The sequence below is a fragment of the Lysinibacillus sp. FSL M8-0337 genome (assembly GCF_038593855.1).
Taxonomy (GTDB): Bacteria; Bacillota; Bacilli; order Bacillales_A; family Planococcaceae; genus Lysinibacillus; species Lysinibacillus sphaericus_D.
In genome coordinates, this window is record NZ_CP151996.1 from 2,710,555 (window position 1) to 2,941,240 (window position 230,686).

229 protein-coding genes, 3 pseudogenes, 4 riboswitches and 1 other annotated feature (2 of these 237 running past the window's edge) are annotated in these 230,686 nt (G+C 37.7%); of the genes and pseudogenes, 54 read left to right on the top strand and 178 right to left on the bottom strand.

Annotation, left to right across the window (positions count from 1 at the left end; genetic code table 11):
* On the top strand, nucleotides 1–856 hold the 3' portion of the coding sequence (namA, locus tag MKY08_RS12945) for an NADPH dehydrogenase NamA (protein ID WP_069513156.1). It extends 155 nt beyond the left edge of the window; the window shows 856 of its 1,011 coding nt (coding positions 156–1,011); its start codon lies beyond the left edge, outside the window; the stop codon is at nucleotides 854–856.
* A 137-nt stretch (nucleotides 857–993) separates the two neighbouring features.
* Here namA and MKY08_RS12950 read toward each other — a convergent pair whose 3' ends face one another.
* The 24 genes from MKY08_RS12950 to MKY08_RS13065 all read right to left on the bottom strand — a co-directional run bounded on the left by MKY08_RS12950 (nucleotide 994) and on the right by MKY08_RS13065 (nucleotide 23,763).
* On the bottom strand, nucleotides 994–2,049 hold the full coding sequence (locus MKY08_RS12950) for an LLM class flavin-dependent oxidoreductase (protein ID WP_069513155.1): 1,056 nt from the start codon (nucleotides 2,047–2,049) through the stop codon (nucleotides 994–996).
* 13 nt (nucleotides 2,050–2,062) lie between these two features.
* Nucleotides 2,063–3,004, bottom strand: coding sequence for a ring-cleaving dioxygenase (locus MKY08_RS12955; protein WP_069513154.1), 942 nt, complete (start codon nucleotides 3,002–3,004; stop codon nucleotides 2,063–2,065).
* 54 nt (nucleotides 3,005–3,058) lie between these two features.
* A complete protein-coding gene (locus tag MKY08_RS12960) occupies nucleotides 3,059–3,502 on the bottom strand; it encodes a MarR family transcriptional regulator (protein ID WP_069513153.1) in 444 nt (147 codons plus the stop codon).
* Between the two features lie 95 nt (nucleotides 3,503–3,597).
* A complete protein-coding gene (gene cdaS / locus MKY08_RS12965) occupies nucleotides 3,598–4,218 on the bottom strand; it encodes a sporulation-specific diadenylate cyclase CdaS (RefSeq protein WP_069513152.1) in 621 nt (206 codons plus the stop codon).
* A gap of 168 nt (nucleotides 4,219–4,386) precedes the next feature.
* Nucleotides 4,387–4,617 (bottom strand): hypothetical protein, encoded by a 231-nt coding sequence (locus tag MKY08_RS12970; RefSeq protein WP_024361094.1) that lies wholly within the window; start codon nucleotides 4,615–4,617, stop codon nucleotides 4,387–4,389.
* A gap of 98 nt (nucleotides 4,618–4,715) precedes the next feature.
* Complete coding sequence (locus MKY08_RS12975) at nucleotides 4,716–6,710, bottom strand: HAMP domain-containing methyl-accepting chemotaxis protein (RefSeq protein ID WP_069513151.1); 1,995 nt, start codon at nucleotides 6,708–6,710, stop codon at nucleotides 4,716–4,718.
* A gap of 353 nt (nucleotides 6,711–7,063) precedes the next feature.
* Nucleotides 7,064–7,999 (bottom strand): ribonuclease Z, encoded by a 936-nt coding sequence (gene rnz / locus MKY08_RS12980; RefSeq protein WP_069513150.1) that lies wholly within the window; start codon nucleotides 7,997–7,999, stop codon nucleotides 7,064–7,066.
* A 97-nt stretch (nucleotides 8,000–8,096) separates the two neighbouring features.
* A complete protein-coding gene (locus MKY08_RS12985) occupies nucleotides 8,097–8,933 on the bottom strand; it encodes a class I SAM-dependent methyltransferase (RefSeq protein WP_069513149.1) in 837 nt (278 codons plus the stop codon).
* Nucleotides 8,930–10,429: a cobyric acid synthase gene (locus tag MKY08_RS12990; protein WP_069513148.1), complete on the bottom strand. Its 1,500-nt coding sequence runs from the start codon at nucleotides 10,427–10,429 to the stop codon at nucleotides 8,930–8,932. The genes MKY08_RS12985 and MKY08_RS12990 overlap by 4 nt, the downstream gene beginning before the upstream one ends.
* A gap of 79 nt (nucleotides 10,430–10,508) precedes the next feature.
* Nucleotides 10,509–11,045 carry a cob(I)yrinic acid a,c-diamide adenosyltransferase gene (locus tag MKY08_RS12995; RefSeq protein WP_069513147.1) on the bottom strand — a complete coding sequence of 179 codons (537 nt, stop codon included), beginning with the start codon at nucleotides 11,043–11,045 and terminating at the stop codon, nucleotides 10,509–10,511.
* A gap of 14 nt (nucleotides 11,046–11,059) precedes the next feature.
* Nucleotides 11,060–11,620 carry a nitroreductase gene (locus MKY08_RS13000; protein WP_069513146.1) on the bottom strand — a complete coding sequence of 187 codons (561 nt, stop codon included), beginning with the start codon at nucleotides 11,618–11,620 and terminating at the stop codon, nucleotides 11,060–11,062.
* 52 nt (nucleotides 11,621–11,672) lie between these two features.
* On the bottom strand, nucleotides 11,673–12,440 hold the full coding sequence (gene cobA / locus MKY08_RS13005) for a uroporphyrinogen-III C-methyltransferase (protein ID WP_024361101.1): 768 nt from the start codon (nucleotides 12,438–12,440) through the stop codon (nucleotides 11,673–11,675).
* Nucleotides 12,437–13,075, bottom strand: a complete 639-nt coding sequence (locus MKY08_RS13010; protein ID WP_069513145.1) for an NAD(P)-dependent oxidoreductase — start codon at nucleotides 13,073–13,075, stop codon at nucleotides 12,437–12,439. The genes cobA and MKY08_RS13010 overlap by 4 nt, the downstream gene beginning before the upstream one ends.
* Nucleotides 13,068–14,435 (bottom strand): cobyrinate a,c-diamide synthase, encoded by a 1,368-nt coding sequence (locus tag MKY08_RS13015; protein WP_069513144.1) that lies wholly within the window; start codon nucleotides 14,433–14,435, stop codon nucleotides 13,068–13,070. Before MKY08_RS13015 ends, MKY08_RS13010 begins: the two co-directional genes overlap by 8 nt.
* 11 nt (nucleotides 14,436–14,446) lie before the next feature.
* Entirely contained in the window at nucleotides 14,447–15,568 is a 1,122-nt protein-coding gene (locus tag MKY08_RS13020; protein WP_069513143.1) for a cobalamin biosynthesis protein, read from the bottom strand.
* Complete coding sequence (cobM, locus tag MKY08_RS13025) at nucleotides 15,561–16,346, bottom strand: precorrin-4 C(11)-methyltransferase (protein WP_069513142.1); 786 nt, start codon at nucleotides 16,344–16,346, stop codon at nucleotides 15,561–15,563. Before cobM ends, MKY08_RS13020 begins: the two co-directional genes overlap by 8 nt.
* Nucleotides 16,346–17,053, bottom strand: a complete 708-nt coding sequence (gene cobI / locus MKY08_RS13030; RefSeq protein ID WP_024361106.1) for a precorrin-2 C(20)-methyltransferase — start codon at nucleotides 17,051–17,053, stop codon at nucleotides 16,346–16,348. Before cobI ends, cobM begins: the two co-directional genes overlap by 1 nt.
* Nucleotides 17,046–18,266, bottom strand: a complete 1,221-nt coding sequence (cbiE, locus tag MKY08_RS13035; RefSeq protein WP_081328029.1) for a precorrin-6y C5,15-methyltransferase (decarboxylating) subunit CbiE — start codon at nucleotides 18,264–18,266, stop codon at nucleotides 17,046–17,048. Before cbiE ends, cobI begins: the two co-directional genes overlap by 8 nt.
* Nucleotides 18,223–19,356 (bottom strand): cobalt-precorrin-5B (C(1))-methyltransferase, encoded by a 1,134-nt coding sequence (locus MKY08_RS13040; RefSeq protein ID WP_069513141.1) that lies wholly within the window; start codon nucleotides 19,354–19,356, stop codon nucleotides 18,223–18,225. Before MKY08_RS13040 ends, cbiE begins: the two co-directional genes overlap by 44 nt.
* Nucleotides 19,356–20,015, bottom strand: coding sequence for a precorrin-8X methylmutase (locus MKY08_RS13045; RefSeq protein WP_004231303.1), 660 nt, complete (start codon nucleotides 20,013–20,015; stop codon nucleotides 19,356–19,358). The genes MKY08_RS13040 and MKY08_RS13045 overlap by 1 nt, the downstream gene beginning before the upstream one ends.
* A gap of 12 nt (nucleotides 20,016–20,027) precedes the next feature.
* Nucleotides 20,028–20,789 (bottom strand): precorrin-6A reductase, encoded by a 762-nt coding sequence (gene cobK, locus MKY08_RS13050; RefSeq protein WP_069513140.1) that lies wholly within the window; start codon nucleotides 20,787–20,789, stop codon nucleotides 20,028–20,030.
* On the bottom strand, nucleotides 20,786–21,703 hold the full coding sequence (locus MKY08_RS13055; RefSeq protein WP_069513139.1) for a sirohydrochlorin chelatase: 918 nt from the start codon (nucleotides 21,701–21,703) through the stop codon (nucleotides 20,786–20,788). The genes cobK and MKY08_RS13055 overlap by 4 nt, the downstream gene beginning before the upstream one ends.
* Before the next feature lie 14 nt (nucleotides 21,704–21,717).
* Nucleotides 21,718–23,388: a precorrin-3B C(17)-methyltransferase gene (cobJ, locus tag MKY08_RS13060; protein ID WP_069513138.1), complete on the bottom strand. Its 1,671-nt coding sequence runs from the start codon at nucleotides 23,386–23,388 to the stop codon at nucleotides 21,718–21,720.
* Between the two features lie 3 nt (nucleotides 23,389–23,391).
* Complete coding sequence (locus MKY08_RS13065; RefSeq protein ID WP_024361113.1) at nucleotides 23,392–23,763, bottom strand: (2Fe-2S) ferredoxin domain-containing protein; 372 nt, start codon at nucleotides 23,761–23,763, stop codon at nucleotides 23,392–23,394.
* 135 nt (nucleotides 23,764–23,898) lie between these two features.
* A riboswitch (cobalamin riboswitch) is annotated at nucleotides 23,899–24,079 on the bottom strand.
* A 256-nt stretch (nucleotides 24,080–24,335) separates the two neighbouring features.
* Nucleotides 24,336–24,520, top strand: a riboswitch (cobalamin riboswitch).
* Nucleotides 24,521–24,662: 142 nt separating this feature from the next.
* Between MKY08_RS13065 and MKY08_RS13070 the strand changes: the two genes are divergently transcribed.
* From MKY08_RS13070 to MKY08_RS13090, 5 genes are all read left to right on the top strand, one after another.
* A complete protein-coding gene (locus MKY08_RS13070) occupies nucleotides 24,663–25,409 on the top strand; it encodes an energy-coupling factor ABC transporter permease (protein WP_069513137.1) in 747 nt (248 codons plus the stop codon).
* A 1-nt stretch (nucleotide 25,410) separates the two neighbouring features.
* Nucleotides 25,411–25,683, top strand: a complete 273-nt coding sequence (locus MKY08_RS13075; RefSeq protein WP_069513136.1) for an energy-coupling factor ABC transporter substrate-binding protein — start codon at nucleotides 25,411–25,413, stop codon at nucleotides 25,681–25,683.
* Between the two features lie 3 nt (nucleotides 25,684–25,686).
* Nucleotides 25,687–26,463, top strand: coding sequence for a cobalt ECF transporter T component CbiQ (gene cbiQ, locus MKY08_RS13080; protein WP_069513135.1), 777 nt, complete (start codon nucleotides 25,687–25,689; stop codon nucleotides 26,461–26,463).
* Nucleotides 26,456–27,292, top strand: coding sequence for an ATP-binding cassette domain-containing protein (locus MKY08_RS13085; RefSeq protein ID WP_069513134.1), 837 nt, complete (start codon nucleotides 26,456–26,458; stop codon nucleotides 27,290–27,292). Before cbiQ ends, MKY08_RS13085 begins: the two co-directional genes overlap by 8 nt.
* 354 nt (nucleotides 27,293–27,646) lie before the next feature.
* Nucleotides 27,647–31,168 (top strand): S8 family peptidase, encoded by a 3,522-nt coding sequence (locus MKY08_RS13090; RefSeq protein WP_069513133.1) that lies wholly within the window; start codon nucleotides 27,647–27,649, stop codon nucleotides 31,166–31,168.
* Between the two features lie 288 nt (nucleotides 31,169–31,456).
* Here MKY08_RS13090 and MKY08_RS13095 read toward each other — a convergent pair whose 3' ends face one another.
* Nucleotides 31,457–31,897, bottom strand: coding sequence for a GNAT family N-acetyltransferase (locus MKY08_RS13095; RefSeq protein WP_069513132.1), 441 nt, complete (start codon nucleotides 31,895–31,897; stop codon nucleotides 31,457–31,459).
* A gap of 178 nt (nucleotides 31,898–32,075) precedes the next feature.
* The gene (locus tag MKY08_RS13100) at nucleotides 32,076–32,321 is read right to left on the bottom strand and encodes a YkuS family protein (protein ID WP_024361120.1); all 246 of its coding nucleotides are present in this window, start codon (nucleotides 32,319–32,321) and stop codon (nucleotides 32,076–32,078) included.
* A 197-nt stretch (nucleotides 32,322–32,518) separates the two neighbouring features.
* Between MKY08_RS13100 and MKY08_RS13105 the strand changes: the two genes are divergently transcribed.
* Nucleotides 32,519–33,067 (top strand): GNAT family N-acetyltransferase, encoded by a 549-nt coding sequence (locus MKY08_RS13105; RefSeq protein ID WP_069513131.1) that lies wholly within the window; start codon nucleotides 32,519–32,521, stop codon nucleotides 33,065–33,067.
* A gap of 40 nt (nucleotides 33,068–33,107) precedes the next feature.
* Here MKY08_RS13105 and MKY08_RS13110 read toward each other — a convergent pair whose 3' ends face one another.
* The 4 genes from MKY08_RS13110 to MKY08_RS13125 all read right to left on the bottom strand — a co-directional run bounded on the left by MKY08_RS13110 (nucleotide 33,108) and on the right by MKY08_RS13125 (nucleotide 38,024).
* A complete protein-coding gene (locus MKY08_RS13110) occupies nucleotides 33,108–34,340 on the bottom strand; it encodes a DNA polymerase IV (RefSeq protein ID WP_069513130.1) in 1,233 nt (410 codons plus the stop codon).
* A gap of 197 nt (nucleotides 34,341–34,537) precedes the next feature.
* Nucleotides 34,538–35,725 carry a bifunctional glutamate N-acetyltransferase/amino-acid acetyltransferase ArgJ gene (argJ, locus tag MKY08_RS13115; RefSeq protein WP_069513129.1) on the bottom strand — a complete coding sequence of 396 codons (1,188 nt, stop codon included), beginning with the start codon at nucleotides 35,723–35,725 and terminating at the stop codon, nucleotides 34,538–34,540.
* A gap of 23 nt (nucleotides 35,726–35,748) precedes the next feature.
* The gene (locus MKY08_RS13120; RefSeq protein ID WP_069513128.1) at nucleotides 35,749–36,213 is read right to left on the bottom strand and encodes an N-acetyltransferase; all 465 of its coding nucleotides are present in this window, start codon (nucleotides 36,211–36,213) and stop codon (nucleotides 35,749–35,751) included.
* 407 nt (nucleotides 36,214–36,620) lie between these two features.
* On the bottom strand, nucleotides 36,621–38,024 hold the full coding sequence (locus MKY08_RS13125) for a PLP-dependent aminotransferase family protein (RefSeq protein ID WP_069513126.1): 1,404 nt from the start codon (nucleotides 38,022–38,024) through the stop codon (nucleotides 36,621–36,623).
* Nucleotides 38,025–38,150: 126 nt separating this feature from the next.
* Between MKY08_RS13125 and MKY08_RS13130 the strand changes: the two genes are divergently transcribed.
* Entirely contained in the window at nucleotides 38,151–39,314 is a 1,164-nt protein-coding gene (locus tag MKY08_RS13130) for a PLP-dependent aminotransferase family protein (protein ID WP_069513125.1), read from the top strand.
* 45 nt (nucleotides 39,315–39,359) lie between these two features.
* Here the strand turns inward: MKY08_RS13130 and MKY08_RS13135 are convergent, their stop codons facing one another.
* Entirely contained in the window at nucleotides 39,360–39,920 is a 561-nt protein-coding gene (locus tag MKY08_RS13135; RefSeq protein WP_069513124.1) for a helix-turn-helix domain-containing protein, read from the bottom strand.
* Between the two features lie 114 nt (nucleotides 39,921–40,034).
* Between MKY08_RS13135 and MKY08_RS13140 the strand changes: the two genes are divergently transcribed.
* Nucleotides 40,035–40,631, top strand: coding sequence for a LysE family transporter (locus tag MKY08_RS13140; protein ID WP_069513123.1), 597 nt, complete (start codon nucleotides 40,035–40,037; stop codon nucleotides 40,629–40,631).
* 60 nt (nucleotides 40,632–40,691) lie between these two features.
* Here MKY08_RS13140 and MKY08_RS13145 read toward each other — a convergent pair whose 3' ends face one another.
* The 5 genes from MKY08_RS13145 to bioD form a co-directional block, all read right to left on the bottom strand.
* Nucleotides 40,692–40,814, bottom strand: a complete 123-nt coding sequence (locus MKY08_RS13145) for a hypothetical protein (RefSeq protein WP_255313762.1) — start codon at nucleotides 40,812–40,814, stop codon at nucleotides 40,692–40,694.
* Between the two features lie 350 nt (nucleotides 40,815–41,164).
* Nucleotides 41,165–42,163, bottom strand: a complete 999-nt coding sequence (bioB, locus tag MKY08_RS13150) for a biotin synthase BioB (RefSeq protein WP_069513122.1) — start codon at nucleotides 42,161–42,163, stop codon at nucleotides 41,165–41,167.
* Complete coding sequence (locus MKY08_RS13155) at nucleotides 42,163–42,753, bottom strand: biotin transporter BioY (RefSeq protein WP_069513121.1); 591 nt, start codon at nucleotides 42,751–42,753, stop codon at nucleotides 42,163–42,165. The genes bioB and MKY08_RS13155 overlap by 1 nt, the downstream gene beginning before the upstream one ends.
* 4 nt (nucleotides 42,754–42,757) lie before the next feature.
* Nucleotides 42,758–44,125 (bottom strand): adenosylmethionine--8-amino-7-oxononanoate transaminase, encoded by a 1,368-nt coding sequence (gene bioA, locus MKY08_RS13160; protein ID WP_081328028.1) that lies wholly within the window; start codon nucleotides 44,123–44,125, stop codon nucleotides 42,758–42,760.
* Nucleotides 44,106–44,810 carry a dethiobiotin synthase gene (gene bioD, locus MKY08_RS13165; protein ID WP_069513120.1) on the bottom strand — a complete coding sequence of 235 codons (705 nt, stop codon included), beginning with the start codon at nucleotides 44,808–44,810 and terminating at the stop codon, nucleotides 44,106–44,108. The genes bioA and bioD overlap by 20 nt, the downstream gene beginning before the upstream one ends.
* A gap of 254 nt (nucleotides 44,811–45,064) precedes the next feature.
* Between bioD and MKY08_RS13170 the strand changes: the two genes are divergently transcribed.
* Nucleotides 45,065–45,529 carry a hypothetical protein gene (locus MKY08_RS13170; protein WP_069513119.1) on the top strand — a complete coding sequence of 155 codons (465 nt, stop codon included), beginning with the start codon at nucleotides 45,065–45,067 and terminating at the stop codon, nucleotides 45,527–45,529.
* Nucleotides 45,530–45,558: 29 nt separating this feature from the next.
* Here the strand turns inward: MKY08_RS13170 and MKY08_RS13175 are convergent, their stop codons facing one another.
* Nucleotides 45,559–46,125 carry a TetR family transcriptional regulator C-terminal domain-containing protein gene (locus MKY08_RS13175; protein WP_176723228.1) on the bottom strand — a complete coding sequence of 189 codons (567 nt, stop codon included), beginning with the start codon at nucleotides 46,123–46,125 and terminating at the stop codon, nucleotides 45,559–45,561.
* Nucleotides 46,126–46,233: 108 nt separating this feature from the next.
* Between MKY08_RS13175 and MKY08_RS13180 the strand changes: the two genes are divergently transcribed.
* Entirely contained in the window at nucleotides 46,234–46,758 is a 525-nt protein-coding gene (locus MKY08_RS13180; protein WP_069513117.1) for a hypothetical protein, read from the top strand.
* A 154-nt stretch (nucleotides 46,759–46,912) separates the two neighbouring features.
* On the opposite strand, the gene MKY08_RS13185 is transcribed toward MKY08_RS13180, so the two are convergent.
* From MKY08_RS13185 to MKY08_RS13200, 4 genes are all read right to left on the bottom strand, one after another.
* Nucleotides 46,913–47,956, bottom strand: a complete 1,044-nt coding sequence (locus tag MKY08_RS13185) for a beta-carotene 15,15'-monooxygenase (RefSeq protein ID WP_069513116.1) — start codon at nucleotides 47,954–47,956, stop codon at nucleotides 46,913–46,915.
* Nucleotides 47,957–48,000: 44 nt separating this feature from the next.
* The gene (locus tag MKY08_RS13190) at nucleotides 48,001–48,474 is read right to left on the bottom strand and encodes a MarR family transcriptional regulator (protein ID WP_069513115.1); all 474 of its coding nucleotides are present in this window, start codon (nucleotides 48,472–48,474) and stop codon (nucleotides 48,001–48,003) included.
* Nucleotides 48,475–48,629: 155 nt separating this feature from the next.
* Nucleotides 48,630–48,833, bottom strand: a complete 204-nt coding sequence (locus MKY08_RS13195; protein ID WP_256093229.1) for a helix-turn-helix transcriptional regulator — start codon at nucleotides 48,831–48,833, stop codon at nucleotides 48,630–48,632.
* 12 nt (nucleotides 48,834–48,845) lie between these two features.
* Nucleotides 48,846–49,520, bottom strand: coding sequence for an AraC family ligand binding domain-containing protein (locus tag MKY08_RS13200; protein ID WP_256093228.1), 675 nt, complete (start codon nucleotides 49,518–49,520; stop codon nucleotides 48,846–48,848).
* A 112-nt stretch (nucleotides 49,521–49,632) separates the two neighbouring features.
* Here MKY08_RS13200 and MKY08_RS13205 point away from each other — a divergent pair, with 112 nt between their 5' ends.
* Together MKY08_RS13205 and MKY08_RS13210 are read left to right on the top strand one after the other, a co-directional pair.
* A complete protein-coding gene (locus MKY08_RS13205) occupies nucleotides 49,633–50,550 on the top strand; it encodes a DMT family transporter (RefSeq protein ID WP_069513114.1) in 918 nt (305 codons plus the stop codon).
* 189 nt (nucleotides 50,551–50,739) lie between these two features.
* Nucleotides 50,740–51,786 carry a Cj0069 family protein gene (locus tag MKY08_RS13210; RefSeq protein WP_069513113.1) on the top strand — a complete coding sequence of 349 codons (1,047 nt, stop codon included), beginning with the start codon at nucleotides 50,740–50,742 and terminating at the stop codon, nucleotides 51,784–51,786.
* Between the two features lie 57 nt (nucleotides 51,787–51,843).
* Here the strand turns inward: MKY08_RS13210 and MKY08_RS13215 are convergent, their stop codons facing one another.
* Together MKY08_RS13215 and MKY08_RS13220 are read right to left on the bottom strand one after the other, a co-directional pair.
* Nucleotides 51,844–52,476: a LysE family transporter gene (locus tag MKY08_RS13215; protein ID WP_069513112.1), complete on the bottom strand. Its 633-nt coding sequence runs from the start codon at nucleotides 52,474–52,476 to the stop codon at nucleotides 51,844–51,846.
* A 250-nt stretch (nucleotides 52,477–52,726) separates the two neighbouring features.
* A complete protein-coding gene (locus MKY08_RS13220) occupies nucleotides 52,727–53,545 on the bottom strand; it encodes a hypothetical protein (RefSeq protein WP_256093227.1) in 819 nt (272 codons plus the stop codon).
* A gap of 262 nt (nucleotides 53,546–53,807) precedes the next feature.
* On the opposite strand from MKY08_RS13220, the gene MKY08_RS13225 reads away from it, so the two are divergent.
* From MKY08_RS13225 to nspC, 3 genes are all read left to right on the top strand, one after another.
* Entirely contained in the window at nucleotides 53,808–53,996 is a 189-nt protein-coding gene (locus tag MKY08_RS13225) for a hypothetical protein (protein WP_024361142.1), read from the top strand.
* Between the two features lie 330 nt (nucleotides 53,997–54,326).
* Complete coding sequence (locus tag MKY08_RS13230; RefSeq protein ID WP_024361143.1) at nucleotides 54,327–55,556, top strand: saccharopine dehydrogenase family protein; 1,230 nt, start codon at nucleotides 54,327–54,329, stop codon at nucleotides 55,554–55,556.
* Nucleotides 55,553–56,692 carry a carboxynorspermidine decarboxylase gene (gene nspC / locus MKY08_RS13235; RefSeq protein WP_069513111.1) on the top strand — a complete coding sequence of 380 codons (1,140 nt, stop codon included), beginning with the start codon at nucleotides 55,553–55,555 and terminating at the stop codon, nucleotides 56,690–56,692. The genes MKY08_RS13230 and nspC overlap by 4 nt, the downstream gene beginning before the upstream one ends.
* Nucleotides 56,693–56,758: 66 nt before the next feature.
* Here nspC and MKY08_RS13240 read toward each other — a convergent pair whose 3' ends face one another.
* From MKY08_RS13240 to mce, 5 genes are all read right to left on the bottom strand, one after another.
* The gene (locus tag MKY08_RS13240) at nucleotides 56,759–57,247 is read right to left on the bottom strand and encodes a CheW domain-containing protein (RefSeq protein ID WP_069513110.1); all 489 of its coding nucleotides are present in this window, start codon (nucleotides 57,245–57,247) and stop codon (nucleotides 56,759–56,761) included.
* Nucleotides 57,248–57,264: 17 nt separating this feature from the next.
* Nucleotides 57,265–58,386 carry a M20/M25/M40 family metallo-hydrolase gene (locus MKY08_RS13245; RefSeq protein ID WP_069513109.1) on the bottom strand — a complete coding sequence of 374 codons (1,122 nt, stop codon included), beginning with the start codon at nucleotides 58,384–58,386 and terminating at the stop codon, nucleotides 57,265–57,267.
* Between the two features lie 512 nt (nucleotides 58,387–58,898).
* Nucleotides 58,899–59,852: a hypothetical protein gene (locus tag MKY08_RS13250; protein ID WP_069513108.1), complete on the bottom strand. Its 954-nt coding sequence runs from the start codon at nucleotides 59,850–59,852 to the stop codon at nucleotides 58,899–58,901.
* A gap of 135 nt (nucleotides 59,853–59,987) precedes the next feature.
* A complete protein-coding gene (locus MKY08_RS13255) occupies nucleotides 59,988–61,535 on the bottom strand; it encodes an acyl-CoA carboxylase subunit beta (RefSeq protein ID WP_069513107.1) in 1,548 nt (515 codons plus the stop codon).
* Nucleotides 61,536–61,540: 5 nt separating this feature from the next.
* On the bottom strand, nucleotides 61,541–61,954 hold the full coding sequence (gene mce / locus MKY08_RS13260; protein WP_069513106.1) for a methylmalonyl-CoA epimerase: 414 nt from the start codon (nucleotides 61,952–61,954) through the stop codon (nucleotides 61,541–61,543).
* 125 nt (nucleotides 61,955–62,079) lie between these two features.
* Here mce and prli42 point away from each other — a divergent pair, with 125 nt between their 5' ends.
* Entirely contained in the window at nucleotides 62,080–62,175 is a 96-nt protein-coding gene (prli42, locus tag MKY08_RS13265; protein WP_152490651.1) for a stressosome-associated protein Prli42, read from the top strand.
* Between the two features lie 20 nt (nucleotides 62,176–62,195).
* Here prli42 and MKY08_RS13270 read toward each other — a convergent pair whose 3' ends face one another.
* The 10 genes from MKY08_RS13270 to MKY08_RS13315 form a co-directional block, all read right to left on the bottom strand.
* A complete protein-coding gene (locus tag MKY08_RS13270; protein WP_081328027.1) occupies nucleotides 62,196–63,203 on the bottom strand; it encodes an aromatic acid exporter family protein in 1,008 nt (335 codons plus the stop codon).
* A 180-nt stretch (nucleotides 63,204–63,383) separates the two neighbouring features.
* Nucleotides 63,384–63,824, bottom strand: a complete 441-nt coding sequence (locus tag MKY08_RS13275; RefSeq protein ID WP_024361151.1) for a BrxA/BrxB family bacilliredoxin — start codon at nucleotides 63,822–63,824, stop codon at nucleotides 63,384–63,386.
* A 135-nt stretch (nucleotides 63,825–63,959) separates the two neighbouring features.
* Nucleotides 63,960–65,057, bottom strand: a complete 1,098-nt coding sequence (gene meaB / locus MKY08_RS13280) for a methylmalonyl Co-A mutase-associated GTPase MeaB (protein ID WP_069513104.1) — start codon at nucleotides 65,055–65,057, stop codon at nucleotides 63,960–63,962.
* Nucleotides 65,057–67,210, bottom strand: coding sequence for a methylmalonyl-CoA mutase (scpA, locus tag MKY08_RS13285; protein ID WP_069513103.1), 2,154 nt, complete (start codon nucleotides 67,208–67,210; stop codon nucleotides 65,057–65,059). The genes meaB and scpA overlap by 1 nt, the downstream gene beginning before the upstream one ends.
* On the bottom strand, nucleotides 67,207–68,910 hold the full coding sequence (locus tag MKY08_RS13290) for a methylmalonyl-CoA mutase family protein (protein ID WP_069513102.1): 1,704 nt from the start codon (nucleotides 68,908–68,910) through the stop codon (nucleotides 67,207–67,209). Before MKY08_RS13290 ends, scpA begins: the two co-directional genes overlap by 4 nt.
* 120 nt (nucleotides 68,911–69,030) lie before the next feature.
* A complete protein-coding gene (locus tag MKY08_RS13295) occupies nucleotides 69,031–70,368 on the bottom strand; it encodes a dihydrolipoamide acetyltransferase family protein (protein WP_069513101.1) in 1,338 nt (445 codons plus the stop codon).
* Nucleotides 70,369–70,551: 183 nt separating this feature from the next.
* Nucleotides 70,552–71,535, bottom strand: coding sequence for an alpha-ketoacid dehydrogenase subunit beta (locus MKY08_RS13300; RefSeq protein WP_024361156.1), 984 nt, complete (start codon nucleotides 71,533–71,535; stop codon nucleotides 70,552–70,554).
* Nucleotides 71,535–72,551, bottom strand: a complete 1,017-nt coding sequence (locus MKY08_RS13305; protein ID WP_069513100.1) for a thiamine pyrophosphate-dependent dehydrogenase E1 component subunit alpha — start codon at nucleotides 72,549–72,551, stop codon at nucleotides 71,535–71,537. Before MKY08_RS13305 ends, MKY08_RS13300 begins: the two co-directional genes overlap by 1 nt.
* A gap of 125 nt (nucleotides 72,552–72,676) precedes the next feature.
* A complete protein-coding gene (lpdA, locus tag MKY08_RS13310; protein ID WP_069513099.1) occupies nucleotides 72,677–74,104 on the bottom strand; it encodes a dihydrolipoyl dehydrogenase in 1,428 nt (475 codons plus the stop codon).
* Between the two features lie 239 nt (nucleotides 74,105–74,343).
* Nucleotides 74,344–75,438, bottom strand: a complete 1,095-nt coding sequence (locus tag MKY08_RS13315) for a Glu/Leu/Phe/Val dehydrogenase (RefSeq protein WP_069513098.1) — start codon at nucleotides 75,436–75,438, stop codon at nucleotides 74,344–74,346.
* A 309-nt stretch (nucleotides 75,439–75,747) separates the two neighbouring features.
* Between MKY08_RS13315 and MKY08_RS13320 the strand changes: the two genes are divergently transcribed.
* On the top strand, nucleotides 75,748–75,984 hold the full coding sequence (locus MKY08_RS13320) for a DUF2627 family protein (RefSeq protein ID WP_010859733.1): 237 nt from the start codon (nucleotides 75,748–75,750) through the stop codon (nucleotides 75,982–75,984).
* Nucleotides 75,985–76,037: 53 nt separating this feature from the next.
* Here the strand turns inward: MKY08_RS13320 and MKY08_RS13325 are convergent, their stop codons facing one another.
* From MKY08_RS13325 to nusB, 16 genes are all read right to left on the bottom strand, one after another.
* Nucleotides 76,038–76,766 (bottom strand): glycerophosphodiester phosphodiesterase, encoded by a 729-nt coding sequence (locus tag MKY08_RS13325; protein WP_069513097.1) that lies wholly within the window; start codon nucleotides 76,764–76,766, stop codon nucleotides 76,038–76,040.
* Nucleotides 76,759–78,330: a FapA family protein gene (locus tag MKY08_RS13330; RefSeq protein ID WP_069513096.1), complete on the bottom strand. Its 1,572-nt coding sequence runs from the start codon at nucleotides 78,328–78,330 to the stop codon at nucleotides 76,759–76,761. Before MKY08_RS13330 ends, MKY08_RS13325 begins: the two co-directional genes overlap by 8 nt.
* Nucleotides 78,331–78,751: 421 nt before the next feature.
* Nucleotides 78,752–78,952 carry a hypothetical protein gene (locus tag MKY08_RS13335; RefSeq protein ID WP_069513095.1) on the bottom strand — a complete coding sequence of 67 codons (201 nt, stop codon included), beginning with the start codon at nucleotides 78,950–78,952 and terminating at the stop codon, nucleotides 78,752–78,754.
* Nucleotides 78,953–79,034: 82 nt separating this feature from the next.
* Entirely contained in the window at nucleotides 79,035–79,412 is a 378-nt protein-coding gene (locus MKY08_RS13340) for a PH domain-containing protein (protein WP_069513094.1), read from the bottom strand.
* Nucleotides 79,413–79,560: 148 nt separating this feature from the next.
* The gene (locus MKY08_RS13345) at nucleotides 79,561–80,199 is read right to left on the bottom strand and encodes an NAD(P)H-binding protein (RefSeq protein WP_069513093.1); all 639 of its coding nucleotides are present in this window, start codon (nucleotides 80,197–80,199) and stop codon (nucleotides 79,561–79,563) included.
* Nucleotides 80,200–80,490: 291 nt separating this feature from the next.
* The gene (gene spo0A, locus MKY08_RS13350; protein ID WP_024361169.1) at nucleotides 80,491–81,282 is read right to left on the bottom strand and encodes a sporulation transcription factor Spo0A; all 792 of its coding nucleotides are present in this window, start codon (nucleotides 81,280–81,282) and stop codon (nucleotides 80,491–80,493) included.
* Nucleotides 81,283–81,637: 355 nt separating this feature from the next.
* The gene (locus MKY08_RS13355) at nucleotides 81,638–82,585 is read right to left on the bottom strand and encodes a SpoIVB peptidase S55 domain-containing protein (protein ID WP_024361170.1); all 948 of its coding nucleotides are present in this window, start codon (nucleotides 82,583–82,585) and stop codon (nucleotides 81,638–81,640) included.
* A gap of 127 nt (nucleotides 82,586–82,712) precedes the next feature.
* On the bottom strand, nucleotides 82,713–84,404 hold the full coding sequence (gene recN / locus MKY08_RS13360; protein WP_069513092.1) for a DNA repair protein RecN: 1,692 nt from the start codon (nucleotides 84,402–84,404) through the stop codon (nucleotides 82,713–82,715).
* A gap of 113 nt (nucleotides 84,405–84,517) precedes the next feature.
* A complete protein-coding gene (argR, locus tag MKY08_RS13365; RefSeq protein WP_024361172.1) occupies nucleotides 84,518–84,967 on the bottom strand; it encodes a transcriptional regulator ArgR in 450 nt (149 codons plus the stop codon).
* A gap of 101 nt (nucleotides 84,968–85,068) precedes the next feature.
* A complete protein-coding gene (locus MKY08_RS13370) occupies nucleotides 85,069–85,887 on the bottom strand; it encodes a TlyA family RNA methyltransferase (RefSeq protein WP_069513091.1) in 819 nt (272 codons plus the stop codon).
* Nucleotides 85,887–87,788 carry a 1-deoxy-D-xylulose-5-phosphate synthase gene (gene dxs, locus MKY08_RS13375; protein WP_024361174.1) on the bottom strand — a complete coding sequence of 634 codons (1,902 nt, stop codon included), beginning with the start codon at nucleotides 87,786–87,788 and terminating at the stop codon, nucleotides 85,887–85,889. The genes MKY08_RS13370 and dxs overlap by 1 nt, the downstream gene beginning before the upstream one ends.
* A 164-nt stretch (nucleotides 87,789–87,952) precedes the next feature.
* Complete coding sequence (locus tag MKY08_RS13380; protein WP_069513090.1) at nucleotides 87,953–88,834, bottom strand: polyprenyl synthetase family protein; 882 nt, start codon at nucleotides 88,832–88,834, stop codon at nucleotides 87,953–87,955.
* A 5-nt stretch (nucleotides 88,835–88,839) separates the two neighbouring features.
* On the bottom strand, nucleotides 88,840–89,073 hold the full coding sequence (gene xseB, locus MKY08_RS13385; RefSeq protein WP_024361176.1) for an exodeoxyribonuclease VII small subunit: 234 nt from the start codon (nucleotides 89,071–89,073) through the stop codon (nucleotides 88,840–88,842).
* A gap of 2 nt (nucleotides 89,074–89,075) precedes the next feature.
* Nucleotides 89,076–90,428 (bottom strand): exodeoxyribonuclease VII large subunit, encoded by a 1,353-nt coding sequence (gene xseA / locus MKY08_RS13390; protein WP_069513089.1) that lies wholly within the window; start codon nucleotides 90,426–90,428, stop codon nucleotides 89,076–89,078.
* A gap of 323 nt (nucleotides 90,429–90,751) precedes the next feature.
* On the bottom strand, nucleotides 90,752–91,612 hold the full coding sequence (gene folD, locus MKY08_RS13395; RefSeq protein ID WP_069513088.1) for a bifunctional methylenetetrahydrofolate dehydrogenase/methenyltetrahydrofolate cyclohydrolase FolD: 861 nt from the start codon (nucleotides 91,610–91,612) through the stop codon (nucleotides 90,752–90,754).
* Nucleotides 91,613–91,646: 34 nt separating this feature from the next.
* On the bottom strand, nucleotides 91,647–92,027 hold the full coding sequence (gene nusB / locus MKY08_RS13400; protein ID WP_069513087.1) for a transcription antitermination factor NusB: 381 nt from the start codon (nucleotides 92,025–92,027) through the stop codon (nucleotides 91,647–91,649).
* Between the two features lie 329 nt (nucleotides 92,028–92,356).
* Between nusB and MKY08_RS13405 the strand changes: the two genes are divergently transcribed.
* Nucleotides 92,357–93,199, top strand: a complete 843-nt coding sequence (locus tag MKY08_RS13405; protein WP_069513086.1) for a MerR family transcriptional regulator — start codon at nucleotides 92,357–92,359, stop codon at nucleotides 93,197–93,199.
* 186 nt (nucleotides 93,200–93,385) lie between these two features.
* Nucleotides 93,386–94,555 carry an MFS transporter gene (locus MKY08_RS13410; RefSeq protein ID WP_069513085.1) on the top strand — a complete coding sequence of 390 codons (1,170 nt, stop codon included), beginning with the start codon at nucleotides 93,386–93,388 and terminating at the stop codon, nucleotides 94,553–94,555.
* 72 nt (nucleotides 94,556–94,627) lie between these two features.
* Here the strand turns inward: MKY08_RS13410 and MKY08_RS13415 are convergent, their stop codons facing one another.
* The 14 genes from MKY08_RS13415 to MKY08_RS13480 form a co-directional block, all read right to left on the bottom strand.
* Nucleotides 94,628–95,038, bottom strand: coding sequence for an Asp23/Gls24 family envelope stress response protein (locus tag MKY08_RS13415; protein WP_069513084.1), 411 nt, complete (start codon nucleotides 95,036–95,038; stop codon nucleotides 94,628–94,630).
* Between the two features lie 432 nt (nucleotides 95,039–95,470).
* Nucleotides 95,471–96,832 (bottom strand): acetyl-CoA carboxylase biotin carboxylase subunit, encoded by a 1,362-nt coding sequence (gene accC, locus MKY08_RS13420; protein WP_024361185.1) that lies wholly within the window; start codon nucleotides 96,830–96,832, stop codon nucleotides 95,471–95,473.
* A 12-nt stretch (nucleotides 96,833–96,844) separates the two neighbouring features.
* Complete coding sequence (accB, locus tag MKY08_RS13425) at nucleotides 96,845–97,342, bottom strand: acetyl-CoA carboxylase biotin carboxyl carrier protein (protein ID WP_025219926.1); 498 nt, start codon at nucleotides 97,340–97,342, stop codon at nucleotides 96,845–96,847.
* A 200-nt stretch (nucleotides 97,343–97,542) separates the two neighbouring features.
* Nucleotides 97,543–98,103 (bottom strand): SpoIIIAH-like family protein, encoded by a 561-nt coding sequence (locus tag MKY08_RS13430; RefSeq protein WP_025219927.1) that lies wholly within the window; start codon nucleotides 98,101–98,103, stop codon nucleotides 97,543–97,545.
* Nucleotides 98,104–98,523 carry a hypothetical protein gene (locus MKY08_RS13435; protein WP_025219928.1) on the bottom strand — a complete coding sequence of 140 codons (420 nt, stop codon included), beginning with the start codon at nucleotides 98,521–98,523 and terminating at the stop codon, nucleotides 98,104–98,106.
* A 62-nt stretch (nucleotides 98,524–98,585) separates the two neighbouring features.
* Nucleotides 98,586–98,729, bottom strand: a complete 144-nt coding sequence (locus MKY08_RS13440) for a hypothetical protein (protein ID WP_162832708.1) — start codon at nucleotides 98,727–98,729, stop codon at nucleotides 98,586–98,588.
* Nucleotide 98,730: 1 nt separating this feature from the next.
* Entirely contained in the window at nucleotides 98,731–99,642 is a 912-nt protein-coding gene (locus MKY08_RS13445; RefSeq protein ID WP_025219929.1) for a stage III sporulation protein AE, read from the bottom strand.
* Between the two features lie 12 nt (nucleotides 99,643–99,654).
* Nucleotides 99,655–100,032 (bottom strand): hypothetical protein, encoded by a 378-nt coding sequence (locus MKY08_RS13450; RefSeq protein ID WP_024361190.1) that lies wholly within the window; start codon nucleotides 100,030–100,032, stop codon nucleotides 99,655–99,657.
* Between the two features lie 4 nt (nucleotides 100,033–100,036).
* Complete coding sequence (locus MKY08_RS13455; protein WP_008179863.1) at nucleotides 100,037–100,246, bottom strand: hypothetical protein; 210 nt, start codon at nucleotides 100,244–100,246, stop codon at nucleotides 100,037–100,039.
* Between the two features lie 99 nt (nucleotides 100,247–100,345).
* Nucleotides 100,346–101,347 carry a nitronate monooxygenase gene (locus tag MKY08_RS13460; RefSeq protein WP_069513083.1) on the bottom strand — a complete coding sequence of 334 codons (1,002 nt, stop codon included), beginning with the start codon at nucleotides 101,345–101,347 and terminating at the stop codon, nucleotides 100,346–100,348.
* Between the two features lie 147 nt (nucleotides 101,348–101,494).
* A complete protein-coding gene (gene efp, locus MKY08_RS13465; protein WP_024361192.1) occupies nucleotides 101,495–102,052 on the bottom strand; it encodes an elongation factor P in 558 nt (185 codons plus the stop codon).
* A 17-nt stretch (nucleotides 102,053–102,069) separates the two neighbouring features.
* Nucleotides 102,070–103,131, bottom strand: coding sequence for a Xaa-Pro peptidase family protein (locus MKY08_RS13470; protein WP_069513082.1), 1,062 nt, complete (start codon nucleotides 103,129–103,131; stop codon nucleotides 102,070–102,072).
* Nucleotides 103,132–103,133: 2 nt separating this feature from the next.
* The gene (gene aroQ, locus MKY08_RS13475) at nucleotides 103,134–103,568 is read right to left on the bottom strand and encodes a type II 3-dehydroquinate dehydratase (protein WP_069513081.1); all 435 of its coding nucleotides are present in this window, start codon (nucleotides 103,566–103,568) and stop codon (nucleotides 103,134–103,136) included.
* 62 nt (nucleotides 103,569–103,630) lie between these two features.
* Nucleotides 103,631–104,056: a hypothetical protein gene (locus MKY08_RS13480; protein WP_069513080.1), complete on the bottom strand. Its 426-nt coding sequence runs from the start codon at nucleotides 104,054–104,056 to the stop codon at nucleotides 103,631–103,633.
* Between the two features lie 178 nt (nucleotides 104,057–104,234).
* Here MKY08_RS13480 and MKY08_RS13485 point away from each other — a divergent pair, with 178 nt between their 5' ends.
* Entirely contained in the window at nucleotides 104,235–105,209 is a 975-nt protein-coding gene (locus MKY08_RS13485; protein WP_069513079.1) for a DUF1385 domain-containing protein, read from the top strand.
* 104 nt (nucleotides 105,210–105,313) lie between these two features.
* On the opposite strand, the gene MKY08_RS13490 is transcribed toward MKY08_RS13485, so the two are convergent.
* From MKY08_RS13490 to MKY08_RS13525, 8 genes and pseudogenes are all read right to left on the bottom strand, one after another.
* On the bottom strand, nucleotides 105,314–106,222 hold the full coding sequence (locus tag MKY08_RS13490) for a nitronate monooxygenase (RefSeq protein WP_069513078.1): 909 nt from the start codon (nucleotides 106,220–106,222) through the stop codon (nucleotides 105,314–105,316).
* A 192-nt stretch (nucleotides 106,223–106,414) separates the two neighbouring features.
* Complete coding sequence (locus tag MKY08_RS13495; protein WP_069513077.1) at nucleotides 106,415–106,672, bottom strand: DUF1871 family protein; 258 nt, start codon at nucleotides 106,670–106,672, stop codon at nucleotides 106,415–106,417.
* 114 nt (nucleotides 106,673–106,786) lie between these two features.
* The gene (locus MKY08_RS13500; protein WP_069513076.1) at nucleotides 106,787–107,785 is read right to left on the bottom strand and encodes an LCP family protein; all 999 of its coding nucleotides are present in this window, start codon (nucleotides 107,783–107,785) and stop codon (nucleotides 106,787–106,789) included.
* Entirely contained in the window at nucleotides 107,775–108,302 is a 528-nt protein-coding gene (locus MKY08_RS13505) for a sigma-70 family RNA polymerase sigma factor (protein WP_069513075.1), read from the bottom strand. Before MKY08_RS13505 ends, MKY08_RS13500 begins: the two co-directional genes overlap by 11 nt.
* 889 nt (nucleotides 108,303–109,191) lie before the next feature.
* Nucleotides 109,192–110,973 (bottom strand): annotated as a pseudogene (locus MKY08_RS13510) (vitamin B12-dependent ribonucleotide reductase); the annotation flags it as partial.
* A gap of 76 nt (nucleotides 110,974–111,049) precedes the next feature.
* Nucleotides 111,050–111,901 (bottom strand): LAGLIDADG family homing endonuclease, encoded by an 852-nt coding sequence (locus MKY08_RS13515; protein WP_141705608.1) that lies wholly within the window; start codon nucleotides 111,899–111,901, stop codon nucleotides 111,050–111,052.
* A gap of 209 nt (nucleotides 111,902–112,110) precedes the next feature.
* Nucleotides 112,111–112,902 (bottom strand): annotated as a pseudogene (locus MKY08_RS13520) (ribonucleotide reductase N-terminal alpha domain-containing protein); the annotation flags it as partial.
* Between the two features lie 191 nt (nucleotides 112,903–113,093).
* Nucleotides 113,094–113,924 (bottom strand): biotin/lipoate A/B protein ligase family protein, encoded by an 831-nt coding sequence (locus MKY08_RS13525; protein ID WP_069513073.1) that lies wholly within the window; start codon nucleotides 113,922–113,924, stop codon nucleotides 113,094–113,096.
* Between the two features lie 124 nt (nucleotides 113,925–114,048).
* Here MKY08_RS13525 and MKY08_RS13530 point away from each other — a divergent pair, with 124 nt between their 5' ends.
* Nucleotides 114,049–114,435, top strand: coding sequence for a rhodanese-like domain-containing protein (locus MKY08_RS13530; protein WP_024361208.1), 387 nt, complete (start codon nucleotides 114,049–114,051; stop codon nucleotides 114,433–114,435).
* A gap of 173 nt (nucleotides 114,436–114,608) precedes the next feature.
* On the opposite strand, the gene MKY08_RS13535 is transcribed toward MKY08_RS13530, so the two are convergent.
* Complete coding sequence (locus MKY08_RS13535; protein WP_069513072.1) at nucleotides 114,609–115,523, bottom strand: tetratricopeptide repeat protein; 915 nt, start codon at nucleotides 115,521–115,523, stop codon at nucleotides 114,609–114,611.
* 229 nt (nucleotides 115,524–115,752) lie between these two features.
* Nucleotides 115,753–115,829: riboswitch (glycine riboswitch) on the top strand.
* A 171-nt stretch (nucleotides 115,830–116,000) separates the two neighbouring features.
* Here MKY08_RS13535 and MKY08_RS13540 point away from each other — a divergent pair.
* Nucleotides 116,001–117,347 (top strand): amino acid permease, encoded by a 1,347-nt coding sequence (locus MKY08_RS13540; RefSeq protein WP_024361210.1) that lies wholly within the window; start codon nucleotides 116,001–116,003, stop codon nucleotides 117,345–117,347.
* Nucleotides 117,348–118,231: 884 nt separating this feature from the next.
* Here the strand turns inward: MKY08_RS13540 and MKY08_RS13545 are convergent.
* The 8 genes from MKY08_RS13545 to MKY08_RS13580 all read right to left on the bottom strand — a co-directional run bounded on the left by MKY08_RS13545 (nucleotide 118,232) and on the right by MKY08_RS13580 (nucleotide 126,500).
* Nucleotides 118,232–119,209, bottom strand: coding sequence for a glutaminase (locus MKY08_RS13545; RefSeq protein ID WP_069513071.1), 978 nt, complete (start codon nucleotides 119,207–119,209; stop codon nucleotides 118,232–118,234).
* A gap of 291 nt (nucleotides 119,210–119,500) precedes the next feature.
* Complete coding sequence (locus MKY08_RS13550; protein ID WP_069513070.1) at nucleotides 119,501–122,356, bottom strand: hypothetical protein; 2,856 nt, start codon at nucleotides 122,354–122,356, stop codon at nucleotides 119,501–119,503.
* Nucleotides 122,357–122,675: 319 nt separating this feature from the next.
* The gene (locus MKY08_RS13555; RefSeq protein WP_069513069.1) at nucleotides 122,676–123,149 is read right to left on the bottom strand and encodes a hypothetical protein; all 474 of its coding nucleotides are present in this window, start codon (nucleotides 123,147–123,149) and stop codon (nucleotides 122,676–122,678) included.
* A gap of 20 nt (nucleotides 123,150–123,169) precedes the next feature.
* Nucleotides 123,170–123,646, bottom strand: coding sequence for a hypothetical protein (locus tag MKY08_RS13560; protein WP_069513068.1), 477 nt, complete (start codon nucleotides 123,644–123,646; stop codon nucleotides 123,170–123,172).
* A 16-nt stretch (nucleotides 123,647–123,662) separates the two neighbouring features.
* Nucleotides 123,663–124,478: a hypothetical protein gene (locus MKY08_RS13565; protein WP_069513067.1), complete on the bottom strand. Its 816-nt coding sequence runs from the start codon at nucleotides 124,476–124,478 to the stop codon at nucleotides 123,663–123,665.
* Nucleotides 124,479–124,878: 400 nt separating this feature from the next.
* Nucleotides 124,879–125,205, bottom strand: coding sequence for a DUF5713 family protein (locus MKY08_RS13570; RefSeq protein WP_069513066.1), 327 nt, complete (start codon nucleotides 125,203–125,205; stop codon nucleotides 124,879–124,881).
* 164 nt (nucleotides 125,206–125,369) lie between these two features.
* Nucleotides 125,370–125,792, bottom strand: a complete 423-nt coding sequence (locus MKY08_RS13575) for a DUF1629 domain-containing protein (protein ID WP_069513065.1) — start codon at nucleotides 125,790–125,792, stop codon at nucleotides 125,370–125,372.
* Nucleotides 125,793–125,969: 177 nt separating this feature from the next.
* Complete coding sequence (locus MKY08_RS13580; protein WP_069513064.1) at nucleotides 125,970–126,500, bottom strand: DUF1629 domain-containing protein; 531 nt, start codon at nucleotides 126,498–126,500, stop codon at nucleotides 125,970–125,972.
* A gap of 117 nt (nucleotides 126,501–126,617) precedes the next feature.
* On the opposite strand from MKY08_RS13580, the gene MKY08_RS13585 reads away from it, so the two are divergent.
* Entirely contained in the window at nucleotides 126,618–126,833 is a 216-nt protein-coding gene (locus MKY08_RS13585) for a hypothetical protein (RefSeq protein ID WP_069513063.1), read from the top strand.
* A gap of 217 nt (nucleotides 126,834–127,050) precedes the next feature.
* Here the strand turns inward: MKY08_RS13585 and MKY08_RS13590 are convergent, their stop codons facing one another.
* The 35 genes from MKY08_RS13590 to comGA all read right to left on the bottom strand — a co-directional run bounded on the left by MKY08_RS13590 (nucleotide 127,051) and on the right by comGA (nucleotide 167,149).
* Entirely contained in the window at nucleotides 127,051–127,677 is a 627-nt protein-coding gene (locus MKY08_RS13590; protein ID WP_069513062.1) for an Imm43 family immunity protein, read from the bottom strand.
* Between the two features lie 4 nt (nucleotides 127,678–127,681).
* Entirely contained in the window at nucleotides 127,682–128,575 is an 894-nt protein-coding gene (locus tag MKY08_RS13595; RefSeq protein ID WP_305143794.1) for an RHS repeat-associated core domain-containing protein, read from the bottom strand.
* Nucleotides 128,576–128,690: 115 nt separating this feature from the next.
* Nucleotides 128,691–129,125 (bottom strand): SMI1/KNR4 family protein, encoded by a 435-nt coding sequence (locus MKY08_RS13600; protein WP_069513060.1) that lies wholly within the window; start codon nucleotides 129,123–129,125, stop codon nucleotides 128,691–128,693.
* Between the two features lie 23 nt (nucleotides 129,126–129,148).
* Entirely contained in the window at nucleotides 129,149–130,933 is a 1,785-nt protein-coding gene (locus MKY08_RS13605; protein WP_342533612.1) for an RHS repeat-associated core domain-containing protein, read from the bottom strand.
* A 414-nt stretch (nucleotides 130,934–131,347) separates the two neighbouring features.
* The gene (locus tag MKY08_RS13610; RefSeq protein ID WP_069512198.1) at nucleotides 131,348–131,827 is read right to left on the bottom strand and encodes a hypothetical protein; all 480 of its coding nucleotides are present in this window, start codon (nucleotides 131,825–131,827) and stop codon (nucleotides 131,348–131,350) included.
* 30 nt (nucleotides 131,828–131,857) lie between these two features.
* Nucleotides 131,858–133,120 (bottom strand): RHS repeat-associated core domain-containing protein, encoded by a 1,263-nt coding sequence (locus tag MKY08_RS13615; protein ID WP_069512196.1) that lies wholly within the window; start codon nucleotides 133,118–133,120, stop codon nucleotides 131,858–131,860.
* A gap of 365 nt (nucleotides 133,121–133,485) precedes the next feature.
* The gene (locus MKY08_RS13620) at nucleotides 133,486–134,115 is read right to left on the bottom strand and encodes an Imm43 family immunity protein (protein ID WP_069512193.1); all 630 of its coding nucleotides are present in this window, start codon (nucleotides 134,113–134,115) and stop codon (nucleotides 133,486–133,488) included.
* Between the two features lie 5 nt (nucleotides 134,116–134,120).
* Nucleotides 134,121–139,649, bottom strand: coding sequence for a DUF6531 domain-containing protein (locus MKY08_RS13625; protein ID WP_342533614.1), 5,529 nt, complete (start codon nucleotides 139,647–139,649; stop codon nucleotides 134,121–134,123).
* 27 nt (nucleotides 139,650–139,676) lie between these two features.
* Complete coding sequence (locus tag MKY08_RS13630) at nucleotides 139,677–140,075, bottom strand: DUF4280 domain-containing protein (protein WP_024361243.1); 399 nt, start codon at nucleotides 140,073–140,075, stop codon at nucleotides 139,677–139,679.
* Nucleotides 140,076–140,173: 98 nt separating this feature from the next.
* On the bottom strand, nucleotides 140,174–140,671 hold the full coding sequence (locus MKY08_RS13635; RefSeq protein WP_024361244.1) for a hypothetical protein: 498 nt from the start codon (nucleotides 140,669–140,671) through the stop codon (nucleotides 140,174–140,176).
* 18 nt (nucleotides 140,672–140,689) lie between these two features.
* On the bottom strand, nucleotides 140,690–141,784 hold the full coding sequence (locus MKY08_RS13640) for a pentapeptide repeat-containing protein (RefSeq protein ID WP_069509023.1): 1,095 nt from the start codon (nucleotides 141,782–141,784) through the stop codon (nucleotides 140,690–140,692).
* A gap of 15 nt (nucleotides 141,785–141,799) precedes the next feature.
* Nucleotides 141,800–143,302, bottom strand: coding sequence for a phage baseplate assembly protein V (locus MKY08_RS13645; protein ID WP_069509025.1), 1,503 nt, complete (start codon nucleotides 143,300–143,302; stop codon nucleotides 141,800–141,802).
* Nucleotides 143,302–143,943, bottom strand: coding sequence for a hypothetical protein (locus tag MKY08_RS13650; protein ID WP_069509028.1), 642 nt, complete (start codon nucleotides 143,941–143,943; stop codon nucleotides 143,302–143,304). Before MKY08_RS13650 ends, MKY08_RS13645 begins: the two co-directional genes overlap by 1 nt.
* Nucleotides 143,944–144,098: 155 nt before the next feature.
* Nucleotides 144,099–144,872 carry a hypothetical protein gene (locus MKY08_RS13655; RefSeq protein WP_024361248.1) on the bottom strand — a complete coding sequence of 258 codons (774 nt, stop codon included), beginning with the start codon at nucleotides 144,870–144,872 and terminating at the stop codon, nucleotides 144,099–144,101.
* 40 nt (nucleotides 144,873–144,912) lie between these two features.
* Nucleotides 144,913–147,558, bottom strand: a complete 2,646-nt coding sequence (locus tag MKY08_RS13660; RefSeq protein WP_069509031.1) for a molecular chaperone — start codon at nucleotides 147,556–147,558, stop codon at nucleotides 144,913–144,915.
* A gap of 24 nt (nucleotides 147,559–147,582) precedes the next feature.
* Nucleotides 147,583–148,278: a hypothetical protein gene (locus MKY08_RS13665; protein ID WP_024361250.1), complete on the bottom strand. Its 696-nt coding sequence runs from the start codon at nucleotides 148,276–148,278 to the stop codon at nucleotides 147,583–147,585.
* A complete protein-coding gene (locus MKY08_RS13670) occupies nucleotides 148,269–149,543 on the bottom strand; it encodes a normocyte-binding protein (RefSeq protein WP_069509189.1) in 1,275 nt (424 codons plus the stop codon). The genes MKY08_RS13665 and MKY08_RS13670 overlap by 10 nt, the downstream gene beginning before the upstream one ends.
* Nucleotides 149,544–149,547: 4 nt before the next feature.
* On the bottom strand, nucleotides 149,548–151,179 hold the full coding sequence (locus tag MKY08_RS13675) for a serine/threonine protein phosphatase (protein WP_256093116.1): 1,632 nt from the start codon (nucleotides 151,177–151,179) through the stop codon (nucleotides 149,548–149,550).
* Nucleotides 151,180–151,229: 50 nt separating this feature from the next.
* Entirely contained in the window at nucleotides 151,230–152,072 is an 843-nt protein-coding gene (locus MKY08_RS13680; RefSeq protein ID WP_069509035.1) for a protein phosphatase 2C domain-containing protein, read from the bottom strand.
* A 6-nt stretch (nucleotides 152,073–152,078) separates the two neighbouring features.
* Nucleotides 152,079–152,603: an FHA domain-containing protein gene (locus tag MKY08_RS13685; protein ID WP_069509038.1), complete on the bottom strand. Its 525-nt coding sequence runs from the start codon at nucleotides 152,601–152,603 to the stop codon at nucleotides 152,079–152,081.
* 45 nt (nucleotides 152,604–152,648) lie between these two features.
* Nucleotides 152,649–153,218: an FHA domain-containing protein gene (locus tag MKY08_RS13690; RefSeq protein ID WP_051147702.1), complete on the bottom strand. Its 570-nt coding sequence runs from the start codon at nucleotides 153,216–153,218 to the stop codon at nucleotides 152,649–152,651.
* 38 nt (nucleotides 153,219–153,256) lie between these two features.
* Complete coding sequence (locus tag MKY08_RS13695) at nucleotides 153,257–153,688, bottom strand: DnaJ domain-containing protein (protein WP_069509041.1); 432 nt, start codon at nucleotides 153,686–153,688, stop codon at nucleotides 153,257–153,259.
* Nucleotides 153,689–153,779: 91 nt separating this feature from the next.
* Nucleotides 153,780–154,205 (bottom strand): hypothetical protein, encoded by a 426-nt coding sequence (locus MKY08_RS13700; protein WP_024361257.1) that lies wholly within the window; start codon nucleotides 154,203–154,205, stop codon nucleotides 153,780–153,782.
* Between the two features lie 243 nt (nucleotides 154,206–154,448).
* A complete protein-coding gene (locus MKY08_RS13705) occupies nucleotides 154,449–156,617 on the bottom strand; it encodes a transcriptional regulator (RefSeq protein WP_069509044.1) in 2,169 nt (722 codons plus the stop codon).
* A 583-nt stretch (nucleotides 156,618–157,200) separates the two neighbouring features.
* Nucleotides 157,201–158,109, bottom strand: coding sequence for a serine/threonine-protein kinase (locus tag MKY08_RS13710; RefSeq protein ID WP_069509047.1), 909 nt, complete (start codon nucleotides 158,107–158,109; stop codon nucleotides 157,201–157,203).
* Between the two features lie 257 nt (nucleotides 158,110–158,366).
* Nucleotides 158,367–159,830: an aminomethyl-transferring glycine dehydrogenase subunit GcvPB gene (gene gcvPB, locus MKY08_RS13715; RefSeq protein WP_069509050.1), complete on the bottom strand. Its 1,464-nt coding sequence runs from the start codon at nucleotides 159,828–159,830 to the stop codon at nucleotides 158,367–158,369.
* Nucleotides 159,823–161,169, bottom strand: coding sequence for an aminomethyl-transferring glycine dehydrogenase subunit GcvPA (gcvPA, locus tag MKY08_RS13720; protein ID WP_024361261.1), 1,347 nt, complete (start codon nucleotides 161,167–161,169; stop codon nucleotides 159,823–159,825). Before gcvPA ends, gcvPB begins: the two co-directional genes overlap by 8 nt.
* Nucleotides 161,170–161,194: 25 nt before the next feature.
* A complete protein-coding gene (gcvT, locus tag MKY08_RS13725; protein WP_069509053.1) occupies nucleotides 161,195–162,298 on the bottom strand; it encodes a glycine cleavage system aminomethyltransferase GcvT in 1,104 nt (367 codons plus the stop codon).
* A gap of 300 nt (nucleotides 162,299–162,598) precedes the next feature.
* A riboswitch (glycine riboswitch) is annotated at nucleotides 162,599–162,691 on the bottom strand.
* 145 nt (nucleotides 162,692–162,836) lie between these two features.
* The gene (locus MKY08_RS13730) at nucleotides 162,837–163,352 is read right to left on the bottom strand and encodes a shikimate kinase (RefSeq protein ID WP_069509057.1); all 516 of its coding nucleotides are present in this window, start codon (nucleotides 163,350–163,352) and stop codon (nucleotides 162,837–162,839) included.
* A 194-nt stretch (nucleotides 163,353–163,546) separates the two neighbouring features.
* Nucleotides 163,547–163,972, bottom strand: a complete 426-nt coding sequence (gene comGF, locus MKY08_RS13735) for a competence type IV pilus minor pilin ComGF (RefSeq protein WP_069509064.1) — start codon at nucleotides 163,970–163,972, stop codon at nucleotides 163,547–163,549.
* Nucleotides 163,969–164,283 carry a type II secretion system protein gene (locus MKY08_RS13740; RefSeq protein WP_069509067.1) on the bottom strand — a complete coding sequence of 105 codons (315 nt, stop codon included), beginning with the start codon at nucleotides 164,281–164,283 and terminating at the stop codon, nucleotides 163,969–163,971. Before MKY08_RS13740 ends, comGF begins: the two co-directional genes overlap by 4 nt.
* Nucleotides 164,280–164,720, bottom strand: a complete 441-nt coding sequence (gene comGD, locus MKY08_RS13745) for a competence type IV pilus minor pilin ComGD (protein WP_069509070.1) — start codon at nucleotides 164,718–164,720, stop codon at nucleotides 164,280–164,282. The genes MKY08_RS13740 and comGD overlap by 4 nt, the downstream gene beginning before the upstream one ends.
* Complete coding sequence (comGC, locus tag MKY08_RS13750; protein ID WP_069509073.1) at nucleotides 164,717–165,058, bottom strand: competence type IV pilus major pilin ComGC; 342 nt, start codon at nucleotides 165,056–165,058, stop codon at nucleotides 164,717–164,719. The genes comGD and comGC overlap by 4 nt, the downstream gene beginning before the upstream one ends.
* Before the next feature lie 11 nt (nucleotides 165,059–165,069).
* Entirely contained in the window at nucleotides 165,070–166,152 is a 1,083-nt protein-coding gene (gene comGB, locus MKY08_RS13755; protein ID WP_256093117.1) for a competence type IV pilus assembly protein ComGB, read from the bottom strand.
* A complete protein-coding gene (gene comGA / locus MKY08_RS13760) occupies nucleotides 166,127–167,149 on the bottom strand; it encodes a competence type IV pilus ATPase ComGA (protein WP_069509076.1) in 1,023 nt (340 codons plus the stop codon). The genes comGB and comGA overlap by 26 nt, the downstream gene beginning before the upstream one ends.
* Nucleotides 167,150–167,473: 324 nt before the next feature.
* Between comGA and MKY08_RS13765 the strand changes: the two genes are divergently transcribed.
* Both MKY08_RS13765 and MKY08_RS13770 read left to right on the top strand, forming a co-directional pair.
* Nucleotides 167,474–168,184: a helix-turn-helix domain-containing protein gene (locus tag MKY08_RS13765; RefSeq protein ID WP_069509079.1), complete on the top strand. Its 711-nt coding sequence runs from the start codon at nucleotides 167,474–167,476 to the stop codon at nucleotides 168,182–168,184.
* A 119-nt stretch (nucleotides 168,185–168,303) separates the two neighbouring features.
* Nucleotides 168,304–168,546: a DUF2626 family protein gene (locus MKY08_RS13770; protein WP_024361272.1), complete on the top strand. Its 243-nt coding sequence runs from the start codon at nucleotides 168,304–168,306 to the stop codon at nucleotides 168,544–168,546.
* 87 nt (nucleotides 168,547–168,633) lie between these two features.
* Here MKY08_RS13770 and MKY08_RS13775 read toward each other — a convergent pair whose 3' ends face one another.
* Complete coding sequence (locus MKY08_RS13775) at nucleotides 168,634–169,278, bottom strand: MBL fold metallo-hydrolase (protein ID WP_069509082.1); 645 nt, start codon at nucleotides 169,276–169,278, stop codon at nucleotides 168,634–168,636.
* Nucleotides 169,279–169,446: 168 nt separating this feature from the next.
* Between MKY08_RS13775 and MKY08_RS13780 the strand changes: the two genes are divergently transcribed.
* Both MKY08_RS13780 and MKY08_RS13785 read left to right on the top strand, forming a co-directional pair.
* The gene (locus MKY08_RS13780) at nucleotides 169,447–169,626 is read left to right on the top strand and encodes a DUF2759 domain-containing protein (protein ID WP_024361274.1); all 180 of its coding nucleotides are present in this window, start codon (nucleotides 169,447–169,449) and stop codon (nucleotides 169,624–169,626) included.
* Nucleotides 169,627–169,829: 203 nt separating this feature from the next.
* Nucleotides 169,830–170,369, top strand: coding sequence for a TlpA disulfide reductase family protein (locus tag MKY08_RS13785; protein WP_342533638.1), 540 nt, complete (start codon nucleotides 169,830–169,832; stop codon nucleotides 170,367–170,369).
* Nucleotides 170,370–170,478: 109 nt separating this feature from the next.
* Here MKY08_RS13785 and MKY08_RS13790 read toward each other — a convergent pair whose 3' ends face one another.
* From MKY08_RS13790 to rpmG, 4 genes are all read right to left on the bottom strand, one after another.
* A complete protein-coding gene (locus MKY08_RS13790) occupies nucleotides 170,479–172,374 on the bottom strand; it encodes an LTA synthase family protein (protein ID WP_069509088.1) in 1,896 nt (631 codons plus the stop codon).
* A 278-nt stretch (nucleotides 172,375–172,652) separates the two neighbouring features.
* Nucleotides 172,653–172,862, bottom strand: a complete 210-nt coding sequence (locus MKY08_RS13795; protein WP_024361277.1) for a YqgQ family protein — start codon at nucleotides 172,860–172,862, stop codon at nucleotides 172,653–172,655.
* A gap of 1 nt (nucleotide 172,863) precedes the next feature.
* Entirely contained in the window at nucleotides 172,864–173,448 is a 585-nt protein-coding gene (locus tag MKY08_RS13800) for a 5-formyltetrahydrofolate cyclo-ligase (protein WP_069509092.1), read from the bottom strand.
* A 65-nt stretch (nucleotides 173,449–173,513) separates the two neighbouring features.
* On the bottom strand, nucleotides 173,514–173,663 hold the full coding sequence (gene rpmG / locus MKY08_RS13805; RefSeq protein ID WP_008408521.1) for a 50S ribosomal protein L33: 150 nt from the start codon (nucleotides 173,661–173,663) through the stop codon (nucleotides 173,514–173,516).
* Nucleotides 173,664–173,822: 159 nt separating this feature from the next.
* Between rpmG and MKY08_RS13810 the strand changes: the two genes are divergently transcribed.
* A complete protein-coding gene (locus tag MKY08_RS13810; RefSeq protein ID WP_024361278.1) occupies nucleotides 173,823–174,266 on the top strand; it encodes a hypothetical protein in 444 nt (147 codons plus the stop codon).
* A gap of 2 nt (nucleotides 174,267–174,268) precedes the next feature.
* Complete coding sequence (locus MKY08_RS13815; RefSeq protein ID WP_069509095.1) at nucleotides 174,269–174,784, top strand: hypothetical protein; 516 nt, start codon at nucleotides 174,269–174,271, stop codon at nucleotides 174,782–174,784.
* A gap of 113 nt (nucleotides 174,785–174,897) precedes the next feature.
* Here MKY08_RS13815 and MKY08_RS13820 read toward each other — a convergent pair whose 3' ends face one another.
* The 9 genes from MKY08_RS13820 to MKY08_RS13860 form a co-directional block, all read right to left on the bottom strand.
* Nucleotides 174,898–175,467, bottom strand: coding sequence for an aminodeoxychorismate/anthranilate synthase component II (locus MKY08_RS13820; RefSeq protein WP_069509098.1), 570 nt, complete (start codon nucleotides 175,465–175,467; stop codon nucleotides 174,898–174,900).
* Nucleotides 175,464–176,849 (bottom strand): anthranilate synthase component I, encoded by a 1,386-nt coding sequence (gene trpE / locus MKY08_RS13825; protein WP_069509101.1) that lies wholly within the window; start codon nucleotides 176,847–176,849, stop codon nucleotides 175,464–175,466. The genes MKY08_RS13820 and trpE overlap by 4 nt, the downstream gene beginning before the upstream one ends.
* 68 nt (nucleotides 176,850–176,917) lie before the next feature.
* Nucleotides 176,918–177,123, bottom strand: a binding site (T-box leader).
* A 39-nt stretch (nucleotides 177,124–177,162) separates the two neighbouring features.
* Nucleotides 177,163–178,230, bottom strand: coding sequence for a mechanosensitive ion channel domain-containing protein (locus MKY08_RS13830; RefSeq protein WP_069509104.1), 1,068 nt, complete (start codon nucleotides 178,228–178,230; stop codon nucleotides 177,163–177,165).
* Between the two features lie 116 nt (nucleotides 178,231–178,346).
* Nucleotides 178,347–179,219, bottom strand: a complete 873-nt coding sequence (locus MKY08_RS13835; protein WP_069509107.1) for a hypothetical protein — start codon at nucleotides 179,217–179,219, stop codon at nucleotides 178,347–178,349.
* Between the two features lie 191 nt (nucleotides 179,220–179,410).
* Nucleotides 179,411–180,070 carry a phosphate signaling complex protein PhoU gene (gene phoU, locus MKY08_RS13840; RefSeq protein ID WP_069509110.1) on the bottom strand — a complete coding sequence of 220 codons (660 nt, stop codon included), beginning with the start codon at nucleotides 180,068–180,070 and terminating at the stop codon, nucleotides 179,411–179,413.
* 18 nt (nucleotides 180,071–180,088) lie between these two features.
* Nucleotides 180,089–180,874, bottom strand: a complete 786-nt coding sequence (gene pstB / locus MKY08_RS13845; protein ID WP_308457622.1) for a phosphate ABC transporter ATP-binding protein PstB — start codon at nucleotides 180,872–180,874, stop codon at nucleotides 180,089–180,091.
* A 60-nt stretch (nucleotides 180,875–180,934) separates the two neighbouring features.
* Nucleotides 180,935–181,813 carry a phosphate ABC transporter permease PstA gene (gene pstA / locus MKY08_RS13850; RefSeq protein ID WP_069509116.1) on the bottom strand — a complete coding sequence of 293 codons (879 nt, stop codon included), beginning with the start codon at nucleotides 181,811–181,813 and terminating at the stop codon, nucleotides 180,935–180,937.
* Nucleotide 181,814: 1 nt separating this feature from the next.
* Entirely contained in the window at nucleotides 181,815–182,762 is a 948-nt protein-coding gene (gene pstC / locus MKY08_RS13855; protein WP_069509119.1) for a phosphate ABC transporter permease subunit PstC, read from the bottom strand.
* Nucleotides 182,763–182,826: 64 nt separating this feature from the next.
* Nucleotides 182,827–183,804, bottom strand: coding sequence for a PstS family phosphate ABC transporter substrate-binding protein (locus tag MKY08_RS13860; RefSeq protein WP_069509123.1), 978 nt, complete (start codon nucleotides 183,802–183,804; stop codon nucleotides 182,827–182,829).
* Nucleotides 183,805–184,039: 235 nt separating this feature from the next.
* On the opposite strand from MKY08_RS13860, the gene MKY08_RS13865 reads away from it, so the two are divergent.
* Nucleotides 184,040–184,237: a hypothetical protein gene (locus tag MKY08_RS13865; RefSeq protein ID WP_256093118.1), complete on the top strand. Its 198-nt coding sequence runs from the start codon at nucleotides 184,040–184,042 to the stop codon at nucleotides 184,235–184,237.
* A gap of 55 nt (nucleotides 184,238–184,292) precedes the next feature.
* Here the strand turns inward: MKY08_RS13865 and MKY08_RS13870 are convergent, their stop codons facing one another.
* From MKY08_RS13870 to MKY08_RS13885, 4 genes are all read right to left on the bottom strand, one after another.
* A complete protein-coding gene (locus MKY08_RS13870) occupies nucleotides 184,293–186,497 on the bottom strand; it encodes a penicillin-binding protein 2 (RefSeq protein ID WP_069509125.1) in 2,205 nt (734 codons plus the stop codon).
* 515 nt (nucleotides 186,498–187,012) lie between these two features.
* Nucleotides 187,013–187,618, bottom strand: a complete 606-nt coding sequence (locus MKY08_RS13875) for a superoxide dismutase (protein ID WP_024361290.1) — start codon at nucleotides 187,616–187,618, stop codon at nucleotides 187,013–187,015.
* Between the two features lie 186 nt (nucleotides 187,619–187,804).
* Nucleotides 187,805–188,284 carry a DUF456 domain-containing protein gene (locus MKY08_RS13880; RefSeq protein ID WP_069509128.1) on the bottom strand — a complete coding sequence of 160 codons (480 nt, stop codon included), beginning with the start codon at nucleotides 188,282–188,284 and terminating at the stop codon, nucleotides 187,805–187,807.
* 63 nt (nucleotides 188,285–188,347) lie between these two features.
* Complete coding sequence (locus MKY08_RS13885) at nucleotides 188,348–189,979, bottom strand: Na/Pi cotransporter family protein (protein WP_069509132.1); 1,632 nt, start codon at nucleotides 189,977–189,979, stop codon at nucleotides 188,348–188,350.
* A gap of 195 nt (nucleotides 189,980–190,174) precedes the next feature.
* Here MKY08_RS13885 and MKY08_RS13890 point away from each other — a divergent pair, with 195 nt between their 5' ends.
* From MKY08_RS13890 to MKY08_RS13905, 4 genes are all read left to right on the top strand, one after another.
* On the top strand, nucleotides 190,175–190,684 hold the full coding sequence (locus MKY08_RS13890) for a DUF1189 family protein (protein ID WP_069509135.1): 510 nt from the start codon (nucleotides 190,175–190,177) through the stop codon (nucleotides 190,682–190,684).
* A gap of 53 nt (nucleotides 190,685–190,737) precedes the next feature.
* Entirely contained in the window at nucleotides 190,738–191,082 is a 345-nt protein-coding gene (locus MKY08_RS13895) for a hypothetical protein (RefSeq protein WP_024361294.1), read from the top strand.
* 96 nt (nucleotides 191,083–191,178) lie between these two features.
* Nucleotides 191,179–192,294: a flavodoxin-dependent (E)-4-hydroxy-3-methylbut-2-enyl-diphosphate synthase gene (gene ispG, locus MKY08_RS13900; RefSeq protein ID WP_024361295.1), complete on the top strand. Its 1,116-nt coding sequence runs from the start codon at nucleotides 191,179–191,181 to the stop codon at nucleotides 192,292–192,294.
* A gap of 13 nt (nucleotides 192,295–192,307) precedes the next feature.
* Nucleotides 192,308–192,880, top strand: coding sequence for a hypothetical protein (locus tag MKY08_RS13905; RefSeq protein WP_069509138.1), 573 nt, complete (start codon nucleotides 192,308–192,310; stop codon nucleotides 192,878–192,880).
* A gap of 159 nt (nucleotides 192,881–193,039) precedes the next feature.
* Here the strand turns inward: MKY08_RS13905 and MKY08_RS13910 are convergent, their stop codons facing one another.
* On the bottom strand, nucleotides 193,040–193,168 hold the full coding sequence (locus tag MKY08_RS13910) for a hypothetical protein (protein WP_255313805.1): 129 nt from the start codon (nucleotides 193,166–193,168) through the stop codon (nucleotides 193,040–193,042).
* 198 nt (nucleotides 193,169–193,366) lie between these two features.
* On the opposite strand from MKY08_RS13910, the gene MKY08_RS13915 reads away from it, so the two are divergent.
* From MKY08_RS13915 to MKY08_RS13940, 6 genes are all read left to right on the top strand, one after another.
* Nucleotides 193,367–193,852 carry a hypothetical protein gene (locus tag MKY08_RS13915; RefSeq protein ID WP_256093120.1) on the top strand — a complete coding sequence of 162 codons (486 nt, stop codon included), beginning with the start codon at nucleotides 193,367–193,369 and terminating at the stop codon, nucleotides 193,850–193,852.
* Between the two features lie 184 nt (nucleotides 193,853–194,036).
* Complete coding sequence (locus MKY08_RS13920) at nucleotides 194,037–194,459, top strand: MerR family transcriptional regulator (protein WP_256093119.1); 423 nt, start codon at nucleotides 194,037–194,039, stop codon at nucleotides 194,457–194,459.
* A gap of 31 nt (nucleotides 194,460–194,490) precedes the next feature.
* Nucleotides 194,491–195,819: a hemolysin family protein gene (locus MKY08_RS13925; protein ID WP_069509203.1), complete on the top strand. Its 1,329-nt coding sequence runs from the start codon at nucleotides 194,491–194,493 to the stop codon at nucleotides 195,817–195,819.
* Between the two features lie 146 nt (nucleotides 195,820–195,965).
* Complete coding sequence (locus MKY08_RS13930) at nucleotides 195,966–196,370, top strand: hypothetical protein (RefSeq protein WP_024361300.1); 405 nt, start codon at nucleotides 195,966–195,968, stop codon at nucleotides 196,368–196,370.
* Nucleotides 196,371–196,554: 184 nt separating this feature from the next.
* Nucleotides 196,555–197,004, top strand: coding sequence for a helix-turn-helix domain-containing protein (locus tag MKY08_RS13935; RefSeq protein ID WP_069509144.1), 450 nt, complete (start codon nucleotides 196,555–196,557; stop codon nucleotides 197,002–197,004).
* Between the two features lie 329 nt (nucleotides 197,005–197,333).
* Entirely contained in the window at nucleotides 197,334–198,068 is a 735-nt protein-coding gene (locus tag MKY08_RS13940) for a metallophosphoesterase (protein ID WP_069509147.1), read from the top strand.
* A gap of 40 nt (nucleotides 198,069–198,108) precedes the next feature.
* Here the strand turns inward: MKY08_RS13940 and cyoE are convergent, their stop codons facing one another.
* A complete protein-coding gene (gene cyoE, locus MKY08_RS13945) occupies nucleotides 198,109–199,059 on the bottom strand; it encodes a heme o synthase (RefSeq protein WP_069509150.1) in 951 nt (316 codons plus the stop codon).
* Nucleotides 199,060–199,364: 305 nt separating this feature from the next.
* Between cyoE and proC the strand changes: the two genes are divergently transcribed.
* Nucleotides 199,365–200,165 carry a pyrroline-5-carboxylate reductase gene (gene proC / locus MKY08_RS13950; protein WP_069509153.1) on the top strand — a complete coding sequence of 267 codons (801 nt, stop codon included), beginning with the start codon at nucleotides 199,365–199,367 and terminating at the stop codon, nucleotides 200,163–200,165.
* A 63-nt stretch (nucleotides 200,166–200,228) separates the two neighbouring features.
* On the opposite strand, the gene MKY08_RS13955 is transcribed toward proC, so the two are convergent.
* The 6 genes from MKY08_RS13955 to MKY08_RS13980 form a co-directional block, all read right to left on the bottom strand.
* Nucleotides 200,229–200,888, bottom strand: coding sequence for an esterase (locus MKY08_RS13955; protein WP_069509155.1), 660 nt, complete (start codon nucleotides 200,886–200,888; stop codon nucleotides 200,229–200,231).
* A gap of 170 nt (nucleotides 200,889–201,058) precedes the next feature.
* The gene (locus MKY08_RS13960; RefSeq protein ID WP_069509158.1) at nucleotides 201,059–201,616 is read right to left on the bottom strand and encodes a hypothetical protein; all 558 of its coding nucleotides are present in this window, start codon (nucleotides 201,614–201,616) and stop codon (nucleotides 201,059–201,061) included.
* An 81-nt stretch (nucleotides 201,617–201,697) separates the two neighbouring features.
* The gene (locus MKY08_RS13965) at nucleotides 201,698–202,897 is read right to left on the bottom strand and encodes a malic enzyme-like NAD(P)-binding protein (protein WP_069509160.1); all 1,200 of its coding nucleotides are present in this window, start codon (nucleotides 202,895–202,897) and stop codon (nucleotides 201,698–201,700) included.
* A 301-nt stretch (nucleotides 202,898–203,198) separates the two neighbouring features.
* Nucleotides 203,199–205,379, bottom strand: coding sequence for an EAL domain-containing protein (locus MKY08_RS13970; RefSeq protein WP_069509163.1), 2,181 nt, complete (start codon nucleotides 205,377–205,379; stop codon nucleotides 203,199–203,201).
* 213 nt (nucleotides 205,380–205,592) lie between these two features.
* Nucleotides 205,593–206,294, bottom strand: a complete 702-nt coding sequence (locus MKY08_RS13975) for an O-linked GlcNAc transferase (RefSeq protein ID WP_069509166.1) — start codon at nucleotides 206,292–206,294, stop codon at nucleotides 205,593–205,595.
* 142 nt (nucleotides 206,295–206,436) lie between these two features.
* A complete protein-coding gene (locus MKY08_RS13980; protein WP_069509170.1) occupies nucleotides 206,437–206,916 on the bottom strand; it encodes a thioredoxin family protein in 480 nt (159 codons plus the stop codon).
* Nucleotides 206,917–207,109: 193 nt separating this feature from the next.
* Here MKY08_RS13980 and MKY08_RS13985 point away from each other — a divergent pair, with 193 nt between their 5' ends.
* Together MKY08_RS13985 and MKY08_RS13990 are read left to right on the top strand one after the other, a co-directional pair.
* Complete coding sequence (locus MKY08_RS13985; protein ID WP_069509173.1) at nucleotides 207,110–209,422, top strand: YhgE/Pip domain-containing protein; 2,313 nt, start codon at nucleotides 207,110–207,112, stop codon at nucleotides 209,420–209,422.
* 79 nt (nucleotides 209,423–209,501) lie between these two features.
* Entirely contained in the window at nucleotides 209,502–210,011 is a 510-nt protein-coding gene (locus tag MKY08_RS13990; RefSeq protein WP_069509176.1) for a PCYCGC motif-containing (lipo)protein, read from the top strand.
* Between the two features lie 385 nt (nucleotides 210,012–210,396).
* On the opposite strand, the gene MKY08_RS13995 is transcribed toward MKY08_RS13990, so the two are convergent.
* The gene (locus MKY08_RS13995; protein ID WP_069509180.1) at nucleotides 210,397–210,933 is read right to left on the bottom strand and encodes a hydrolase; all 537 of its coding nucleotides are present in this window, start codon (nucleotides 210,931–210,933) and stop codon (nucleotides 210,397–210,399) included.
* 241 nt (nucleotides 210,934–211,174) lie between these two features.
* Here MKY08_RS13995 and serC point away from each other — a divergent pair, with 241 nt between their 5' ends.
* Both serC and MKY08_RS14005 read left to right on the top strand, forming a co-directional pair.
* Complete coding sequence (serC, locus tag MKY08_RS14000; protein ID WP_069509183.1) at nucleotides 211,175–212,263, top strand: 3-phosphoserine/phosphohydroxythreonine transaminase; 1,089 nt, start codon at nucleotides 211,175–211,177, stop codon at nucleotides 212,261–212,263.
* A 311-nt stretch (nucleotides 212,264–212,574) separates the two neighbouring features.
* Entirely contained in the window at nucleotides 212,575–212,904 is a 330-nt protein-coding gene (locus tag MKY08_RS14005; RefSeq protein ID WP_081327864.1) for a hypothetical protein, read from the top strand.
* Nucleotides 212,905–212,982: 78 nt separating this feature from the next.
* Here MKY08_RS14005 and MKY08_RS14010 read toward each other — a convergent pair whose 3' ends face one another.
* Genes MKY08_RS14010 through MKY08_RS14020 form a run of 3 tightly spaced genes read right to left on the bottom strand, consistent with a single transcriptional unit; the run spans nucleotide 212,983 to nucleotide 215,032 of the window.
* On the bottom strand, nucleotides 212,983–213,411 hold the full coding sequence (locus MKY08_RS14010; RefSeq protein WP_024362971.1) for a Fur family transcriptional regulator: 429 nt from the start codon (nucleotides 213,409–213,411) through the stop codon (nucleotides 212,983–212,985).
* A complete protein-coding gene (locus MKY08_RS14015; RefSeq protein ID WP_069509209.1) occupies nucleotides 213,408–214,271 on the bottom strand; it encodes a metal ABC transporter permease in 864 nt (287 codons plus the stop codon). Before MKY08_RS14015 ends, MKY08_RS14010 begins: the two co-directional genes overlap by 4 nt.
* Nucleotides 214,272–214,285: 14 nt before the next feature.
* Nucleotides 214,286–215,032, bottom strand: coding sequence for an ABC transporter ATP-binding protein (locus MKY08_RS14020; protein WP_069509186.1), 747 nt, complete (start codon nucleotides 215,030–215,032; stop codon nucleotides 214,286–214,288).
* Nucleotides 215,033–215,140: 108 nt separating this feature from the next.
* Here MKY08_RS14020 and MKY08_RS14025 point away from each other — a divergent pair, with 108 nt between their 5' ends.
* The 6 genes from MKY08_RS14025 to MKY08_RS14050 all read left to right on the top strand — a co-directional run bounded on the left by MKY08_RS14025 (nucleotide 215,141) and on the right by MKY08_RS14050 (nucleotide 219,195).
* Complete coding sequence (locus tag MKY08_RS14025; RefSeq protein WP_024362974.1) at nucleotides 215,141–215,377, top strand: Nif11 family protein; 237 nt, start codon at nucleotides 215,141–215,143, stop codon at nucleotides 215,375–215,377.
* A gap of 272 nt (nucleotides 215,378–215,649) precedes the next feature.
* Nucleotides 215,650–216,039 carry a hypothetical protein gene (locus MKY08_RS14030; protein ID WP_025219999.1) on the top strand — a complete coding sequence of 130 codons (390 nt, stop codon included), beginning with the start codon at nucleotides 215,650–215,652 and terminating at the stop codon, nucleotides 216,037–216,039.
* Between the two features lie 197 nt (nucleotides 216,040–216,236).
* A complete protein-coding gene (locus MKY08_RS14035; RefSeq protein ID WP_069513611.1) occupies nucleotides 216,237–217,130 on the top strand; it encodes a hypothetical protein in 894 nt (297 codons plus the stop codon).
* Nucleotides 217,114–217,851, top strand: a complete 738-nt coding sequence (locus MKY08_RS14040) for a hypothetical protein (RefSeq protein ID WP_069513610.1) — start codon at nucleotides 217,114–217,116, stop codon at nucleotides 217,849–217,851. Before MKY08_RS14035 ends, MKY08_RS14040 begins: the two co-directional genes overlap by 17 nt.
* Nucleotides 217,848–218,546: a hypothetical protein gene (locus MKY08_RS14045; RefSeq protein WP_141705612.1), complete on the top strand. Its 699-nt coding sequence runs from the start codon at nucleotides 217,848–217,850 to the stop codon at nucleotides 218,544–218,546. The genes MKY08_RS14040 and MKY08_RS14045 overlap by 4 nt, the downstream gene beginning before the upstream one ends.
* Before the next feature lie 13 nt (nucleotides 218,547–218,559).
* Nucleotides 218,560–219,195 (top strand): ABC transporter ATP-binding protein, encoded by a 636-nt coding sequence (locus MKY08_RS14050; RefSeq protein ID WP_069513608.1) that lies wholly within the window; start codon nucleotides 218,560–218,562, stop codon nucleotides 219,193–219,195.
* Between the two features lie 69 nt (nucleotides 219,196–219,264).
* Here the strand turns inward: MKY08_RS14050 and MKY08_RS14055 are convergent, their stop codons facing one another.
* From MKY08_RS14055 to MKY08_RS14075, 5 genes and pseudogenes are all read right to left on the bottom strand, one after another.
* Entirely contained in the window at nucleotides 219,265–219,459 is a 195-nt protein-coding gene (locus MKY08_RS14055; protein ID WP_024362980.1) for a helix-turn-helix transcriptional regulator, read from the bottom strand.
* A 14-nt stretch (nucleotides 219,460–219,473) separates the two neighbouring features.
* Nucleotides 219,474–219,977, bottom strand: a pseudogene (locus MKY08_RS14060) (DUF6773 family protein).
* Nucleotides 219,978–220,235: 258 nt separating this feature from the next.
* Nucleotides 220,236–221,051 (bottom strand): lipid II flippase Amj family protein, encoded by an 816-nt coding sequence (locus MKY08_RS14065; protein WP_176723240.1) that lies wholly within the window; start codon nucleotides 221,049–221,051, stop codon nucleotides 220,236–220,238.
* 250 nt (nucleotides 221,052–221,301) lie between these two features.
* Nucleotides 221,302–222,198, bottom strand: a complete 897-nt coding sequence (locus tag MKY08_RS14070; RefSeq protein WP_069513606.1) for a deoxyribonuclease IV — start codon at nucleotides 222,196–222,198, stop codon at nucleotides 221,302–221,304.
* A 17-nt stretch (nucleotides 222,199–222,215) separates the two neighbouring features.
* Nucleotides 222,216–223,517, bottom strand: coding sequence for a DEAD/DEAH box helicase (locus MKY08_RS14075; protein WP_069513604.1), 1,302 nt, complete (start codon nucleotides 223,515–223,517; stop codon nucleotides 222,216–222,218).
* Nucleotides 223,518–223,816: 299 nt separating this feature from the next.
* On the opposite strand from MKY08_RS14075, the gene MKY08_RS14080 reads away from it, so the two are divergent.
* Nucleotides 223,817–224,872 carry a 2,3-butanediol dehydrogenase gene (locus MKY08_RS14080; RefSeq protein WP_069513602.1) on the top strand — a complete coding sequence of 352 codons (1,056 nt, stop codon included), beginning with the start codon at nucleotides 223,817–223,819 and terminating at the stop codon, nucleotides 224,870–224,872.
* A gap of 87 nt (nucleotides 224,873–224,959) precedes the next feature.
* On the opposite strand, the gene kdpC is transcribed toward MKY08_RS14080, so the two are convergent.
* From kdpC to kdpA, 3 genes are read right to left on the bottom strand one after another with little or no spacing between them, the layout of a single operon-like run.
* Nucleotides 224,960–225,601, bottom strand: coding sequence for a K(+)-transporting ATPase subunit C (gene kdpC, locus MKY08_RS14085; protein WP_069513600.1), 642 nt, complete (start codon nucleotides 225,599–225,601; stop codon nucleotides 224,960–224,962).
* Between the two features lie 12 nt (nucleotides 225,602–225,613).
* On the bottom strand, nucleotides 225,614–227,677 hold the full coding sequence (gene kdpB, locus MKY08_RS14090) for a potassium-transporting ATPase subunit KdpB (RefSeq protein ID WP_069513597.1): 2,064 nt from the start codon (nucleotides 227,675–227,677) through the stop codon (nucleotides 225,614–225,616).
* Nucleotides 227,678–227,692: 15 nt separating this feature from the next.
* Nucleotides 227,693–229,387, bottom strand: coding sequence for a potassium-transporting ATPase subunit KdpA (gene kdpA, locus MKY08_RS14095; RefSeq protein WP_069513596.1), 1,695 nt, complete (start codon nucleotides 229,385–229,387; stop codon nucleotides 227,693–227,695).
* 369 nt (nucleotides 229,388–229,756) lie between these two features.
* Here kdpA and MKY08_RS14100 point away from each other — a divergent pair, with 369 nt between their 5' ends.
* Nucleotides 229,757–230,686 carry the 5' portion of a sensor histidine kinase KdpD gene (locus MKY08_RS14100; RefSeq protein WP_256093256.1) on the top strand. 1,779 nt of this gene lie beyond the right edge of the window, so the window shows 930 of its 2,709 coding nt (coding positions 1–930); the start codon lies at nucleotides 229,757–229,759; its stop codon lies off the right edge, out of view.

Consider the following 230,686-nt stretch of genomic DNA (forward strand, 5'->3'; position numbering starts at 1 on the left):
TTTAATACTATTGGAAGCTACTGCAGTAGTACCTGAAGGGCGCATCTCTAGTAATGACCTTGGTATTTGGGATGACACTCATATCGAAGGGTTACAACAATTAGTAACAAATATGCAAGCTTACGGAGCGAAAACGGGCATTCAGCTTGCTCATGCAGGACGTAAAGCAACTGTAGAGGGTGACATCTTTGCCCCTTCAGCGATGGCTTTTAGTGATGCTTATAAAACACCACGTGAGATGACACTTGCCGATATTGACAATGTTATTGAAGCCTTTAAAAATGCAGCTGTGCGCGCTCGTCAAGCAGGCTTTGATGTGTTGGAGATTCATGGCGCACATGGCTATTTGATTAGTGAATTTTTATCACCTGCAACAAATAAACGTAGCGATCAATACGGTGGCTCACAGGAAAATCGCTATCGCTTATTGCGTCAAGTTATTGATGCCATCCGAAGTGTCTGGGAAGGTCCCCTACTCGTTCGTGTATCTGCTGAAGACTATGCACAAGATGGCACAACAATGGAGGACTTTATCGTTTTTAGTCGATGGATGAAATCACAAGGCGTAGATTTAGTGGATGTCTCTACTGGCGGAGTCGTACAGGCAGACATTCATCCATTCCCTGGCTACCAAGTGCCACATGCGGAAGCGATTAAACTTGGCGCAAATATTCCTACTGGTGCAGTGGGTCTAATTACAATTGCGCAGCATGCAGAAGAAATATTGCAAAATAATCGTGCTGATTTAATTTTTTTAGGTCGTGTTTTATTGCGCGAGCCTTACTGGCCTTTGCATGCTGCCAAAGAACTCGGCGCAAAAATCGAACCGCCCGTGCAGTATGTTCGTGGTTGGTAACACAAAAATGGCTGATAGCTTGGAATCTTTCAAGCTATCAGCGTTTTTTTGGCGTTTTGTAGCGATTGAGATGATTTTCGTGGCGATTACTTACTATTTCATGGCGATTGAGCTTAGGTTAGTGGCGATTCCCACACTTACTTTGCTGTATATTTTTTAATTGCTGGTATGATGTCACAGCCAATGATTTCGATATTCTTCATTATTTGATCGAAAGGTACGCCTCCAAAATCAATTTGTGCCATAAAACGTTGCATGCCATACAGTTCATATTGATACAGCAATTTTTCAATAATTTGTTCCTTACTACCGACCATTAGGGCATCTCGTGTATCAATCGCTTCAGCAAATTGTTGTTTTGGATAGCCACCACCACGAATTGCTTGGAAACCTCCATTAAGATGAGGATACATATTTTGCAAAGCTTCTTTTGATGTATCTGCTACGTAAAATAAACTTGTTGTTGCTATCGGTAGCTTTTCTGCATCAAAACCACTTCGATCAGCTGCTTCACGATAAGCATCCACGGAAGGTTTAAAGTTAATGGCAGGTCCACCTAATGTCGTTAACATCATTGGAATGCCCATATAGCCAGCTTTTATAGCACTTGCAGGAGGACCGCCAACCGCGCGCCAAATAGGCAATGCGCCATTTTTCGGATGTGGTAAAACTTGCGCATTATGAAGCGGTGCTCTATACTGCCCTTCCCATGACACAAGCTCTTCTTCATTGAGCTTTTTTAACAGTGCTAATTTTTCCTCAAAAATTTCTTCGTAGTCTTGTAAATTGACACCTAGTAAATGATAGGCTCCAACGCGCGACCCTCGACCTGCTACAATTTCCGCACGTCCATCAGAAATCAAATCAATTGTGGCAAAATCCTCATAGACTCTTACTGGATCGGATACACTTAGCACGGTCGCAGAACTAGCAATTTTTATTTTTGTCGTCGCTTGGGCAATGGCACCTAACACGACTGTATGGGCCTGCGTTGTAAAATACGACTGATGACTTTCCCCTACGCCAAATACATCGATGCCAGCTTGCTCCGCTAATTGGCTCATTTCAATTAGTTCTTGTATACGTTGCTGAGCTGAAATCCGATGACCTGTTAAGGGGTTCGGAATATGATCTCCGAGTGAATAAAGTCCAAATTCTAAACCTGCTGATTGATTGATACGATAATTTTCCATTGTACTCTCCCCTTTAATCGAGTGGTTCTAAAATCGCTTCAATTTCTGTGCGCTTTGCTTCTAAAAATGGTGGCAAATCAAGTTCTCTTCCTAAATCCTCTATAGCAGAATCTACCGTAAAACCAGGCCCATCTGTTGCCATTTCAAAAAGAATGCCATTACGATCTCTAAAATAAAGGCTCTGGAAGTAATAACGATCAACTACACCTGTGCTGTCTAAACCACGCGCTTTAATTACTGCATCCCATTGTTGAAGTTCTTCTACTGTAGCTACGCGCAGTGCAAGATGATGAATACTTCCTCGACCTGGTTTTTCACTTGGTCCTTCCAACTCCTTGACGACGATTTCACCAAACGTTTCGCCAGCAATTGACTGAAGTCGTACTTCTATGTCATCTTCCGTAACAACGGTATAGTCAAAAAGCTCTTGTAATAAATTTACTGTACGCTGTAAATAACGAACAGTCATTTCCACTGTGCCCATCCCTAAAATACGATGCTCTGATGCAATATCAGACCCATCCCACGCTTGCCACTCGGCTGGTATTGATTGTCCATTATGATTTAACAGCACCATGCGCAAGCCTTCATGATCCTCAAAAAGCAAAGCATCTTTACCTGCATATGTTGTAATATCACTGTGCTCCACTTGTAATAGCTCAAACCGTTTTTTCCAATATAGTAAACTATCATAGCTAGGCACTAATAAGCCGATGCGTGTAATGGCATTCGTTCCACGGACAGTACGCCCAGCTACAGGCATTTCAAAAAAAGTTAATTCTGTTCCGGCTGCCCCTGTAAGATCTCCATAAAATAAATGATACATCGAAGGAGAATCTTGATTGACAGTTTTTTTCACCCGACGTAAACCGAGGATTTTTGTGTAAAAATCGTTATTCTTTTTGCCATTTTTCGTTAACATTGAAATATGATGATGACCGCTAATTTTTTGCATATAAAATCCTCCTAATGTTTTCACTTGACTACGCAAGTGATGAAGTAAAAAAAATCACACCTCGGGTAATTTTTTTTCTCGGCTATGTTTTTCTAGTTTTGACAGCAACGTATATAAAGCTTTCATTTCTTCTTCTGATAAAACCTCTTCAAAAAATGAGGATTGAAAGTGAAGTTGGCTTGGCGTAGCAGCATCGATCAATTCCATCCCTTTTGCCGTGAGCGATATCGTTTTGGTCTTCCAATTTTGCTTGCGCTCTATAAGCCCCTCTTTTTCAAGACGTGCAAGCATCCGTGACATACCACCTTGGGTCACAGTAACCTTTTCGGCTAGTTGTGATTGCGTTAACGGTGCATAGGTTTTGATTTGAATGAGCACATCAAACTGTGCAGTTGTTAAGTTAAACCGTTTTAAAAATTCATTCGATAGCTGATTACTTTGATTTGTAAAGCGCATCATTCGCAACCATGTAAGTGAGCCGAGTGTATGTTTTTCCATCACTTTGCCCTCCCTTCCTCGAACTGTAAACTCACTTTACCATGCAAGTGAGAACGGTGCAAGGAAAATATCTCGAATTTGAGATATTTTTTTTATTATAATATTCCATGTGAAGTAATCGGATGTAAGCTTCCGTTAAAAGCAAATGAAATTCTTCCCGTTTCTTCTGATATAACCATAATAAGGGCATCACTACGCTCGCTTAAACCAATTGCAGCTCGATGTCTTGTACCGAGTTTTTTATCACCAGTATAAATATCTGACAGTGGAAGCACATTGGCCGCTGAAACAATGCGGTTGCTTCTAACTAACACAGCACCGTCATGGAGAGGATTACCTGGGAAAAAAATAGATTCTAATAAAGAATGCGTAAGTTCTGCACCAATATGAATTCCCGGCTTAATCAGATGATCTACGGCGTCTTTTCTTTCAAAGACAATTAATCCACCGTGTCGTCTTTTTGACATATTTTGTACGCAAATTGATAGTTCTGGGTATTTTTCTGTAAACGGGGACAAATAGCAATTTAAATAAAACGTTGCCGCTTGCATTTCAATCGTTAAAAAGTTGCCTTTTATTTGCTCTAAATCTGTCAGTAGACAATCTTCTTGAGAATCCATTGAGGCTAAACTTTGCTGTAAAGAAGTAATGACTTGTCTAAGCTCCTCTTTTATTGTTTGCTTTAGTGGAGCAGCGTCACAGTTTGATTGCTTCATGTAACATACCTCTTTTTCTACATAATGATTCACCACTTCGTCCTTTTAGTTTTCCTTGAAGGGAATTTTTTATTCGTATTCTGCTCATTTTGCCATTTTTGAAAGTCTAATAAAAAAACACGCTGCATCTTTTGATAATCCAAAAAATGCAACGCGTTGTCATAACTGCTACATATGACCAGCACGAATTTTTTTTATAATGCTAAAAGTTGTATATGCCGCTGCAGGGGCAAGTACTGCAATAAGAATTAGCCATACTTTCAAGCTTTCAGTTGTTTTTAACACTTCATAATTTGATATTACATAGATAATGAGTCCGCCTAGTAATAAATAGCTTAATACGTTGGGAAAGATAACAAGTAAACGTAAAACAGCTGGTGGCATCTTTTGTTGATCCATACAACCACTCCCCTTTTACTTAATTATACGGAAATCATCTATTAAACGCACTATATTTCTATAACATGGCACTCTACTCATTATACGGAAGTCAACGATTATACTTTATACTTTCCAGCAGATTGTTCTAGTTTTTCTGCTGTCCCATTTAGCATATCAATAATCGCTGTCATCTCATTCATACTCGTCGCTTGATTTTGCGCTTTTTGTGCAACCGCATCTACACTAGCGGATGTCTGCTTGGCTAATAATGAAACATCTTCCATTGTAGCGGTTACTTCTTCTGTACTTGCGGCAATTTCTTCTGTTGAACTGGAAACTAAATCTACTTGCTCAGCTAACACTTGCACATCATTATGGATGCCTTCAAAGGATTGTCGAGCCTCACTTGCAATGGCGTGACCTGCATGTAAAACATCTGCGGTTGTATAGATAGTAGATACTATATTCGTCGTTTCTTTTTGGACATTCATCACGACATGAGAAATGCGATCTGCAGCAACTTTCGATTCTTCTGCTAATTTACGCACTTCCTCCGCAACAACGGCAAAGCCTTTACCAGCCTCACCTGCACGAGCTGCCTCGATTGATGCATTTAGTGCTAGCAAATTCGTTTGATCAGAAATACCTGTTATAACATTTGTAAATTCACCAATCATTGCGGATAGTTTTTCTAATTCCTGCATACTCGCAACTGAAAGATCTGTTTTTTGGTGAACATCTTCCAATTGATTTTGCAGTCGATTCATAATGTGCAAACCATTATTGGCATTTTCTTCGGTGTTGCGAGAAATCGTAGAAATTTCTGCAATCGAATCAGAAATATGCTGAATACTACGCGCTAATTCTTCCATAGATTGGGCGCTATCTTCTGTATTTTTTAATTGCCCAAATGAAGCTTGTGCAACTTGGTGCGATTCATCTTGAATATTGTGCGCTGAATCCAAAGTTTGATGGGCATTTCCATGAATAATGTAAGTGGCCTCTTTTATTTGCGTAGCATCCTGTTTTAAATCTCTCATAATGTGTTGGAAATTGTCCATCATTCCATTAAAAGATGTAACCAATTGACCAATCTCATCATTCGAACTTACATCAATCCGCTTCGTTAAATCTGCCTCTCCTTTGCTAATATCCTCTAGTGAATTACGCACTTTTAAAATGCGAGAAACTTGTCGATTAATAGAGAAGCCTGTGATGAGGAATATAACACACACGACGATTATGGAGGCAATAATTGTCCCCAATAGTATATTCGATAACACTTCATTCGACACAATAATCGCTAAAGACGTACCATTTGATAAAGGCTTTACATATTGTGTAACACGTTTTCCATCATAACGCCCAGAAAATTCAGTATTTTTTGCCGAAGTAAATTGTTCTTTCGTAAAGCCAATCTTAGCTAAATTTTTATCCGTTGTCGCAACAATGGGCTCTCCTTGTTCATTTACAACCGCTGCAAAAAGGACCGTTTTAGATAAATATTTGTTTAGTTCATTTATGTAATATTCACTGCCAATACTAGCTTCTAAATCTAACAGTTGTTGACCGTGTCTTGCAACTTGGACAATTTGCGGTGTAGCAGGATTCCAACTATTAACACCAACAAATTTAAAAAATTCGCTATCCACGTCACGAATCTGTGCTTTTTGCACAATTTGTGTAGCCCGACCGTCTAATAGCTGCATATATTCAGCAGCTTGTCCATTTGGATCGGACCCAAAATTAAAATCAATATACGGCGCTACCGATGTCACTGCCGTATTCCCTTTATCATCGGTACTCCAAATTTCGTCAATTCCGCCTCGTTCAGCGATTTCTTTTAAATCTTCATATGTAGCACCTTTGTCAATAATGTACGAAGCCATCACAGATTCCGCAATCATTTCTCTTTCCATAATTTCTTCTGCTTTTGCTCTGGATTGAATAGCCCCTTCCATGCCCATAACAATTGAGCTAGCGAGTGCCTCACCATTACTCTTGACGCTTTTATAGGTCGCCTGAAAAATGTAAACAGAAAATGCGCCAATTATTAACACGACGATGGCCATAATTTCCAGCATCATTTTCCATTTCATTGATTTCCCCATTGACTATTCCCCCTAAAGTAGGATTGTTTCCATTTCATCATACAACAACATTTCCCTACATTTAATGTAATTTTTCATAATTTTAAATAATAAATTTATTCTAATGATGAAATTGTCATTAATTTGTAATAAAAAATTACCAATCTATAAAGTTGCTAGATAAATACCAACATAATGGTCTTTTCCTCATATTTATTGTAAAAAAATAAGTTATTTTAGAAGTTTACTTTTTCTCTTCTCAACTTTTTCTAGACTTATAGACCCAATAGAAAAACACCTATTTTAATGAAGCCTCATTAAAATAGGTGTTTATTTTCAAAATAATTACTTTTCATCCAATGCATATAATTATACTAAAATAATAAATTATTATTACTCCAATAAAAAACCGCTTGATCCGATGTAAGGAAGGTTTGTGGGAAAATGGCTTGTGCTTGGGCTAAAAAAATTGGTAAATCATGTGGTAAAAAACGTGCACTTAAATGGTTCAAAAGTAAATATTTCGCATCAGCTTTACTTGCTACCATCGCTGCTTCTACATTGGTAGAGTGACCATAGCTCGCGGCTAAATCCGTAGTACTCCCATCAAATGTCGCCTCATGCACAACAACATCTGCTTGTTCAGCCAAAGAAATGGCTTGTTCACAATATTTTGTATCGCCCAAAATTGCAAGCGTAAAGCCTTTTTTCGGAGGTGCCACAACATCCTTTGCTTGAATAATGGTGCCATTATCAAGTGCAATATCTTGTCCTTTCTTCAACTGTCCAAGCAATGGTCCTTTCGGTACGCCGTAGGATTGGACTTTGTCCATCAGTAACTCGCCAGGTAAATCCTTTTGTTCGATACGGTAACCAAAACATGTCACGACATGGCGTAATTCACTTGCACGCACCGTAAATTTATCATCTTCGTAAATGACGCCTTCATGTACTTCTACAAATTGCAATGGATACGTTAAATGGGTTTTTGATAAAGCAAATGTTTGCTCTACCCATTGCTGTAAGCCGGCTGGACCATAAATGGTCAACGGCTCATCTCCACCTTGAAATGAACGTGAGCTCAAAAATCCAGGTAAACCAAATATATGGTCGCCATGTAAATGGGTAATGAAAATTTTTGTCACTTTACGTGGCTTTAAAGACGTATGCAAAATTTGATGCTGGGTCGCCTCGCCACAATCAAAAAGCCACATTTCACCGTTTTCCTCTAATAGCTTAACCATTAATGCGCTCGTATTGCGCTCCTTCGAAGGCATGCCTGCTCCTGTTCCTAAAAAATGTAGTTGCATAACCGCCACCTCAATTCTTTTTCTGTTGTTCTATTGTACCTTATTGCGAAACATAAGAAAAACCTTTGGTGAAAGCAATCGCCAAAGGTTTTTCTTATTATTTCGGTTGCCATGATACAAGTGCTGCGTGGAAATCATGACGGTAGTAATAACGCCCATTTTTTTCTTCTATAAATGGAGCAAGTGAGTCCTCAACATGCGAGCGGTTAAAGTCTGTACTTAATATTTTTTTACTTTGCGTTGTCACAAGCTGGTCATACGTTTCATATTCATACGTACGCTCCAAAGGAATAATTGTACATTCTGCATAAATATCCATTTCATACAATAAATTTAAAAATTCAATATAATCTCTTCTTGGGTATTTAATATCATAACCATATTTCTCATGTAATACTTCATAGTGTGGCTGAATTGGACCTGTTGTCATGCCAATAATTGCGCGCTTTTTAGCCAAGCGATTCATGTGATATAATGCCGATTTAATTTCGTACATACGATAAAAACAGTTTACCCCAAGCACAATGTCATGTGCTGTTAGCTCATTTTCTTCAAGTTTCTCCCACTTCGCATGAACATAGGAAATATGCTTGTTCTCTTGTAAACATTGTTGTAAATAATCAAGGATGCTGTCTGAGCTATCTACACACGTTAACTCTCGTACATAATCTGCAAGTGGGAATGTATAATTGCCCCACCCTGGTCCAATTTCAATCACTGAATGTTCTGGACGAATATGTTGCTTCATTGCTTCAAAAATAAGTGCTGCATAAGGATCCGTTTGCCCCATTTTTTTGCGAGCGATCGATTGAGACCAAAATTGTTCTTCTAATTGATCGTTCACCATACGCTCTGGCATTTGTCCTTGCCAATCCTTCATGCCTTCTTGCCATAATGCTTCATAATTTATAGCTAATGGTCCTTTTCTTGTCATCCATTTACCTCAATTTTTAACATATCATATATTTTTTCCATATCTAAATTGGCACGCACATGTGATGCGAGCATATTGTAAGCATCTTCTCGTCGTTCTGCATCACTTTTAACATCACTTGGCAATGTAGCAAGCCCTTTTTTCATGCGCATTTCGTTGACAAGCTGACGTGTAAACGTTCGATTATGGAAGATTCCGTGGAAATATGTACCGATTACTTGTTCATCAGCACTTACTGCTCCATCAACACGACCATCTGCTAGCTGTAAAAAAGGTGACACTTCATCCCGTAAAATTTTGGTACGCCCAAGATGAATCTCATAGCCTGTTAAAATAGCTTGCCCACGTGTTCCAGACATTTGTACGGTTTTTTTATCTCCTACAAATACGGTCTCCATCGGTAACAAGCCTAGACCTTGCGCTGACTCGCCATTTCCTTCTACGGCATCTGGATCTAATAACACTTCGCCAAGCATTTGAAAACCGCCGCATATGCCAATAATTTTTGTTCCGCGTGCGCGTAGGTTTGTAATTGCTTGTTCAAAGCCTTGTGCCTTCAGCCAAGCTAAATCATCCATTGTACTTTTAGTGCCCGGTAGGATAAGCAAATCCGGTGTGCCCAACTCCGTCACATTGCCGATTAAACGTACGCCTACCTCTGGCTCATCAAAAAATGGGTCAATATCTGTAAAATTTGAAATGCGAGGTAAACGAATCATCGCCACGTCTACTGGAAATTCGCCAGGCTTTGGCTTTTTAAAGCGCAAGGCAGACAGTGCTAATGAATCTTCCGCTTCGATATTGACATCCACATAAGGCACAACACCAAGCACTGGAATGCCTGTTTCTCGCTCGACCCATTCAATGCCATCATCTAATAGCTCGCGCATACCACGGAATTTGTTAATAATCAGCCCTTTAACCCGGGCACGCTCTGCATCATCCAGCAATGCAAGTGTCCCGATAATGGAGGCAAATACACCACCGCGGTCAATATCAGCAACTAAAACAACGGCTGCATCGGCTAAATGAGCCATGCGCATATTGGCGATATCGCGATCCTTTAAATTAATTTCAGCTGGGCTGCCAGCTCCTTCTAATACAATAACATCATATGTATTTTGTAACGTACGAACCGACTTCTCAACAATCGGCATGGCTTCTTGGACGAATTGATTGCGATAGCTTTTCGCATCCATATTTAAAAAATGCTTGCCGTGGACAATGACCTCTGATACCATATCCTGCTTTGGTTTAAGTAAAATCGGATTCATATCAGTAGTCGCCACAACCCTTGCAGCTTCAGCTTGGACCCCTTGTGCACGTCCAATTTCTCCGCCATCCTCTGTTACAAATGAGTTAAGCGCCATATTTTGAGATTTAAATGGCACTACTCTCAACCCATCATCAGAAAAAATACGACATAATGCCGTACATATCATACTTTTTCCAACGTCAGAGGCTGTTCCTTGAATCATAATTGATTTTGCTGACATTTTGATTTTCCTCCTAACAACACTAAGGAAGATTGATTATCCCCCAATGCGTATATGATCGAAATGAATCCAGTTGGTGTTAAAATTCAAGGCCTTTGACAGCGGGAATTCCTTCTTCATAGTAATGTTTCGTTGCATCGATTGTTGACACTAAATCCGCCATAGCAACAAGAGCAGGATTAGCACTGCGTCCTGTTACGACAAGATGCATTGTAGCAGGGCGTTGTGCAATGGCTTCAAGCACTTCAGCTAATGGCAGCACATCATCAATCGGAAATTTAGTAATGGCAAGTGCATTGTTCAGCTCATCTAAAACAAGTAAATCAATGCTGTCATCTTGTAAAGCTTCCTTTGTTTTTTGCCATGCCTTCGCTAATGCAACACGGTGCTCCTCTGGTGTTTTCGTCCATGTAAAGCCTATGCCCATTTGCTCCATTTCTACGCCAAGTTTGGAAAGGGCAATTTGCTCACCATACGTACGCTCTGGCGATTTGATAAATTGCATATAACGCACATGTAAACCACGTCCTACTGCCCGCAATGTTACACCAAGAGAAGCTGTTGTTTTACCTTTGCCATCACCTGTATATACTAAAAACAAACCTTTTCTAGCCATTTTCTCTACCCCCTTTAAAGCCAAGTGGTTTTTTCTTCAAATGATGTACGCTTTTTATCTTTAAGCTCTTGTTCTTCTGGATAACCTATGAAAATAGTACCGACAACTTTTTGATTTTGGTCCGCACCGATAAATGTATGCATACGTGCATCATGAACAAGTCCAACACCTCGTGTCCGCCACACAAATCCTAGCCCTAGCTCCTCTGCGGCTAACCACATAGACATAATGGCACTACAAACAGCGAAAATATTATCTGCTGTAGCATCTTCATCATTCTCCACCATATCAGCAGTCACTACAATGGCAACAGGCGTCGTTTGAACAACTTTTAATGAGCTCTCTACTAAATGAGGCTTCGTTGGAAAACGTTCTTGCAAATAGCTACTTGCCATTTTCTCATAGCGCTTCATGGCATCATCTTGTAAAACATAAAAATGCCACGGCTCACGCATGCGGTCGTTCGGTGCATAGGTTGCTGCTTGTAAAATTTGTTCAATTTTTTCCTTTTCCACTGGCTGTGTTGTATAGTTGCGAATGGCACGACGATTTTTTAACGCTTCGATTACTGTCATGATGTTGTCCTCCTTTAAGTAGGTCTTTCTAGTCAACTGCTCTGTTGTCTGACTAGCTAAAAGCGAGCCCTTGCTCTTCAAACCATTGTATTTTTTCACGTACGTTGACTACATCTCCAACGACAATCATAGAAGGATTATGATATCCCTCCCGTTCAATAATGCTAGCAATATTGTGAAGTGGTCCAGTTATCGTGCGCTGTTGTTCGGTAGTACCCCATTCAATAACCGCCACAGGTGTAGTTGCTGGACGTCCATTTTCGATAAGCTTTTTTGAAATATAGGCAATGTTACCAACACTCATATAAAAAGCGACCGTATCAATTCCAGTTGCGAGTGCTGGCCAATTTAAAAAATCTTGCCCCTTTTGCTCGCGCCCATGACCTGTCACAAGTGCAAAGCTTGTGGCAAAATCTCTATGGGTCACAGGAATACCTGCATAAGCGGGAGCTGCAATGCCAGCCGTAATACCTGGTACTACTTCATAGGCTATACCATTATTTTTTAATATTTCTGCTTCTTCAGCACCACGGCCGAAAACAAAAGGATCGCCACCCTTTAAACGTGTTACGACTTTGCCCTCTTGAGCTTTCTCAACAAGCAATGTATTAATTTCATCTTGAATAAGGTGGTGTTTACCAGGCAATTTACCACAGTACACAAGGTCAGCATCTTTTTTCGCAAATTCTAATAATTTTGGATTCACTAGACGATCGTACGCAATGACATCGGCCTTTTGAATACATTCCAGCCCATATACTGTAATGAGCTTAGGATCTCCTGGGCCAGCTCCTACTAAATATACAATTCCCTCTTTCATCGCGTTTCTCCCGTCAATAGTTGTTGTAAAAATGCCTCTCGTCGATCAATTTCTCCATTACGTGTCCATTCTAATAAGTTTGGCTCAAGAAGTGCTTGTAACGCTGCACGTCTTTGCTCACCTTTTTCAAAATTGGCTGCAACCATTAGTCGAGCTTGCTGTAAAAAACAAACATACTCTTCATAAATAGCATCGAATTGCTCAGCTAAATCTTGTTTTATTTTTCGTGCAAGAGCTGGACTTGCACCAGATGTAGATACCGTCAGCACTAATGGACCGCGACGAACAGTTGCTGGTGTAATAAAATCACTTTCACCTTGTACATCTGCGCGATTTAAAAGCTGCCAATGTTGAGCTGCCTCTTGTACCGCATCGTTGACGTTGGTATCATTTGTCGCAGCGATAATAAGCGTTGCATCATCTAAATCACGTGGTTCAAATTCCTTGTCACGCCATGTAATTTCGCCTGATTTGACAAGGGGCACTAAAGTGTCATGTAAAGTCGGGCTAACGACGACAATGTTTGCTTTCGCTGGTAGTAGGGAAGCAACCTTTTGAGTCGCTACATGCCCACCACCAACAATGACAACGGTTTTAAATTCGATATTAAGATGGATAGGAAAATAATTAGTCATATGTTTTCACCTTCTTACAAGCAGTTAACCAGTTATCTACTAGCTTAGGGTTAGAAACAAAATGAAAATGCGTATACCCCGCTACTACATTGCCTGTTTGATAACCTTCTTGTTTTTTGCCAAAACGTCCTTGTGTTTCGTAAGCGGGCGTATCGTGCTTACCACTGTATGTGGAATAATGGAATTCATGGCCTTTTGCTTCTTCATTTTTTCCGATTAAAAAGTTAGACGCAGTGCCAAAAATTTCACGATAACCAAGTGCTGCAAGCTTTGTTTGCATCATTACTTCACCTGGAATAACACCTAGCATTTCATAGCGCTCACCATGGCTGTTGGTAATAGCTTCTGTTAAATACATAAAGCCTCCACATTCAGCTAATGTAGGACAACCTTTTGCAATTGCCTCACGAATGGAATTTTTTACGACCGTATTTTTTGCAAGTGTATCGGCAAATTCCTCTGGGAACCCCCCACCAATATAAAGACCATCTGCTTCAGCAGGAACAGGTTCATTAGCAAGTGGTGAGAAAAATTGCAATGTGGCTCCTTTTGCTCGTAATAATGCTAAATTTTCTTCGTAATAGAAGTTGAATGCAGCATCTTTTGCAACCGCAATACAAATATTTTGTGATGGTTGTGCCGCAAATAGCTGACCTGTCTCTTGTAGGACGGGTGCCTTTGTTAAAGCTAACAATAAATCCAAATCAATCGTCTCTGCCATTAGAGCACCTAGCTTGTTAAAAAATGTATCAAGCTCGCCTCGTTCAATAGCTGGAATAAGCCCTAAATGACGACTTGGAATATCAATGCCTGTTTCTCGCTTTAAATAGCCGATAACCGGAATACCACATTCTTGCTCAATCGCGGCTTTGGCAATTTCATAGTGACCGACACTGCCTACTTGATTGGCAATAACGCCAACAATAGTAGGCTTGTCAGATAAAAGTTGAAAGCCCTTGACTACAGCAGCTACACTGCGAGCCATACTTGCGCAATTGACAATTAAAATAACAGGGCTTTCTGTAACAACACTGATTTCTGCTGCCGAACCTTCATCCGATAACGGACTTTTGCCATCGTAAAAGCCCATCACCCCTTCAATAATTGAGACGTCTGCATCTTTGCTTGCACGTGCAACAATATCTCGGACTGCATCATGCGAAAACATCCAGCTATCAATATTCCGTGATACACGTCCTGTTACCGCTGTATGATAACTAGGGTCAATATAATCTGGACCACATTTAAACCCTTGCACGACATTGCCTTTTTCTTGCAATGCTTTCATCAGTCCTATCGTGAATGTTGTCTTACCAACGCCACTGCCTGTCCCTGCAAGTACAAAGCGATTTGTTTGCATAAGCCCCCTCCTTAAAATACTAATCTTGCTACCGAAATCGTAGCATTGCCTGATTTTTTCTTAGTTAATACGAGCGATTCCACCTGTGCATAACGCATCGCAGCTGGTTCACTTACGCCATACGCCCCTGTATATTTAAAGACCGTTTCAGAGGGTGATGGGAAATTTATTTCATTTAATTGTGCTGGCGTATATGTTACGAACTCCCAATCATACTTTTTCGTTAGTTCAATAAAGCACATTTCATCTTTCTTCAAATCAATTGTACATAGTGCTTTGACACTTTTTTTCGATAGCTTTAATTCAGCTAGTGTTTCATCAATCAGCTGTTCAATTTCCTCAACAGACGTCCCACGGTTACAACCCATACCAAGGACAACTGATTTCGGTCGATAAATAACACCATTTTCCAACAGCACTTCTTCCTCTGGTTCAATGAGTCGGTCGGTAATCAATAGCGTAGCATGCGGTTGCGCTGCAATTGCCGCTTGTGTTGAAGGATAAATTTTTATTTGCTCCGGCATTGGTGTATCACGCATCCACCAATCACGTTCACCCGCTTCCTGTACAATCGCCACATGTTCTTCATTAACGACTGAGGCACTAACTGGTGTTAATTTATCAGCACTGTCCCATACCCAGCCAAAACGTGCCCCAAATAAATCAACGGGAATTGTTTTTTGCACGTCAGAAGCTGTTGTGATAATAGGATTTGCTCCTAGTGCCGCTGCCACTTCATGCGTTAGCTCATTGGCGCCACCTAAATGACCCGATAACACACTAATGACATTTTCTCCTCTATCATCAATCACTACAACACCTGGGTCAGTCTTCTTATCTTGTAAAATAGGTGCAATCATGCGCACAACCGCACCAAGTGAAATAATTAATATTAACCCTTTATACTGCTTAAAGAGTGTTGGCAGTAATAAACGAACCGTTCCAGTAAAAAGCTGAATATGCTTTTCATCTTCGTCGCCCTGTTCAAACTTACTCATATAATATAAATCGCTTGCCGCAAAAGTCTGCTGTAGTTTCCGTCCGATTTGCACACCATGCTTTGTAATGGCAACCACTGCATAGGGATTGCGCTGCTCCACTTCAGGTAGCATACCTTCTTGTAATTCAATCACTTGTCTTCACACCTTTGCGGAAGCCATGTGTAAAGGTCGCATCATATAATTTCGAACGGTACTCATCCTTATCATGAATATTCGGGTCTAATGCCCATCCTGCTAAAATCATGGCATGCTTGCGAATACCATTGACACGCATTGCCTCATCTAGCTCAACTAATGTCGTACGGACAATTTTTTGATCTGGCCATGTGGCACGTTGAATAACCGCAACAGGTGTATTATCAGCCCATCCAGCACTTTGCAATTCTTTGACGATTTTTTTTGTTAGCGTGGCACTTAAGAACAGCGCAATCGTACAATGATGGCTAGCGAGATCTCGTAGCTTTTCAAACTCTGGTACAGGTGTACGTCCTTCTGCACGTGTTAAAATAAGCGTTTGTGTTAAATCAGGAATCGTTAACTCGGCACCAATCGCTGCGGCTGAAGCAAATACCGAACTAACGCCTGGAATCACTTCGTAGCCAATTCCTTCCTTCTTTAATAATGCAACTTGTTCCATAATGGCACCATACATCGCTGGATCACCTGTATGCATACGCGCGACTACTTTCCCTGCATTGACACGTTCAACCATGACGGCAACCATTTCTTCTAAATGCATGCCGGCTGTTCGAATCACTTCCGCATCTGGCTTTGCTTTTGCGATCAGGTCTTCATTTACTAATGAATCTGTATACATCACAACGTCTGCTGTTTGAAGCATATGTAAACCCTTTACAGTAATTAAATCGGGGTCCCCTGGGCCTGCACCGACAATATATATTTTTTTCATTATTTACGCACCACCATTAACGTTAAATATTCTAAATCAACACCGTCTAGTTCACGTACATCCCAAATAATTTCCTCATCAGACGTTACCTTTGTGACAACGGACGCTTTATCAAGTAAATCTAAATCACGCAGTACTTCTAGCATTAAATCAATTACTTTTGCTACTTTTATAAATACGACAGCATCATGGCTTTCTATCGCTTCACGCATCGCTTCATAATTATCATGGGCTGGTATAATGGCAACACGATCATCTCCATCAGCAAGGGCGATGCCTAGGCGGGATGCAGAACCGTTGAATGAAGAAATACCCGGTACTGTGCGAATTTCTACATCTGGATGCATGTCCTGCATGAGCTTCATCATATGGATAAACGTACTGTATAGCAGAGGGTCCCCTTCTGTCACAAACGCTACGTCCTTCCCTTCTTGCAATTTACCATAGACCAGTTCAACAGACTTCGTCCATTCACGTTCTAAGACGGCTTCATCTTTTGTCATGGGGAAAACGAGACCTAGCATATCTTTTTCCTCTGGGTTGATATAGACATCTACAATACGATGCGCATAACTTTTGCTACCTTTTAACTTTTTAGGGTACGCAATAACAGGCGACTCCTGAATAACGCGGAATGCCTTTACTGTAATTAATTCTGGATCGCCAGGGCCAACGCCTAAGCCATATAAAATGCCAAGATTACTCATGATTTTCTTCCTTTCGATATGCCGAAATAATATAAATTGGGTTTAATGGGACAAAGCGCGTCATATCTAAAATTGGTTTACTACGCGCAAGTTGTGCCTGTAAAATTTCCACTGCAAAGCCACATGCTTTAAACGCCTCGACTGCTTTATATAAATTTTCGATTGTAGCCGCATTTAAGACAATGCGACCATTTGGCTTTAAACGTGTGCAGCATAACTGCAATAGCTCGACCATTTCTCCGCCTGTACCGCCGATAAAAATGGCATCTGGATCTGGGAATTGCTCTAGTCCACCAGGCGCTTTACTATGGATAGCCGTTATATCGACACGGAATTTCTGTTGATTTTGCAGGCAGTTTTCTAAATCAGGTGCATTTTTTTCTACTGCAAACACTTGACCTTCTGGTGCAAGTTTTCCTGCTTCAATGGCCATGGAGCCTGTGCACGTACCTACATCCCAAATCGTACTGTCCTTTTGAAGCTGCATTGCTTGCAAACTTAATACACGGATTTCTTTTTTCGTAATAAGTCCTTTGTCAGGCTTACGTTGTGAAAACGCTTCATCATCAATGCCAAGTGCATAGCGCTTTGGGGCTGATGTTTGCTGTAAAATCACAACATTTAGGGGGGAAAACTTCGCTTCTTCTAATTCATCAAGAGAGTACCAGCCATATTTTTCATCAGCACCTTGTAAATTCTCTGCAACAAAAGCGCGGTATTCCGTCATGCCAAAATGCTTTAAATAGCGTGCCAGCGCATTTGGATTATTCTCGGCATCAGTCAGCAATGCCACTTTCTTTTTACCATCAATACGTTGTGCCAGACCTTTTATCGGGCGCCCATGAATACTTGTTACATAGGCATCCTGCCAGCTCTCACCCATTTTTGAAAAGGCAAGCTGGACGGAACTCATATATGGATACACTTCAATCGTAAGCTTTTTGGCTAAATAGCCTCCGATACCATAAAAAAGTGGATCACCTGACGCTAAAATAACGGTCTTTCTCGTTTCTTCAGATAGTCTTTCAACGAGCGATGAAAGACCACCCTTAATGACGATTTTTTCGCCTGCAAAGCTTGGGAAAAAATCAAGGACACGCCCACCACCAACGAGCACTTCACAGTCTGTAATCCACTGTCTATACTGAGGAAGTAAACTTTCCTGTCCGTTATCCCCGATCCCAATTAATTTCATCGATTGATGCAATGTCATCAGCCCTTCCTAGTAATTGTCCCTGCATCGAATAAATCGATGTGGAGAGCGTCAAGCCACCTCTAATATGGTGTAATGATGAATAACAACACGCTTCACATAAATGATGAAAAAATGCATCATACCCTTTATCCGCCATTATTTCACCAACTTGAGAGGCGGTATTCGCTGCTCTAACTTGTTCAACGGTCTCTTCATCTGCCCCAACATCTATTGCTAACTGTGCTAAAAAATTAAAATCAATCGCTGCACTTTTGGAGTGCACCATCATCACCCCTTGCGCTACCTTTGAAAATTTCCCCATCATGCCAACGAGCGATACGCGCTTAATGCCAAGCCGTTTACAATGCTTTAACGTAAAGCCGACAAAATCACCCATTTCAATAAATGCTTCCTCAGGTAATGCAGGATACTCAGCCATGCCAAACTTTTCGCTACGTCCACCTGTTGTCACGACAACATGGTCACAGCCAGCAGCTCTTGCAACACTAATAGCTTGGACAATGCTTGCCATATAAGCGGAACTCGAAAAAGGCACGACGGTTCCCCTTGTGCCTAAAATGGAAATGCCACCAAGTATGCCGAGCCGTCCATTTAATGTTTTTTTCGCTATTTCCTCACCATCTGGTACAGAAATAACAACATTAACGCCGCGTGTAATTTGAAAATCATCTAGCACATCTTGCACGGTACTATGTATCATCTTACGTGGTACAGGATTGATGGCGGCTTCTCCAACAGCAACGGGCAAGCCGGGCTTTGTTACTCGCCCGACCCCAATACCCCCATCTAAATGAATCCCTGGTGTATCAGCCCAACTTACCGTACCAATAATGAGGGCTTTATGTGTTGCATCTGGGTCATCACCAGCATCCTTTATTGTTTCGCAACTTACTTCGTTATGACCGAACGTACATTTTTCTATCGTAAACGTTGCATCTCGCCCTATTGGCAGATGAATTGTACTCGTTTCTTGTTCTTCATTCGTAATAAGTGCTAGCAAGGCGGCCTTCGTAACGGCTGTTGCACAGGCTCCTGTTGTATAACCGTGACGCATGTCTTTAGGATCCTTTTTTGGCTTCCGCTCCATTATTTTTTCGCCTGTTCGTCCGCTAATAATGAAATGGCATTTAATGCAGCAACCGTCACTGTACTACCGCCTTTACGCCCAACATTTGTAATATATGGGATGCCTTCTAGTTTCAATAACTCTTCTTTCGACTCCGCTGCTGAAACAAAGCCTACTGGCATACCAATAATTAAATCTGGCTTTGCTAAACCTTCTTTGATTAGACGAATTAATTCTAGTAAAGCAGTTGGGGCGTTCCCAATCGCATAAATGCCACCTTCGTGTAATTTTGACGCTTTTTGCATCGAGATAATAGCACGTGTTGTATTTTGTTTTTTCGCTTCAATCGACACATCTTCATCTGCGATATAGCAGTGTAAATCTCCGCCATGTTTTTGGAAACGTTTTTTACCTGAACCACTTTCTATCATTTGCACATCTGCAATAACATGACGTCCCGCAAGAATGGACTTAATCCCTGCTTCAATCGCTCCTGGTGTAATAATTACACTACGTCCTAATTCAAAGTCTGCCGAAGCATGGATAATGCGGCGGACAACTTTCCACTCATCCTCTGAAAAATCATGTTCGCCCATTTCCTCTGCAATAATTGAGAAACTATAATCATAAATTTTGTCTGGGTCTACTGTTAATGGTTTAAAATCTGTTTTGAAGTCCATTTCAATTGCCTCCTAAAGTATGTTTTGCACAGCCTGAAGTACGTCCTCAAATGAGGAATATTGCTGGCCGTATTGGATATTTGGTCGTGCTATTAAAATCGTTTCGATACCACATGCTAGAGCGGCTTCTAGTTTTTCATCTACTGAGCCCACTTTGCCACTTTCTTTTGTAATCATTAAAGTGACATCATATTGGCGGAATAATGCTTCGTTTAACTCTTTTGAAAAGGGTCCTTGAATGGCTACAATATCTCGTTGTGCCACACCAAGCGATTCACATTTTTCCATATTATCAAGGCGAGGCAGCATACGCGCAATGACACGAGTATGTTCTAACCCTTGCAAGACCTTTGTAAATGTAGCAAGTGTTTTACTACCTGTTGTCAGCATAATGACGCCTCGTTTTGTTGCAGCTAATTGTGCTGCTTCCTCGTAATCTTTAACGACTGTAATGAGTGGATGTTCGTAATGCTCATTTGCGCGTTCATAGCGGATATATGGAACACCTGCACTTTTTGCCGCTGCCATGGCATTTTTAGAAGCTTCCTCTGCAAATGGATGCGATGCATCAACGACTAAACGATCCCCTCGTTCAGTAATAAGTGCAGCCATCTCCTCTGCCGTCAATCGACCGACTAAATGAGGCAGTCCGACTTGTGCCAGACTTGTAGCAGCTGAATCCGTGACAACGGTAGCTGTAACAGCATAGCCTGCTGACTGCAATGCAAGTGCAAGATTTCTTGCATCACTTGTCCCTGCTAACATGAAAATCATTTCACTAGCTCCTCTTCATGATGGTGGTCATGATCGTGGTGGTGATCGTGATCGTGGTCATGATGATGGTGATGACCGTGGTCGTGGTCATGGTCGTGATGATGCTCCACGAATGCCGATGCATTAATACGGTACTGACATGTATCACAATTCATTTTTACGTCTCCTGCAATGGCCTCTTCCATACGATCTAGCAACACCGTTTTTAATTTTGGATGGTAGCCAAAGTAATCCGCCAATTGGATGTCTAAATCAGCATATGTGGCTGCATAGCTCTTTTGCATCCCTTCCATACGCTCCATTAAAATGCCTGTAAATAAGAAATACGGCAACATAATAATCTTTTTCGCCCCAAGACGATAACAACGTTCGATTCCTTCGTCCACTGATGGATTCGTTACGCCCATAAATGCACACTCCACTGTTAGGACATCTAACTGTTCCCAAAGCAAACGACCAATTTTATAAAAATCACTGTTCGCATCCGCATCACTACCACCGCGACCGATAAATAAAATCGCAGTATCTTCTTGTTTTTCTTTAATATTCAGTCCCGTTCCTGATAAACGTTCTGTTAAAATATTTAACACTTCTTCATGCACGCCAAGTGGTCGCCCATATGTAAAAGTTACATCCGGATATTTTAAACGAGCTGCATCAATCGCTGCTGGGATATGAATTTTTGAATGGCCTGCTTGCAATAAAATAATGGGCACAGCATACACCTCTGTAGCGCCACGCTTTACACATGCATCAATACCTGCTGGGATATTAGGTGCTTCAAATTCTAAAAAGCAAGTTTCAACGATATAGCTGTCGTCAATTGAAGGAGTCAATTGTTGAATAAATGTGCGTACCTCATCATTTCCTGCTGCTAAACGGCTACCATGGCCAATAAATAAAATTGCTTTCATTTCTTTTCTCCTCACTAGTCGCCGCACGGTGCTGGCTCTACTTTTATTTTGGATGACATATCTTGATACGTAAAATGCAATATTTTTTTCACTCGTTTAAAATATTTAAACAAGCGTTCATTTGGATGTGCATTTGCCTTATATTCCTCGATAATCGCGGTAATAAGCGGAATAAGCTGTTCTGGCTCTAACCCCTCTACGACAGGCTGTGCTGCATGTGCTGTTCGACCTACCGGCTTAGCTCCGATAAAGACATCGAATTTACTTTTGCGATAAACAATACCGATATCATCAAACACAGCACGATAACATGCCATGCCACAACCATTAAAGCCAATATTTAATGTTTTCGGCAATGACAACCCACCTAGAGTTGCTTGAAGTTCCTCTGCATATGGGATGGAATCAGCCTTCTCCCCATAACAGAAATCACATGCCTTTAATGACAACACATCCCCAATTGGTGAGAGTAAAAACCCTACTTCTCTCAACTTCTCTGTTATCGCTTCTGGTTCTGTCGTTGGGATTTTCAAATGTATTTGATGGTCTGGTGTATATTCCATCGTGCCTTCGTCTCCCACAACTTCAGCCAATGCCATCATTTGCTGTGGTGTAAAAAATTTATTTGCTACCCCAGGGCTAACAGCTAGTTCAAAAATTGACTCCATTTTTTGTTGAACTAGCTTTGGTGTGGCTTTTGTTACAGTTGTCCCCTGCACCATTGCAAGTGCTGTTGCTGCCATTTCTAAAGACGATTTTGTCGGTGTTGATACAGGTGTAATGGCAATATTACTTTTCATCCGTCCTGCATTTGGATCTGCCGCAAAATCATGGCTTGCAGTACCTGTTTCTTGGTTCATTGCCCACGGTTCATTTTCTTCTCTTAAACGCTGATGAGGACGTAAAGGCTGTTTTTCTTCCCCGAGCGTATATTTACGCTGATAGCCTCGCGGTGTAATCATTTTATTATCATAGAAAAACGTCGAAGAGTTGCCGATAATAACCGTTGTTAACATGCCGATATCATGCTCAAGCATCTCTGCTAAAGTCGTCATCGTAATTTCCTGACGCTCTCGGTAGGCACTCTTGACAAGACCTACAGGCGTATCAGGCGAGCGATATTCAAGTAAAATCCGCTGGGCTTCGACAATTTGACGTGTGCGGCGACCACTTTTCGGATTATATAAAGCGATGACAAAATCTGCCATAGCCGCTGCTTCCACACGCTTGGCGATTAAATTCCATGGCGTTAAATGGTCACTTAAACTAATGGTGCAAGAGTCATGCATAATCGGTGCACCTAGTAAACTTGCACAGGAATTGATAGCTGAAATACCTGGTACGATTTCGACTTCAACACCTGTTGCTTCTGTCCAACCAAGCTCAATCAGTACTTCATAGACAAGCCCTGCCATCCCATATACACCCGAATCTCCACTTGAAATAACGGATACAATATTGCCAGCTTCCGCTTGACGTACTGCTTCTTGCGCTCGTGAAACTTCTTCTGTCATGCCCGTACTAACAATCGACTTTGCACTAACTAAATCTTGAATAAGCTCAACATACGTTTTATAGCCAATAATAAATTCACTTTGTTGCAGTGCCTCCACAGCACGAGTCGTAATATGGTTAAAATCACCAGGGCCAAAGCCCACAACAAAAATCTTTCCTTTTTGCGCCATTTTTTACCCCTCTTTCACCTTGTCGATGCCTTTAATGGCTGTTGTTTGTGGTGTACGCTGTAATGTACCTTCTTTCAGCGTAAAAACATGTTCACTATGTAAAGAATCATGGTTTAAATCTTGTACAAGTGTTCTTCCGTGTTCAACCGATGGCACACGATACCAATTTCCTTGTGGATAAGCGATGACAACACAGGCATCTTTGCATCTGCCATTACAGCGCGTTCTTGTCGTATGTATTTCCTTATCAAGTGCTAATTTTTCGATTTCATCTCGTATTGCTAGGGTAATTTCCTCTGCCTCTTTTTTCATGCAGCTACTGCCATTACAAATAAAAAGATGCGTTTTCATTCCCTCTAAGTTCCAAGTTGTCATTGCTTTTCTCCCCTCATTTACTTTTAGGAAAAAGAAAAAACCTTCACTCTATATCGAAGAGTCAAGGTTTTGTAGAAGCCAAAATAAAAACGAATATACACGTATCCGCTCTCGCTTCACTTCTCCCTCCGAAAAGTTTGCATGCCATCAATAAGCAGGTTTCCTGACTTAAGCTTCCTTTTACTCTCGCGCCTTCCCAAGTTTTCAGTGGCATTGCGATTTCATCAGCTATTACAGTAGCGGGGGCTGTATCGGATTTACACCGATTTCCCTATTATCTCGAAATTTATCGAGCACTTATAGATGTATTTATATTAAATTAAAAAGCTGTATGTTTTTAAAAAGAATTGAAAAACTGTCTCTATCATAGCCTATTTTTTTAATACTTTTCAACATTTCTTTTTCATTTATTAGATTTTTAATAAAATTTCAACAAGTAATTCATTGAAAGCGACAGCTATTCTCTTATATTTATCTGAATTTTCTAGAATGTCAAATAACAAAAAAAATTTTTTTATAAAAAAAGATAGCTTGTGAATGGAAAAACATGTTACACTGTGTCGTGAAATCTCACAATTTCATCTTTTTTCGGTGCGAAGTGTAGCCATTTCGCTTAAAAGGGAAGCCGGTTCAAGTCCGGCGCGGTCCCGCCACTGTACTAGGGAGTTTTATAGAGAATGTCACTGTCCAATGGACGGGAAGACCTATAAAACGTTGAACTAAAGCCAGGAGACCTGCCGAAAAAAACGTGATCGTTTCAACCTACGAGGATAGGTGTGCGGCTTGGCAGATGATGATTCTATTTGCTTTTTCAGCTATGCACTTTTCCTAAATTAGGAGAAGTGCTTTTTTTATTGCGCACGCTACATTCGAAAATTTTGATTTAAGGAGGAGAGATTTTGAAATTATCTTTTTGGAAACTTAGTTACTTCCTACTAGCATTTTTACTAGTACCAAAACGAGCATTTGCGATGCATATCATGGAAGGATTTTTACCGATTGAATGGGCGATATTTTGGTGGATTATTTCAATTCCATTTATTATTTTAGGGTTACGCTCAATTCGCAAAACAATTGATGAAAACCCTGAAACGAAAATGATATTAGGGCTATCAGGGGCATTTGCATTCGTCTTATCTGCACTAAAAATTCCATCTGTTACGGGCAGTTGCTCACACCCTACTGGTGTTGGACTTGGCACAGTCCTGTTTGGCCCATTAGCAATGAGTGTGATTGGGACAATCGTCTTGTTATTCCAATCGTTACTTTTAGCGCATGGTGGCATTACCACTCTTGGCGCAAATGCTTTTTCCATGGCGATTGTAGGACCAATGATTGCGTATGCTGTTTTTAAAGGTGCTCAAAAAATCGGTCTATCCTTTTCTCTCGCTGTCTTTTTTGCAGCAATGCTTGGGGACTTAGGTACATATGTTGTCACGTCCGTTCAACTTGCACTTGCCTTCCCTTCAGAAGTAGGAGGCTTTATGGCTTCATTCACAAAATTCGCTAGTATTTTCGCGTTAACACAAATTCCACTAGCAATTAGTGAAGGGATTTTAACTGTTATTGTGATGAATTTCTTAAAAAAATACAATGTAAGCGAATTAAAAGCTTTACGTGTTTTCTCTGCAAAGGAGGCACATTAACATGAAGAAAAATTTACTGTTACTAGCTATAGTGATACTTTTAGCAATCATCCCTCTATTCATCCAAAAAGGCGCTGAATTCGGCGGTGCTGACGGTGAAGCTGAAGCAGCCATTGGTGAAATAAACAAAGACTACGAACCATGGTTTGAAAGCTTATGGGAGCCACCAAGTGGTGAAATTGAAAGTCTATTATTCGTCTTACAAGCCGCTATTGGCGCTGGTTTTATTGGCTATTTCGTGGGCTATATGCGCGGTAAGCATAAAGAAGGTTAAACGATGTTACTCATTGATAAGTATGCTTATATGAATAAACTAGCGTCCGTTCATCCGTTAGAAAAAATGACGTTCTCCCTTGGGTTGTTGCTATTGTCGCTTATCATGAGAGATGAACAAATTTCACTCATTACATTTCTTGTAATGAGTGCTTTTATCATTTTAGGCGCAAAAATTCCTTTACAATATTATGCAAAACTACTGCTTTTACCGAGTTTTTTCTTGCTCTCCAGTTTACTATCTATTTTGATTTCGATTGCACCTACTGCTAGTATTTTGCCGGCGCATCTATGGACATTTTCGCTAAGCCAGTGGACCCTTTTTATAGGAAATGACAGCTTAACAACAGCGCGGCACCTATTTTTCACCGTTTTGGGCAGTATTAGTTGTTTATATTTTTTAATTTTAACGACTTCCGTACAATCCATTTGTTATGTCTTACGGCAATGGCGGTTGCCAGCTTTATTTGTAGAGTTGGTAGAGCTAACATACCGTTTTATTTTTATCTTTTTAAATAGCATGCAAAAAATTCATCTTGCACAACAAGCTCGTCTTGGTTATCAATCACCAATGCAATGGCTTCGGTCGATTTCCATGCTTATTGCAGCACTGTTTGCCGAAATGTTCCAACGCAGTTGCGAACTAAATAATGCGATGCAGGCGCGCGGTGGTGAGGCTGTCTATTGGCAAGAAAGTAGTAGCTACAACAAGAAAAACTGGTTAGGCATTGTTATTATTTTCGTATCCCTCATTATCTATGGAGGTATTTCTTATGACTGAGCTTTATTTTGATCTTCAACATTTATCTTATGCTTATGCAGACGGCACTAAAGCCTTAACAGATATTACTTTGCAAATACCAAAAGGGAAAAAAATTGCCCTGCTTGGTCACAATGGCGCAGGTAAATCTACGTTATTTCAGCATTTAAATGGTATTTTAAAACCGACAGCTGGCACTATTTCTTTTTGTAACGAAACGCTTAGCTATTCTAGAAAAGCATTAGCAACATTACGACAACAAGTTGGCATCGTATTCCAAGATGCGGACAATCAACTTTTTTCTGGTACTGTCAAGCAAGATATAGCTTTCGGGCCATTAAATCTTGGCTGGTCAAACGAAAAAATTGAAGAAAAAATCGCGTGGGCTGTTGCGCAAACAGAGGTTGAAGCATTGCTTGATAAGCCCATTCACTTTTTAAGCGTTGGACAAAAGAAACGTGTTGCCATGGCTGGTGTGCTCGCAATGGAACCTTCCGTCTTACTATTAGACGAACCGACTGCTGGGCTAGATACTTATTATGCAGCACAATTTTTACAGTACTTAGCTAAATTAGAAGATGGGCAACGTACGTTTTTATTAGCGACACACGATATCGCTTTAGCCTATGAATGGGCGGATCAAATAATCGTGATGGAGGCAGGGAAAATCATTTATAATGGGGATCCAATCGACATGTTTTACGAAGAGGAATTGCTTGAAAAAGCCCATCTTGAACGACCATGGGTATTTGAAATGACGCTTGCCTTACAAACGAAAAAACTATTGGGCGACAATATAGCAATGCCTCGTTCCAAAAAGGATTTACACAAACTTATTGAACAGCTTTAAGGACTTTCCGTGAATAACTAGTAATAGAGGCTAATTCACTAAACACTCTTTCTCAAGGGACAATTCTTGTCATCCCTACCCACTTCTATTTTAATATCCTGTTCGTAACGAACAGTGTTGTTGTCAAACACTGGTTCGTTACGTACAGGACTATTAACATCCCACCGACTTTCACTCCACAAAAAAACAAGCAATAACTTATGCGAAAAACCATATAAAACAATTATTTATAAACCAATATACTAGTTATAACAAAAAAACTTGTAAAAAAATTTTATTGTGGTATGAAACCTTTCTCTTTACCATCCGTTATAAATATTGTAGTTTATAATTTTTTTAAGGAGGTAAAAACAATTGAAAAACTGGGTGATGAAATCAATCGCTGTCGTAGCATGTTCTGCCTTACTGGTTCCTGCTGCTTCTGCCTTTGCTGAAGCACCACAGAACCCAGAATCAGTGAAAACTATGCTCGCTAGCAACAACAAACAAGGAGCGAAGCAGTTCAACAAACAAACAGGAGGAAACGAATGGATTAGTGATAATACGATTATCGTCAAACATTCGGGTCTTGCTAAGAACGTACATAGTAAAATAGGTGCAAAAGTAATTCGCTCCATTCCTTCATTAGGTTATGATGTAATCCAACTTAAAAAGGGACAATCGTTAACAGAGGCTGTTTCCTACTACGCCAAGCAAAAAGGCGTAAAAAGTGTATCCCCAAGCTACAAGTATCATTCCTTTAACACTATTGTAGATCCAAAGAAAAAAGATATGTATCATTTGCAGCTACTGGAAATTGATAAAGCACTAGCATTAGCTGGCAATCATGATGTAAAAGTAGCCGTTATCGATTCGGGTGTAGACTATAAACATCCCGATTTGCAAGCGCAAGTACTGCCACCATATAATGCGGTAAAACCTGCCGACTCTCCTGTTGCTGATCCACACGGAACGCATGTCGCAGGCATTGTTGGCGCAACAAAAGATAATGGAATTGGTGGGCACGGGATATCTCCTAATGCCAAAATTCTGCCAATAGACGTCTTTAACGGACAAGAAGACGCTAGTGACTTTGCCATTGCACAAGGTATTCTTTATGCCATCGAACAAAAAGCAGACGTGATTAATATGAGTCTTGGTGGCTATGGCGAGTCTCCTTTAATAGAGGAAGCTGTAAAAAAAGCGCTTGACAATGGTATTACCATTGTAGCCGCTGCAGGCAATGAATCAACCGATCGATACTCCTTCCCTGCTTCTTTTGAAGGTGTTATTAGCGTTGGTGCTACAAATGAACAAAATAAATTAGCAAGTTTCTCAAATTATGGCCCTTCAGTAGACATCGTTGCACCAGGTGAGGATATTTATAGTACCGTTTATGATGAAAAAAAAGGATCTTCTTTTGCTATATTTAGTGGGACATCAATGGCATCACCTGTTGTTGCAGGTGTAGCGGCACTATTAAAATCTAAATACCCGAATTTAAAGCCTTATGAAATAGAAGCTATTCTTGAATTGACTGCTAAAGATTTAGGAGAACCAGGCTACGACCTTACGTATGGACATGGTCTCATTGATCCTGTTAAAGCACTACAATTTGATATTAATAATCTACCTAAACGCTATAACGAAACAAAAGAACAACGGTTGAATAACGCCAAAGTACTGAAAAAGAATGTTCTAAATACAGAAAAAGGTGAGTTTAGGCTTCCAGAAGAGAAAAAATGGTACAAGGTTGATTTAAATGCGAATGAATATGCTCAATTATCTTTAAAAGGTGCCGAAAATTACGATTATGCATTTGATTTATACTTCTACCCTACTGGTTATAGTGGCGATGTAGAACCGATTAAAGTAAATGATGTGCGCGTGAACCAACAAGAGGGCTATCTATATAAAGCAGAGCAACAAGGAACACTTCTTATTGGTGTAAAAGACCATAATGGAGGCTATAGCTTAAAGGGCAAGTCTTACTTTACATTTACAGCTCAAACAACAAACACATTACCAATTGATAATTTAACGACGATCGATCAAGCAGTGGAGATACAAAAATTCCCATTTAATACACAAGGAAAAAACTATACACTGCTTTCTAAAGATCATGAGAGCGACCAAGACTATTTCACATTCACTGTTTCAAAGCCAACGACGTTGAAATTTGATTTATCTGGTATCCCTGGTGTAACTGCATCTTTAGAACTTTATCTGAAAAGAGATTTTGAACATGAACCTTTAGAACAAGGTGACGATGAAGAGGATGATGAACGCCTCCCAATCTCTGCATTAAGCAGCAAATCAAAAGGCGAAGGAGTTAGTCTTATTGTCGATGTCGAGCCTGATGAAGAATATGTCTTAAGCGTTACAAATAATAGTGATAACGATTCTTCATTCGATTCTTTCTTAAAGTTCTTAAGCGGCGGCATTGACAATGAAGAAAACGATAGAATTAACGAATCCATTATACCTTACACATTAACTGGTGAAGTCGTTTATTTACCTGAAGATGAAGATGGTCTTCCATTAATTGAGCCAACACAAGAAGTCGAGGAAAATAATCCTTCCTCACCTGCTCCTTCTAAATCCAAAAAACGTCAACAGAACTTTAACAAAAAACTATTTTCAAGTATAGAATTATCTGATGAAGAAGAGGACTCAAAAGTAATTTTGGAGCATGCAATTCCATATACGATTGGTAAAGAATACAAAGCATACTTCCAAACAGATGAGGATATTGATTATTTTATTTTCACACCACAAGAAGATGCCATCTATAGTTTCCAACTTCAAAAAGGCAAAAATCAAAGACCAACTGGTAGTATTTTAGAATATGATGAGGAAACGAAAGAATTGCAACTAATTTCTTCATTAACGAATGATCCAGCGATTATTTCACGACTATACGGCATAACAATCAATGAAAATGATCCCAAGACAATTGCATTGAAAAAGGGCAAAACTTATGTTGCTAAAGTCTTAAATTTCGGGGATCGTTCTACCGAACCATATATTTTTAAAGCAACTAAAATTGCAGCAATTCCCCAAGACCAAAATAAAGAAATCAATACAGCTGAAAATGCCCGTTCAATTGAATCTGGTACCAACTATCAAAATAAACTCGTTTTTTATGATGATACAAATTATTACTACTACAAACATCAGGGCGAAGATACAGTATTAAGTCTTCTAATCAATTCCGAGCCCTATACTAATAAGCAAGGAACGTCATTACCAAGAGAGCTACAAATAGATTTGAAATTTATGGGCTCTATCATCGAAGATACTAATGGTAATAAACAAATTGACGGCAATGAAATGCAAACAGAAATTCCATTTGGTCAAGGGGAAAGCTTTTTTGAAAGGCTGCTCGGTATATCAGGGACATCCGCGCTAAATACCTCATTTAAAGTAAAAAAAGATTATGGTTACTTTATTGCTGTTAATACAATTGATAACGGCTTAGTTTCGACTCAGCCATATAATTTAACGCTCTTTGATCATAAAAAGGAGGATGAGGATGCGGATTCTAAATTAGTCAATGGTATACCTACAAAGCCATCTTCACTAACGAGAAAAGACGATAAATGGGTAGCTAGCCAATATTTAAATGCTAGTGTACCATTTGGCGATAAAGATTATTTTGAATTTTTCAATCATAGTAAGCGAAATGTAACGTTTACCTTACTAACCGAAAAAGGATTGGATGGTGTTATTCGTATTATTGATGCAAAAGGACGCACAGTAAAAACCATCGATTATTACGGGGCAGATGATGCCGAACTAGGTATTGTAGCGTTAGAACCAGGAACATATTATATAGAAGTTAGTGAAGCAAATGGTCGAGCTAGTACGCAACCGTATACACTTGAAATAAATTAAAGCTCATTTTTTCTGTTCCCTTAAAGCAAAAGAGTTTTTTAAAATAAATTTTTGCTAATATAAAAATATAGAAAATGAATAATAAATTAGAAAGAAAAACAAGTTGTTGGTAGCAAAGGTAGTGCCTCCTGCGAAGTACACACACAGCGTAAGACGCGGGCATTCCACGCGTTAGCGAAGGTTGCGGCTTACTGTGCTGAGCGGAAAGCACCGCCTAAGCGGACAACAACGGCGCAGCAAAAAAGTGTTAGATTGATGGCCATCAATCTAACACTTTTTCTCTTTTTACTAACCAAAATACTTTACATAATTACAATATTGATCTTGTTTCATATTCAGATTTTCATATAATTTTCGGGCATGTACATTGTCCGCAGCCGTTTGTAGTGTTACATAACGTGCCGATTGCTGCTCACAATATTGAAACACTTTTTCCATCAATGCTTTGCCTACCCCTTGGCCTCTCGCTTCATCTGTGACATAGATATCATTAAGTATATAGGCACGCTGTAATGCGATGGAAGAAAACGTTGGGTACAGTTGTGCAAACCCTATTGATTTCCCATTTTCCACAGCAATAAAAATAATGGATTCTTTTAAAGCCATCCGTAATTGGATAAATGCTTTAGCACTACTAATATCCGATTCTAGTCCATAAAACTGCCGATACTCATCAAATAACACTGTTACATCTTCTAATTCATCCATTGTTGCGTGAAGTATTTCCATTTCATTCTTCTCCCCTTATGTCTACCCATGATGGTTTTAAAAATGTATGTAGCTAGTGTTTATTATAAAGGAAATGAAAGGATAAAGATATTATCAATAGGACTTCACTAGCCTTATGAGACATTCAAAAGGTGCCACCTTTGATGTCACGAAGGACTTCAAAAATAGCACCCTTTCTTTAATGGAAATATTGATCTACGCGTTGTATTACTTCATCAGCAGAAAGCCCAGCTGCATCGATAATAGGACCTGCCATAATAGGATCACTAATGCCCATCACATCTCTGTCTTGTCCTGTTATTACGCAAGCATCACATTTTTTTGCATCTGCTTCATTACGAAGCTGAATCACTTCATATCCTTTTGCTTTTAAAGCGTCTTCTACATTTGATAAAGATTGTTCAACACCAATAATTTTAGACATTCTTCTTCCACCTCCTATATGTTAATGTGCCATATAGGTTACCTAATTATTCACTTATTGCATATTTTATTATGTACAAATAACACAGGCTTCAGATAGCTACAAAATCACCTAAAAATATACATATAATCCAATTCCGTGTGATATACTATAAAAAAGTTTTAACCTTTAATCACTAACAGGATGGGAGGATAAACATGATCTATAGTAAAACGGCCAAAACAATAGAAACAGAGCGCTTACTGCTTCGTCTATTTCAGGAATCAGATGCACAAGCAGTCAGCAATTATTGTAATAATTATAAAATCTATAAAAGCACATTAAATTTACCTTATCCTTATTCATTAGAATGTGCGCTGACATGGATTGCAAATCATGAAAAGCATTATGATCAGGAGACTATGTATGAATTCGCTATAACAGACAAACAAAGCGGACAGTTATACGGGGCAATCGGTGTTTCCAATCATCCACAATATAAAAATGGTGAAATTGCCTATTGGATCGGTGAAGAACATTGGGGCAATGGCTATGCAACTGAAGCCGCTAAAGCTCTAATTGATTTTGTATTTACAGAAAAAAACTATCATCGTGTTTATGCTCGCTATTTTAAATCAAATCCTGCTTCTGGTAAGATTATGGAAAAGTGCGGTATGCAATATGAAGGTACTTTAAAAGATCATATTTATAAAAATAATACATTTGAAGATATTGTTTTTTACGGAATAATTAACCCAAAAGAATAAAGGGCACTAGGAGCTTACGTCACAAAAAAACGTAAGCTCCTTATTTAAGATCATCTAAAAAATCTTTACTAAAGCTTGTCTGTGATTGAAAAGATGATCGTTTAGCAATATCTGCTCCTCGTTTAATGATGCCTTTGCCAAATCGTTCTTCCATCTCATCTACTACCTTTAAAATCGGCTCCTCTTTGACATGCTCTTCAAAATTAAAAAATGTTAATTGCTGTGTCATTTCTTTCATATTGCTGACATTTGAAATGGTTACGCCTAATAATCGGACAGGCTCCTCATTCCAATGTTTTTGAAAAAGGCTCCATGCATGTTCAATAATATCCTCTTTTAAATAAATTGCATTGTTAACCGATTTACTGCGCGTATAGGTTTTCCAATTAGCTGTACGAATTAAAATACTCACCGTGACGCCAGCCAATTTTTTAGCATTTAAACGATCTGCTACCTTTTCAGAAAGTGTAGTAATTAGTTTATATAATTCATTTCTATCGGTCGTATCGTGCGAAAGTGTTGTCGAGTTCCCTAAACTTTTCGTATCATATATTGCTTCGGGATCAACAGGTCGATCATCCTCACCATTCGCCTTCTGTTTCATGCGAAAACCATTGATGCCAAATTGTTGCTTTAATAGCCGTTCATCCGCCACAGCTAATTCTCCAATTGTTTGTATGCCTAACTTTTTCAACTTCTCTGCTGTACTTTTCCCAACTCCATGCATTTCTATGACATTCAATGGCCACAGTATAGATGGCACATCACGCTTACGTAATATGGTAATTCCCATCGGTTTTTTCATATCGCTTGCCATTTTCGCTAAAAACTTGTTAGGTGCAACACCTATTGAACAAGGTAATTGTAATTCGTTCCAAATGCGATCTTGTATGCTTTGTATAAGTTCCATTACATTTTGCCCTTCTATCATAGGCAGTTGCATATACCCTTCATCAATAGAAACTGGTTGAAGAATTTCACTATATTCTTTTAATAAGTTAAAAAATGCTTTAGAAGCTGCTCGATATCGCTCAAAATTTGGTGGAAGGACAATTAAATCAGCACATTTTCTTCTTGCCTCACCGACGTTCATCGTTGTATAAACACCACTTTTTCTAGCTTCATAGCTACATGTAATCACGATACCTCTTCGCTCTTTTGGATTACCTGCAATAGCGATTGGTTTTCCTTTTAATGAGGGATCGTAAATTTGTTCCACAGAGGCATAAAAGCAATTCAGGTCAATATGTAAAATAATTCTTCCTTTATGCATTTTCTTTCACCTCATTAATTATTATCTACAAAGAAAGAATGTATCGTTTCTTCGTCATGCTAATCCTTCAACTTAAACTTTATCTATAGTTTATCACATATAAGAACTTTTGTTCCTTTTTTCACCGACTTGCTTTTTTTGCGGCAAAAAAAAGTACAGGTAATGTACAATGATTGCACAATAGCTGCACTGTTATTTTATGTTGTATAGGAACCATTAATTTTCACATAGTCATAGGACAAATCACAACCCCATACAGTAGCTTCTTCATTGCCTAAGCCGAGCGATACTTTAATCTGGATCTCAGAATTCTCAAGATAATCTTGGATAACAGATAAATCGACGGAATCGATTGGTTTTCCTTGATAAATTAACGTTTCACCAAAATAGATTGAGATGTTTTCAGGATTTAGTTCAACTTCATCTTCACATTTACCTATCGCCATAGCAATACGTCCCCAATTGGCATCTTTTCCAAAAATAGCAGTTTTCACGAGTGGCGAATTCACAATACTTTTAGCCACTTTTTTTGCTTGTGCAAAGCTCGATGACTCATTGACAGTGACTTCAACTAATTTTGTAGCGCCTTCCCCATCACGGGCAATTTCTTTTGCCAATTCAATGCTCATGTTATTTAACGTTTCAGTAAATTGCTTGATATCCACTTTCCCCGCTAATCCATTCGCCATAATGGCTACTGTGTCACTTGTACTCGTATCGGTATCAACACTGACCATGTTAAATGAATGATTCACGGCTTCTTTAAAAATTGTTTGTAAAGTCGTGGCGGGAATTTCTGCATCTGTTACAAAGTAGGATAACATCGTAGCCATATTCGGTTCTATCATACCAGAACCTTTTGCAATACCAACTAATGTTGCATTACCGACTTTGCATATTTTACATTTTGGATAAGTATCAGTCGTCATAATTGCTTGTGCTGATTTTTCTAAGCCTCCTTCTACTAACTGTTCTTTAATATTGATGATTCCATTTCTTATTTTATCCATCGGTAATTGATGCCCAATTACACCAGTTGAAGAAGGTAAAATATTTTCAGGTGCAATTGCTAACTCGTGTGCGACCAAGTTGACAATTTCTTGAACATTACGAATCCCTTCTTCTCCTGTTGCTACGTTCGCATTTTTACTATTAATGACAAAACATTGTAATTTACCATTCGCTACATTTTGCTTTCCGATAGGGATAGGCGCACCACAAAATCTACTTTGTGTAAACATAGCAGCTGCATTTGCTACAGTAGAAGACATAATAACCGTGAAGTCTAGCGTATCATCTTTAATACCGAGGTTCTTCACACAAGTATAAAATCCTTTCGGCATCAATGTTTGCATATCACTTTCTTTTTTCCCTAGTTCTTGCATTGCCTTTTCCTCCTTTTCAACTTTTAGTCTGCAATTTCCAAATATTTAACCATCGCTACTTCATCGCAATTATTAATTTTGGGGCAATTCACGCAATCCGTCCAAACCTTTTCTGGCAAATCATCTCTTTTGACAATTTGAAATCCAAGTTTTGAAAAAAACTTTACTTGATAAGTTAAAGATATTAATCTTTCCACCCCTAATTTGGGACTTTCCTGAATGATATGTTCCACTAACATTCGACCGATTCCTTTTTGTTGGTAATCTGGATCTACAACTAAGGAACGAACTTCTGCTAAATCTTGCCCTAATACATGTAATCCTGCTACCCCAACAACCTTATGATTATCCTTTACAACATACAAACACTGTAACTGTTGATAAATTGATAATAAGGAACGAGGTAATACAATCTCTTTATCTGCGTAAATTTTGATTAATTCATAAACAGGCATAACATCAGCTGTTGTAGCACTATATATTTTCATAGATTTCTCCTTCTTCTAAAAAATTAATATGTTATAAATATGCACTAAACTGATTTAAAATGCAATTTGTTTTTGTGAAAATTTACAGAATATTTGGAGCGCGGGTAAACTTTTGAGAAACGCGGGTAAATGTCTCTCATTCGCGGGTAAACCTTTACGAAACGTGGGTAAATGTCTCTCATTCGCGGATAAACCTTTGCGAAACGCCGGTAAATGTCTCTGAATCGCGGGTAAACCTTTGCGAAACGCGGGTAAATGTCTCTGAATCGCGGGTAAACCTTTGGAAAACGCGGGTAAATGTCTCTGAATCGCGGGTAAACCTTTGCGAAACCCCGCTGTTACGCTCAACAGTAAAAAAGTGTTAGATTGCATGCAATCTAACACTTTTCCCTTCCACTCATTCACTTTTAATCTACAAACGCGTAGTCACCATCACTTTCAAGCAATTCCTTTAATACCGTTAAGGCTTGCTCAAGCTGTGTGCTATTTTCTGGTGCCGTAATTGCCAATCGTACAGCATTTACTGGTTTGGCATTGCCTACTGCAAAACGTTCTGCTGCATAGACTTGGACGCCCGCTTTCGCGGCAAGTAATTCAAACTGTACGCCAGTAAATTTTTTAGGCAATAGAAGCCATCTAAACATGCACTCAGCATCACCTAAAATATTGTATTCCCCTAAATACTGATTCACCAGCGCATTTTGTTGTTTAGCATATAAGCGATGTTTCTCTAATATCGTTTGCGCAACACCATCTTGAATTAGTCTTGCTGTAAGCTCCACCATTACAGGTGATACCGAAATATTGATATTATATAGTGTTTCAATAATTTTCTTTCTTAATGCACTAGGCGTCACAATAAAGGATAACCTTAAACCAGGTGATATCGTTTTGGACACGCTGGCAATATACACTACCTTTTCCGGTGCATAAAAGGCGATTGGTGCTAATGGCTGCTCCTTCAAGAAGCTATAAATGGCGTCCTCTATCACGATCAACCCTTTTTGCCTTGCCACTTCTGCTATCATTTTTCTTGTTTCAACAGACATTGTATGGGTCGTAGGATTATGAAAATCTGGAATCACATAAAGACCTTTAATATGTTCATTTTTACAAGCATACAATAAACCTTCTTTTGTCATCTCTCCATTTTTTTGCTGAATGGCTACTAGTTGAATACCAAGCATATTAGCCGCCGTTTTGATTCCTGCATATGTAATGGGATCTGTTCCAATACGATCACCTGGATGAAATAAAGCGGCTAATGTGCCGACAATTGCATTTTGACCTCCTGCACCAAGCAATATTGGTTGATCCGTTTGAAATCCAACTTTTTCTAAAAGTTTTGCTGCTGCTTCAGTTTGCCATGCATTCCCTTCTGGTCGACCATATTGAAATAATTTGCTGACATTAGAATCATTGAGCATTTTCTTCATATAACGTGTTATTTCTTCATTCGCATAGGCATCTGGTAAAACCGAACCTAATTCAATCAAATGAGCAGCATTGCTTGTCGGTAATAAAATTTTATTTGCCGCTGCATCAGAAGAAACAAATGTACCACTCCCGATTGAGGCATAAATTAGTCCCTTTTGTCCGCACAGCTTAAACGCTCGTGTAATTGTACTTAAATTGACATCTAAAAAATCAGCCAGTTCGCGTTGCGGTGGCAACTTGGTCCCTGGCAATAAAACGCCTTCCTTAATATCCTGTTCTAACTGCTCAGCAATTGCGATATAAATTGGCGCTGAAATATTGCTTATATTGGGCTTCCAGCTCATAGGGTATTCATCAAATGAGTTAAATGGCATGCTCTAACCCCTTCCTTTTGGCTTTGCATACAATATATAATTGTCTTGCATACAATCATAATATTGTATGCAAATGATTACAATGCTATAATTTTTAAAAAATCAGAAAAAGGGACCGATAAAATTATGCAATATTCTGAAAGAATCTTAAACACACCATCTTCATTCATCCGTAATATTTTGAAAGTAACGGATGCCGAGGATGTCATTTCCTTTGCAGGCGGGCTACCAAACCCCATCTCTTTCCCAATCGATGCATTAAAAGCATCTGTTGACCATGCGATTAGTGAAAATGGCAGTCGATTATTCCAATATTCATCTACACAAGGCTATGCACCTTTACGTGAATACATCGCAGCTAAATACAAGCGAGTTCATGGGTTAGATATTAGCGCAGATGATATATTGATTACAACTGGTTCACAGCAAGCACTTGAACTGATTGGTAAAGTACTTATTAATAAAGGGGATGGCATTGTCATTGAGGAACCAGGCTATTTAGGCGCGATTCAAGCATTCACATTAAGTGAGCCTAATTTCTATGGTGTAACCCTTGAAAACGATGGCCTTAATTTAGAAGAATTAGAGAATGCTTTACAGCAGCCAAACGTGAAATTCATCTATACAGTACCTAACTTCCAAAATCCAACGGGTCTTACGTATTCAAAAGAAAAACGTCAACAAATATATGACATAATTGCTAAATACGATGTAGCATTAATCGAAGATGATCCATATGGAGAATTACGCTTCCAAGGTGAACCACTTCCTTATATCGGTGCCGGAAAACTCGAAAATAGTATTTTACTAGGTTCTTTCTCTAAAACAGTTACACCAGGTATGCGCCTTGGCTTTATTATTACAAAAAACAAAGAGCTAATGAAACATATTGAAACAGCAAAGCAAGCGACTGACCTTCACACAAACATTTTCTCTCAATATGTGATTTACGATTACTTAGCAAATAATGATTATACAGAGCACGTAAAAAAAATTATTACTTTGTATAAAAATCAATCTGATGCAATGCTAGATGCGATGCAGGAATTTTTCCCAGCGCACGTTGAATACACTCGTCCAGAAGGTGGCATGTTCATTTGGGCGACAATGAATAACGGTGCTGCAGCATTGGATGTCTTTAACAAAGCAATGGAACAAAAAGTCGCTTTCGTTCCTGGCGATCCTTTCTATACATCTAAAACAGGTGTTAACACGATGCGTCTGAACTATACAAATGCAACGCCAGAAATTATTCGTGAAGGCATTAAGCGTTTAGGCAGTATTTTATAATGTAAAAATCGTATGAACGCTATCCATAAGCGCTCATACGATTTTTTATCTTTCATGCGGATAATAGATGGTCATGCCTAACTTCGTTAATGTATCACCTGCATTACGATAGTCATGCGGTCTGTCAGCTTTAAATCGGATGGAATCACCACTTTTTAATGTGTAGTTATGGTCATTGACCCGAATCATTAATTCTCCTGCAAAAACGGTAATAAATTCTTCTGTGCCTTCTTTATGACCTTCAGCGCTTAATTGACCACCTTGATCAATCTCGATTGTATAGATTTCAAAACGACTATCTTCTTGAAATGGAAAATTTGGATACACTCTATATTTCCCATTATCTTCTGATAATACTTGTATATCCTTTTTCAGCACGACTTCTGTTTCCGACTGTGGTTGATGGATAAGAGCCGTAAAGGAAACCTTTAAACCTGTTGCGATTTTCCAAATAGTTGTAAGCGTTGGACTAGACTCTCCTCTTTCAATTTGCCCAATCATCGTTTTACTAACGCCACAGAGCTGAGACACTTTCTCTAAACTAAGTTTTTCTCTTTCTCGAATAGCTTTTAAATTTCTTGCGAAAATTAAATGAATTTCCTCCAAAACAAGCACCCCTTAAAAAATGTACAATATAACGACCATAAAGTATAATAAAAAGTAGGACGTTATATTGTTTATTTCAGACATTATAACATACAAATAACAAGGAGGTCTAAAATGCCTTACATATCCTTTTTAGTATTCGTAATCATTACAAGCTTTACACCAGGACCGAACAACATCATGGCAATGGCCTATGCCAACCAATATGGTTTGAAAAAAACTATGCAATTTTGTCTCGGTGTTGGCATGGGTTTCTTTACAATAACCGCTTTAAGTAGTTTTTTTAATGTAGTTCTTAGTCAAATTATGCCCATTATTACATTGCCACTTACGATTTTAGGGGTAGGCTATATGTTGTATTTAGCTTTCAAAATTGCGACAATGAAAGACCATGAAGATTCGGATACTAACCATCTTGAGGAGCATAAACGAAACCTTTTGCTACTTGGAGCCTTCCTCCAGTTCATCAATCCAAAAGGAATTTTGTTTGGCATCACGGTCGTTGCTACCTATATTTTGCCGTATTACACTTCCTATAGGAGTTACATTTTGTTTGCATTGTTTTTAGGGTTTGTCGGGATTATCAGTACATTTAGCTGGGCTCTATTTGGCTCCACTTTTCGAAAAGTACTTTTACAGTATCGACAACCATTTAATATTGTTATGGCAATTTTATTAGTTTACAGTGCTTTTTCCATACTTTTTCACTAAAAACCCCCTCATTGTACGTTATATTGTACGATGAGGGGGTTTGTTAGATTTATAACGAAACTATTTTGTATATGTTAATACGGCATTTTTCTTAAATTTGGCTAATGCGGCTGTTGCCTCATTTTTGTTCGTATATTCAAAAATACGCACATTTTTTTTCTCAAAAACTGTAATAACCCACATCTTAACCTCTCCCTTACCTATTATTTTTGTAATATAACAATCACCTAACATGTGATACAAAGAACAAACTGTCTTATAACAACTCTTGCTAATTTTCATTTTACGCTCTTTTTTTCAAAAATAAAGCTTTATGTGAAGCCCTTCACAAACTGTTCAATTTCAAAACGCTTTCATTGAACATTTTGTGAAAACCATCATTTTATAGGTATATAATCGGAACCATTTTTACCATCCTTCGCTTCATATTGACCAATAAAAAAACCGTCTGTGCGCCTTTTCCACGACGCTCAAACGGTTTTAGGTAATCATATTGTGTAGTAGTAGATTTTATTTCATAATGATTGTTTGAATTAAGAACAAAATGCTTCTTCTTGCTTTTGTGTCAGCTCGATTTCAAAGCCCAAATCTTCAAGCATACGATAATCGCTATTCGCTTCTTGTCCTTCAGTAGTCAAGTAATCCCCAACAAAAATACTATTTGCTGCATACATTCCAAATGGCTGAAGGAATCCTAAATTGACTTCGCGACCACCCGAAATTCTAATTTCCTTCGAAGGATTCATATAGCGGAATAGCGCTAATACTTTTAAGCAATAGCGAGGATTTAAGTCCTGTGTTCCTTCAAGTTTTGTCCCATCAATTGCATGTAAGAAGTTAACTGGAATTGAATCCGCGTCCAACTGATGTAATGCACGTGCAATTTCCACGACATCCATTTTCGTTTCTTTCATGCCAATTATGGCTCCAGAGCATGGGGAAATACCATGTTTCTTTACGACCTCAACGGTATTAACACGATCCTCATATGTGTGCGTCGTCGTAATATAGGAATGATGTCGCTCTGATGTATTTAAGTTATGATTGTAGCGATCAACACCCGCTTCTTTTAATTGTTGTGCTTGTTCTTCTTTTAGTAAACCTAGGCAAGCGCAAACTTTTAAGCCATACTTTGCTTTAATTTCTTCAACGGCCTCACTCACTACATTGACATCTTTACGAGTCGGCCCACGTCCGCTTGCGACGATGCAATACGTACCAATTTTATTTTCAAACGCACGCTTTGCCCCCGCCAATATTTCCTCTTTTGTAATGAACGGATATTTCTCAATAGGAGCGGTCGATTTAGATGACTGCGAGCAATAGCCACAATCCTCAGGACAATACCCACTTTTAGCATTCATAATCATATTTAACTTTACTTTTTTACCGTAATAGTGCTTACGAATGGCAAATGCGCCGTCCATTAGCTTTAAAATATCATCATCATCACTATTTAAAATGGCAAGTGCCTCATCATCGCTAATTACCTTGCCTGCAATCACTTCATCTGCTAATTGTAACCAATTCACTAAACATTCTCCTTTTCAATTTGCACAAGTTTTATAGCTCTAGCGGAACGAAATACTTTGTATAGGCGTTCAGCTAAAAGGGCAGAAGCAATTGCTAAGCAAAAGTCTGCAACAATACTATTGACAAAGCCTACTAAAAATACATGAGACCAACTTGATTTCATGTTTAACCATAGATTTAATGCTACATATAAATAAGGTACTGCGACTGCATAAATAATAATAAGCCCTATAATATTGGCAACAATAAAATGTTTTTTCGTTGGTGATTCTACTCGATCAATCATATAGCCGATTACTAATGCAGCAAGAGCAAATCCTATTAAGTAACCAAAAGTCGGCTGCAATACATATGTAATGCCTCCTCCTTGTGTAAAAACTGGCAAGCCAACTAAACCTATTCCTATGTAAACTAGCTGACTTTGAAATCCATTGCGACCACCGAGTAAGCAGCCCGCTAAAAAGACAAAGACAATTTGTAATGTAAACGGCACGAGCGGTAATGGAATTTTAATAAAGGCACCAACGGCTGTTAATGCAGCAAACATCGCAATCATCACAAGTGATAACGTTGACTGTCGTTTCAACATGCCCTCATCCCTCCCGCTCTTCAAAAAATTGCACAATTGTATCTTTTGTTGTTTGAATCATAAATTGCATTTCGTCGTCCGTTATAATATATGGTGGCATGAAATACAAAACATTCCCAAGTGGACGAATAAGTAACCCTTTTGCTAAAGCTCTTTTGTATATTTGATAGCCAATGCGCTCCTCACTCGGTAATGGCTCTTTCGTATCACGATTCGCCACTAGTTCAATCGCCCCAACAAACCCAACTTGCCGATATTCACCAACAAAGGGTAACTCAGCAAAAGCCTCTAACGCTAGCTTTCGCATGCGTTCGCCTTTGTCTTGCACAACATCTACATACTGTTCCTCTTCAAATATCGCCAATACCTCTAGAGCTACACGGCAGGCAAGTGTATTCCCTGTGTAACTATGTGAATGTAAAAACGCCTTCATCGTGGCATAATCATCATAAAATGCCTGATATACTTCATTCGTCGTCATTACGACAGACAGTGGTAAATACCCACCTGTTAAACCTTTTGATAAACACATAAAATCCGGAGAGATATTAGCTTGCTCACAGGCAAAAAGTGTACCTGTTCGTCCAAACCCTACAGCAATTTCGTCTGCAATTAGATGAACATCATATTGCGTACATAGTTCACGTAAACGTCGCAAATAAATAGCTGGATACATTTTCATCCCTGCTGCCGCTTGAATTAGTGGCTCAATAATAACCGCCGTAAGTTCCTGATGATGCATGCGCAACTGATCTTCTACAAAACTAATACATTGGGCATGGCAACTATCCGGATGATGCTTAAATGGACAACGGAAACAATCTGGGCCTTGTGCTCGTACCGTATCTAGTAACAGTGGTTGATACACTTCGTTATAAAGATCTACCCCACCGACAGATAAAGCACCTAATGTTTCACCATGATAGGCATCCGTTAATGCCAAAAAGCGTTTTTTGTGCGTTTTCCCCGTTTGCATATGATATTGAAAACTCATTTTTAAAGCGACTTCTATAGCAGATGAGCCATTATCTGCAAAAAATACTTTTTGTAAACTTTGTGGTGTTAAAGCTACTAATTTTTGCGCGAGTTTAATCGCTGGCTCATGTGAAAAATTCGCAAAAATTGTATGCTCCAACGTAAATGCTTGTTCACTTAATGCTTGGCTAATACGTGGATTAGCATGTCCAAATAAATTGACCCACCATGAAGATACCGCATCAAGATAGCGTTGATTATGTTCATCATACAACCATACACCCTCGCCTTTTTTAATAACGATTGGTGGAAAAGCCTCATAATCTTTCATTTGGGAGCAAGGATGCCAGACATGTTGTAAATCTTTTTCTTGTAGCTTAGTTAATACTTGTTTCACGTCTAATCAGCCTTTCAAACAATGATGTGCCCGTAATTGCATACGCACTAATGTCCGACAGCTCTTCCAGCTTTGGTATCGTCATATAGGGCAATGTGTAATATTGTAAAATAGTTTGAATATTGTCTTGCTCCATCCTGCTCCCCATATCACCGTTAAATACAAGACCAAGCACTTCAATTTGCCGTGTAGTCAATGCTTCTAACGTTAAGAGCGTGTGGTTAATTGTTCCTAGCGCTGTTCGTGTAACCACGACAACAGGGAGTTTACTTTCAACAATGACATCCAACAGCGTCGTTTCGCCACATGCATCTAATGGTACAAAGAGCCCACCTGCTCCTTCACAAATAACAACATCCCAAGTTTGCTGTAAATGCTGCATCTGCTTTAATAACTGCTGTGTGTCAATTTGCTGCCCCTCCAGTTGAGCCGCAAAATGTGGCGATGCTGCTTCTTTAAATGAATAACCATTTAAATTCTCTCTGTCTAGCAATTGCAAGGAATATTTTTCATACATCGCTGTGTCGAAGTAATAGGCTTGTTTGCCATCATATACTTCACCAGTTTGCACTGGTTTATAAGGCGTTACTCGTATGCCCTGTTTTTGCAAATTACGCATTAATAATGTGGTGACAAATGTTTTTCCAACATCTGTATCTGTTCCAACAACCCAAAAGTGTTGCAACTGTACCTCCCCCTCTTTTAAGTTAACCAACTATAGTTTTTAAGTTAACACATTATTTTTCCTTTTGTAAATGCCTTTTTTTGCATTTTTACAAAAATGATTAATATAATGCCTTATTCGAGGGTATTCTATCCTAAATTCCACCCAATTGAACGGTGATACACCCCGTTTTATCAACGTTATGTTATTTCCCAAGAAATATTAAAGGGTTTTTATCATACGCTGTAGTATTAATCAAAACAGGGGGTGGCAAAATGTTTGGACTATTTAAAGAGACAGAGAAAAAGCTAGATACATATGAACAAATGAGCAGTATTTTAAATACTTTGCTTACTTACGAAATACGAGATTTACCTATGCGTTATGAATTTTGGTATCGTGTAGCTATTCGGCAAGAAGAATATCGAACATTGCAAGCAGAACATCGAGAAAAAATCTCAATGCATACGGCCATAGGAAGGTTTCATCAAGTTCAATATGAGGATACGAAACAGAAGTGTGCAAAGCTTGAACGTCTGACGGATATTTATAAGTTATTGTGTATCGAGGAAGAACGTCAAACATTGAATCATCGTCTATCTTTCCACAAGGAAGCAATAGAGGAAATTTATGAGCATGTGCAAAGGAAACACCTTTATACGTATTGCGACTCCGTACAACGTCAATTTTGGGATGCCGTTAGCGAAGACATACTAAAAGCAATTGCCCATCTAGATTAACACTAGATGGGCAAACCACTTGATTTGATTTATAATTTTAATACTTTATCTATTTCTTTTTCAATTAAATATTGAAGTCGCACTTTATCCATTGGCACTAAGCCCATTAAAACATGCAGGGCAAGTCCATCAATAAATGCATGTAGATGGACAATTTCATCGTGCACTACTAGTCCATCTTGCAGTAAATTTTCATGTTGTAAATAGGCAAATATCTTTTCAATACCACTCAATATATGTTCTTCTGTTGGTTCTCCACTGCGCACCTTATATGAGACAAACTCTAGCCAAACTTGCATTTCAATAATATGTTGTTCAGATATTGGCACGAGCTCCAAAAGTGCTGCTACAATAATTTGCTTAATCGGTAGTGGCTTTTGTAAATGCTGGGCAATACGCTCATTTACTTGCTGCTCTACTAACTCCATCGCAAATACGATTAATTCCTCATGCGTGTTAAAATAGTAACGAACAGCACCTAATGATAAATTTGCCTCCTTTGCTATTGAACGTACTGTAGCACCTCTAAGTCCATCCCTAGCAATTACATTCCACGTGGCTTTCGCGATACTCGCTTTTCTTTCTTGATGATTCACTATTTTAGGCATACTTCAAGTATAGACTATTTTAATACATTTGTATTATTTAAAACTTTATGGTAATTTTATTTAATACAACTGTATCAAAATAATGGAGGGTTTTTTATGATTGCTTGGATTATCGCTGCAGAAATAGCATTTTGGATTGTCATATTAATAGCTTTGGTTTGTAGATACCGTTTTAACAAGCCAAAACTAAGCATTTTCTTTTTTGCGCTTACACCTGTTATAGACCTCCTATTAATCTTGCTAACTGCTATGGACTTAAAAGCTGGTACACCAGCATCCGCTTCACATGGTATTGCCGCCATCTATATAGGTGTCTCAATTGCCTATGGGAAGACCATGATTACTTGGGCAGATGAAAAGTTTCAACAATGGTTTTTAAAAGTTCAGATTGAAAAACAGCGGTTAACAGGATTGGCGAAAGGGATCCATGAAGTAAAAATGCTCGGTTTACATGTTCTCGCCTACATCATTAGTACGAGTTTATTGTATGCGATGATTGTATTTATTGGTCAACATACCGATACGTCTTCCCTACTACAAGTAATGAAAATTTGGGGGATTGTTTTAATAATTGATGCCGTTATTAGCCTTTCTTATGTCATTTTTCCTAGTAAAAAATAACAGCCTTGTTCTCTTGCCCCTTGCATGTAGTAGAAAGGGATTAATTGGGTAGGAATTAATCGTGCAATACATAAAGGTGTATTTAAAAACGAAACATTGTTTAGAGCTAACAACACAACAAGCCTCGCACATCGTTGTGCAAGGCTTTAGTTGTTTACTGCCCTTTATTTTCCTCCATGCCTCGGCGTAATAGGTCTCTTAATTCCTGTACTTGATCGACTTTGATTGCCACTTTGTTATACCGCTTTTTCAGACCTAACATAAACGTTACTTCCACCGGTTCTTTCATCTGCAATATCATGTGTGGATAGGCTTCTCCAAAATCACGTGCTATAAAATCCATTGTATCTTTCGATAATTTTTCTTTTAACAGTTCTGGGTTTTCTTCCACTTTTTCAATCGCATCGAAGCGAATGGTCGCTCGTTTCATTAAACCTAAAGATAAATATAATGAATCAGAGGTTGCGTAAATAGGATTTAAGCGAACTGCCTGCATATCAGCTATAAAAAATAAGACAGAGTAAATATTTATGATAAGTAATAGGATGGATAATAGCATGGATTTTTCATGAAGCCACCAGTGGATACCAATAGTCTCTATCACGATGGCATGAATCATCATCATCTGAAAGGCGATATAGCTAGAGTTTTTATGTAACGTTAAACCCGCCCGTTCTTTTCGCTTCCAACTTGCAAATCCGTAGTAAAGAACGAGTAAATCTGTACACAGCATCTGTATAATACAATACTTTGGAGCATGTTTTTCAACTGCTTGTGGAAAAGAAAAAATGTCTGGTAAAGAACTTGCCCGCACATCTGCTATAATTTTAGGTAAGTAATATACTAACGTTGTAACAAGTAATAGTTCGGTCACGATAAGTGCCCCTTCAATTGCAAATCCAGCCCATGTCACCGCCACATACGGTTGCAAATGATCCATTGGAATAATGAAGCGTGCAGCAATACAACCTGTTGCGGCCAAAACAATCGCATACTTAATAGAAAACTTTCGTTTATACAGCATAACTAGCACTGGTATTACGATGATAAAATCGAGTAATGATCCAAGTACAACGCCCGCTGTGTCTGCGGGTAAAATGGACATGCCAAATCCCGTATTATAAAGCGAGTAGTTGCTAATTAATACAATGGCTAAAAACGCCATCCAGATGTTTTGCTTATTTTTTAAGACTATCATTCCGAATCTCCCCTTTAGGTGTCAGACTATTGCACGTATCGACATTACTTTTGTCCTATTTCCTCTATCATGCCTTCTTGCAAAACAATGTCATTTAATTTTTGAATAATCTCCTTCAATTGGACTAATTCTGATCGTTCCAGTTTCGAGTAATACTTGGCAATAATATAGCGCTTTATTTCTTCTTCCCGCTCGAAATACTGAATACCCGCTGTATCTAAGTGGACAAAAATTTCACGGCGATTTTTGGGGTTAATTTGTCGCATTACATATTGTTGTTCTTCAAGTTTACTTACGAGTTGACCAACAGCACTTGAAGTAATATTCATGTAGAGTGCAATTTGTCCAATGGTAACACTTTTATTTTTATGGATAAAATCCATAAGTATCATTTGCTTTGTAGATAAATCATCCGTTACTAAATGCTGATGGACTTTTATAAAATGGCTGTCCATCGAATAAATCGCATCATTAATTTCCTGTACGAGGTTATATAATGCGTCATCATGTTGGTCCATACAAAATCATCCTTTTTTAAGTTAGGTTAATAGTTAAGTTAACTTTAATATTAAGTTCATTTTAAAATAGAGTGCATCATTTGTAAACAATTTACAAGGAAAGCAAAGTTTTTTTTGTATGAGCATGTCATGAAATATTCACTTTTCTCCGAACACTACGTATTGCGCTGGCCAACTAAAAATCTTTTGCGATACGCATGTGGTGAATAACCCGTATATGCTTTAAAACGCTCAATATAGTAACTAACTGTACTAAAGCCTGTGTCTGATGCAATAAACGTGATGGGTTTGTCACTATCGCGCAACAATTCCATACTTTTTCTTAAACGGTAATGTAATAGATACGTAAATGGTGTCATACCGACTACTTTTTAAAAAAAACGACTGCATTCTGCCTTGCTTATAAACACATGTGCAGCTAATTTTTCCAGGGTTATTTTTTCTTGATAATGACGATGAATGTAGTCAAGCATTTCTTTTGCACGCTCATGTTGCACGATCATAGAAGAATGTATCGTTTCCTCAGTAAGCTTCGATTGCATTAAAATAACCTCCCAAATCGATAACAATGCCCTCCACACCTGAAATTCAAAAAAGGCATTTCGTTCCTTTAATAATTGGGCAACACATTCTACAGCTTGTGCTAGCTCACCTGAAAGCTTAACAAATGGTAGTCTATTATTGGTTACATATGGTTGCACATATTTAGATGTCAACACACTCCCTTCATGTCCGCCTAAAAATTTCGGATCAACATTTATACAAAACAGCAACGACTGGTCCACCTCATTTGGTTTCGCTTCATGTAAACATGCTGCATTGACAAATAACCCTTCTCCCGCCTCAAGCAGTATGATGTCCGCACCTACACGATAGTTGACACGTCCACTTTTGACATAGACGAACTGTATTTCTTTATGCCAATGTAATGGCAAAAAATCCAGCCGATCTACTTGTAATGTCGTTTCGTATAAAGCAATTGGAAATGCATTCGAACCATGTATCGTTAATTCTTGTAAATCTTTCGCTACTTTAATATGCGTCAATGTCAATGCAAACACCTCAATATATTGATAGTTTAAACCGTTAATACGATATTTTTTACAATGAAAATTATATACTATTTTTTTATATTGATAGTTTAGGAGATGCTATAAAATGAATCAACAACATAATAAAAACCGTGCTTTTGGTTTTATGCTTGTCATTCTCGGGGCAAGCTTTTGGGGAATTGGCGGAACAGTTGCGCAAAAACTATTCCAGCAAGAACATATTGAAGTTGGTTGGCTCGTATCGAGCAGACTGCTTGTTGCCGGTATCTTGTTAATTGCCATTTACAAAATAACACATCGTCATCAATCCATTTTTGTTATGTGGCGAACAAAGCAAGATGCATTAAGACAAATTCTCTTTAGTCTACTGGGTATGCTTGCTGTGCAATATACATATATGATGTCCATTGCAATCGGTAATTCTGCTGTAGCGACTTTATTACAGTATTTAGCGCCACTTTTCATTATCAGTTACTATATTATTAAAAAATATAGTAAACTCACCAAACAAGATGGCATTGCTGTATCACTTACACTAATCGGTACGACTTTATTGCTAACAAACGGTTCATTTTCCACGCTTTCAGTTCCATTTATGAGTGTATTTTGGGGTGTGTTATCCGGTCTGGCTGTCGCTTTTTATACATTGTATGCCGTGCCGCTTTTACAACAATTCCATTCTTTACTTGTTGTCGGTTGGGCGATGCTCATTGGGGGTGTCACCATGAGCATATTCTATCAACCTTGGCACATTGAGCTATCGACTTGGACACTTGCGACTGCTACTTATTTTTTCTTTATCATTATTTTTGGCACGATGCTTGCATTTTGGTTTTATATTGCCAGTTTGCATTACCTATCACCAAAAGAAACAAGCTTACTTGGTAGTTTGGAACCTTTAATGGCTGTGATCACAAGCGTTCTTTGGTTGCAAATTCCTTTTGGAGGCTTCCAAATGATTGGCACATTACTGATTCTATGTATGATTTTATATCTTACGGTGTTTCAGAAGAATAACTTATAATTGTAATTTAAATCCATTTTATTAGTGAATAACTTTGAAATTTGATTATTCAAAAAATAATTAGTCGTAAACTACTATACGAGAACATTTTCACCATGAAATTATATATAAAATTTACATATTTCGTATATCTTTTCTCCTTGTTTGTCCAGTATACTAAAAAATATCAAGAAGTTAAGGAGGCTATCTATGAATAAAAAAGTTATTTTCTTCGAAGTACAAGGCGGCACTGACAAGGGACCTGACGGCTACAGACTTGATACAATGCCGACGGTCAATGCACTTAAACAACGTGGACAAGATGCGCAAGTAATGTTTTTTGATATAACAAAAAAGGACGAAATTTTTGATTATGTGAAGGAAAATGGCGTTGCCTATGTATCTCGCATTAATCCTGGTAATTTAGAACATGAGGAAGAATATTTCGAGATGCTACGAGAGTTATGTGCAGCAGGTGTTATTGGCATGCCTCATCCGGATGCAATGATTGGCTACGGTTCGAAAGATGTATTATCGAAATTAGTGTCTACAAATTTAGTACCAGATGATACATTTGCTTATTACACGATTGAGGCATTTAAAGCACAATTCCCTACTTCCCTTGCACTGACGGAACGTGTCTTAAAGCAAAATCGAGGTTCAACTGGCGAAGGTATTTGGCGAGTAAAATTAGTCGAGCCCCTTGCTGCTGGCATAACAGAAGTACCTCTTGATGCCAAAATTAAATGTACTGAAGCAAAAGATAATCATGTAGAGTATTGGGAGCTAGGTGCATTTATGACGTTTTGTGAGCAGTACATTACAGGCTCAAATGGAATGTTAATTGATATGCGCTTCCTTCCTCGTATTACTGAAGGCGAAATCCGCTTATTTATGTTGCGTGACAAACCAGTTCACGTGGTACATAAAAAACCAGCCGATACTGAAGATGCCTTTAGTGCTACACTTTTCTCTGGTGCGCAATATCGCTACGATAAGCCAGAAGATTGGGAACAACTTGTACAAAACTTCTTAACACAATTACCACTCGTTACCAACTTATTAGGTAATTATGATTTACCACTTATTTGGACAGCCGATTTTATGCTAGATACAAATGAGGCAGGCGAAGATTGCTATATTTTAGGTGAGATGAATTGTTCTTGCGTAGGCTTCACTTCTGAACTCACTTTGGCACATCAAGTAGCTGAAGAAATCATCGCTTGCATTGAGGAACATCGCACAATTCCAGCATAACGATGATGACAACCTAAAAAGGCATTGAGAAGTAGATTCTCAATGCCTTTTGACAATTTATCTGTACATTTTAATTCCTTGAATAAATTCATAAATAAAGTAACCTGCGAAACCAATTAATAACATTCCTGATATCATTGTCAGGGTTTTAATCATTTTTCGACTCATCGCCTTACGCGTAACCGAAACTATAGTCATTAAACCTATGTCGTGCAGTAAAATACCACTAAGTATACCAGCAGCTATTACTAGGAAACTTGCCGACTCTCCTTTGTCATACGATTTTGCTAGAACTACACCGAAAACATTTACCCAAAAAACAAGGTTTCCTGGCGAAATGGCTACCAGAAGCCCATTGCGATACGATGCGAAAAATGATTTTGTTACCTTTTCACCCGCTAGCGTAATGTCTTGATCGGCATTTTTGATCGAATCTAACCCAAGTAAAAACAAGAAGCCGGCGCCAATAATCCACATAGGCAGCTGAATTAGCGGCATAGCTAATATAGAAGCAAGCCCCATATACAGAGCAAAAACTAATACTACATCAACCGTCATACCGCCAAGCCCTACTGCCCAGCCATGCATAAAGCCATTTTTTAGCCCCTGCTTAGTCATTTCGACCGTAATGGCACCTACAGGCATGGCTATAGCAAGCCCTACTAATACATACGCAACATATAAACTCAAACAAACACTTCTTTCATGCAATAAAATAAGCTTCTTACGTCCGTTTATAATCCTATTCTAGCATAAAAATACAGAAATGTAGTGCCTGCCACTCAAAAAATTTATAATTATACAAGTGAATATCTACTGAAACGCCCGTCGTAACGCATATTTACTAAGTGCCAGTCACTCAAACAATTCATAAATATACAAATAAACTCTGCATAAACGCCCGTGGAAAACTATGATAGATTATTAAAATAGCTCGTCCTTATAGCATTTGTTTCTTCCACTGTGTTAGTAAATCCTCTGACTTAGCAATGTCCACCTTTAACGCCACTTGCTTAGCAGAGCAGCGTTTTTTGGCTTTCGACCAAGCTTCCTCTAGTGACGGTAAGTAACTTAAATTTTTGGTAGCTGCAACTAACTGGAAAAAGATATTCCCTTGAATATAATACCAACGAGCATTCATGCCATCTAGCTGAATCGCCTCTTCAATAAGACGTAGTGCCAAATACGGGCTTGCTTCCATGTGATTAATAAATTGCGCAAATGCTCCCCAATACAGTGCTATATTCGGTTGTAATTTAATCGCTTCCGCATATTGTACCATTGCTTTATCAGGCTCTTTTGCGAGTACAAAATATTCAGCCATTGTATAATAAGCATTGGCCTGCGCTTCGATAGACCCTGCTAATAATTCATCTACTACTCGTCCAAATTGCTCATCGTCCTGACTGCCAATATAGGCACTAAGGACATCACGCTCTGGATACGATCCATCCGCACGTTCGACACTTTGCTTCACATTATCTGCAGTGTGGACTGGCATAGTAGCATAGCCATTAGCCTCTAAAAGTGCCACATGCTGTTGAATAATAGAATAAGAACTATCTGCTACAAACGATTCGTCCTTTAATAATGCCTTCGCCAAGGTATAGCTTTCTTTCACTTGTCCACTGACAAATAATTCATTTATTAGTTGTACCTGTTCATTAAATTGATTGATCACGATAAAATCCTCACCTTCACCAAAGAGCTTTCTTATTGGTAGTTTACCATCTTTAGAGCGAAAAACAGCAATAATCATAAAACCAATGCATTCTTATGCTGTTTTTTTAATATAAATAATGTCATCCTACTTGCAACGTCAGCTTCAAAAAGCACCATTCATCAATTCCATAAAAAATAGCCATTATTTCCATACGAAATTTAGATAAATCCCTCCATCTTTCAAACTTTTTCACATAATAATAGTTATTATTTGGATATTTTTTCTGAATTATGAGATAATTGAAGTAAAATAGTTTCATCTTTGGGGCAAGTAAATTTTATTTTAGGAGGGGCTTGCTATGAATAAACGTTTTCATCTGTTATTACTTATTATGGGCAATTTATTAACACTTGGAGCCATTTTTATTTATGCTGTGCAAAGTCAAGTGCAAGTGGCCTTCAGCACCTATGGCCTCGTGATGGGATTATTAAGTACGCTGTTAATCATTATTTTTTATCTATGGGGCGATGCAGAACCCCACCTTTGAGTGCCAGTCACTCAAACAATTTTCAAACAATTTAAGGTGCATGACTACTAAGTAAAAATCCATGAAGACTTCTGCTAACTATGCTAAAGCATAACGCAATAACTCAACTATGAGAGTTGTTGTGACTTATGTATTGCAGGCAGAATACACAGTGGATTTTTACGCGTTAGTTGATCAGCTATCGGGGGTATCCCCCCTCTAATTACGGCTAATAAATGTTGAAATAAAAAATTTTTTGTAGAAATTTAAAAACAATGATTGAGTAGTAAATCAATTTTCTGTATAATCAGCTTGTTTGACAATACTTTATATGAACTTGGGGGTAGACAATTGGGTAAAGCATTGATTATAGGAGCTGGCGGAGTAGCCAGTGTTGTGGTACACAAGTGTGTTCAAAATTCGGACGTATTTGAGGAAATTTGTATCGCAAGTAGAACTGTTTCAAAATGTGACGCTCTAAAAGAAAAACTAGACGGCGGAAAAACAAAGATTCATACTGCACAGGTAGACGCTGACAATACAGATGAATTAATCGAACTTATTAAAAGTTTCGGACCAGATGTTGTCATTAATGTAGCGTTACCTTATCAGGACTTAACGATTATGGATGCTTGCTTAGCGACAGGTGTGCACTATGTGGATACTGCAAACTACGAGCCACCTGAAACGGCAAAATTTGAATATAAATGGCAATGGGCTTATAAAGAGAAGTTTGAAAAAGCTGGCTTAACGGCATTACTTGGTAGTGGTTTTGACCCTGGTGTAACAGGCGTTTTCACAGCACATGCTCAAAAACATGAATTCGACGAAATCCACTATATCGATATCGTAGATGCCAATGCTGGTGACCACGGTTATCATTTTGCAACAAACTTCAATCCAGAAATCAATATTCGCGAAATTACAGCGAATGGTCGTTACTGGAAAGAAGGCGAGTGGATTGAAACAGCACCACTTGAGAAAAAAGAAGTTTATAACTTACCAGAAATCGGACCAAAAGATATTTACCTGCTATACCATGAAGAATTAGAATCAATTGCTAAAAACATTAAAGGTCTAAAACAAATTCGATTCTGGATGACATTCTCTGAAAAATACTTAACACATTTAAAAGTGCTAGAGAATGTAGGCATGACTTCTATTGAGCCAATCGAATTCGAAGGGCAAATGATTCAGCCAATCCACTTCTTGAAAGCAGTATTACCAGATCCAGCATCACTAGGACCACGTACAAAAGGTAAAACAAATATCGGCTGTATTATCCGTGGTTTAAAAGATGGCAAGGAAAAAACGTACTACGTATATAACGTATGTGACCATGAAGCGTGCTATAACGAAGTTGGTTCACAAGCGATTTCTTACACAACTGGCGTACCAGCAATGATCGGTGCAATGCTTGTTATGAACGGTCAATGGCAAAAACCAGGTGTTTGGAACGTAGAAGAATTCGATCCAGATCCATTTATGGATGCATTAAACAAATGGGGTCTACCATGGCAAGAAAGCCATAACCCAGAATTACTTGACTTAGAGATCGAAGCGAAGGAAAGTAGCCGATGAAACCAATTGATTTCACAAAAGTTCCATCACCTTCTTATGTAGTGGATGAACGACTATTAACAAAAAATCTTGAGCTTTTAAAGTCGATACAAGATCGTACGGGCTGCCGTATTTTACTTGCTCTAAAAGGGTTTTCTATGCATTCAACATTCCCTTTAGTTGGTGAATACTTAGCTGGTATTACATCAAGCTCACTTTTTGAAGCCCGTCTTGGCTATGAAAAAATGGGCAAAGAAGTTCATGTCTATGCTCCTGCTTATGTAGAGCATGAAATGGACGAGCTTCTTGGCTATGTTGATCACATCGTCTTTAACTCTTTCAACCAATGGGCACAGTACAAGGATAAAGTAAAAGCTGCTGGCAAAACAATTGAATGTGGTATTCGTGTTAATCCTGAGTACTCTGAAATTGAAACAGCACTATATGATCCTTGCTATACGAACTCTCGTCTTGGTACAACATTAGCTAACTTCGACAAATCTCAGCTTGACGGTATTGATGGCTTACACTTCCACGCAATGTGTGAGCAAAACTCTGATACATTAGAGCGTATAATTGAAAAAGTCGAAGAAAAATTTGGTGATGTTTTACACCAAATGAAATGGCTAAACTTCGGCGGTGGTCACCATATCACGCGTGAAGATTATGATGTAGAAAAACTAGTGAATATCATTAATTATATTCAAGATAAGTACAATCTCCTAGTGTATCTAGAGCCTGGTGAAGCAGTAGCACTGAATACAGGCTACTTAGTTGCAACGGTTCTTGATATTCAGAAAAACGGGATGGATTTAGCTATTTTAGATACATCGGCAACTTGTCATATGCCAGACGTACTTGAAATGCCTTACCGTCCGATGATTATCGGGTCAGGTCAAGCAAATGAGCTAGCATACACATATCGCCTTGGTGGACTTACATGTCTTGCAGGTGATGTTATCGGTGATTACTCATTTGAAGAACCTCTAAAACCGGGCGATCGTCTTGTCTTTACTGATATGGCACATTACTCGATGGTTAAAAACCATATGTTTAACGGTGTCAACCTACCATCTATCGTTTCGTTTAACGATGAAGAAGGTATTAAAGTCATTCGTGAATTTAAGTTTGAAGACTATAGCGGTCGACTTTCTTAATCCAAATGAAAACCCCCTCCAAACATTGGAGGGGGTTTTCATGTTATTCCTTTTGTTTGTCAAAACTTATGCTTCTATGTTTTCTTTTTCATTTTCCAGCATTTTGTGTAAATAATTGATAATTTCTCGAATGCCATCTAAAGAATTTACAAGAATTTTAGGATCTACATACGTAATCATACGGTTTTCTAAATTGGCCACTGCCGTAAAGTAACGTGTTTTTGAATAATTAACAAGCCCCATTTGCTTTAAAATGGACTCATCTAAATCAAGAATTTCACGTGCCTCTGTTACGAGCAAGCCGTAGTTCACGACATCCGTATTAAGGACAATAATACGTGCTGTAGCCGCATTTGACGAACGATTATAGAGAATGCGCTCAAAATCTAATACAGGAATTAGCTCTCCTCGATTTCTTGTAAAACCTAATAAATAATTTGGTAAATGTGGAATGGGCGTTATTTGCTCTAATTTTTCAATTGAAATTGCTTGCTCCACTGGTACTGCATATTCTTCTGTACCACAAGCGAAAACTACTGCCTTGACACTTTCCATTAGGTCACTTCCTTCTTTTAACGCTCATGTTTAGCTGTCTCTTTCACAATTTCCACAAGCAAATCTGCTAGTTTTTCTAATTCTTCTACAGGAATCTTCTCATTTGTCGTATGAATATCTTCATAGCCTACTGACAAGTTTACAGTAGGGATACCAAAGCCTGCAATAATATTCGCATCTGATCCGCCACCAGATATACCTAGCTGTGGCGTGCGGTCAATGTTGCGGGCTGCTGCCATTGCTACTTGAACGACTTTATCTGACTCTGTAACGCGGAAACCTGGATACATTAGTTTCACTTCTATCTCTGCACGTGCCCCCATTGCAGCGGCAACTTGTTCAAACGTATCTTGCATATGTTTCGTTTGAGCGTCAAGTTTTGACTTATCAATAGAACGAGCTTCTGCTAAAATTGTTACTTCATCGCACACAATATTCGTTGCTTGACCACCTTCAAAGCGACCAATATTAGCCGTTGTTTCTTCGTCCAAACGCCCAAGCTTCATTTGTGCAATACATTTTGACGCAACTGTAATCGCTGACACACCTTTTTCAGGCGCAACACCTGCATGCGCTGTTTTGCCGATGATTTTGGCAAAAATTTTCGCTTGGAATGGCGCTGCTGTCACGATTCCACCTACTTTGCCATCACTATCTACCGCAAAGCCGTATTTTGCACGAATAATTGAAGGGTCCAATTCTTTCGCCCCCACAAGTCCGCTTTCTTCTCCTGCTGTAATGATGAACTCAATATCACCATGTTCGATTTGTTGTTCTTTTAAGCGTTTTACCATTTCAAACATCGCTGCTAGACCCGCTTTATCGTCCGCGCCTAAAATCGTTGTGCCATCAGAAACGATATAACCATCTTCACGAAGAGACGGTTTAATGCCCTTTCCTGGTACAACTGTATCCATATGAGAAGTAAAATAGATTGGCTCAATGTCTAATGAACCTTTTAATGTCGCAATAATATTGCCAGCTCCATGACCATTTCGAGTATGTGCATCATCTTGCACTACTGTAAAACCAAGTGCTGTTAATTTGTCGATTAATACCGGCGCAATTAGTTGTTCATGTTTTGTTTCTGAATCGATTTGTACGAGCTCAAAAAACTCTTCTACTAAACGACTTGTCATGTTGTAAGACTCCCTTGATTTACGTGTTTTCCACGTCATAATATAAGTATTAGTTTAGCACAATGACTGAAGAGTTGGAATAATACGCTAGTAGTAACTTCTTTATTTTGTCTTTTAATTCCGTAGAAATCCATGAATCGTTGGTAACCCTTTAGCAAGTGCCATTGCGTTTATAGCAAAAAAGAGGCTGGGACAAAAGAGAAAAAGTGTTAGATTGATGGCAGTCAATCTAACACTTTTTTGCTGCGCCGTTGTTGTCCGCTTCGGCGTTGCTTTCCGCTCAGCACAGTAAGACGCAACCCTCGCTAACGCGCAGAATGCCAGCGTCTTACGGTGTGTGCGTTCTGAGCAGGAGTCACCGCCTTCGCTACCAACAACTAGTGAACACTTCTATTTTTTTGCAAATAGCCAAGTTCCCATAATAGCAAAAATTTACGAACACCTTTCCTCTGTTCCTTAAATTTTTTTTATTATGTTCCAGCCTCTTTTTCTCTTTTGACTCGGCTTCGTTGTTAAATTTGTAAAATCGCCTTTTTTTCCTTCTGTAATTCTTCTAAATGAGCTACTGCTTTATGATGTTTTTCCTGTAAACGTCTAATTGTATTATGTACGTCATCTTGTACACGGGATACTTGCTCTCTTGCTGTTGATATTTTTGAATGGACTGACCAAGCAGAAAAAATATCATCAAAGAAATAATCCGCAAATTTTACAAAACCGTCTGCCTCCACATGTAATGACTGGGTAGACAAATCTTGGACATCAAGCAATTCATTATGAAAACGTTGCAAGGCAATTTGAGCATTATGAAGATAGCTTTCGGTTTTATCAAGCGCATCATGCTTTAAATGCGTGGCAATAATGCCACCTCCAAAAAACGTATCCCATGTAGAAAATCCGCTCGCTGAATGCAGTGATGCGGCTGCCTGACCTAATTTAGTTAGCGCAATATCCCCCGCTTCTTCTGCTTCAGTTATCTCAAAAATTAACTGCTTGGTCATCACTTCTTCATTCGCAAGCTGTTCCAATTTGTGCGCATATTCAGGCTCGTGTAATTGGAGATAGCTTTGCTTTTTTTCTTGCAGATGACTTAGCGCTTGTTGCAATTGTTTTGCATTTGATTGGGTGAGCAAATGATTCACTTGCTCCAGGTCGATTGTTAAATCATGTAGCATTTTTTTGGCTTCATTGCTTTTCAATTCCAAAATTGCTGCTTTATCGACTTTCTCCGCTCTTAGCTCATCTTGCTGCCCTGTCCAAGTTCGAATCATATTCATAAATGAAAAACCTTCGAGCTTATCAAGTTTGATTCGAATTTGATTGAGTTCTGTAGAATGTTTGGAAATTTCCTGCCTTGCATGCTCGATTTGTCCTTCAATTAAAAGCTTTTTTTCACTTAATCTATTAACATTTCTTAGCTGGGCATGAAGTTTTTCCTGCTCAGACTGTAATTGTTGCCACTCCATTCATCTCAACTCCCTTACCTATTTGTACGGGTGAGCAGCAAAAATGTTTCAATTATCTGTCATTTTTTGAATATATTTTTTTAGTCGTTCCATCTAAAAAACCCAGCAGCCAACTGGCTACTGGGTTTGTCCAACTTATAGTGGAATGTTTCCGTGTTTTTTCTCTGGACGTGTTTCGTGCTTGTTTGACAACATATCTAGAGCTTGAATAAGTTTGATACGCGTATCACGAGGATCAATAACATCGTCTACCATACCACGAGATGCCGCAACATAAGGATTTGCGAATTTCTCTTTATACTCTTCAATTTTTGCTGCACGAGTTGCTTCTGGATCATCAGACTTCGCAATTTCACGAGCAAAGATAATATTTGCTGCACCTGCTGCACCCATTACTGCGATTTCAGCGTTTGGCCAAGAGAATACTAAGTCAGCACCGATTGATTTAGAGTTAAGTGCAACGTACGCACCACCATATGCTTTACGTAGAATAACTGTAATTTTTGGTACAGTTGCTTCAGAGTATGCATAAAGGATTTTCGCACCATGACGGATAATACCACCGTGCTCTTGTTTTACGCCTGGGAAGAAACCAGAAACGTCTTCAAACGTGATAATTGGCACATTATACGCGTCACAAGTACGAATGAAACGAGCTGCCTTATCTGAAGAATCGATATCAAGACCACCCGCTAATACTTTTGGTTGGTTACATACAAGACCTACAGATTCACCAGCAATACGTGCAAAACCAACTACGACATTTTTCGCAAATTCTGAGTGAACTTCCATAAATGAACCTTCGTCCACTACTTGTTCTACAACTTTACGCACATCGTATGGGCGCGTTGTTTCGATTGGCACAGTATCCACGATTTCTGGACGATAATCGTCACCTTCTGGACGTGGTTGACGTGGTGCTTTTTCTTTATTGTTTTGTGGTAAATAGCTTAATAATTGTTTAATTTGATTGATTGCCGCTTCTTCAGATGGTGCACGGAAGTGAGCGTTACCACTTACTGCATTGTTTACTTTTGATCCACCTAGATCTTCAGCAGAGATTTTTTCACCTGTTACTGTTTCAATTACTTTTGGTCCAGTAATAAACATTTGAGATGTTTTATCAACCATTAAGATAAAGTCTGTGATAGCTGGAGAATACACAGCTCCACCCGCACAAGGTCCCATAATAACAGAGATTTGTGGAATTACTCCAGAGTAAATCGCATTACGGTAGAAGATATGTCCGTAACCATCAAGAGAAAGAACACCCTCTTGAATACGCGCGCCACCTGAATCGTTAATACCGATAAATGGTGTGCCGTTTTTAGCTGCTAGATCCATTACTGTCGCCATTTTTTTAGCGTGCATTTCACCAAGCGCTCCACCAAAAACAGTGAAATCTTGAGAGAATAAGTAAACTGGACGTCCGTTAATTTTACCAAAGCCTGTTACTACACCATCGCCAGGGCCTTCCATTTTGTCCATACCGAAGTCTACTGTACGGTGCGTAATGAATGGGTTAATCTCGAAAAACGTACCTTCGTCTAGTAATAATTCAATACGCTCACGAGCTGTTAATTTACCTTTATCATGTTGCTTTTCGATGCGTTCATAGCCACCGCCAAGCTCAATTACCGTCTTACGATCATATAAGTCATTAATTTTGTCGAACATATCCATACTAATCACTTTTCCCCTTTTCCACTTTTATCGCATAATTCATATAACACACCGAAAGATGATTTAGGATGCATGAAAGCTACCTCTGCGCCACCTGCACCTGGTCCTGGCTCTTCCGACAAAAGACGCACGCCTTTTTCACGAAGCTCTGCCATCCGTTCACGAATTCCTGTTACACCGAATGCAACATGGTGAATGCCTTCGCCACGCTTTTCGATGAATCCGTGAATAGCGCTTTTTTCGCTCATCGGTTCAAGTAACTCAATTTTCACATTGCCAGCGTCAATAAAAGCAACACGAACCTGCTGAGATTCAACCTCTTCCACTTTCAGTAACTTTAAACCTAAAGTTTCTGTATAATATGTAATGCGTTCATCTAGATCGCGCACTGCAATCCCAATATGGTCTACTCTCTCCATGGTGACATCTCCTTCTGTTATGGTACATAACCTATTTTACAGATTTTTTTGTCAAAACTCTACTACTTGAGAAATTTTTCAGATTTGCTAAACTATTTATAAGAAAAGAAGGAGCGAACGAGCATATGAGTAATAAAAAATTTCAAAAAGTCGTTGTTTATGCCATGATTGCCATCATGGTCATTTCATCTCTTGCATTCGGTTTATCAATGCTAGTTTAAGAAAATGCAAAGCGTCCACGCTACTGTGGGCGCTTTCTTTCTACCTTTAAACCCTTAAATGATTGCTTTATTTCTAAATACCGATCCATTTCTTCTATGAATTGATAAAGCGCTGCTTGCGCAATAAACTCTTGATGGTTTGTAGGTAAAGGTAGTTTCGCAAAATCTCTCTTCGCTAACTCTAATTTTTCCCTATAACGACCTGCCGTATTTCCAGAATGGACATGCTCCCCAAGGTCTTGGACAAAGTCTGCCACAATTTCTGCCTCTTGTACTATAACAGGTAATGCCGTTATCTTCGGGAGAACTCGTTCAATAATTTCAAGCTGTTGCTCACGCATATCGAAATAGACATAATAGTCATTTTGTCTACGAGTAAAATGATTTTCTACATCTTTAAAGGCTAATGATTTTGCATCATTCAACATTTTGACTGCTTGAATCAGTTCCTGTCCATCCCATAACGTATCACCCTGTCTTAAATAGCTGGCAATTTCTAAAAAAATCTTACTGTACAGTTCCTCTATTTTAACTCTATAGTAATTTAATTCCTTTTGAATATCTGGCATATACATATTAATGGCGATTCCCGTACCATAACCAATAGCCATCAAGGCTAACTCATTCGTTACCAAATCATACGAAAAGCCCTTAGCTGCGTAAATATGCATAATAATCACCGCACTTGATACAAAGCCATCTGCTACCTTTAACGAAACAATCGTCGGTATAAACAATACAAGCATCCCTGCCAATGTTAATGGGTGATAAGAAAATAGCTCAAAGCTCAAAAATGCATACAGCATACCAATAATGCTTGCGACAAAGCGAGTATAAGCAGCATGAAGGGATTTTTTCTTTGTTGGCTGCACACATAGAATCGTTAGAATACCGGCTGAAGCATAAGAAGCTAATTCAAAATACTGCGCAATCGCAATGGCGATCGCTGCTCCGACTGCTGTTTTTAATGTACGATAGCCGATTGAAAATTTCTTCAAGTCGACTGCCTCCCATCCTGCAGCATTCATAACGAATAGTTATTCATTAGAAGCTCATCTTATCTATTTAAACTTTTATTGTGTTGTCCATTTATTTAGCCAATATTACAAAAATTCCGAAAGGATTTGACTAAAGTGCACTAGTCACTTTAGCCAAATAACTAAAAGCTAAACTTATGTTAAGCTCACCATATAGGTGTTAATCAAACTTTATAGCTCTTCACAATATTCTTCAAAATTAGCTTGTAAGTTTGTCACTACTGACATTGGATCATGGCCTTCGATTTCATAGCGGCCCACTTCTGCTACGACTTGTCCATCTTTTAAAAGTACAAATGATGGAGAAGATGGCAAGTGGTCTTCACCGAAGTGATAACGAGCTGCTGCTGTCGCTTCTTTATCTTGACCTGCAAAGACAGTAACTAAATGATCTGGTCTTTTATCGTAATGCACACATTGTGCTGCTGCTGGTCGAGCAATGCCCCCCGCACAGCCACATACTGAATTGACCATAACTAATGTTGTACCCGGACGAGCAAACGCCTCTTCAACAGCTTCCGGCGTGCGTAATTGCTCGTATCCTGCAGCCTCAATTTCTGCACGTGCTGTTTTTAAAATTTCTTGCATAAATAAATCGTAATCCATATTCATAAAGCGATAGCTCCTTTCAATTTCGCGCTGTCTTCATTTGCTTTGTATAACTTTTGGTTGAAAGCGCTCATACATCTCCTATCATAGCAGTAAGTGATGCTTTTGTGCACCTACATGCTCATATAAAAGCGTACATTATTTCTGTGATTGCTCATCGCTAAATAAACGATCTACACCTTGCGTTACTGTTAATTGCCCATTGAGGATTTGGCGCTCTAGTAACTGCACTTGTTCCTTGCGATTTGGGTCTCCGTAAAATGCATCAATTAAATGATCTGTAATCATAGATTGGAACCAATCTCTCGTTTGTTTTTGACGTCGGATAGACCAATAGTTATTTGCTTCTACCGTTTGCCTAAATTCACCGATTGTATCCCACACTTTATCGAGTCCCTTTTTCTCCCACGAACTAACTGGCATGGCAGTAGACATCCAACCTGGTGTTGCAGGTTGAAGGAAATGCAATATTTGCTTGTACTCGGAAACGGTTTTTTTCGCTAGTCGAACATTGTCACCATCCGCTTTATGCACAACAATTGCATCCGCTAATTCCATAATGCCCTTTTTCATACCTTGAAGCTCATCCCCTGCACCTGTTAACACGAGCAACAGGAAGAAATCGACCATACCGCGGACGTATGTTTCACTCTGCCCAACACCAACGGTCTCAATTAAAATGACATCGTAGCCCGCTGCTTCACATAAAAGCATCGTTTCGCGCGTCTTCTTATGGACACCCCCTAGGGTACCAGCAGACGGTGATGGACGAACGAATGCATTCGGCTTTTTCACCAGTTCTTCCATGCGCGTTTTATCGCCTAAAATACTGCCCCCTGATAATGAAGAACTCGGGTCTATTGCAAGGACCGCTACTTTTTTACCCATCTCACATAACATCGTTCCGAAAGCTTCAATGAAAGAGCTTTTCCCAGCCCCCGGTACTCCCGTAATCCCTATACGAACACTGTTGCCTGTATGCGGTAAAAGCTCCTGTAATAACTCCTGAGCCTGTGCTTTATGGGTACTATTCGAACTTTCAATGAGCGTAATGGCTTTTGACAACTGTACACGGGAGCCTGCACGTACATCTCGTGCAAGCCCCTGTATATTAAGGTTGTCCGCCTTTTTCTTTCGGAATTTTTTCGGTACACCATACTGCATACCGTCGTGAGATGCCTCCACGCCACCCATGACAAATAGAGCACTTTCCTGCATCCCTTTGTTTTTGTCCATTATTTAGACACTTCCTCGTAACCTAAACGTTTATAGATTTCCTCAATAATTTTAATTGCAGATACAGGTATTACTGTACCAGGACCAAAGATCGCCACAGCACCTGCTTCATAAAGGAATTCATAATCTTGTGCTGGAATAACGCCGCCAACGATAATGATAATATCTTCACGACCAAGTTTTTTCAGTTCAGCAACCAATGCAGGTACTAAAGTTTTGTGACCTGCTGCTAATGACGATACGCCGATACAATGTACGTCATTTTCAACAGCCATTTGCGCAGTTTCTTCAGGTGTCATAAATAGTGGTGAAATATCTACGTCAAACCCTAAGTCAGCATAGCCAGTTGCAATGACTTTGGCACCTCGGTCATGTCCGTCTTGTCCCATTTTCGCAACTAAAATACGTGGGCGACGACCTTCATTTTCAAGGAACTCATCTGTCATATTTTTCACTTCAGTAATTTGTTCTTCGTCAGAGAAGTTAGCAGAATAAACGCCTGAAATGGAACGGATGATGGCTTTATGACGACCAGATACAACCTCGATTGCATCAGAAATTTCTCCCAGTGATGCACGAGCACGCGCTGCATCTACCGCTACTGCAAGTAAGTTTTCCTCACCATCTTGTGCAGCTTTCGTTAAGCGTGCAAGATGTTTTTGTACTTCTGCCTCATCACGAGCTGCTTTCATAGCATCTAAACGCTCAATTTGCTTTTGACGTACTAGTGTATTGTCGATATCAAGAATGTCGATTGGCTCTTCTTTGTCCAGACGATATTTGTTCACACCAACGATTGTTTCTGATTTCGAGTCAATTTTCGCCTGACGTTTCGCCGCAGCTTCTTCAACCTTCATCTTAGGAAGACCTGTTTCAATCGCTTTTGCCATACCACCAAGTTCTTCAATTTCTTCGATTAACGCCCAAGCAGATTCAGTGATTTCATCTGTTAGTTTTTCAACATAATATGAACCACCCCATGGATCAATCACTTTTGTCATGGCTGTTTCTTCTTGTAAGAATAACTGCGTATTACGTGCAATACGTGCAGAGAAATCTGTTGGTAAAGCAATTGCTTCGTCAAGTGCGTTCGTATGAAGTGATTGCGTATGCCCCATTGATGAAGCATTGGCTTCGATTAATGTACGCGTCACGTTATTGAATGGATCTTGCTCTGTTAGAGACCATCCAGAAGTTTGTGAGTGTGTACGTAATGCCAATGTCTTTGGATTTTTTGGATTGAACGTAGACATCATTTGCGCCCAAATGCGGCGTGCAGCACGCATTTTTGCCACTTCCATGTAATAGTTCATACCAATCGCCCAGAAGAATGATAAACGTGGTGCAAAGGCATCGATATCAATACCCGCTTTTAACCCTGTACGAACATACTCAAGTCCGTCGGCTAATGTATAGGCAAGTTCAATATCGTTTGTAGCACCTGCTTCTTGAATATGGTAGCCCGAAATAGAAATAGAGTTAAATTTCGGCATGAATTTCGCAGTATATTCAAAGATGTCCGCAATAATTTTCATCGACATTGCAGGTGGATAAATATATGTGTTACGGACCATGTATTCTTTTAAAATATCATTTTGAATTGTTCCAGCTAACTGGTCTGGTGTTACCCCTTGCTCTTCAGCAGCAACGATGTAGAAGGCAAGTACTGGCAGTACAGCACCATTCATCGTCATAGATACAGACATTTGGTCTAACGGAATTTGATCAAATAAAATTTTCATATCTTCGACAGAGTCAATGGCAACCCCAGCTTTACCAACATCACCTGTAACGCGTGGGTGGTCTGAATCATAACCACGGTGCGTTGCTAAGTCAAAGGCAACTGAAAGCCCTTTTTGACCCATTGCAAGGTTACGTTTATAAAAGGCATTTGATTCTTCAGCCGTAGAGAAACCTGCATACTGACGAACTGTCCAAGGACGCGCAACATACATAGTAGGGTATGGTCCACGTGTATTCGGTGCTATACCAGCTACATCATGTAAATGTTTCACATCTTTAATGTCATCTTTTGTATAAATATCTTTAATTTCAATACCTTCATTTGTCATGAATTTTTCATCTGACGCCGCAGGAGCTTCAGTTGATAATACGTTTTCGATTTCAATTGCACTAAAATTAGGCTTGCTCATCGTTGGACCTCCTTCATGCTAGCGAACACTGAATTTAATTTTTCAATGATGTTCTGTCCTGCGAAAATAAAGCCGTTTAAGCCATTTGCTAACCAAGCTTCTTCTTCGTCTTTAAATTTACCTGCAACGTCTACAATTACGTTTGCTGGTTTTTTAGCTAAAATCGCTGGTACTAATTCTTTTGTAGTATCGTCATTGCCTGCAATAACAACATATTTTGCTTCTGTTGTATTTAGCCAAGCGAGCGCTTCCTCAACTGTTGCTACTGGTTCGCTTTTTTCTGGTACTAGACCAACAGTGTTTAAGAAACCAGATACAAAGTCTGCACGAGGTTTTGAACTTTTTAGTGAACCTAATGCTAGAATTCCTGTTTTCACATTGGCAGCAGTCATTTGTGCACGCAATTGCTCAAACGGAATCGAAATGCGCTTAACATCTGCAAATAATGGGTTCGTTTCACTTTCAAGTACATCTGCTGGATTTGCATAAATATTCGTACCGATAACCGATTGTTTGCGTGTTTGTGCTGCTTTAATTCGCGCTTGGTAAGATACTTCTAATGCTTCTGCTAATTTACCAGATGCCGCATACGCGTCCATACCACCAGCAGCTTCAATTTCTAAGAATAATGCCCAAGCTTCTTTTACGAAGTCCGCTGTTAATGATTCAATGAAGTATGAACCACCGGCAGGATCTGTTATTTTTAAGACATTTGTTTCTTCTTTTAACACTAAAGATACATTTCGAGCAATACGAACAGATTGTTCTGTAGGCTTCGTTAATGCATCATGTGGGTGAACTGTAAATACATCCGCACCGCCAATTAATCCAGAAAGCGCTTCATTTGCTGCACGTAGTAAATTTACGTAAACATCCAATTTCGAGAAGCTTCGTAGAGAAGTTTCCGCAAGCGTTGGAATTTTTACATTCCCTTCCACACCATATGCAGATGAGAACGCTTTCCAAAGTACTTTAAATGCACGTAACTTCGCAATTTCTGTGAAGAATTGTGTATCAATCGCAAATGAAACATAAAATTTTTGTGCAAAAGCATCAAAGTTTTCTTCTTGCTCTGCATATTTTGCTGCAATAGCAAGTGCATAAGCTAATTCTTGTACGGCATTAGCGCCTTCATTATGGTAAGTTACTGTGTTTGCACTAATAGTTCGTACATTTGGCAATCCTTTAAGCTTGATAGGGCTTTTCGCTACAATATACCCATTCACAGTTTCACGCTGTTCATTTGTGATGTTGTCGAATACTGCTAACAATGGGTCATTCTCGTCTTTTACCGTTATTTTAAACGAATATTCAGAGAAATAAGGAGCTAGTTGTGCCAATATTTCTTCAGACCATTCAAAGTTAACACGGCTATCAATTGTCACAATCTCATTACCACGAGCTAAACTATCATCAAGTTGAGCGAAAAATGCTTCACTTGTTTCTGCATAAACTTGCTGTGCCACACGAAATACTTGACTATTTTGTAGGGAACGGATTGTGGCAACTTGTTTATCAAGTTCATCTCCAAGTTTTGCTACTAAACTTTCTTGTGTGTAAAGTGGTTCTAAAGTAACACCCTCACTTGTTTTCGTTAAAAGAGACTCGAATGGTTTCCCTTTTAAAGCTTTGATTGCTGCATCTTGCCATTCTGAATAGGACGGCTTTTCAAATTCAATATTTTTCATGTTGTTTGACATGCGGACGCTTAATCAGCTTCCCCCCTTAGTAGTTTCTATTTGTTATTCTACATGACAAATTGCGACTCGAAAAGCAAAAAAAAATCGGAAACCGTTATACAACAGGTTTCCGACAAGTCATCAGTAGACTGACGTCGAAGATTTATTTGTATTTTCGAGTATTTCTTTTACTCTATTTAGGAATTTACCACAAACTAATCCATCTAATACGCGATGATCTAAAGATAAACATAAATTTACGATATCGCGTGCCGCAAACATTCCACCAGGTAAAACAACTGGTTTTTTTACAATACTTTCCACTTGCAGGATGGCAGCTTGCGGATAATTAATAATGCCCATCGACTGCACAGAACCGAAAGCACCCGTATTATTAACTGTAAAAGTACCACCTTGCATATTGTCCATTGTCAGTTTCCCCGTGCGTACTTTTTGGGCAAGCTCGTGAATTTCTTTAGCAATCCCTTTAATGGACTTTTCATCAGCGTGTTTTATAACAGGGACAAAAAGTGCATCGTCTGTTGCTACCGCAATGGAAATATTTATGTCATGTTTTTGGATAATTTTATCACCCGCCCACATAGCGTTCATCATTGGGAACTCTTTTAAAGCTTGTGCAACGGCCTTTACAAAGAACGCAAAGTAGGTAATATTAAAACCTTCCTTTTGCTTAAAGTCCATCTTTATACTATCCCGATAAGCCACTAAATCCGTTACATCAACTTCCATCATCATCCAAGCATGTGGGACTTCTTGAGCACTACGTACCATATTATTCGCAATGGCACGGCGCACATTCGTTACTGGAATTTCAATGTCGCCTGTTTGCAACACTGGCGAGGATGCGATTGGTTTTGTTGGTGTTTCGATAGCGGCAACAGGTTGGCTACTAGCCGTTGTTGCAACTGGCTCAGAAGGTGTTACATCCTGTGGCGTTGGTATATTTCCTGCGTCAATGAGTTGTTGTAGATCTTTTCGTGTAATACGACCACCCTCGCCTGTACCAACAACTTGCTCAAGTGGAATATCATGTTCTTGGGCCAGTCTAAGTACAGCAGGCGAATAGCGGTTTTTTTGTTGTTTCACTGAATTTGCTGATGCAATAGGTGCAGTAACTTCCTTTGGAGACTCTTGTTTTTTCTGAATCCCTGCATTTAATATTGCAGCACTTACTGTCGACTTTTTCGCAGGCAAAGACGTTGGCTCTTCACCGTCACCTGCGATTTCAATGGAACAAACCACTGCTCCAACTGGTAACGTTTGCCCTTCTTCTGCAAGTAATTCTGTAATGACCCCTTCAAAAGAGGATGGGATTTCTGCATTTACTTTATCCGTCACAACTTCTGCTAATGGATCATATTTTTTTACTGTATCACCTGGTTGTACGAGCCATTTTTCGATTGTACCTTCTGTTACGCTTTCACCGAGCTGTGGCATCGTAATGCTTTGAATCGCCATTATCTTTTCCTCCCATCAATTACGCCTCCATCTAGTCAACCCGAATTTTGAATTGTCCATTTACAGCATGCCATTGCAAAATTCGAGACAACTAGTTGAGAAGCTTCAACTTATATTTCGCAAGCCTTTGAGCCTACTCAAAAGAGACTACTAATTAGATATGCATCTCCTGATAGGAGATTTTTAGAATGCAGCTAAATCTCTCAATGCCCGCTCTACTTTTTCAGGATTTATCATGAAAAACTTTTCCATCGTAGGCGCATATGGCATTGCAGGTACATCTGGTCCAGCTAAACGTTGAATAGGCGCATCAAGGTCAAATAAGCAATGTTCTGCGATAATGGCAGCGACCTCACTTATAATACTGCCTTCCTTGTTATCTTCTGTCACAAGCAATACTTTTCCTGTTTTACTTGCCGCTTCAATAATGGCTTCTTTATCTAACGGATACACTGTACGTAAATCTAAAATATGGACAGAGATGCCATCTGCCGCTAAACGCTCGGCTGCCTGTAAAGCGAAATGAACGGCTAGACCATACGTAATGACCGTAACGTCTTCCCCTTCTCGCTTCACATCTGCCTTGCCGATTGGTAATGTATAATCGTCTAATGGGACTTCCCCTTTGATTAGGCGATACGCACGCTTATGTTCAAAGAATAATACCGGATCTTCATCACGAATTGCTGCCTTTAACAAGCCTTTCGCATCATACGGAGTGGAAGGAATAACAATTTTCAAACCGGGTGTTCCAGCAAAAAGTGCTTCTACCGATTGTGAATGGTAAAGCGCTCCGTGAATCCCACCACCAAAAGGAGCACGGACTACAATCGGACAAGTCCAGTCATTATTGGAGCGATAACGGATTTTCGCAGCTTCCGATACAATTTGGTTCACAGCAGGCATAATAAAGTCTGCAAACTGCATTTCAGCAATTGGGCGCATGCCGTACATTGCCGCACCAATACCGACTCCTGCAATGGCACTTTCCGCAAGCGGTGTATCTAACACACGATACTCCCCAAACTGCTCATAAAGACCAGTCGTTGCTTTGAAAACGCCGCCTTTGCGACCAACGTCCTCTCCTAAAATGAAAACTCGTTCATCTCGTTCCATTTCTTCCTTCATCGCTAATGTAATCGCATCAATATAAGACATTACTGCCATTACACGTCACCTCCGTCCACTGGTGCATATACGTACTTCAAGGCTTCCTCTGGTTTAGCATAAGGAGCTGCTTCTGCATAGTCCGTCGCTTCATTTACTTCGGCCATCACACGCTCTTCTATTTCAGTACGAAGAGATTCCGTCATAATGCCAGCATCTTGTAAATACTTCTCAAACAATACAATCGGATCCTTTGCTTTCCCTTCCGCGATATCTTCAGCTGTACGGTATTGACGATCATCATCATCCGAAGAGTGTGCAGTTAAACGGAATGTCACCGTTTCTATTAAACTTGGCCCTTCACCGCTACGAGCGCGTTCTGCCGCCTCTCTGACAACCTTATAAACTTGCAATGGACATTTGCCGTCTACTGTTACGCCTGGCATGCCATAGCCAATACCACGATCGGATACTTTTGCACAACCTAACTGACGTTCCACTGGTACTGAAATAGCATATTGATTGTTTTCTACCATTATAATGACTGGTAGTTTATGCACACCGGCAAAATTTGCCCCTTCATGGAAATCACCTTGGTTGGAAGAACCTTCTCCTAACGTAACAAAGGCGATGAAATCCTCCTTTTGCAAGCGTCCCGCAAGCGCCACACCAACAGCATGCGGAACTTGTGTTGTTACTGGTGAAGAACCAGTCAAAATGCGGTTTTTCTTTTGCCCAAAATGTCCAGGCATTTGGCGGCCGCCAGAGTTTGGATCTTCAGCCTTTGCAAATGCTGATAACATCAGCTCTTTTGGCGTCATACCAAAATGTAAGACTACGCCCATATCTCGATAATACGGTGCAATATAATCTTTATTTTTATCTAGCGCAAATGCTGCTCCCACTTGTGCAGCCTCCTGTCCCTGACAAGAAATTACAAATGGAATTTTACCTGAACGGTTTAATAACCACATGCGCTCATCTAATCTTCTTGCCATTAACATCGTTTCGAACATAGCAAGGACATCTTCATTTGTTAACCCTAAATCTTCATGTTTCAGTTGAACGTCTTGCATATGAACACCCCTTTCGCATTAGAAAACGTGCTAAAGTGCCTGTTTTTTTGCACAAGCTCCTTTAGTATCTCAATTTATGTCGGTCTTTTTATCAGTTGCAACTCGGCGTAATGTCTGTAGACGCATTAAAAATGAATAGCTCGCTTATCGACAGCTAAAGCTGATTCCACTAATACTTCATTTAATGATGGATGTGGATGGATTGCTTGACTAATTTCCCAAGGAGTTGCATCTAATAATTTCGCTAATGAAGCTTCTCCTATTAAATCTGTTACATGCGGCCCTACCATATGAATACCCAAAATATCGTCCGTTTTTTCATCGGCTATTATTTTAACAAAACCATCTGATTCTCCATTAACAAGCGCCTTACCTATTGCTTTAAAAGGAAATTTACCAATTTTTAATACATGCCCATTTTCGCGAGCAGCACTTTCCGTCAAACCGATACTAGCCACTTCTGGGAAGGAATAGACACATTTTGGTACTTGCAAAACATTTAACGGCGCTACTTTTCCTGTCGCAATGTGTTCAATAGCGGACAAACCTTCATGTGAGGCAACATGCGCCAATTGTAAACCACCGATCACATCTCCAATGGCATACATATGTGATTCCTTTGTTTGATAAGAATCGCGTACTTGAATAAAGCCGTTGTCGATTTCAATATCGGTATTTTCTAAACCAATGCCATGTATGTTTGCTTCACGTCCAACACAAAGCAATAATTTCTGTGCTTCAAATCGCTCCTCATTATCCTGAAGCTTCGCCGAAATGTAAACGTTATCATTTTCTATTTTAAAGCTATCTGTATTTAACCGAGCATTCGTCACAATGCGCACACCACGATTTTCAAGCTGCTTTGTCACTTCTTTTACAATATCCGCATCCTCGGCTGGTAAAATCGTAGGACCGTATTCAATTACAGTTACAGCTACTCCAAAATCACAAAGCATAGATGCCCACTCGATGCCGATTACACCACCACCAACAATCAATAATGAAGTCGGTAATGCTTCCATTTGCAATGCATGGTCTGAATTCATGACGTACTTCCCATCAACCGTTAATCCTGCCATTCCTCGTGGCTTCGATCCTGTTGCAATCACAACATTGGTTGGAACAAGCATTTCATTTTCCTCGCCATTGCGCATCTCTACTGATATAGTACCTGGCATTGGTGAGAAAATAGATGGGCCTAAAATTCGACCTGTTCCTTCATAGACATCAATTTTGCCTTTTTTCATCAGTGTATTCACACCTTGGCTTAATTGCTCTACTATTGCTTGTTTGCGCGCTTGCACCTTATTGAATTGCAAGGTAACGCCTGTAATCTCTACACCAAATTCACTGGCAGTTTTATTGGCCATACGATATACTTCAGCACTTCGAAGTAATGCTTTACTCGGAATACAGCCTTTATGTAGACAAGTACCACCAAGTCGTTCACGTTCCACAATAGCTGTTTTTAAGCCTAATTGTGCCGCACGAATAGCTGCGACGTAGCCACCTGTCCCTCCCCCTAAAATAACAACATCATAATTTTGAGCCATATGTTATTCCTCCTTATGAGAAAAGTGCTAAAGCCTCTCTCTCCTAACTGGCGTCATAGTGCAATCCATCGAGGAAAAGCGCTGTATCGCCACAGGTAACAATCTCTATCTGAAAGACATTGCAACGAAAGGTGTACGTCATTTATTGTAATGACGAATCTATTAGCCTAGACATTTATTTACTACTATTTAAACAGAAGAAGTCGACAATGCGACTTCTCTTTAGCGAATAGACGTTGTTAACGACCGTTCAAAATATTCTTTTCATTTTTTAAGAACTGACTACGCGATTTCGCTACGCGAGCAATACGTTCTTCCGCCAAACGATTTGCCGCAACATATGTTGGAATACTATCACGTTTGGAAATTTCAAAGATCTTTTCAATACTATCGTAAATACCATCTACACGTTTCATCGCGCGTTCACGATTATAGCCATATAATTCGTCTGCGACGTTGATTACACCACCTGCATTAATAACATAGTCAGGTGCATAAACAATGCCTAGCTCGTGTAAATAATCTCCATGTCGTGAATCTTGTAGTTGGTTATTAGCAGAACCCGCGATTACTTTTGCTTTTAATTGCGGAATCGTTTCGTCATTTAAAATAGCGCCAAGTGCACACGGTGAGAAAATATCGACTTCTTGTGAATAGATTTCATCAGGTGCAACCGCTGTAGCGCCAAAATCATTGACAACACGATCAATAGCCGCTTGGTTAATATCTGTTACTACAAGTTTTGCACCTTCATTATGTAAATACTCGCAAAGCTTGTAAGCAACGTTTCCTAGCCCTTGTACCGATATAGTACGCCCTTCTAGCATATCCGAACCAAATGCTTCTTTCGCCGCTGCTTTCATGCCACGATAAACGCCATAAGCAGTTACTGGTGAAGGATTACCCGAAGAACCAAACGCTGGTGAAATACCAGTAACATAATTTGTTTCCTCGTGGATTAAATCCATATCTGTTACGGTTGTACCAACATCCTCAGCTGTAATATAGCGACCGTTTAGCCCTTGAATGAAACGACCTAAAGCACGGAACATTTCTTCGTTTTTATCTTTAAATGGGTCCCCAATAATGACCGTTTTTCCACCGCCAAGGTTTAAACCAGCAGCTGCATTTTTATATGTCATCCCACGTGCTAATCGTAATGCATCCTCAATCGCATTTTCTTCTGTCGCGTAGGTCCACATACGAGCACCACCTAATGCTGGCCCAAGTGTTGTGTCATGGATAGCGATAATCGCTTTTAACCCAGATGCTTTGTCTTGGCAAAATACCAATTGTTCATAATCATACTTTTCCATATACTTGAAGATTTCCATGAAAACTCGCCCCTTTGCTTTGGAAAGTGCAACCCCTAATGCCCATCCCAATCAAATTTTAAAAAAATGATAAAACTGTTTTGCAATGGATAATATCGCTCCATTTAATTTTACAATACTGACAAATTCACAATTTCGCAACTATTATTACACTTTTCCTACTAAGTAAGAATTTTCTAAAAATTCAGTTACGATTGCTAGATTTTGAGCTTCTTCCTGCGCTTTTACGAGACGCCTTAGATTCATAGGCTTTCTTGACATTCCATTATCCACAGGTACAATTAAAGTTAGGTATGAGGAGGGACATGTATGGCTCGTTTTGCTGCGTTTATTGTCATGCTAATTCCAGGTCTAATGGCCGCAGGTGGCATTAAATTTATGCGTGATACATTATTCGGTAAGCTCATTTCACCTTTCCCATTTTTATGGCTGCAATTTGTTGTTGGCATCATTTTCTTTGTTGTCGGCTTTGGCTTTTTCGCAGGCTTTTTATTACACCGCGATCGAAAAAAAGGAAAAGTGGCTCCGCGCTTCCAAAAAAAATAAAAATAGCTATCCAAATAGGCCACAGAACTTTGTGACTTACTGGATAGCTATTTTTATTGACGTAGCTGTACATGGATAACTTTATCCGGAAAATCGGTAATCCACCCTACTACGGATGTATGTGGATTCGTCAAAAACTTTTCACTGCCATCAATCGCATAAAAGCGACATGTCTTAGCACTAGCTACACATGCCTCTAAATAGCGGGGTTTATAATACTTTTTATGCATATGAACACAATCAATTGCCTTATAATCACTCAGCAAATCCCATTTTAATTTTTTTGTGGCGATTAGCGCTGTTTCATACTGTGGCGCATGACGTTTCACAACCTCTAACAGCTCATAATGAAACGATGAAAAATGGCTACCTGCTGGTAATTTAAGCCCTTGAAGCAGTTGAACGAGCGCATCTTGATTGTCAAGAATGGTCGATTTTAATTCAATATTCAGTGGGAGTTGGTAATTATTTGCCCATGCTAAAACCGCTTCAAATGTCGGAATTCTATACGATGAAAAAAACCTTCTCCACGGCTTCCCTAATTTAAAGCTCTGCAATTCCGCTATCGTGCATTCATTCACTAGCTTATTACTGCCTACTAATCTTGATAATTGCGGATCATGGTAAACAACGGGTATCCCTTCTTTTGATAGCTGAATATCTAACTCAATCCCATTGGCACCTAGCTCTAATGCTTTTTCAAACGCTTTGAAACTATTTTCTAGCGCATAAGCAGACGCCCCGCGGTGCGCAAACACAGGGATGAATGATTCATTATACATTCAGCTCACCAAACTCCAGTAAAAATTTTCCGTTCGTCATTTTATTTAACAACGAGGACTTTTTGCCAATTTGAATATACGTACCAGGATAGGCTTCCTTTGTAACAATGATTTCTTCTTTTCCAGCATGACGCATCTCATCCATCATTAACTTAATTTCACGATCTAGCGTCACCGCTTCTGCTTTTAACTTTGATAAGCTTTGCTTTGTTTCTTCAAAGGCAGCAATTTGCTGCGTAGACATTTGCTTAAGCAGAGGTAGTAAACTTGTAATCTTCGCTTCACGCGCTGAAATATCGGATTGCAATTGCTTTAACTGCGTTGCTTTATCTTGCATCATTGCATAACTTTCCTGTTTATTGACACTTTCAATGATTAAATCCGTTCTCCGCTCTAAACGGTTTCCCGAAATGGCTGTAACAATTGTATTTTTTGCAACAGCACGCCCACCAATGATTTTCCCTCTGCGCTCATCGACAAAAATGGAATGGGCAGTAAGTTGTGACCCAAGTGAATAAAAACCGATATGAATACTATCATCTGCGACTAAAATAGCTTCATTGACATGCTTCACAAAAATATTGCCACCGGCTTCAACGAGTGTTGAACCCAAACCAAAAATACCGCCTCGAATGTATACATCACCTTCGATTGATTTAATTAGCTTTGCGCCGCTTACACCTTCCGCACCTTCAATGGAAATATCTCCGGTTGCAATAACAGTATAGCCAGTTGTAACGGTTCCCTTAATGCTTAAAGAGCCATTAAACTCTAAATTCCCCGTCTCAACGCCTACATCTCCATGAATCGGTAGATGGCGATTTACACCAATCGCACCTTTAACATCATCTAAGACACCCGCTATTTTCGAACGAATGACGATTTTACCATCTTCTTCTACTTCATACGCGGATTTTTTGTCATATCGAATAGGAAAATCACGACCAGGTGCTGCCGCAATCATTTCACCGAGTACATTTTGACCAGGCTTGCCCATCGTTGCAGGAATTTTTTCCCCGAGCCAAGAGCCTTCTGAAATTTCTGAAATAAAATTCATGTCGTAGTAATCGGCTTTCCCATCTTCACGAATGACAGGTTTTCTTTCAGGTTTAGGTAAATATGTAATTTGTGCATCTGTACCTGCCACAGGTGACGTTCCTTGCGCAATTAAAAACGCTTTGCCAGGTTCAACCTTTGAAATATCAAAGTCTAAAATGCCATAAATAATGCCTTGGTCCGCTAACGTTTCCAAAATTTGTTCCGTTAATTTTTCCTTATTCTTTTGAATATAATCAGCTGTTTCATATATAAATATAGAGGCAGACATTTTATCTCGAGCAATTTCAGCTTCAACATTTGGAAGCCAGCGTCCAATCTCAACAGGACTTGTGCTTTCTGTTGCTAGTACAGTTTTTAATATAGAAAAATTAGATAACCTTAGTCGTGGATGACTACGTAAGACGCCATCAAATTCTTTTAATGGAAACCCAGCGCTGTATGTAAGCATAAATACCTTTCCGTTTTCTTCCGATATTTCGAAGTTATCATTTCGAACTAGAATCACGCTACCTCCTCCTTCCCTCTATATGTAAGTATATACAATCTATTTACATTTGTTTAGAGACAATTGTCACTACTCATAAAGAAAATACCCCTACTTTATCAGTAAGCTCTGTAGACAGTGCAAACCTTTTTCCTCTAAAAAATAGACGATATATACTATAAAAAAGCATGTTTTCCTTCGTTGCAAAAGTGGAAATGTTATTATTGCATAAAAACCCAGTAAATTTTTAGGTTATTTTTAAGAACGCTTTGAAAAAGAAATGGCTATATTCACATAAATCCTTATTTTAGTTTTTTTGTATTAGGTCTTGTCTACTAAAAACATTCTTAAAGTAGAACATTACTGCATAAAGTACCGTTTTAACTTACTATTTATTTGTATGCTTACTTAAGCATCAAGCATAAAGACTCTGGGCTTTTAGTCATTTATTATCTGTAAATAAGTCACTGCTTAATCTATCTTGAAATGCTTCAATTCTGCTATCCGTGCATAATTGTTCACGCGTTAAATAGAAAATACTTATGCTTCCATTAACGCTCAGTCGCATCTCATATAACTGATCGTTGATTTGTGTTATTTCTAATGAGTTATGATGGTCAAGTTGAAAATTAACGCTTTTCATTTATAATCCCCCCGTCCCTATTATAGCCATAAAGGCAAAAAAACGATTAACAGCTCTAAACCTGTTAACCGCCCTTAGAATACTAACCTAGTACATATTCTGCTAAAACACTTTGCACTTTATAAATGTTAGTAGATTTATTAAAATTTTTCTGTATCGGCAATTGGCTACCTGAAACCCAAATTTTTAGCTCTGCATCCAAATCAAATGTACCCGCCGTTTCCACTGAAAAATGTAGAATATTTTTGTAAGGAATTGAATGATATTCGGTTTTCTTACCCGTTACCCCTTGTTTATCGATTAAAATTAACCGCTTATTCGTAAAAATAAACGTATCTCTAATAATTTTATAGGCATTTTGAATGGTCTCATTCGGTATTAATATCTCTTTCATCTCTTCTTGCAATTTATCTAGATTGACTTCGCTTGCATTGCCCATTATTCCATCAAATAACCCCATGTTTATTTCCCTCCAATTTTTCAAGCTTTATATAGTATATATTACATTTTGTAACAATAATACCATTCTTATTTTATTAATGATAGGAGACAATCCATCATTAGTTTGCCACTGTACTTTGCAGTATAAATAAACTGGGAACTTTTAATTAATTTGCAATAAACGGTGCTTTATGTACATAGTTTATATTGTCGATTTGATGAATGATAAAAGTCGCAATATCTTGATTTGTTATTTTTGTGCCAGGCATATCTGTTAAATGTTCTTTCAAATTTCCTCTTTCTGCGCCATCCACTATAAACGGTAGTCTAACTAACGTCCATTGTATGTGTGGATGATCGTTAAGAATATGCCATTCTTTCTTCTTGTCTACCATCATATTAGAGTACATTATTTCAAACAACTTTGCCCCCATTTTATTTAACATGCTTTTGTGATCGCCCGTAATAGTTAGAGAGCCACCTGTTACACCAATATAACGATCAATATGTAAATCAGTCATTAATTCGAGTATATTTTTAGTGATACTGCTATACATCGCCTTCTCTTTAATTGGTTGCCCAAAGGTATTTATAACTACTTGGCAATCTTTTAGTAGCTTACGAATATCTTCTACATTTTTTACATTTCCTTTGACGATTTCAACCCTACTGTCCTTGCCTATTACTTTTTCTGGATTTCGAACTAACATGCGGACTTGATATCCTTTCTCTACCGCTTTAGAAGCAATATAACGCCCTACTTTCCCCGTTCCACCAATAAGAGCCACCTTGTAAGCATTAACCATACTATACCCCCAAATCACATGATACTATGTATACGGCCAAACTTCTGTTTAGATTCAATTTCCAACACCATCCATACAATGTTCGCTTGTTCCTTTGCCGCATAATCAAAATTCATCCGTTCTGCTCTCAATATTCAGCAAAAAAAAACACCTCCATAAATGGGATATCCCAAAAATGAATGTGTTTATAGATTATTTGAATAATTTATCAATTAGTAATGCACTAATAGTTAGTTAGTATAAAAATAAAATTCTCTCTAAATAAGTCCTGTAAGCTGTTTTAACTGTTAATTAACTCGCCATCATATCAATGCGAATCTTGTCTGCAATCATGGCGATGAATTCGCTATTTGTCGGCTTCGACTTTAAGTGGTGTACGGTGTAGCCAAACATCGACGAAATGGACTCGTAATTGCCACGATTCCATGCGACTTCAATGGCATGACGAATCGCACGTTCTACACGTGACGGTGTTGTATTGAATTTCTTTGCAATTTCTGGATAAAGAATTTTCGTCACAGACCCTAATAACTCGATATCTTCAAACACCATTTGTATCGCTTCCCGTAAATATGAGTAACCTTTAATATGAGCAGGTACGCCAATTTCTTTAATAATCGCTGTAATGGTGCTATCAAGCTGATGCTGATTTAATTTTTGAGGAGTTGTCGGCTGTAATACACTCGCCTTTTTCGGTATAGAAGCCTTTTGGCCAGCACAATGTAATATTTTTTGGACAAGCTGATCGAATTCAAATGGCTTTAGCATAAAGTACGATGCTCCTAAATCCACTGCCTGTTTCATTACATCTTCTTGACCAAATGCTGTGAGCATAATGACTTGTATCGAAGACATACGATCATTTTGATACATCGCTTCCAATACTGCTAATCCATCTAGGTGAGGCATAATTATATCCAGTAATAAAATATCAGGTGTGTATTCTTCAAGCATTTGAAGACATACTTTCCCATTCGAGGCCGTTGCAATTATTTCAATTTCGGGATGTCCTTGAAAATAATGCTCCATTGTTTTTAATAATTCTCGATTATCATCTGCTATCGCCACTTTTACCTTTGTCATTTCCATTCCTCCTTCTGGACTTTGCTTTGACTATTCAAAGCATAAAACCGTTACCCCTAATGTCTTTTTGACACACTGTGGAATTTTCGACATTTTTGGGTTAAAAACCTTTTCAATTTCCAAAAATGAGTATGTAGTCCGATACTTTCTTTTTTTCTCGACAAGTTACGATACGTAACAGCAAATTGTCGAATACACTTATCACTTATTTTAGTGAAAAAATGCTGATAAAACTACACTTTTTTTTAAGTATCGCTAAAGTGTTCACAAAAACCATGAAATACTTAGGGAAAGAGCTAAAATATCCTATTTTCTCCATGAAAGAACGGAGCTACCAGAAGCAGCTCCATCCAACTCATGAAGATTTTCTTAACATTTCTGCCACTGTAATAGCAGCTCCTTTTTTCGGTTCCTCAACAAACATATGTGTGACAGCGCCAACAAAACGACCATCCTGTATGATGGGACTACCACTCATACCTTGTAAAATGCCACCTGTTTTTTCAATAAGCTTTTCGTCAGAAACGATAAATTCAAGCCGTTCATTTTCAACTTTTGTAATTTCAATGGAAAATGTTTCGACTTTACTTCCTTCAATGGCTGTATAAATTTCAGCCTTCCCCAATTTTATATCTTTTGCATGCATAATTTCGATGGCTTTGGGCAATCTTTGTTGATAGCTATCTTCCCATCGGCCAAAAATTCCATAAACCGTATTTTTATCAATACTCCCTAATCGTTCCTGATGTTTTTCAATGGAGGAAATTTTATAGCCGGGTTGACCAGGTAGGCTTTTACGGATTTGATGAATGGATGCTAAGAAAATGGAGCCTGCGCGGAAGACAGGTGCTTCTTGGAGAGTTGAGTCGACAATCTGGTGGCCTAATGCTCCGTAATTTAATGTCTCTGGATCAATGTATGTCAATGTCCCTACTCCATCTGTTTCATCCTTTAAAAAAGAGATGACATGTTCTGCTTCTTGCTTTTGTAAGTCAACTGTTAATGCTTTTCCTTCACTTTTTATCGTCCATTTTTGTTGCCCATGGCGAGCAATGGCTTGCTTGGCATCAGCAAGTGTTTTTACCGTTGTATCATTTATTTTTTCGATAACGGCGCCTCCTTTCATCCATTGATTGGAAGCTAATAACACATCATGCGCAACAAAGACATGTGATAATTGAAGCTGAATTCCAATTGCTTCACCCATCGGTATTAATTTTTTGGCCGCAAAAGCCTGAATGGGCATAAATAACAAAACGATGAGCATAGGCAAAATGACAAATTGACGCCAACGACGATTCATACGACACCTCCTTTTGATTTTTGTCTTTATACTATGTGTTGTTGTGCGGTTCTTATAAGCGGTAAATATTTGTGCAAAATGAAAAAAACCCAGAAACATTGGACTGCCTCTGGATTTTCTTATTAATTTAGCGCATTTGTTTTTTTCGTTCGTTTGCCATCTTTAACAATTCTGTCGCATGCTGTAAAGTTAAATCGGTAATTTCTGCACCTGACATCATTCGGCTCACTTCTTCAATACGAGCATCTGTATCGATTTCTGCTAAAGAAGTAAATGTCCGATCATGTTCCACCTCTTTTTTAATGAAGTAATGATGGTCAGCCATCGCCGCCACTTGAGGTAAATGCGAAATACACAAAACTTGAGAATTAACAGAAATGGCTGCAATTTTTTCAGCGATTGCTTGCGCTACACGACCACTTACGCCAGTATCCACTTCGTCAAAAATAATGGATGTAACACCATTGGAAGAAGAAAAAATTGTTTTTAACGCTAACATCATACGCGACAATTCCCCACCTGAAGCAATTTTCGGTAAAGATTTCGGTGGTTCCCCGACATTCGTTGAAATATAAAAGATCACTTGGTCTTTACCATTGACATCAAAGTAAGGTAAAGCATCAAAATTTACAATAAATTTTGCTTTTTCCATATGTAATTCACGTAGCTCTGCCATGATAGCCTCGCTTAAATCATTGGCTGCTGCTTTTCGAACATGCGAAAGTTTTTCAGCAAGTTCACTTAATACTACTTCCATTTCAAGTACTTTTCGTTCTTTTAATTGCAATATTTCATCACGATTCAAAAGCTCACTAAGCTCTGTTTTAATCTTTTCATAATAGGCGAGCATTTCTTCAACAGTGGAGCCATATTTGCGCTTTAAGTTTTGGAAAAGTGCCAAGCGTTGCTCCACTTCATTTAATCGCGCGGGATCGAATTCTAACTCATCTAATACATTTTTCACCTGATAGGCGGCATCCTGTAAAGCGTAAAAAGCAGTTGTTACCGACTCAGATGCCTCTTTAAACTGTTCATCGATGACCGCAGCATCATCTAATGCGCCCATCGCTGTTCCGATCCAGTCAAGCCCTTTTGTCTCTCCCTGAATTGCTTCATAGGCAGCACTCGAGCGTTCGAAAATTTTATTAAAATTCATTAGACGACGACGTTCATCTAACAGCTCATCTTCTTCACCAAGCTTTAAATTTGCATCTTCCAATTCTTTCATTTGGAATTGGTACAAATCAATGCGTTGCGCCATTAACTGCTCATCAATAGAAATGGAGGCTAATTCTTTTTTTAATGCCCGATATTCGCTATATTGAATACTGTATTGTTCAAGAATCGGTGATAGTTGCTCTTCTGCAAATTGATCCAATAAATGAATATGTTGTTTTTCATCCATTAGTTCTTGATTTTCATGCTGACCATGTATATCAATTAGACTTGCACCAATATCTCGTAAAACCGATAAAGGTACCAATTTGCCATTTACCCGACAAACACTTTTGCCAGAGTCATTTAAATCGCGGCGTAAAATAATAGAATCTTCTTCTATTTCAATGCCTGCTTCCTCCAATTTCTTATATACAGGATGTGCAGTGCTTGAAATTTGAAACAACCCGCCTAACTCTGCTTTTTTAGCACCATGACGAATAAATTCTGAATTGCCTCTACCACCAGCAAGTAAATGTACCGCATCAATAATAATGGATTTCCCAGCCCCAGTTTCTCCTGTTAGTACAGTTAAACCATCCGAAAAACTAACCGTTAAATCCTCAATGATGGCAAAATTTCGAATACTAAGCTCTCTTAACACAAATTGTCACCTCTGAATTAAATTCAACTGCTATTATATCTCGTGCTATCAGATGCAAAATGACCGCTTTTTTAAAAACAGGCAAGCAACTGTTAACCATTTTCGTTTCCTTCTTATAGCATGTCCAATAAGCGATTTTTTGTATTTTCTCGCTCGGCTTCATCGCGACAAATAATTAAAATAGTATCATCCCCTGAAATCGTACCTAAAATTTCAGGCCAATCTAAATGATCCAGTAATGACGCAATAGCATTCGCATTACCTGGGAGTGCTTTCATTACTAAGAAATGCGATGCTCCGTCAATGCTCACAAAAGCATCCGCTAATGCACGATGTAATTTTTGTACTGGATTGAATCGTTGGTCTGCGGGTAAGCTATATTTATAGCGTCCATCCTGCAAAGGTACTTTTACTAAGTGCAGTTCTTTAATATCACGTGAGACCGTTGCTTGTGTCACATTATAGCCTGCATCCTTTAAAAAATCGACTAAATCATCTTGTGTTTCAATTTCATGATTTGCAATAATATCACGAATCCGTATATGTCTTTGCCCTTTATTCATATTGTTCACCTCTTATAAATAGTTAAATATTTGTATAATTACACTACCATTTTCAGCATAAAAGCACAAGAAAAAACACGGCTCTACTTAATGAGCACGTGTTATTTTAGTGCACTATGCGCTTCTTCAACGAGTGCATTAAAAGCTGTATATGGTGGAATACCTTCATCCCCTACAGGATTCACTAAATGGAATAAAAATTCAATATTCCCCTCACCGCCAGTAATCGGTGAAAAAGAAGCATCCTTCACAACAAAGCCAACTTCCGTTGCCATAGCAGCGGTTTTTTCTAAAACATCAAGATGGACTTTTTTATCACGGACGATACCCTTTTTACCAACATTCTCTTTACCTGCTTCAAACTGTGGTTTAACAAGTGCCATGACATCCCCACCTGGCATTAAAACCGTTTTTAGTACCGGTAAAATCAATGATAGTGAAATAAAGCTCACATCAATTGTAGCAAACTCAGGTAAACCTTCCGTTAAATCTGCCGCTGTTGTATAGCGGAAATTCGTTTTTTCCATAACTGTTACACGTTCATCTGAACGAATTTTCCACGCAAGCTGATTGGAACCAACATCTAAGGCATAACAATGTCGAGCACCATTTTGTAATGCACAATCTGTAAAACCACCTGTAGAGGAGCCGATATCAAGCATCAGCTTCCCTTCTACAGACATATCAAAAATTTGCAAAGCTTTTTCTAGTTTCAAGCCACCACGGCTCACATATTTTAAATCCGAACCTTTTACTTGCAGCGGTGCATCAATTGCAATTTTTTCTCCTGCTTTGTCGATGCGTATTTCATTAGAAAAGACAAGGCCCGCCATAATGGACCGTTTTGCCTTCTCGCGCGTTTCACAAAGCCCACGCTCTACAAGTAAAATGTCTACACGTTCTTTCGGTTGTTTTGTCATTATTTGTTCAAACCTACTTGCTGTTTTTGTTGTAGTAACACTTGCATGCGTGCTACTGTATCTTCTGCTGTCATATGGATTTCCGCTAGCAGTTGGTCTACGTTTCCATGCTCAATAAATTGATCTGGAATACCCATTCGATCAATAATTGCAGTGAAATAACTATGGTCGTGCGCAAATTCTAAGACGCCACTACCAAAGCCCCCCTGTAATACCGCTTCTTCAATCGTTAGCACTGGTTTATTGCTAGTAAATATACGATGCAGCATATCTTCATCCATCGGCTTAATAAAGCGAGCATTCACCACTTCAATTTCTACGCCTTGTTGCGCGAGCATATGCGCTGCTTCCATAGCCATTGGAATAGTTGTTCCGAATGTTAATATCGTCGCATCTTTCCCCTCACGTAGCACTTCCCAACTGCCTATTGGTAAAGCCATAAGCTCCTCATCGAGCGGGACACCAATCCCATTGCCACGTGGATAACGAAGGGCAATCGGTCCGCCGTTATAATCAATGGCTGTTTTCACCATATGTTGACCTTCATTCTCATCCTTTGGCATCATGATCGTCATATTGGGAATATGGCGAAGGAATGCTATATCAAAGACACCTTGGTGTGTTTCACCATCTGCACCAACTAAACCTGCACGGTCAATGCCAATGAAAACGTTTAAATTTGGACGCGCAATATCATGTAGAACTTGGTCATACGCACGCTGTAAAAACGTTGAATAAATCGCTAAAAACGGCTTCATTTTTTGAGTAGCAAGACCTGCAGCCATCGTTGCAGCATGTTGTTCAGCTATACCGACATCAAAAAAGCGTTTAGGAAAGTCTTTTTGAATCCCTTGTAATTTTGAGCCAACAGGCATTGCTGGCGTAATCGTCACAATGCGTTCATCTTCATGTGCAATTTTACGTACGGTTTCAGCGATTAAACTACTCCATGCAGGACCTTTTGTTTCAGATTTAACAAAGGCACCAGTCTCCATTTTATATGGACCTGTCCCATGCCAATTCCCGATTGTATCGTCTTCCGCTGGCTTGTAGCCTTTTCCTTTTTTCGTAATGACATGCACAAGCACTGGGCCTTTTACTTTTTTAGCATAGGATAAAGTCGTTTCAAGCGCCTCAAAGTCGTGACCATCAATGGGTCCTAAATATTTAAAGCCTAATTCCTCAAAGAAGACACCAGAAACGACTAGATATTTCAAACTGTCTTTCAAGCGTTCAGCAGTTGAAGCCAGCTTCCCACCTAAAACCGGAATTTTATTAATTAACGATTCTAATTCTTCTTTGGCTTTTGAATATTCTTTGGCAGTTCGCAAGCGACCTAATACGTTGTGTAATGCCCCAACATTTGGCGCAATGGACATTTCGTTGTCATTTAAGATGACAATCATGTTTGTTTTTGCATGCCCTATATGATTTAATGCCTCAAGCGCCATACCGCCAGTTAAAGCACCGTCCCCAATAATCGGTACGACGAAGTTTTTTTCGTTTTTAATATCACGTGCTGCTGCCATACCCATGGCTGCTGACAACGATGTCGAGCTATGACCCGTTTCCCATTCATCATGTTCACTCTCCACAAGCTTTGGAAAACCACAAAGCCCTTTGAACTGACGCAAAGTGTCAAATTGACTCGCACGACCTGTCAAAATTTTATGCACGTAAGCTTGGTGGCCAACATCCCATAAAAACTTATCTTTTGGACTGTCAAACATTTTATGAAGCATAATTGTCAGCTCCACAACACCCAGGTTCGGTCCGATATGACCACCTGTGACAGAACATTTTTCAATTAAGAAAGTTCGAATTTCTTTTGCAAGTTGTTCAAGCTCTCTCTTATCTAAGTTTTTTAAAAAGGATGGACTAGAAATCTTGTTTAAATCCACCTTTCTCACACACCTTTTCAATAAATTATTCACCGCAATCGTGTTTCCACCATTATAACAGTGTTATCCATATGCTAAAAGTACGAACACTTTATTGTTTGCCACTTGGCAAACGTCCTCACCTATTCTAGCATATTCTTTCCCTCTAACGCCCATTTTTTCTCTTAGTTTTTACGATGAACAATATAGGCCGCAAACTCACGCAGTAAGCTGACATCTACTTGTAAGTTATCCAGTGCTGCAATAGCTAGCTGATAATGGTCAGCAAGTTTTTCTTTGGCTCCAGCTAATGTTAATAATGCAGGATATGTGCTTTTATCGCTCGCTACATCCTTCCCTGCTGTTTTGCCTAATTCCTCTGTTGTGCCTTCAATATCTAAAATGTCGTCTTGGATTTGGAATGCCAGCCCAATATGATGCGCATATTCCTTTAAAGTAGCACGATCTTCTTGAGAAGCATTGGCTAATACTGCACCCGATTCAATACTAAATCGTAAAAGTGCACCTGTTTTATTGACATGTACATGTTCTAGTTCTGTTAGGCTTAGTTGGCGTTGCTCACCTTCCATATCGAGTACTTGACCGCCAACCATCCCTTCAGCACCTGCTGCTACGCTTAGAAGATTGACAAGTTCTATTCGTTGCTCCGCTGAAAGATCCATGCGCGCTAAAATGCCAAACGCTAGCGTATTTAACGCATCGCCTGCAAGTGTTGCAAGGGCATCTCCAAACACTTTATGGTTAGTTGGTTTGCCACGACGGAAATCATCGTTATCCATGCTCGGTAAATCATCGTGAATTAAAGAATACGTATGAATCATTTCAATAACAGCACCGACTGTAAGCCCTGCTTTTAGGTCCTTACCGTAGATTTCTAAAACTGCTAATACAAACAGTGGGCGAATACGTTTGCCTCCTGCCTTTAATGAATATAGCATCGACTCTTTTAAATGAGTTGGTGCGTCAATTTTCTCAACAAGTGCAAACATCTCAGCCTCCACTTGTGGTGTGTTGCTCTGAATAAAATGTTTTAATTGTTCGTTCATTTTAACTAGTTCTCTCCCTTTAGCGGATCAAATACTGTTGTTTCGCCTGTTTCTTGAACAATTGAAATTAACTGTTCCTCGGCATGCTGTAGTTTACTATGGCAAAACTGTGAAAGCTCCATGCCCTGTTTATATAAATCAATAGCATTTTCTAATGGCACATCACCCTGCTCTAATTGGCGGACTATTTCTTCAAGTGCCGTCATTGCTTCTGCGAATGTTTGTTGTTTCTTCGCCATTGCTATTCCTCCTTACTATTTGGCAAGACATTTGTCACTTTGGCAATTACTTTCCCATCGTGGAAGGCCAATGTTAGTTGATCTTGCCGCTTTAAGTCAGTAGACGATTTCAACACTTTGTCATCTTTATAAGCGACTGTGAATCCTCTTGTTAAAATAGCAAGCGGATTTAATGCTTCGAGTGTTCTTACTGATGCCTCAAATTGTTGTTTTTGCTTTGCTACGTAATGTGTTGCAGAACGTGTTAGCTGTTGAATGCGCTGATCTAATTCCCTTTGATGAAAAACGAGCGCTTTTTTTGGTGATTGCTGCTCTACTGCGCTATGCAATTTTTGAAGTTGTGCTTCTTTTTTCATCAAATCTACTTGCATCGCTTTTTGTAAAGTTGTTTCAAGCTGTGCTAATCGTTCGGTAAACGGACGATACAATCTTTCTGGCATCGATAAAGGATAGGACTGTTGTAGCTTATTTAGACGTTGTCGCTCCGTTATAAGTTGCGCCCTCACGATTTGGTGAAGCTGCGATTTTTGAGTCAACACTCGTTGATACAATTCTTGCTGGTCAGGAACTGCCATTTCAGCGGCAGCAGTCGGTGTCGGTGCACGTAAATCTGCTACATAATCGGCAATCGTCGTATCCGTTTCGTGCCCTACTGCGCTAATAATGGGAATCCGACTATCAAAAATAGCACGTGCTACAGCTTCCTCATTAAACGCCCATAAATCTTCAATTGAACCTCCACCCCGCCCTACTAACAAGACGTCACAAACAGCATCTTGATTAGCGCGTTCAATATTGTGTACGATGCTTGGTGCTGCTTGTGCCCCTTGTACAAGGGTTGGATAAATGAAGATTTCAGCAAGCGGATAACGTCGCTTTAAGGTCGTACAAATATCTCGTATCGCGGCACCAGTAGTGGATGTTAAAACACCTATTTTTTCAGGAAACTTTGGAATTGGCTGTTTCCATTCAGGTTTAAAAAGCCCTTCTTTTTGAAGCTGTTCTTTCAGTTGGTTAAAGGCAACAAACAGGCTTCCGATTCCATCTGGTTGCATTTCCTGCACATATAATTGATATGTACCATAACCTTCGTAAACGTTTACATCCCCTCGGATAAATACTTGCATACCCTCTTTTGGCTCGAATGCTAATTTTGTTGCGGCAGTTTTGAACATCGTTGCTGCAATCCGTGCTCCATCATCTTTTAACGTAAAGTAAATATGCCCCGATTGATGCACTTTAACATTCGATAACTCTCCTTTGACATAAACTTCGCGAAGATGTGGATCGGCATCGAATTTTCGTTTAATATATTTCGTTAAAGCTTTTACAGTTAAATAAGAAGCTGATGACATTATTTTCGGCTCCTTTACTAAAATCAAGTTTTTCACAAAACTACACTTATCATAACATTTTTTGGCGCGCATGACGTGTAAAAATACAGTTTCATAAGAAAAAACATCTGTCTTTCATCCTATTTGAAAACAATACTGTAACATCTTTATTCCAATCTTGGCTCAGATAAAAGTGGCTACCATGTGTCCGTTTTAGTGGCGTTTTATTTTAATTATGTGGCGTTTCAACATCATTCTATCCGCACACGAATCACTTGCAAAAAGAGAGCCACCTCAATTGTAATGAGATGGCTCTCTAAGCAAACGAAATTTATTTCAATTAATTACTTGTTATTCGCAAGCTTTGTTTCTGCCGCTTGCACTGTGTTGAAGAGTAACATTGTGATTGTCATCGGGCCGACACCGCCTGGAACTGGTGTAATGTGAGATGCGATACCGTCAACCTCTGCAAAGTTTACGTCGCCGCAAAGCTTGTTGTTTTCATCGCGGTTAATGCCGACATCAATAACAACAGCACCTTCTTTAACATGCTCTTTTGTAATAAAGTTCGCACGCCCCACCGCTGCAATTAAAATATCTGCTTGTTTTGTGAATGAAGGTAAATCTGGTGTTTTTGAATGCGTGTATGTCACCGTCGCATCTTTTTGTAGCAATAGTTGACCCATTGGTTTCCCTACAATATGACTTCTACCTACAATAACTGCATGCTTTCCAGCGATTTCAATTCCTGAATATTCAAGAAGCTTCATCACGCCAAACGGTGTACATGGTAAAAATGTTTCCTGGCCAAGCATCATTTTCCCAACGCTAACTGGCGAGAAGCCATCTACGTCTTTTTCAACAGCGATTGTCGCAATAACTGTGTCCTCATCAATATGTTTAGGCAGTGGTAATTGCACTAAAATCCCGTGAATATCTTCACGATTATTTAATAATTCAATTTGCACTAACAGCTCTTCTTGTGTCGTTTCCTCTGGCAGTTTAATTAACTCTGAAAACATCCCAATTGCTTCACAAGATTTTTGCTTATTTCTCACATATGTAGCTGAAGCTTGGTTGTCCCCAACTAGAACAACCGCTAAGCCTGGAATTAAACCTTGCTCCTTTAAACGAGCTACTCGCTCGGCTACTGAATTACGAATTTCTTGACCAATCTCTTTACCATTAATAATTGCACTTGACATAAACCTTAGTTACTCCTTCCAATTCAACACATTTTTATTGTTCTGTAAATTTAGAAAGTACGCCATTAACAAATTTTGACGATTTATCGTCTCCAAATGTTTTGCATAACTCGATTGCTTCATTAAGTACTACTCTTTTTGGTGTTTCTTGCATGTATAAAAGCTCGTATACAGCTAGTCGTAAAACTGTTCTCTCAATTTTTGGCAGACGGGCAAGTGACCACTTTTCTAGATGCTGCGATAATGCCGCATCAATTTCCTCTAAATGTTCAGCTGTTCCATTTATAATCTTTTCGTAGAAAGCATTTGTCGGTTGACCTTTAATATGTGCTTTTGCTTCTTCGACTGTAAGATCCGTATTGTCTAGCTGAAACAAAACTTGCAACGCTTTTTCACGTGCTTCATGTCGTTTCATGTAAAGCTCTCCTTCTTAAGTGGCATTAAGGTTTATAATAGCATAAATTCGTACGAGAAACACGGATTCAAGCAAGTTTTCAATAATCTGAAACCTTTTTCAAGCAACTTTCTACTTATTTTAACTACTAATTTGTTGAAATGTTAAAAATGTAGTGCTACCTTATTTTTAACTTGGGGACCTTCTTACAATATATAATGGTAAATATTAACAATTCGATTCAATTATATCGAGCCATTTCTTTGATGAATGCTATAATAAAAAAATACACTTTCTTTAGCGAGAGTTTGACACAAACGCAACATTTTTTTACTAGTGGAGGAAAACAGATGACAGAACATTATTATACAATCGGGGAAGTTGCAAAATTAGCAAACCTTTCTGTGCAGACCCTTCGTTACTACGACCAAATTGACTTGTTTAAGCCTGCTTATACTGATTCCGCTAGCAATTACCGCTATTATAAAGACAGTCAGATTTTTTACTTAGATATTATTAAGTCACTAAAATATATCGGGACATCACTTGAAGATATTAAAAAGGCGCTTATGCTAACGCCTGAAGAGTTGCTTGTTTTTTTAGAACAACAAGAACAACGATTAGAAGAAAAAATTTCACGTCTGAATGAAGTAAAATACACGCTGTTGAAAACGAAAAAACAAATGCAAGAGCAAATTGACATCCCCATCTTCGGTGAAGTTTACACACGTTTTGAAGAGGAAATGCCAATATTACAAGTCACTACGACTGAACTGACACCCACTTCTAGCACCAATACATACTACAGCATTTTAACAAAAATTATCGAGAATGAAGGTAGTGTCTTAAACAGTCGCTATGGATGTATTTATCCGCTCGCTCATTACAAAGATGTAAATGACATTTTTTATGATGCGATTTTCACTCCACTATTAACGGAACGTAGATTTTCTAAACTTACAACAAATATGAAACAAACCATTGTACCAGCAGGCAAATATGCTTGCATTGCTTTTATATATCACCCCGATACGTATTTTACCTTTTACGAAAAACTTAAAAAATATGTAGATGCGCAACAAATAGCATTTGAATCCACCGTTTACGAATTATATATGCCAGCAACCTTAACTGATGAGCAGGAAAAGAAGTTTATTGTAGAATTAAAAATCAGACAAAGTACGACGCTTTAAACATCCTCCTTTATTAAGTAAGAATAATTCGCATGCATTGCATAATTATGCCTTTTTACTTCCACACTAAAAAAATAAAAACAAATCTTTTGACCCTATAGTAACTATAGGGTTTATTGTATTAGATGGAAAATATTCTAGTAGATTATGAATCTCGTGTATCGTGAACTGTTGAAGGAGAGAAAAATGAACAAGAAACAAGCTATAACATTAACTATTTTATTAGCCAATCTCTTTATCGCCTTTTTAGGAATAGGATTGGTTATCCCAGTATTACCAACCATTATGAACGAGCTTAATATTACAGGCTCTGTCGTTGGCTATATGGTGGCAGCATTTGCCATCACACAACTGATTGTATCGCCAATTGCAGGGAAACTGGTGGACCGTATTGGCCGAAAAATCATGATTGTTGTTGGTCTATTTATTTTTGGTCTTTCAGAGCTATTATTCGGGATGGGCCGTTCCATTGAAATTTTATTTTTATCGCGCATGCTTGGTGGCGTAAGTGCTGCTTTTATTATGCCCGCAGTAACAGCATTTATTGCTGATATCACAACAATGGCGCAACGTCCGAAAGCACTTGGCTATATGAGTGCAGCGATTAGTACAGGCTTTATTATAGGACCAGGGCTCGGTGGATTTTTAGCAGAATACGGTACACGTTTACCTTTCTTCGCTGCCGGTGTTCTCGGTTTCATAGCAGCGTTATTATCGCTCACATTTTTAAAAGAACCGACACGTGCTACGGATGATACAGAAGCCGCATCTTCTATTTTTAGCAGTGCGAAACGAATTTTTAGCCCTTTGTATTTCATTGCATTTGTGCTTATTTTTGTCCTTTCATTTGGTCTTGCAGCATTCGAATCACTTTTTAGTTTATTCGTTGATCATAAATTTGCATTTACACCATCTGATATTGCTATTATCATTACCGGTAGTGGTATTATCGGTGCCATTGCCCAATTACTATTGTTTGACTGGCTTACGAAGAAAATGGGCGAGATTAATGTTATTCGATACTCCCTCATTCTGTCTGCCACGCTGACTTTTGCCATGACAATCGTTAATCATTATTTCGCAATATTATTTGTGACATTCTTTATTTTTGTCGGCTTCGATTTAATTCGTCCTGCCGTTACGTCCTATTTATCAAAAATCGCAGGAAATGAGCAGGGCTTTGTTGGGGGCATGAACTCTATGTTTACAAGTCTAGGAAATATATTCGGACCAATTATTGGGGGAATATTATTCGACATTGACTTAAATTATCCTTATTACTTCGCTACTATCGTGTTAGTTTTCGGCGTAATACTTGCACTGTTCTGGAAGAAACCAAAAGATATCGCGCTATAAAACCTTTTAACCAATTTAAAAAGGAGTTGCCTTCTATGGTGAAATATCACCAAGTTGGCAGCTCCTCTTTTTTTATTCTGGTACTACTGTTTCCTCTTTTTCGAAGTGAATACCTGTAATATGGACATTCACCTCTGCTGTTTCAAGTGCAGTCATATTTAAAATTGCTTGGCGAATTTGCGTTTGTACATCCTTTGCCACTTTCGGAATTGAATAGCCATATTTTACAGAACAAAATACGTCAATTGTAATTTGTCCATGTTCTGTTACACCAGATTTTATGCCCTTATTGTGTACTTTCTTACCGAAGCGTTCAACGACGCCAGTTGCTATATTACCACGCGTTGCTGCGATACCCTCTACCTCGTTTACTGCGATTCCAGCTACAATTTCAATTACTTCTGCAGCTACTTCAATTTTCCCAAGCTCTTCTTTACCAGAAGGTGTTGGTTGTACGAAAGATTGTCCTACTTTCTCTGCCATACAAATATCATCCTTTCCCTTACACATCGCAAGCAAATGCTGTTGTTATGCTTATTATACTATAAAAAGGAAGGTTTGGCTTAGAAAAGACGTTTTCATTTTTTACATACAAGTAATCCTAGATTTTTCTTCCTTGTTGATTAGACATTGAAAGTTAATCACCAGCTTCTATTTTGCTTTCAATGGGCTTTTTCCACATACCAACCATAACCGCTGTGACCATTGCACCGACAGAACGTTGTAGCGATGCTAGCCTAAGTGAGGGGGAATTGAGAAATGCCCCATTAATACTTAGAAGATGTATGCATCCTGAAATGTAATTCAAAAGAAAAAATCTGTTCTTTACAAAATTTCAAAAATAAAAAACCTTCTGACTACTAAAAGCCAGAAGGTTTAAGAAATAGATATTCGATTCTATTCCACGTTCGTTAATTATTTCTTACTTGTTCCTAATACGTCATTTTCTTCCAAGAATTTCGTGTTGAATTTCGCAGATTTGAAGACGTCGTTGTTCATTAATGCTTGGTGGAATGGGATTGTCGTATTGATACCAGGACCAGCTACTTCAAATTCACCTAGCGCACGATTCATTTTCGCAATTGCTTCTTCACGCGTATCCGCATGAACAATCAGTTTTGCTACCATTGAATCGTAATATGGAGGAATTGTATAACCTGCATATACAGCAGAGTCAATACGTACACCATAGCCACCTGGTGTTACATAAGTATCTACAGTACCAGCTGATGGCATAAAGTTTTTGTATGCATTCTCTGCGTTAATGCGGCATTCAATTGCCCAACCATTTAATTTAATATCATCTTGTGTGAATGGAAGTTTCTCACCTGATGCAATTTTTAATTGTTGTTGAACAAGATCGACACCAGAAATCATTTCTGTTACAGGGTGTTCTACTTGGATACGTGTATTCATTTCCATGAAGTAGAACTTGTCCTCTTGATAGTCATAGATGAACTCGATTGTACCAGCACCTTCATAGTTACATGCTTGAGCTGCTTTCACCGCTGCTGCACCCATTTCTGCACGGCGTTCAGAAGATAGAGCAGGAGATGGAGCTTCCTCTACTAATTTCTGCATACGACGTTGAACAGTACAGTCACGTTCGCCTAAATGTACGACATTACCGTACCCATCAGCTAACACTTGAATTTCACAGTGACGGAAGTATTCAATGAATTTTTCTAAATATACGCCAGGGTTACCGAATGCTGCAGCAGCCTCTTTTTGCGTAATATCAATACCTTTTACAAGGTCTTCTTCTGTACGTGCTACACGGATACCTTTACCGCCACCACCAGCAGTTGCTTTAATGATAACTGGGTAACCAATTTTCGCAGCCCATTCTTTACCTGTTTCGATATCTGGAACAATACCAGTACCTGGTACAAGTGGAACGCCTGCTGCTTCCATTGTTGTACGAGCAACGTCTTTAATCCCCATAATTTTGATGGAATCAGATGAAGGACCAATGAATTTAATGCCCGCATTTTCACATGCTTCAGCGAAATCAGCATTTTCAGAAACGAAACCGTAACCTGGGTGGATACCGTCTGCTCCTGTTTTTTCTGCTACGCTTAACAATGCTGGGAAGCTTAGATAAGAATCTTTAGATAGCTTCGGACCGATGCAATATGCTTCGTCTGCTAACTTCACATGTAATGCATCTGCGTCTGCTTCAGAATATACAGCAACCGATTTGATGCCTAATTCTTTACAGGCACGAATAATACGAACAGCGATTTCGCCGCGGTTTGCGATTAAAACTTTTTTCATGGTTTGCACTCCTTACTCAGCTTTTACAAGGAATAATGGTTGACCGTATTCTACTAAATCGCCATCTTTGGCAAGTACTTCAACGATTTCACCTTTAACTTCAGCTTCGATTTCGTTGAAAAGCTTCATAGCTTCTACGATACAAACGATTGTTTCATCGCCTACTTTGTCGCCAACTTTTACGTATGCTGGTGAATCTGGGTTTGGAGCTGCATAGAACGTACCAACCATTGGTGATACAATTTTATGTAACGATGGGTCGTTGCTTGCAGGTGCTGCTGCTGGTGCTGCTGGTGCTTCTTCAACTTTCGCTGGAGCTGCTGGTGCTACTGGTGCAGTTTGTTGTACAACAGGGGCTGTTTCTTGTTTTTTAGGTGCTACTGTTTCAGTTACGACAACACCATTCTTTTTTAATTTAACCTTTGCGCCATCTACTTCATAAACGAACTCGTCGATTGAAGAAGAATCTACTAATTTGATAATTTCACGAATTTCTTGAATTTTGAACATTTCTAACTCTCCTTATGAAATAAAATCTACTACAATAACTATTCTATATTTTTTTCAAACAATTTGAAACACTAAAATGAAAATTAAGTAAATATAAACAAAATAAAAGGCTTTCTTTTACTAAACGAAAGCCTTTTCATTATGCTGATATATAACAATGATTAATTAATAAACAGAATATTCCTTTTTTTCTTTATTATTTAATAGTTATTTGCACTGAATTTAACTTGAACGTCATTTGCGCCTTCCCACTCTGTTTTTACTAAATAAATAATTTCATTTGCTTGTGATTTTGATAATTCTTCCGCCATAACCGTTACGGAAACTTTTTCACCTTCCGCTCTAACAAACGCATCATTATAGCCTAAAGACTTAATCAACATTTCAAGCATCGCTTCAGCCGATTCCTGTTTAATCAAGCCATCGATTTCATTGAAAGCCTCATTTTTTTCTTCAGCTGTATATTCTTCAGACGCAATTTTTTGCGTTAATTGTTCACGTAATTGGCTTCTTTCATCATTTACTTGCATACGCATTTCTTCAAATAAATGACTTGGAGACAATACTTCTTGTGTGGCATCTTGCTTACTAGTAGCCTCCTGATCTGTAACACCCGTAATTGCTGTTTGTTGTAATGTATCATCTGTAAAAATCGTTAAGCCATTAAACTGTTTTGCAGGATCCACCAAATAATAAACTGAAATGACTGCTACAAGACTTAATAATGTCATAAACCAAACTGTTCTTCTACGTACGCGCATTTACTTTTCCTCCTTATTTTCCATTGGAACAATAATAATTCGATGAATAGGTAATTGCATCACTTGACTAACGACCGCACGAATTTCATTTTTTACAAATATATCTGATGCTCCTTCTGAAACAATTAGCATTCCTGTTACATCTTTCGTACCTTGGTCAGTCCCTCGAAAATACTGGCTAAATAGTTTATTTTCATCCTTGGCATCTGTCATCTCTCCGTAATAAAAATATACTTTAACCTCCCCAACACCTTGCATTGCCTTAAGCGTTTGCTCAAGTTTTTCTTCACTCGTATTCGGTGTTACTCGCTCATTTGATGAATTCGTTTGATACATAGGTAACACGATGAAAATTCCCACGGAGGCAGCAATCAACATTAAGACGATAAATGACGTTGTTTTTTTTCGTGCCTTTTCCACATCACTTGTACATTGCCTCCTTTCATCTTCTCTTTTTCAAGTGTATGTACGCTTGTTTCCTCCTATGAATTGATAAATGGAATCTTTAATAGCAATTGCAAAAATACTAACGTAATGACAAGTTTTGTTAGTGAAATTATTTGTTTATCATCCGTCAGAAATACGAAAAATTGACAAATAAAGAGCAATGCCAATAAAAGAATCAATCTATCTCCCCCCTGCCAGCACTTGCACGAAAACAATAAGGAAAAAACAAGAAAACATAAATGAAAAAGCAATTAGAAATGATACTGCACATAATGTAAAGAGAGATTTACTAACATGATCAAGTAATTTACATATATCATCAAAAGCAATCGGTTCTAAAATAGCAGCTAATAGTTTTAATGAATACGCACTAACCACAAGCTGGACTGTCGGAATAAACGATACAGTAATCACGGCAATAAAGGCACTTATACTACTAATTGAAGTAGAGAATTGGGTCATATGCTGAAACATCGAAAAACTATCTACGATAAAAGAACCGACTACTGGAATATTTTCTTCTATTAACTTTTTCACCGGCTCTGCAACAGCCTTATTGACACTAAATGCAGCAACACCACTTGCCGACATTAATATGATGTAGCAAATAACAGACGCAGAAACAATACTCATAATAGTAAAACGAATTAATTCTGCAATTCTTGTAAAAGATATTTCTTTGACAATGACACTGCATACATCAAAAACAATGGCAAAAAGTACACCTGGGATAAGCCATTTACTACTAATGATCGTTAAGACTTGTACAAAAAAAAGCAAAAAAGGCTGCCAAGAAGCAATAGCAGTAATACTACTGGATAGCAAAAAACTTGAAGTAAGAATTGGATAAAAGGCTGTGAATATATGAGAAAGTCCTTGTGCAATTTCATCAATAAGTTGAAATGAGTTGACGACTACTGGTCCGATCGTGGCTAACACAATAAGAAAAAAAAGGATTCTTGTCCCTTTTTCAAATTCTGGTAAAAGCATGTTGACAATTAAAGTAATGATGACATAGCCACACAATATGAGCGTCATCTTGAGCAAGAGAAAAAATGGATCGACGAAAAACGAAAGTAGTTGCTCCTGCACTGGCTTCGCCCCTTAGTTTAACCTTTGTAAAATAGATGACACCCCCTGTAAAACAACCACAAATTCTTTAAACCAATACAGTAAAATAACAATTTTAACTGCATCGAAAACGATACTACCCAACACTTTATAGCTATGCTCCACCAATAACATCGACACCCATTGCCCTACATAAAAAAGACTAGCACTCATTACAATGGCTTTTGCATAGGGCAAAAATGAAAGCATATCGAGAATTTGTTTGACGAAAGGCAATAGGAGTGTCGTAAACAAAAAACTGAACAACAAAAACGAAAACATTACACTAATTAGCGCGTGGAGTGGCTGTATGACTTCTTTTATAAGCAACAATAAAAGCAGCATGACAACAGCAACAATGACAATTTCCATTTACTTACCCAGATGAGGTTAACCACTGGAAGAATGTTAAAATTTCAGTGAAAAATAGACGTAAAAATCGGAGTAATTCTGCTGTCATATATAAGTAGGCAATAAAAAATAAGAAAAATGAAAATTCTTTCTTCCCTGTTTGGTCAAAGAAAACATGAAGAAGCGCTACTACTAGTCCCACTCCAGCGACTCTTAATACGTCTTGTAATTCCATTCATACGCCCCCTCGTGTACAGCAATATATGTCGCACTCCAAAAAAAAAGAACAGTGCCAGTCACTCAAACAATTTAGAATTGTTTGAGTGACTGGCACCTATACTAATTTTTCAATAATATTTTTCACTGTACCGGGTTGCACTAAGTGACTGTTTTCCCCCATCCACATCGATAAATACTGTGGATTGCCTTGTGCTGCACTTTCCTTACGAATAGTGGAGGTTAAATGATGTTGCAATGGATACGGTGCTACAACAGCATCCTTCATATGTTCTGTAAAATGATTGGTTAAGCCACGCGCTGCTTTACCAGTAAAAGCATACGTAATCGTCGTTTGTTGTGGCTTCGACTGCAAGATAGCCTTTTTATACAGTGGTGATATTTCACATTCATCAGCTACCAATAATGCTGTCCCTATTTGTACTGCCTGTGCACCACCCGCTAGCGCGCGCTGCACATCTTCTTGCGAAACAATGCCCCCTGCAACAATAATCGGGATTGTTATGTTGCCTACTACTTGTTGTAGCAAATCTTCACGAGCAATTAATTGCATAGGATTCGTAAACGAGCCCCGATGCCCCCCTGCCTCACCACCTTGTAAAACAACCGCATCCATACCTGATTGCTCAACTTGAATGGCTTCTTCTAGCGTAGTAGCTGTCCCGATCACATAAATATTTTTATCCTTTAAACGTTGAATAACTTCTAGAGATGGTATACCAAATGTAAACGAGCACACAGCTACTTGCTCATCCAGAACTGCTTGCAATTGCCCCTCAAAAACTTCGTTTGACATCACACTTTGCACTGGTGATAATCCGAGCTCATCATAGTAAGGCTGTAGCGCCATACGTGCTTTTTGGAGAACATCTATATCAATGCGTGGCTCTTCTTGCACAAATAAATTTACGGCAAATGGCTTTTGCGTAAGCTTTTTTACTTCCTGAATAAAATTTCTTGTCTGCTCACCATCTAAATAGCCCGCTCCAATTGAGCCTAGTATCCCAACTTCCGCACAGGCAGCAACAAATTTTGGTGTAGTAACCCCCGCCATCGGTGCTTGAATAATTGGATAGTGCATTTCAAATTTTTTTAACATTGCATTCACTCCTTACTTTTATTGTAAACCTTATTTCACTTTCCGACCTCCTTCTATTTTTACATATTTTTGTACTTTACTCGATATATGTACTAAAAAAAAATAAAAACCTACCCTTTTTAAAAGAGTAGGTTTACTAAATATTGCTTACGCACGTGATACGTAAGATGCTTCAGTAGTGTTAATCACTAACTTATCACCTTGGTTCACGAAGAACGGAACTTGCACGATAAGACCTGTTTCAAGCGTAGCAGGTTTTGTACCGCCTGAAGCAGTATCACCTTTAATACCTGGTTCTGTTTCAGTTACTTCTAATTCAACCGTGTTTGGTAATTCTACACCTAGCATTTCACCTTGGTAAGATTGAATGTGTACTTCCATATTTTCTTTTAGGAATTTTAATTCATATTCAATGGCAGCTGAAGCTAGTTCAGTTTGCTCATATGACTCTAAATCCATAAATACATGCTCATCACCTTGAGCATATAAATATTGCATTTTACGGTTATCAATTTGTGCTTTCTCTACTTTTTCACCAGCACGGAATGTTTTTTCATTCACAGAACCGTTACGAAGGTTACGTAATTTAGAACGTACGAATGCAGCACCTTTACCTGGTTTAACGTGTTGGAAATCTAACACGCGATATAATTGGCCATCAACAATAATTGTTAGACCTGTACGGAAATCGTTTACTGAAATCATTTGTGTTCCTCCATTGTTTATAAAATGATAAGTTCTTTTGTCGAATGTGTTAGTAGTTCATTACCTGATTCAGTGATTAAAATATCGTCTTCGATACGCACACCACCGACTCCTGGTACGTAAACACCTGGTTCAATCGTCACAGCCATACCCGGCTCTAAAACCGTATTTGATCGTTTCGATAGGCCAGGGCCTTCATGTACTTCAAGACCAATCCCATGCCCTAATGAATGACCAAATGCCTCACCATAGCCTTTTTCTGTTAAATAGTCACGTGCAATGGCATCTGCTTGAATACCTGTTAAGCCAGGACCAACTTTTTCAAGTGCTAAAAGTTGTGACGCAAGGACTGTATTGTACATTTCTACTAATTTTTCAGATGGCTCACCAACTGCCACCGTACGTGTTATATCCGAAATATAGCCATTGTATAGCGCACCAAAATCAAGCGTGACAAAGTCGCCTTTTTCAATAACTTTATTTGTTGCAACACCATGTGGTAGTGCCGAGCGAAGACCAGACGCTACAATTGTATCAAAAGAGGACTGTGTTGCTCCTTGTTGTCGCATGAAAAATTCTAATTCATTCGAAACGTCAAGCTCTGTTTTACCTGGCTTGATGTAGTCTAAAATATGTGTAAATGCGTGATCAGCAATTTCACACGCAACCTTAATAATATTAATCTCTTGTTCAGTCTTAATCAAGCGAATTTTTTCAATTAATCCAGAAACGGGCACTAAATCAGCTTGAATTACATTTTTATATAACTCATATGTACCATAGCTGACAGAATCTTTCTCAAAGCCCAATAATTTTATACCCATCGCTTTGACTTGTGTCGCAATTTCTTCTAGAAGTGTTACTTCATGTTGCACAATTCGGTAATCCTTAATTTGTGCAGTTGCTTGCTCTGTATAGCGGAAGTCTGTAATAAATACAGCATCATTTTGGGACACAATCGCTACGCCAGCCGTACCAGTAAAACCTGTCATATAACGACGGTTATACTCGTTCGTAATTAAAACGCCATCGATGTTTTGTTCTTGAAGTATTTTACGAAGCTTTTGTAATTTCAACATAATTATTTCTCCCTCTCAATAAAAGTGCGTAGTGCTAGTTCATAGCCTTTTGTACCAAGTCCACTAATTTGACCTAGGCAGGCTGGGGCAAGATAAGAATGATGGCGGAATGCCTCACGTTTGTGGATATTGGAAATATGTACTTCAATAACCGGTACGGTCACTCCTGCAATTGCATCATGTAATGCTACGCTGGTATGAGTATACGCACCTGGATTAAAGATAATCCCATCATACTTTTCATCTTCCGCCTCGTGCACCCAATCTACAAGAACACCCTCGTGATTCGATTGACGAAACTCGACTGTAGCACCAAGAGAAGTCGCAAGATTTTGAACATTATTTTTGACATCGTCTAGTGTTTCATGGCCATAAATATGTGGCTCACGCTTTCCGAGTCGATTTAAGTTTGGTCCATTCAAACATAATAACTTCACGCAGTATTCGCCTCTTTCTATGTACTTGCTTTTTATTTTATCATACCAATTGCATACAGCAACTAATTTCCTTTTTGTGCTGTATGCTCCTTGTAATGAAAATTAGCTGTTTCAAGTAAAAAGCGCAAAAGGCAAATAACTACGACCATAAAAGGGATGGATAATTTTTTAAAAGATGAGGATTGTAACGGTAAATCCAAAACAAACCACTCCAATGTGATTGTTACCAAAAGTCCGAGTAAAAATGAAGTCAAGATTGCAGGTATAATATGAGCATATCGTAACGTCATGTATAAAAAGAATCCGACTAAAAACAGTGCTAACGTTAAAAAACTCCAATGAAATAATTTAGAACTCTCTTCGAACAACTCCCATTTTTTATAAAAGCCTATTGGATTCCAACGAATAAAATGAAAAAAATGAAGGCCTTTTAAACATAGGGCTAACACAATCGCATTAACAGCAGATGTTATAAGTCCTACTTTCATAATTATCCCTCCTCTATTAAATAATCAGCGTGCACATCGCTTACACGTCCTGTCTTTAGCAATGGCACTGAATGATACATAAGCGCTCTTCCTAAAAAAGCAAAATTATACGATAAGTGTAGCCATAAAGAAAATTTACTATGCGTACCTCTAGAGGTTTTTCGCTAAATTTAGTACAATGGTACAGTTGAAATATATAAAGAGAGTGGTGTTAGCCTTGAGCAATTCACCTGTATACGGGGGACAAGCACAATTAGAGGGTGTGATGTTCGGAGGGAAGGAACATACGATTACTGCCATTCGCCGTAACGATGATTCCATTGATTATTATCATTATAAAAAAATCCAAAAACCAATCCTGCAAAAGCTAAAAAAAATTCCATTTGTACGTGGGGTTGTTGCACTTATTGAATCAGCAGGTTTAGGTTCACGTCATATGCAATTTTCAGGGGACCGTTATGACGTTACACCCGGCGAAGAAGTCGAAAATGTAGAAGAAAGCGGCTCAAAGCTTCAAATGATTTTAGGCGTAGCTGTTGTCGGGATTCTTTCTTTCCTATTCGGTAAATTTGCATTTACATTAATTCCAGTGTTTATTGCGGATTTATTCTCACCATGGATAGAAGGGAAAGTTGGTCAAGTGCTTCTCGAAAGTGGCATTAAGCTGCTTCTACTGCTTACCTATCTATATTTTATTTCTTTAACACCAATTATTAAACGCGTTTTCCAATATCATGGTGCCGAGCATAAGGTCATTAATTGCTATGAAGCTGGTTTGGATATTACTGTGGAAAATGTACAAGCACAATCTCGTTTACATTATCGATGCGGTAGTAGCTTTATGCTATTCACTGTGTTCGTTGGTATGTTTTTATATTTCTTCGTACCTACAGACCCGCTGTGGTTACGAATTGTAGACCGTATTTTATTAATACCTGTTGTATTAGGGGTATCATTTGAAGTACTGCAAGCAACGAATGCATGCCGCAATATTCCTTTGTTACGCTATTTAGGATATCCAGGTCTATGGTTACAATTACTGACAACAAGAGAGCCGATGGACGAACAGGTCGAAGTTGCGATTGCCTCATTTAATATGCTACGTCGAGTTGAACAACAACCTGAAATCGCCGCAACATTGAATCACGATTAATCAAGATCCATAACTAAGACAATACAAAAACGCACAATTGTTGGTTAAACAGCATTGTGCGTTTTGTTTTTTCTAACATCCTGAAAGGGCACCCCCTCCAGCAATTACAAAGACTGTACCACATTCAATCGTTGCTTTGCGCTTTCATATTCCTCCTGTAATGACGTAATAATTTCACGCACAGACTCACGTTTTTCAATCGCTGTGACACCATGTCCTGCCGACCAAATATCACGCCAAGCCTTCACATTTACAAGGTGTGTTAAATCAATAGCCTCTTTTGGCATTAATGTCGACGGGTCAATCCCTTCTTTTATTAAGGATGGAATTAACACATTGACAGGCACGCCACTAAAGGCATCTGTATACAAAACATCATCTGTTGTACTTTCGATAACCATGTTTTTATAAGCCTCTGGTGCATCTCCTTCATGACAAGCAATAAAGCGAGTGCCTAAATAAGCATAGTCCGCTCCAATTATTTGCGCTGCCAATACATCTGCACCGCTTGAAATCGAGCCTGATAAAACAATGGTGCCATTAAAGAATTTTTTGACCGCAGCGACAAAACCGAATGGATTCAGTTGTCCACCATGTCCACCAGCTCCTGCACACACAAGAATTAACCCATCTACACCCGTGGCTGCTGATTTCTCAGCATGCTTGACATTTGCCACATCCGCATAGACCTTTCCCCCATAACGATGCACGATATCAATAACACGCTTCGGGTTGCCAAGCGATGTAATGACAATAGGTGGCTCATATTCTTCAATTAATTGTAAATCTTCTTCAAAACGAACATTCGCTACTGGATGACATATAAAATTGACGGCCCACGGCTCTGTTGGCAACGCCTCTTTAATCTCTTGAAGCCAGTCTGCGCAAGTTGAAACGGGTCTTGCATTTAATAATGGAAACGAACCAATAGCCCCCGCTCGACTTGCCTCGATGACCATCGCTGGATTCGAAATTAAAAACATTGGTGCTACAATAATTGGTAAACGTGACATACTTTCTCCCCCTTTCTATATAAACATTCGAGCTACCTTCCAAAATCCCTACTTCAATATTTTTCTACATGCACTTTTTTATGTAATTTTAAGTTTCATTATCGTTTACTCTCAAAAAACAGAGTTCAAAAAAACAGTTTGGTATACAAGCAAGTATCCTGTCTAAACTGCATCTCACGCTAAAACTTGCGCTTACTGCTTATTAATGGTTTGCCAAATTTCCAACGCAATTGGATAGTAATTCGAAATTGCAAATACTTCATCTACCGAGAACATTTTTACAAAAACTTCATGTATCCTAAGCGCTAAATTTTCAACAGAAGTTACTGTTGGAAGTAGCTCTACTATCATCCTAATTTCTGGGTCATATTCATCCTCAGGTGTGTAATGCAAAAATCCCTTTGGATCCCAATTATCAATGACTTCCTTAACAATTCGATAGTGCTCCATATTACCCCTCTTTAACATATTTTTCCTCGTAAATATAAAAAGTGCGTTAAACTAATTAACGCACTTCTAGTATAAAATCATTTTCCTATAAATCACAACAAATCCAATGTTTAATTACTCAAATGTCGTTAACTCTTCGGAAATGGCTGTTAAAAAATCTTTCTCAAACGTAACATAATATTTTCCATCTATCATATCATCTCGAATGCCAGCACTTAACGATACTGATTTAATTGAATGAAGATTTATTTTGTTTTCAAACAATTGGTCTAGTGGTATATTGGCTTCAATTTGATTGGAAAGTTCTTTTAATTTCGATTGCGCCATTTCGTTTTTCGTTTTATTCACCACAATTTGAATAAGATTTAATAAGTTTTCTTCCTTTAAATTTCTCCCGTCTGTAGCAGCCATCATTAATGCCACTACCTCTTCCCCATTTAAACGATTCGTTCCTTTTTTGAAATCTAGTCCTACTTTCGTGATTGCTCTTACGCGAGTATCTTCTTGCAAGTCATAATCTATACCGTTAATAGATGCAATCCATGCTGAAAAGGTCTCTAAGTCGATGACCGCATAATAATCAATGGGTAAATTAAATAGGTTGGAAACGGTCGTTCTTACATTTTCTGCTCCTCCTGAACCAAAAGCATAAGCAAATAATAATTTATCGTGCACTGTAGTCCCATCATTGTTCGCTATCGGTGCATACGTTTCACGAGGAATCGACAGAACTTTCATAGCGTTTTTCTCTTTGCTATATGTAAGTAAAAGATTTAGAGGTATTCTATCGTCCTCCTGTTGTGCTTTCACCGTAATTAAAGTAGTGACAATTTGATCTTCCTGAACTGCTGTTGCATTATTGTTCCCATCTTCATGAAAGCTCCTAGGCAACATCGATGGCATAAATAAAACTAGACATAAACCTAGCACTAATAATGAAATGAGCACTGGCACAATCTTTTTTGAAGAAGGAACAAGAGACTTCTTTTGTACTCGGTGTTTCTTTTCCAACCTACGAATTTGTTCAAAAACCTTTTGTCGGTCTTCTTGCGTAAATCTTAAATCTTGATTAGAAATCTTCTGCATTTTATCTCTTAATCGTTTATCTTCCATTGAGTTCAGCCTCCTTTATCATCGACTCTAATCGTTGTTTGGCTCTTCTTAATCTCGTTTTCACTGTATTCATTGGAATATCCAATACTTCAGCAATTTCATCTGTCTTTAACGATTCGTAGTAGTAGAGATACACCACTTCCCGATACACTTTTGGAAGAGAAAAGATGGTATCCTTTAGTTCTTCATTATTGTATTTATCGATAACTGTTTTTTCTGTTGATGGGTAAATCGACTTTGCTGTTTCATGAATAAAACTTTTTACTTGTACCATTTTGAAATGCCAACTTTTTAAATAATCTTTACATTCGTTAATTGCAATACGATAGAGCCATGTCTTTATTTGGGCATCATAGCGAAACGTATCCACGTTTTTGTAGCATTTGATAAACGTATTTTGCACCATATCCTTCGCAATTTCAGTATCTTTTACATAAGAAAATGCCAATCGTACCAACTCATCACCATATTCAATCATCATTTGTTCTAATAAGAAATCTTTTTCTGTTCTGTCCATCTACTACCCTCCCTTCCTCTCTTAAATTCTGCTATTAGACGATTAGCAAATGATTATAGGTTCAATTTTTAAAAAATAGTATTTTAAAAGTTTGACTAAAAAACCTGTATTTATGAATTACACACGTAATCATAGATACAGGTTTCTACACGGCTCTTCGTCGTTTAATATGTAAGTGTTAAATAAGTTCTACTAACTCTGGATTGAATATCACTTGATGGATCCTCCAACAATCAGAGTATTCTGTAGCAATTTCGTGATTATGCAAGCAGACCCTATTCATTCCATCACAACCATCAAGACCACAACAACCATTTAATCTGCTTCTATTTGAATGGCGTTTTGAATTGATTAAATCCTTGATGTTAATAATGATAGAACCTTTTACTATATCGTAAGCTGTCTCTTGTTGAATTAAATAGGATTCTTTCTTCTTGTTCGTTTAAGAAAAGCGCAAGGCTGATTAAATATTGAACGTCCTGTTGTTAAAGAAATATTACAACAACTGCATATATATGATGTTAATGAAGTAAACTATATGATAAAAATCGAACTGATTGGGAGCTTTATTCGTTCGTTTGACCCTTCATTTAGGAAGTAAATATTTCACAATAGAAGGTATTACTAAGAAAAGAGGAGAGATACGATGTTCGATCAAGTTGGGTATTTTATTTTACAAGCTCTGTTAATTCTAACAATTTTAGTTGTTACAGTTGGAATCGCGCTTGGAGAAACGCTGATTCGAAAAAAATAACACTCCACCCAAACGGATTTAGTTGAAGTTACTTTCTTCATTACTATTCAGAACAATACTAACACAATTATCCAATAGAAAACCACCTCATCTCTAATCATCTATAGAGGTGAAGTGGTTTACTTTAGGTTTATTTTACAAACCGCATTTTAATTGTGCACCACAGTTTGTACATGTGTTACAGCCACCCATTTCTTCGACTGTGCCTTTACGACAAACTGGGCATGTGTTCCCTACATCTGAGCCGATAACTGTTGTTGACTCAAGTGCTTGGATCGTATCCACTAATACAACTGGACGTTTTGCATGCTCTTCTACTAATTCTTCTTCAAATGATAATTGATCCATATCATTTTCTTCTGCTTTTAGTGTCAGAACTTGTGAATCACGGCTACCATCAACATAGACCGTACCACCTTTAGCGCCACCTTTATAAAGGCGCTCGTACACTTTTTCAACTTGTTCGACCGTATAGCCTTTCGGTGCATTTACTGTTTTAGAAATCGACGAATCAATCCATTTTTGGATAATGCATTGCACATCCGCATGCGCCTCTGGTTTTAATTCCATTGCCGTCACAAACCATTCAGGTAACTGATCTTCAGATGCTTCTGGATGACGGTCTAAGTATTCTTGAACGATTTCTGCTTTTACTTCAATAAACTTGCCTAGACGACCAGAACGATAGTATGTGAACGAGAAGTATGGTTCTAGACCCGTTGCTACGCCTACCATTGTTCCTGTCGATCCTGTTGGCGCTACTGTTAGTAAATGCGAGTTACGTATACCTGTTGCTAAAATTTGCTCTTTAATGTGCGCTGGCATTTTTTGCATAAAGCCTGTTTCTGTAAAGGCTTTACGTAAACGTGCTGTTTCTTCCTCTGTCGCCCCTACTAGGAATGGGAAGCTGCCACGTTCTTTTGCAAGCTCTGTAGAAGCCTCGTAAGCCGTTTCTGCAATTGTTTTAAAGATTTCATCTACAAGTGCATTGCCCGCTTCTGAGCCATATTCTTTTTCACAATAAATAAGTAAATCCGCTAAGCCCATTACGCCTAAGCCAACTCGACGTTCACCAAGAGCTTGTACACGGTTTTCTTCAAGGAAATACGGCGTTGCATCGATTACGTTATCTTGCATACGAACACCAACACGAACCGTTTCACGTAATGCTTCGTAATCAACTGTTTGATTTTCTTTATTGGCAAACTGCGCTAAGTTGACAGCAGCTAAGTTACACACTGAATATGGTGCAAGTGGTTGTTCACCGCAAGGATTCGTCGCAACAACACTTTGACCATATGCTTTTGCGTTTGTCATATCGTTGGCATTGTCTATAAAGAATATCCCTGGCTCTGCCGAATATGTTGCACAGACGTTAATAAGATTCCAAAGCTCTTTTGCTTTAATCGTACGATATGTGCGTACTTTATAGCCCATCTTCTCCCATTCACGTACGTCTCCAACTTTATGCCACTCACTATTGTAAACAGCCATTTCTTCTTTTGTATATTCTTCAACCGCTGGGAAACGCAGGTCAAAATCACCATCTGCTTCAACAGCTTCCATAAATTCTTTCGTTAACGTTACAGAAATATTAGCACCCGTTAAAAACTCTGGGTTATGAACTGTGTACGTACCACCGTCACGCAATTTATTTTCTGCTTCACGAATAATGCCACTATCGAATCCGCCTAAGCCTTCGATGCCTTTATAATTCACAATGCCTTGATACATTGCTTCTTCTTGCATTGAAAGCGGCTTAAAGTTTAATTTTTCTTTTGCTAGACGAATAATCGTCTCATCTGCTGTATTTTCCATTAGGTATCGTAAAATACGTGGATTTTGCATTTTTGAAATAATAAATTCCACGATATCAGGATGCCAATCTGCCAGCATAATCATTTGTGCCCCACGCTTTTTGTTACAAAAAAGTATATTAAAATACCTTTCAGATGTGGTCATTTCTGCCACATTCTTATGCTTTCACATAAGATCAGACTATATCATCAAAGAAGGATTTGATTTTTTCATATTTTCGATTGAGTTGAATGGAGCCAAACTTATATAACTGTTGAGCAATCTTTTTCACATCATCTTTTCTAGTGATGTACAAGTCTACGCAACCTTGTTTTGGATAAAGTTTATGAACAGATAAAGCTAATTGATTATCATGTAGAAATTGTAGCAACGATAGGAGCATTTGACTATTTCCTGTAAACCCTAGTCTTCCTCGACTTGAAATATGTCCATCGGCATCAAAAAAACCTCTTAAATATGCCCACTGTAAATCTTCTCTTCCAAAGTTAACCCAACGTTCAAACCCTGTTTTTCGTGGTGTAATCCCTAATTTTATTAAATCATTACACATTTCTGTTGAATTAATTGTTAAGGCATATTTATTTTGTTCATTGGATGCTCTCCGTCGTCGAAATTTAATTGCATTCAACATATATAATTCTTTAGCGATATCTTCAAGTAGTTGTCGATCTTGCTCTGCAAGTGATAACACTAAGCGTTTAGAAGTCCCACGATCTAAAATGGTTCCATCTCCGGTTATATAGCCAACTAAATAAGCCTTATTTGCTGTATCAACTTGTTTAAAGTAGTTTTCATTATAATGGTATTTTTTATTTTTCAGCTTACCTGCTTCACCAGGTGTTCTCGGTTTAAAAAGTTCTAATTCTTTGTTCCATCTAAGAATTGTTCCTCTACCGATACTGAGCATTTTCGCAATATCTACTTGGCTCATTCCATCTTCATGTAACTCAATAATTTTTTTAATCAATCGTTCTTTGTCTCGCGCCTCGTAAGGACGTCTCCGTACATTACGATTTACTTCTTCCATGCTTACACCTCCAAAGTGGTATTAAAAGTTTAGGAAGTTTCAATAGTCGTTGAACGTTCATCTGTGTTTCCCCAGATGCTTCGCTGCTGATTGCCCAATCTTTTCTTTTTTTAAGCATTCACGTTTAACTTCACAGTTTACGTTGTAGCAAGAAAAGCTCTCAGGGTGTTCCAGCAATTCACGAGATTTTAATCCCGCCGTTTTGGTTAACGGGATCCACCCTGTTCGACAAGGTGAGTCAGTTTTGCAATGTCATCTAGCCATGATACCGATCCTGACGATTTACCGTTCACTCCACGTGCTAACGTGTTGCGGGGACGAAGTGTTGAACCATTTGTTCCTACACCTCCACCACGGCTCATAATTTCCATTACTTGCTTGCGGTGATCACTGATACCTTCACGTGAGTCCGCTACAAACGGCATTACATAGCAGTTAAAGAAAGTTACATCTGTTTCAGAACCTGCTCCATATATCACACGACCAGCTGGTACAAATTTTAATGAAACGAGTTGCTGATAAAATTTTTCAAACCATTCTTGGCGTTTTTCAGCTGTTTTTTCAACAGAAGCAAGCCCTGTTGCATTACGTTTAGCAATTTGCTCATAATAAATTTCAAGAGGCTTTTCTAGCACGTCAATTGAACGTGTAATCACACCTGTTTCCTGCTCTTTTGGATTATCTAATGCGCTACGGTAGTCTTCCTCAATCAAAATATCTGCTGTTTTTGTAGACATATCAATATGTTGAATTGTTCCTAAACCACGTGCGGGGAATTTTGGATCTGCCTTTACCGTTAATACGACGAAATCACCAGCTTTTAGCGTTTTCTTTTCCGTATCCTTAAACGAGTAGCGATCGATCATCACAAGTCTTGATACACCTTTATGTGTGATATGCATATCAGGCGTGACAGGGTGAACCTGTGGGAATTGCTCAATATCTTTGTTTAACTGTTCAATTTGTTTGTTTACATCGGGTTGATGATTTGTAAGTACCATCGTTTTGCCTCCCCTTACAATAATAAATACACAATATCATGTGCTGTTAAACACTACATATTGTGTATGTCGCTTTTAAAAAGATACTATATATAGTTTTTAAATTCAACTCTTGCAATTTCGAATAGATTGGTTACTGCTTGCCATTACAAGGTTTAAACGATGAAAAAATATTTTTCTTATACCACATTTTACTTTTTAAAGTTCCAATCATCATGCGCATATTTTTTTTCTGCCAACTCATGCACATATTTTAATTGCTCCTCAGAAAGTGTAAATGGTTTTAATTCAATTTGCAACGATTTTGCAAAACCATCTCGAAAAGCAGTTACACATTGTTCAATGGACACAGGTTCTTTGACAAGACTATTAATGGCAACTGCCTTCTCCGGTAGCTTTTTGCGCATCCGTTCTTTCGCCGCTTCACTTGAAAAATTAAAAACAGATAATAATTTATCTTCATCAAGATCAAGTAAAATTGCACCATGTTGTAAGATAACACCTTTTTGACGTGTTTGTGCACTACCCGCTATTTTTTTCCCTTCAACGACAAGTTCATACCAACTCGGCGCATCAAAACACACAGCACTTTTTGGCTGTTTCAAATCTGCCCTTTTTTCCTCTGTGTCAGGCACGCTGAAATAGGCATCCATTCCTAAATTATGAAAGCCCTGCAATATCCCTTCACTTAGTACTCGGTACGCCTCTGTTACGGATTCAGGCATATTTGGATAGCTTTCCGTAACAATGACGCTATATGTTAACTCATGTTCATGTAATACTGCTCGACCACCCGTTGGACGACGAACAAATCCTATTCCTTGTTCACGTAACGCGTCTAAATTAATATCTCTTTTCGCTTGTTGGAAATAACCAATCGACAATGTCGCTGGCTCCCACTCATAAAAACGAATAACAGGGGGAATTAAACCCTCACTATGCCAATCAAGCAATGCCTCATCTAGTGCCATATTAAAAGAGGGACTACATTTTCCTGAATTTAGAAAATACCAAGTTGTCATTATGTCATCTCCTACATCTATCAATCATTTCTAGCCACAATCTAGTTAATTTTATCAAACTCATTGGACTATCGCCAGCGCATCTTTTATAATAATAAAGAAGATAGAAAGGGGTAAGAAGAAATTGGATATACTTATCACAATTGGTGTCGTTTTAGTAGTGCTAATTGCATATATCGCTATAAATGCAATGCGACTAAAAAAAGCCGTAACCAACCTAACACAAGAACAATTTATTGAAGGCTACCGTAAAGCGCAGTTAATCGATGTGCGTGAACAAAAAGAATTTGATGCAGGTCATATCCTTGGCGCACGAAACGTTCCTTCTACAGCATTACGTCAACGTTATAAAGAAATCCGCCCAGATTTACCAGTATATTTATACTGTCAAAATACAGGCCGTAGCGCGCGTGCTGCTCTTTACCTAAAAAAACGTGGTTACAATCAAATCTACCAGCTTGAAGGCGGCTTCCGTAATTGGACTGGTAAAATTAAAACAAAAAAACAATAAGCAAAGTGAATTCAATCAGGCAATAGCGACTATTTTACATAGTCCTTTCCTCAGTGAAGTAGGATACTAGCGCTTGGTTTTTTCATAAAAAGAATCCTTTCCAAATGTTTTGGTAAAGGATTCTTTTTGCTAATATTCAGAGTTTCTTCTATATAATAGTAGTTGTCTAACGACTAACCATCTAGTTCGCTGTCACCATGTCCTTCATCATGCATCGGACAGAAAAAAGTATAACAGCGTGAAGCGATACTCGGCTCATTTTGCATCATAATCTGGTGCTGTAAATGGGCACTGTTCACCCGCTCCATATTCGCTCTAAGCTGTGCCTCTTCTTCTGCTACTTCTTCTTCCGTCCAGTCATCTTCCAACGTCTTATCAGCCAAATCAGCGATTGTTTGCGTACATTGCTTCATAAAAGCTACAATCACTGCTTTTTTCTGCGCCTCATTCCCTAATTGGTGAAGTACCCATACATAATCAGCGATCCATTCACCTGTATAGGCATAATGATTGTAGCCTTTTGCATACCACACAGCGGATTTCTGGTAATCTCCAATTCGCCCGTACAACTCTCCTAGCTCTACTTCACCGATAAAGCGTTGCTGTTCTTGTTCAATAATCGCTATCCACTTTTTAGCATTCTGAAAATCTTTGGCTAACACAAAACATTCGACAGCTTGCATCAGCCCATAGTCCTCGGTTTCATACGATTTTATAAAAAGGCGAGCAGCCTGTTCATATTTTTGTTGTGCCTTGTACAGAGTTGCTAAATTGTGCGCTACGACCGGTGATTGAAATCGGTTATATGCTTTTTCTAGCCATTGCTGTGCCGAATGATTGTCACCTCGGCGCATAGACAATTCGCCTAATAATGCATACGGGGAATACGTTTTTGGTTGCCATGCAACAGCCTGTAATGCATAGTGATATGCTTCTTCGTATTGCTCCTGTTCTTTATGGTAATCTGCTAAATTATGCGCAACAATACAATTGGGCTGTTCAGAAAATACATCTAGCAATAATAATTTTGCCTGTTCACTCTCCCCTTCTAGTGCTAACAATCGTGCTGCTTCTTTTACTCGCTCCATTCCTCCACCTCTTTTAGCTTTGTAGTTGTAAAAATAATGATAATGTATCTATTACTCTATGTCTAAAATAACTATTTTTTGTAACAAATATATCATCATGAAACCAATTCTTCTTTTTACCTGCATACTACTGAAAATTGACCCTTGTATTATTGGCTCGTCATTGGTAGGATAAATAATATCTTAAAATAAAGATTGAAGCTATGAATGCTATGGATGAAACTATAGCAGGAGCATTTCTGGAGAGAGCGCAATTAGCGTCGCCGAAGGGTTCACTATCTCAGGCAAAAGGACAGAGGAGTAAGATAAACTTTCACCATGAAAGCTATACCACACGACGAATGTTATATTGTATTTTTCACAAACTGAACTTTCGGACATGGTATTTTTATTCTGACGTTTACGAGACTAGTGTTGCTACTAGTCTCTTTTTTATTTTCCAGCTAGCGCTTCTACGCATCTTATGGGGGAATAAACTTGGAACAACATCAGTTAAAACGAGAATTAAAAAATCGCCATGTGCAACTTATTGCAATTGGCGGAACAATTGGGACTGGCTTATTTTTAGGATCAGGTAAAGCAATTGCTTTAGCAGGGCCTTCGATTATTTTGGCTTACCTCATTGTTGGGATCGCCTTATTTTTTGTCATGCGGGCACTAGGCGAACTACTATTATCAAACGCAGGCTATACATCATTTACAGATTTCGCCACAGAGTACATCGGTCCTTGGGCTGGGTATGTTACTGGTTGGACCTACTGGTTTTGTTGGATAATGACCGCGATGGCAGATATTATTGCCGTCGGTGTCTATGTACAATATTGGTTTAATATTCCGCAATGGGTACCCGCTATTGGCTGTCTCGTACTCTTATTATTTCTTAATTTATTGACAGTAAAGCTTTTTGGAGAACTCGAATTTTGGTTTGCACTGATTAAAGTTGTAACAATTGTTGCATTAATAATTATTGGATTATTCATGCTATTTACAGGCTTTCAAACAACTTCTGGCACTGTATCAGTAAACAATCTTTGGGCACATGGCGGGCTGTTCCCGAACGGTATTTATGGCTTCCTAATGGCCTTCCAAATGGTTGTTTTTGCTTTCGTAGGGGTTGAACTAGTCGGTGTTTCTGCTGCAGAAACAGCAGATCCGAAAAAAAATATTCCATCTGCAATTAATAAAATTCCACTGCGTATTTTACTATTTTATGTAGGCGCATTAACAGTCATTTTATGCATCAACCCTTGGTATGAAATGTCTGCTACAAGCAGTCCATTCGTACAAGTATTTTCATTAGCAGGTATACCTATCGCAGCAGGTATTATCAATTTTGTTGTGCTGACATCTGCGGCTTCAGCAGGCAATAGTGGTTTATTTTCTACAAGTCGTATGCTTTATAATCTTGGCCGTCACAAGCAGGCATCCGCTTCTTTTGCTAAGCTAAATAAAAATAGTGTGCCAAGTAACGCACTTGTTCTTTCAGCAATCGTTGTATCAATAGGGGCATTACTGAGCAAGCTCATGCCAGAAAACGCTTTTAGCGTCGTGACAACAATTAGTGCTATTTGTTTTATTTGGGTATGGAGTATTATTCTAATCTCGCATATTATCTATAAACGTAAAAACCGCGCCCTCCATGAAGCGTCGATTTTTAAAGCACCATTGACACCTTTTGTGAACTACTTAGTACTTGCTTTCTTCGCGTTTTTGTTAGTAATTATGTTGATTTCCGAAGCGACTAGAACAGCGCTTTTACTAACACCTATCTGGTTTATCGTTCTTTTCATTCTTTATAAAAGCAAAAATATCAACAATAGATAACAGCAATTTTATAAATTCGCGACAAATCCACAGCAAGACGCAATTACTAAGCATTGCGTCTTGTCTTTCATTATAATAGATGATTAAACCGCCTACAGTTCACCAATTAACCAACAAGTCTCTCCTCTTACAAACTTCATCTTTTCCAAAACAAACATAATTATAAAACGAAAAATAACCTACTTTTTAGAGTGATTAATAGAAAGAAAAATAGTTTAGTTTCATTTATTTATATATTGAAAATTTTCAGTTATTTCATTGTAATGTCCCTAAGAAATTTGTACCCACATGTTTTAATCGTTAATTTATGTAGTCTTGGTGCGCAAGTATGCGAACTTGATATTCAAATATCCACTATTCATACAAAGGGGCAAAAACAATGAAAATGAAAAATCTATTGATTACATTAGTTAGTGTTGTCATTGTGTTTTTCATAATAAGCTTAGTCCAAGAAAGCATTACATGGCCGTTATTACAAGTATTAATAATCATAGGTTTTATTATCAATCTATGTATGTCTTTAATTTCTAAAAAGAAAAATATACAGTAAATATCAAAGAGTGTTTCTATAGTTTTATATTTATAATCAATCATTTTGTAGTGGGTATTAAATTGAATAAACTTGGCATGACACAATGAACCCCTACAACAGAAAAAGTATTCTTAAACATGACTTCACAAGGCATATGAAATTTAAAAGCACCAGCCATCAAGTACAACTTAAATGTATTTCTTTCTATTGTTAATCAATTAAAGCTATTTAAAAAAAGTTGACTCTAGTGGGAACGTAAGCCGCAACAATCTGTCATTTACGACGGTTGCGGTTTACGTATGTGCCTGCGGACAGCGCCCTCCTGTAATGTAATTATTCACCACTATCAACATTAAAAAATCGTCATATTCCACTCATCTGCAACATGCTTTAGTAACTTTACACCTGCTACACTATTTCCAATGTCATCAATAGCTGGCCCATAAATGCCGATACCACAACCAGTTGGAAAAGGAGATTCTAAGCTTGCGTGATTGGGAACAGCCGCAACAATGGCACCAGAGACACCACTTTTAGCTGGCAAACCGATAAAAGCAGCAAACTTACCTGATGCATTATACATACCACATGTCACCATTAGGGCTTTCGCTAATTTAGCCACTTGTTTTGGAAAGAGCTGGATTTTTCGTTGTGGATGATAGCCATCATTCGCGATTACTAAGCCAATCATCGCTAAATCCGAAACATTGACTTCAATTGCACATTGCTTCAAATAAACTTCCAATGCTTCTTCAACTGGACAATCTAAAAAGCCCGAATCCATTAAATAGTAGGCTAATGATCGATTGCGATTAGCTGTTTGCCATTCAGATTGAAACACTTCTTCGTTTACCTTTAACTGTTTGCCAACCATTTGTTCTAAAAACAACAGGATTTTAGCCACTTTCTCCTGTGGCGAACTGCCATCCAGCATCGAGGACACTGTAATCGCTCCTGCATTAATCATCGGATTAAAAGGTTTGCCAGGCTGATGACTTTCAAGACGAATAATCGAATTGAACGTATCCCCAGTAGGCTCAACATCTACCCGTTCTAAAACATACGGCAACCCTCGGTCCATACAAGCTAAAATAAAGGTTACAACTTTTGAAACACTTTGGAGGGTAAATAATTCCGTTACATCTCCTCCAACGATTTGTTCACTATTCGGTCCAATAATGGAGATGGCTAGTTGTTGTGGATCTTTTTGTGCTAAAGCTGGAATATAGCTGGCACATTTCCCTTCCTTAGCAAAGGGACGGAACTGCTCAACCCACTGCCCTATCGATTGACTATCGTGATGTTCAACTTGATGATGATGTATTCGCATTGCTGTGCTCTCCTTTTCTAGTTAAAAACAGAGCCCTCATAGCTTGAACTACGAAGACTCTATTTGATTAATCTAAGTCAACCATGTAGTGTAGCGTCTGTCATAAGGTATGACAAAAGAAAATGTCTAAACAGTTACTGCTTTTCGGACTTAGTATACACAATGAATGACTTCTCAAACCTTACCTTAAATATAATACCAAATTAGCCCCTGTTAGACTAAGACAAAAATAGTATGTAAGGTTTGTCTTTCCCCTTACATACTATTTTTACAGATTACACAGAAGTCTGCTTACAGATCGCCTGCGTACATATTCTTATACAGATTTTCTAGTTTTTTAGAGAGTTTACCATAGGCTGTTTGCCAAGCTTTGCGAGCAGCTTCATTGCCATTTGTATCAGGTACATATAGCGCATGAACCTCTGCTACTTTTTTCAAGTCATTCTCTGCCTGTGTCAGCTTCGAATAATTTTTTACGACGCTTTTTTCAGAAGCAGTTAGTTTATCGTAAGCAGTGCGAATTTCCGCCACTTTTGCTTCTAAAGTCACAATATAATCGCCATTTTGGACAAGTGAATTAATGTCCTCTATTAACGTTAATGCAATATCGTTTGCTTGCTGAAGTTCTTTCTCCTTGGCGATAATTTGTTGGCGAACATTTTCACTGACTAAGCTCATTTGTTTAGATGTTAACTTCGCAAATGCTTTAATAACTGTTGTCGGATTGCTTGCAAACGACTTATCGTATTGCTTCATAAATGACTCTACCTTTTTAACATCTGCAATAGCTGCTGTTAAAATTGCCGCATTTGTTACGCGTTTTTTATCGCTGGAACTTAGTTTATTATATTGGTTCGCTAAGTTTTGAATATCCTGTATGGATACTTTATATAAATCATCCGTTTCAATTGCCGCAATATCTTGTATTAATTTTGAAATATCAGGTGCAGTCGTGTCTACTAAACGATTATTTAATAAATCCTCGTACTGAGCTTTCGCTAAATGCTGTTGATTGGCAGGCAATTTTGCATAAGCTGCTTCGACTGATTGAATTTTTTTCGTTTGCTTTGCAACATCTAGTTCTTCTCGAGCTGCTTGTACTTTTTTATGGAATGCTCTTACACCAGTAAGATCTTTTGTCGCTGTAGTTAATAAATCATAGTTCGTTACATATTTTCGTGCTGGAGATGATAATTTTTTGTATTGCTTTGTTGCCTCTTCTACTTCCGCTTCAAATTGCGTAAATGTATAACTTGTTACATTGGCGAAAGCTTGTATTTTAACTTTCAGTGCTTCAGCATCTGCCTTGTCAGTAGGTTCATTGCCATTATTCCCTACCGTTATAGTTGGAGAACTATTTAAAAATTCCTGCGCATTATAAACAAGTGATTGCTGTAAAGTCGTTAATTTATTGTATGCTTTTAGTGTATTACTGTAGCTCGTTTTCAGCTTACTTTCTGTCACGCCAGCTGTGTTGGCAAGCTTTTTGTAACCATCCATATCTTTAATCACTTTTTCAGCCGCTTTAAAGTCTTTTTGCATGATTAAAATACGGTCATAGTCGATAATTTTAGCCGCTGAATTTTTTGTTAAACTTTTATAATCTGACACTATTTTATTAATATTGTTCACATAGCCTTGCCATGTATCTGCTGTAGGCTTAATTTGATATTGCTTATCGCCAATATACGATTTAATATCCGCATTCAAACGATCGATCATATCCTGCTCTGCATTTTCCGCATTAAGCAACTTCACTTTATAGTCATTTGGCACTAAAAGCAATTGTTTATACGTTAATTTTTCATAGCTAGAGCGAATGGATTTAGCAATTGTCACCTGCTTGTTCGCTGTCGTATTCGCTGTCAATTTATCAAAAAGTTTAATAAACTGTTCTATCTTTTTCAAATCTTGCTTAGCGTCTTTAAGTATCGTTTGATTTTGTACAGCCACTTGATAATTTTTCGATAGTTTCGCAATATCAGCTTCTATTTTGTTTACCGCTAGCTGTAATGCTTCGACACTGTTAGGGGCATACTTAATAAGCGCACTATCATAGTTTAATAACGCCACAATCTCATTATTAATTCTTCTCACTTCCGCTAAATCTGCGGTATCAGATGGTTCTTTCACTAAAGCTTTAATACCACTGTACAAAGTATCATTTACGTCTAAACTACGTTGTAATAAATCAAGCTTGTCATACGACGCTTCTAGATCGCTAATATATTTCGCCAGGTCTTTTTGCTCAACTGTTTTAATATTGTCTAATTGCTTATTTAATTTGCTAATAGCCTCAACATCTGCCAATGCACGCTTTAGCACATCATAGTTCGTAATGCTTGCCTTTGCAGTAGCTGAAAGAGCTTGGTAATTCGTTTCTAATGCTTTTACATTCGCTTCAAATGATGCAAAATCTGTTACCTGATACTTGCTATCGCTTTTGCGTAAATTCGTAATGCTCGTCACAAGTGTTTCAATTGGCTGTTTCGAAACGGTCAGCACTTCTGTGAAATCAGATTCCACTCTCTTAGTACCGACTTTCGCAATTACTCTGACCGATATATCTTTTTTATTTGTTTCAAGCGCATCTTTAGGAATCGTATAGGACTCTGTATTTACTCCCGAAATAATCGTAAACACATCACCCGTTTTATAAAACCATTCATAGCTATATGTAATTTGATTACTTTGAATTACAGCACCCTTCGTATCAGTAACTTTAGCTCCGATTACTTTCACTGTGTCACCAGGTAACACATTATTTTGAGGACCGTACCCCTCAAAAGAAGGCTTCTCAATTTTTAAGGACAACTCGGGTACCACTATTGGGCTACTCGTATATTTAGTATCTGTCGTCGTCACAGCCTCCACTAGGACTGTTTTACCCTCTGCCTCTACCGGTAATTTAAATGTAGCCTCTGTTGCACTAGGAATTGGTTTATTGGAACCCCCTTCAACATAATACCACTGATAACTTTTTATGTATGTGCCAGCTGGTGCACCTTTTAAGTCGGCATTAAGCGTTACACCTACTAAAGGGTTACCTGTTATTGTAAGGGTCGTTACTTCTTCTGCCGCTGCTACAGCAGGCACAACAAATGCTGCGGGAATAGCCGCTACTGTAAAAAGATATTTTTTATTCAAAACGTGTTGACCTCCTTTTTGTTACCTACGATATATATCGGTAAATAAACAAAAATTTCCCTTATTATTGTCAAACAATCTAAAAAAGTAAATTCTACCTAATTTCCAGCGCAGTTCTAGTATTCTTTTGATTGTTACTAACTGAAGTACATACATCAAACAGGGCTCTATCCATACATATTTACAAAAGCATAAATTGACGTATAGTAAACTAACAAAGAAAGAAAAGGCATCTCAAAACTATAGAGAAACCTCTTCTTTCTTTGTTTTAATTATCATTGTCATAATATACGGGTATCTCCAAATAATAAGATTCATATCACGGGGCTACAACTATTTCCAGTTCATTTAATCCTTGTCTAAGTAACATAAAGTTTGGACGTTTGATAATCTTTGCATCTTTTTCTACTAAATTTTTTAAATGCTGTCGCAACTCGTTTGTATAAGCCTTCGTAAATGCCATAAAATCAAATGTATATTGCCATTCTACTGAATTAGAGAATTCATCAAAATTTGTAATCAGAAGATTACTTCCTACTTTTTTAAAGGTATAGACGTTGGCATTACCAAATGTATCAAGAACTTGTTCCTTGCCTGTTTGATGCAACTCAATTAATAGTTGATTGAAATCAATCACTATGGTACTGTGTATCGTTGTAAAGAAGAGTAACATTTCTTTGTTATCGTCAATCACAAATACTTCTAAATAACTATCGAGATAAAAATCAGCATGCACGTTTTTATTTTGCAGAACTGATAAATCGTCATCTTCTAAATCAAATCTAATTTTCATTGTTAGCTTACCTCTCTAAATTAAATTGCATTGGCAACCGCTTCTAAACTCTTTAAGCTTTCTTTTAATAAGATAAAGTCTGAACATTTTATAATGTTTGCATCTTTTTCTGTCAAATTTCGCAAATGTCTTCGTAACTCGTTTGTATAAGCCTTCAAAAATGCATTAAAATCAAATGTATATTGCCATGCTTCTGCATTAGTGAATACATCAAAATTGGTAATAACTATATTATTCCCCACTTTTTTAAAAGTATAGACGTTGGCATTACCAAAAGTATCAAGAACAAGTTTCTTACCTGTTTCGTATAATTCTAATAATTGTCGACTGAATGTAATAATAATTGTACTGTGTATTGTTGTGGAAAAGAGAAAAATTTCCTTATTATTTTCAAGTACAAATACTTCTAAATAACTGTCGAGATAAAAATCAGCACGGATATTCTTATTTTGCAGAACTGATAAATCGTCATCTTCTAAATCAAATCTAATTTTCATTTTTAGGCTCCCTCCTTTATTTTCTTATTACCGATGTTCCACCATTAGGATAAGATGTTTTAATAATATTATCTTTTGTGACAACTGTTGTCATCTCAGAAATACCATATTTTCTTGGGCGGTATGTGTAAATTTTCATTCCATTAGCATGCGTACTTTTTAAAGTTCCTTTTTCTAATGATTCCATAATTAAATTTTTAATCTGTGCATCACCGAGTGCTCTAGGAAATAATGTGGTCCCCCTATTTGCAGTAGTTCCCGCAACATGTCTTTTGTAAATATGTTCCCAACCCGTACGGCTATCTCCATCTAATAAAATCCCTTTAGCATTAAACTTTTGAATTTTACCTAAACCAGCAAAGGTATCAACATCCGCGGATTTCCCCGCTTTTCTCAATAGCTCGAATAATTTCCCTGATTTCACTACTTTTCCTGCTGGGAAGAGGGAAACTAACGCTACCCCTTTTTCTGTAATGCCCGCATTCGGATTAAAAATCGTTCTAACATCATCAAGTACTAAAAAGTTAATGCCTTCTTTTGCTGCATCTACAGCAAATTGACCCGCTTTTTTAAGCCAACTAACGGTAGATTTTGCCCAATCTAACGCTGTATCTACCCATGAGTTAGGTCTCACAGAAGCACGAGCCGTCAGTAACCTATTTCTTGCTTCACTCGAGATAGATACGGTGTCTTTTTGTTGTTGCATTGCAAAATTTTGAATGCTTTTGTCATTGTTTTGGTTTGATGTAGCAATTAATGGCGTAGTGCTACTAGATCTTTTCACAGTTACAAGTGTCGAATTTGGCTGATTAAAGTTCGTATTAATTGACATATAGACCTCCCAATGATTAGTATTAAAATTTACGATTATTATACAATATTGTTTTTTTCTAAAAAATCATATTTTTTTGATTTTTTTATAAATTTCAACGCATTTCCTATATCTAAATACCTTTTTGCGAAGGAATAAATATTAAATTAACGAGTATGAATATAGTTACATTCTTCACAGCTTTCGATAATTATGATGTGGAGATGTAGTCTTAAACATAAAAAAACACTTGTTGCTTATTAGGCAATCAAGTGAATGAAGCTCCGTTCTTTTTATGGATTCTACTTTATTCTTTAAGAAAACAAATTTTAATTTAAGACAATATAATTAGAAGTTGATAAAAACACTATAAGCATCTCCTATCGAACATCCACTTTCCTTATTGAAATTCCGGTAATTTTTACCAATCTCGTTCTCTTAACGCTTCTTCGATATCTATATCAATCTCAAAATATTGTAAAATTTCTTCTACTGTTATGGCAATTGAATCTCGTGCAACCGTTTCAATTTCACTATCGTGTTCATAAAACTCATCCTGTAGTTCATTGATTGCTACAGTCATTTCATCCAACTTTTCCTGTACCCCATCAAGGGTATGATTGCCCTCTTCAATAAAATGGGCTAATTTCATAATATTCTCTTTAATTTTATTTACTAAAAACGTTGGATAATACGAATCTTCGTACATATCCGACAAGTATTCGAATTTAGCATCAAGTTTTTTCACAATGGTTCCTCCTTTGATGTTGATTGTCCTATTACTTCTCACAACATATAATACCATTTTTGTTCTATCATAGAAACAACTTACATTTAACCGCTTAACAACACTATGTAAGTTCAACAAAGTCTGGACTACGTACATTACCTTCTTTAACCAATAGAACACCTTTAATTTTTTCTTTTCTGCAAGCTTTCACAAAAACTTCCAACTATCTCTTCTTTTGATTCTTTCATTCTTACTACATGGTGTCCATTTAGAGATTTTGGAATAAGAGCAATAAAATTTAAACTAATTGGTCCCTCAGGTCTGGAATTAACTAGTAGGTCATAGTCTGACCTATTATGATCTAAACAAGGAATTAAATTTAAAACATTCATTACGAAGTAAGAATCATTGGTTTCTCCTGTTTCAGTAGATTTAATAATTGCAGGAATAAACTCACAATCTGAACCTAATTTTTCTATTAGCTTTTTTAGCTTTAAGCTTACCAACTTGCCACCTACAGTTGGTAAAATATCATATTGTTCTAACTCAGAATCGAGCCTATCTACTACGTATAGTAGTTTGTCATGATGTTGAACATATGCCATACCTTTTTCCAAGTCAAATCGATTATATGGGTTCTCATCAGAATAAAAGAAATATACATCTCGTTTATAGGAAACTAATAATCTGAAATAGCTTATCTCATTCTCCCCCTTAACAATAAAGTCTAGTTTTGTATCGACTCTTTAATAAGCAGCGCTGTATAGACAATATTGACTATTCTATTCTGCATGTCCAATTTTTTCATAACGTAAGCCCTTGATTCGATTATTGTTCATTAACATAATAAAGGAATCTGTAACAAAATAGTTTGCTGACATTTTACTATCCCTGAAAATCCCTTGATCTTTTACAATCTGAAGGTCAAATGTGTAGCATTTATTTCTAACCATTTCCATTATTTCGTCTGTGGACATTTTATCAATATTTTTAATAGCTTTTATTTTATTGGTAACATTTATAAAGTAATATAGACCTCTATCTGTATTAACTGGCAAAACCTCTATTTTCTCACCATAATTCACTTCAAATATCTTTTTAAGCTCCGCATTCACAATTAATATTCCATCAAAATAACAGGATGCATCAAAATCCTCTTTCTTTCCTTTTTCTCTTAATATTTCCAATTGTAAAGGATCCCAACTACCTCCTAACTTTTGACCTTCAAAGCTTAAATAGTTAGACTTACTCCCCTGTTTGAATACAAAAAAATTAAAAACATCATAGTCACTTTTTATTTCATAAATATTCAATATTTATACACCCTCTTTTCAAATAATCAGCATTAGCAATATCTCTACTATGATATTATTCCATTTCCACTTAGGCAAGAAGCTATACCCGCCGAGTCGGGCACAATGGAGTTGATTTTGAACTATGAGAATTTTGATGGTGAAGATTTAGATGATATTGAGATTTACTGTGGTTCATTAATGGGCAATAAAGCATCTTTGTTACAAATAGAAGATTTAGGTTTAAACGATTATCAATTTTGCCTACAAATTTATGGCGGTGATTTTCCACTGAATTATCCTGTGACAAATACTCATGCAAAATCGTATTGCCATCCCATACAAAATGAGTAGCTCTACCTTCCGAACACTTCTCTATCCGCCTACCTAGAGCGGTGCATTAGATTTTTTGTACACTTGTCCTTCTTGACTCACTAAAGAATAAAAATATTCAAGAAGAAGAAGTTTCATTATTAAAGAAAACACACGTTGAAAGGATTTTTCCTCTTAACATGTGTTAAATCGTTTTAAATTAAAAATTATTAACTTACAAAAATTAGGAACATATATATTATCGATCATATGAAGAAAAATATTGAGGAACATCTTCTAATTCTATAAATTGAATTCCTTTCATTTGTTTTTCTTCACAAAGTTGCTTAAACCTTTCTGAACAAAATAGATATCTTGCTAATTTTAAGTCATTTAAGCAAAACACGTCTCTATCATTTTCTTGTAGAACAATTTTTTGATATTTTCCAACCATATAATTTATGTCAAAAACCTTATTTTCTGGAACATCTCTTTTTGTAAACTCTGACTTCTCGTAATCAACGAAATCTTCTCTATTATAGTACTTAATAAAATAATAGGGTTTCTTTACTTTAGATTTTCCCTTTGAACTAACAACTTGTAGATTTGATGTAACATACTTTTGTAAAGTATTTACTTGATTCATCAAAGTAAAAAAATCACTACTGATAATATGACCATTAAAACCCTCATAATAGTCAAATTCAATTTTATTATTAGTAATTAACCATAAATCTTTTGGCATTTCTTGTTTTTGAAAAAAGATTTTATTCCATTCATATCCCATTCCCTCATTGTATTTTGTTTCATCAAATGATTCGTGAATAACGCCCTTCAAAAAAATAGGCGACTTTACATTATCCTTAACAATCATATAATAACTCATACTATCACCCTAATCTTTGACACTTAGGATATTTCTTAGATTGCACAGTACCAAAGTGCCCCTTCTGTATTTTGTTTTTCAATTCTATTTGCAATTTTCGAATATCAGTCCTAGCCTCTTTTTCATTTATTAATCCCAGAGAGTATTGATCCGCAATATCCGTCACCCTACTCAAGACATAATCACTATACATAGGGTGTTGAGTATTATGAATCATACTAAAAGAGTTTCCTTTTAATGTGTTGGGGTTGCTAGGCATCATAATACCATTAAATGCTTCATCTCTTAATCCCCCCATACCAATAGAATCAAAGAAGGATTGATGTGTTTTCCATGTATTAGTTGTAATAACATGGTGAGCTTGATATCCTGATATTTTATCTCCAGCCTTTTTTCGATTTCCAGCAAGAATTTGGCTAGGTGCTCTTGCTAAACCAAACAAATCAATTTCTCTATTAGGATTATTTACATATCCATACAACGTAGGATTCCCACCCGCAAGCCCAATTGGGTCAACCTGCGTATAATTCCCTTGCACAGGGTCATAGTATCGGAATCGGTTATAATACAAGCCAATCTCTACATCTTCATACTGCCCTTGATACCTAAACGGAATGAAATCCTTCTCACCTGTAAACTCTTTTACTCGTCCATACACATCAAGCTCAGCCGACCAAACCTTATGACCTTGTTCATCATAGGCTTCGACGGGTGTTCCTAGATAATCACTAATAATGCTGTAGTTGCCTTTATTCGTGATTTTTGCTGAAGGGACAAATCCATCATTGAATACCCATGTAACGAGACTATCTAATGCGTCTGTCTTCGAGGCATTCTCCACCAATAACGAGATGGGTCTCGCATTAATGGATGTGAATTTTCTAAAATTCACATCCATTAGCAAAAAACAATATGGAGAAAACATAAAAAACAGAGAAATGAGAATTTGAATAAATTCAAATTCTCATTTCTCATTAATCGAAGCTAGTTATACTCCCTTATATTTCCAATTATTATCCATTAAGAAACTGAGGTAGATTTTTTACCCATTCTTCAATGGTTTTATTATATTCTTCAAAATCAGAATCGTCATTATAGTAATAATATACTGGTGACTTCGGACTTTCTTTGGCACTAAGACAAAAATAATCACCATTACCTACTTCTAGGAATGGAATAAAATTTGCATCCCACTTACCATTCTTAATCTCATAATCATAAACAAATTCTATTAAATCATTGCCATTGTTTTCTCCAGTTGATACATTTAAAATTCCCGGAAGCACATATTTAGACATTAATGTAATAAATATTTTAAAGTCCTCACTAAATTTACAGTTAAATTTATATTCTAGTGCCTCCCAATCCCGTCTAGAAGGGGGTTCAAAGACCTCCCATTCTTTGTCCAACACTTGTGATAAAATAGCCTCCACTTCATCATGAGTCATCTTAAATTACCTTCCTCTCTTTTTTATATACCCTCACCTGGTAGTATATATTCATTTCCTCGTTTTTTATAGTGGTCACTTATTTCTTTTCTCCTTTGGCTTGGTGTTAGTTTTGACTTCTGTCTATGTCTAGTGTGATTACCACCACGTCGATGAGTATATTCTTCTAATTCATCAAATACGCCACCTTCTGAAATGGGGATTTGGTTCCTATGGTGTGCCTCTATATTTCTATCTCCATGTGTCTTTTTAGTAGTTGGTCCATCTCCACGCCGCATCCTTATTACTTCTTCAATTGTTTTGGGTTCGTAACGAACAGGTGGAACAGACATAGCAGGGTCAGGATTTGGATAATTCGAAGGACTTAGCGGTTTAGTAGAATCATAACTCCTATTACTCGTTCCTCGATTTGTTTTACCACAGCTTAAACCAAATGGATCAAGCCACGTATTTGGATCACTCACATAACCATATAATGTCGGATTCCCACCCGCAAGCCCAATCGGGTCAACTTGCGTATAATTCCCTTGCACAGGGTCATAGTATCGGAATCGGTTATAATACAAGCCAATTTCTACATCTTCATACTGCCCTTGATACCTAAACGGAATGAAATCCTTCTCACCTGTAAACTCTTTTACTCGTCCATACACATCAAGCTCAGCCGACCAAACCTTATGACCTTGTTCATCATAGGCTTCGACAGGCGTTCCTAGATAATCACTAATAATACTGTAGCTACCTTTATTCGTGATTTTCGCTGAAGGGACAAAGCCATCATTGAATACCCATGTAACGAGACTGTCTAAGTCATCTGTCTGTGAGGCATTCTCCACTGAATTATCCTGTGACAAATACTCATGCAAAATCGTATTGCCATCCCACACAAAATGAGTAGCCTTACTTTCCGAACACTTCTCTATCCGTCTACCTAGTGTGTCATACTTGAACGTAACTTCTGTGAGATCTGGACGGATGACTTTTGACAACATGCCATTGCCATAGTATTCGTACTTCCATGTATCTCCATTATGTTCGATTTTCTCTACGAGATTTCCTTCTTCGTCATAGGAGAATTTGGCATCTTTTGTTTCTAGTAATCTACTGCCAGCGCCGTAAACACGGTCTTTTTTATCTTTTGCTTCATATAAATTGCCGACATCATCGACACTACGGTATAAGAAATCAAATTGGCGACTGTCTTGATTGGCCCACACGAGGTTACTAAATTCATCATAGCCGTATGTCACTTTTACACCTGTTAGCTCGTTGACCATACTGCGTAATTGATGATTGACGTCCCAATTGTAGGCATGTCTTCGCGTATCTCGGCTTTGGCTACTTACTCTATGATGTGTTGGTCTACCTGTTATATCATATTGCCATTTACTAATAACATCCCCTGGTAGGATTCGCTCAATCTCTTGACCAAGTTCATTGTACTGTATCGAGGCTGTCCACTGGGCTTGCTCGGAGCGAGACGCCGTCATTTGTAAGACATTGCCTAGTTCATTACGAGCCACATCGATTTTGGCACCGAGGCTACTTGTTATCTGTGAACGATTTCCTAACTCGTCATAGCTACTGGCAATCCAATGGTCGTTTCGCCATTCTTTGATGACTTGTCCAGATGGGTCTCGTTCTAGCTTAACGTTTACATGCTCATTTTCCGTTTCTTGTAATGCGCCGTTTTTGTCATAGCTAAATGTTTCCCACGCACCATCATAGTAGTCAGAGCGAATAATATTTCCTAGCGCATCGTATTGATACGCTGTCCAACGATTCCCTGGTCGTTGAATCCGTTGCACGATTCCTGCTAGACTTCGCTCATACATGAAGCAGAAATATGTTCAAAATGGTTTCTCGTTGTTTTGAAATCTTTTATTAATATGTAGTAAATAAATACTTAAAAAATCATTCCAATTCTTTGCAAAAAACATATGTAAAGAAAGAAGTTATAACCTCATCTTTACATATGTTTTTAGTTGATAGTTTACTTATACTAATAGTTTAACTCCTTTATCTAAATTAATAACATATTCTAGAAAAAAGACTTTATTTCAATTTACGTATTATGCTTTTGCAAAAACACCCAGATAATGGACTATAATACTAAATATCTTTATTAATAATGTAAATTATAGGAATTCCGAAATATTCATTAATTACTTAATTTTCATCTACTTTTTGTATTTCAGTCGAGATACTCCTATATAATTTCCCTAACTAGAAATCATTCCGTTCTTTTTAAGAAACAAGAACCAATCATCCTTTTCAGAGTTGGGAATAACTTTACTATAACTAGATCCAAAAACGTAATTTTTTAAAAAGAAGTCTAATTCACCTAAACAATTCTTAGAACCATCATCCACTATAAATTCATAAACATTCCCATCAAGTCTATTAATTAATAATGGTTCATACAAAATTTGACCTATAGACAACCATGATTCTTTTTCATCTTGTAAATCTGAGAGTACATATTGATTTTTTTCTAATTCACTGTAACCCCACAAATCAATATCGCCACACCGAGCTCCGTTAGTTAATCTTAAAAAGTCATAATATTTTCCTAACTTTAAAATTGTTGCTTCATTCATTTCCCCGATACCTTCATTTAATTTTCCAAATACAATACTTGAAGGATCTCTTTTTAAACCGTCTTTTAGGCAATCTATAATTGTTTTAATATCCTTATTCATTAAAAATCATCCTCACTTCACTTTTTATCTTTATGATGGGCATTTAATATTTACTTTTATTTTTGTACCAGCTTCTAAATTTCTGATTTGAGGACGTATTTGTTGAGTCCCTATATCCCAGTTAGTTTTGCTTTCTAAAAATCTTAAGTTAGATTTTGAATCTGGTCCACCAAGTTGCAATTCCCAAACATGATCTGGTTGCATCTTGTGTGCAACCCTATCTATTAACTTATCGGCAAATGCACGATTGCTATTTCCATACTGTGCCCATATTCTTTTAATCATATCTTGTCTAAATGCTTTAGTTACATTTCTATCCCTCGATACTTTTGCAACTTTATATAAAAGACCTTCTTCCCCAAGTTTTTGAAGTGTTTGAGCTTTTCTGAGAAACTCATTTTTTGGCATCCAGTCTTTATAAATTAGAGTGATTGTTACATCTAGCCCAAAAATATCCAAATATAAATTAGGATTATTTACATACCCATACAACGTAGGATTCCCACCAGCCAGTCCAATCGGGTCAACTTGCGTATAATTCCCTTGCTCTGGGTCGTAGTATCGGAATCGGTTATAATACAAGCCAATCTCTAAATCTTCATACTGCCCTTGATACCTAAATGGGATGAAATCTTTCTCACCCGTAAATTCCTTCACTCGCCCATACACATCAAGCTCAGCCGACCAAACCTTATGACCTTGTTCATCATAAGCTTCGACAGGCGTTCCTAGATAATCACTAATAATGCTGTAGTTGCCTTCACTCGTTATCTTAGCTGAAGGGACAAAGCCATCATTGAATACCCATGTAACGAGACTGTCTAAGTCATCTGTCTGCGAGGCATTCTCCACCGAATTATCCTGCGAGAAATACTCATGTAAAATCGTATTGCCATCCCATACAAAATGAGTAGCTCTACCTTCCGAACACTTCTCTATCCGCCTACCTAGTGCGTCATACTTGAAAGTAACCTCAGTATTATCTGGCTTTATGACCTTAGCCATCATGCCATTGCCATAGTATTCGTACTTCCATGTATCTCCATTATGTTCGACTTTCTCTACGAGATTTCCTTCTTCATCATAGGAGAATTTGGCATCTTTTGTTTCTAATAGTCTACTGCCAGCGCCATAAACACGGTCTTTTTTATCTTTTGTTTCATATAAATTGCCGACATCATCGACACTACGGTATAAGAAATCAAATTGACGACTATCTTGATTGGCCCATACGAGGTTACTAAATTCGTCGTAACCATACGTCACTTTTACACCCGTTAGCTCGTTGACCATACTGCGTAATTGATGATTGACATCCCAATTGTAGGCACGTCTTCGCGTATCTCGGCTTTGGCTACTTACTCTGTGATGTGTTGGTCTACCTGTGTTAAGGTATTTAACCATCTAAGAAAGTAGGAGAATACGATTTTCTAGTAAAAATAAAAAGACATGGCAGGTATTTACAATATAAGTTTTAATATTTTCAGAAGAAATTATTGAGATAAAAAGAATAAGCATATAAATCCACATTTAATGGATTTATATGCCACTTTTAAGTAATTATTGTAAATAGGGACCGACACAAATTAAATATCAATTATTGATGTCTAGTCCAAGCCTAATAAATCTTTTAAAATTTGTTATATAAATTGTTTTATTTAGCGAGAGTTAATATGTGCTACTACTTCATTTAATTCAACAAATTTTAAACCTATTAATTTTAGTTGTATGCATCTTTGCATAAATTTATCTGAACAAAATAAGAATGTACTTAACCTTAAATCCTTTAACCGATATACATCAAAATCAGTATTTTTAAAAACAATTTTTTGATATTTTTCAACAAAGACCCCTTCGGATTTAAAATTCTTATTTTTAGGTACTTCTCTAGAAGTAAATTCTGATTTTTCATAATCCACTAAAGAAATACCATCAAAATATTTAATAAAATAATAGTTTTTATTTTTCTTTACCTTTGACTTACCCTTTGTATTAACTATATTTAGTTTCGCTATCACATATTCATTTAATGACTTTGAATCTAATATTAGATTTAATAGCTGTTCTTCAACTATATGACCTAAAAAACTTTCATAATAGTCAAATTCAATCTTGCTTGTTGTAATCAACCACAACTCTTTAGGAAAATCATCTTTGTTAAAAAAATGACGATTCCAACTATATCCCATTCCTTCGTGATACATTGTTTCATCAAAATGTTCATGTATTACGCCATCTAAGAAAATAGGAGTCGTGAGTTTGTCGTTTATTATCATATAATTTTTCATATTAATTACCCCAATCTCTTGCAATTTGGATATTTTTTGGACTGAACTGTATCAAAGTGCCCCATTGAAAGTTGATTCTTTAGATTCATTTGTAATTTTCTAACTTTTCCTCTTGCCGTCTTTTTGTCTATGATCCCATTATCAAAATCTTCCGAAATGAATTTTATCTCATTTACTACATGACTGTTATATAGAGAATGATGTGTATTATGAATAAAGTTAAAGGAACTTTTTTGAAGGGTATCAGGGTTACTTGGAATCATAATACCGTTAAATGCCTCATCTCTTAATCCCCCTATCCCTATATCGTCAAAAAACGTTTTATATCGTTTCCAAACATTGGTTGGAATCACATGATGAGCTTGGTAACCAGTTGTCTTACTACCGCCTTTCTTTAAGTTACCAGCTAGAATTTGACTAGGTGCTCTTGATAATCCAAATACATCAATCCATGTATTAGTGTTTCCAACATATCCATAAAGCGTCGGATTGTTCCCAGCCAGTCCAATCGGGTCAATCTGCGTATAATTCCCTTGCTCTGGGTCATAGTATCGGAATCGGTTATAATACAAGCCAATTTCTACATCTTCATACTGCCCTTGATACCTAAACGGAATGAAATCTTTCTCACCCGTAAACTCGTTCACTCGCCCATACACATCAAGCTCAGCCGACCAAACCTTATGACCTTGTTCATCATAAGCTTCAACAGGCGTTCCTAGATAATCACTAATAATGCTGTAGTTGCCTTTATTCGTGATTTTTGCTGAAGGGACAAATCCATCATTGAATACCCATGTAACGAGACTGTCTAAGTCATCTGTCTGTGAGGCATTCTCCACTGAATTATCCTGTGACAAATACTCATGCAAAATCGTATTGCCATCCCATACAAAATGGGTAGCTCTAACTCCCGAACACTTCTCTATCCGCCTACCTAGTGCGTCATACTTGAACATAACCTCAGTATTATCTGGCTTTATGACCTTGGCCATCATGCCATTGCCATAGTACTCGTACTTCCATGTATCTCCATTATGTTCGACTTTCTCTACGAGATTTCCTTCTTCGTCATAGGAGAATTTGGCATCTTTTGTTTCTAGTAATCTACTGCCTGCGCCGTAAACACGATCTTTTTTATCCTTTGTTTCATATAGATTGCCGACATCATCGACGCTGCGGTATAAGAAATCAAATTGGCGACTGTCTTGATTGGCCCACACGAGGTTACTAAATTCATCATAGCCGTACGTCACTTTTACACCTGTTAGCTCGTTGACCATACTTCGTAATTGATGATTGACGTCCCAATTGTAGGCGCGTCTTCGTGTATCTCGGCTTTGGCTACTTACTCTGTGATGTGTTGGTCTACCTGTGATATCATACTGCCACTTGCTAATAACATCCCCTGGTAGGATTCTTTCAATCTCTTGACCGAGTTCATTGTACTGCATCGAGGCTGTCCACTGGTTTTGCTCGGAGCGAGAGGCGGTCATTTGTAAGACATTGCCTAGTTCATTGCGCGTGACATCGATTTTGGCACCAAGGCTACTTGTTATCTGTGAGCGATTGCCTAACTCGTCATAGCTACTCGCAATCCAATGGTCGTTTTGCCATTCTTTGATGACTTGTCCAGATGGGTCACGTTCTAGCTTAACGGTTATATGCTCATTTTCCGTTTCTTGTAATGCGCCGTTTTTGTCATAGCTAAATGTTTCCCACGTACCATCATAGTAGTCAGAGCGAATAATATTTCCTAGCGCATCGTGTTGATACGCTGTCCAACGATTCCCTGGTCGTTGAATCCGTTGCACGAATCCTGCTAGACTTCGCTCATACGATTTTTCTATGTCATCAAAGCCGTTTTCCTTGATAATATTACCTTTAGTATCGCGTTCAAAGGTGTACGCTTCGCCTTTTTCATTGATAACAGCGGTCAATTGCTCCTCTGTATCGTAGGTGAATTGTACTTGCTTGCCACCTTGTTTGCGAGACGTTAGGCTTCCAAGAATCGTGTAGTCAAAAGCCACTTGTGTATGGTTATCCTTTGCAAAAATAATATCATCATAGGCATTGTACTTTAGTTGAACATCGTTACCATCAGATAGATGGGCGCGCACTAGGCGATTTAAATGATCATAATGGAACTTTTCCGTGGCTCCAAGCGGATTAGTTGTACTTATGCAGTTCCCACGCCTGTCGTATGTCCATGTTGAACTTGTCCCATCTGGCAATGTGACTTGGCTTAAGTTTAGGTCAGCGTCATACGTTAAGCTTACCATATGCCCTTGCGCATTTGTCACTGTATCGATTAAACGATGCTCATTATAGGAAAATTCAGTCTTTGTACCATCTTCTAAAATCGTTGCCTGTAATGTCCCGTCTTCATTATAAATCCACTGACGACTGCCGCCCTCTGGATTAACTGCCTGAATCAATCGATCTTTGGCATCATGCTGAGAAGATAAAGTACTGCCATCTGCCAGCGTCATCGTAATTGGATTGGCCCATTCATCATAGCTGAAAGTTGTTAAGCGACCATCTTCATCTACTTCTTGCAGTAATTCAAAGTCCTCATTATAGTTATAGCTGACCTCACTACCATCTGGATACTTAATTTTCGTACAGAGGTTATCTTCATTAAAATAGTAAGTACTTGTATGCCCTAAGCTATTGGTAATTTCGTTATAGCCATCATAATAGGCAAGCTCACCTGCTAGGACATTGCCATCTCCCCATGTTTTAATAACGCGCGCACCTGTAGTTGGCCCATCGTAACGCCAGAAGAAGCTATTTTTATTGCGGTCTATTTTTTGCATCATTAAGTGATTGACATACTGGATATGTGTACTTTGTCCTAATGCATCTTGGATTTCGATTAAATCTTGAACATCATTGTAAACATAGCGCACTAACACTTCACGACTCATTTGGTTGCGTAAAGCAACTTCCGTCATTCTGCCCGCTTCATTGGTCGTAACATCTAGTATGCGCCCTACGCTATCTGTTACTTGCGATAAGAAGCCTTTTGGGTTATACGCAAATTGAATATGGTGGTCTTGCTCATTTCTTACTTCTTTTAATCGATATGTCGTCTCGGTTGTTTGTTCAAATACATAAAGCAAGCGTGTATCATGCTCAAACAAATGGTATTCCACACCTGTATTTTTCAGGGTCATTCTTTCTTTTTTATTAAAATATGGTAAATTAATTGGTAAAATTGGAAACCCTACTGCGCGGCCATCCGTCACCACAATTCCGATTAGGTCTTCTTCTTCAAATATCTCTAAGGCTAGATCGTATGTAAAGTGCATACCATGCCCGGTTAAACCAACTCGACTACTATCACTGTACCACGCACGTTCCCATGCAAGAGGGATAGGACCTGGAAGTTCAAAGTCAACACCTTCGTAGATCATACGGCCAGTAATTAAATCAACCGGTTCAAAGCCTTTTTTACAGAATTTATCACTTAAACCTTTTGTACAGTTAAATTTCTTTAATACTTGATGATTGAGTTTGGTTAACTCTGTTTTGGCCATCGCCTTCATACCATCGACAGCCTTTGACACAGCTAGCACTTCATCCATCGAAGCGATCACTTTATCGGCTGCTGTTTTCATGCTTTTTGTGCCTTTGTTAGCCAGTGCTGACACAGTATCGAGTGTTTGCGCAACTTTGGAGTAAGCGGCTTTCATCCCTTTTACTGCTTTTGAAGCATCCACTGCCTTATCTGCAGCCTTGGCGGTTTTACTAGCTGCTTCTGCTACCTTTACGGCTTTATTGGCCTTGTAGGCTGTTTTTGCAGCATCCCCAACGATTGGCACTGCACCGACTATATTCATCGCCGCGCCCATATAGTCTCCTCTTGCCAAGCTAATACCAGCGTTGGCAATATCCGCGAAAGTCCCGATACCTGGAATAAATCCAGCAACATCTAAAGCTAAACTAACGTTATCAAGCACCTTACTAAAGAAGCCTTTTTTCTCTTTTTTCTGCTCTGCTTTTTGTGGGAAGATAACATCCACTTTGGATGTAGCTTCGATTGCTTCTTCATTTAACTTCGGTGGTTGACTTTTTTTCTCTATGCCTTCTTGTTCAATCAGTGTACTAATTAACTGTGTGTCCGCTGCAAGGATTATATGGCTTTGCTCCTTTGCTGAAATGGCAATCCATTCCTCCGCTTCTACCGATAACTCGTTCATACCACTCATCTCAAGTGTCTCATCTGCCGCTAGCATAATGGTACTATTACTTTGAAATGTTACGCCTTCTCCATCATCCATCTTAAGGTCCAATACGCCATCCACTGCACTAAAGGTAATATCACCAACACCTAATGTCATATCTTTCCCCGCATTGGTTGCCAATGATTTCACGGTCGTGTCTGCCATTTTTTTCGTTTGTTTTTGCCCACCCTCCGGTGTAGCAGGTGCAACACGCACCGAGCTAATGACAATGGCATCTTGTTCCACAGCACTTGGAAAATGCAATTGGGCACGAGCACCTTTTTGCGGCATTAAATACATGACACCATTTGCATCTGCTGAATAAGCAAACCAATGTGCTTTTTCTTTCTCTTGTTTTTTATCGATATCTAAATGAATTTTGACCGTGTTTTGCGTAACATCAATGATCTTCCCTGTAAAGGCTGCCCCAATCAAATCTAAATTGCGTACTAATCGCTGACGAATACTTTTTTCTGGTTGGGCAGTATATTGAAACTTTAGTACACCCGCTTCGAGATGAATTTCCCGAACCGTAATTATATAGGATTTTCCCTTTAATTTTACTGTTGTACCCAAATCATACGCTTCTGTGCTTTCAAATTCACAAAATGTATAATCGGTTTCACTTACATCCGTACCATCGTTTTCAGTAATTAATCGATAAGTATCTATATCCATATGTAATACAGAAGGTAGATGGTCGATTGTTATACGTTTCTTACTTTCGGGTGTGCCAAACCAAAATCGTGGTCCCTTTCCTTGTAAATCAGGAAAAACAACCGCCTGTAGATTAGAAGCCATTCTTTTAATAAATGTCCAATCTGTCTCCATATATTGAATCGAGATATGACCTATTGCTTGACCGTTGGACACCTGGTCGATGTAATCCCCATGAGGATAAGCCCCCACAATGGTATCTAGTAACGCTACATAGGTCATATTCGCATCTTGAAAAGAACGTGAGCGTTTTTCAACATCCATATTGGCTGTAAACGATACTGCCTCGACATAGACATAATGCACCCCTTGCGCTGCCTGCAACTCTGCATTTTCAATTCTACCTGAAAACAAGATGTCTTGTTGTCGACCAAATTTTACAACGACTTCATCTGAATGACTGACACGTTGAATATACTTTTGTGCTTGCTCTTCCGCAATCATTCCTGTAAAGGACAGTCTTGCATGATCATTGCCTTGATGTTTTATCGTTAGTTTATTGATATGAATAAGAGGATAAGGCCACTCGAGCACAAGATCCTCGTACGTAGTTATCTTGTTGACTTCCTTTTCTCCTAGCGTTTTCATTACTTACCTCCTTTCAAACACTCTTTTTTAAAAGCCTTGTTTCGGTATTGTTAATTCCTCTTGTCCATCATGAACAATATCAATTTTTCCTCCACCTGCTGAGCATTGCGTATGACATCGGGACAATAACGCTTGCTTGCCCTCGATATTGACATTTTCCATTCCTTCCATCCAGTCGATGGAGCATGCAGGCGTACATGGTTTTTTTAATTTCAGGCACACGCCAAAGGTTGGGATGTTGTCAGGTTTACGATCGCCCACATTCAATACGGCTTTCCCTTTAATATAAACGCCATGATCCTGCGGTAAATTTAAATAATTTAGATGACTACCATGCTCACAAGAAATAATTGCTCCATGAACCACATAACTAAATTGCTCTTGTTCTGAACCTTCTGTCTCCAAATTTTCTACAACTTGAGCCATTTAATAACCTACCCTTCGTATATGTTTCAAACTACGACTTATTCTTTGATTTTTGTTTGACTCCAGATGCATCAGTATACTTTAGCAATCAACGTTTTTTAGCTTCTTTCAAGTTTTACTCGCTGCAACTGAATGCCAAGAAATGGTCGTCTTAATATACTTTCTGCCACATCTAGATTAACGATTGTAAAAGAATTTCCTTGACTATTGACTTGAAAAATATAATCTAATTCAACCTTTTTCGGGTTTATCACAAGCTCCTTGATACGTCCATCTGGATAATACGTGGTTTCATGAGAAATACAATTCTTCTTTTCAACCTCCATCAGCCAATACAAGCGCTGTGTCCCCTTTTTTACATCCGTAAAAACAATAGCTGTAAACGCTAAGTGATCCTCATATTTTGCTAACAGCTTTTTTAATTGCTCTGACACAATTGTTCGAGGCTTTTCTAAATAATCTAGATATAGCCCCTGTTCTTTTTCCACCACTTCTGCAAATACTGAAGAGCACACAAAATCATCATCAAGGTCCGTCTTCAAAGGAATAATAGGATTGATAATACTTTGGTCTTGTTGAACAATAAAGTATTCCATTTTGTCCTCCTGTAAGCTTCAAATCCAATGAATGTCTTTTACCTGGGCTTGGCTAAATTGATACTTCGCTTGATCTCGTTGAAAAAAAGTGGCGCCCTTTAAATTAGCACCAGTAAAATTAGCACCTGCCATTTGTGCAAATTCAAATTTTGCCTGTTGCAAATTCGCATTGCTGAAATCCGTACCAAGGTAGCAAGGAACTTCATTATTAGGAAACTTCAATGTTTTTCCTTGTGCATGTCTAAAATTAACACCTGCTAAATTAGCATTTCGAAAATCTGCATCTTGAATCATTGCATACGAAAAATCAACATTCGCTAATTGACAACCAATAAAATTTGTACCAATGCAAACACTTCGATGCAATGAAGCCTCTGCTAAATTACTGTCTTGGAAATTTGCATAGGAAAAGTTCATATGGCTCAAATCTTGTTGCATTAATGATAGGTTTGAAAAGTTTTCAAACCTATACGATTGGTTCGCCTCTTTCTTCTCTAACGATAACAGGATATCTTTTTCCACTTGTTGCCGTTCGTCAATCAGTGCAATATCTTCACTAAACCCTTTATATTCTCCAGCTCGGAAACGCAAGCATGTCGCGCGTTGAAAATTGATTGTAGGGACGCTTTCTTGGTGATAGCGAAAGAGATAACGTAGCAATTGGACAATATATTGATGAAACTGTATAACGGTCTGCTGCAGAATGACTCGAACGTCCGTTGTTTGAATGCTAATATATGACTTTCTTTCTTTTTCTAGTGTATTTTGTAAATCCCTCATCGCTTCACAAAGCCAATGTGCTTCATATTTTGCTGTGCATTCTACCCAATCGAAATACCATGTTTCTCCATATGCTTCCAGCAAATACGTAAACTTGTTTTCTAGTAAAGATGTTCGTAGCAATGATAGATGAATAAAAGCAACTGGGGCTAACTTACCCTGCTGTTGCTGTCTGCTAATATTCGCAAATAATTGTTCAAATGCGTGAATGATTGGTTGAAGTAAAACTTCCTTGTCTTGACGAAACTGTCGATCGACTATTGCTTGTAACCGGTTGACATGGACTACCACACATTCATCCATAAAATGCTGTAAGGCTTCTTCTCGTTTCATGCGTCTACATCCCCACTAATTTGCTCGTACTTCTGTTCCTTTAATCTCCATTTTGTCCTCCATCTTGATTGAGTTCTCTTTACATGTCATCTCAATTTTTTCATTGGCATTGATCATAATTTGCTTGGCATTAATAACGACTTTGTCTGTTGCTTTTAAGTTAATGTTTTTATCACTAATAATAGAAATACCATTATCATCCATTAACGAAATCATTAATCCACCACCAGAAATGACAATACGATCAGGAGCTAGTAGAATTTGTTTACCATGCTTCGTTCTAAGTGTTTTTACATCTGGATCAGCCATACGTACTGGGTCTTGGCGGCTATCCTCTGGAGGTGCAGCACTACCGCCCCCACCTTGACTGGTCGGATTCGTTGCTGCTAACATAGCACCCGATTGTGGTGGTGCTTTGGTCACGGAGCTAATGGCAATCCCCTCATCCTCACGGTTGCTTGGGAAATAGATTCTCACATTGTCAGATAACTCTGGCATAAAATACCACCCTGTATTATCTTCTGACGCATAGATTGTTGAATATGGAAACCAATAGGCTGTACTCTTTTCTTGCCCCTCGTCAAAATCGACATGAATGCGGATTTTATCTCCTGCCACATCAATGACTTTTCCTTGAATAGACGCGCCGATAATTGCTTGATTATACGTCGTGTGAACACTGAAACCATTCTTTGGTGTAAGCGTATAAATATGCTTCAATAAGCCATTTTTAAGCTTCGATACGATTTTATAAACATATAGTTTTTTGGCTTGGAACGTGACTTCGTTGCCGATTTTGAATAGTTGGGTCGATTCTACTTCATAATACATATAGTCACTGTCCGTTATACTATCGAGATGATTTTTACTAGAAATAAGGAAGTTGCCAATTGCCTTTTTCACACGGTAATTGATTGCATCTATTTTCTGTACAGCACCTGCTTGAAATGGTACGCCGAAGTAAAACTTTGGTGCACTATGAACTGTGTCTGGCACTAAGCCCGTATGAAATCTAGAAGCCATACGTTTTAGAAACTCCCAGTCTGTCTCTAAATATTGCATTGTAAAGCTACCAATACTAGCACCCTTTGTGACATGATCCATAAAGTCGGCACCTGGTTGGTCGGCAATACATTCATTGATTAATTCTGTATATGGCATCTTAGCATGTTGGTACGTTTGGTTTTTTTTCTTCACATCTAATACATACGTATGTGAAACTGCCTTCACCTCCAAATAATACGTACCCAGCACCGATTTCACTTGTACATCTAATGCTAATCCATTAAAAATAGGCGATTGGCCATTACTGCCGATTTGCAATACTTCGATAGCTGTTTCAGCGTCAGTCATGTAAACGTAGGAGTCTTCAAGTTCATCTGGTATAATGCCTGTTAAATGTAATACCGCATGTTCATTCATTTGTTGTGTGATTTCGATTTCGCTGACGCGGATATTATAGGGCATCACAATTAAATCTTTATACGTCATTGCTGTTTCCTTGTTAACTCGCTCCATCAAACAACACCTTCTCCATCCAATGATTTGTTTTCGATTGAGATTAATTCCAACATGCCATAAGCAATCGGTTGCCATATATCCATTTCTTTTTTCAAGCAATTAACTGAACCCGTAGCCACATGGCCATCTATTATAAATAAAAACATTAAATTATAAATCTTGTTATCGAGTGCCTTCGAAATAAAATCAAAATAACCAATTTGTAGACCGTTCACTTCTTTCATGCCGATATCGAACATTTCAGCACCTGGCTGGAACTTTTGCACGATATTCATCATCGCTTCAGTAAAATCTTCTAACTCTTCTTCTTTTAATTGTTGTTCCATTAGTTTCATCGTGACGTTAATGGACGTGCTATCACTTGTGTAAATGTAATCCGGTCTACGGCTTGATGGATATTTAATATTCATTAAGTCCGATTCCATCTCTTCAAATGCTACAGGCATATACATTTGTATTTGATTCTCGTAAAAGCCAATCTGTGCAAATTCAATTGTTTCATCTTCAATTGTTAGCTGGCCATTTTGAATGGCTTTCACAATGTCCGTATGTAACAATTGCTTTTCAATGTTCTCTGTTCGTTTTTTCTGCCTTGCATGCTTGGTCATCTCAATTACTTCTTCATCCATATAACTCATTTTTTCGCCCTCCTTTGTTAAAAAGTCTTTTAGTATGCTTAGACCTGTCTTTTATTTTTCTTATAGCTAGTGTTGGTATAATACGACTTGCTTTGTGATGAAATCGTTAAAACATGCTCTTCTCTATTAATCTTGTTTTCTTAGCACATCACTACCTAATCCACAATCATACGTTTTGGGCGACCTTGACTGAGTCCCTTCATACGGCTGCCACCCTTTACGTCCATTAAAATACGATTTAAATACTTATGAATTTGACTATTACTTAACGTTTGATAGTCTAGCTCTAGCCTATTGCAAATATAGAAATCAATCGCATCTCGTTGCACTCTCTCCTGATTTAAACACTCTAAGGCAAAGGCTATATCATATGGATTGGTTGGGCGATATTTTAAAAGCTCTCGTGCAAAATATTGCAATATAAGTGGGTGGTAGGTGCTTTTTTGTATGCCAGCATAATGACAATGATGATAGTTTACTGTGTTATATTCAGTTGCAAAGTCGAGAAAGTCGATATGCTGTGAGCGCAGTTTGGCTCCTAATTTTAATTTAAAGCGTGCTAATTCTAGTTCATTTTGTGCAAGATCAACGGAATCATCTAAAATAATTTCTGTTGTGTAATGGGTATAATCAAGGTTATTCACTGCTTCAGGAAATCGTACTTTTAATATCGTTTCGTGCCCTGTAGCTTCATAAGGAAGCTCATAGCTACTATGTAGCATATATAGCCTTCCATTATGCTTAATAATGCCTTTTGTAATAATGAGTTGTGAATCTGCTACAATAATATGGACACCCGCAATAATGCCATTCGAGTAATCTTGGAAATACAGATCTAAAAACTCTCTTGGGTAATCTCGTAAATTCTCCAACATTTCTCGCTTTAAAATACGACCTTTTTGAAAATGTGGATATTGATTGGCAAACAAGCTGTCACCCACCTCTTTTCTTGTTTTCACTTTTGAGTGCTTACTTTAAGCCGTCGAAGAAATCTAATTCGGATAACTCCGTTTCAAACGCAAAGAATGCTTTATTGCCAACAAAAAGTTGCTCTTCTCTTCTCGCTACAGGAACGACATGGAAACCCCAGTGATCTTCTGCGGCAAATACAAAGAACTTCACTTCGCCATTTGTAATGGAATCCGTCTCATCTTGAGGAATTTTATCTTGATATTGCGCTGCGATATTTTCATATAGAGTCGGCGTAAAGTCTTCTTTACGGTTTATATAAATATATTTATATGGCGTTTGGTTATCGCTACCCGTTAGGAAGAATTCAACTTCCGTCACACCCCAAGGTCGAGAAATGCTGCCATGAATTTGGTTCAGTCGTTCTAAACTGCTTATCAGTAATTTTTCTTGGCGGTTATGTGTAAAAGCACTAACAGCATAAGGCACAACAGGCGCATGGTTCGTGACATTCGTTTCAATCATACCTATCTTTTTGGCATTTAAGTAACGCAGTGCGCCTCTTAAACACGATAATTTTAGTTCAGGTACTTTCCCGACGTTGTCAGCCTTTTGCCTAAATTCAATACTTCGTCCAGGTACAAATTCCTTTAATGCCTCACGAAAAGCATCAATTTTACACGATTGGCCTGTTAACTTAATAATTGAATATTCGCTAAGTTGTCCATTTTCATAAAACTCTTCCAAAAACTCTCGTACAATATCATATATATCAGCCTTAATAAGATGGTTAATTTCCTTAATATTAAAAAATACGTTCGGATAATCATACACATCTTTGAATTGATTGTTTTCTACTAAAGATAGACACCATCGGTCAACAGCAGTTACGTTCAAATCGCTCTCCTGCTGTAAATCTTTTTCCGAATAAAAACGACTTCGTAAAATGCCTGTTTTTCGGAAAAACTCCTTCTTCATTTCCTCAGCCATTTCCCATAAGAAATAATAATTATTGCGCACGCGCAAATACTCATCACGTGTACGATTTTCATATTCTTTAAAACGCGTAGGAATAATGTCTTCTGCTTCGCGAAAGGCCTTTTCAAATTGTTCATAGACCGCTTCCACACCATAATCGTCGACATAGCGATAGATATCCTTGCCAGGTATATCAATTAAAGTATCAATATCGTAGACGCTTGTGCCACGACTATAATAATTGCTAAAGACAATTTTCATAAATTGAAAAATTCGATAGGTAATATTATTACCGCCAAAATTTGTATCTCCATTTTCGTACGTTGTATGGATATCAATTTTATAAGAAATATGTCCATCCTCTATTGCAAATTGACAAGACGATAAATCGGTCGTACCACCTCCACAATCAATTACGAGTGCTTTATACTTTTTTCCATCCATAAAGCTATTATTCTCGATTTGATTAGCAATTGTATTATAGAGTACGGCCATTCCTTCATCGAGTGCATGCTCAGTTTCAATTTGATATTCTGGCAATATGGCGTGGAACATATCTAAAAATTGTGTCTTTAGTTTCACTGGACTGGAAATATGCAAATGCTTAAAGCGACATTTAAATTGATGCTCCGCCATGCGTATTATATATAACAAAAATTCCCTTATAATTTGACTACGAGGAACAATGGCTGTATTGCCGTTTGCATCCATTACTTCTTCTAATTTTGTATAATTACTTACCCATCGTTTAATCCCTTGAAACTTTGTGGCAAGAGAGGTATAGCTGTTTTTTTTCATCATCTTTAAAGCATCATAACCGACATGATAGTTTATTTGATCTGGATTCGAACAATCTGCCACACTCATCACAGTCGGTACTACTTCAATCCATTCGTTTTGATGGAGAGAATCAGGAAAAGCAACAAAATTTATGGTATTTAAGTGAATTCTTTTATTGAGCAAATCGTGACTACATGGCGAGGACACATAATCACTATCTAAATAGACTCCTGCCGTCGTATTAGTCGTTCCAAAGTCGATTGCAAGAATGGCTGTAGTTGTTTCAAGTTCTTTAATTTCTAAATCTGGTATAGGTACCTTATAATAATGGAGATTAGTAGGTGGTAGCGGATGTTCTTGATAATATGTTTTGTACATATACTCTGAATCTTGTTTTCTTAAAAAAATAAAGCTGTAATTTTTGTTTTTCGTTTGTCTAATGCCAATTGCTTGATCTGCAGCTAGAAAATAACGATTTGGATATTGGTCATCCTTGCGTAAATTCAGGAGACCACATAGCTCAAGCTGCTCATTCACTAGCAACACATTGGACTCTGTAAGAAATCCACCTGTTTCTACGAGATACTGATCAGGCTTATCGATTTTCATGCCGTTATATAAACTCATCTTTGCAGGAATTTTAATTTCTCCATTATCAGAAAGAGGCGTCTTTAAATATGTTTGCATCGTTGCTTCAACTCGTTCAAAACCCCCATCCTTCCGCTCTTTTATAAGAAGGGTTTCTTCAGCACCACGATAACGTAATATCGTTTCGATGAGTTGATCTCTTGTAAGAGTATTCATAAGACCTGTAACCAACTTTTCCTTGTAGCAAATATTTCGAAGTTGGAAAGTTGTCATCTCCATTAACTCAACCCGTGTAAATGTCATATACTTCTTTTCTGTGTAACGATTATTCGCATACAGCTTATACGAATATTTATTCATCCTGCATCCTCCTCCGCTAAAAGATCAATAAAGGGCTATTTGATCTAGCTTCATGGTCTCCTCTGTACCGATTATGCCAAAGTGATATTCCCAATAAACCTCCATATGGAAACTTACTGGCAAAAACAGTTCTTGAATAAGCTGCACTTTGCTATCATTGCGTTCAGTCTTTTTTTGAGCAATGTATAACAGTAGCTCATCGTGTTCCTCTGATCTAACATAAATAACACAGTGCTTAAAGAGCTTTTTGAGTGTATCTTTTAACAGATAAATAGCATCTCCTGTTTGATATAACCTTAAAAGATTGAGTACTACTATTTCTTGTTCCTTTTTCGTCAAAGCATATAAATTGTCCCGTACTCGTTCTCCGAATACGTTCATTTCCATTTCTTTCAATATAAATCGAACATAATATTCTCTCTTATTCATACCTTGCATGCGATCAATATCGGCTAGAAAATGAAGGACGATATCGAGTAAGTATTCTCTTAATTCCAAATCTGTTAAATTGTCAGGATGAAATAGGTCTTTAAATATTTCATCAAAGCGATAATATGGATTGATTTCCATATGTTGCACTACATCTTGTGTATTTAATAATGGTGGACTTAATTCCATATATGGTGAGAATGTTTTAGCCAGCATAAATTGAATATCCTTTTTACTAAAACCCTTCTCTTCTGCACTAATAAGAAAATCCCAAATATAGTTCATAGCCATGTACCTTCGCATTTATATTCAAAGAACTGCCTTTGTACTTCGGCCACTAGAAAGCTTAAGATGTCGTTTGAAATAAAATTTTTGGCCTCTTTCGCTTTAAATTCCAACAACATCGTTTTTTTGTTACTGTGCTCGCCTAACATATTTATTAAAAAAGGATTGGCTGCATAGCTAAAACTTTTGCCTTGGAATGCCTCCATAATTTTTATGTCAACAAGTTCTAGTTTTTCTGCTATTTCAAATGAATTAACAAGGCGAATTATTTCTCCTTTTGTTTTCACATTTACGCTATACTTACTAGCAAATTTATGCATAAAACGATCCATTCTGCGATTAGACAGTAGCTCGTAATGTAACTTGCCAATCTTTTCTTTTTCCAATTGTGCTATTTTTAATAATTGCCAACTTCCCGATTTATCTTGCGGAGATACGACCGTCAATTCACTTTCGGAGCGCTTAACATATCTAACATTGTTTTCATCACTTTCAATGAGATAGCCATGCTGGTTTCCCATTTTTCGAAGCGAAAGGACATGTTCGTAATTCACTTTATCAATTGCAGGTATTGGAAATCCTACATTTTTTACTTCGTGCCTTTGAATGTTCCACAATGGTACCATGTTCAGGTGTTTCATTTGTTCAAACTCTTGTAAATCAATGGTTATGTTAATAATCTCCGTATCCTCGTTGAAAGTCGGACATTCAACTAACACAACATCAAAAAACTTGTGAGCAAAGGGATGATTGATTGTTTTCCACGGTAACCCATTCATATGAAATATAGGATATAATTTTTCAATTTCATCTAAATACATTGTATTTTTTTGCAAACGCACCTTAACCTCTACAGATCCATCTGTCGTTAATAGTGTTCCTGTAAAAAGTCTTTGTTCTGTAATAAATTGATTAAGTTGCCATGTATCACATTGTAAGAACAAAGTAAGAAGGACTGTTTTTTTATGTTCATTTAGTGAATCGAGCAATGTTGCCGCATCGATTGGCTGCTTATCAAGATCAGATGGGAGCATCGGGAATAAGCAATCATGAATTGGATCGACATCTTCTTTTGCACAAAGTGTGACATAAATATCGTACTTATTTTCCAAATCATCGATTTCATTGAATATCCGTTCCTCTAGCCTTTTATTCATTTCTTCTTGATAGTCTATTAAATTGACAAATACGCCACTAACAATATCTTTTAACAGTTGCCGTTGCTCTAAATTTTCAACTTTACGTAACCGTTCAAACATGAGCTCTTTCATCACGTTACTTTCCTTCTTTCATCATCTCCATATTTGAAGGCTCTTCAGCGCCTGTTGCTTCATCCATCGATGGGGTTGCAGTGTCAGCTGCTTGTCCTTGAGGAACTGGGTTTAATTTATCATTTGCATTCATAATTTTTCGCTCTAGTCCTAAAACCTTTGCAAGTAACTCTGTTTCCTGATAAATTTCCTGAGCCAATGTGTAAGATTCAATCGCTTTCCCGTAATCTAAACGCGCATAGCTTTGGTCTCCACTCTTTTCTAAACCTTCAGCTTGTAATTGTTTCTGAGCCTTCTTTAGTTCAGCTATTTTTTCTTCTGTTTCTTCAATTTTTGTCTTGATTTGCTCTTCACCAGTAAAAGCAACAGCTAGCGCTTTCTTTCTTGCTTTTTGATAGATATCTAAGGCACCATTATAATCTTCAGCCTCAAATCGAAAATCCCCATCCTTGATAGCTTCCACAATTTGTACGATGGAATCCATATTCGCAATTCTTTCTTCAATGACTTCTTTTCCAAAACCTTTTATAAGTTTTCCTTCTTTATTGGCTTTTTCATAATGTTCCATTGCTTCAGAAAATTGCCCTTCTTCAGATGCCTTATCTCCATTTATGATGAGTTGTGTTACTCTTAATTTTTTCGCAAGCAAATTTCTATGTACGGGGTCTTTTAATTTTTTCGCAGCATTTCTACCTTCACTATATTCCAGTAAAGCATCCGCATAATTCCCATCTTGGAAATTCAAGTTTCCTGTCTTTTCATGCTCTTTCATCTCTACTGTTAATTCTGCTAATTTTTTTGCTTGTTTTGCTTGATAGTAAATCGTACTACCCCCAACAATTAATGTTACAATAAGCGCAGCAGCAATCATTTTGATGTATTTCATTTTTTTCTTGTTTGTTTCTTGATAAACTTTATTAGCAAATATCGCTGCCATTGTATAGTTATTGACAACTTTGCGTTGCCTACTTAATAGTACTTCTTCTAATAATTCAGTATATTGCTCCGGATCCTTTATACTTTCCAACGCATCAGCCATTTCAATTTCACTAACTTCTTCCCAAAATCCAGCTGTGCATAGTAGCAACACATCGCCATCCATAAGTTTCATCTTTTTCGAAATATACGGTTGGAAATTTGATGGTTTACCAAGATAATTGAGTAAATTATTTCTTTCTTCATGATGGCTGATATCGAGAGAACGGTTTCTATCATTCACTAGTTCATCTGCTAAACTTTGATCATTGCTTTTATAAGTCACGATGCCATTTCGAAAGTGATAAAGTCGGGAGTTTCCTGCTACGGCATAGATCATTTTAGAGTAATCCGAGACGACCATGATAATGCTTGCTTTTAACCTTACCCTTAAGCTTTGGGCCTGAAGAACAGCTTGGGCATTTTTTATATACTTTTTTATTCTCTTTCTAGACATCGATGGTTTTTCCATAAACTTTTCCAGAATGCCTTTTACTGCTAATTCTGCACTATTGATTTCTTGATCAGAATCTAGCCCTTTCACTGCTACCCAGCAAGCAACATCATCCAGCTCCGCATAAGCAAAGTAATCTTTATTTTGCATAAATGAACCCGCTTCGGATAGAAAGCTTGTTTTGAAGTCGCTGTTTTCCTTTCTCATCATTCTCCTCCTTCTTCACTAACCTAATCAGATGCACATCTTAACAATCATTAAGCCCATGTCTTCTCTAATATCACAATGGTTGCATTGTCTTGATTTTTTAAACGTTTTTGTTCGACAGCTTTGATTATATTTTGAGCAATATCATAGGGAGGAGCGTGCTGAGAAAGGATTCTTTCCATTTCTACTTCTGTTAAGGTATCGTAGACGCCATCGCTAAATAGACAGACCTTATCCCCTCTTTTTAGCTGAATCGGTTTATTTCCAGTATCTAAATTTTTAAATCCCTCATATCCTAGATAGTTAATAAGTCTCTTTTTAAGTGGGTTTTCTTGAACTTCTAGTTGAGAAATTTCTCCTGAAATATAACGTTCTTTTAATACAGATTCAAAAATATGTTTTTGATTAATTGCTATAAATTCTCCATTTCGAAATAGCGTAATAACACTATCTCCAACAGCTCCCCAATGTAGGAAACCTTCCTTATCAATTACTGCAGCTACTAAAGTGGTTCCCCCATTAGAACCATTTAAATTTTCTACAATCATGCGATTACTTGTTAAGGCGGTTTCTTTAAAATAAGATTGTATATTTGCTATACTTTTTTGCTTCATAAACTCTTGAATAAATGTGGTAACTGCGATTGTACTTGCCATTCTGCCGTTGGCTAATCCGCTAATGCCGTCTGCAAGAACTGCCATCGTACCAACTTTTGTTTCAACTGTAGAGAAATAATCATCTTGTTCGGCTCGTCTGCCAATAGTTTGACCATTTCCTATTTCTATCTTACCGTGCTCTCCTTTATGCATAAGAAGCTTGCGTAGGATGAGCAAAGCAATGATGACGACGATGAAACTAAGTACAATTATGTAAGATAGTAGTGTCTGATCCATGTCTCATCATTCCTCGCCTTGGTTGTTTTCCCATTCGAAGTGAACACCACATAGGGGAATAAATAAAAACATACTTCTTCCTAATTGAATAACATCGTAGGCCGCTAACTCTGTTGGTGTATAAACTGCTTCATTATTTAAATAAGCCAAGCCAGATGCATCTCCTGGAAGAAGATAGAAATTTCTTTTTTTAGGATCGTATACTATAACTGCATGATTACGTTTGGAAATGCTATTATCACCGATTATTCGTATATGCATATCTTCTGCTCGCCCAATGAAATTTTTCTCAGACAAAATTCGATAGTCACGACCCATTGGTGGCCCTTCAATACAAACTAACCATCCAGTTACAGGGTCAATCCCGTCCATTTCTCCTAGATAGGGCATCGTTTTATCATCTACTTCTGCCACTGCTGTTGCTGTAGTAGTTCTAGGCTCCTGTTCAACCGTTACATTACAATAAGGACAAACATTTCTATGTCTTCTTGAACTAAACATGTGACCATTTGTACATCTAATCAAACTCATATCATTAACCTCCATCTTCATCTTGGCAACAAATCTAGCAACTTTTTATTTTGCTAAAATTCGTGTATTTGCTATGTATATAATATCGCCACTATTTAAGCGATAAGGATTTTCCTGTTTTAAACTACTTTTTACACGTTTGTGTGCTTTTTTTATACCGACACCATTTACAGAGTCTATGTCTTCTATGTACCACATACCAGATACACAATTTAAAACAGCATGTTCATAATTAATAAGCGATTCATATTCCGTGCCAGTTAAATCAATATCTACCTCTTGTTCACTAGAGCTTTTGCCAATCAACATGGAGGTTTTATCATTTAACAACCATTCTTCTACTTCCGCTCCACGTTCATTGAGCAATACAATTTTCTGAATATTTGTATCTGTATACTCATACATTGTCTCTTTTGCTTCGTATTTGATTAATCCATAAGCAATGATAATTATTGCCAGCATCGACCCAATAATAATTTTCAATAGAAAGTCCTGATTCATCACAAATACATATAAAATAAAAAAGAAGGCGATGATTACGATGATAATATCGATAATTTTTATCATCATTTGTCTATTTGCATTGTACGTGTTTACTTCTACAGTATTTTTCATATTATTCACGATAGCATTCTCCTCCTCGCTAATTTGTTTTATTTATTAAAAAATCGTTCGAATAAATCAGTTGTATCTAAAGGGTTTTTCTTTGCTGTTTTATGCAGTGTGGATGATGTTTCTTTCGTTTTTGGATTAAATCCAAAAAAATGTTCGAAATTTTTCTCAATATCATTCATATTAAATGCTTGTTGATGGGTAGTTGTTTGAGCTTTTGTTTTTGTCGAATGTTCATAGCTATGATCACTGTTTTTTGTCGTTCCATTCAGGCGAGCATCGTAGGCCTCTCTAGTAGACGTATCTTTCAATACTTTGTAAGCTTCTTGTACTTCTAAAAAAATTTTTTCGGACTCTTTATTGCCTCCACTTACGTCAGGATGATGCTTTTTGGATAATTTTCTGTATGCGAGCTTAATTTGATCTTGGGTGGCTTGTCTGCTGACGCCTAAAATTTCATAATGATTTTTCACTATTTTTCATCCCCTGTATTAGGATTATTCAAAATTATCTAAGGAACTATATAGTCCCTTAGATAATAGTGTGTTCTATCAAACTTCTACATTAAACAGCATAGCCGCCTTCGATTTTCGCTAAATCTGTTTTATCTTTCTTCTGCTTAATGAATAAGAAGAATTCACCAATACCTTCTGTGTCGCCATATCTTTCTGTATAGTCAACAACAAACGCATTTGGGAAGTGAATTTTTCGTACAACTTGATCAGCTGAGATAACTTCAAGTGTTACTTTACGGTAACAGTCCGACTTTTCAGCAGGTACTAATGACCATAATCCTAATTTCATCGTATCATCTGAATTATCACCATCTGTTGCTGTTAGGATTTTACCCTTTACTTTTAAAGTTGCACCCACATCTGTTGAGCGAGCGTTAGAGTCATTCGGTGTATCTGTTTCATACTCGACAGTCATAATGCTCTCTAATCCTAATTCAATTGCCTCTGAACCTTCTACTTTTAATACAAAACCCATTCTTATTCCCTCCTAATAGTTGTTGAATTCACTCTTTAAATCGTGCTTGATAAAATTGACCATATTTCTAGCTGACTTCATTTCTCGTATCGTTTTGCAAGAACGTAACGAGAAATATGTAAGGATTTTATCAAGCCCGTCATTTGAGTAAATTCATATTTATGTTAAAAGATTTGCTTAAATAACAAATCTTAAACATACGATTTAAACAATCGATGTCTGTAGTTTCTTCATGTTCGGTTTTTATGCTTTAACAGCACTTGTCCCTTTAGTAATCATGACTTCAAGATTTTTCACATTACCGTTAAATACAAGGTCGATTTGACATAAGCTTGTTTTCTCATCAATGATGTAGCCAATATCATCTCCATCATGAATGATCGAGTTTACATGCCCTTTATCATTTAGCCACTTACTTTTTTGACTACTTGGATTATTACTAAAGAAGCGAACGATATTCTCGTGCTTAAAGTCACCTGATTGGAATCTTAGAATTCTTTCAATATACGTACTAACTTGTGTTTTGTAGATTGAGTCGAATCCATCTTCTTCCATCGCCAAGCTTCTAGCTTTATATACTGTAATACGTTTAATATCTTTATCCTGCAGTTGTGCATTTTCAGATGAGAATACAAATCCAAAGCTTCTGCTATTAATCGCATCTTTAATATTATTTGTAAATCCAGATATTTCTTTCGCCATCGTAGTCACAGCACGTAATGAGTTGTCACCTGCTTCAATGTCAAAACGAACCCCCGGATAATTTCTCTTCACATTTCTAAATGATTCTTTTAAATACTCTGGACATTGATAAGCGGACACAATTCCTGCTGCTACATAGCTTGCGCCTACATATACACCCTCGATCCAAAGTTTTAAAATATCTTCTTTTTCTTTTGATAGTCGCGCACCATTCTCCGTTGTCTGCATTCTTGTATCAATGACAACTCCAGACTTATCTTTCGGAATTATAGTAAAGTTTGGCAAGCAAGGGATTGCAAATTCACTATAATCTTTGCGAACGAGCACCGAACATTTATCGATTAAACGGTCAATACCTGCCGTAGCGATACCATTAAACGTTGTCTCTTCTTCAGCCATAAAATTAAAGAATATTTGGACTTTATAATCTTTGACTGTATCCAGAAGACTAGATAAAGATTCCATCGTGTTGCCTTCCTGCTTTGCAACTTTTTCATTTCCTTTAAATCGAGATCTAGTCACTTTCATCTTTCCAGAAGCTTCAAGTTCAAGTGATGGGACGATTCCATACCATACTGTATCCGTAAAATCATTTTTCGAGTTGACAGTATTTAAATACGTGCGCAATCTTGGCAAATTATTACTTTTAACAAGCATATCTAGTTTTGTATTTGTAACTAATAGCGAAGGTTGCATCCCTTTATTTTTAGTTGCATATTGGTCAAAGTACATTTTGACTCCCAGTAGCTTTTCAACTAATGGCTTTACTGTCTTTACAAATTCATCCTTAGCATCCTTATAGAATTCTAGGTATGTATTGTAATTTTGTACTTCTGTTTCAACATCAAAATCCGCTTTCACTGATGGTAAAGGGGAAAATGTTCTTACGACTAAATCCTTTACATAAGAAGATGGGGATTCTGTGATTGCTTCATAGTCTTCTTCGAAAACAGTACTTAAACCATAATTACTATTTTCTTCAATAACCATCAGCTCTGATGAATTCGTTTGAGGTGCTTCAATAATTTTTAATTCACCCGTGTCCCCAATAGTAAGTGTTCCAATTTGTAACTTTTCGGACTCATTTTCCTCCTGATTAGCACCTAGCAAAAGTCTTGTTTTAATATCTTCAATTGCTAATGGCAACATGGCCATAACATTGTTATAGTTTCTGCTGGCAACCTCGAACATCAGATTTAACTTATCTCCAGTGTCTAGCTTCTTCGGATCACCATCGTCTAACTTGTCATATTCACCATACAAGTAATGAATTTCTTTTCTTACTTGGCGTATATCATCCATTACTTTTTTAGGAGAAATCATGTCTAATAGATTTTCAAATTTAAAATCTACATTCGTAATTCCTTGGCTTCGTTTCGTATCAATAAGGGTGAAAAGCATTTTCAAAAAATCATTGTTTTGATCAATCGCGATTTCAGAAATGCAATCGTCTTGAATGCCTTCTGGTTTTTTTAGCGTATACATTACTTTTTGATTAGCAGCATTGTAGAATGAATAAACCGTTGGAGAGAATTTATCTAAAAATTCATCGAAGCTTTTTACAAGTAGATATTGATTTATTTCTTTGATTTTCTCATCGCTTAGACTATCAATTCCTTTAACATCCCCAACAAGTGTAATTAAATCTAACTTTTCCGGATTAATTTCCTCAAAGAGCATCGTTCTGTTTGTTTGATTAATAATCTCCATTTTTTCGGCTGTAATGTACAGCCATCCCTCCCTTAATAATGGATTAAATAAGCATAGTCATTAGTGAAGTCATTAAAAATCTTTAAAAATTCCTATTTAAAACTTTTTAGTTATTTTATGTAAATAATTAGGCGTTAGAATCCCTTTTATTTTAGATTTTTAATGCATCATCAAGCATAGTTTAAATTCGTATATGGTATAGATAATCTATAGTACCTGATGTTTAAAATATGTACTGTCTACTTCACTGATGAGTAAAATGGCTTCACTAAAATTCCGTTAAATGAACCCTTCACTAATAACAATTTGTATCACAAAGTAACTATACAATATCTTATTTTATTGTCAATATTTACATTGGTACTTTTTTCTATTAATGTACTGTTATTAGTAATTTTTAACCAAAAGAAAAAAGCACAATTTAAACTTACTAAATTTTTAAAAAACACTGATATATCAATAAAAAAACAGCCTATGGATTCATTATAAAAATTCCAAAAGCTGTTTCATATTTATAATTATGTAAATAAAAAATGATTAATAAGGATTAAAATTGATATCCAGGTGGCTATTTATTATTATATCACGCTAAGTAATTTTGCATTTTTTGTTTAAATTTCTCAATTAGTATAGCTATTTCCACCCATTTCAGTGAGGAGCACCGTTTTTTTGGCTCGACTATTAGGCACCACTTAATGATTTTCGCCATTACTATACTCACATTTTTATTATAGTTCCTTATATTCACCAGCTGGTCATCAATCACTCTTTGCGAAATATCTAGTGGCACAATATTTGTCATTGAATAGTATATAGTAGCAGCTAGGCTAAAAATATCTGTATAGATTCCTTGTTCAGATTGATTTGAGTACTGCTCGATTGGTGAATATCCTGCAGTTGTATATATAGTAGGATTAATAGTTGTTTCATAGTAAATTGCCGAGCCAAAGTCGAGTAAACGAGGACTGCCTTCCTTATCAATAATAATGTTATTAGGTTTTATATCTCGATGAATAATTCCTTTGTTGTGTAAATAACATAGTGCATCTATTATTGGAAGAAATATTGTATCAAATAATTGAACCCTAGTATTTAATTGATAATTTAATAAATATTTATCCATTGGCGTCCCTTTATGAAGTGCCATAACAATATAGACTGAATTATTCTCCTCAAAGTGGGTCACATATTCTACAATATTTTTATGATTTACTTGTTCCAATATTTGTGCTTCATGAATAAAATTGTCCTTTAGTTGCTCAAACTGTTGTTTTTTAGATGGCGAGCGATAAATAATGGTCTTATTATCTAAATCCCGTAAAGCTATTTCTCTGGAAAAAAACTCCTTTATCACTTGTTGCTCGCCCGTTTGCACATGTTCGGTAAGATATACAATAGACAATTTACTTGTGGATAGAATTTCTTTTATTCTATATGTATCTTTTAGTGTTGTATGAACTGATAAACAACACTCCGAATGAATAGCATTCATTATTTTCGCCCATCCTTTACTATATTTTTTAATAAAAAGACAAGAGTTAATTACAATTAAATGTATTTATTCAATTTTATTACTACATTAACTAACTATAATATCAGTGTTTATTAAAAATGTCTGCTATGTTTTCTATTTTACGAAACGAAATAATAGGAAGGATATTGTGTCATTCTAATGATTTCCAGCATTTCGCACTTCTGCACCAAAAAACTGCCCGACCAGTTACAATACTAGTCGAGCAGTTTTTGTTTTTATGCTTTTTGATAACGAAGCACTGGTGTACGAGCAGCGCGCGTTTCGTCTAGACGAGATACGACTGTTGTATGTGGTGCTTCTTGTACGATCGATGGGTTTTCTTCTGCTTCTTTGGCGATTTGAATCATAATGTCGCAGAAAGCATCTAATGTTTCTTTTGATTCTGTTTCTGTAGGCTCGATCATTAACGCTTCTTCCACATTGAGTGGGAAGTACGTTGTTGGTGGATGGTAGCCGAAGTCTAACAGACGTTTTGCGATATCTAATGTACGAACGCCCAGTTTCTTTTGACGACGACCAGATAATACAAATTCATGCTTGCAATGACGGTTATATGGTAGGTCGTAGAATGGCTCTAGGCGACGCATCATGTAGTTTGCGTTGAGTACAGCATATTCGGTAACAGCTTTTAAGCCATCAGGACCCATCGTACGGATATACGTATACGCACGTACGTTAATGCCGAAGTTGCCATAGTAAGGTTTTACGCGACCAATGGACTGTGGGCGCTCGTAATCGAAGTGGTATGTGCCATCTTCTGTACGGACAAGAACTGGTTTTGGTAGGAATGGGATTAAATCAGCCTTTACGCCTACTGGACCTGAACCTGGACCACCGCCACCGTGTGGACCTGTAAATGTTTTGTGTAAGTTTAAGTGTACACAGTCAAAGCCCATATCGCCAGGACGTGCTTTACTCATTACGGCATTTAAGTTAGCGCCATCGTAGTATACTTTCCCGCCAACTTCATGAATAAGCTCTGCCATTTCGATAATATTTTCTTCGAATAGACCTAGTGTATTTGGGTTTGTTAACATTAATGCTGCTGTGTCTGGCCCTACTACTTTACGTAAATCCTCGATATCGACTAAGCCGTTTTCATCAGATTTAACTGTAATTGTTTCAAAGCCTGCAACTGTTGCTGATGCTGGATTTGTACCGTGTGCAGAGTCAGGAACGATGACTTTATTACGATGTCCTTCGCCGTTTGCTTCATGGAAAGCACGAATCATCATTAATGCTGTCCATTCACCATGCGCACCTGCCGCTGGTTGTAATGTGACTTCATCCATCCCTGTAATTTCGACTAAAGACGTTTGCAGTTCATAAAGAAGTTCCATTGCACCTTGAACTGTAGATTCATCTTGTAATGGGTGTACATTGGCAAAGCCAGATAGACGTGCCACTGACTCATTGATTTTTGGATTATACTTCATCGTACATGAACCAAGTGGATAGAAGCCAGAGTCTACACCGTGGTTACGACGAGATAATGCTGTATAATGACGCATAATATCAAGCTCAGAAACTTCTGGTAACTCCGCCGCTTCTTCACGAATACAGTTTGCAGGAAGTAAATCCGCAAGATCGATTTCTGGTACATCTAACGCTTCTAAGCTATACCCTACGCGACCTTCTTTTGTAATTTCAAAAATGAGTGATTGATTTTCGTTATGCATTGAGAGCCCCCATTTCTGCAACAAGTGCATCAATTTCTTCCTTCGTGCGTAATTCTGTGACAGCGATTAGTACATGTTGCTTCAGTGAATCGTATGTTTGACCTAATGGATAACCGCCGATAATGCCTTTTTCAAGTAAGCCTTTGTTGATTTCTTTCACGCATTTATTTGTTTTTACAACGATTTCGTTAAAGTGTGCACCTTGGAATGCCACTGTAAAGCCTGCCGCTTCAAAAGCATTTTTTGCGTAGCGTGTTTTCGCAATATTTTGCATGGCCATTTCGCGTACGCCTTGCTTGCCTAAAGCAGTCATCGCAACAGATGCTGCTAGAGCTAACAGCGCTTGGTTTGAACAAATATTCGATGTTGCTTTGTCGCGACGAATATGCTGTTCACGCGCTTGTAGTGTTAACACATAACCACGACGACCTTCACCATCTACTGTTTCCCCAACAAGACGACCAGGCACTTTACGCATTAATTTTGTTGTCACAGCGAAGAATCCACAGTGTGGACCGCCGAAGCTTTCCGCAATACCAAATACTTGTGCATCGCCAACGCAAATATCGGCACCAAGCTTACCTGGTGGTGTCAAAATTCCTAGTGCAAGTGGGTTAGATGATACAACAAATAAACTTTTCGCATCATGTGCAATATCTCCGATAACTTGTAAATCTTCTACTTGACCGAAGAAGTTTGGATACTGTGCAATAACAGCCGCTGTATTTTCATCAATCAGCTCTTTTAAAGCTTCTACATCTGTGACACCATCTTTATGAGGAATTGTAACGATGTCAATTGATTGACCGTATGCATATGTAGCAACGACATCACGATATTCAGGGTGAACCGTTTCAGATACTAAAATTTTCTTACGACGTGTATGACCTGCAGCTAGCATCCCTGCTTCAGCCAGTGCTGTTCCGCCGTCATACATAGAAGAGTTGGCAAGATCCATGCCTGTAAGCTCCGCGATCATTGTTTGGAATTCAAAAATCGCTTGTAATTCCCCTTGTGAAATTTCAGGTTGGTACGGAGTATAGGCTGTATAAAATTCTGAACGAGAAATGACATGGTCTACGATAATCGGTTTATAGTGATTGTAGACACCTGCACCTAAAAATGATACGTTCGCATTTGTATCTTTATTTTTTGCAGCGAGTGCCGATAACTCTTTTAAAAGTGCTGATTCTGATTTTGCTTCTTTAATATCATAAAGGCCTTTGAAACGTACTTTTTCAGGAATATCCTCGAATAACTCATCGACTGACGATACACCAACTACGTCTAACATGTCTTGTTTGTCTTGCTCCGTCATTGGTAAATAACGATGTTTCATAAATGTAGGTCCCTCTTTTCAAATTTTATTTTGAACGCTTGTAAAACGGTGTTTCAACTGTTACTACCTTTAAGTGCTTACCACGAATTTCGATTTCCAATTCTGTTCCGATAGTTGCGAATTGGCTGTCAATTAAGGCGTTACCAACATTACGTTTTGAAGAAGGAAGCTGTGTACCTGTTGTCACTTCACCGATTTCTTGACCATCCTTGAACACTTTGTAACCATGACGTGGAATCCCTTTATCAATCATTTCAATACCGACAATTTTACGCGCTAAACCATTCTCTTTTTGAGCCACTAACGCATCATGCCCAATGAAGTCATCTTTATTCAATTTCACAGCAAAGCCAATGCCCGCTTCAAGTGGTGAAATTGTAGCAGAAAGTTCCTGCCCATAAAGTGGCAGACCCGCTTCAAAGCGCAATGTATCACGGCAACCTAAGCCTGCTGGCACAACGCCTTTGTCTTTTCCTGCATCTAAAATAATAGCCCAAAGAGCTTTAATATCCGCTGGAGCACCGTATAACTCAAAACCATCTTCACCCGTGTAACCACTGCGAGAGACTAACGCTTTATGTCCTGCAATGTCAACATGCTCTTGGAAGCGGAAATATTTAATCGCACTTACATCCGTAGCCGTTAATGATTGAAGAAGCTCTTCTGCAAGTGGTCCTTGTAAAGCGATTTGTGCAAATGCTTCGGATTGATTGTCAATTGTGACATCATACTGATGTTGATTTTCCATCATCCAATCAAAGTCTTTTTCAATATTGGCTGCGTTGACACATAGTAAATAATGATTATCTGCAAGTTTGTAAGTTAATAAATCATCGACAACGCCACCATCTTCATAGCACATTGCATTGTATTGCGCTTGACCAGTAGCAATTTTAGCGATGTCATTGGACAAAAGATTTTGTAAAAACGCTAGTGCATCTGGACCTGTTACTAAAATTTCGCCCATATGAGACACATCAAATAAGCCTGCACGATTACGCACTGCATCATGTTCTTCTTTTATAGAAGTAAATTGTACTGGTAATTCCCATCCACCGAAGTCAATTGTTTTACCACCATACTTTGCGTATTCGTCAAATAGAGGTGTACGTTTTAATTCATTCGTCATTACTATTGCCTCCTTATTGTTCGTATCATTTTACTGGTAGTAGTTCGTCTGCTTTTTTGATATTTAAGCGCATACGCCGTAAGTACGCTAAGGCAGTTATCCTTTGTTAGCAAATGAAAAACTATGTGCCCGATTGTACTTTGACAGATGTTTAGACATAAAAAAAGACAGACGAACCCCTTTTCGGGATTCTCTGTCCTTGCACCTGAAAGTTACACCAATCTAACTCGCATTGCGAAAATGCCAATCAGTAGGCTTTCCCCTTTGGTGGCTGTTGTATTACAGCTCTCTCCAGAGTTGCGTCTTGTACGAGTCCTTTTACCTGAGAGATTCATAGCCCTTTGCTACTTGCTCCTTCGGTGGCGTCTACACGCGCTCTCCCCGTACAATCATCCGCCCAAGAATGCTCTTGGTACTATTTAGTATTCAATGTACAAAAAGTTATCTTATTAGTCTATATCCTAACATTGATTGCATTGAAAAGGCAAACATTTTTTAATTTAACTTAAAAGACGAATATTACAGTCATCTAAATCAATCATCGTTCGCTTTTTAATCTTTTTACTTGAAATACTAAATACTCTAGAATATGCCGAATCGTTCTACCTTCTGTCAGCACTTGAATATGTCCTGCATCGCGATAAAACTTTCTTCTGTAATGATACAGCTCCTCTAACTCTTCCTTGGTCGAGCTTTGTACTATTGGTCGATTTGGATCATGCTGTATTCGTTTATAAATATCATCGAATGTCGCATCTAAAAAGAATACAAGTCCACTGCGTCTCATAATTTTTCGGTTTTCCCCATTTATCGCTACACCGCCACCTGTAGAGATAATACATGCCTCGTCGCGGAAATTTTTCAAAAATTCCGTTTCTATTTCACGGAAACGAGCCTCTCCATACTTCTCAAAAATTTGTGGAATCGTCATTCCCTGCTGTCTGACAATTTCATGATCCATATCATAGTAGGGTAATTTTAATAAATAGCTTAACCGTCTACCTAACGCACTCTTCCCGCAGCCCATAAAGCCAACTAAATATATTTTTCGCATTCGAATCACCTTCTTACTACGATTCTACACTGTCTGACAAAATTTGTCCTAATAAATTTATCGTAGCTCGAACATTCATCTTTTCTAACCCATCATATGTTCGAAACTGAATCTCATAAGACATGCAATACGTAAGAACAAAAGTAGTTACAAAAAATAATAATGCAATTGTGATTAAAAAAACAGCCCCTCTGTCATTTTTCAATAATTGGTACAAAATAGGTCCGCTCCTTCTTTAAACCGCTTGGAAATTCGACAGCGATTGTCAGTTCATTGCCACTCATTTGAAACTGGCAATTGTTTATCCCCACAAGCATCGGGACATGACCACCATTCACTCTTTGTCGAATCATATTATGATAGCAGTCAAAATACTGCCATGTATTGGCTGTTTGAAGCATGATCGTTCTTTGATTTTGCCTTACCGATAAGGAAGTAGCATTGGCCAAATTCGTACTCATTTCGAAAACAAATAACTCCCATTTTGAATGTTCATCCGTCATGATAGAAGTTTTGATTGTAAGAGCCCACAGAATAATCAAGATGAAAACATGGCAAACGAGCACAAAGACGACCATTTGAATCAGTGCTTCCAATAAAGTATATCCTTTGTCGTTCATCGAATTTCACCTGCTAATTCAATACACTTTTCACGCAGTTCTCTTGTATTTTGAAATGTGACACATATTTTCTGTCCATCAAATAGCCAATGATACTCTACATCGTCAATCGTTTTTACTCCTGCGACTTGCTGGAAATAACGATATTGCTTTAATCCTTCATAAGCCGTTTCGGCAGCGGCAACTTCAAGCTTTTGATGATAGAGGGTTGTTTTCATTGTGTAGCTAATCGGAATTAACGTCGAGCATAACAGCATTACAATAACAACAGAAACAATTGTTTCAACAAAGGAGTAGCCCATTTCATTCATTCGACTCTCATTCTCCCTCGTCCTAGCGTTATGACTACTTTTTTAAGCCCCTGAGGTGTATGAAAATAAAGTGTCCCTGGCGTCATCATATTACCGATAAAGTTAAAGCGCACAGTATAAACGTTTGTCCCCTCTGTCAATAGTTCTACCCCTTTTGGAAAGGGGCGAGTATATACTGTTGTAAAAAAATCTTTTTTAATACTGTAACGTTGTAAGTGTGGTTCAAATTTGATAAATATATAATCCTTGTGGTGCATACTATACGTTTGCAAATAGTGAAGATCTAATTGCATTTGCATAAAAAAGCGTTCCACTTCTTTTGCTTCAGCTACTTTCACTGATAATTTTGTCACAATAGCCGTTAATGACATTACTATAAATAACACCATGACCATTTCAAGCAGCGTATAACCTTGTTCATTTTTAATGCGATTCATTGTCCATCAACCTCTGCTGTAGAGGATTTTTTTGCTAATTGCACTTCTCCTTTAGTGGTAATCACGATCTTTTCCTTATTTGGGCAAGTCGTTCCCTGCTCTTTTAAATATCCTTTTGCCACTAAATCGTCTAATGAAGGATACTCCATAAAATCTACCCGATAAGCCTCAACTTGTCCTTGTACCATCGATATATATGCAGCACATCCTTTTTCATCAATCGTCGCAAAATGTTTTGTAACATTCGGAATTGTAATAAGTATTAAAACGGAAATAATTAACAGAACAATTAACATTTCAATTAAAGTAAATCCAGCTTCTTGTTGTATATGTTTCATGATAGGTCCTCCTATATAAGTTCAATCATGTGATAAATCGGTAACAATAAACTGACATAGGCCGCAACAATACATAAAGCAATAAAAACAAAAAACGTTGGTTGTACAAATGCAAGCAATCTTTGCAACAGGAGTTCTTGCTTTTCTAACAATAATTCACTATACAATACTAATTCCTTCCCTAAGTAACCGCTTCGCTCCCCATGCTCTACAAACGTAGCAAAATCGTTTTGCCACACTGGAAGTAAAGTAACTGCCTGTGTTAACGTATCTCCAAAAGTAACCCTTTCCTTTATGCGACTAGCTAAAAAGCGTACATTCGGTTGGTACCGTTGTCGCTCTAAAATCTGCAAGCTTGCTTGTAAGGAAAAACCACTATGCAGCAAGCTACCCAAATAAGCAGCAAATTGTTTTGTAATGGTTAAGCGAAAATAGCTATTCATAATAGGTATTTTTAACATTATTTGGAGCTGTCTGGCAACAGGTAACCTTTTTAGCATACGCTGAAAAATGATGCTACCTAAAGTCAAAACAAAAAGGACTACGATAAATACGTCTGGAACATGTAATAATAATTTAGATACGGCAATAGACGACTGTTCCTCTGTTCCATAATCATTGCGACTTGTCACCATTGCTTCAATATTAGGAAAGAAAAACGTACGAAATAACAGGAACAACAACAATAAAAATACAATCAATACTACTGGATACAAAAGTAACTTCATTAGTTTTTTCTTAGTCTCTTGGCTCAACGTCATTTGCTTGGCCACACCATCTAATGCTTTAACTATATGTCCATTATGTTCAGCAATTGAAATGGCTACCAAATAATGCTTGGCTAATTGTAAAGTTTCAAATACACCTATAACACCTTTTCCTTGTTTAAGTGCTTCATCTACAAATTGTTGAACCTCCTCATAGTTTTTCACATGGTGTGGCAGCAGCATCGACACCGCTTGTGCAAACAAATAGCCTTCCTGTATTAAGACACTTAAACGCCTAATAAATTGTGCTTGTTCTTTTAATCGCCACTTTGTTGTTCTTTTATAATCCAGTTGTAGTTTGTCAATAAACGCTCTGAGCTGCAGCATATTGTTGCCTCATAATTTCTTCTTTTTGACCAGCCAACGTAAGACGATAAGGCATTGCATAATGCGATTTTTGTATCAAAGCTTGAATGGCATGATCAAGGTCGCGATCACATAATATTTCAAATAATGCTCGTCTTTCCTCTTGCTGTTGCGGAATGTGTAGTAACATTTGTGCCACAATAGCAATTACTGTTTGACGAAGCTCTTCTGGTGACACCCCTAAATCTAAAAGACGATAGAGACAACTTACTGAATCCTTAGCGTGAATAGTTGACAGCACTAAATGACCTGTAAGAGCTGCCTCGATAGCAATTTTAGCTGTTTCTTGATCACGTATTTCACCGATCATAATCACGTCTGGCGAATGCCGCAAAATCGCTTTTAAGCCCGCCGCATAAGTAATGCCAGCTCGTTCATTTACTTGAATTTGAAGAAGACTGACTTGTTGATTTTCTACAGGATCTTCTAATGAAATAACATGGCGTTGAAGCTCGCTAGAACAATGGTGTATTAAAGAGTACAAAGATGTTGTTTTACCAGTGCCCGTTGCGCCGCAAAACAATAAAATGCCTTGTTGATTGTCCACTAGCTTTGTTAACTTATCAGCTGCACATTTGGAATAGCTTAAGGATGTAAGTGGAAATGCGTGGTTTTGAAGTAGAAGCCGTATAATCAGGCTTTCTTTTAAATAAGCAGAAGGAAGTGTGGAAACGCGTAAAGCAAAACGATTTTGCTCCACTATTTTCTGAAAAGAGCCGCTTTGTGGTTTACGCCGCTCACTAATATCTAATGCTGCTAAAAATTTATAATAGGACACGATACGCTCGGCGAGTTCTGTGGGGAGCTCTCCTGCAGTCAGTAACTTATCATATTTTCGAAAATAGATTATATACCGATTTTCTTGCGGTATAAGTAATAAATCCGAAGCACCAAAATGATAGGCTTTCACTAAAAGATGCTCACTCTTTTGTTCTACAACAGATTCAAAAGTTTGCATAATTACCCCTTCTTTCTAGTTCATTCGAATATGACCGCTCTATTCGTTATTTCCTAGTATAAAGAGGAACACGTTACGAGAAAAGCCCTTTTTCTAAAATAAAAATTTGATGGATATTTCACTAGTAAATGTAGATTTTTCTAAAAAGATTGTGGATAACATACAAATTTTCACAAATTATGAACAAAACATATGAAAAAGATAATATTTAAGCCTAAAGAATCTGTATCTTTTCCAATAATGCAATATAATAGAATCAGCATGATTTTTTTCCTAACTTTTCATTAACAGCATTTTTTCAAATAATACAATGAGGTGATGTAAATGATCCATCCATTAAAAATTACTAGTACTTTAGCCGACGAAACGAGGTACTCCATTTATGAGTATATTTTAAAAGAGAAAAAAACGGTAACAGTACAAAATATTGCTGATAAATTCAGCATCCATCCAAATGTTGCACGCCTTCACTTAACCAAGCTCTCAGAAATTAATATTATTACTGCAGATTTCGCAAAAACCGGTAAAGGTGGACGACCTGGTCGTGTTTATAAGGCATCTGAAAAAGGTGTTTCACTAACATTCCCTAGACGTGATGAAGAGCGCTTATTAAAATGGACGATCCAATTAGTACAAGAGTTAGGACCATCTGCTTTAACTAAATGTCAGGAAATTAGTTATCAAGATGGCTATCAACAAATGAAAAATTATGTAAATGCTGAATTAAAACTAAATAACATGCTAACCTTCGAACAAAAGCTTCAGCTATTAACAGACAATGCTGCATTAATTGGCTATACTCCACAAATACAGCAAACGGAAAAAGGGAAAAAAGTGATTTTCTCCATTTTTAATTGCCCATTCCAAGAGCAGCTTGATACCCACTCGGACATCGTTTGTACTTTACACGAATCTTACTTAAAAGGACAATTAAATGCATTATTCTCTAATAATGAATTTATCCAAATCGAAAGCATGGTACATAACTGCGATTTATGCAAATATGAAATAAACGTGACAGAAATCGATAGCTAATTTGTAAAATCCATTTGTTTGTCACAAAGAAGCAGAAGTTCCAGTTTACAGACACCTTTCATATCATTTATAATGAGTAAGAGATTATTGTGTCGTGGGCAAAAGGAGGGGAAATCTTCATGGATAATATGTATAAAGTTATGGCATTCTGGACAGGTATTTTTGCAGTTATGTTCTACCTTGGTGGTATGAACGAGGTATCGCTATTATTCGTAGGTAATACAGGTTTATTCTTATTATTAGGCTTCTTGAACCTTTCAGAACGTATGTACATGTACATTTTCGGAGCATATTTAACTGTATTCTTCGCTGGCTTCACGTACTATACAACATTCATTCACGTACCTGGTGGCGGTCATTAATACAAAAAATCGCGTGTCTCAACAATCTTGAGACACGCTTTTTTTATTCCCTATCGCTTTAACTAACCCTTGCCGTTTAAACCTCCGTTAAAAGCCATTTAGGAAAGGATTCGTTTCCATTTCTGTACTAATTGTTGTGTAATTGCCATGACCTGGGTAAACAATGGTATCTTCAGGTAACGATAGTAGTTTGTCATGAATGGATGCAAGTAATAGTTTTGTTGATCCTCCAAGTAAATCTGTACGTCCTATACTTTGTTCGAATAATGTATCTCCAACGATGGCAAAACCATCTTGTTCAAAAATATATGAAATACTACCAGGTGAATGGCCAGGAGTAAATACGGCATTAAATACAAAATTACTTATTTCAAAAAGTTGCTCTTTCTTAATAATATGTTCTTTAGCAGGAGCAGCCACCTTATAATCTGGTAAAGAAGCATATTTACCAGAACCATTTTTCATCGGGTCATCTAGCCAGCTAACCTCTTTTTCATGAATCCACACTGGGATTTGAAATGCTTCTTTGACTTCATCCACTGCACCAATATGATCAAAATGGGCGTGTGTTAAAAAAATGGCTAATGGCTTCAATCCATTGCTGCGAATTGCCTTTATAATTTTTGTCGCTTCTTCACCTGGGTCAAATATTAAACATTCTTTCTCTTTATTCGATACGATATAACAATTCGTTTGGATTGGTCCAAGGGAATAGCTTCGTACGTTCATCATCTTTATCACCTCAACTTCATATTATACATTCTTTGCCACAATTTGACGATAAAAGTTCATACTTTACTCTATATTAGTCCTCGACAAAAACAGGTAGAACGTTTACAATTAAGGAGGAATATTGTTTACGACATTCATTTTCTGATGTCGAAAGGAGTGTCTTTTTTAATGAACTTATTAATGGTTATTTTTGGTCTAGTAGCGATTTTAGCTGTCGTTGGTACATTCCAAGCAATTAAAGAAAAAAACTTACTAAGCATTGTTTTCAACTTAGCAAGTGCTGGGGTATTTGGTTGGTTCGTCATCATGACAATCGTTCATAGTGGATATCCTCCAGCGTTACACTAAAATCCAGACAGAAAAGAGCAGTCTCTATTATGAGGCTGCTCTTTTTCTTTTCTGTAGGATGCTTTCATCACCGAATCATGCTAACCCTTATAAAAAATAGGAGGTTTTTTCTCATAAATTACGTTATCATATAAGTAAGGATTTTTTAAATATGGAATAATTTATTTAATTCACCTATATCTATATGCACTAGAAGGAGATTTATGATGAAACGTAAAAAGATTTTATTGGTCATTTCTTTGGTAGTAGTACTATCACTCATTGGCATTGCTGTGAAAAATGAAATATACAAAGAGACCCAACCTAATTTGATTGTAGATAAACAAACAGGGGCAAAGATGCTTAACTTTAAAAGCCCATTAACACACTTAGATGAATCCTCAACGACATTAGAAGCATATAAAGGGAAAATTCTTATTATAAATTTTTGGGCTTCTTGGTGCGGTCCTTGTCAGGAGGAAGCACCGGATTTAAATACTTTTTATGAGCAAAAACCAAATAATGTTGAGTTGCTAGCAATCAATGCGACTTCAAATGATAGTCGTGAAAATGCAATCAAGTTTCAACAATTATACAATATAAGTTTTCCTATTTTCTTAGATTATGATCGAGCACTTGGGAAGGCTTTCGAAGTCATGGCTTACCCTACTACCTTTATTATTGATGCTGAGGGTACTTTGAGATATACAGTCGAGGGGCAAGTTACACAAAAGGACTTACAGCAGTTCCTTTCGAATCTGTAAAGGACAACTAGCAGTGATTGCATTGCTAAATTTTCAAAATTACTTGAATTGTTTGCGTGACTGGCACCAAAAAAAGGCATACTAGAAATTCTAGTATGCCTTTTTCGATTTATTTCACTGCATTTTGTTTTAAATTGCCTGTTTTTTCATCATAGAATCGGAGTAAGTCGCCGTTTATGATGGCATCCGAGTTTTCTAATTCCGTTGTTGCTCGGTCTGCATAAGGTTGACAAGGCGCTACATCAATTTGTTCCCCTGTTGCTTTGTCATAGCAAGCCTCACCAGCATAAACGTATTTATCTGTAATGAAGCGGCCGTCACGGAAGATAACGAAATCCTCGTGCTCTGGTGAGAATAAATCTGCACCAAGTTGCATATCTTTTGTCGTTTCAACGCCAAGTAAATGTAAAATAGTTGGTCGTAAATCTATTTGTCCAGCTACCTCTGTCATCTCTTTCCCTTGACCATCGCCAGGGATATGGATGAATAAAGGTACTTCTTGCAATAATGCATTATCATACGGTGTAATGCCGTCTTTTTCTAAATATTGTGCCATTGCTTTATTATGGTTTTCAGAAATACCATAATGGTCTCCATACATAACGATAATAGAATTATCATAAACACCTTGGTCTTTTAGATCTTGGAAGAAGTCTTTTAGCGCCTCATCCATGTAACGTACTGTTTGGAAGTAGCGATTTAATGTTCCTGAGTTTGACGTGTATTCAGGAATCATCACGTCTTCTGGATCTAAAGTGAATGGATAGTGGTTTGTTAACGTAATTAAACGAGAGTAGAATGGCTGTGGCATGTCTTTCATCAATGCAGCGGACTGCTCCATAAACGGAATATCTTTCATACCCCAGTTGACAGCTTGGCCTTCTTCTACTTTATATGAGTCTACATCATAGAACTTATCAATTTTTAAAGATTGGTACATCATATCACGATTCCAGAACGATTTATTGTTCGGGTGCATAACATTTGTAAAGTAACCATTTTCCCCAAGACGCTCTGCCATTGAGTTATACGTATTACCACCATGTGTGAAGAAGACAGCGCCACGGCCAAGACCGAATAATGAGTTTTCTAAAATAAACTCAGAGTCTGATGTTTTCCCTAACCCTGTTTGGTGATAGAAATTGCTGAAATAATACGTATCTGGATCTTTTGTTAAAGAGTTAAAGAATGGCGTAATTTCGTGTCCATTCATATCATTATTAATCACAAAGTTTTGTAATGACTCGAGCGACACGACGATTAAGTTGCGATCTTTGTATTTTCCAAACATTTCCTCATTGATTGATGCTTGGTTAGAACGAATGTAGTTATTCACTTCTACTAATTCACTGCCATCCGCTAATGCGCGTTGTGCAGATGATTTTGACTGAATATAAATATCATATAGATGATAGTTGTACGTACCTATATTTTTAACAAGTAGTTCGCGGTCGAAGCTACGTGTTAATAATTGTGGACGCTCTGTTTCTGCTAAACCTAAGTTTAAAAATGTCATGGCAATTGCTAATACGAAAAATGCACGACGGAATTCAACATTTACTTTTACCGCTGCTTTCATTTTTGGTAAATACTTATTAGCGATAATAATAATAAAGACATCTGCAAAATATAAAAGATCCCATGGATTAATAATAGCTGCAGCGGATGTTCCTAAATCACTAAAATTACTTGTCTGGAATAATACCGGCAATGTAATAAAGTCATTGTAGAATCGATAGAACGCTACGTTTCCATATAAAACAATCGATAATACGATACTAATAGTGATTATATAGCGATTTCTTATTTTTGGTGTTTTAAAGAATAACGATAATCCATAAACAAACAGTAAAAAACTTAATGGATTGATTAACAAAATAAATTGTTGCATCGCATTTTCAATTTTCAACTCAAAGCTTGTGTGGTACACAATGACCGTTTTTATCCAAGTTGCTACGATTGCTAGTATCATAAATGAATGTTTAGGCCACTTAGTTAATTTCATTCCTAACATCCTCCCTATTCCTTACAAAAAAATAATAAAATTTACAATTTGATTTCTGAAACAAAATATATCTTAATCCATTTTTTACAGATAATCAACAGATATATTTTTAGGCAGCCTTTCTCCTCGGCTTCATTATAGCTTAACATTAATATATACGTTTTTAAATGTAAAAAGTTTCGTAAAAACATAAAAACAGTGGTAAACCACTGTTTTTACGAATTTTACATACAGATTACGATATTTTTACGGTACCCAAATTATTCGCTATTGAAACATTACTGCTTATTTTGCTCAACCCGCAGTCTTGTCGTTTCTTGTCGTATTAACAACAGTGCCATTTGGTAATCTTTAATGTCGAGTACATTCGCCTTGTACAACTCACGAATTTCATCCTCCATTAACATTAAATCGCCAATAGGATCACGTGTATAAATATAAGTGCCATATGTTTTTAATAAATCATAAATATCTAGCATTTTATCCATTTTATTTCGCTCCTCGTTGCGCTTCACAATCAATGCGTTTTGTCGGTGTGATAATAAGATCTACTGGGTAGTCGTGCGTCTCTACAGGCACCTGTTCATATAGTTGCTCATCAAAAAGCACAGACATTAGTTTACCTTTTTTATAGTGTAATACATAGCGATCGTAATAACCACCACCGTAGCCAATTCGATAGCCTTGTGTGTCAAAAACTACGCCAGGAACAAGTATGATATCCATTTCATTTGCGTCAACAAACTCACTTATTTCCGGAATTGGTTCACGCAAATGCATATAAACAGTTTCTAACTGGGCAAACGATTCTATCGCATAAAATGACATTTCTCTTGTTTTTGCATTACATTTTGGAACTGCCACTGTTTTACCAAGCTTCCAAAGTGCTTCGATTAGATGAATTGTGTCAACTTCTGGCTTATTAGAAATGGTAATGCCAATCGTATTTGCTTCTATTATATATGGTTCCTGTAGCACTTTTCTTGCGATAGCAAATGATTGTTCGCGATATGTAGCTGCACTCATATTTGAGAGTGCTTCACGCACCTTGTTTCGCAACGTTGTTTTATCCACGACATCGCACCTCCCTTTAAAATGTAGAAAGCCAAAACCACGTGTGGTTTTGGCTTAATGAGCGATTACTTTGTTTCACGGTGAAGAGTGTATTTCTTCTCGCGAGAGCAATATTTTTTAAGTTCAAGACGCTCTGGATTGTTACGCTTGTTCTTTTTAGAAATGTAGTTACGTTCGCCGCAATCTGTGCAAGCTAAAGTAATATTTACGCGCATTATTAACCCTCCCACTCTATATCAAGAATTTAAATTTGAGCATGATTTATACGACTAACCTATTATAACATAAACTGAAAAAAAATCTACCTTCATTTCATATTAAGTTTGCATGTGGTAAAATACCTTATAATTACATAATTTAATGGGGTGAAACTAGTGGATTTATCCATCATACTTATGATTGTCGGTATCGTTCTTATCTTTTTATCGTTCTTTTTCAAAGATAGTGCGAAAAAAGTCGAACAAGATGTCGAAGAATTATCCATTTCTATTTTTCAAGAAACGAATAATTTAAAACGACGTCTCAAAATTGTGGAAGAAGAGCTATTACTAGAACCTGAATTTCAGGTTAAATCATCCATAGCTAAAAATCCTCCGACGCAAAATCCAAAGGTTCAACAGGTTATGCAGGCTGTTCAACAAGCCGCACAGGTAAAAAAGGCTGAACCAATGCCAAACAACTTAAAGCCGATTCATGAAATCATTATCAGTCAGGTACTCGAGCTCAACAAGCAAGGACTTTCCATTGCTGATATTAGTATTCGCTCCAATTTAACGGAAGAGCAAGTGCGACAAGTGATTGCAAACGGAGGTAGATAATAATGAACAAATCCGCCATCCGTGCATTTGGTATCGCCATTTTCCTAGTCGGCGCATTGCTTTCTATAGCCGATCGCTTCGATCTAAATATTGGTCTACCGACAGTGGCCTCTTCAAACGATAAGGACGTAGAGGAACTACAAAAAAAACTTGAGCAAGCAACGAAAGAAATCGCAGCATTAAAAGCGAACTCGACGAAAGAAACTGGTAATGAAAATAAGCAACAAGAAAATGCAACTGACATGTCTGCGGAAGATGAGCATACTGATAGTACCCAGAACGCTGAAAAGAAAGCTGATAATGAAGTCACAATGACACTTCAAATATATAGCGGCATAACGCCCTATATTGTGGCGCAAAAGCTCGAAGACGGTGGCATTATTACAAATAGTGTAGAAATGGAGCTATTACTTGCGAATGCCAAATATGCGCGAAGTTTACAAATCGGCTCTTATGAAGTCAATTCTTCCATGTCACTAGAGGAAATTGCCAAATTAATAACTGGTAAAAAGCAATAAATAAAAAAATCCACTTCACCCTGCAGTAGCATTACATACGCTGCAGGAGGCAAGTGGATTTTTTCTATTGAAAATCAAATTGTTTGGAAATTGTTTGAGTGCCTGGCACGCACCTAAACGAGTGCTAAAAAGGCTTGCACGATGTCACTACCTGTTTTAGTGGCTATTGATTCTGGATGGAATTGTAATCCGACAAGTGGATAGTGCTTATGTTGGATAGCCATAATTTCTCCATCATCACGCGAAGTGGCCGTTATAATAAAATCTTCATGCAACGTGGAGGGCTCTATGATTAACGAGTGATAGCGCATTACTTCGATTTCACCTTCGAATTGTGCAAAAACGCCTGTTTGCTCATACTGTAAAGCAGACAGCTTGCCATGCATAATATTTTTAGCTTGCTTAATTGTTCCCCCGAATGCCTGCCCTATCGACTGATGACCTAAACAAATTCCTAAAATCGGATATTTTGTATATAGTTCTTGTACAACTTGAACTGTGATTCCTGCCTCATTTGGTGTGCCTGGACCTGGAGATAAAATAATTGCTTCTGGTTGCATGTCGATTATTTCTTCAATTGTTACTTCATCATTCCTTACTACTTGAACTTCCTTACCAAGCATACTGACTTGCTGAAATAAATTATATGTGAATGAATCATAATTATCGATGAGTAAAATCATTTTTTAACCTCCAGTAGCGCACGAGCTTTATTTAATGTTTCTTCATATTCAGACAAAGGAACTGAATCGTACACAACGCCTGCACCTGCTTGCACATGTGCAAATCCATCTTTTATCACCATTGTACGAATAGCCAACGCTAAATCCATATCACCTGTAGCTGAAATATACCCTACCGCACCAGCATAAACGCCGCGCTTCACTGGCTCTAGCTCATTAATTAACTGCATTGCTCGAATCTTTGGGGCTCCCGACACTGTACCAGCTGGCAAACATGCGCTAAGGACGTCTAACACATGGACTTCATCACGAAGTTCTCCAATAACTTCCGATACAATATGCATGACATGTTTATAGCGTTCAATGTTCATATATTTCACAAGCTTTACTGTGCCAATCTTGGAAATTCTTCCGATATCATTACGCCCTAAATCAACTAACATTCGGTGCTCAGCGATTTCTTTTTCATCCGTCAATAAGCTTTCTGCAATTGCTTCATCTTGCTGTTGCGTTGTACCACGTGGTTTCGTTCCAGCAATTGGATTTGTTGTAACTTTGCGATCCTTGACCTTTACAAGACTCTCTGGAGAAGTTCCTAAAATTGTGTATGCCTCAAAATCCATATAAAACATATAAGGTGATGGGTTCGACGTTCTTAACTGCCGATATAAGGCAAATGGATTGCCCGTAAACGAAGAAGAAAAACGTTGGGATAACACGATTTGAAAAATATCTCCCTTCACAATATGCTGTTTTGCGCGCTCAACAATCGCAATAAACTCTTCCTTTGGTATCATTGGTTGGAAATCAATTGTACCTAGCTCCATTGCACCAAATGTCGTTCCTGCATGTAGCTGTTGCTCAATTTCAGCAATAGCAGCTTCCATCCTATCAAGTGTGCGCCCTTCATTAAATAAATCGATTGCTGCTAGTGTCACCTCTTGCTTCAAATGATCAAACACGATAAACGTATCATAGAAAAAAACATGGACATCGGGCATATCTAAATTATCGTGTAAATATTCACCAATTTTTTCAGCATAAAAGGCGGTTTCATAGCCAAAAAAGCCGATTGCGCCACCAAAAAAAGCAAAAGGATAGTCCGCTTCATGGAATGGCATTACTTCTTTCAGTTTTTTTAAGACATTATCGTTAGACGTATCAATTTTCATCCCTTTTGTATATTGAGAACCGTTTTTATCCCCAATCAGTTCTGCTATTGGGTTAACGGCGATAAAGGAATAACGCCCACTTTCCTCATGCTTGGCTGAAGATTCAAATAGCATCTTATGCTTTCCTGTCAGAGATTGATACACCGATATAGGCGTCATCATATCTCCCTGTAATACTTTGATGGCAAATCTACTAAGCTCAACTGTCATTCTTAATCTCTCCTTCACTATGCTCTGCTCTACTACACCAAAAAACCATATAAAAAGGCCTTTCCATCGCAAAGGACGGAAAAGCCGTGGTGCCACCTTTATTGGTCTTAAAAGACCCTCTCTAAGCCTTGTAACGTAGGCAAACGCTAATCCATACTTAACTTCTGGATTAGGGCTCCGAAGTCCATTCGCTATTTATTTGTACTAGCTTCCACCAACCGCTAGCTCTCTTGAACAAATAATAATAATTACTACTCTTCATCTAAGCCGATTATTAGTATATATTGTAATGTAAAATATCGAACAATTCAAATTATTTTTTCTCAAGTTTACACTCGTCCGGTTGTTCTGCAAGTACTATCTCATAATCTTGAACAACTTGGCGGATCACAAATAAAATATCCTGCCGTACATTTAACATAACAGCCGTATCGTTAGTTGCAACATAAAAACGAACAAGAACCCGATATGATGCATGATATAACTCATCTATATATACATGAATCAGCTCTTTTTCAGTATTTGCATGCAAATGTATTTGCTGATGAATGGTACTTAAAGCACTACGTAATGTTTCTTCTTCGTTTTCCGCAGCTACATATAAAAACAACTCACATTTTCGTTTCTCTCGTTTTGAAAAATTATAAATTGGACGATTTACTAAATAAGAGTTCGGCACATATACAAGCCCTTTGTCGCCTGTTTGAATAAGTGTACTGCGAAGATTGATATCCTCAATGGTACCTTCTATTTTTTGATCCTCTGTCGCAATCCAATCGCCTATTTGAAATGGATTGTCGAGTGCAACGGACATCCCACCAAAAACATGAGCCAAAGTATCACGAATACCAAAAGCAATCGCTACCCCTGTTAATCCAATTCCTGTCAAAAAGCCATTTAGATTAAAGTTCCAAAAGGACGCAATGGTAAACATAGCTAAAATCATAATAAGCACTTTACCGATACGAAGGAAAAACGGTAAAAGAACATTTTGCTCCTCGTCACTATTTAACTCTAATGGTTTCTTTGTATAATAGTGAAGCACATCATATACGCCTTTAAAGGCAAAAAACACCATGATAGACAACACAAAATTCTTTGTTGCAAAATGTGTAAATAAAAATACTTTAAGTAAATTCGATAAACTTAGGACAACTACTGCTGACATAAACGCATATCGAATTGCCTTATTAAATTGGCCAAGAACAGTCGCTTGAAAATTACGCTGTCTATTCTTTAAAAATGTAACAGTGCTCGTAATGATTTTCTTCAACACAAAATGCTGAAACAACCATCCCACAACACAAAATGCCACCGCAATAGTAATGTCTATCCATGTTGGCACAGTCAAGTTCGGTAATAACCATTTCAATGAATCCATGTAATACTCCTTTTACATACCTATGTACATTTTCAATTATATTTGTGCAAAAAAATTGATGTCACTGTTTATAGTAAAAATAAGCCGACCAATAACGATCTGGTCAGCTTCGCATTTTATTGAATCGCATCATCTGCAAAAATGGCTCTATTTGCAAACCAGAAGTGATGCTCATTAAAACAATGCTCATTCATCGCAATAACCGAAAATTCAGCATGGTAGCGTTGCTTCATTTCATCTAACATTGTCTTTGCACGCTTTCCTAATAAATGTGGTCCATCAACAGGATTCCCTTCAGTAAAAATCAGAACCTCTGTTTCTGCGCATTGCTGATTTTCTTGTAGCAAACCTTTTACAAACTGTAGCACAGGCAAAATAGCTGCTTCACCTTGTACCTTATATTCAATAAAATCTTTAAAATCAGATAGATTTAATTGACCATTTTCAAAGCGGAAGTGCACGTGAATTTGACAATCATATGGCACGATATATAAATCTCTTTGCTCTTTATACGCATTCATAAATAACGGCAAAATCATACTTTTACAAAGCGCTGAATACCTCTCCATGCCAAAAGTTTGTTCAAGACAAATAATAATAGGCCCTTGCTCTTCCTTGTAATCAATAAATGGCACATATAGTACATTTCCACTTTTAGTTGTATGTTGCTTTAACTTTTGACGTCTCGCTTCTTGCCATTTTTGCTCATAGTACATGCGTTGCTCTTTACTGTTGGCTAAGCGCTCGGCTTGTTCAATGGCTGGAACATTTTCACGAATTTCATGCATCACATTCGCTAGCTCAAGTGCAAATGCTGCCATATTACGCAGTGTCTCACTTTTGTAAAAATAATCAATAAAAAAATGTTGTTCCTTCTCACTTAGCTCTTCTAAATGTAAGTTTTCATATAGATAATCTAAGTAATTGCGTTGTTCTGACGAAATCTCTAGACCAAATTTCTTTATAAGTGATTCTACACCGTCTTTCACGAAGCAGCACCTCCTAAGAACATTTTTTGGATAATGTCTATAGTATAACCAAAAAATTTTTTTGACAATACAAATAAACACACTACCATATTTGACGTATGTGTAGAGTGTAATGTTGCCGCGATTTCTTATATTTAAGAGTGTATTAAAAAGTAAAAAAGAAGGGCCTCTTAGTCGCAGCCCTTCTTTTTTTAATTATTCAATTCATAATGTTTCCCTTTAATTAAGTAAAATAAATGTTCGGCAATATTCGTCGCATGATCCGCTGAACGTTCTAAATGACGACAGACAAATGTTAAATGTGTAAATTGCGAAATATGAGATGGGCTTTCTGCACCAGCACGTAGTAATAATGTTACTGTTGCTCCGTATAAATCATCGACATAATCGTCAAGTTCAGCAATTTCTTTTGCTCGGACAGTATCTTCTTCCTTAAAGGCTGTAATAATACTTTCAAGCATTTCGACTGTCTTACTACACATCGTTTGTAAATTTGTCGTTGGGAAGATTAGAGGCTCCTTACCTAAACGAATCGTCTCTTTTGCGATGTTAACTGCATAATCTCCCACTCTCTCCATATCAGATGCAGCCTTTACAAGAACCATAAGACGGCGCAAATCTGTCGCTACCGGCTGTTGCTTGGCAATCATCAAAATTACTCGATCATTAATTTCTTCCTCAAGGCGATTAATATATAAATCGTCTTCAATAATTTTTAATGATTTCTCCAAATCTTGCTCTAACAATGCCTCAAAAGATATTTTTAATGCATTAATACTATTGGTTGCAATTTCTACAAACTGTTCTTGAATTTCCTTTAGCTCTTGCTCAAAGCGTTCACGTACTACCATCTATAGTTCCCCCTATGCTTAGCCGAAGCGTCCTGAAATGTAATCTTCGGTACGTTGATCTGCAGGTGTTTGGAAAATCACATCTGTTTTGTCATATTCCACAACTTCGCCACTTAGGAAAAATGCTGTACGGTCTGAAATACGTGCCGCTTGTTGCATATTATGTGTAACAATAACGATTGAATAATCTTTTTTAAGCTCTTGTACAAGCTCTTCTACTTTTAACGTAGAAATTGGGTCAAGTGCAGAAGTGGGCTCATCCATTAAAATAACATCTGGCTCAATCGCTAAACAACGCGCAATACAAATACGCTGTTGCTGACCACCTGATAAACCATAGGCATTTTGATTAAGACGATCTTTTACTTCATCCCAAATAGCCGCACCACGCAATGATTTTTCAACAATTTCATCTAGAATTTTTTTGTTTTTAATGCCGTGGATACGTGGACCGTAAGCAATATTATCATAGATTGATTTTGGGAACGGGTTAGGCTTTTGGAATACCATTCCTACGCGAGTACGCAATTCCTCTACCGTATAGTTTTTATCTAAGATATTTCGTTCACGATATAATATTTCACCCGATGTACGAACAATCGGTACAAGCTCTACCATTCTGTTTAACGTTTTTAAATAAGTAGATTTCCCACAACCTGAAGGGCCAATAATAGCTGTTACTTCATTTTCATAAATACTTAAATTCACATCTTTTAAACCGTGATGATCACCGTACCATAAATTTAAGTTCCGAGTATCATACACTACTTTTTTCGCAACTTCAGCAGATGGCTTTACATTTATATTAATCGATTTAACAACTGAATTTTCCTCTTTAAAATCTAGTACCATAAGGTCACCTCATTAATAACGTTTTTGGAATTTATTTCGAATAAAAATAGCGATGGAATTCATCATTAGCAGCACAATCATCAGTACTAAAATCCCCGCTGCGGCTACATATTGAAATGCCTCTTGCGGTCGTTTAGCCCAATCATAAATTTGCATCGGTAATGCAGTAAACTGACTTAATAAATCATTAGGTAAAAATTGTAGAATAACAGGAATCCCGATTACTACAAGTGGTGCTGTTTCACCGATTGCACGAGATAAAGCTAAAATACTACCTGTTAAAATCCCTGGTATAGCAGCTGGTAATACGACACGTAAAATGGTTTGCCATTTCGTTGCTCCCATTCCATAAGAAGCTTCACGTTGTTCATTCGGTACAGCGCGTATTGCTTCTTGAGCAGCCACGATTATTACAGGTAATATTAGCAAACTCATTGTTAAACCTGCGGCTAAAATACTTTTACCTAGTCCCATCATACGAACAAAAATTGTTAACCCAAGTAAACCAAAAACAATGGAAGGTACACCTGCTAAGTTTGAGATATTCATGCGAATAAAATCATTCAATCTATTTTTCTTTGCATATTCTTCTAGATAAATCGCTGTTCCTACACCTAAAATAATCGATACCGGAGCTACTACTCCCATTAACCAAAGTGAGCCGATTAATGCAGCTTTAATCCCTGCTTTATCTGCAAAGCGTGAAGCAAAATTCGTTAGGAAATCAATGTTTAAATAACCTACTCCTTGCGTCACAATGCGGTAGAGCAAAATCGCTAGCATTACAAGCGCAAATGTAGTGGCCAAGAAAAACAAGGACTTCCACACTTTATTGAATGTAATACGTTTAGTCATTCGTTTCTTGACGACTGTATCATCGATATAGCGCATGCTAGTAAACCTCCCTGAAGCGTTTCGAAATATAATGAGCGATTAAGTTCATCACTAACGTAAAGATAAATAATGTGAATCCAACTGAATAGATGGAGTAATAAATCGTCGTTCCATAACCAGCATCACCCGTAGAAACTTGTACAATATATGCTGTCATCGTTTGGATGGAATCTGTGACATTTAAATCGAATTTAGGTGTCGATCCTCCTGCGAGCGATACAATCATAGTTTCTCCAATTGCCCGGGAAATAGCCAGTACGACTGATGCGACAATACCCGATAAAGCGGCTGGTAACACTACTTTTACAGCAACTTCAAACTTTGTAGCACCTAGCGCTAAAGCTCCTTCTCGCATACTGTTTGGTACAGATGACATGGCATCTTCTGATAGTGATGTAATCATTGGTAATATCATAATGCCCACTACAATCCCTGGACTAAGTGCATTAAATAGTTTAAGTTCTGGAATAATTCCTTGTAGCACTGGTGTGACAAACGTTAGAGCAAAGAAACCATAAACGATAGTCGGTACACCTGCTAATACTTCTAAAATCGGTTTAACTGTACGTCTTGTTTTCTCACTCGCATATTCACTTAAATAGATGGCTGAAGCAATCCCAAATGGTACTGCTACAACAACTGCAATTAATGTAACTTTCAGTGTTCCTGCGATAAGCGGTAAAATCCCAAATAACGGCTCCTTTCCAGAAAACGGTAGCCACTGTGTACCAAATAAAAAATCCGTAATCGAAACACGTTTAAAAAACTCAAACGTTTCAAAAATAAGGGTGAAAACAATGCCAAATGTTGTCAAAATCGAGATAAGCGCTGCAGAAAATAATAAAGCTGGCATGGCTTTTTCCACTATTTTCTTAGTTTTATGATTGCGCGAATTTGCTATTAATTGTTGCACAGATGATGTCTTATTTTCCTTTTGAGAAACCATTGGGTGCTCCTTTCCAATAAGCGAGGGAAAGAGCATCCATCTCTTTCCCTCTATGCATGTCTACTTATTTTAAGCCTTCTAAAGTTTTTAAGCCTTCAGCATATTTTTCTTCAGGTAGACGAACATAACCTACTGCTTCTGCCATATCCCCTGCATTTTCAAGTGTGAATTTTACGAAATCATATGCTGCAGCATTATCTTTCATCGCACTGTTTTTCACATAAGTGAATAGTGGGCGTGAAAGTGGCGTATATTCGCCTTTTTCAATTGTGTCATGTGTTGGTTCAATTCCATTGACTTTCACAATGTTTAATTTATCTTTATTTTCTAAGTAGTAAGCGAAGCCAAAGAAACCAATTGCATACTTGTCACCAGAAATACCTTGAACTAGCATATTATCATCCTCTGATAATGTCGCTGCACTTACTAGATCAGCACCATCTAACACGACTTCATCAAAGTAATCATACGTACCTGAGTCAGTACCTGGTGAGTAGAATACGATTTTTTCTGCAGGCCATGAAGGGTCGATATCTGACCATTTTTTCTCTGTGCCATCTTCAGTCCAAATTTTCTTTAACTGTTCTACAGTTAAATCCTTTGCCCAATCGTTTTCAGGATTCACCACTACTGATAAACCATCATATGCTAAAGCTAACTCAGTGTAAGCTATTCCAGCTTGGTCTAGTTTTTCTTTCTCTTCTGTCTTTATAAAACGAGATGCATTTGAAAAGTCTGTCTCACCTGCGATGAATTTTTCAAAGCCACCACCAGTACCAGAAACACCTACCGATACTTTGACATCCGGTTGTGCACCTGCATACTCTTCAACAACTGCTTCAATAATTGGTGCTACTGTTGATGAACCATCTCCAGCAACTGAACCTTGCAGTTTCTCGTCAGCAGCTTCTTGTCCTGAGTTCGCTGGTGCATTCGTTTCTGCATTGTTACCGTTTTGCGTTGAGTTGTCTCCGCTACATGCACCTAGCATTAATGCTGAACCCATTACCGCTGTCATCGTTAAGTACTTCCACTTTTTCATCTCATTTGCCTCCGTCACTAACTTTTTTATTTGTGTTTTGCCTTACAATCTTTACTATAATGACTTAATGTTGAATTCGTATAAACCGTTCGTAAAAGACACGTAAAGGAATGTAATGCTTTGTAAACGATTGTAAAGAGACATTTACAATTGCAATTAAATAATTTGCTTCCTTTAGCAAAGATGCTATAATAATCATTTGTGTCAGGAAATATTATAAGAGGAGTTTGACTTTGTGATTAATCATGCAAAAGTACAAAATGCCGATTACTTTAAAACATATTTAACACTTATCATGGATCATCGAGAGTTGTCTTTGCAGGAGGCTATTGATTTTATGATGACGACGTATTTCTATAATAATATTGAGCTTTATGGGGAAAAACCGAAGGAACAATTTGAATTGGCGATTCAACAGCTTATTCGCCAGTAGAAAGCTATATAGATACTAAAAACCGCTAGGCATATAACATGCGCTAGCGGTTTTTTTATTCTTGTTCATCTTCACCGATTTTATCTTTTGTAATCGCAGGTAAAATTGGTTGTTCTACTTTATTATCTGTCACTTTTGTCTTTTCATATTTTGCTTTTAGCTCATAGTAAGCATCTAAAGCACGTCTTGCAATCACGTTATTATTCGATAAATGTTGATTAAGGTTCGTCGTTGCCCATGGAATTACAACAGCATAAGCAATTTCAGGATTTTCATATGGCGCATAGCCAACATGCGTTAAATTAATCGTATTTGTACCATAACGTTCACGTAATGGTCCATAATATACTACTTCGGCTGTCCCTGTTTTCCCGGCAGCGGTAAAAGGTGCGTTCGAAAATGCTGAACGTGCCGTACCACGAGAACCCGTATATACACGATGCAAACCTTTTTTTACATAATTAATTTCTTCTTCTGTATTATCGATATGATTTAAAATTCTTGGTCCTACTTCTGTCACTAATTGTCCTAGCTGCTGACCATCTTTGGATGGATCACGCACTTCTTTCACGACATGAGGCTGAACACGATAGCCACCATTCGCTATCGTTGAAATATATTGTGCTAGTTGAAGCGGTGTATACGTATCATATTGTCCAATGGCTAAGTCGAGTGTTTTACCACCCATTGTTGGACCAGACGGACCTTGGACACCGCTAAATTCATTTGGTAAATCAATACCTGTTTTAACACCTAGCCCAAACTGTGCATAGGAATTACGCATTTTCGGGAATGTTTGATCATTTAAGCGCAGTGGCATCATATAACTATATGGCGTGCCATTAATAAGCATTGCCGTTTTAAACATATAAACGTTGGAAGATTGCTCAAGAGCGCTTAAACCATCCATTGAAATATAGCCACCAGCATTAAAGATCGATCTTTTAACGGGTGTACCAAGTAAATGGATTGGTTCATCTCCTAATACTGTGTTCGGAGTAATCGCCCCTAGTTTATAACCTGTCAGCAGTGTACCTGCTTTTACGACAGACCCTGCCTCATAAGCTGTTGTAAACGAGCCGTATGCATAATCCACAACTACATTTCTGCCAGTTTCCGAATCTTTTTCGATTTTTTTACCAACCATTGATAGGATATCTCCCGTATTCGGGTCCATCATGATGAGGAATGCTCGATCTAATAAACTTGAGCCAGACATTGCTTTTAACTTCAGCAGTTCTTCTTCTACAATTTTTTCATTAGCGACTTGTAACTCGCTATCAAATGTTAATACTAAATCTTTACCAGGCTCGCCTTCATATGTTGTAACGGTATCAACAACTTGCCCTTTTTTATTCGTAATATTTTTGACAACTGTTTTTTGCCCTTGTAAAAGTTCTTCATATTGCGCTTCAATATAACTTTCTCCGACGCGATCATTACGTGAATAATCACGTGCTAAATAATAATTGAGCTTCTCTTTCGGTATCCCTTTTGTTGGTACAGTTGTACGGCCTAACACAGAAAGGGATGATAGTTTAACACGCTTCCAGTCTGTCGTTGTGTTGACTCCTGGCAACTCAGTTAAACGCTCTGAAACACGAGCAAATTCATCTGCTGATACATTCTCACTTTTAATGATTTGAGGTGATAAATTGTAGCCTGATACCATCTCGCGGTAGATTGCTAATACTTCTAAATCCGCTTCCGTTAATTGTGCTAATTCCTCGTCTGTAATGCGCTCACGTACAATTTTATCGATTTCTGCATTCGCTTGACTTGTCGTAATATTTTCCTGTGTTTTAATTTTCGTTTGCTCTTCATCAGATATTTTTGCATATGCTGCGTCATGGTTTTTTAAAATCCAAAAATCCAATTTATCGCGTAATGTGACACGATTCGTTGGTTGCTCAATTAATTGAGCCAGCTTTTCAGCAATCGCTAGCATATCCTCCGTTTTAGTCGTCTGCATTTTTGTATACGTAATCGCGTTTTCAGGCTGATTATCCACTAAAATACGCCCATAACGATCATACATCCGACCCCTTGGCACACTTGTATTGACAGGTACTTCCTCCGTCCGCTCTAAAATACGAACATAATCTTCCCCTTTGACAATTTGCATATAACCAAGTCTAAAAATTAACATCGAAAATACGATAAATATAGCAAAGAAAAGGACATTCATACGAAATGTTAAATTAGAGTGATGTTTCGCTTTAACACTCGCTGCGCGATTTTTCCCCGGTGCTTTGCGCATATGTATTCCCCTCCTCATCTAATAACTGTTTAAATACACGATACCTAGTATACCATTCGAAGTTGCGTCAGAAAAGCATACTCTTGCATCATTTTCATAATTCGCCTTCTCATCATTAAAATACTAATTATTGAAAAATGTAAATAATAGAAGCATTCACATCACCTACACTACAGAAGGTCGCTTTTCACACTTCGTTGGAGGAGTCCCAGCCGTTTGCTTCGTTGACCTATTCGTAATTTTCGACTATTTATGAAATGATCTGCCATAAGAATCCCTAACTAGCGGAAGCATCATTTTAATTGACGGTACTTGGCAAGAAAAGTTTCCTTCCGTATATATGAATTTCTGACTATTCGAAAGCTACATCACTGAAAGCGCTAAAATCATATAAAAAGGACCATGCCAAGGTGATTTTTCACCTTATGCATAGCCCTTTACATAGAAATAATTAGTAAACTTCCACTTCACAAATGTTCCGCAGAAACCTAATTATTTTGCTTTATCGCAAATGATTATTTTGCAGCTTGAAATTTAGCTTCTACTGCATCCCAGTTTACTACGTTCCAGAAAGCACCGATATAATCTGGACGACGGTTTTGATAGTTTAAGTAGTAAGCGTGCTCCCAAACATCTAATCCTAAGATTGGTGTTTTACCTTCCATAACTGGAGAGTCTTGGTTTGGTGTAGAAGTAACTGCTACTGAATCACCATCAACGATTAACCAAGCCCAACCTGAACCGAAGCGAGTTGTTGCAGCTTTTGCAAACTCTTCTTTGAAAGCATCGAAAGAACCAAATTTAGCATCGATTGCTTTAGCTACTTCACCAACTGGAGTTTTTGAACCGCCTGGTGCGATTACTTCCCAGAATAGTGTGTGGTTAGCATGTCCGCCACCGTTGTTACGAACTGCTGTTTGTTTGTCAGCTGGAAGTGCATCGATGTTTGCGATTAAGTCATTAATGTCTTTTTCTGCAAATTCAGTACCTTCTACTGCTGCGTTTAGATTTGTTACATAAGTATTGTGGTGTTTAGAATAGTGAATTTCCATTGTTTTTGCATCGATATTTGGTTCTAATGCATCGTAAGCATAAGTTAATTGTGGTAATTCGTAAGCCATTATTAAGTTCCTCCCTAAAATAAAGAAATAATTAGTACATCCTTAGATTATCAAAATTGGTCAAACCATTCAATGAAAAATACCTCAAATTAAAGATTTCAGCCTTTTGACCGAAATAAATAATCCAATTTCTAATATACCCACTTCTTTAATTTGTTAAACTTTATAATTACCCCCACAATACGTTTAAATAGCAATAAAGAATACGACAATCATCACAATTTGAATAACTGCCTTGGCTACGGTTGACGTTAAAAAACCGATAAGGGAACCAACACCACTTTTTACAGCTTCATTAAAAGTTCTTCGCTCTACCATCAGCTCTGCAATGATGGCTCCTAAAAAAGGCCCAACTAATATGCCGGCAACCGGAATAACGAATGGCCCAATTAATAAACCGATTGTACTGCCCCACATACCTGCATTGGAGCCACCGAATTTTTTAATGCCAAAAGCATTTGCAACCGTATCAGCTCCAAAGAGTAGGACAACAAATAAAATTTCAATTGCCCAGAACCACCAACTTAAATCAGCAAATGAGAAAAATAATCCATAGACAATAAATCCACCTAGTAAAAATAAGACACCTGGGATTATCGGATACACTAAACCAACAAATGATACGATAAAGCAGGCAATCACTACGATCCAGCCAACAACTTCCATAAAAGCTCTCTCCTTTTGTCGTGCATGCCTTACATACGAAAGATATTGCCAAAAAGTTTCAATCTAGTGGCGAATTCCTAAAATAGAATCTGCAATATTCACAGCATGATCCCCAATTCTCTCCAAATTGCTGACAATATCCGTATAGACAATACCAGCAGCGCCACTACATTCGTTTGTATTTAAACGTGCAATATGCTTTTGTCTTAGTTTATCCTCCATATCGTCTATTAAACTCTCTAATTCTGTTACTTCTTGCGCTAGGCTAAGACTCGCCGTATCAAGCGCCTCTAAGCTTTTTCTTACCGCCTCGATGGCAAGACTAAACATACCGATTAAATCTTGCCGCGCTGATTTACTTAAACTCACTTCATGATGATCCTTATATTGCAATAGCTCCAAAATATTTTCAAAATGGTCGCCAATACGCTCGATATCACGCACATTCGTTAATAGGGTATGGTGCCGTACCGAATCCGCATGAGAAAGCGGCTGCTTGGACACCATAACTAAATAATTCGTTATTTCTTTATCTAAATGATTAAGTGCCACTTCCAACTGTAATACGGTAGGAATATGGGAAGACTCCCCTGTTTTCATGTAGTAAAACGTTTCTTCTAAGCCCCTTAGTGCATGCTCACCCATCCGTAAAACTTCTTCTTTCGCTTGCCCTAATGCAATGGCTGGCGAAGAATCAATGAAGGATGGGTCCAGATGTTTCGTTGCAACATCAATACCACCGTCATGTCCAGGCAATATTTTGGTTACTAATAATGATAATCCTGCGATAAACGGTAGTTGGATCATCATATTAAAGACATTAAACGAACCATGTGCGACAGCAATTTGCATGCGAGCCTCTAAATGGAACAACTGACTAATCCACTGTACATAATTTATAAAGGGAGTAAACAGCAACATAAAAATAACCGTCCCAATCACATTAAATAACACATGGGCAGCCGCTGCTCGCTTTGCATATATCGAAGCACCTAATGAAGCGAGTACAGCAGTAATTGTCGTACCGATATTTTCACCAAATAAAATCGGTAGCGCACTATCTAAACCGATTAATTGTTCAGCATATAAGCCTTGCAAAACGCCAACTGTCGCTGTCGAACTTTGAACGAGCAAGGTAAAAATAGTCCCTAAAAATATCCCGATTACCGGCTGGTTACTCAAATGAATGGTTAATGATGCAAAGTCTGCTAATTCATGTAGCGACTGCATACTAGCACTCATTAGCTCCAACCCTAAAAACAGACCACCAAAACCAAATAAAATTTGACCTATATGATGATAAATAGCCTTTTTAAAGAAAAATAAAAATGCAGCGCCAATTGCGAGGAGTGGATAAAAATAAATACCTATATTAATGCCGATGATAAATGCCGTTATGGTAGTTCCAATATTGGCCCCCATTATAACGCCTATTGCTTGTCGTAATGTTAAGAAGCCTGCACTCACTAAACCAACAGTAATCACTGTTGTCGCCGAACTTGACTGAATACAAACCGTAACGATTATCCCAACTAACACACCCATAAACGGATTCGTTGTAAATCGATTCAACCATTCACGGAGTCTGTCATCTGCCGATTTTTGTAACCCTTCTCCCATATATTTTATGGAAAACAAAAAGACCCCTAATCCGCCTAAAAATTGAAATAATATGCTTTGCCAATCTATTGTCAATGGTATTCGCTCCAATTCTTACGTCTCTACTAATCTATTCCTAATCATTAAATGAAAATGTACAAAAAGTAAAGAAAACCTTTAACTTCTTTACATAATGTTAACATTTTAGCAGGTCATTCTCAGTTAAAGTGATGCAATCCATTTCTAGTCATTCACGAACATGTTAGAATAGCGAATGGAGGAGATATAAATATGAAACACTCACAATTATTAGTCGATAGCTTATTACACCCTAAAAAACTAGCAGCTTATCGTTTATTACCTATTGGCAAAGTCATTCAATATACCTTTTTATTAATTACCATTGTTACTGTATTTTCATTTGGACGTTTTTCTACTGATATGTCTGTTAATACTCTTGATATAAGTGGAATAACGGAATACATAGATCAAATAAAATGGCTGTTGTACCCAGTCACATTCATCATGTTATTTGTACTAACAACGATGTTAGTTTTTGGTCAAATTGCGCTCTATGCTCTAGCAGGTTTATTTATTTTAAAAGTTATGAAACGTCGTGGTGAATACCGCCATATTTGGCGCACTACAACATTCGCCATTACTTGGGCGACTATTTTAAGCATGTTAGCAGAATTTGTACCAACTGCCCGAACAATACTCTCAATCTTGTCATTACTTTTAACGATTACTCTATTAATTATTGCCTTTACAAAATATCCAAAACAACCAATTTCAAAATAATAGGCATGATTCCCCTCTCTTCTCAATATAGTGTAGAAAAAGGAGGGGTTTTTTTGCGAGCATTCTTGTTAACTGTTGCCATTGTGCTTATCGCATTTGTCGTAAAAGTAGATTTAACAGAAGGCACATTATCTCTTGCTGCCTTCTATCCAAAAGATGGGCAAAATACACTTTGCGAAGACCAGCGCGAGCCAGCTTACATTACGGTACAAACAATTCAAGGCGATACCATCCATAGCTTATTTGCACTACACCCAGCAAAAATGCCGATGACCTTTCCAGAACGACTGGAGCTCTTTTATCAATTAAATCCTCATTTACAATTACAAGCACTTGTACCAGGCGAAAATATTAAGCTTCCCCTCTCTTTTGAATTCGAAAACGCATGCGGAAAATGAAAAGTTAACGTTTCTTCCTTGTCCTTATTTTCTTACACTGCTAAAATAAGTGTCAGTGACGGCTGAAAGTAGTGGCCCGAAAAGGAGAGAAAGTTAATGAGTGAAATTTGTCACCGTTCAAAAACACGTCCTGTACGTGTCGGTAATTTAACAATTGGTGGTAGTAATGAATTATTCATTCAAAGTATGTGTACAACAAAAACACATGATGTCGAAGCAACTGTTGCAGAAATTCTGCGACTAGAAGAGGCGGGCTGTCAAATTGTTCGTGTTGCAGTGCCAGATGAGCGTGCGGCTGATGCAATTGCCGAAATAAAAAAACGTATCCATATTCCATTAGTAGCTGATATTCACTTTGATTATAAATTAGCTTTGAAAGCAATTGAAAATGGTATTGATAAAGTTCGTATTAACCCAGGTAATATTGGGCGTAAAGAAAAAGTAGAAGCCGTTGTAACAGCTGCAAAAGCAAAAGGCATTCCTATTCGTATTGGCGTAAATGCCGGTTCGCTAGAGCGACACATTCTTGAGAAATACGGCTATCCAACTGCAGATGGTATGGTAGAATCAGCACTACACCATATTAAAATTTTGGAAGACTTAGATTTCCACGATATTATCGTGTCAATGAAGGCATCCGATGTCAATTTAGCGATTGAAGCATATGAAAAGGCTGCACAAGCTTTTGATTATCCGCTACATTTAGGTATTACAGAATCAGGTACATTGTTTGCTGGAACTGTAAAATCTGCTGCTGGCCTTGGCGCAATCCTGTCAAAAGGTATTGGTAATACGCTACGTATCTCTCTATCTGCCGACCCTGTGGAGGAAGTGAAAGTTGCACGTGAGCTATTAAAATCATTTGGTTTAGCGTCTAACATGGCAACGTTAATTTCATGCCCTACATGTGGCCGAATTGAAATCGACCTTATCTCTATTGCAAATGAAGTGGAAGAGTATATTTCAACATTAAATGTACCATTAAAAGTAGCCGTTCTAGGTTGTGCAGTAAATGGTCCAGGTGAAGCACGTGAAGCCGATATCGGTATTGCGGGTGCACGTGGTGAAGGTCTGCTATTCATGAAAGGCAAAACGGTTCGTAAAGTTCCAGAAGAAACAATGGTAGAAGAATTGAAAAAAGAAATTGATAAGCTAGCTGCAGAAATGGCAGAAAAACGTGCGGCTGAAGAAGCTGCCAAAGCGAACGCCTAAGGGAGGTGCTTGCATGACAAAGCCCCGTTTTGGTATTGATATTGACGGCACCGTGACATGTCCGAGTACACTTATCCCGCATATTAATAAGCACTATAATGTCAATATTACACTGGATGATGTTTGTGAATATGATTTTTTATCGGCCTTTCCTTATCCAGTAGATCGCACTGCATTTAATGCATGGTTTAAGGAAAATGAGCCTTATATGTATGAAGTATCAGAAGCTGCAAAAGATGCCAAAGCTATTTTAAATGCTTGGCAACATACTTATGAGCTATATTATATTTCTGCACGTGGTCAGAATGTTTCTGATATTACGATGAACTGGTTTAAATCACAGGCTATTCCGTATGATCATATTGAACTTATCGGAAGTCATGATAAATTAGCGACTGCGAAAAAGCATAATGTCGCAGCTTTCTTTGAAGATAAACATGATAATGCTGTAATGCTTGCTGAAGAATTAAAAATACCTGTTATTTTATTCGATACACCATATAATCGTCTTGCTGTACCTGACAATGTTGTGCGAGTGTATAATTGGCAAGAAGCAAATCAGTTTATTTCGAACTACTTTAAGTAATACTTGCAAGAAAATATTAAAAAAATAAAAGTGTTAGATTGACTGTGATCAATCTAACACTTTTTGTCGTCAACGTTGATGTTCCCTTCAATGATGCAACCCTAACTGAACTTGTCTTACCAGAAGGACTTCCTTGTTAGCTTCTATCCATTGACATCTCTAAACTTCAAGTATCCCTCGCAGCCAACGCTCCACAAAATTTTCGAAGGTTATTCCATAATTATCATAGACCGCATGATAAACAAAATATGTTCCTAATCGATCGAGTATCTCATCATTAATTTTCATATGAAACCGCTCCCCTTCTTGATATAAGTTACTCAAAATTTCACTCTAGATTACCATTACTATTTCCAATACATTTGAAAAGGTTGTATCGTTGCAAAACCGTCACAATATGCCAGTTACATACCCTTTCTTCACAATTTTCTTTTCGTTAATATAGTAGTAACAACTAGTAAACTGGGGGTACTCCTTGTGAAATGGATGACAAAACTCACTTTTGTAGCATGCCTGTCTACCTTACTTTCCGGCTGTGGCGATCGAATATCTGAAATCAAAGATGCCGCATCGGGCATTAACTCAGCAGCTGATGCTGCCGCGAGCGCTGTTAGTCGTGATGTCCATGCAATAAGAGCGCTAACGATTAACTACAAAGACCAAACATTTACTATTAATGACCTATTTAAAACTATTTTACGTGACATACGCTGGGAATATGACGCCGAAATAAATGAACTACATGTTCAAGGTACATGGCAAGCACCATTATTCTCTGACCAAGCATGGGATGCGACTATGCAAAAGAAGCTTGCTGAAACGGGTGTAGTGACTGTTACGTGTACAATAGATGACGATCAAATTGATAGCGCGCAAACAGCTGTCACAGTTGTTTTAAATCAAGAAAAAATACTACAAATGAATGGTGAGGATGCATTACATCAACTATACGATACCTATTTAAATAAATAAGGTCTGTAGCTTTTCTAACGATTTTATCGTTTAGAAAAGCTTTTTTTGTAACGATTGATGATTCCTTTAGCAATCCCTTATCAACAATCCGTATTCACAAAAAAATCATATTTTTAAAAATTTTAAAGCGTATTATTTGTATGCTATAAAACTGTCACGTTATAATCAAAGCATCACGTGATGGTTGGGAGGTATTTGCATTGGGACAGAAAAACTAAAAATCGGAGAACTTGCTCAAAAAACTGGCATTACTAAAAGAACGATTGATTACTATACAAATTTAGGCCTGTTGGAGGCAGAACGGTCCCCATCAAACTACCGCTATTATGATCCTGCCATGATTGATCGACTTCATTTCATCGAGGAACGTAAGCAGGAAGGACTTTCACTCGTAGAAATACAACAAGCACTTAATGTCACAACAACATATGAAGAAATCGATGTTCAAATACTACGTTTAAAAATGCAAGATTTAGAGCATGATGTAACTTCTCTACTGGAACAAATGAACAATCAAGACATGAAATATAGCCAAACAATTAAAAAAAATGTTTCACCTGAAAGCATTGCATTAATGCAATCTTTATTATTACTCATTAATACCTAGGAGGTGACGTTCTGTTTTGCAGAACGACTATTTGGAGACCATATTAAATTTATCGATTTTCACTATTTTATTAGCTTTAACCGCCTTTTTCGTGGCAACGGAATTTGCGATTGTTAAAATGCGTTCCTCTAGACTTGATCAGTTAATTGCAGAGGGCAATAAAAAAGCAATACCTGCGAAACACGTTGTCAACCATTTAGATGAATACTTATCTGCCTGTCAGCTTGGTATAACAATAACAGCACTTGGTATCGGGATGGTTGGTGAAAAAACCTTTGAATTTATGTTGCATCCATTCTTTGAAATAATCGGCATTTCGGATAAATTTATCCCTATTTTCACAATCGGTTCTGCTTTCGCTATCGCTACTTTTCTACATGTCGTTGTCGGTGAATTAGCACCAAAAACGGCAGCTATTCAAAAGACGGAAACAATCTCATTGCTTTTCGCTAAACCGATTATCGCTTTCTATAAATTGATGTATCCATTCATCTGGTTTTTAAACGGATCGGCGCGTATCCTTTTAGGTTTCTTCGGCATGAAACCGGCGAATGAACATGAAATTTCACATACAGAGGAAGAATTGCGTTCCTTGTTATCTGAAAGTTTTAAAAATGGTGAAATCAATAAAACCGAGTTGAAGTTCGTGAATAATGTTTTCGAATTTGACGAACGGATCGCTCGCGAAATTATGATCCCCCGAACAGAAATTGCGGGTATTGAAATTAACGAAACCTTCACTAACATTATTCACTTTATCGCATCCGAGAAATATACTCGCTACCCTGTGTATGATGGTGACCGTGATAATATTTTAGGCTTTATTAATGCAAAAGAGTTATTTACACATGGCTTATTAGAGCAAATAACTGATGATTCTTTAGTGCTCGAAAACTTTATTAACCCTGTAATTCGAGTAATTGAAACAACCCCTATTCAACAATTACTAGTTCGAATGCAAAAAGAACGCATTCATATGGCGATTTTAATGGATGAATATGGTGGTACCTCTGGGCTTGTAACGGTGGAAGACATTTTAGAAGAAATCGTTGGCGAAATTCGTGATGAATTTGACGATGATGAAGTTGCAGAAATTCGGAAGATTGGTGACAATCATTATATTTTGAATGCAAAAATGCTTGTAGAAGATGTAGAAAATTTATTGCAAGTATCCCTTGATAACGAAGAAGTAGAAACACTTGGTGGTTGGTTCTTAACAGTAAACAATGGGCTCAAAGCGATTAAAAACATCGAGCTAGCGCAATATGTATTTAGCATTTATGAACAACAGGGTCATCAGCTTCACTATATCGAAGTGCGTCCTCTTCATAAAGTTGCACCCGTTCCTACAGAAGGCTAATAAAAGTAAACGAAAGGCTAAGATGATATAGCTTTCACAACTTTAGGGCTATACAAAGTTATCTAAATACTTTTTCCTCATTCCATTATTAGCCATATTTCGATATAATAAATCTGTATATGATTTTATGATCAGGGGGCATTGTTATGAAACTTTTTAAACTTTATCATTCAGACGGTATCCATATTATTACCGATGTAAAAAAACACAAAACAAATATTGAGTTAAAAACAATTACAGGAGAAGTATTATATATTATCGTTGTAACAGATGAAAACTACACAGTATACGATGACCGCTTTGCTGGTGCTTCCAAGCAGTTAAATTCTGTAGAGGCGTTCGATATCGACGGTAGCTTTAGAAGTCTTGACTTTGATAATATGCGCTCATTATTCAAAGAGGCATTCACTAAACTTTTACAGGAAATTGCTGAGTGTGTAAACGATGGAGACGAGCTAGTATATCTTGATACACTTCGACATAAAGTAAGTGCCCAAATCAAAGGAATCCATTTCCGTGTTATTTCGGACACAAAAAAATATGAATATTAAGTAATGGCCTGTTCCACAATTAACAGACTGCTCAATGAGTAAGCTTTTTTCTTTGAGCAGTCTATTTCTTTAGCTCTGTCCAAGTTCCCCCTTTAACTCTATCTCCAAAATCATCGCTTGCACACCTTCTTCTACTTTTTTCATGTATAATGGAGCGTAACAACCTGAAAGAAAGGGTGTTTAAATGAATCGTGAACAACTCATTTTACTCGTTTCAGAAAAACTAAAATTAATTCGAACAGAAAAAGCATTAACGCAAGATCAAATGAGCGATCTTCTTGGGCTTTCCAAAAAAACACTCGTGCAAATTGAAAAAGGTCGTATTAAAACCGGATGGACAACTGCCGTTGCCGTATGTGCTTTATGTCGTGAAAGTTCCATATTGCAGCATGAGCTAGGTGGTGATCCACTTGAGGTGGTTGACTTAATCGCCAATAACGGCACATTACCGCCAAAGGAAAAAACGATGGGCGGATACATATGGTGGAAAAACCTAAATGAATGGCAAGGCTATCGTTTACAACAAAACGTCATTAGTCAACATTATCGCATTTTAGATACCGACAACTATCGCCTGCTGTCAACCTTTGACGAAACAATTGCCCAGAAAGAATGGAACAACCTTAAGGATTAATATTTACTGATTTGAATATAGACCTCCAAAAAAGGTTTATATTCAAATCACCTAATATTCCGAATTATATTGCATCATCCACTAGCACATTGACTACATCCCTCCCCACTATTCGAAATCTATGGACAAACGAATAATAGCTCTCAACCATTGTGACATAAGATAGAATCACACGACAATCGCGAAAAGTTACTATGTCGTACAACACTTCTCTTAAAATATTTCTTCCATACCTGTGAAATCATCAATAAACGCGAAAAGTCGAATTTTGTAACATTCTTCTCTATAATAATTAGTAACGCCTGTTATACTGGAAAGGATGCTTTTTTATGACACGTATACTAGCAATTAGTGATATACACGGAGAATTAGAACTTCTGGAAAAATTATTATTAAAATTGAAGTTCGATGCCACACAAGATAAATTACTTTTATTAGGGGATTATATTGATCGGGGTCCTGCATCTTGTGGTGTTTTAAATATAATTGAGGAACTACAAGCAACGGGGGCACGTGTACTACTAGGAAATCACGAGGCTATTATGCTCAAAGCTTGTCGTTCTGGTATTCCAAAAGCATGGCATCATTGGATTTCACTTTGTGGCGGGGATGCAACACTTGCAAGCTACGGCTATCAGCCAGAAGATTTTGAAGATGCCATTGCGCAAAACACATTACCTAGCTTTATTCAAACATTGCCAAAGCTTGAAGAACATTTACAGCTTATTGAGACGTTTGAAATGTATATAGAGTTGGAAGATGCTATTTTTGTTCATGGTGGCGTTGTACCTGGTAAAGCCTTAGCGGACACAGATCCTTTACAATTTTTATGGATTCGAGAGGAGTTTCATACCGGCTACGATGGTGAGAAAACTGTAATTTTCGGGCATACGCCAACCTATAAATTGCATCAAGATCCAACAAACTACAGTGTTTATTTCGGTGATAATAATATTATTGGTATTGATGGAGGTGCTGTTTTTGGAGGGCAGCTTCATGCGCTCGAATGGCCAACTCGACAAATAACATCTGTTGCAAAAGAAAAGCCAACAAGCTTAGAATAACTTGTTGGCTTTTCAATCATGATTCATCTAAATAAGCTATTTAATATAATTTAAAAATGACCCCAGCTAGGGAATAAATAATAACTGTTGAGAAGAGAATTGTCATATGGAAAAGCGAGAAAACAAACATTTTCGTCGCCCACTTCACTTGATCCGTGTTGCTGTGATAACCGTAAATACTCATTACAAGCCAGGCAACACTTAATATAAGTGCGACAAGCATAATACCAATACTTAATGAACCAAATAAAAAGCTTGATAGTATTAACAGGATTAAATAAAAATTTGTTTGGTAATACGTACGGCGCATCCCTTTTATTACAGGAAGCATCGGAACGTTAGCTGCTTCATAATCCGCATGCTTACGAATCGCAATCGCATAAAAGTGTGGCATTTGCCATATTACCATCACACAAAAGAGCCCCATTAAAGCAGGATGTGTAATATCAGTAGATACAGCCGCCCAACCAATTAAAGGTGGTACTGCACCTGATATACTACCAATTTCGGTATTATAAATAGTGCGTCGTTTTGTCCACATTGTATACGGTACAACATATAAAAATACACCTAAGAATCCAAATAATGCAGCTAATGGTGAGGCTAATGCTAGTACAGCTACTCCAACAATAAGCATAGTAATCGCTAATATCATCGTTGATTTTGCTGACATCTCACCTGTTACAGTCGGACGATTTTTCGTACGTGGCATAATGGCATCTATATCACGGTCATACACATTATTAAAAGCTCCTGCCGCACCGATAACAAGTGCCGAACCAATTGTTGCGAAAATGATTTCTGGTATATTGTCCAATAATGTCATTTTATTTTTATACATCCCTAGCGACAAGCCAGCCCACATAGGAATTAAATTGGATTTTATGATACCTGTTTTAACTGTTTGAGCTAAAACATTAGAGCGCGAATGTTTCTCTATTGTTTTTTCTACAGTTTGTGGATTTTGGTCCGTTTTTAGATTTTGTTCCATTCCTCTTAATTCCTTTTCTCTTATAATTTCTACTTACGTCCTTCGATAGAATGAGACATTTTTTGCATTAAACATATCAAATTATTATTTTACCCCTTTTAGGATCGCTATGTCTCAAAGTTCACATAAAGTACATGATTTTATCAATAGAAGGTATAATGTCAATTCACAACTTCTTCTATGATACCACCGACTTGCATGAATTTGAACCTAATTGCCTTCTTTCCTGCATAATACTATTCAAGAAAAACAATCTGCACTATACTAATGGGTATGTTCTATCTAAACGAAGGAGTGTCTAACACGTGAAATACGGATTTATTGGTCTAGGTAATATGACCACAGCCATTATTAAAGGGATGTGCAATAGCGGAGATTTTGATTCCTCTTATATATATGGCTATAATCGTACAAAATCAAAAACAACAAAACTCGCAACCTCTTATGGTATACAAGCAACAACTTCCATCGAGGAACTTATGACAAAATGTGATGTTATTATTTTAGGTGTGAAACCCCAAATGTTGCCTGATGTTTTACCTGAGGTTAAAAAACATCTACAAGAAAAGCATATGATCGTATCCATTGCTGCGGGAAAAAACCTCAATTACTTCCATGGCTATCTTTCCGAGTCCACGCCTATTATTCGCGTAATGCCGAATATCAATGCCCTAATTGGTGCATCAACAAGTTGCTATACAGCAAATGAGCAAGTAACAGAGACACAACTTCGTCTTATCACCATGTTATTTGAAACAATTGGCACGATAATTGAAGTACCTGAACACTTATTCTCCATCTTTACAACAATTGGTGGGGCTTCACCAGCATTCACCTATATGTATATCGATGCATTAGCGCGCGCTGCTGTGCGTGAAGGCATGCCGAAAAACATGGCACTCGACATTGCTGCAAATGCCGTACTCGGCAGTGCGAAAATGATTTTACAATCAAAAGAGCATCCATGGGCGCTGGTCGATCAAGTCTGCTCTCCAGGTGGAACAACCATTCAAGGCGTATCTTCCCTTCAAAGCAATCATTTCGAAACGACAATCCATGATGCTGTTGCAGCTGTAACAGATAAAGACCGCAGTCTCTCTAAATAAATATTCACAAACAAAAGGCATCGAGAAGTTGAATTCCCGATGCCTTTTATCTATTTCTTGGCGTTACTGCATATGATCTTGTTCTTGTAGTTGTTGCGCTAAAAACATGCCTAAATCTCGCCAATTTTCTGGTGTAACACCATGTCCATCTGGATATTGCTTGAATGTAACAGTCGCGCCAAATTGCTCAAACAGTTCTTTGCTTTCCATACCCCATTGCGAAGGAATCACATAATCATAATCACCATGAGAAATAAAAGCATGTAAATGATTGACCGTGCGAATCGCATATTCCTCTGTAACAAATTTTGGCGTATATCCGCTTAATGCTACAATGCCTGTAATTAAATTGCCCATAACAAAAGCTAGAGACTGTGTGAGAACAGCCCCTTGGCTAAAGCCAAGGACAAATACTTTATGCGGATCAATTTGAAATTCTTCAATTGCTTCTAAAATAAATCGTTGCAGCGCAATTAACACTTTATCAAAAATAGCACGGTCTGGCTTTCCCACTTCCTGTATCGTAAAAAAGGCAAAACCCGGCTTTTGTGCGATAGGACCTCTCAAGCTAATGATATGACATTGGTCTTGAAAATCTTGTACCAATTGCGGTAAATCATCCTCATTGCTACCCATTCCATGCAATAAAAAAATCGCTGGATATTTTTTAGTAGGGTCCATATTTGCTGGTTGTGTATGTTTAAAAGTGAATGGTGTATTCATTGCGATAATTCCTTTCAAGTAAAATCAAAACTATTTTAACATATTGCCCAATTATACTGCACAGATGTTGATTTTGGAATCTTACCCTAATTGTTTGAAAATTGTTTGTTTGCCTGACACTACAAAGGCATGGAATTAAAGAACTTTCTCTAATTCCATGCCTCCAAACTTTATGTTAAATTTGTTTTCGAAATAAGCCCGTCTATATGATAGGCTATATATCCGTTAATGATGCGAAGTGTTTCTTGTGGATCAGCGTCAAATAGCACTTTCGATTGTGCAGGTGTTGATACAAGAACCGAGAGCAAATCCATTCGCATCGAATGCCCAGCAGCACTATAGGCATAGTCATAAATAATGGCTTCCTCTGTAAGGCCTTCAGCGTCATACTGTTGATGGAACAATTCTTTTGCCATCTCCATTCGTTCAGCTACTTGCTGACGAATTCGCATTTGATGCATAAGCAATTCCTCTTCAAGCACTTCTGGTTTTACCCATTGTTTCTGTTCTAGCATATTGATAAGCTGATTTTCCCAAACTTGCTCATTGTCAGTAAAATACAGCATATTCACCATCAGCCTATCCCAAAAATCTGTTTCCGAACTAGCCGATTGACGTTGCATAGCAATCGTCTGATTAAAGTGTTGCTCAACCTTTTCCATATTCATATTACGTACTAAATGATAACATACATTTTCAATAAATTTATTCGCTACTTCCTGTGCCATGATCGAAACCCGTCCTTATCTCAACAAATCATTACACCTCTATCATACCATGATTGTTAAATAGAAAGAAACGGACAACGTTTAAGCATGTTGATGTGGTTGCTGGAATAACACCGATACGCCTGAGTCAATAGCAGCACTGCCGACAGCTTTCGCGACAACGTCCGCTACACGCTCATCCATCGACTTTGGAATAATGAATTCTTCTGATAAGTCTTCTGCTGATACTAACGAAGCAATGGCTTCTACCGCCGCTAGCTTCATCGCCTCATTTATATCTGTAGCGCGGACATCTAATGCACCCCTAAAAATACCAGGAAAAGCAAGCATATTATTTACTTGATTCGGATAATCTGAACGTCCAGTGCCCATAACGCGGACACCCCAATCACGGGCATTATCATATGTGATTTCTGGATTTGGATTAGCTAGCGCAAATACTATTGGATTTTCGTTCATTGATTCGATATGCTCTTTCGTTAATAAATTTGCAACGGATACACCGACAAAAACATCACTACCAGCAATCGCATCTTCTAATGTCCCAACTAATTTTAATGGGTTTGAAATTTTTGCAATCTGGTCTTTGATGCTATTCATCCCTTCCTTACGACCGTCATAAATTATCCCCTTCGTATCACACATCACGACGTTTCTATAACCCATTTGAAGTAATAAGCGTAATATAGCAATGCCGGCTGCCCCCGCACCGTTTATCACGACCTTCATATCTTCTGGTTTCTTGTTGACAATTTTAATCGCATTCATTAAGCCAGCCCCAACAACAATCGCCGTACCATGCTGGTCATCATGAAATACGGGTATATTACACTCCTGTCGAAGACGATCTTCGATTTCAAAGCAGCGCGGAGCGGAAATATCCTCTAAATTAATACCACCAAATGTTGGAGCAATCGCCTTAACTGTGCGTACGATTTCATCCACATCTTTTGTTGCGAGACAAATAGGAAATGCATCCACATTGGCAAAACGTTTTAGCAAAATCGCCTTTCCCTCCATCACTGGTAATGCCGCTTCTGGGCCGATATCACCCAAACCTAGAACGGCTGTCCCATCTGTCACAATGCCAACAAGATTTCCTTTAATTGTATAATCGTACACTGCTTGTGGATTGTTTTCGATTTCAATACAAGGCTGCGCAACGCCAGGTGAATAAGCTAAACTTAAATCATATGTATCCTGCACAGGTACCTTGGCTACAATCTCCATTTTCCCTTGTGCTTCTTTGTGCATCTCTTTTGCCTTTTGCATAATATCCATTGTCTAAACTCCTATCTTCTATCTACATGTCATTTATTTTTTCCATTCATGCTCAACAAAAAAATTATTATTGTAATACTATTCTAAATAATTAATCTTGTTATATTTTGAAAATTATATTACTTCATCCAACTAAAGTCAACGCCGTCAAGCGCAATCCTATATAAAACTTTTTAAATTGTTAATATTCTTAGAATATTTTAAATAAGTGAAATCGTTTTCATTTTAATACTATCCAAAAATAAGTGATTCATACAAAAAACACCCTTGTTTCATTTCGAAACAAGGATGTTTTACATTTTCAGCATCGGGTATGTAACGCTTCTAAAATCGTTTGTGCATTATCTTGAAGTACTTGATAGTTATCTTGTAAGTATGTCGGATGCAATGGCTTACTAAATAAAAAACCTTGTACCGTTTCACAATGCCCTGCTACTAAATAATTGAGCTGTGCTACTTCCTCAATTCCTTCTGCCACTACTTTCAAACGTAAATGTTTAGCCATTGATAATATCATATCAACTAATGCTTTATCAGTAGGATCGCTTTGAATTTTTTGGACAAAAGAGCGATCAATTTTCAAACAATCAATTGGAAAATCTTTTAAATAGGATAGCGATGAATAACCAGTTCCAAAATCATCAACAGCAATTGTCACGCCAAGCGCTTTTAATTGATGTAAAATCATCGTTATATGATCGATATTAATGGTCATACTTTCCGTTATTTCTAATTGTAAATATTTTGGGTCTAAATCAGTTTCTTTAAGTACAGATTGAATCATCTCCACTAGATCTTGCTGAAATAATTGGCCTAAAGAAAGATTAACCGCTACTTTGATAGGTGGTAAGCCTGCTTGTTCCCACTGCTTCACTTGTCTACACGCCGTTTCTAATACCCATTGTCCAATCGGAATAATGATACCGGACTCTTCGGCAATTGGAATAAACAAACCTGGTGAAATCATGCCCTTACTTGGGTGCTGCCAACGGACTAGTGCTTCAACCGATAATATATGCCCCGTCTGCAAATCTATTTGCGGTTGATATTCCACAAACAACTCACGATTTTCTAAAGCATGACGTAAATCATTTTCTAAAATAATTTTCTCTGTAATATCGCTAGACATGGAAGTTTCATAAAATACGATGCGTGAAGGTACTTTTCTCGCCTCCTGCATCGCATACACAGCAAACCTGACAAGCTCTTCTTCCTTGTAGGCATCAGTCGGGAATAAAGAAATGCCAATATTCAAATGCCCATTTAAAGAAATATGTTGTATTTGGAAGGATTTCGCCATTGCCATTTGCAATTGTTTACAAAGATCCATTATTCGTTGTGTATGATTTGCATCATCAATAAATACGATAAAATAATCTTCTCGAAGCATACTTAGTAAATACTGGTCAGGTAAAATATCCTTTAGTCTCTGAGCAACTTGACTAATTAATTTATCTGCATATGAACTACCTAGTGACGCTTTAATAGCTGAAATGCGCTCAATCTCTATAGCTAAAATAGCCTTCTTAACATTACATTTATATAAATTCTTATGTAATGTCTCCATTAAAAATCGTTCATTTGGTAAGTTTGTCACCTCGTTGTGATAAGCCATATAGTGCATCTTCTCTCTAGATTTCTCTAAATGTTTCTGCATTTCTATTAAATCCTGAAACGGTTTTTCAATGGACGAAAAATAAATTGCTTTAAAAAGCAGATAAAAAGAACACAATTGAAAAATATGTCCAATAAAATTTTTAATATCGTAAACGTCACGATAAGTAGTAAAAAGAAAATCGCTAATGATTAAATAACTTGCACTACCTACCAACAAGAAAATAATGTTGGGTGCTACCTTGAATTTTTTTATTAATAAGTACATGATAAGAAAATGGCATGCCATTGCAACATACTGCAACGAATTTTTTAAAGGCGTTGGACCGACCCCTTCAACAACAAGTGGTGGAAGAACAGGAGTAGTCGGTATATATATAAGCATGAATAATCCAACAATGACAACAAATGGTGTACTATAAATGAACCATCGATAAGTTTTATTAAGAATGGCTTTTTCCTTAATAAAAAATATGAGCAAGATACCACATGATAACACTAGCCTTCCAATAATATAAAACCATGTTGCAGCATAGGGGGTACTCTCCATAATAAAATGTGGCATCCCCTTATAAGAAAGTGCATGTGCAATTTCAATTAAGCTATACGTTAAAAATAACGCACCTATGTATAGAGTTCTATTAGATAGAATATAAGGTGTTGTTAACCATGATTGGATGGCAATCGTCATCGTCACAACAATGATCAAAATTTCTATTAGCAAATGAATCGAAACATAATTGCTCTTTCCAAAAATCCCGTAAAATTCATCACTCCAAAAACCAATGATCATCAATAATACGCTAGAGAAAAATATGAATAGTATCCCTTTCCTAAATAAAGAAAAATGTTTATTTAATTCCCACACGATGATCCCTACTTTCACTTGGCTGATAACCGCTACTTTATAAAATTCATTATGTATAAATAATTTTGAGATGATTCTACTAATAGATTACCATGATATACCTAAAATTCAATCAAAGAAAAATGGATAAAATGTTTCAACTGTTGAAAAAAGGAAGAAGACTGAAAATATCCCCACAATTAACGAGTTTATCTTCAGTCTTAAATGTTCATATTATGAAAATACATAACTATCCATATTATCAATGGTATTTTGGATCGCATCTTTAAGCGATCGTTGATGCTCACCGCAAGAAGCAATGGCTTCCTCTAATGCAATCGATGCATTAGCTATAAATGGTGCCATCTGTAAATCTTTTGCAAGCTGAATTAATACAAGGGCTTTATTCCATTTCCAGCGAGCATTTGTCGGATCTAAGTCAATCGCTTGCTCTAAATAAGCAAGTGCATCAAAAGGCATCCAACCAAAACGATGCATCGTCTGACCTGTTATGCCCCAATACAAAGCCTTATTAGGATTTGCTTTCACTGCCTGCTTGAAGCAATGGACGCTCTCATTGTAATGATGGGCAAATAAAAACAGCTCGCCCTGCGTAAAAAATGATTGTGCCTTTTCATTAGCTGAACCCGATTTAGCCATTTCCTCTAGCGCTTTCACTCGCTTCGCAAATGCCGCTTCATCTTTTATAGCACGTATTTCTAAAACATCATCTGATTCCGGATAACTTTCATTCGCCCGTTCACTATGCTGTGTTTCCACGAAAAGTGTTGGCTTCGGCAATGTAGCAACATCGTACTCATCCAACAAGGTAATATATTTAGTAGCTAACTCCTTATCAGGCCCATCTGCAACTTGCAAAGCAGCCTTATAACATTTCATCAGCTCTCCATTATAAAAATATTCTTCCATTGTCATCCATTCTTCCTCCAGTTTTCATACACCTCATTCTATATAGTATATATTATACATACTTCACTCTGTAAAGCACCCTCCATTTCATTTGCTATCTATTCGAACAAAAAAGAGACTGTCCCATTGGTTCAGTCTCTTCTGTGCGTTATTTTTTTAATACTTCTTTATCTAAGAAAGCTCGTAAATCTTCTTCAGCTAATGCCCCTACAAAACGTGCAGTTTCTTTGCCATCTTCAAAACGAATAAAAGTTGGCGTTGCTTCGAGATTATACTTGTTCCATAAATTTTCATATTCATATACGTTTAATTGGGCAATATTTACGCCTAAATCATCTGCAATCGGCATTAATACGGGTGTGAATGCTTGACAGTGGACACAAACTGGACTAAAGAAATACGCATTGACATCTTCCCCAGCTTTAATCTTCTTTTCTAGCTCATCAGGCAACATAATATTTTGGTAATTTTCATCATCTAATTGGTCAATTGTTTCTTGTTTTAGATTTTTGTCACCGTATGGATTATTCGCACTTGCCAGTTTGTTTTTGTTCGATACATTTGTAAGTACAATAATCGCTGCAAACAAAACAACAATAACCGAACCAATAATTAGTAGCTTTTTCAATTAAACTCCTCCGATTTCACATAAAAAATGTCCTACTTTTAGTGTATTTGGAATTGATTATAAAGTGTTTTTAGAACCTAGTAAACTAATTCGTCTTTCATAGTAAGTTTTCGCACAATTCAAACATAATTTAGTGTATTTATGGAAACCTACTTACTATAATGCTCAAAATGAATTTGGAGTGAAATTTACTATGAAACCTACTTTCCAACATGTTTTTCGAATTTATAAAAGTGATATCTTAAATATAGTATCAAACTGGGTAGTTGCTGTCATTGTTGGTGGGCTCATTTTTTTACCTTCTTTGTATGCATGGTTGAATATCTATGCTTCGATGGATCCATACGCGCACACGGCAAATATGAAAATTGCCGTTGTCAATGAAGATGATGGCACTACGATTAAAGGTGAAAATTTAAACATTGGAAAGGAATTAATGAGCAATTTACAAGTAAACAATAGCTTTTCGTGGTATTTTCCCCCAAGGCAAGAAGCACTCGATTCATTAAACAATGGTGATTATTTTGCAGTACTTATCGTTCCTAACGATTTTTCCAAAAAGCTCACATCTATTTTGACCGATCAACCTACAAAAGCGCATATTGATTATTATGTAAATGAAAAAATTAATCCTATTGCTCCCAAAATTACAGGTAAAGGCGCCAGTGTTATTACCCAACAAGTTTCGAGTGAATTTATCTCAACAGTCAATGGCACACTTTTTTCTATGTTTAATACCATAGGCATTGAAATCGAACACGATATTCCAGATTTCAAAAAATTCGAACATTATATTTTCACAATTGAACAGCATCTTCCAGATATTGAATCATTTTTAGCTCAAACCGCACAAGGTGGAAAAGATGCTGAAAAATTATTGGACACCACTATCAGTGAAATACCCGAGATAGAAAAAATAACAGCTAGCGGTCTTACAACTATCCAAAATGGTTTACAGCTGATAAATGAGGCAGATACGCTGTTCTCGCAGCTTTCACCCATTGTAAAAGAAGATTTAGAAAGCGTACAAACAATTGCTCAACAGTTCTCACAGCTTTTAGAGCAATTGCAAACTATCCGGACAGATACAGCTACCTTAGCAAAATCTAAAGACGAACTGCAAAAGCAGTTAACATCTTCACAAGATAAGGTAAATAGTAGTATTCAAACGTTGGAAGCTTTACAGAAGTTAACACAGGCAGATGCCTCCTCTCGTAAACAACTGGAAAACTCGCTCGAAACGGTGATTTCATCGCTTCAACAGGAGCAATCGAACGATGTTATCGCTCTATTAGATAATAAAGGTATTATTCAGCAATTGGAGTCCATACAAGGAAAGTTACAAGCAAATCCTATTGCTAGTGACTCTATGATTAATGTGCTCTCTACATTACGTCAACTAAGTTCGCTCGTAACGGATGTCTCAAATAAAGTACAACAATTCAATAATATCGACGAGCAAACAGTGAAAAAAGATATTGCCGCAGTTCAAAAAATGGCTCAAGATGCTGCAAATCATTTAAATCAGTTTCTTAATTACTATTCAGATAAACTGGAACCACAAATTCATACAACCTTGAATGCTGCAAAGGATACATTAACAAATGCATCTACTATGCTAACGAAGGTGCAAAGCTCCATTCCACAGGCAAAACAACGGTTAAGCAATGCAAAAAATACGTTAGTTACAGCCAATCAGGCTATAGCTACTATTCAATCTGACTTCCCTACGCTAAGTACTAAAATTATTGACCTTGCTAATAAGCTACGGACATTAGAAAACGAAACCGATATCTCTGAAATCGTTCAATTGTTAAAAAATGATGTTGAAGCAGAGCGAGATTTTTTTGAAGAACCAGTCAAACTAGCAGAACATAGAATATTCCCAATTGCAAATTACGGAACAGCCATGACACCATTTTATACCGTTTTATCTATTTGGGTCGGTTGTTTGTTGCTTATTTCTCTTCTTGCAGTGAATATTCACGACAACCCACAATATAGCATTCGTGAAATTTATTTTGGGCGATTAATGACTTTTGCAACTATATCCATTATACAAACATTGATTATTACAATTGGTGATGTTTTACTATTAGACGTCTCCATTCGTGCGCCTCTTTACTTTATTCTTTTTGGTTTGATCATTAGTTTTGTTTTTATTACAGTGGTCTACACGCTAGTATCCGTATTTGGAAATGTAGGAAAGGCATTAGCCATTGTGATGTTGGTCTTACAAATTGCTGGTTCTGGCGGTACCTATCCCGTTGAATTGTTACCGAAGTTTTTCCAAGTAATTAATCCATTTTTACCGTTTACTTATGCAATCGGCATGATGCGTGAAGCAGTTGGTGGCATCATTTGGTCCAAAATATGGATAGACCTTGCATTCTTACTAAGCTTCTGGCTAGTTTTTCTGTTGTTTGGCTTGTTCTTAAAAAAATTGCTAGGCGAAAAAATGGAACTTTTAATGAACAAAACACGCGGATTAGATATTTTTCACTAATTTGTGACCACCCTTGCTATAAATATTGACGCGACCAATGTTATAATGGAAATATTGTAAACATGTAGGAGGCGTTTTTTTGAAAAAGCTAATATCCATTTTTACGTTGTTATTGCTCGTGTTAAGTGCTTGCGGGACTGACAAACAAGCGACTGAAGAACAGCCAAAAGATACTCAAAATGAAGCATCACATGATGGACATGCTCATGTGACAGGAGATATTCAGGAAGAGACAGCAAGTGCTGATGTCCTGCCGACATTTTTAGATAGCCAATCTGAAAATATTCGCTTAGTCTACCAAATAGCTGGACAATCAACCGAAATTTTAGAATGGATGCCATGCTACTGTGGCTGTGGAGAATCTGTTGGACATAAAAGTAATTTAAACTGCTTTATCCAAGAAAAAAGGCAAGATGGAACAATTGTATGGGATGATCATGGCACACGTTGCGCTGTTTGTTTGGAAATCGCACTACAATCAGCAAAAATGCATAAAGATGGCATGACTCTAAAAGAAATCCGCCAAACAATTGATGAAACATACAAAAATGGTTATGCAAAACCAACTCCAACGGAAATGCCTGCATAAGATGCTGACACAAAAAGGAAAAGTGTTAGATTGACAACCCATCAATCTAACACTTTTTTGCTGTGCCTTTGTTGTCCGCTTCGGCGGTGCTTTCCGCTCAGCACAGTAAGCCGTAACCCTCGCTAACGCGGAATGCCAGCGTCTTACGCTGTGTGCGTTCTGAGCTAGAGCCACCGCCTCCGCTACCAACAACTAGTGAACCCTTCTAAATTTTATTTATTGCAAAAGCAGAATAGCTAAATTAGCTAAGTTCTCCATATAGCAAAAATTTATGAATACCTTTCCTCTGCTCCTTAAATATTTTAGTTATGCCCCAGCCTCTTTTTTTGCTGTGGTCTTTGTCTGCTATGCATTTACTTTTAAAGGTGTACTGGCAATCAAATCGTTATTTAACGAGTTGTAACACCGTTTTAAAATGTGGATGATCCGCTCTTTGTAAAAGCTCATATAAAATCATTTCTGTGCTCGTTGGCAATATACCTAGTGCCTTCATTTTATCTAGCCCAATTTCCTTATTGGCTTTTGTGCGAGAGGACACCGCATCCACAACTACTTCCACTTCAAAGCCCTGTTCTTTCAGTTGTCTTGCTGTTTGATAAACGCAAATATGCGCTTCAATACCTGTCACGATAAATTGGTTACGACCACTTGCTTTAACTGCATCGATAAAAGCTTGCTCTTGACAAGCACTAAAAGCCATTTTGGCCATCGGGGCCCCCTGAAGATGTTGCGCTATTTCTAATGCAGTTCCACCTAAACGACTTGGATTTTGTTCAAGCCATAACACAGGGACATCCAAAGCCTCCATCGCTTGTACTAGTTTTGCTACATTTTGAATGACTGTTTCACTATCTTCTACAATCGTTGCTAATTTGCCTTGGACATCCACAACAATCAGACTTGCTTGTTCTACTGTAAACATACATACACCCCTTTCACTATTTCTTACCTTTCAGTATACCGAAATTTTTTTCTCTATGTAATTTTTCATCAATATGCAATACATAAAACAAATTGTGTGCGAATTGTGTGCGTGCCTGACACTAAAATGCTCGTTTTCATCGTACATAAATAAAAAATTGAGAATTTTGTTTTTTCTCTTGAAAATTAAGTTATAATCCAATAAAGGTGCTTTTATTAAACAAAACAAGGAGTGTACCATTTTGACACAACGAGCATACAATTTTAACGCAGGTCCTTCTGCACTACCCCTAGAAGTATTAGAAAACGCTCAACAACAATTAGTAAACTTCCGTAATTCAGGTATGTCGATTATGGAAATGAGTCACCGTAGTGCAATTTTCGACGAAGTACATAACGAGGCAATTGCTCTATTAAAAAAACTTTATGCTATTCCAGAAAACTATGAAGTATTATTTTTACAAGGTGGGGCAAGCCTTCAATTCACAATGGTACCGATGAACTTCCTCCAAGCCGATAAAAAAGCAAGCTATGTATTATCTGGTTCATGGTCAGAAAAAGCATTCAAAGAAGCTAAATTATTCGGTACACCTGTTGAAGCAGCAAGCACAAAGGAAAATAATTATCGTAATATCCCAGCATTATCAGATATTCAATTTAATGAAGACGATGCATATGTGCACATTACTTCTAACAATACAATTTACGGTACTCAATGGAAAGAATTCCCTGAAACAGGTAATGTTCCTTTAGTAGCAGATATGTCAAGTGACATCCTATCTAAACCTGTAGACGTAAGTAAATTTGGCATCATCTATGCTGGTGCGCAAAAAAACCTTGGTCCTTCTGGTGTAACAGTCGTTATTATTCGCAAGGATTTACTAGAAAAAGCAAATAAAGAAATTCCAACAATGCTTAAATATACAACACATGCGGACGGTAACTCATTATATAATACACCACCAACATTCGGTATCTACATGTTAGGTGAAGTATTGAAATGGGTGGAAGCTAAAGGTGGCGTCGAAGCTGTTGCTAAACTTAATGAAGCAAAAGCACAAGTCATTTACGATGCAATCGATAATAGCAATGGCTTTTATAAAGGTCACGCAACGCCAGAAAGCCGTTCATTAATGAACATCACGTTCCGCGTCGCTGATGAAGAACTTGAAAAACAATTCCTAGCTGAAGCAAAAGCAGCTGGATTTATCGGTTTAAATGGTCACCGCTCAGTAGGTGGTTGCCGTGCATCAACATATAATGCTGTGCCATTAGAGACTTGCGAAGCACTTCGCGATTTCATGGTAGCATTCCAACAAAAACACCAATAATGAAACAACGACGAATGCTTGTAAAAATAACAGCATTCGTCGTTTCTTTTTTTAAAATGTATGTTCTGCTGTTTAAACATAACATTCTTTCCTATTTCCCCACTAATAGACTTCTATCTCTATGACAACCATATCGGTACAATCACACCTTTGCCATATAAAATAAACTTTAACAACATTTATTAAAAGAAAAAAATAGTTTTTTCTTTGTTTATCGGACATATTACCACCCTCCATTCTTCAACAAAACATAGATTATTAGTGTAAGGCAATAGCTTTACATTAAGTGATGGAGAAAGGAGGTAATATGAATGGAAGATAGACGTTATGCTACTCATATGAACTGGGCTCCTTGTAAATGCCATAAACCTTGCAAATGTAGCCACAAAAAAGAACATGAATGTAAAGAAGAGAAATGCCACAAAGCAGTGAACAACTGCAGAAGCTGTATCTGTGAGCAATTAAGAAAATTAGAAGTTGGAGCTGTAGTTGATGTTTTATTAGCAGGTACTTTCCTTCGTTTGACTTTTGTGAGCTTCAATGCACGAAATTGCTGTGCTTATTTCCTAGAAGCTGGTTCAACATCACCACTTATTATCGATTGCAAAAAAATAGATGCTATCCGTATAGTAAGAGCATAGTAGCCTTCTTTCATTAAATGGAGTATACCCTTTCCTTCTAAACATACTCCTTTGATATAAGTAAAAACCCTGTCAAAACTAATTTGACAGGGTTTCATGTTTACATTCTGGGCATTTTCCGTAAATTTCAAATTTATGATTTTCAATTTCATAATCTGGAAGCTTCTCACCTAACATTTCCATCGGGCAAACATTCAGCTCTTTTACATTGCCACAATCCATACAAATGAAATGATGGTGATGATGTTCAGATTCACAATGCATACGAAAATTTCGTTCACCAGACAACTCAGTCTCTTCTAAAATGCCAAGCTTTACAAACGTTGAAAGATTACGATAAATCGTATCGAAGCTCATACCTGGAAAATCTTTTTTCAGCACATCTAATAAATCTCGAGCGGTTAAATATTTATCCGTTTCCGCAAACATATTTAAAATTAACTCACGTTTATCTGTTTTTTTATAGCCGTTTTCTTTTAAAATTTCCCACGCTCTTGAAATATTCACAGTGCTTCCTCCCCTTGTTTTACAGATACCTTTAACATAATTTTCTTCACGATAATAACTAGCAATAAAATAACAATAGACGTAACGACAATCGTACCACCTGGCGCTAAATCTAAGTAAAATGCACTTACTAATCCTATGAACACTGCTACCTCGCCAAATACAATTGCATAGAGTATTGTTTGTTTAAAACCTTTAGCCAGACGCATGGCTGCAGCCACTGGCAAAGTCATTAAAGAAGAAACAAGTAAAATACCTACGATGCGCATACTAGCAGCAATTACAAGTGCTGTCACAATCATAAACAACAGGTGAACCCAGCGAGCTGGCAAACCACTTGCTTTGGCATATTCCTCATCGAACGATAGCACAAATAATTCTTTAAAGAAGAAATATAAAAACACAATAACCACAATCGCAATACCTATAACGACCCATAAATCCTGCCTCGACACAGCCGAAACGGAACCAAATAAATAGCTCATTAAATCGGTGCTAAAGCCACTGGCAAGTGAAATAAAAATTGCGCTAATACCAATTCCACCAGACATGATAATCGGAATGGCAAGTTCTTCATAATGCTTATATAATCGGCGTAAGCGCTCAATTAATATCGAGCCACTTACAGAAGCAAGTATACCTAAGTAAATTGGGTTGAGCATTGCTAATGCAGCAACAGACTGACTTACATATAAGCTACCAGCAATCCCCGCAAGTGTAACATGGGATAATGCATCAGCAATAAGTGATAGCCTACGAACTACGATAAATACACCTAATAGTGGTGCGATGATGCCAATTAATAAGCCAGAGAAAAAGGCATTTTGTAAAAACTCATAGTGAAAAATTGCTTCAATCATTGTGCCTTCTCCTTCTAGTGAATCTTTCTCACCGAATGGCCATACCAAGCGTCTAGCGCATCCTGAGAAATAGAATCAAATTCGTTTTTGTAGCCGTGGAAATGAATTGTTTGATTAAGGCAAGCAACATGACTAATGCGGTTTGATACCGTATCAACATCATGTGTCACAAGAATCATCGTAATTCCTTGTTCCCTATTCAATTTCGCCAGCATATCATAAAAGGACTGCACATTCTCGTGATCGATGCCGACTGTTGGTTCATCTAAAATCAGTAATCGTGGCTCACTGACTAAAGCACGTGCAATAAATACGCGCTGTTGTTGTCCACCAGATAACTCGCCAATATTTCGTTTCATAAAGGCGTCCATCCCTACGGCTTTTAATGCTTCGTATACTTTGCTTTTGGCATCCTTCGTCGGACGCTTAAAGAGCCCTAATTTTTTTGATAATCCACTAATAACTACTTCTTGAACCGTTGCAGGAAAACCAGAGTTGAAGGCATTGGATTTTTGAGAAACATAGCCTATCCATTCACGATGTTTAAATGTTGCACTTGGCTCTCCAAATAATTTGATTTCACCAGACATCGGTTTTAATAAACCTAAAATAATTTTAAGTAATGTTGATTTCCCAGAGCCATTCGGACCTAGGAGCGCCAAAAAATCTCCTTCTTCCACACGAAATGAGATGTTTTTTAATACTTGTGTATAGTCATATTGAAATGACACATTTTCAATGTCAATTAATGCTTGTTTCATGCATGATCGCTTCTTTCTAATTCAAAATCATTACGATTTACAAATTGTAAGTATAAATGAAAGTTTAGTATTTGTAAAGAAAACAAAACTTAAAAGGAGGGATTGTTTGTGAGTATTCAATTTTTGCAACAATTATCTCAAAGTAGTGATAAAGAAGTTGTAGCGATTGCCCGTGCCGAAGGTTTTGACATTACCACTTCTGAAGTGAAAAAGCTTCGACCTTATCTAGAGCAATTCTCTTTTTCTTGGCTCTTTTTAGGTATTCCAAAAGATGTACTCAGTGAAGTGGAAGCAGTACTCGGACGAAAACGTTCTCGCCAGCTTATTGCACTTTTTACTAAATAATGGAGTATTGCCCGAAAGTCAATTTGGACTTTCGGGCTTTTTCCCTTCTATAGGTGGGAGTTTGTTCAAAAAAATTCGTACTCATTTAAGAGTTCAATCTTACAAAACCTACCTAAGAAAATCTTTTTCCTTTGCGAAACAAAATATTGATTTTCAATATTGAGAATTTTATAATTATGGATAAGAAAAGAAGTAATCTCTTAGTTACGATGTTGTCGATGTCATTGGTTTATTTTCCATTTTAAAATACAAAGTAAGGAGTTGGATTTTAAATGAAGAAAAGACTAGCAACAACAGTTTGTGCTTTAGGATTATTGCTTAGTGCAGGTATAGCAAGTGCAGGGACAAGTCCTATCAGCTATGCGAAAAAACTGCCTCCTTTTTCTATTAATATTAATTTAGCAACAGGAACAAAAGATACGAATAGTCAATCAAAGGTGGAAAACTCTATCGTTGGTAGTACTTACACTGCAAATATGTGGATTGTGGATTCCGGTGGGAAGAAAGTTTCTCCAACAGCTACAAGGGTAGGTGACAATGATACACGTACCTTTACAGTAGATCAAAGCGCTGTTGGCAACAGCGTAACGCTTGTCGCAGAAAATAGCGCTTTTACACACGTAAATGTAGACATTGCAGGTAGATTTTATCCAGATATTTAAAATAACAATAAATAGTAAATTGATAATAGTTCTACTAAAGTAATTTATTCACTTTGAAAAATTTGTAAAAATAAGTAACTAAGAGTACTCTATCTCTTTTCTATAAAACCCATTGAAAAATTATATTATAGTTTTTTCTAGGATAGGGTTGTCTATCTTAGGACAACCCTTTCTTTATTTTAGAAAGGAGGATAGCAATGCTACTTGAATATAAAAAACTATTTAATAATAAAAACTTTTATCTTAGTATTTGTGCCTTGGTATTGCTTGTTGTCATTGCTGTATGGATAGGCGTTAAAGAGCATAATGAAGAATATTTATTATCAGAGAGAATTTATAATCAACACTTTGAAAAACCTATTGTAGATGATATGCTCAATTTCGTATCTCCGCATAAACAATGGCTCGGTTTTACTAATAATTTTGCATCTCAATTGTATTATTTAATATTTCCGTTGTTAATTTCTATTGCACTTGTAGACTCAATTTTTCGTGAAAGAAAAAGCGGCTATCAACATTTTATTTTTATGCGCATGGATAGACGGAAATATTACACTGCAAAGTTTGCTTCTACTTTTCTAACTGCCTTTTTTATGTTCGTACTGCCACTATGTTTAGGGGTAGTACTTGTTAATATATTTACAAATCATTGGGACTATACAGCCTATGCAAATATTTATAAAGGGTTTGTAGAGGGGACTTTGGCAATACCCGATAATGTTTTAAGTGCTTTCAAAGGCGATATTCAACCTCTTTTTTCCGATTTACTAAGCATGTCTCCATACGCATATGTTGCTGTATTTTATATTATCGGAGGATTGTTTGCTAGTGTGTATGTTTGTATGGGACTAGCCCTATCTATGTTTATTAAAAATTATTATTTATTAATTTTTATGCCACAAATTATTTATACTAGCATTTGGTTTTTAGCTGCCAATCACGCAAAATGGGCTCCATTTTACTTTTTAGCTCCGGAAGGTATACATGGAGATAACTCCATCTCTATTATGATTATCGAATTTCTGTTGCAAATTTTCATTACATTTGTCATTTACTTAATTGGGATGAAGAAACATGAAGATGTATTATAAGTACTACACCTATTGTCTACAGGATATTCGCTTGAAAAAATGGCTCTTTTGGATTGTGGCATGTTTTATGATAACTCTACATTTGTTTGAAGTATTGCCTATCATGTCAGTGGCAACTAGATGGCATACGGTGAAAGACTTTATATTAGCCTCTCGTTATGAAAATTTCTATACCTTATTATTTTTAATATTATTAGCGCCTTTTTCATCTAAAGACAATGATTGGCTATTACTTAGAAGATATCGACACCGACAGCAATATGCCACGTATAAAATTTGCTTCGTTTTTATCGTGACTGCCTTTTTTACAGCGATTGTTTTCGGAAGTAGTATGTTGAGCACATCGCTAGCAAAGTGGCTATTTTTCCCTTATATTACAAATTACAGTGCTCTTTTATTATATGTGCCTGAGCCTAAAGAAAACGGTTCATTGCTTTACTTTATCTATATGTTTTATTGTGTGACGGCTATTTGTGGTTTGCTATACATAGCGCTCCAACAGCTACTTAGAAATAATTTTATTAGTGCGATTTTAGTTATTGTGCTTTTTATGGTTGATAAAATCACAATACACATTGTGCCAATTTTCTTTTATAAAAGTGAATTTACGTCACCTATTAGTACATTCTTTATATTAGTTGCCGTTATGATTTTGTTAATTAACGCCATTCATTATTTAGTCAATAAACTAGACTTTTACGTGCGAGATGATGATTCATGACAACATTTTCGTTAGAGTGGAAACTACTGCGAGATGATGCCCTTAAAATTAGTTGTATTTGTATTGTCTATCCATTATGTACTACTTTATTGCTACTCCATATGACATCCCTTTTTGATGGATTGACATTGTACCAAGCATTTACTGCCCTTTTAGGGCACGTGGAGGAACTTACTTGGATGTATTGGACTTTGTTATGGTTTGGTTATGTGCTATTAATTCAAATTGTTTGGAAGCCTCGCTCCACTTCTTTTTCCTACAATATGCTATTACGCTATCCAACAAAAAGTTGGTTTTGGCTTAATCGGCTACTAATCCTACTTATATTCACGGCGTGCTATGTGGCAATCACTTATATCATGAGCTTTTCCCTTTTTTTAAAAGCTCACGTGACGCAACAATTTGATATCTTGATTGTTCTACAGGCATTCATTCTATGCATCAATATGTACTGTCATGCCTTGCTATGGAAAATAGTCGAATTATTATTTTCAGCAAAAATAGCGACGGTTTTACTGATCGTCCTATTTTTTGCAGGTATTAAACGATCAGCTCCTTATATTCCGTTCTATTATGGGCTAATGGGAAATTTCGACGCAAACATGTTCGCTGTCATTCTAGTGATTGAAGGGCTATTTATTTGTCTTATGAGTTTAATTATTGTTCGAATCGGCTTAAAAAGTGATTATTATTAGGGAGGGTTGCTAGATGTCGATTGAAGTATCAAACGTTTCCAAGATTATCAAAAAACGCATGGTGCTACAAAATATTAGTTTTCAGCTAGAGCGGGGCAACATTTATGGCTTTGTGGGGCACAACGGTTCAGGGAAATCAATGTTGTTTCGGGTAATTTGCGGCTTAGTAAAACCGAGTGTCGGAACAGTAAATTTATTCGGGGATGTGTTACATCAAGATATTTCGTTTCCTAAAAGTGCAAGTGTAATCCTTGAAAAGCCTGGATTTTTAGAGCATTATTCAGGTTTCTCCAACTTAAAATTTTTAGCAGCGATTCGCAATCAAATTACTGACCAGGATATAAAAGCTGCGATAGCAAAAGTAGGTTTAGACCCAGAAGATAAACGCCCTGTTAAAGCATACTCTCTTGGGATGAAACAAAAACTAGCCATTGCTCAAAGCATTATGGAAACACCTGAATTGATTTTACTAGATGAACCCATGAATGGTTTGGATGAAGATTCTGTACAAAATGTATATGACATTATTAACGCTGAAAAACAGCGTGGAGCAACTATTTTATTAACTTCACATAATAAAGTTGATATTGAGTCCTTATGTGATCAAGTATACAGATTGCGTGAAGGCGTGTTAACTGAAACCCCTTGAGACCCGCTTCGAATCATAATTAGTTTACCCTCCACTTTGACAAAGTTCAAAATGGAGGGTTTCTTTAATTTACTCTTCCCAAAATAATTCATCCAACGTTTTATTTAACGTTTTACAAATCGCAATACATAAGTTTAACGTCGGATTATATTTCCCAACTTCAATTAAACCGATTGTTTGGCGGGTAACCCCTACTTTTTGAGCTAAATCTTCCTGTGACAAATCATGCTCTATTCGAGCCATTTTTAAACGGATGTTTTTCATGCTTATCACCACTGTTAATCTTCTAGATTTTTTTGTACGACTTGGTCACTTTTCTTTTTTGCAGCCATATATGATAAGCCTAAAAATCCTGCAAAAAATGGTACATAGATAACTAGCGATACTAAGAAAACCATGAAGAAATATTTATATGCTTGTTGTGTGCTATCCGCATAGTTGAAGGCACTATTAAGACCAAAAAAAATCGCCAGTACCAAACCAGTAGCCACTCCGTAAATGATATTTTTCGTCTGTAATTTTATTTTACTGTTACTATCATGAACCTCTACTTCATCTGTTAAGATTCCTAGATAAGCCGTCCTAACATAATAATAAACAGATGACACAAAGATAATCAATCACTCTGTTAATACATTGTCCAAGGACATGCCCATTTTAAAGAACTTTATTACGATAGAAATGGAACAGACAATCATAATCAGCACATACATTTCTTTGTATATTTTATTTTGTGAATTTTTAACACGTTCATCCACTTGCTTCTTATTTTTCTTATACATAATGTACCTCCATTTGTTTTATTAATTGTATTATATGAAATGACATTGCTTTTTGCAATATATAAATTGCATTTAGTTTTTTATAAATTGCAAAATGCAATGTTATTTACAGTGAAGACATAAAAAGACACATTTCCTTGTAGAAAATGTGCCTTGAAATCTAAACCATATTATAGGATTAAGCTCACGATATGTTTTAATTCTTACTTCTTCCAGTAGATGAAATGCTCGTTTTAAAAGCCATTTCTGTCTTAACTCCTAAGTAATAAGCTTTGCAAACCAAGCTACATAATGTGCCCCAGGTATAAATAACACTTGCGCCAAAATCGTTCCTAAAAATCTAGAGGTCATCATCATAACAGATGCTCTTTTTAAATCAAGATAACTTCCCCGCTGATTGATAACATCATCTGCAAGTATAGAAATTTTAGGGTCAATAAAAATAATTAACAAAATTGTTGCTACGCCATTGATTAATCCAGACGCCATGACAGCAGTTGCCTTTAATTCAGGAACTAATAAACCTGCATATAAAGAAGATAAAACACCAATGGTATAAATCGCTGTAATCACAATGTTAATCACAAATAGTTTGACTGGAATATCTCGTAAACCAATGCCCTTTACATAGGCCAAGCTTGGCTTGCGAATATGTTTAATGCCTCTTTTTACATAGTCAAATGTGAAGCCTTTCTTCAATAAAGCTGGAATCGACCCTCTTTCCTCAGCCAAATGAATGATGCCTCGTGAAAAGATGGCTACGAAAGTCGGCAGTAATAATATCCCCATTAGTGTCCCTAATGATGCAGCTCCTATAATAAAGCGATACTGGCTTTCTACAAAAGCTAGCGCATTGTCAGCAGGCGCTGTATCCACTAAACTCCCCGTAAACGGTTGTTGCATCATATTCGCTAGCCTTGAAACCATCACCATTACATTAAACAGAGATAAAGCTGAAGCTAGTAACTTTACACGTGCCCCTGATAAACGCACCGCATAGGCAAGTGTCTCGATTGAATGAATGATGAGAATAAATAAAGCAATCATAATTAATTTATCTGTAATTATTTCCATTCTCTATACCTAATGTTCTTTCCCATTATTTCACATGTAGACGTTTGAATTTCAAAATAGTTCCGAACAGCACTATTGAAATACCCGCGATTTTAAGCTGTTTACCCGCGATTCGTGTTCAAATACCCGCGATAAAACTCTCTTTACCCGCGGAAGTCGTTCAAATACCCGCGATATCGCTTCGTTTACCCGCGATTCATAAAAAACCGTAGACCAAACACAATTTGCATTGCGTTGGTCTACGGTTCTCTTACTCTCCTCGTAAGGCGTCAATAAGCGCTGGCTTATATTCTCCACTACGAAGCATATCAATTTCATATTTATACGGTGCTGTTTTGGTTTTCGGATTACTATTTTGAGCAACAAATGGTGTTTCTAATATCTTCGGTACAGCCATTAATTGTGGATGATGAACCACGTATTTTAAAGCATCAAATCCGATATGTCCAAAACCGATATTTTCATGGCGGTCTTTACCCGCGCCACGAACGTTTTTGGAGTCATTTATATGAAGAACTTTGATGCGGTCTACACCGATTATTTTATCGAACTCGTTTAATACCCCATCAAAATCTTCAACAATATTATAGCCAGCATCATGTGTATGGCATGTGTCAAAGCATACAGAAAGGCGCTCGTTATGTGTCACACCATCAATAATTTTTGCTAGTTCTTCAAAAGAACGTCCACACTCTGTACCTTTCCCTGCCATTGTTTCTAATGCAATTTGCACGGGATAGTCCTGCGATAGTACTTCATTTAATCCTTCAATAATTTTAGCAATACCAGCATCTGCCCCTGCACCTACATGGGCACCAGGATGTAAAACAATTTGTGTAGCTTCCAACGCAGCAGTGCGTTCAATTTCAGATTGTAGGAAATCTACGCCGAGACGGAATGTCTCCGGTTTTTCTGTATTGGCAATATTAATAATATAGGGAGCATGCACAACAATATTTGTCATGCCGTGCTCTTTCATATGCAACAGACCATTCATAATATTAAGGTCTGCAATGGATTTTCGACGCGTGTTTTGTGGAGCACCCGTATAAATCATAAAGGTGTTCGCACCATAAGAAAGAGCTTCTTTACTAGAGCCGAGCAACATTTCTTTGCCGCTCATTGAAACATGTGAGCCAAGTAACATGATTAGGCCTCCTTCACTTATTTTTTATTACGCGCTTTTAGGCGACGTTCGCGTTTTTTAATTTTTTCCATTTCCCATTTCATATTACGTTTGTAACCTGGTTTTACTTTTTTCGGCTTACGCACTAGAGATTTTGCTTTCGCATCAATTTCATTTTCGTGCTTCACACGATTTTTACGTGCATGACGGTCTTTTAGTTCAGACCATTCACCATCTTTAACATCTTTTTGTTCAAATGGTATACCCATTTTCTCAACGCGTGCTAGTGCGTCCTCGTCCGAAGGCTCAAATAATGTAATTGCCGTACCTTTATTGCCGGCACGAGCTGTACGACCGACACGGTGAATAAAGAATTCTAGATCTTCTGGAATTTCGTAGTTAATGACATGTGAAATTCCTTGAATATCAATACCGCGCGCAGCAAGATCTGTTGCCACAATGTATTGAAATTCTAAATCACGAATTTGCTTCATCATTTTTTTACGATCGCGCGGACTTAAATCCCCGTGAATTTGACCACAGCGAATCCCTTGCTCATTTAAATAACCCGCAACATGCTCTGCCGTTTTACGTGTATTGGTAAAAATAACGGCTAAAAATGGGTTAATTCCTTCAATAACATCTAACAAGCGTTTGTTACGTGATTTCGAACGCACAGGCACAAGCACAAAATCAATACCTTCTGCCACGGGACGTTTATCGTTCATATGAACATGGACAGGTGCTTCCATATATTTTTTTAAGAATGGCTGTAGACGTTCTGGAATTGTTGCAGAGAACACGAACATTTCAAGCTTTTCTGGCATTTGAGAAGCAAAGCCATCAATCTCTTCGATAAAGCCCATATCGAACGCTAAGTCCGCTTCGTCAACAACTAACATTGGTGCCGTATGCACAAATAACGCTTGAGCTGAAACAAGGTCACGAATACGTCCTGGTGTACCCACAACGATTTGTGGTTGCGTTTTTAACTTATCAATGGAGCGTTGTTTGTCCGTACCCCCAATAAATAATTTCGCTTGAATGTCTGTTCCTTCTATTAATTGATTTAACGCATCAAAAATTTGTTGAGCTAACTCGCGTGTTGGCGAAGTAATAACCGCTTGTACCTCTTGTTTGTCAACTTGAATGCGTTGCACGATAGGAATAAGGAAACTATGCGTTTTCCCTGTACCCGTATGTGCTTGTCCAATCGCACTTTTCCCTTTCAGGATTAGTGGAATAATTTCCTTTTGTATTGGTGTTGGTTCTGTGAAGCCAAGCTTTGCAATTGCGTCCTGCAAAAATGGCTGAAAATTATAATCAGTATATTTTGACATAATTCGTTCCTCCTTACATCTTTCCCATTGTACCATGATTCGGCCTTTTAGGGATGTTTACGTACTATTAACATAAGCATTTACAATATTCTCTTGTTTTTTTCATCGATGCAACGCTAACCCTTAACAAACTTACTTTAATTACGACTATTATGCAATGAAAAATGTAAAGTGTGAAAAATGTGAAAAAATTTAATGGACATTTCGTATTTTTTATGTCAATTTTAGTCCAACTAATGATTTGCATATTTTCCACATGTTAATATAAACATGAATAATAGTATTGGAGGTTGATAGTGATGAAAGCAGCAAGATGGTATAAAGCAAGAGATATCCGTGTAGAAAACATTGAGGAGCCTTCCATTGCATCCGGCAAAGTAAAAATTAAAGTACATTGGACAGGCATTTGTGGAAGCGATTTACATGAGTATGCAGCAGGACCAATCTTTATTCCAGTTGAACAGCCACACTCTATCAGTAAAGATATAGCCCCTATTGTAATGGGCCATGAGTTTTCTGGCGAGGTAGTTGAAATTGGGGAAGGTGTTACAACAGTAAAAATTGGAGATGCTGTCGTTGTCGAACCGATTCTCTCTTGTGGCGAATGTGCTGCATGTAAAAAAGGGAAGTACAACATTTGTAAACAACTAGGTTTCCACGGACTGTCTGGCGGCGGTGGCGGATTGTCAGAATATACTGTGGTAGATGACCACATGGTACACAAAATGCCAGCAGGACTTTCTTATGAACAAGGTGCTCTTGTAGAACCAGCCGCAGTAGCTTTACATGCAGTTCGCCAAAGCAAATTAAAGGCTGGCGATAAAGCCGCAGTTTTTGGAACTGGGCCAATTGGTCTTCTTGTTATCGAAGCATTACGGGCATCTGGAGCTTCCGAAATTTATGCGGTGGAACTTTCAGCAGAACGTGCTGCAAAGGCGATGGAACTAGGAGCAACAGCTGTTATTAATCCGCAAGATGAAGATGCTGTTGAACGTCTTCATGCCTTAACAAATGGCGGTGTGGATGTGGCATTTGAAGTTACTGGTGTTCCTGTTGTTTTACAGCAAGCTATTGACTCTACTACGTTCGAAGGTGAAACAATTATCGTTTCGATATGGGAATCAAGCGCTTCTATTCAACCAAATAATATTGTATTGTCGGAACGTACTGTGAAAGGTATTATTGCCTATCGAGATATCTTCCCAGCTGTTATGGAGTTAATGACCAAAGGCTATTTCCCAGCGGACAAACTTGTAACTAAGCGCATTGGGCTTGATGATGTTGTAACAGAAGGCTTTGAAGCGTTAATGAAAGAGAAAAACCATATTAAAATTCTTGTCAATTCACAAAGCTAACATAGACCCTTTTATTGTAAGCAGATAGAGAAAATACCTCTATACCATTCTCTCTATCTGCCTTATTGAAGTTATACTTTACACCACTTATTCATTGTCCTTCATTTGTTTAAAAATAGCTAAATTCGCCATTAAGAAGTTCACTTTCTCTTCCCCAAATAGACCGAGCGCCCGCCCCTCTGTATTAGCCTCCACAATTTTTTCGATTTCCTTCTCTGACAGCCCGCTTGCATTGGCAATTCGATCGATTTGAATGCGCGCTGCTTGCACACTAATATGTGGGTCTAAACCCGATCCGGAGGCCGTCATAAGATCAGCAGGAATGTCTTGTCTTTTTATAGTCGGGTTCGCCTGTAAAAACGCTTGAATATCTCCCTCTATCCGTTTTGTTAATTCTGGATTGGACGGAGCATAATTGAACGTTCCAGAGCTCACGCCACCATAAGCTATCTCACCATTTTTATCTGGTACAATATCTTCTTGTGTATAAACATTATAGTTAATGGATGAAACACGGCCCTTAAAAAATGCTGCTGATGTAAAGGCTTGCCCAAGCTTTTCCGAACCAACAGCTTTTCCGTCAACTTCCACAATGCTACCATTCGCTTGATGCTTAAATAGCCCTTGTGCAATACCCGTTACTGTCACAGGATAAATTAAACCACAGACTACAAACATAATGATAGATACCATTAATGCTTGCTTGACATTGTCCCAAAATCTATTCATATCATTTTCCTCCTATAGACCAAGCATGGTTAACAGTGGCCCTGCTAGCAAATCGATCACCTTTATACCGATAAAAGGCGCAAGAATACCACCTAGTCCATAAACAAACAAGTTTTTCTGTAATAATTTTGTAGCACTCATCGGCTTATATTTTACGCCCTTTATCGCAATGGGAATTAACATTGGAATAATCACCGCATTAAAAATTAAAGCTGAAATGATGGCACTTGTCGGCGAATGCAGTTGCATAATGTTGAGCGCATTCATTTCAGGTACTGCTACCATTAACATAGCAGGAATAATAGCGAAATATTTTGCCACATCGTTTGCAATACTGAATGTTGTTAGTGCACCACGCGTCATTAATAATTGCTTTCCAATCTCTACAACTTCAATTATTTTAGTTGGATTTGAATCTAAATCAACCATGTTTGCAGCTTCTTTTGCTGCATTCGTTCCTGAATTCATCGCAAGACCGACATTCGCCTGTGCTAAAGCAGGTGCGTCATTGGTACCGTCCCCTGTCATCGCCACAACTTTTCCAAGTGCCTGCTCATCTTTAATCACCTTTATTTTATCTTCTGGTTTACTTTCTGCAATAAAACTGTCAACGCCCGATTCTTTAGCAATAGCGGCTGCTGTTAGTGGATTATCCCCTGTGCACATAATTGTTTTTATGCCCATTGCTCGCAGCTGTTCAAAGCGTTCTTTCAAACCAGATTTAACAACATCTTTCAGATGGATGACACCCAAAATAATATGATTCATCGACACAACAAGCGGTGTGCCCCCAACAGCAGATACTTGATGCACTAACTGTTCCAAATTTGTCGGAATATGTTGTCCTGCTGCAAGACTATCTTGTTTAATCGTATCATAAGCCCCTTTTCGAATGATCGTCCCATCCTGCAAGTTCAATCCGCTCATCCGTGTCTGTGCGGTAAAGGGAATATGCTCACTGTATTGAATTAGTTGTTGTTCATCCGTTGTAGTTACCCCTAAATCACATGCCAATGATAAAATAGATTTTCCTTCTGGTGTATCATCTGTCAGCGAACTCAGCCATGCTGCTTGCATCAAAGTTTGATGGTCAACTCCTTTGACTGGTAAAAACTCAGTTGCCATGCGATTACCGTACGTTATTGTGCCTGTTTTATCTAATATAAGTGTATCTACGTCTCCGCAAGCTTCCACAGCTCTACCAGACATTGCAATGACATTAAACTGCGTCACTCGGTCCATACCAGCAATACCAATAGCAGAAAGTAAACCGCCGATGGTCGTTGGTATTAAGCAAACTGTCAGTGCAATTAACGTTGCAATGGAAATGTGTACATTTAAATAAGTAGTCATTGGATATAATGTCACGACCACTAATAAAAAGATGATTGTCAAGCTAACTAACAATGTATTTAACGCTATTTCATTAGGTGTTTTTTTCCGACTTGCTCCTTCAATGAGGGCAATCATTTTATCTAAAAATGACTCTCCTGGCAGTGAAGTAATTTCAATCATTAGCCAATCACTTGTGACAGTCGTTCCACCAGTAACAGATGAAAAATCTCCACTGCGTTCTTTTACAACGGGTGCAGACTCACCAGTAATGGCTGATTCATCGACTGTGGCAATCCCTTCAATGACCTCGCCATCATTTGGAATCACTTCCCCTGCTTGCACTAAAACAATATCCCCTTTTTTCAGCTCATGTGCCTGTTTCATCACTTCTGTACCATCCGCTAAAAGGACACGTGCTTGTGTATCTGTCTTTGTATTTTTTAACGTTTGTACTTGTGCTTTTCCCCGCCCTTCAGCGATGGATTCTGCAAAGTTAGCAAATAAAATTGTAACAAAGAGAATGATAGCAACAATGGCATTATAGAGCTGAGCATGCTCTCCTTCCCCACCGCCAAGTAGATTAGGAAAAAACGATAACAACAGCACAAAAATAAAACCGATTTCTACGACAAACATGACGGGATTTTTTATCATCGTAACTGGATTAAATTTCTTCAATGCGCCTATCAATGAGCTCTTTACTAAATCGCTCGTGATAAAACCTTTTCTTACAGTTTCCATTTGATTCTCTCCTCATTAGGAATGTATTTGTAAATGCTCCGTAATTGGTCCAAGTGCTAATGCGGGTAAAAATGTTAGCGCACCAATCATCAGTACAATGGCAACAAGCAAAAATGTAAACATTGAGGTATCTGTTTTCAATGTTCCAACTGAATCGCTGTGCCACATTTTTTTAGCAAGTAGTGAAGCAATTGCTAATTGAAGGATAATGGTTAAATAGCGACCAAAAAACATAGCTAACCCTGTCGTCACATTCCAAAACGTTGAGTTATCAGCTAACCCTTCAAAGCCAGAGCCATTGTTGGCAGATGCTGAAGCAAACTCATATAGTACTTGCGATAAACCGTGTGCCCCTGGATTTGTAATACCAGCTACCCCAGATGTTGTGGCAACAGCAAGCGCAGAAAACAGTAGGATAATTGCAGGATGAATTAAAATACAAAGTGCTATTAACTTCATTTCCTTTTCCTCAATTTTCTTTCCTAAAAACTGTGGCGTGCGACCAATCATTAAACATGCGATGAAAATCGTTAGTAAGACATACATCATCATATTCATCAGCCCAACACCTTTGCCCCCAAATACAACATTTAACATCATATTAAACATCGGCACCATTCCACCAATTGGGGTTAATGTATCGTGCATGTTATTGACCGAGCCCGTTGTAAAGGCAGTTGTGACTGTAGTGAAAAGGGCAGATTGGGCTACCCCAAAGCGCATTTCTTTTCCTTCCATACTGCCAAGCTCCTGAGTAATTCCCAGGTTACTAATAAGGGGATTACCCGCACGCTCAGCAATATACACTGTCACTAACCCGATAAGAAATAGCATACCCATTGCAGCAAAGATCGCTAGCCCTTGCTTGCCGAATATTGTTTTTTTCTTTCTATAAGCAACCATTAGACTAAAGGCAACAACACAAGCACCTGGTAGCAACATCATAGATAGCATTTCTACGATATTAGATATAACCGTAGGGTTTTCAAAAGGCGTTGTGGAATTAGCACCATTAAACCCACCTCCATTTGTACCTACATGTTTAATAGATTCAAGTGAGGCAACTGGTCCCAATGCGATATCTTGCATTTTTCCTTCGATTGTTTGAACAGTTTGATTGGCACTGAATGTTTGAGGTGCTCCTTGCGATACTAAAATAATGGCAGCTACGATGGAAATAGGCATTAATACACGTGTAATCACACGCACAAAATCTACAAAGAAATTGCCTAATGTATCACTTTTTGCAACTAATCGTCTACAGAACGCCATACAAGCAGCGTAGCCAGTCGCTGCAGATGTAAACATCATAAAAATAATAACGAGCATTTGTGACAAATAACTTAAACCAGATTCACCACTATAATGTTGCAGATTGGTGTTGGTCATAAACGAAATGATGGTATTAAAAGAAAGTGATGCCTCCATATTTTCTATATCATTTGGATTTAACAGCAAAAAAGATTGAATGCGTAAAAGAATGTATCCGATAAAAACCATAAAAGCATTTGAAATAATTAATGACAATACATATTGCTTGCCTGTCATATCCACTTGTTTAATGCCGCATACCTTATAAATCACATGATCCACTTTATCCATTAATGGATCGAGCCATGTTTTTTTATGCATTGTCACACGAAAAAGATAATGGCCGGTCAGGATAACAAGCGGTAAATAAATAATACACACAATGGCGATTTGCCACATACTCTATTCCTCCTAAATACCTATTAATATTTTTCCGGATATAATAGGGCATGCCCTAAATATCCAAAAAGCAATATAAGTATTATTCCAATAACAATCCACATAGCAATTCCTCCCCTTACTCTTCGACTAGCTTGTAGCACCAAGTCGTTAACGCATATAGACTGGCAAAACTAATGAGTAATAAGCCAACCATATATAAATCCATCAATTGCATCACCCTTCTCTCTATTTGATGTTTTTATCATACTGACTTTCAAATTAATGTAGTGTTAGGAAATCGCTTCTTTGTATTAAGAAACAATAAAGGTGTTAAATCTTTACACTTTCTTAATGGCAGATAACGCTATAATACAAATGAGGTGAAGTATGATGGAAAAAATGCGCCCCACTCCCGAAGAGCTTTTAACAAGGTTTCATCAGGAACAAACAACTGTCGGTAGATTGAAGATATTTATTGGGTATGCAGCCGGCGTCGGAAAAACGTATGCTATGCTAGATGCCGCACATTTAGCAAAAAAACTTGGAAAAGATGTAGTAATTGGCTATATAGAGCCACATCCTCGACCAGAAACATTAGCATTACTTGATGGGCTTGAACAAATACCTACTAGAACAATCCATTATAAAGGGAGAACTTTTCAAGAGTTGGATATTGATGCAGTATTGGAGCGTAAACCGGAAATTGTCCTTATCGATGAGTTGGCTCATAGCAACGTTCCGGTTATGCGACATACAAAACGTTTTGGAGACGTGGAAGAATTATTAGCAAAAGGCATTCATGTCTATACAACCGTTAATATTCAACATATTGAAAGTCTTCATGATGTTGTAGAAGAAATTACTGGGGTAAAAGTCCGCGAACGTATTCCAGATTATTTAATCGATCAAGCCGCGCTTATTAAAATTGTAGATATCGAACCAGATGAGTTAATCCAACGCTTAATAGAAGGAAAAATATATTCCAAACAACAAGCTGAAAAAGCGTTAGCATCTTTTTTTCGTAAACAAAATTTAGTAGCATTGCGGGAAATTGCCCTGCGTAGAACGGCAGATACGATTAATTACAAACAAATAAATGACAGCGAATCGATTAGGCAAACGGCACAAATTGAAGAGCATATTTTAGTTGGTATTAGTAGCTCCCCAACCAATGCAAAAGTTATTCGCACTGCTGCCAGACTTGCTCAAGCCTTACATGGTAAATTCACGGCGCTTTATGTACAAAAGGTGAAAGAAGGTGACGATAACGACGCGAACTCCGAGCGCTTACAACAACATATTAAATTGACCGAACAA

Excerpts from the sequence above, each read along its gene's own strand:
- trpE (WP_069509101.1), bottom strand. The coding sequence starts at position 176,849 with ATGACAGTTGAGCTTAGTAGATTTGCCATCAAAGTATTACAGGGAGAT.
- MKY08_RS13140 (WP_069513123.1), top strand. The coding sequence starts at position 40,035 with ATGCCTTACATATCCTTTTTAGTATTCGTAATCATTACAAGCTTTACA.
- mce (WP_069513106.1), bottom strand. The coding sequence starts at position 61,954 with ATGGAGAGAGTAGACCATATTGGGATTGCAGTGCGCGATCTAGATGAA.
- MKY08_RS13650 (WP_069509028.1), bottom strand. The coding sequence starts at position 143,943 with ATGAGTTATATGGATGAAGAAGTAATTGAGATGACCAAGCATGCAAGG.
- argJ (WP_069513129.1), bottom strand. The coding sequence starts at position 35,725 with ATGCAAGAACTAGGGAAAAAAGAAAGTGATATGCAAACATTGATGCCG.
- kdpB (WP_069513597.1), bottom strand. The coding sequence starts at position 227,677 with ATGGAAACTGTAAGAAAAGGTTTTATCACGAGCGATTTAGTAAAGAGC.
- MKY08_RS12970 (WP_024361094.1), bottom strand. The coding sequence starts at position 4,617 with ATGGATCAACAAAAGATGCCACCAGCTGTTTTACGTTTACTTGTTATC.
- MKY08_RS13045 (WP_004231303.1), bottom strand. The coding sequence starts at position 20,015 with ATGGACTTCAAAACAGATTTTAAACCATTAACAGTAGACCCAGACAAA.
- spo0A (WP_024361169.1), bottom strand. The coding sequence starts at position 81,282 with ATGACAAAGGTAAAAGTGGCGATAGCAGATGATAATCGAGAATTATTA.
- MKY08_RS12960 (WP_069513153.1), bottom strand. The coding sequence starts at position 3,502 with ATGGAAAAACATACACTCGGCTCACTTACATGGTTGCGAATGATGCGC.
- MKY08_RS14065 (WP_176723240.1), bottom strand. The coding sequence starts at position 221,051 with ATGGAAATAATTACAGATAAATTAATTATGATTGCTTTATTTATTCTC.
- MKY08_RS13820 (WP_069509098.1), bottom strand. The coding sequence starts at position 175,467 with ATGATTTTACTCATCGATAATTATGATTCATTCACATATAATTTATTT.
- MKY08_RS13125 (WP_069513126.1), bottom strand. The coding sequence starts at position 38,024 with ATGCCATTTAACTCATTTGATGAATACCCTATGAGCTGGAAGCCCAAT.
- nspC (WP_069513111.1), top strand. The coding sequence starts at position 55,553 with ATGAAACCAATTGATTTCACAAAAGTTCCATCACCTTCTTATGTAGTG.
- cdaS (WP_069513152.1), bottom strand. The coding sequence starts at position 4,218 with ATGAAGCAATCAAACTGTGACGCTGCTCCACTAAAGCAAACAATAAAA.
- cbiQ (WP_069513135.1), top strand. The coding sequence starts at position 25,687 with ATGTTACTCATTGATAAGTATGCTTATATGAATAAACTAGCGTCCGTT.
- MKY08_RS14035 (WP_069513611.1), top strand. The coding sequence starts at position 216,237 with ATGCTACTTGAATATAAAAAACTATTTAATAATAAAAACTTTTATCTT.
- MKY08_RS13590 (WP_069513062.1), bottom strand. The coding sequence starts at position 127,677 with ATGAGTTATTATATGATTGTTAAGGATAATGTAAAGTCGCCTATTTTT.
- MKY08_RS13905 (WP_069509138.1), top strand. The coding sequence starts at position 192,308 with ATGACAAAGCCCCGTTTTGGTATTGATATTGACGGCACCGTGACATGT.
- MKY08_RS14050 (WP_069513608.1), top strand. The coding sequence starts at position 218,560 with ATGTCGATTGAAGTATCAAACGTTTCCAAGATTATCAAAAAACGCATG.
- pstA (WP_069509116.1), bottom strand. The coding sequence starts at position 181,813 with ATGCGCTATATCGATGATACAGTCGTCAAGAAACGAATGACTAAACGT.
- MKY08_RS13610 (WP_069512198.1), bottom strand. The coding sequence starts at position 131,827 with ATGAATAAGGATATTAAAACAATTATAGATTGCCTAAAAGACGGTTTA.
- MKY08_RS13790 (WP_069509088.1), bottom strand. The coding sequence starts at position 172,374 with ATGAAATTAACTAAGTGGCCTAAACATTCATTTATGATACTAGCAATC.
- MKY08_RS13770 (WP_024361272.1), top strand. The coding sequence starts at position 168,304 with ATGGATAATATGTATAAAGTTATGGCATTCTGGACAGGTATTTTTGCA.
- MKY08_RS13615 (WP_069512196.1), bottom strand. The coding sequence starts at position 133,120 with ATGGTCAACGAGCTAACGGGTGTAAAAGTGACGTATGGTTACGACGAA.
- MKY08_RS13355 (WP_024361170.1), bottom strand. The coding sequence starts at position 82,585 with ATGAATCGTCGTTGGCGTCAATTTGTCATTTTGCCTATGCTCATCGTT.
- MKY08_RS13180 (WP_069513117.1), top strand. The coding sequence starts at position 46,234 with ATGATTGCTTGGATTATCGCTGCAGAAATAGCATTTTGGATTGTCATA.
- MKY08_RS13555 (WP_069513069.1), bottom strand. The coding sequence starts at position 123,149 with ATGAAAATTAGATTTGATTTAGAAGATGACGATTTATCAGTTCTGCAA.
- meaB (WP_069513104.1), bottom strand. The coding sequence starts at position 65,057 with ATGGACAAAAACAAAGGGATGCAGGAAAGTGCTCTATTTGTCATGGGT.
- MKY08_RS13880 (WP_069509128.1), bottom strand. The coding sequence starts at position 188,284 with ATGGAAGTTGTTGGCTGGATCGTAGTGATTGCCTGCTTTATCGTATCA.
- cobM (WP_069513142.1), bottom strand. The coding sequence starts at position 16,346 with ATGAAAAAAATATATATTGTCGGTGCAGGCCCAGGGGACCCCGATTTA.
- rnz (WP_069513150.1), bottom strand. The coding sequence starts at position 7,999 with ATGCAACTACATTTTTTAGGAACAGGAGCAGGCATGCCTTCGAAGGAG.
- MKY08_RS13335 (WP_069513095.1), bottom strand. The coding sequence starts at position 78,952 with ATGAAAAGCGTTAATTTTCAACTTGACCATCATAACTCATTAGAAATA.
- MKY08_RS13145 (WP_255313762.1), bottom strand. The coding sequence starts at position 40,814 with ATGTGGGTTATTACAGTTTTTGAGAAAAAAAATGTGCGTATTTTTGAA.
- MKY08_RS12990 (WP_069513148.1), bottom strand. The coding sequence starts at position 10,429 with ATGTCAGCAAAATCAATTATGATTCAAGGAACAGCCTCTGACGTTGGA.
- MKY08_RS13290 (WP_069513102.1), bottom strand. The coding sequence starts at position 68,910 with ATGTCAAACAACATGAAAAATATTGAATTTGAAAAGCCGTCCTATTCA.
- MKY08_RS14055 (WP_024362980.1), bottom strand. The coding sequence starts at position 219,459 with ATGAAAAACATCCGTTTAAAAATGGCTCGAATAGAGCATGATTTGTCA.
- MKY08_RS13670 (WP_069509189.1), bottom strand. The coding sequence starts at position 149,543 with ATGAAAGAGCTCATGTTTGAACGGTTACGTAAAGTTGAAAATTTAGAG.
- efp (WP_024361192.1), bottom strand. The coding sequence starts at position 102,052 with ATGATTTCAGTAAACGATTTCCGTACAGGTCTAACAATTATTGTTGAT.
- MKY08_RS13055 (WP_069513139.1), bottom strand. The coding sequence starts at position 21,703 with ATGAAAGCAATTTTATTTATTGGCCATGGTAGCCGTTTAGCAGCAGGA.
- MKY08_RS13460 (WP_069513083.1), bottom strand. The coding sequence starts at position 101,347 with ATGTTAAAAAAATTTGAAATGCACTATCCAATTATTCAAGCACCGATG.
- MKY08_RS13240 (WP_069513110.1), bottom strand. The coding sequence starts at position 57,247 with ATGGAAAGTGTCAAGGCAGTAGTTTTCGCTTGTGGTACAGAAGAATAT.
- MKY08_RS14030 (WP_025219999.1), top strand. The coding sequence starts at position 215,650 with ATGAAGAAAAGACTAGCAACAACAGTTTGTGCTTTAGGATTATTGCTT.
- MKY08_RS13630 (WP_024361243.1), bottom strand. The coding sequence starts at position 140,075 with ATGGCTCAAGTTGTAGAAAATTTGGAGACAGAAGGTTCAGAACAAGAG.
- MKY08_RS13915 (WP_256093120.1), top strand. The coding sequence starts at position 193,367 with ATGACAAAACTCACTTTTGTAGCATGCCTGTCTACCTTACTTTCCGGC.
- MKY08_RS13995 (WP_069509180.1), bottom strand. The coding sequence starts at position 210,933 with ATGTTTACAGTAGAACAAGCAAGTCTGATTGTTGTGGATGTCCAAGGC.
- gcvPB (WP_069509050.1), bottom strand. The coding sequence starts at position 159,830 with ATGCATAACGAAAATCAATCACTCATTTTTGAAATTACAAAAGAAGGT.
- MKY08_RS13930 (WP_024361300.1), top strand. The coding sequence starts at position 195,966 with ATGAAACTTTTTAAACTTTATCATTCAGACGGTATCCATATTATTACC.
- MKY08_RS13875 (WP_024361290.1), bottom strand. The coding sequence starts at position 187,618 with ATGGCTTACGAATTACCACAATTAACTTATGCTTACGATGCATTAGAA.
- nusB (WP_069513087.1), bottom strand. The coding sequence starts at position 92,027 with ATGAAACGACATGAAGCACGTGAAAAAGCGTTGCAAGTTTTGTTTCAG.
- MKY08_RS13965 (WP_069509160.1), bottom strand. The coding sequence starts at position 202,897 with ATGGATATTATGCAAAAGGCAAAAGAGATGCACAAAGAAGCACAAGGG.
- MKY08_RS13370 (WP_069513091.1), bottom strand. The coding sequence starts at position 85,887 with ATGACAAAACAACCGAAAGAACGTGTAGACATTTTACTTGTAGAGCGT.
- MKY08_RS13700 (WP_024361257.1), bottom strand. The coding sequence starts at position 154,205 with ATGGGTTTTGTATTAAAAGTAGAAGGTTCAGAGGCAATTGAATTAGGA.
- MKY08_RS13485 (WP_069513079.1), top strand. The coding sequence starts at position 104,235 with ATGGTACAGTTGAAATATATAAAGAGAGTGGTGTTAGCCTTGAGCAAT.
- MKY08_RS13640 (WP_069509023.1), bottom strand. The coding sequence starts at position 141,784 with ATGAAACGAGAAGAAGCCTTACAGCATTTTATGGATGAATGTGTGGTA.
- MKY08_RS13270 (WP_081328027.1), bottom strand. The coding sequence starts at position 63,203 with ATGAATGCTGCAGGATGGGAGGCAGTCGACTTGAAGAAATTTTCAATC.
- MKY08_RS13505 (WP_069513075.1), bottom strand. The coding sequence starts at position 108,302 with ATGGACAGAACAGAAAAAGATTTCTTATTAGAACAAATGATGATTGAA.
- kdpA (WP_069513596.1), bottom strand. The coding sequence starts at position 229,387 with ATGTGGCAAATCGCCATTGTGTGTATTATTTATTTACCGCTTGTTATC.
- MKY08_RS13300 (WP_024361156.1), bottom strand. The coding sequence starts at position 71,535 with ATGGCAGTAATGTCTTATATTGATGCGATTACATTAGCGATGAAGGAA.
- MKY08_RS13155 (WP_069513121.1), bottom strand. The coding sequence starts at position 42,753 with ATGTTGAAACGACAGTCAACGTTATCACTTGTGATGATTGCGATGTTT.
- MKY08_RS13685 (WP_069509038.1), bottom strand. The coding sequence starts at position 152,603 with ATGAGTTTGATTAGATGTACAAATGGTCACATGTTTAGTTCAAGAAGA.
- MKY08_RS12985 (WP_069513149.1), bottom strand. The coding sequence starts at position 8,933 with ATGACAAGAAAAGGACCATTAGCTATAAATTATGAAGCATTATGGCAA.
- MKY08_RS14075 (WP_069513604.1), bottom strand. The coding sequence starts at position 223,517 with ATGTCAAAATATACTGATTATAATTTTCAGCCATTTTTGCAGGACGCA.
- MKY08_RS13120 (WP_069513128.1), bottom strand. The coding sequence starts at position 36,213 with ATGAAAATATATAGTGCTACAACAGCTGATGTTATGCCTGTTTATGAA.
- MKY08_RS13315 (WP_069513098.1), bottom strand. The coding sequence starts at position 75,438 with ATGGAAATCTTCAAGTATATGGAAAAGTATGATTATGAACAATTGGTA.
- cobA (WP_024361101.1), bottom strand. The coding sequence starts at position 12,440 with ATGAAAGAGGGAATTGTATATTTAGTAGGAGCTGGCCCAGGAGATCCT.
- MKY08_RS13320 (WP_010859733.1), top strand. The coding sequence starts at position 75,748 with ATGGCTCGTTTTGCTGCGTTTATTGTCATGCTAATTCCAGGTCTAATG.
- MKY08_RS13940 (WP_069509147.1), top strand. The coding sequence starts at position 197,334 with ATGACACGTATACTAGCAATTAGTGATATACACGGAGAATTAGAACTT.
- MKY08_RS13815 (WP_069509095.1), top strand. The coding sequence starts at position 174,269 with ATGAACAAATCCGCCATCCGTGCATTTGGTATCGCCATTTTCCTAGTC.
- MKY08_RS13665 (WP_024361250.1), bottom strand. The coding sequence starts at position 148,278 with ATGGCTATGAACTATATTTGGGATTTTCTTATTAGTGCAGAAGAGAAG.
- MKY08_RS13490 (WP_069513078.1), bottom strand. The coding sequence starts at position 106,222 with ATGTCACGTTTACCAATTATTGTAGCACCAATGTTTTTAATTTCGAAT.
- MKY08_RS13470 (WP_069513082.1), bottom strand. The coding sequence starts at position 103,131 with ATGTTGAAATTACAAAAGCTTCGTAAAATACTTCAAGAACAAAACATC.
- MKY08_RS13955 (WP_069509155.1), bottom strand. The coding sequence starts at position 200,888 with ATGAATACACCATTCACTTTTAAACATACACAACCAGCAAATATGGAC.
- MKY08_RS13985 (WP_069509173.1), top strand. The coding sequence starts at position 207,110 with ATGAAACCTACTTTCCAACATGTTTTTCGAATTTATAAAAGTGATATC.
- argR (WP_024361172.1), bottom strand. The coding sequence starts at position 84,967 with ATGAATAAAGGGCAAAGACATATACGGATTCGTGATATTATTGCAAAT.
- MKY08_RS13275 (WP_024361151.1), bottom strand. The coding sequence starts at position 63,824 with ATGAATATGGATTACGATTTATTTATGCAAGAAATTTTAAAAACAGCA.
- MKY08_RS14005 (WP_081327864.1), top strand. The coding sequence starts at position 212,575 with ATGGAAGATAGACGTTATGCTACTCATATGAACTGGGCTCCTTGTAAA.
- MKY08_RS13595 (WP_305143794.1), bottom strand. The coding sequence starts at position 128,575 with ATGGATGTGAATTTTAGAAAATTCACATCCATTAATGCGAGACCCATC.
- MKY08_RS13515 (WP_141705608.1), bottom strand. The coding sequence starts at position 111,901 with ATGGAAGAAGTAAATCGTAATGTACGGAGACGTCCTTACGAGGCGCGA.
- MKY08_RS13295 (WP_069513101.1), bottom strand. The coding sequence starts at position 70,368 with ATGGCGATTCAAAGCATTACGATGCCACAGCTCGGTGAAAGCGTAACA.
- MKY08_RS14070 (WP_069513606.1), bottom strand. The coding sequence starts at position 222,198 with ATGTTACTTGGCTCACATGTTTCAATGAGCGGCAAAGAAATGTTGCTC.
- cobK (WP_069513140.1), bottom strand. The coding sequence starts at position 20,789 with ATGATTTTCATGTTAGCAGGGACAAGTGATGCAAGAAATCTTGCACTT.
- gcvPA (WP_024361261.1), bottom strand. The coding sequence starts at position 161,169 with ATGAAACATCGTTATTTACCAATGACGGAGCAAGACAAACAAGACATG.
- lpdA (WP_069513099.1), bottom strand. The coding sequence starts at position 74,104 with ATGGCTCAAAATTATGATGTTGTTATTTTAGGGGGAGGGACAGGTGGC.
- MKY08_RS13935 (WP_069509144.1), top strand. The coding sequence starts at position 196,555 with ATGAATCGTGAACAACTCATTTTACTCGTTTCAGAAAAACTAAAATTA.
- MKY08_RS13565 (WP_069513067.1), bottom strand. The coding sequence starts at position 124,478 with ATGTCAATTAATACGAACTTTAATCAGCCAAATTCGACACTTGTAACT.
- MKY08_RS13575 (WP_069513065.1), bottom strand. The coding sequence starts at position 125,792 with ATGGCATATGTTCAACATCATGACAAACTACTATACGTAGTAGATAGG.
- MKY08_RS13225 (WP_024361142.1), top strand. The coding sequence starts at position 53,808 with ATGAATAAACGTTTTCATCTGTTATTACTTATTATGGGCAATTTATTA.
- MKY08_RS13535 (WP_069513072.1), bottom strand. The coding sequence starts at position 115,523 with ATGGAGCGAGTAAAAGAAGCAGCACGATTGTTAGCACTAGAAGGGGAG.
- cobI (WP_024361106.1), bottom strand. The coding sequence starts at position 17,053 with ATGAGTAATCTTGGCATTTTATATGGCTTAGGCGTTGGCCCTGGCGAT.
- MKY08_RS13195 (WP_256093229.1), bottom strand. The coding sequence starts at position 48,833 with ATGACACCATTTACGTATCTATTACATTACCGTTTAAGAAAAAGTATG.
- MKY08_RS13085 (WP_069513134.1), top strand. The coding sequence starts at position 26,456 with ATGACTGAGCTTTATTTTGATCTTCAACATTTATCTTATGCTTATGCA.
- kdpC (WP_069513600.1), bottom strand. The coding sequence starts at position 225,601 with ATGAATAGATTTTGGGACAATGTCAAGCAAGCATTAATGGTATCTATC.
- MKY08_RS13525 (WP_069513073.1), bottom strand. The coding sequence starts at position 113,924 with ATGACAACTTGGTATTTTCTAAATTCAGGAAAATGTAGTCCCTCTTTT.
- comGF (WP_069509064.1), bottom strand. The coding sequence starts at position 163,972 with ATGAACGACAAAGGATATACTTTATTGGAAGCACTGATTCAAATGGTC.
- MKY08_RS13430 (WP_025219927.1), bottom strand. The coding sequence starts at position 98,103 with ATGCGCGTACGTAGAAGAACAGTTTGGTTTATGACATTATTAAGTCTT.
- MKY08_RS13690 (WP_051147702.1), bottom strand. The coding sequence starts at position 153,218 with ATGAAAAATACTGTAGAAGTAAACACGTACAATGCAAATAGACAAATG.
- MKY08_RS13500 (WP_069513076.1), bottom strand. The coding sequence starts at position 107,785 with ATGGAAGATAAACGATTAAGAGATAAAATGCAGAAGATTTCTAATCAA.
- MKY08_RS13015 (WP_069513144.1), bottom strand. The coding sequence starts at position 14,435 with ATGCAAACAAATCGCTTTGTACTTGCAGGGACAGGCAGTGGCGTTGGT.
- MKY08_RS13620 (WP_069512193.1), bottom strand. The coding sequence starts at position 134,115 with ATGAAAAATTATATGATAATAAACGACAAACTCACGACTCCTATTTTC.
- MKY08_RS13765 (WP_069509079.1), top strand. The coding sequence starts at position 167,474 with ATGATCCATCCATTAAAAATTACTAGTACTTTAGCCGACGAAACGAGG.
- accC (WP_024361185.1), bottom strand. The coding sequence starts at position 96,832 with ATGAAAAAAGTTTTAATCGCAAACCGCGGCGAAATCGCTGTTCGTATT.
- MKY08_RS13185 (WP_069513116.1), bottom strand. The coding sequence starts at position 47,956 with ATGATAGTCTTAAAAAATAAGCAAAACATCTGGATGGCGTTTTTAGCC.
- MKY08_RS12950 (WP_069513155.1), bottom strand. The coding sequence starts at position 2,049 with ATGGAAAATTATCGTATCAATCAATCAGCAGGTTTAGAATTTGGACTT.
- MKY08_RS13450 (WP_024361190.1), bottom strand. The coding sequence starts at position 100,032 with ATGGAAATTGTCATTGTTGCTGTTGTCATGCTGCTTTTATTGTTGCTT.
- phoU (WP_069509110.1), bottom strand. The coding sequence starts at position 180,070 with ATGGTAGTACGTGAACGCTTTGAGCAAGAGCTAAAGGAAATTCAAGAA.
- MKY08_RS13775 (WP_069509082.1), bottom strand. The coding sequence starts at position 169,278 with ATGATGAACGTACGAAGCTATTCCCTTGGACCAATCCAAACGAATTGT.
- MKY08_RS13190 (WP_069513115.1), bottom strand. The coding sequence starts at position 48,474 with ATGGACCAACATGATGACGCATTATATAACCTCGTACAGGAAATTAAT.
- MKY08_RS13560 (WP_069513068.1), bottom strand. The coding sequence starts at position 123,646 with ATGAAAATTAGATTTGATTTAGAAGATGACGATTTATCAGTTCTGCAA.
- comGD (WP_069509070.1), bottom strand. The coding sequence starts at position 164,720 with ATGAATCGCATTAAAAATGAACAAGGTTATACGCTGCTTGAAATGGTC.
- MKY08_RS14020 (WP_069509186.1), bottom strand. The coding sequence starts at position 215,032 with ATGAAACAAGCATTAATTGACATTGAAAATGTGTCATTTCAATATGAC.
- MKY08_RS13105 (WP_069513131.1), top strand. The coding sequence starts at position 32,519 with ATGATCTATAGTAAAACGGCCAAAACAATAGAAACAGAGCGCTTACTG.
- MKY08_RS13860 (WP_069509123.1), bottom strand. The coding sequence starts at position 183,804 with ATGAAAAAGTGGAAGTACTTAACGATGACAGCGGTAATGGGTTCAGCA.
- comGB (WP_256093117.1), bottom strand. The coding sequence starts at position 166,152 with ATGCTGCAGCTCAGAGCGTTTATTGACAAACTACAACTGGATTATAAA.
- MKY08_RS13830 (WP_069509104.1), bottom strand. The coding sequence starts at position 178,230 with ATGGATTCATTGAAATGGTTATTACCGAACTTGACTGTGCCAACATGG.
- MKY08_RS13870 (WP_069509125.1), bottom strand. The coding sequence starts at position 186,497 with ATGCGCAAAGCACCGGGGAAAAATCGCGCAGCGAGTGTTAAAGCGAAA.
- ispG (WP_024361295.1), top strand. The coding sequence starts at position 191,179 with ATGAGTGAAATTTGTCACCGTTCAAAAACACGTCCTGTACGTGTCGGT.
- MKY08_RS13910 (WP_255313805.1), bottom strand. The coding sequence starts at position 193,168 with ATGAAAATTAATGATGAGATACTCGATCGATTAGGAACATATTTTGTT.
- MKY08_RS13245 (WP_069513109.1), bottom strand. The coding sequence starts at position 58,386 with ATGACAAGTCGTTTAGTAGAAGAGTTTTTTGAGCTCGTACAAATCGAT.
- MKY08_RS13795 (WP_024361277.1), bottom strand. The coding sequence starts at position 172,862 with ATGGATAAAATGCTAGATATTTATGATTTATTAAAAACATATGGCACT.
- accB (WP_025219926.1), bottom strand. The coding sequence starts at position 97,342 with ATGTTCAAAATTCAAGAAATTCGTGAAATTATCAAATTAGTAGATTCT.
- MKY08_RS13170 (WP_069513119.1), top strand. The coding sequence starts at position 45,065 with ATGTTTGGACTATTTAAAGAGACAGAGAAAAAGCTAGATACATATGAA.
- rpmG (WP_008408521.1), bottom strand. The coding sequence starts at position 173,663 with ATGCGCGTAAATATTACTTTAGCTTGCACAGATTGCGGCGAACGTAAC.
- MKY08_RS13960 (WP_069509158.1), bottom strand. The coding sequence starts at position 201,616 with ATGGCACAGGAAGTAGCGAATAAATTTATTGAAAATGTATGTTATCAT.
- MKY08_RS13345 (WP_069513093.1), bottom strand. The coding sequence starts at position 80,199 with ATGGTTAATGCTTACAAGGTGGCTCTTATTGGTGGAACGGGGAAAGTA.
- MKY08_RS13000 (WP_069513146.1), bottom strand. The coding sequence starts at position 11,620 with ATGACAGTAATCGAAGCGTTAAAAAATCGTCGTGCCATTCGCAACTAT.
- MKY08_RS13305 (WP_069513100.1), bottom strand. The coding sequence starts at position 72,551 with ATGCAAGACGTTCAACTGAAACATGAAGATTTAGGGTTAACAAATGAA.
- MKY08_RS13340 (WP_069513094.1), bottom strand. The coding sequence starts at position 79,412 with ATGGGGTTATTTGATGGAATAATGGGCAATGCAAGCGAAGTCAATCTA.
- cobJ (WP_069513138.1), bottom strand. The coding sequence starts at position 23,388 with ATGGCGCAAAAAGGAAAGATTTTTGTTGTGGGCTTTGGCCCTGGTGAT.
- MKY08_RS13415 (WP_069513084.1), bottom strand. The coding sequence starts at position 95,038 with ATGGCAGAGAAAGTAGGACAATCTTTCGTACAACCAACACCTTCTGGT.
- MKY08_RS13100 (WP_024361120.1), bottom strand. The coding sequence starts at position 32,321 with ATGTCTAAAATTATTGGTGTTGAACAATCTTTATCAAATGTAGAAGAC.
- MKY08_RS13890 (WP_069509135.1), top strand. The coding sequence starts at position 190,175 with ATGAAACACTCACAATTATTAGTCGATAGCTTATTACACCCTAAAAAA.
- MKY08_RS13730 (WP_069509057.1), bottom strand. The coding sequence starts at position 163,352 with ATGCGAAAAATATATTTAGTTGGCTTTATGGGCTGCGGGAAGAGTGCG.
- MKY08_RS13675 (WP_256093116.1), bottom strand. The coding sequence starts at position 151,179 with ATGAGAAAGGAAAACAGCGACTTCAAAACAAGCTTTCTATCCGAAGCG.
- MKY08_RS13455 (WP_008179863.1), bottom strand. The coding sequence starts at position 100,246 with ATGGAATTACAAGACGTATTAAGAGTCGCTGGAGTGGGACTAGTAGTA.
- MKY08_RS13545 (WP_069513071.1), bottom strand. The coding sequence starts at position 119,209 with ATGCGAATACATCATCATCAAGTTGAACATCACGATAGTCAATCGATA.
- MKY08_RS13410 (WP_069513085.1), top strand. The coding sequence starts at position 93,386 with ATGAACAAGAAACAAGCTATAACATTAACTATTTTATTAGCCAATCTC.
- comGC (WP_069509073.1), bottom strand. The coding sequence starts at position 165,058 with ATGAAACATATACAACAAGAAGCTGGATTTACTTTAATTGAAATGTTA.
- MKY08_RS13625 (WP_342533614.1), bottom strand. The coding sequence starts at position 139,649 with ATGAAAACGCTAGGAGAAAAGGAAGTCAACAAGATAACTACGTACGAG.
- MKY08_RS13065 (WP_024361113.1), bottom strand. The coding sequence starts at position 23,763 with ATGACAACTTGGAACTTAGAGGGAATGAAAACGCATCTTTTTATTTGT.
- prli42 (WP_152490651.1), top strand. The coding sequence starts at position 62,080 with ATGAGTAATAAAAAATTTCAAAAAGTCGTTGTTTATGCCATGATTGCC.
- MKY08_RS13075 (WP_069513136.1), top strand. The coding sequence starts at position 25,411 with ATGAAGAAAAATTTACTGTTACTAGCTATAGTGATACTTTTAGCAATC.
- scpA (WP_069513103.1), bottom strand. The coding sequence starts at position 67,210 with ATGAGCAAGCCTAATTTTAGTGCAATTGAAATCGAAAACGTATTATCA.
- MKY08_RS13220 (WP_256093227.1), bottom strand. The coding sequence starts at position 53,545 with ATGATTATTGCTGTTTTTCGCTCTAAAGATGGTAAACTACCAATAAGA.
- MKY08_RS13645 (WP_069509025.1), bottom strand. The coding sequence starts at position 143,302 with ATGGAGCGAGTTAACAAGGAAACAGCAATGACGTATAAAGATTTAATT.
- cbiE (WP_081328029.1), bottom strand. The coding sequence starts at position 18,266 with ATGACATTGCATCAATCGATGAAATTAATTGGGATCGGGGATAACGGA.
- MKY08_RS14045 (WP_141705612.1), top strand. The coding sequence starts at position 217,848 with ATGACAACATTTTCGTTAGAGTGGAAACTACTGCGAGATGATGCCCTT.
- MKY08_RS13040 (WP_069513141.1), bottom strand. The coding sequence starts at position 19,356 with ATGGAGCGGAAGCCAAAAAAGGATCCTAAAGACATGCGTCACGGTTAT.
- MKY08_RS13250 (WP_069513108.1), bottom strand. The coding sequence starts at position 59,852 with ATGGAGTGGCAACAATTACAGTCTGAGCAGGAAAAACTTCATGCCCAG.
- MKY08_RS13205 (WP_069513114.1), top strand. The coding sequence starts at position 49,633 with ATGAATCAACAACATAATAAAAACCGTGCTTTTGGTTTTATGCTTGTC.
- MKY08_RS13705 (WP_069509044.1), bottom strand. The coding sequence starts at position 156,617 with ATGGAGATTATTAATCAAACAAACAGAACGATGCTCTTTGAGGAAATT.
- MKY08_RS13975 (WP_069509166.1), bottom strand. The coding sequence starts at position 206,294 with ATGACAATGGAAGAATATTTTTATAATGGAGAGCTGATGAAATGTTAT.
- MKY08_RS13405 (WP_069513086.1), top strand. The coding sequence starts at position 92,357 with ATGACAGAACATTATTATACAATCGGGGAAGTTGCAAAATTAGCAAAC.
- MKY08_RS13130 (WP_069513125.1), top strand. The coding sequence starts at position 38,151 with ATGCAATATTCTGAAAGAATCTTAAACACACCATCTTCATTCATCCGT.
- MKY08_RS12995 (WP_069513147.1), bottom strand. The coding sequence starts at position 11,045 with ATGGCTAGAAAAGGTTTGTTTTTAGTATATACAGGTGATGGCAAAGGT.
- MKY08_RS13635 (WP_024361244.1), bottom strand. The coding sequence starts at position 140,671 with ATGGAATACTTTATTGTTCAACAAGACCAAAGTATTATCAATCCTATT.
- MKY08_RS13600 (WP_069513060.1), bottom strand. The coding sequence starts at position 129,125 with ATGACTCATGATGAAGTGGAGGCTATTTTATCACAAGTGTTGGACAAA.
- MKY08_RS13325 (WP_069513097.1), bottom strand. The coding sequence starts at position 76,766 with ATGTATAATGAATCATTCATCCCTGTGTTTGCGCACCGCGGGGCGTCT.
- MKY08_RS12975 (WP_069513151.1), bottom strand. The coding sequence starts at position 6,710 with ATGGGGAAATCAATGAAATGGAAAATGATGCTGGAAATTATGGCCATC.
- cyoE (WP_069509150.1), bottom strand. The coding sequence starts at position 199,059 with ATGGAACAAAATCTAAAAACGGACCAAAATCCACAAACTGTAGAAAAA.
- MKY08_RS13095 (WP_069513132.1), bottom strand. The coding sequence starts at position 31,897 with ATGGAAATACTTCACGCAACAATGGATGAATTAGAAGATGTAACAGTG.
- MKY08_RS13660 (WP_069509031.1), bottom strand. The coding sequence starts at position 147,558 with ATGAATAAATATTCGTATAAGCTGTATGCGAATAATCGTTACACAGAA.
- MKY08_RS13495 (WP_069513077.1), bottom strand. The coding sequence starts at position 106,672 with ATGGAGCACTATCGAATTGTTAAGGAAGTCATTGATAATTGGGATCCA.
- MKY08_RS13010 (WP_069513145.1), bottom strand. The coding sequence starts at position 13,075 with ATGACTAATTATTTTCCTATCCATCTTAATATCGAATTTAAAACCGTT.
- xseA (WP_069513089.1), bottom strand. The coding sequence starts at position 90,428 with ATGTCATCAGCTTCTTATTTAACTGTAAAAGCTTTAACGAAATATATT.
- MKY08_RS12955 (WP_069513154.1), bottom strand. The coding sequence starts at position 3,004 with ATGCAAAAAATTAGCGGTCATCATCATATTTCAATGTTAACGAAAAAT.
- folD (WP_069513088.1), bottom strand. The coding sequence starts at position 91,612 with ATGTCAAGTGCAATTATTAATGGTAAAGAGATTGGTCAAGAAATTCGT.
- MKY08_RS13480 (WP_069513080.1), bottom strand. The coding sequence starts at position 104,056 with ATGAAAGTAGGACTTATAACATCTGCTGTTAATGCGATTGTGTTAGCC.
- pstC (WP_069509119.1), bottom strand. The coding sequence starts at position 182,762 with ATGGTTTCTCAAAAGGAAAATAAGACATCATCTGTGCAACAATTAATA.
- gcvT (WP_069509053.1), bottom strand. The coding sequence starts at position 162,298 with ATGACGAATGAATTAAAACGTACACCTCTATTTGACGAATACGCAAAG.
- MKY08_RS13255 (WP_069513107.1), bottom strand. The coding sequence starts at position 61,535 with ATGGATATGTTCGACAAAATTAATGACTTATATGATCGTAAGACGGTA.
- comGA (WP_069509076.1), bottom strand. The coding sequence starts at position 167,149 with ATGCAAACTTTTGAATCTGTTGTAGAACAAAAGAGTGAGCATCTTTTA.
- MKY08_RS13785 (WP_342533638.1), top strand. The coding sequence starts at position 169,830 with ATGATGAAACGTAAAAAGATTTTATTGGTCATTTCTTTGGTAGTAGTA.
- MKY08_RS13380 (WP_069513090.1), bottom strand. The coding sequence starts at position 88,834 with ATGAACGAACAATTAAAACATTTTATTCAGAGCAACACACCACAAGTG.
- MKY08_RS13210 (WP_069513113.1), top strand. The coding sequence starts at position 50,740 with ATGAATAAAAAAGTTATTTTCTTCGAAGTACAAGGCGGCACTGACAAG.
- MKY08_RS13780 (WP_024361274.1), top strand. The coding sequence starts at position 169,447 with ATGAACTTATTAATGGTTATTTTTGGTCTAGTAGCGATTTTAGCTGTC.
- MKY08_RS14080 (WP_069513602.1), top strand. The coding sequence starts at position 223,817 with ATGAAAGCAGCAAGATGGTATAAAGCAAGAGATATCCGTGTAGAAAAC.
- MKY08_RS13740 (WP_069509067.1), bottom strand. The coding sequence starts at position 164,283 with ATGAATGAAATGGGCTACTCCTTTGTTGAAACAATTGTTTCTGTTGTT.
- MKY08_RS13710 (WP_069509047.1), bottom strand. The coding sequence starts at position 158,109 with ATGAATGCTATTCATTCGGAGTGTTGTTTATCAGTTCATACAACACTA.
- MKY08_RS13680 (WP_069509035.1), bottom strand. The coding sequence starts at position 152,072 with ATGGATCAGACACTACTATCTTACATAATTGTACTTAGTTTCATCGTC.
- MKY08_RS14015 (WP_069509209.1), bottom strand. The coding sequence starts at position 214,271 with ATGATTGAAGCAATTTTTCACTATGAGTTTTTACAAAATGCCTTTTTC.
- MKY08_RS13110 (WP_069513130.1), bottom strand. The coding sequence starts at position 34,340 with ATGCATAAAGGAAGAATTATTTTACATATTGACCTGAATTGCTTTTAT.
- xseB (WP_024361176.1), bottom strand. The coding sequence starts at position 89,073 with ATGGCGAAGAAACAACAAACATTCGCAGAAGCAATGACGGCACTTGAA.
- MKY08_RS14040 (WP_069513610.1), top strand. The coding sequence starts at position 217,114 with ATGAAGATGTATTATAAGTACTACACCTATTGTCTACAGGATATTCGC.